The sequence below is a fragment of the Citrobacter sp. CRE-46 genome, assembly GCF_059615875.1.
In genome coordinates this window covers 4,018,222-4,248,907 of sequence record NZ_CM184341.1, presented here as the reverse complement: position 1 = coordinate 4,248,907, position 230,686 = coordinate 4,018,222, and the positions used below count along the sequence as shown (strand labels likewise).

The window sequence follows — 230,686 nt, the reverse complement described above, 5'->3', positions numbered from 1 at the left end:
CACCGATGACCTCTCTCCGGCCCCGGATGCGTGGTCACGCCCGGATATCCCTCTGCACGCCCTGGCGATGCTGAAAAACGCCCGTGAAGGCATTGACCCGGATCAGCCGGGCGTCGTTGGCCCGATCAAACAAATCGAAGCATTACAGAAAAAAGGCTACCCGCTGGCCTACGTCGGTGATGTTGTCGGCACCGGTTCCTCCCGTAAATCGGCGACCAACTCCGTACTGTGGTTCATGGGCGATGATATCCCGCATGTGCCGAACAAGCGCGGCGGCGGTCTGTGCCTCGGCGGCAAAATTGCGCCTATCTTCTTCAACACGATGGAAGATGCGGGCGCGCTGCCGATTGAAGTCGACGTGTCGAACATGAACATGGGCGACGTGATTGATGTTTACCCTTACAGCGGTGAAGTGCGCAACCACGAAACCGGTGAGCTGCTGGCGACATTTGAACTGAAAACCGACGTGCTGATCGACGAAGTCCGCGCCGGCGGCCGTATCCCGCTGATTATCGGTCGTGGCCTGACCACCAAAGCGCGTGAAGCGCTGGGTCTGCCGCACTCAGACGTTTTCCGTCAGGCGAAAGACGTGGCGGAAAGCAGCCGCGGCTTCTCTCTGGCGCAGAAAATGGTTGGCCGCGCCTGCGGTGTGAAAGGCATCCGTCCGGGCGCGTACTGCGAACCGAAGATGACTTCCGTGGGTTCCCAGGATACCACTGGCCCGATGACCCGTGACGAACTAAAAGACCTGGCGTGTCTGGGCTTCTCTTCTGACCTGGTGATGCAGTCCTTCTGTCACACTGCGGCGTATCCGAAGCCGGTAGACGTGAACACGCACCACACGCTCCCAGACTTCATCATGAACCGCGGCGGTGTGTCGCTGCGTCCGGGCGACGGCGTTATCCACTCCTGGCTGAACCGCATGCTGCTGCCGGATACCGTCGGTACTGGCGGTGACTCCCATACCCGTTTCCCGATTGGTATTTCCTTCCCGGCGGGCTCTGGTCTGGTGGCGTTTGCTGCCGCGACCGGCGTGATGCCGCTGGATATGCCGGAATCCGTTCTGGTGCGCTTCAAAGGCAAAATGCAGCCGGGCATCACTTTGCGCGATCTGGTACACGCCATCCCGCTGTATGCAATTAAACAGGGCCTGCTGACCGTGGAGAAGAAAGGGAAGAAAAACATCTTCTCTGGCCGCATCCTGGAAATTGAAGGTCTGCCGGATCTGAAAGTCGAGCAGGCGTTTGAACTGACCGATGCTTCCGCCGAGCGTTCCGCTGCCGGTTGTACCATCAAGCTGAACAAAGAACCGATTATCGAGTACCTGACCTCCAACATCGTGCTGCTGAAGTGGATGATTGCAGAAGGCTACGGCGATCGTCGTACGCTGGAACGTCGCGTGCAGGGCATGGAAAAATGGCTGGCGGATCCGCAGCTGCTGGAAGCCGATGCTGACGCGGAATACGCGGCGGTGATCGACATCGATCTGGCGGATATCAAAGAGCCGATCCTGTGTGCGCCGAACGATCCGGACGACGCGCGTTTGCTGTCCGATGTGCAGGGCGAGAAGATCGACGAAGTGTTCATCGGTTCCTGCATGACCAACATCGGCCACTTCCGCGCCGCTGGTAAGCTGCTGGATGCGCACAAAGGCCAACTGCCGACGCGCCTGTGGGTGGCTCCGCCGACCCGTATGGACGCGGCGCAACTGACCGAAGAAGGCTACTACAGCGTGTTTGGTAAGAGCGGCGCGCGTATTGAGATCCCTGGCTGTTCCCTGTGTATGGGTAACCAGGCGCGTGTGGCTGACGGCGCAACGGTGGTATCGACCTCTACCCGTAACTTCCCGAACCGTTTAGGTACCGGGGCAAACGTCTATCTGGCTTCTGCTGAGCTGGCGGCGGTTGCGGCGCTGATTGGCAAACTGCCTACAGCGGAAGAGTATCAGACCTATGTGGCGCAGGTGGATAAGACGGCGGTGGATACCTACCGTTATCTGAACTTCGACCAGCTTTCTCAGTACACCGAGAAAGCGGACGGCGTGATTTTCCAGACCGCAGTCTAATGCGCTAACGCGTTTTGTGTAAAAACGCATCAATGCCCGGAGGCGTCTGCTTCTCCGGGCATTTTTATTTCTATTCCTTATACCCGCTACGCTTTTTTTCTGCCGCGCTGCTGCGATAATTACAGCAAGGCGCAATGCGGTATTGGCGCATTGCCGGGAGCAGAGGAAGACATTATGGATTACGAATTTCTGCGCGATATTACCGGAGTGGTAAAAGTGCGTATGTCCATGGGCCACGAGGTGGTGGGGCACTGGTTTAATGAAGAAGTGAAAGAGAACCTGGCCTTACTTGATGAAGTGGAACAGGCGGCGCGTGCGGTTAAGGGCAGTGAGCGCTCCTGGCAGCGAGCAGGGCATGAATACACGCTCTGGCTGGATGGCGAAGAGGTGATGATTCGCGCCAATCAGCTTGAGTTCTCAGGCGATGAAATGGAAGAGGGGATGAGCTACTACGACGAAGAGAGCTTTTCGCTCTGCGGCGTAGAGGATTTTCTGCAAGTGGTCGCGGCGTACCGTGAATTTGTCCATCAATCCTGAGAAATTTCAGATATCAATCAAGCCGGGTGAGACGAACCCGGCTTTTTTTTCACAAAAATGATTATTTGATTTTTATTGATCATTATTAAACTGTGATCTGCCGCGTTTGCGCTTTTATTTTGATTGAATATAATCGTTATGATTTTATTTAATCACAACATAACAACAGGCGGGAAGACCATGAACATCAAGAAGGCAATAGAACGTGTACCCGGCGGCATGATGGTTGTGCCGTTGGTTATCGGTGCCATTATCAACACTTTTGCCCCGCAGGCGTTGCAGATTGGTGGATTCACCACTGCTTTATTTAAAAATGGCGCAGCTCCCCTAATCGGCGCGTTCCTGCTCTGCATGGGCGCAGGGATTAGCGTAAAGGCGGCGCCACAAGCTTTGTTACAAGGCGGTACGATTACGCTGACAAAATTACTTGTCGCCATCGCGATTGGTCTCGGGGTTGAACATCTGTTTGGCGCGGAAGGTATCTTTGGCTTAAGCGGTGTCGCCATTATTGCGGCAATGAGTAACTCCAATGGCGGGCTTTATGCGGCGCTGGTGGGGGAGTTTGGCAACGAACGTGATGTCGGTGCGATCTCTATCTTGTCGCTGAATGATGGGCCTTTCTTTACCATGATCGCATTGGGCGCGGCGGGTATGGCAAATATTCCTGTCATGGCGCTGGTGGCGGTTTTGGTACCGCTGGTGGTAGGTATGATCCTCGGTAACCTCGATGCCAATATGCGTGACTTCCTGACCAAAGGCGGTCCGTTGCTCATTCCTTTCTTTGCCTTTGCGCTTGGGGCCGGTATTAACCTGGAAATGCTACTGCAGGGCGGTCTGGCGGGCATTCTGTTGGGGGCGCTGACCACCTTTGTTGGCGGCTTCTTTAACATTCGCGCCGACCGTCTCGTCGGAGGGAGTGGTATTGCTGGCGCTGCTGCATCCAGTACTGCAGGGAACGCGGTAGCGACGCCGTTGGCGATAGCACAAGCCGATCCATCGCTGGCAGAGGTTGCTGCTGCGGCTGCGCCGTTGATCGCAGCGTCAGTCATCACGACCGCTATTCTGACGCCAATTCTGACCTCGTGGGTGGCGAAAAAGCAGGCGCGCCAGGCAGTTCAGGAGAACAAAGCATGAAAATGATCGTTATCGCCGATGATTTTACGGGGTCTAACGATACCGGCGTACAGTTGGCGAAAAAAGGCGCACGTACGGAGGTCATGCTCACACCTGCGCAGAAACCCTCTCGTCGCGCCGATGTTCTGGTCATCAACACCGAAAGTCGGGCGATGCCTGCAATGCAGGCCGCTGCAGCTGTACAACAGGCGTTAGCGCCATGGTGTGACGAAGCGGTAACACCGCTGGTATACAAAAAAATCGACTCTACTTTCCGGGGCAATGTCGGGGCCGAAGTCACCTCAGCGATGCGTGCTGCTGGTCGGACGCTGGCCGTGATTGCGGCAGCGATCCCTGCAGCCGGGCGTACCACGCAGGATGGATTATGTCTGGTACATGGCGTGCCGCTGTTGGAGACGGAATTTGCCAGCGATCCAAAAACGCCCATTCACTCTTCTCGTATTGCTGAGCTGATCGCGTTGCAAAGCGATATCCCGGTACATGAGGTGTCGCTATCGGATGTGCGTCGGGGAAGCTTAAGTGCGCTGCTTCGCGCTTTTGCGACAGAAGGCGAATGCATGGTGGTTGTGGATGCAGTGGAAGAGCGAGATCTGGCGCTAATCGCACACGCTGTTTGCGAACAAAAACAGATGCCGTTATTGGTCGGGGCGGCAGGGCTTGCCAATGCCTTACCTGCCGGAACGTTTATGCAAGAAAAGCAGGCATTACCGGTGCTGGTCGTGGCGGGCTCAATGAGCGAAGCAACGCGACGTCAGGTGGAAAAAGCGTTGTGCCAGGGCCGGGCAACGGTGGTTGAAATCGATGCCGCGCGATTGTCTGCATCGTCATTTGAGCAGGAAATGGCCTCTGTTGTTGAACAGGCTTGCGCGCAGTTGAGCCAGCAACAGCACACGATCTTGCGTACCAGTCGGCGTGCAGAAGACCGGAATATGATCGACTCGTTGTGCGCCAACCTGGGAATGAGCCGGCAACAGTTGGGAGAGCTGCTGAGTCGGCGTCTTGGAGAGATAACATTGCGGATTATTGAACGGGCGCGTATCGGCGGTTTGTTCCTGACCGGAGGCGATATTGCTACGGCGGTCGCCAGTGCGCTGGGGGCAGAAGGGTATCGCATTCAAAGTGAGGTTGCCCCCTGTATTCCGTGTGGAACATTTGTGAACAGCGAGATTGATGACTTGCCAGTGATCACCAAAGCGGGTGGATTCGGTTCCGACACGACCCTTTGTGATGCGCTTTATTTTATTGAGGAGATGTACCGTGGTAACTAAAACTATTGCGATTACGATGGGAGATCCGGCGGGAATTGGTCCGGAAATTATTGTTAAAGCACTGCGTGAAGATGACCTTAATGGCGCCCCGCTGGTGGTGGTTGGGTGCCTGCAAACTCTGCAGCGATTACAGGCCCAGGGGCTGGCTGAAGGGGTGACATTCCGTGCAATCGAAAAGGTTGCTGATGCCCGATTCGAACCGGGTACGATTCATGTGATTGATGAACCGTTGGCGCAACCCGACGAACTGGTCCCGGGAACAGTGCAGGCGCAGGCAGGCGATCTGGCCTATCGCTGTGTAAAACGGGCGACGGAACTGGCGATGAAGGGCGATGTGCACGCCATTGCGACCGCGCCGTTGAATAAAGAAGCATTACATCTTGGCGGACACAATTATCCCGGACATACGGAACTACTGGCAACGTTGACGGAAAGTCGTGATTACGCCATGGTGCTCTACACCGACAAGCTGAAAGTCATCCATGTTTCCACGCATATTGCTTTGCGCAAATTTCTCGATACGCTCAATGGGCAACGTGTTGAAACGGTGATTGGCATTGCCGATACCTTCCTGAAGCGCGTCGGTTTTGCGCATCCGCGTATTGCCGTGGCGGGGGTGAATCCACATGCCGGTGAAAATGGCCTGTTTGGTGATGAGGAAATCCGCATTGTCGGGCCTGCGATTGAGAATATGAAAGCGAAGGGGATGAATGTATACGGACCGTGCCCGCCGGATACTGTGTTTTTGCAGGCTTATGAAGGCCAGTACGACATGGTGGTGGCGATGTATCACGATCAGGGTCATATCCCGCTTAAGTTGCTTGGTTTTTATGATGGGGTAAATATCACAGCAGGTTTGCCGTTTATTCGTACCTCAGCCGATCACGGTACGGCATTTGATATCGCCTGGACGGGAAAAGCAAAATCTGAGAGCATGGCCGTATCGATCAAACTGGCAATGCAACTGGCGTAATTTACTGTTATGAAAGGCCAACACCGTCTGGATAAGATTGTGGCGTATTTGAAAAATCATACGCTGGTTACCGTGGAGCAACTGGTTGAGGCGGTTGACGCCTCTCCAGCAACAATCAGACGCGACCTCATCAAGCTGGATGAACAGGGCGTGATCAGCCGTAGCCACGGCGGTGTTGCCCTGCGACGTTTTGAAGCGGCGCAGCCGACTACCAATGAAAAGCAGCTGCGATCGCCCGCTGAGAAACGGGCGATTGCGCGTTTTGCCGCCTCAATGGTGCATGCTGGCGATGCCGTGGTGCTTGATGCCGGTACCACAATGCTGGAGCTGGCAAAATGTCTGACCCATTTGCCGCTGCGCGTCATTACTGTTGATCTGCATATTGCCCTGTTTTTGTCAGAATTCCGCCAGATAGAAGTGACGATTGTTGGTGGGCGCATTGATGACAGCAGTCAGTCCTGCATTGGTGAGTTTGGACGGAAAATGTTGCGTAGCGTCTATCCCGATATCGCCTTTATGAGCTGTAACACCTGGAGCATGGACAAGGGTGTGACCACGCCAACGGAAGACAAAGCGGGACTGAAGCAAGAAATTATCGCCAATGCGCAACGGAAGGTATTACTGGCGGATAGCAGTAAGTATGGCGCGCATTCGTTATTTAACGTCGCGCCGCTTAGCCGCTTTACTGATATTGTTACCGATGTGAATTTACCGCAAGGCGCAAAGGCTGAATTAAAAGCGCAATCCGTGGCCCTGACGCTGGTACAGCCAGAGTAACGGCGGTGGATTATTTAACGTAAGCCAACAGGCTCAGGGAATCACGCGCCAGCGCTTTGCATTTTTTTGCCGTTGGGATGCCGATACCGCTGAGATCGCGATAGCTGTCCTCACCCAGCGCCTTCATGTTGAAGGTGTCGTAATTACTCAGGTCCCACTGGTTTTGCTGGGCAAAAAAGACCAGTGCGCGACGGATCTGCCCATTTGGCAAATTCTGGTATCCACAGTCATTTTTCAGAAAAACAAAAACTGCCGTTAAATCGGCCATATCTTCGGCTTCGGACTCGCTCAGCGCGTAGCTATTTGCGCATACGGCCATCAGGCTGCCGAACAAAACTGTTCTGAAAAACGTCTTCATTGCTTCTACCACTGCATCACGGAATTTAAACGTTAGCACACTGCGAGCGAAGCGACGACCTTTATTATTAGCCGTTTACTTGACCTTCCCGTAAGGGGAAGGCTTATGCTTAAAAGATAGCCTGCTTAAGCTGCTGAATATAAGGAAGTGATTATGCAACGTCGTGACTTTTTAAAGTACTCCGTGGCGCTGGGCGTCGCGTCAGCATTACCTCTGTGGAGCCGTAGCGTATTTGCCGCCGACCGTCCGGCATTGCCCATTCCAGACCTGTTAACCGCCGATGCTTCTAATCGCATTCAGTTGATTGCACAAGTCGGGCAGTCGAGCTTTGCAGGTAAAACCGCCACGACGTGGGGATATAACGGCAATTTGCTCGGACCGGCGCTAAAGCTGAATAAAGGGCAATCGGTGACGGTGGATATCCACAACCAGCTTGCCGAAGAGACGACGTTACACTGGCACGGACTGGAAATTCCTGGTGAAGTTGACGGTGGGCCGCAAGGTATTATCCCGGCAGGCGGGAAACGCTCTGTCACTTTCACCCCGGATCAACGGGCAGCAACCTGTTGGTTCCACCCGCATCAGCATGGCAAAACCGGTCGTCAGGTGGCGATGGGGCTGGCCGGACTGGTGCTGATTGAAGATGAAGAGATTCACAAACTACTACTGCCGAAGCAGTGGGGCATAGATGATGTGCCGGTGATTATTCAGGATAAGCAGTTTTCCGCCGATGGACAGATCAACTATCAACTGGACATGATGACCGCTGCCGTCGGCTGGTTTGGCGATACGCTGCTGACCAACGGCGCGATTTATCCTCAGCATGCCGCGCCGCGCGGTTGGCTGCGTTTGCGCCTGCTGAACGGGTGTAACGCTCGCTCGCTGAATATTGCCGCCAGCGACAATCGTCCTCTGTACGTTATTGCCAGCGATGGTGGACTGTTGGCTGAACCGGTCAAAGTCACTGAACTTCCCATGCTGATGGGCGAGCGCTTTGAAGTGCTGGTGGATGTGAGCGACGGTAAGGCGTTTGATCTGGTCACTCTTCCTGTCAGCCAGATGGGGATGGCGGTTGCGCCATTTGATAAGCCGCACCCGGTGATGCGCATTCAGCCGCTGTTGATTACCGCTTCCGCAACGCTGCCTGATTCGCTGACATCCATGCCGTCATTGCCGTCACTGGATGGCCTGACGGTGCGCAAACTACAGCTATCTATGGATCCGATGCTCGACATGATGGGCATGCAAATGCTGATGAAGAAATACGGCGGTCAGGCGATGGCGGGTATGGATCATGGGAAGATGATGGACCATATGAATAATGACAATATGGGCCACGGGAAGATGAATCATGGCAATATGAACCATGGCAACATGGGGAATATGCAGCATGGCAACATGAAGCAGGCGGGATCATTTGATTTCCATAATGCCAACCGGATTAACGGTCTGGCGTTTGATATGAATAAACCCATGTTCGCCGCGGCGAAAGGTCAGCATGAGCGCTGGGTGATTTCTGGTCAGGGCGACATGATGCTGCATCCGTTCCATATTCACGGCACCCAGTTCCGCATTTTGTCTGAGAATGGCAAAGCGCCTGCCGCGCACCGCGCGGGATGGAAGGACACGGTACGGGTAGAAGGCGGCGTCAGCGAGGTGCTGGTGAAGTTTGACCACAATGCGCCGAAAGAGCATGCCTATATGGCGCATTGCCATCTGTTAGAGCATGAAGATACCGGCATGATGCTCGGATTCACGGTATAAAAAAAGCCGGGTGGCGGCTTCGCCTTACCCGGCCTGTATGTCGTATCCGTAGGCCCGGTAAGCTTAGCGCCACCGGGCTTTTCAGTTATTTAGCGTCGTCCGGCAAGGCGTACGCCACGATATAATCGCCCATCTTCGTGCCAAACGACCCGTGACCTCCGGCGGAGATCACCACATACTGTTTGCCATTCACTTCATAGGTCATCGGTGTCGCCTGTCCACCTGCCGGTAGACGACCTTGCCACAATTTCTCACCGTTACTCATGTTGTAGGCGCGCAGATAGTTGTCGGCGGTCGCGGCAATGAACAGCACGTTACCGGCGGTGGAAATAGGCCCCCCCAGCATTGGCATTCCCATATTGAACGGCACCTGAACCGGCATTGGGAACGGCATGCTGTCCTGCGGTGTGCCAATACGTTTTTTCCACACCACTTCATTGGTCTTCAGATCCACGGCGGAGATGTAGCCCCAGGCTGGCTGCTTACACGGCAGGCCAAATGGCGACAGGAACGGATTCAGCGTGACGCCGAACGGCACGCCGTACTGTGGCTGAATCCCTGATTCTGTGCCGGTGCCTTTGGCATCTTTCGGCGGCTCCATCGGATTGCCTGGGCCGCGTGGGATCAGCTTCGATACAAACGGCAAGGCCATCGGGTTGGCAATCGCCACCTGACGGTTAGGATCAACGGAGATGCCGCCCCATTCAAACATCCCCAGGTTGCCGGGGAACACCAGCGTGCCCTGCTCCGAAGGCGGGGTGAAGATGCCCTCATAACGCAGTTGGTGGAACATCACGCGACACACCAACTGATCGAACATGGTGGCGCCCCACATATCCGCGCCGCTCAAATCTTTCTGCGGACGGAAGGTGAGATCGGAGAACGGCTGGGTTTTGCTGACGTAATCACCTTTGGCTGCGCCCTGCGGCACCGGTTTTTCCGGGGCTGGTACCACCAGTTCACCATTACGGCGGTCGAGCACGAAGATGTTACCGGTTTTCGCCGGGGCGTAAATGACCGGGACTTTCTGCCCTTTAACGGTGATATCCGCCAGCGTCGGCTGCGCCGGTAAGTCCATATCCCATAGATCGTGATGAACGGTTTGATAGCTCCAGGCCAATTTCCCGGTAGTGGCATTTAACGCCAGGATGGCGCTGGCATAACGTTCCTGTTCCGGCGTGCGGTTACCGCCCCAGATGTCCGGAGTGGTGACGCCCATGGGCAGATACACCAGATCCAGCTTCGCGTCATAGGCCGCAGGGGCCCAGGAGTTTGGTGAGTTAAAGGTGAACGTATGTTCATCTGACGGGATGAAATTGGGATCTTTGGCGCCTGGGTCGAACGCCCACAGCAGCTTACCGGTATTCACATCGAAACCACGGATAACGCCGGAGGTTTCGCGGGTGGAGAAGTTATCGGTCACCGACCCGGCAATCACGATGGTTTTATCAGTAATGATGGGCGGCGACGTCGGCTCATACAGACCCGGCGTGGTATCCGGCATGTTGGTCTGTAAGTTAAGGATGCCTTTATTGGCGAAGGTTGCGCACAGCTTGCCGGTTTCCGCGTTCAGGGCAAACAGACGGCCATCGTTCACCGGCAGGATGATGCGGCGCGGACAGTCAGCAACCACTTCCGGGCTGGCGTTATCGGCCCGTGCTTCATGATAAGAAACGCCGCGACAGGTCACGTGCTGGAAAGAGGTGTTGGTATTGAGTTGCGGATCGAAATGCCACTTCTCTTTACCACTCGCCGCATCAAGTGCAAACAGACGCTGGTGGGCGGTACACAGATAGAGCGTATCACCAACTTTGATCGGCGTGACTTCATTGGTGATTTCACCCGGATCGTTCGGCTGTTTTAAATCACCGGTACGAAATACCCAGGCTTCTTTCAATTGATGTACGTTGTCGGCGTTAATTTGTTTTAACGGTGAGTAGCGTTGACCTTCCTGATTGCGTCCGTAAGCGGGCCAGTCCTCGTCGGCCACGGGTGAAATTGCTTCGGCCGGGGTGGTATCCGCGCTCAGCGTGCCGTGTATTTCCTGCGGATCGTTGAAACCCGCCCAGGTCAGGATCCCGCCGCTAATCAGTAGTGCGACGACGAGCGCTGTTACCGCACCGCTGGAAGGTACGATCAGATGGCGCCAGACGAACGGCAGAATCAGCCAGATACCGAAGAAGACCAGGATATCGCTACGCGGTGTTAATGCCCAGAAATCAAACCCAACTTCCCATACGCCCCAAATCATAGTGGCGAGAAGCAGGACGGCATACAGCCAAAGCGCGGAGCGTTGACTACGCCATAGCAGGAAGGCCACGCCGAGCATGGCCAGACCCGCAATAGGGTAATACCAGGAGCCACCGATGGCGACCAGCCAGCCTCCGCCAATCAGGAGATAGAGTCCACAAAGTGCGGCGAACAGAGCACTCAGTGTCACGATAAGTCGTTGGGATCGTACGTTGTTATTTGCCATAAAAAATACCATCACAGGTGTTATTTCTTTAATAGCAGTTAATTATAGGAGTTAAAACGCGTGATGATTGTCACACAATGAACTTTATCAACAGATGCCGCGGATGAATGCTTTTGCTGGTATACTGCGTGCCTTGCGCTTAGATGCTCGCTTATTAAAAGTAAGCATTGAGTGATTTGTTTTAAATCATATGGTTAGAGATATGAAACATACTGTTGAAGTCATGATCCCGGAAGCGGAGATCAAAGCGCGTATTGCTGAACTGGGACGTCAGATTAACGAACGTTATAAGGACAGCGGCAGCGATATGGTGCTGGTTGGTCTGTTACGCGGCTCATTTATGTTTATGGCGGACCTGTGCCGTGAAGTGCATGTCTCCCACGAAGTCGATTTCATGACTGCATCCAGTTATGGCAGCGGAATGTCTACCACGCGTGATGTTAAAATCCTGAAAGACCTGGATGAAGACATTCGTGGCAAAGACGTGCTGATTGTTGAAGACATCATCGACTCTGGCAACACGCTGTCTAAAGTGCGTGAGATTTTGAGCCTGCGCGAGCCGAAATCCCTGGCTATCTGTACGCTGCTGGATAAACCTTCCCGTCGTGAAGTGGATGTGCCGGTTGAGTTTATCGGATTCTCTATTCCAGATGAGTTTGTGGTCGGCTACGGCATTGACTATGCCCAGCGTTATCGCCATCTGCCGTACGTTGGCAAAGTAGTGCTGCTGGACGAGTAATTGGCTGGAGTGCCTGATGGCGCTTCGCTTATCAGGCCTACGGCGCAGGTTTGTAGGCCGGGTAAGGCATAGCCGCCTCCCGGCAATGTCACATTATTTATGGTTGCAGTGTTTCTGGCTGAGGTTAGATAACCCCTGGCGATAGCGCTGCTCCAGCGTTTCGCGGCTGGTGGCGGTGACGTCGAGATCGCGCAGCAGGCCATCATGAATACCGTAGGCCCAGCCGTGAATCGTGACTTTCTGACCGCGCTTCCAGGCGGATCGCATAATCGTTGAATGACCCAGGTTATAGACCTGCTCCATGACATTCAGTTCGCACAGAGTGTCCATGCGGCGTTCCTGCGGCATTTCGCCCAGCAGTGAGCTGTGTTTAAACCAGATATCGCGAATATGCAGTAACCAGTTATCAATCAGCCCCTGTTCTTTATTTTCAATAGCCGCCTGGACGCCGCCGCATCCGTAGTGGCCGCAAATAATAATATGTTCCACTTCCAGCACATCCACCGCATACTGAACCACTGAGAGGCAGTTCAGGTCGGTGTGAATAACCAGATTGGCAACATTACGGTGGACGAATAATTCGCCCGGTTCCAGACCGGTCAATCGTTCAGCGGGAACGCGGCTATCGGAACATCCAATCCATAGAAAACGTGGATTCTGCGCATGTGTCAGCGTTTCAAAAAATCCGGGATCCTCTTCTACCAGCATCTTTGACCATAGTGCATTGTTGCTGATGAGTGTATCTATGTCTTTCATGGAGTTGTACGACCCGAAACCAGATAAATTCGATGGGCTAATATAGGGTAACTCCAGCATTAATTAAACTATATATGAAATGTCAGAACGTAAGGTAAGTAAAAAACCATGACCATTGCTCTGGAACTTCAAGAACTTAAGAAAACCTATCCCGGTGGCGTGCAGGCGCTACGCGGCATAGATTTGCAAGTCGAAGCGGGTGATTTTTATGCGCTTTTGGGACCGAATGGCGCAGGTAAATCCACCACCATCGGCATTATCAGTTCGCTGGTGAATAAAACTTCCGGACGGGTAAGCGTCTTCGGATACGATCTCGATAAAGATACGGTTAACGCTAAACGTCAGCTTGGTCTGGTGCCGCAGGAGTTTAACTTTAACCCGTTTGAAACCGTGCAGCAGATCGTGGTCAACCAGGCAGGTTACTACGGCGTTGAGCATAAAGAAGCCGTTAAGCGTAGCGAAATATATCTAAAACAGCTCGACTTGTGGGAAAAGCGTAACGAACGTGCGCGTATGCTTTCCGGCGGGATGAAACGTCGTCTGATGATCGCTCGTGCGCTGATGCATGAGCCAAAGCTGTTGATTCTCGACGAACCGACGGCGGGCGTCGACATTGAGCTACGTCGTTCAATGTGGGGCTTTTTAAAAGATTTAAACGACAAAGGCACCACGATTATTCTGACCACCCACTATCTCGAAGAAGCGGAAATGCTGTGTCGCAATATCGGTATTATTCAGAACGGCGAGCTGGTGGAAAATACCTCCATGAAGAGCCTGCTCTCTAAACTGAAATCCGAAACCTTTATTCTCGATCTGGCGCCGAAAAGTCCGCTGCCAAAACTGGAAGGGTATCAGTATCGTCTGGTTGATACCTCGACGCTGGAAGTGGAAGTTCTGCGTGAGCAAGGGGTTAACAGCGTGTTCTCACAACTGAGCGCCCAGGGTATTCAGGTATTAAGTATGCGTAACAAAGCGAACCGACTGGAAGAACTGTTTGTTTCTCTGGTGCATGAAAAACAAGGAGATCGCGCATGATGCAGCTGTATTGGGTTGCGCTGAAAAGCATCTGGGCGAAAGAGATCCACCGCTTTATGCGTATCTGGGTCCAGACTCTGGTTCCTCCCGTCATCACCATGACGCTCTATTTTATTATTTTTGGTAATTTGATTGGCTCGCGTATCGGCGAAATGCATGGTTTTAGCTACATGCAGTTTATTGTGCCGGGGCTGATTATGATGGCTGTAATCACCAACTCGTACGCTAACGTGGCATCGTCATTCTTTAGCGCCAAGTTTCAACGCAATATTGAAGAACTGCTGGTCGCTCCGGTACCGACGCACGTCATTATCGCTGGTTTTGTCGGCGGCGGCGTGGCGCGCGGGCTGTGCGTGGGCATTCTGGTTACCGCGGTGTCGCTGTTCTTTGTGCCGTTCCAGGTACATTCGTGGGTGTTTGTGGCGCTCACATTGGTGCTGACCGCGATTCTGTTCTCGCTGGCGGGCTTACTGAATGCAGTCTTCGCCAAAACCTTTGACGATATCAGCCTGATCCCAACCTTCGTACTAACACCGCTGACCTATCTGGGGGGCGTATTCTATTCGTTAACGCTGCTGCCGCCGTTCTGGCAGGGGCTGTCGCACCTGAACCCAATTGTCTACATGATCAGTGGATTCCGCTACGGCTTCCTGGGTATCCATGATGTTCCGCTGGTCACCACGTTTGGCGTGCTGGTGGTGTTCATCGCGGTGTTTTATTTGCTGTGCTGGTACCTGATCCAGCGTGGACGCGGTTTGCGCAGTTAATTCTTTCTTCCTCTCTCTGCTCGGGAGAGGAAGACTTTTGACGCTTATCACCATTATGGATTTATCACATTGATAAACTACTTGCCTGCTAAGGAGGAAGGCAATGTTAGGTTGGGTAATTACCTGTCATGACGATAAGGCACAGGATATGCTGCATCGTCTGGAGCAGAAGCACGGCCCGTTGGCCCAATGCCAGGCGGTAAGTTTTTGGCGTGGGCTCAGCTCAAATATGCTGAGCCGCATGATGTGCCACGCTCTGCATGCTACTGACTCAGGCGAGGGCGTGATCTTCCTGACGGATACCGCGGGGGCCGCACCGTACCGCGTGGCCTCGTTAATGAGCCACAAACACCCCCAGTGTGAAGTGATTTCAGGTATCAGCTATTCATTGCTTGAGCGAATGCTTTCGTCGCGGGAATCAATGAGCAGCTCTGCCTTTCGCGATTGCATTGTTGCGCTTGGCGGGCCGGAGGTCTCAAGCCTTTGGCATCAACAACAAAAAAATCCCCCCTTCGTGTTGAAGCATGATTTGTACGAGTATTAATCGTTGGTATTGATGGCGCTTTTGCTACAATAGCCGAGGTTTCTCGCCTCGGTTCGGTTATCTCATATGGTTATGCGCGTTGTGCTTATTTTGTTGCTCCTGTCTTCTGGCAGCGTAGCTGCGGCTTTGCCTGCTCGCTACATGCAAACTACCGAAGCGGCTGCCGTGTGGGCGCAGATAGGTGACAAAATGGTGACGGTGGGGAATGTTCGCGCCGGGCAGATCCTTGCCGTAGAGCCGATAGCGGCTGACTATTACGAATTCACCTTTGGCTTGGGTACCGGGTTTATTGATAAGGGGCATCTGGAGCCTGTTCAGGGGCGGCAGAAAGTTGACGATGGTTTGGGCGATCTCAATAAACCCCTCAGCAATCAAAGCCTGATTACCTGGAAAGATACACCGGTTTATAATGCCCCGGATGTCGGTAGCGCCCCGTTTGGCGTGCTGGCGGATAATCTGCGCTATCCCATAATCAGTAAGCTTAAAGACCGACTCAACCAGACGTGGTACCAGATCCGCATTGGCGGCAGACTGGCCTATATCAGTGCTCTGGATGCGCAGGAAGACAACGGCATCCCGGTGTTAACCTATCATCATATTCTGCGTGATGAAGAGAATACCCGCTTTCGCCACACCTCCACCACAACCTCCGTACGCGCTTTTAGCAACCAAATGGCCTGGCTACACGACCGCGGCTACACGACGCTGACGATGTATCAACTGGAAGGCTATGTACGCAACAATATGAACCTCCCGGCGCGGGCGGTGGTGCTGACTTTCGACGATGGTCTGAAGTCGGTGAGTCGTTATGCTTATCCAGTGTTGAAACAGAACGGCATGAAGGCGACGGCGTTTATCATCTCGTCACGCATTAAGCGCCATCCGCAGAAGTGGGATCCGAAATCGCTACAGTTTATGAGCGTCTCTGAACTGAATGGGATCAGGGATGTGTTTGACTTCCAGTCGCATACCCATTTTTTACATCGAGTGGACGCTCATCATCGGCCGATCCTGCTGAGCCGCAACTATCACAACATTCTGTTCGATTTTGCCCGTTCGCGGCGGGCGTTGTCCCAGTTCAATCCTCACGTCCTGTATCTTTCATATCCGTTTGGCGGTTATAACGCCACGGCGGTAAAAGCGGCGGGCGATGCGGGATTTCACATGGCGGTAACCACGGTGAGAGGGAAGGTGAAGCCGGGCGATAATCCGATGCTGCTCAAAAGGCTGTATATTTTACGCACGGATTCGCTGGAAACGATGTCGCGGCTGATCGTCAATCAGCCGCAGGGGTAAGGACTATCAGGCAACCTGGACCGGAATAGCTTTCGCGGTGCGCTTCATTTCGTTGTCGCCTTCAAAGTAGGCCACTTTCGGCCGCCATGTCCGGGCTTCTTCATCAGACATGGTGACGAAGCTGGCGATAATCACAATGTCGCCAACCTCAGCGCAATGCGCCGCCGCACCGTTCACCGAGATGATTTTGGAGCCGCGTTCAGCCGCAATCGCATAGGTTGAGAAACGTTTCCCATTGGTCACGTTCCAGATATCAATCGCTTCGTTTTCCAGAATACCGGAGGCATCGAGGAAATCCTGGTCAATGGCACAGGAACCTTCGTAGTGCAGGTCCGCCTGCGTGACTTTTACGCGGTGGAGCTTGCCTTGCAGCATGGTGCGAATCATAACTTCTATACCCTGTCGTTTATCTTGGCTAAGCAGGCGCTTGTAGCCTGCTTTGGAAATTCTCAGGCAGTATTGCCCGATTTTTAACCCCTGTCTACTGGGCTAATGTAACGCTTTGATTATCGATCAAACGCGCCTGTCCCAGCCATGCGGCGACCAGAATGACCGCACGTTTGCTGTTTTCGGTGAGTTCAAGCAGCGTGTCGGCATCGCGGATCTGAATGTCGTCGGCGCGGAAGCCTTTTTCATTTAGTTCTTGCGCTGCAATGGCAATCATCTCGTCCAGGTCACGCTCACCGGCCTGTAACTTTTCGCCGATGCCGCTCATCACTTTGTATAATCCTGGGGCGATTTTACGCTGCTCTGCCGTCAGATATCCGTTACGCGAGCTGAGCGCCAGACCATCTTTGGCGCGGATAATCGGCACGCCGACTATCTCAATGTCGTAGCCCAGATCGGCGACCATTTTGCGAATCAGCGCCAGTTGCTGGAAATCCTTCTCGCCAAAGCAGGCGATATCCGGCTGGATCAGGTTGAACAGCTTGCTGACGATGGTCGAGACGCCGCGGAAGTGGCCCGGACGGCTGGCGCCTTCCAGCATGGTAGAGAGGCCGGGAACATCAACGTACGTCTGGCCTTCCAGCCCCTGCGGGTAGATTTCCTCAACGGCTGGAGCAAAGACATAATCGACTTTGCGCTTGTTCAGTTTTTCGCAGTCTTCCTGCAGCGTGCGCGGATAGCGCACCAAATCTTCCGGTCTGTCGAATTGCATCGGATTGACGAAAATGCTGACGATGACCACATCAGCCCGAGCTTTTGCCTCATCAACCAGTTTCATATGGCCGTCGTGCAGATTGCCCATAGAGGGAACCAATGCGACGCGTTTGCCTTCCTGGCGCAGACGACGGATATGCTGACGCAGCAGCGGCAGGGTTTCGATAATTAACACACCTGGACTCCTTAATGGAAACTGTGTTCTTCGCCCGGATAAACGCCGGACTCCACTTCTGCCATATACTGCCGTACGGCGGCGCGCATGTCGCCCGCTTCGGCAAGGAAATTTTTCGCGAATTTTGGAATATGACCGCCGGTGATGCCAAACGCATCGTGCATTACCAGGATCTGACCATCGGTGACGTTGCCCGCGCCGATGCCGATCACCGGAATCGACAGCGCTTCAGTAACGCGCTTCGCCAGTTCAACCGGCACGCATTCCAGCACCAACAGTTGAGCGCCTGCCGCTTCTAAGGCCAGCGCGTCATCCAGCAGTACCTGCCCGGCGTCGCCGCGGCCCTGAATTTTATAGCCGCCGAAGATATTCACCGATTGCGGCGTCAGCCCCAGATGACCACAAACCGGGACGGCGCGTTCGGTGAGCATTTTCACCGTATCAACCAACCATGCGCCGCCTTCAATCTTGACCATATTTGCCCCCGCACGCATCACGATGGCCGCGTTTTCAAACGTCTGTTCCGGCGTGGAATAAGCCATAAACGGCAGGTCGGAGAGCAGCAGGCAGTTCGGCGCGCCACGGCGAACGGCGCGGGTGTGGTAGGCGATATCTTCCACGGTGACCGGCAGGGTGGAGTCGTGCCCCTGAATTGTCATGCCCAGTGAGTCGCCCACCAGCATCACGTTGATGCCTTCATCGGCGAATAATTTGGCGAAGCTGTAATCGTACGCGGTAATGGTGGCGAAGCGTTTCTTTTCCTGTTTGCATTTCTGTAACAGCGAAATGGTGGTCGGTTTCATAACATTTCCTGATGATGAAGGTCATATTTACCGGCATTCTAACAGTCACATTCAGGGGGGCAATTGATTTAAGCAACCGTTTGGCACTAAAGCAGTAAACGCTAAAGGGGAGGCTATGTTTTACCAGTGGGCGGGTTTTGCCGCACCAAGATGGGTGAGATGCTGATGCAGGCTGATACCATCCGGAAAGATCAGATCAGGGGCGATCTCAAACAGCGGCCACAGCATAAAGCCCCGGTTTTTCATGTCGTAGTGCGGCACGGTCAGACGGTCGGTGTTAATCACTTCATCGCCAAACAGCATAATGTCGAGATCCAGCGTACGCGGACCCCAGCGTTCGGCCTTGCGCACACGCCCCTGTTGCAGCTCAATGCGCTGGGTATGGTTAAGCAATTCTTCTGGGGCGAGAGCGGTATCCAGCGCCACGGCGGCGTTCAGGTAATCGGGCTGATCCTGTGGGCCTAATGGCGGTGTGCGGTAAAATGAAGAGACGGCCACAATGCGGCTGTCGGGAATTTCACCGATCGCCTGTACGGCAGCATTCACCTGTTCCAGCGGGGAGGCGAGGTTGCTGCCAATAGCGATATATACCCGTCGTCTTTCAAGCTGCATCTGTGTTGGCTTTCCTCGCTCATCCCAGTCACGTACTGATGTACGCTCCCGGGAGTTCGCTGTGTCGCCGCATTGATGCAACCCGAAATCCATTGGGTATTCGCGATTGGTCACGCGGAGCCCTCGCGGCGTGGCGCGCGTTTACGTGGGCGACGATGACGACGACGTTCAGGCTCTTCATCCAGCTCGTTCAGCATGCCTTTTTGCTCCGGCGGCGCTGAAACCTGGAATTCACCCCACCATTGAGCCAGACGCTGCAGCTCGGCGTTGTTTTCCACTTCTGCACGCAGGGCCAGCAGGTCGTAGGCGGCGCGGAACTTCGGATGTTCCATCAGCTTCCAGGCGCGTTTGCCCTGACGACGGGACATGCGTAACTGCAACTGCCAGATATCACGGGTCAGCGAGGTTAATCGTTTCGGGATTGCCAGCGAGCGACAGGCTTCGTCGAGTACGTCATTCATTGCCAGTGCGAAAGCGTCGTAATAGGCCAGACCGCTTTCTTGCGCGATTTTCTGCGCGGCTTCCAGTAACGGATACCAGAACATGGCGGCGAACAAGAACGCCGGGTTAACGCGCATATCATTGTTAATGCGGTTATCGGTATTCTTCAGCACCTGGGCGATAATGCGTTCCATCGGGCTGTCACCGTCTTCGGTGAAGTAGCGCGTAATGGTTGGAAACAGCGGCTGGAACAGGCTGTACTCACGCAGTTTTTTATAGGTTTCATACCCATAGCCCGCCTGTAACAGCTTAAGCGCTTCTTCAAACAGGCGTGCGGGAGGAATGTCGTTCAACAGCGTTGCCAGACGCGGGATCGGCTCTGCGGTTTCCGGGCTGATACGCATGTCGAGCTTGGCGGCAAAGCGCACGGCGCGCAGCATACGTACGGGATCTTCGCGATAGCGCGTTTCCGGATTACCGATCAGGCGAATGATGCCTTCTTCGAGATCCTGCATGCCACCGACGTAATCACGCACGGTGAAATCGGCCACGCTGTAATACAGGCTGTTGATCGTGAAATCGCGACGCTGGGCATCTTCTTCAATGGAGCCAAAGATGTTATCGCGCAGCAGCATACCGTTTTGCCCGCGTTGCGACGTGGTGCGATCGGCGTCGCTGCCTTCATGATGGCCGCGAAAGGTCGCCACTTCGATAATTTCCGGGCCAAACATCACATGCGCAAGGCGGAAACGGCGACCGACCAGACGACAGTTGCGAAACAGTTTTCGCACCTGATCCGGCGTTGCGTTAGTGGTGACATCAAAATCTTTTGGCTTTTTGCCCAGCAAAAGATCGCGCACGCCCCCGCCAACCAGCCATGCCTCGTATCCGGCCTTATTGAGCCTGTACATTACCTTCAGGGCATTTTCACTGATATCTTTGCGGGAGATTGAGTGCTGCTCACGCGGGATTACCGTCATATGTGGACGGGCGACGGCAAGCTCGGCCTCGCGCTCCTCGCGGCTTAGCACCTTGCGGCAAAAATTAGCGACTCGGGTAAAAATAGTGCACCTCGGTAGTGTCAAACTTCAATCAGAACAAGTGTTGCTGTGTAAAAATAGCGGCTAATCATAGCTCAGCGTGGCGCATTTGAGAATGGCGTATTTACGATCGCTGATTCTGGCACCGTTGTCAGACTCCAGTTTTTGACGGCAAACTGAAGGATCTGATCGACCTGCATTTCCTGCCACGCGATATCCGCACGCTGGCCGAGAAAGCGCAGCGCGGCAATAATCACCGGACGTGGATCGCCTTGCGGCAGGGCAGGTGCATGATTTTGTTTGGAAAGTTTAGCGCCTTGTTCGTTAAGCGCCAGCGGCAGATGAATATAGTCTGGCGCCTGCCAGCCAAACTGCTGATACAACGAAATTTGCCGCACCGTCGGTTCTATGAGATCGGCGCCGCGCACAATTTCCGTCACACCCTGGAAGTGGTCATCTACCACTACCGCGAGGTTATAGGCAAACAGCCCGTCGCGGCGGTGAATAATAAAATCTTCGCCAGCAAGTTGCGGGTCAGCCTGAATTACACCGCGTAGCCGGTCAGTAAACTGCAGCACGGGGCGGCGTTGCTTGATGCGGACAGCCGCCTGCTCTGGCCCGAGGCGTAACTCACGGCAGTGGCCGTCGTAAATACCGCCGACGCTTTGAATACGCGCCCGCGTACAGGTGCAGTAATAGCTCAGATCCTGCTGATGCAGCCAGCTAAGCGCCTCTCGGTAGGCTTCATGACGCTGGGATTGCCATAAAATTTCGCCATCCCAATGCAGGCCGTAATGTTCCAGCTGACGCAGAATCGTCTCTGCAGCACCGGGAACTTCACGAGGGGGGTCAATATCTTCAATACGTACTCGCCAGGTGCCGCGCCGGGCACGGGCCTGCAGGTAACTCCCGAGGGCGGCAATCAGTGAACCGAAGTGCAGTTCGCCGGAAGGGGAGGGGGCGAAGCGGCCAATATAGTGTGAATCGCTCATTTTGCGGACTAACAAATAATAAGGCGGGAGAAACTCCCGCCTGTAGTAAACGTGGTAAAAATGACCGGAATTAACCTGCCATTTGTTTTTCGCGGATTTCTGCCAGCGTTTTGCAGTCGATACACAGATCGGCTGTCGGACGCGCTTCCAGACGGCGAATACCAATTTCTACGCCGCATGATTCGCAGTAGCCGAAATCTTCGTCTTCTACCTTCTTCAGCGTCTTCTCGATCTTTTTGATCAGTTTGCGCTCACGGTCACGGTTACGCAGCTCAAGGCTGAATTCTTCTTCCTGCGCGGCGCGGTCCACCGGATCAGGGAAGTTAGCCGCTTCGTCTTGCATATGAGATACGGTGCGATCGACTTCATCCCTAAGTTGATTACGCCATGCCTCAAGAATACGCCTGAAGTGCGACAGCTGGGCTTCGTTCATATACTCTTCGCCCGGTTTCTCCTGGTACGGCTCCACCCCAGCGATGGCGAGAATACTCAGGGACGATGTTTTACGGTTTTGCCCTTCTTGCATGTTGCTTCTCCTTAACACGCACTATCGATCCCCATGTTCGGGGGAAAAATCAGGTCGCTATAAATAGCAGATGCTTTTCCGGATAGCAATTATCTAAACGTAACACTTGACAACCCTGTGAGGAAAAGCGTATTTGCACACGCGCCCAGAATATTAATTAACCAGATGTTTACACCATTACAAGGTAATGGGCAACGGCTCTTTAAGAGTCATACCATGGGCAGAAAGTTCCGCTTTATAAACCAGAATTTCGACCCCCTTTTGCCGAGCTTCGACCAATAATTGCGCATATTTCGTATCAATATGGCGCGCGGGTGAAAACCGTGTAATGGCTGAATGTAGCACTGCGAAAAATATCACCGCCCGCTTACCTTCAGCCGCTACGCTCATCAATTCCCGAAGATGTTTCTGACCTCGTTCAGTGATGGCATCGGGAAAATAACCCTGATCTTTTTCCGCCAACGTGACTGATTTCACTTCAATATAGCAGTCAGGTCGGGAATCCGCCTGTAACAAAAAGTCTATACGACTCCCTTCAGCGCCGTATTTTACTTCACTTTTCAATATGCTATAGCCTGAAACTTCTGAAATTAGCGACTGCTGAATCGCCTCTTTCGCTAATCTGTTCGCCCACAGCGTATTAACACAAATAAATGCCCCGGATTGCGTTTGCGTTAATTCCCAGGTATGCGGATATTTTCGTTTGGTATTTTCTGATGTCGAATACCAGACGGTATCACCAGGCGTTGCGCATCCGGTCATCGCGCCGGTATTTGGGCAGTGTAACGTTAACGTTGTGCCATCCGGTGTGATCACATCCGCTAAAAAGCGCTTGTAGCGCTGGATGAGCGTAGCGGGTTGTAAAGGTGGAGAAAATTGCATGAACAGTCCCTTTGATTATTCAGTCAGCATCCAGCGTTGCAACTGCGTGTAACGCGTACGCCCCCGCGTGAATGTGGAGGAATAGAGCGCAAACCCGGTGACCGGGAACGACCAGCCAAAGCCGGGGGGCGGAATGGGAACCGCGTGTCCGGCATCGCGCAGCAGCGTGATATGCGGGTGAAACGGCTGCGGGCTTTGATAGCACCCGCTGCGTGAGGCCTGCGCCCGCAGCATATTCGCCAGTTGTAACAGTCCGCGCGGCGGCTGACGCATCCCCAGCCACACTACTCGCGAACACAGCCATTGCCCGGCATCATCCAGTTTGAGCGTAAAACCGGGCTGGCGAATGCGTCCGGCTAGCTGCGACAACGCCTGTTGCTTCTCTGCGCTGACATCGCCTAAAAAGGCCAATGTCAGATGCAGATTCTCAGCGGCGACGGGACGGCCTGCTTCAGGAGGGAACTGCGCGGCTCGCCAGTGGATTAACTGCTCCCGAACCTCGGCAGGCAATTCAATCGCAAAGAACAGCCTTTTTGGCTCAGACATGATGGATACTCGGTTATGAATTAACGCGATGCTACAATGCAGCGCGAAGAATGTTAACCCTCTGGAGCCATTTGTGACGTCGTTGCCCGTTGCCGCCGTAGTGCCTGCACTGCTTACCGCCCTTGATGCCTCGCCGCAGGTGCTGCTGACCGCGCCGACCGGTGCCGGGAAATCGACCTGGCTGCCGTTGCGACTGCTTGAGCATGGTGGCATCAAGGGGCGGATTATTTTGCTGGAGCCGCGCCGTCTGGCGGCACGCAATGTGGCGCAGCGGTTGGCGGAGTTGCTGAACGAAAAGCCCGGCGAGACCGTGGGGTATCGCATGCGCGCGCAAAGCTGCGTGGGGCCGCAGACCCGGCTGGAAGTGGTGACGGAAGGCGTCCTGACGCGCATGATCCAACGCGATCCCGAACTCACGGACGTCGGATTAGTGATCCTCGATGAATTTCACGAACGGAGCTTGCAGGCCGACCTGGCGCTGGCGCTGTTGCTGGATGTACAGCAGGGTCTGCGTGACGATCTGAAACTGTTGATCATGTCCGCAACGCTCGATAACGGGCGCTTGCAGCAGTTATTGCCCGATGCGCCCATGATTATCTCTGAAGGCCGCACATTTCCGGTTGAGCGACGGTATCAACCGCTGGCGGCACATCTGCGTTTTGACGAAGCGGTGGCGATAGCCACGGCGGAGCTACTGCGCCATGAAAGCGGCTCGCTGCTGCTGTTTTTACCGGGCGTTGGGGAAATCCAGCGCGTGCAGGAGCAACTGGCAACGCGTGTGGGCAGCGATGTTGTGCTGTGCCCACTGTATGGCGCGCTGACGCTTGCCGAGCAGCGTCAGGCGATTTTGCCCGCGCCGCAAGGCCAGCGCAAAGTGGTGCTGGCCACCAACATTGCTGAAACCAGCTTAACGATTGAAGATATTCGGCTGGTGGTAGACTGCGCTCAGGAGCGCGTGGCGCGCTATGACGCGCGCACTGGACTGACGCGACTGATTACCCAGCGCATCAGTCAGGCCTCGATGACGCAGCGAGCGGGACGCGCAGGGCGTCTGGAACCCGGAATTTGTCTGCATCTGCTGGCCAAAGAGCAGGCGGAAAGAGCGGCTTCGCAAGGGGAGCCGGAGATATTACAGAGCGATCTGTCCGGGCTGCTAATGGAGTTGCTGCAATGGGGATGCACCGATCCCGCGCAATTAAACTGGCTGGATACGCCGCCCGCTATCAACCTGCAGGCGGCAAAACAACTGTTGCAGATGCTGGGTGCGCTTGCGGGTGACAGGCTCAGCGCTCGCGGGCAGAAAATGGCGATGTTGGGGAACGATCCTCGCCTGGCGGCGATGCTGGTCAGCGCCAGCAATGATACCGAAGCGGCAACGGCGGCAAAACTGACAGCGATTCTGGAGGAGCCGCCGCGTGGTGGCTGTACCGATCTGGCTGTGGCGTTTTCACGCAATCACCCCGCCTGGCAGCAGCGCAGCCAACAATTGCTGAAACGGCTCAATGTTCGCAGCGGACAGCCCGACAGTACGCTGCTTTCCCCGTTGCTGGCGCAGGCGTTTGCCGACCGGATCGCGCGTCGACGCGGGCAGGAAGGGCGTTATCAACTGGCTAATGGTATGGGCGCAATGCTGGATGCTGATGACGCTTCCGGACGCCATGAATGGCTGATAGCGCCGCTGTTGCTACAGGGCAGCGCTTCGCCGGATGCGCGTATTCTGCTGGCCCTGCCGCTGGAGATTGACGTGCTGATGCAGACGTGTCCTGAACTGCTCCAGCAGTCCGACACTATCGAGTGGGATGAAACCCAGGGCACATTAAAAGCCTTACGCCGCTCGCGCATTGGTCAGCTCACGGTAAAAGTCCAGCCGCTGGCTAAACCCTCGGAAGAGGAGTTGCACCAGGCGATGTTGAATGGCATTCGCGATAAAGGGCTAAGTATGCTCAACTGGACGCCGGAGGCCGAGCAGTTTCGGCTGCGTTTGCACTGTGCGGCGAATTGGTTGCCAGAATATGACTGGCCCGCGGTAGATGAAGATTCTCTGCTGGCGACGCTGGAGACCTGGCTGTTGCCACACATGAGCGGTGTGCACTCTTTACGCGCGTTAAAAGCATTAAATGTGGGTCAGGCATTGCGCGGTTTGCTGGACTGGTCAATGCTGCAACGTCTGGATAGTGAACTGCCGGCGCATTACACTGTGCCGACGGGGAGTCGGATTGCCATTCGCTATCATGAAGATAATCCTCCTGCGCTGGCGGTGCGGATGCAGGAAATGTTTGGCGAAGCGAGGACTCCAACCATCGCTCAAGGCCGCGTTCCGCTGGTGCTGGAGCTGCTGTCTCCGGCCCAACGACCGCTCCAGGTGACCAGCGATCTGAGCGCGTTCTGGCAGGGATCGTACCGCGAGGTGCAAAAAGAGATGAAAGGGCGTTATCCGAAACACGTCTGGCCGGACGATCCGGCGAATACCGCGCCAACGCGGCGCACCAAAAAGTATTCGTAATGTAACGGTAGGCCGGATAAGGCGTCATGCCGTATCCGGCGAAAGAGCGGTAATAATTGAGAGATTTCTTCTTCTGTCGCAGGACGGAAGAACAGAGAATCGGGCCCTTGCGCCTGAATGTTGCGGAGAAAAAGCATGGCGGGGAATGACCGCGAGCCAATTGGACGTAAAGGGAAACCATCGCGTCCGGTAAAACAAAAGGTGAGCCGTCGTCAACTCAGAGATGAAGAGTATGACGACGATTATGATGATGATGACTATGAGGATGAAGAACCGATGCCGCGTAAGGGTAAGGGCAAAGGGCGTAAGCCTCGTGGTAAGCGCGGCTGGTTCTGGCTGCTGGTAAAACTGTCGATTGTCTTTTTGGTGCTGATCGCCATTTACGGCGTGTATCTGGACCAAAAAATTCGTAGCCGTATTGATGGCAAAGTCTGGCAACTTCCGGCGGCGGTATATGGCCGCATGGTTAACCTTGAGCCAGAAATGCCCATCGGCAAGAACGAGATGGTGAAGCTGCTGGAGGCCACGCAGTATCGTCAGGTGACGAAGATGACGCGTCCGGGCGAATTCACCGTACAGGCGAAGAGCATTGAGATGATTCGTCGCCCGTTTGACTTCCCGGACAGCAAAGAAGGGCAGGTGCGCGCGCGTCTGACCTTTGACGGCGATCATCTGGACACCATCGAGAATATGGATAACAACCGCCAGTTCGGTTTCTTCCGTCTCGATCCGCGTCTGATCACCATGCTCTCTTCACCAAACGGCGAGCAGCGTCTGTTTGTCCCGCGTAGCGGCTTCCCGGATCTGCTGGTGGACACGCTGTTAGCGACAGAAGACCGTCACTTCTATGAGCACGACGGGATCAGTCTCTATTCCATTGGCCGTGCAGTGCTGGCGAACCTGACGGCAGGTCGTACGGTACAGGGGGCCAGTACGCTGACCCAGCAGTTGGTGAAGAACCTGTTCCTCTCCAGCGAGCGCTCCTACTGGCGTAAAGCCAACGAAGCCTATATGGCACTGATCATGGATGCGCGTTACAGCAAAGACCGCATTCTTGAGCTGTACATGAACGAAGTCTATCTCGGCCAGAGCGGCGACAACGAGATCCGTGGCTTCCCGCTGGCGAGCTTGTATTACTTCGGTCGTCCGGTGGAAGAGTTAAGCCTCGACCAACAAGCACTGCTGGTTGGGATGGTGAAAGGGGCGTCGATTTATAACCCGTGGCGTAACCCGAAGCTGGCGCTGGAGCGTCGTAACCTGGTGCTGCGTCTGCTGCAACAGCAGCAGATTATCGACCAGGATCTATATGACATGCTGAGCGCGCGTCCGTTAGGCGTGCAACCGCGCGGCGGGGTCATCTCCCCACAGCCAGCGTTTATGCAGATGGTGCGTCAGGAGCTACAGGCGAAGCTCGGCGATAAAGTTAAAGATCTCTCCGGCGTGAAAATTTTCACCACCTTTGATTCCGTGGCGCAGGACGCTGCAGAAAAAGCGGCGGTGGAAGGCATTCCGGTGCTGAAGAAACAACGTAAGCTGAGCGATCTGGAAACGGCGATTGTGGTGGTTGATCGCTTTAGCGGCGAAGTTCGCGCCATGGTCGGTGGGGCAGAGCCGCAGTTTGCGGGCTATAACCGTGCGATGCAGGCGCGTCGTTCGATTGGTTCTCTGGCGAAACCGGCGACCTATCTGACGGCGCTCAGCCAGCCGAAGCTGTACCGCCTGAATACCTGGATTGCCGATGCGCCAATTGCGCTGCGTCAGCCGAACGGCCAGGTGTGGTCGCCGCAGAACGATGACCGTCGCTATAGCGAAAGCGGTAAAGTGATGCTGGTGGACGCGTTAACGCGCTCAATGAACGTACCCACGGTGAATCTGGGGATGGCGCTGGGCTTGCCTGCCGTGACCGATACCTGGCTGAAGTTGGGCGCGCCGAAAGATCAGCTTAACCCGGTTCCGGCTATGCTGCTGGGGGCGCTGAACCTGACGCCAATCGAAGTGGCGCAGGCGTTCCAGACTATTGCCAGCGGAGGGAACCGCGCGCCGCTGTCGGCGCTGCGTTCGGTGATTGCCGAAGATGGCACGGTGTTGTACCAGAGCTTCCCGCAGGCTGAGCGTGCCGTTCCGGCGCAGGCGGCGTATATGACGCTGTGGACCATGCAGCAGGTGGTTCAGCGTGGTACAGGCCGCCAGCTTGGCGCGAAGTATCCTGGGCTGCATCTGGCGGGTAAAACCGGGACCACCAACAACAACGTCGATACCTGGTTCGCCGGGATTGACGGCAGCCAGGTGACCATCACCTGGGTGGGCCGTGATAACAACCAGCCAACCAAGCTGTACGGTGCCAGCGGCGCGATGTCGATTTATCAGCGTTATCTGGCTAACCAGACTCCAACCCCGCTGGTGCTGACGCCACCGGAGGATGTGGTGGATATGGGCGTGGACTATGACGGCAACTTCGTGTGTAGTGGTGGGATGCGCACGCTGCCAGTATGGACCACCGATCCAGACTCACTGTGTCAGCAGGGGGAAATGCTGCAGCAGTCGGGTAATCCGTTCGATCAATCTTCTCAACAGCCGCAGCAACAGCAGCCTCAACAGCAGCAACCGGCGCAGCAAGAGAAGAAAGACAGCGACGGTGTAGCGGGTTGGATTAAGGATATGTTCGGCGGAAACTAATCCCTCAACAAAACCCGCTTCGGCGGGTTTTTCTCTATTCGCGCAGGATAATCACGCTGCTATTCGACCATTCGCTATTGTTTTGCCTGATGGCGCTACGCTTATCAGGCCTACTGGGCAAGAGCGTAACGCCACCTTCCAGACTAATTTATTAACCCTTTCTTTTCATCTGGTTATTTCTTAACCCCTTAGTTTTAGTAGGGACGCGTATTGCTTGCGCTCGCAACAGCGTTTCGAATATCATACTCTCGTTATAAGAATAATTCTCGTTTACGTTATCATTCACTTTCATCAGAGAAATACCAATGGCGCGTCTTAAAACTGCTCAGCCAAATTCCTCGCTGCGTAAAATCGCAGTAGTGGTAGCCACAGCGGTTAGCGGCATGTCTGTCTATGCACAGGCGGCGGTTCAACCGAAAGAAGAAACCATCACCGTAACCGCAGCGCCTGCTCCGCAGGAAAGTGCATGGGGACCTGCGGCAACCATCGCCGCGAAACGCTCTGCCACTGCCACCAAGACTGATACGCCTATCGAAAAGACCCCGCAGTCTGTTTCGGTTGTGACGCGTGAAGAGATGGATATGCATCAGCCAGGGTCGGTAAAAGAGGCTTTAGCCTATACCCCTGGTGCTGCCGTTTCTACGCGTGGCGCTTCCAGCACTTATGATTTCGTTATTATTCGTGGCTTCTATACGCCTGGCCCAACACCAAACAATTACCTTGATGGCGTCAAGCTACAGGGGGATTACTACAGTTCTGCCGTTGTTGATCCTTACATGCTTGAACGCGTCGAGCTTATGCGCGGGCCAACGTCTGTGCTTTACGGGAAAAGTAATCCGGGTGGCTTGATCTCCATGGTTAGCAAAAGCCCGACATCAGAGCCGTTAAAAGAAATTCAATTCAAAATGGGTTCGGATAATCTGTTCCAAACCGGTTTTGATTTCAGCGATTCCCTGGATGACGACGGCGTGTACTCATACCGCCTGACAGGGTTGGCTCGTTCTAATGACGAACAACAGGATTTCGCGAAGCAGAAGCGTTATGCCATTGCTCCGGTGTTTAGCTGGAAGCCTGATGACCGAACCAACCTGACTCTGCGAGCAAACATTCAGAATGAACCGTCAACGGGCTATTACGGTTGGTTGCCAAAACAAGGTACGGTCGATACGTTACCTGATGGTTCCCGTTTGCCAGTTAGCTTTACGGATTATGCGCCGAACAATACCTATTCGCGTTATGAGCGAATGGTTGGCTACAGCTTTGAACACAGTTTTGATGACACTTTCACTGTGCGCCAAAATTTACGTTATAGCCAAATCAAAACCTCTCAACAGAGTGTGTATGGCTTCGGCGCAGTGGGTAATCAATTGACTCGTCAGATTATCGTCGCCGATGAACGCTATAATGATTTTGGCGTAGATACTCAATTGGAAAGCAAGTTCGCGACGGGAGATGTTGGACACACTCTGCTTACCGGCGTCGACTATTCGCGTCTGCGAAACGATATTGATAACGCCTACGGAAGTGCACCGCCTTTAGATATGAATAATCCGGTGTATGAAGATGTTGATTTCCCTGACGCGAAACCGTTCCAGCTTAACACGCAGCACCAAACTGGCGTGTATGTACAGGACCAACTGGAATGGAATAAATGGGTTGCAACACTGGGAGGCCGCTATGACTGGTCTCAGCAGGCAACCACTATTCGTTCCAGTAATCAGAAAGTTGAGCGTAACGATGAGCAGTTCACCTGGCGCGGCGGGATTAACTATCTCTTCGACAATGGTATTACGCCATACTTTAGCTACAGCGAATCATTCGAGCCGAACCCTTCAAAAGCATGGGCGGCAACACCTGCTGATAACGTTGCGTATGCGCCGTCAAAAGGTAAGCAATATGAAGCTGGCGTGAAATATGTTCCAAAAGATCTGCCCGTTGTTGTTACTGCCGCGGTATATGAGCTAACGAAAACGAATAACCTGACCACCGACCCGCTTAATCCGTTTGCGCAGGTTCCGGCGGGTGAAATACGTTCTCGTGGCGTTGAATTAGAAGCAAAAGCCGCAGTGAATGCGAACATTAACCTGACTGCGTCTTATACATATACCGATGCGGAATATACAGAAGACACGACGCTTAAAGGTAAAACACCTGTTCAGGTACCAAAAAACATGGCCTCTCTGTGGGGGGATTACACCTTCTACGAAGGCCCGTTATCTGGGTTAACGCTGGGAACCGGTGGCCGTTATGTCGGTTCTAGCTATGGCGATCCGAAGAATACCTTCAAAGTGGGTAGCTCAACCGTGATGGATGCCGTCGTTAAATACGATCTCGCGCGCCTGGGTATGGCAGGATCTAGTGTTGCCGTTAACGTTACAAACCTGTTTGACCGTGAATATGTTGCCAGCTGCTTTGATACCTATGGCTGCTTCTGGGGCGCAGAACGTCAGGTCGTTGCAACCGCAACCTTCCGTTTCTAATTTCTCTTTGGGCACGCTTTGCGTGCCCGTTTTACAAGTTGGCTGCTATGCAGGAAAACAGATCCCATCCCGATACCACTTTTGCGTTGCGTAATGTCTCCTTTCGTGTGCCTGGGCGCACGCTTTTGCATCCTCTCTCGTTAACGTTTCCCGTAGGAAAAGTGACTGGTCTTATCGGCCACAACGGTTCCGGAAAATCGACGTTATTGAAAATGCTGGGACGTCATCAGCCGCCGTCAGAAGGCGAGATCCTGCTCGACGACCAGCCACTGGAGAGCTGGAGCAGTAAAGCGTTTGCCCGCAAGGTCGCCTATTTGCCGCAGCAGTTGCCGCAGGCAGAAGGGATGACCGTTCGCGAACTGGTAGCGATTGGCCGCTATCCGTGGCACGGCGCGCTGGGACGTTTTGGCGTGGCCGACAGAGAGAAAGTAGAAGAAGCCATTTCGTTGGTGGGCTTAAAACCCCTGGCGCATCGTCTGGTCGATAGCCTGTCCGGCGGCGAGCGTCAGCGTGCGTGGATCGCCATGCTTGTGGCGCAGGACAGCCGCTGCCTGCTGCTTGACGAACCGACCTCTGCGCTGGATATCGCTCATCAGGTCGACGTACTGGCGCTGGTGCATCGCTTAAGTCAGGAGCGCGGCTTGACGGTGGTTGCCGTACTGCACGATATCAATATGGCGGCCCGCTACTGCGATTATTTAGTTGCGCTGCGCGGCGGCGAAATGATTGCTCAGGGAACGCCTGCGGAACTGATGCGCAGCGAAACGCTGGAACAGATTTACGGTATCCCGATGGGCATTTTGCCGCATCCGGCCGGTGCCGCACCCGTGAGTTTTGTCTATTAATGATCGGATTACCTCATATTACCCGTCGGCGGCTGCTGACGGCGATGGCGCTGTCGCCGCTGCTGTGGCGGATGAATACGGCTAACGCGGCGGCGATTGAGCCGCGGCGTATTGTGGCGCTGGAATGGCTGCCGGTAGAGCTATTGCTGGCGTTGGGTATTACGCCGTACGGCATTGCCGATATCCCTAACTACAAGCTGTGGGTTAATGAGCCTCCGCTGCCGGAGTCGGTGATTGACGTCGGTCTACGTACGGAACCCAATCTCGAACTACTGACCGAAATGAAACCCTCGTTTTTGGTATGGTCGGCTGGTTATGGCCCCGCCCCGGAAAAACTGGCGCGGATTGCGCCTGGTCGGGGATTTAACTTCAGTGATGGCAAAAAGCCGCTGGCGGTTGCGCGTCAGTCGCTGCAGGAAATGGCGCAGTTGCTGAATCTGCCAGCTTCTGCTGAACGCCATCTGACTGAATACGATCGTTTTATCGCCAGCCTGAAACCGCGATTTATCCAACGAGGCGCGCGCCCCGTGCTCCTGACGTCCCTGCTTGATTCGCGGCATATGCTGGTGTTTGGCCCGAACAGCCTGTTCCAGGAGGTGCTGGATGAATATGGGATCCCCAACGCCTGGCAGGGAGAAACCAACTTCTGGGGCAGCACTGCCGTGAGTATTGACCGGCTTGCAGCCTATAAGGATGTTGATGTGCTGTGCTTTGATCACGGCAACAACAGAGAAATGGATGCGCTGATGTCTACGCCGTTATGGCAGGCGATGCCGTTTGTCCGTGACGGACGTTTTAAGCGCGTGCCCGCCGTCTGGTTTTATGGTGCAACGCTGTCCGCGATGCATTTTGCCCGCATCCTGGATAATGCACTGGGAGGCAAAGTGTGAGTAAACGAATTGCGCTGTTCCCAACGCTTCTTCTGGCGGTTCTGTTTGTCGCTGCCTGCTGGCTCACCTGGGTTAACTTCTCTGTGGCGCTACCGCGCAGCCAGTGGCAACAGGCCATCTGGTCACCGGATATCGATGCCATTGAGCAGATGGTTTTCCACTACAGCCTGCTGCCGAGGCTAGCGATTTCGCTATTAGTTGGCGCCGGGCTGGGGTTGGTCGGCGTGTTGTTCCAGCAGGTGCTGCGTAACCCACTGGCGGAGCCAACCACGTTAGGTGTCGCAACCGGGGCGCAGTTAGGTATTACGGTCACGACGCTGTGGGCGATTCCGGGGGCGCTGACCGCGCAATTTGCGGCGCTGGCAGGGGCCTGTATCGTTGGCGCGCTGGTGTTTGGCGTTGCCTGGGGCAAACGTCTTTCCCCCGTGACGCTAATCCTTGCCGGTCTGGTGGTCAGCCTGTACTGCGGGGCGATTAACCAGTTACTGGTACTTTTCCATCACGATCAGCTGCAAAGCATGTTTTTGTGGAGCAGTGGCTCGCTGACGCAAACCGACTGGAGCGGCGTTCAGCGTTTGTGGCCGCAACTGCTGGGCGGCGTGATGTTGACGCTGCTGTTATTACGCCCAATGACGCTGATGGGGCTGGATGACGGCGTGGCGCGCAACCTTGGGCTGGCGCTATCGCTGGCGCGTCTGGCGGCACTGACCCTGGCGATTGTCATCAGCGCCTTGCTGGTTAACGCTGTCGGAATTATCGGTTTTATTGGCCTGTTTGCCCCGCTGCTGGCAAAAATGCTCGGTGCCCGGCGCTTACTGGCGCGTCTGATGTTGGCCCCGCTGATCGGCGCGCTGATCCTCTGGCTCTCCGATCAAATCATTCTGTGGCTAACCCGCGTCTGGATGGAAGTCTCCACCGGTTCGGTGACGGCGCTGGTTGGCGCGCCGCTGCTGCTGTGGCTGCTGCCGCGTCTTAAGAGCATGAGCGCACCGGATATGAATGCCAGCAACCGCATCGCCGCTGAGCGTCAAAATGTCCTGATGTTTGCGCTGGCGGGCGGCGCAATTTTACTGCTGACGGTCGTGGTGGCACTGTCGTTCGGACGTGATGCGCACGGCTGGACATGGGCCAGCGGATCGATGCTGGATGGACTGATGCCCTGGCGCTGGCCGCGTATTCTGGCGGCGCTGATTGCCGGGGTGATGCTGGCGGTGGCGGGTTGCATTATTCAGCGTCTGACTGGAAATCCAATGGCCAGCCCGGAAGTCCTCGGTATTAGTTCCGGCGCGGCATTTGGCGTGGTGTTAATGCTGTTTCTGGTGCCCGGCAATGCCTTTGGCTGGCTGCTCCCCGCCGGGAGCCTCGGAGCGGCGGTCACTCTGCTTATCATCATGGTTGCCGCCGGGCGCGGCGGTTTTTCGCCGCACCGCATGCTGCTGGCAGGGATGGCGCTCAGTACGGCATTTACAATGCTACTAATGATGCTGCAGGCCAGCGGCGATCCGCGCATGGCGGGCGTGTTGACCTGGATCTCCGGTTCAACCTATAACGCGACTGGCGAGCAGGTATTGCATACCGGGATAGTGATGGTTTTCTTGCTGGCGTTGACGCCGCTGTGTCGCCGTTGGTTGACGATTTTACCTCTTGGCGGCGATACGGCGCGGGCGGTCGGTCTGGCGTTGACGCCGTCACGCGTGGGGTTACTGCTGTTGGCGGCGGGATTAACGGCGACAGCAACCATGACGATTGGGCCGCTGAGCTTTGTCGGGCTGATGGCGCCGCATATTGCTCGCATGATGGGTTTTCGCCGGGCTATGCCCCATATGCTGATTTCGGCGCTGGCGGGAGGCGTGCTGTTGGTCTTTGCCGACTGGTGCGGCAGAATGGTGCTGTTTCCGTATCAGATCCCGGCGGGATTACTGTCGACGTTTATCGGCGCGCCGTACTTTATCTATCTGCTGAGAAAGCAGAGCCGCTGAGGCTGATTCTTTTCATGTAGGCCGGATAAGACGCTTTGCGTCGCCATCCGGCAATAAAAAAGCCGGGTGGCGGCTTCGCCTTACCCGGCCTACTTTGTTTCTTTACGTTCTCTTTTACAGTTTCGCAAACACCCGACGCGCGGCGTCGATGGTGTTATTGATATCTTCTTCGCTGTGCGCCACAGACATAAAGCCCGCTTCGAAGGCAGACGGCGCCAGGTAAATCCCTTCATCCAGCATCATGTGGAAGAACCGCTTAAAGCGTTCAACGTCGCATGCCATCACATCCTGATAGCAGGTCACGGTTTCTGCATCGGTGAAGAAAATCCCGAACATCCCGCCCACATGGTTAACCACCAGAGGAATGTTCGCTTCTTCGGCGGCTTCCAGCAAACCTTCCGCCAGACGCGTTGTCAGTTCATTCAGCGTTTCATGAATACCCGGTTGGGCCACTTCGTTCAGACAAGCAAAACCCGCCGCCATTGCAATCGGGTTACCGGACAGCGTACCCGCCTGGTAAACCGGACCGGTCGGCGCCAGCGCGTCCATCACATCACGACGGCCACCGAATGCGCCAACGGGCATCCCGCCGCCGATGATTTTACCCAGGCAGGTCAGGTCCGGAACGACGCCGTAATAATCCTGCGCACCGGCCAGCGCCACGCGGAAACCGGTCATCACTTCATCGATGATCAACAGCGCGCCAAACTCATCGCACAGCGCACGCAGGCCTGGCAGGAATTCCGGCAGTGGCGGAATGCAGTTCATGTTGCCGGCGACCGGCTCAACGATGATACAGGCGATCTCCTGCGGGTACTGTTCAAACGCTGCACGTACTGAAGCGAGATCGTTGTAGGTGCAGGTCAGGGTGTGTTTCGCGAAATCAGCGGGTACGCCAGGGGAGTTCGGCTGGCCCAGCGTTAACGCGCCGGAACCGGCTTTGACCAGCAGGCAGTCAGCATGGCCGTGGTAGCAGCCTTCAAATTTGATGATCTTATCGCGACCGGTGAAACCGCGCGCCAGACGGATGGCGCTCATCGTCGCTTCCGTACCGGAGTTCACCATGCGCACCATGTCCATGGTCGGTACGAGTTCAGTGACCAGCTCCGCCATTTTCACTTCCATCTCGGTTGGCGCGCCGAAGCTTAAACCGCGCTCTGCCGCTTCAATCACCGCGTTACGGATTGCCGGATGGTTATGGCCCAGCACCATCGGTCCCCAGGAACCGACGTAGTCGACATAGGCTTTACCATCGACATCATACAGATACGCGCCGTCCGCTTTTTCGATAAACAGCGGAGTACCACCCACGCCAGTAAAGGCGCGAACGGGGGAGTTAACGCCGCCAGGGATAAGTTCGCGTGCTGCGCTGTAGAGATTTTCAGACTTACTCATGGATGGGGTCCTGGTTCGTAGAAAAAGTAAATGCCCGCTATTCTAGTTATTCAGAGAAGGTTATGAAAGTTTTACGCAATTGAAACAATGCGATTTGCAGGGGATTTTCGTGAAATGTGCGAGTAGAATGCCGATTCCGTATTTGTATTACCAATTAATGATCATCTGATGAAGACTGACACTCCCTCTTTTGAAGCACAACAAATTGTGCGTTTACGCCGCAGGGATCAAATCCGTCGACTCCTGGAACGAGACAAAACGCCGTTGGCGATCCTCTTGATGGCCGCGGTAGTGGGGACCGTGACGGGACTTGTGGGCGTGGCGTTTGAGAAAGCGGTGACCTGGGTGCAGAATCAGCGCATCGGCGCGCTGGCTCAGGTTGCGGACCATGCCATTTTGCTGTGGCCGCTGGCGTTTATCCTCTCCGCATTGCTGGCGATGGTCGGCTATTTTCTGGTGCGTAAATTTGCGCCGGAAGCGGGCGGTTCGGGGATCCCAGAGATTGAAGGCGCTTTGGAGGAATTGCGACCTGTGCGCTGGTGGCGCGTTCTGCCGGTGAAATTTATCGGCGGTATGGGTACGCTGGGCGCTGGGATGGTGCTCGGGCGAGAAGGGCCGACCGTGCAGATTGGCGGCAACATTGGGCGTATGGTGCTGGATATTTTTCGTATGCGCAGCGCCGAAGCGCGGCATACTCTGCTGGCTACCGGTGCCGCTGCGGGCCTGTCGGCGGCGTTCAATGCCCCTCTGGCGGGGATCCTGTTCATTATTGAAGAGATGCGTCCGCAGTTTCGCTATAACCTCGTGTCGATCAAAGCCGTGTTTACCGGCGTCATCATGTCGAGCATTGTGTTTCGCGTTTTCAATGGTGAAGCTCCGATTATTGAAGTTGGCAAGCTCTCCAATGCGCCAGTGAATACGCTGTGGCTGTATCTGGTGCTGGGGATTGTTTTTGGCTGCGTCGGACCGTTGTTTAATACCATGGTGTTGCGTACCCAGGATATGTTCCAGCGTTTCCACGGTGGCGAGATTAAAAAATGGGTGCTCATGGGCGGCGCGATTGGCGGCTTGTGCGGGATCCTCGGATTAATTAAACCTGAAGCAGCGGGTGGTGGGTTTAACCTGATCCCGATTGCTGCGGCGGGCAATTTTAGCGTCGGTCTGCTGCTGTTTATCTTTATTGCCCGGGTGATTACCACGCTGCTGTGCTTCTCGTCCGGCGCGCCTGGCGGGATTTTTGCCCCGATGCTGGCGTTGGGTACGCTGCTTGGTACCGCGTTCGGTATGGCCGCAGCGGCCTCTTTTCCGCAGTATCATCTGGAGGCCGGAACTTTTGCCATTGCCGGAATGGGGGCTTTGTTGGCGGCTTCGGTAAGGGCGCCGCTCACCGGTATTGTGCTGGTGCTGGAGATGACCGATAACTATCAGCTCATTTTGCCAATGATTATTACCTGTCTTGGCGCAACACTATTAGCCCAATTTATGGGCGGAAAGCCGCTATACTCGACTATCCTTGCCCGCACGCTGGCAAAACAGGAAGCGGAGCAGGCGGCAAAAAGTCAGGGGACTACCGCTGGCGAGAATACTTGAACGAAATACCAGGGTATTAGATAATGGCTTTAACCATTGGGTTATAATTTGCCCAATTGCCAATGTCGTTTGGAGCAAAATATGAGTGATGACGTAGCGCTGCCACTGCAATTTACTGAAGCAGCAGCCAAGAAAGTAAAAAGCCTGATCGCTGATGAAGATAACCCGAATCTGAAATTACGCGTGTATATCACCGGCGGTGGTTGCAGCGGTTTCCAGTATGGTTTCACCTTTGATGATCAGGTGAACGATGGTGATATGACCATTGAGAAACAAGGTGTTGGTCTGGTGGTTGATCCGATGAGCCTGCAATATCTGGTGGGTGGTTCGGTTGACTATACCGAAGGTCTGGAAGGTTCCCGCTTCGTTGTGACTAACCCGAATGCAAAAAGCACCTGCGGGTGTGGTTCTTCTTTCAGCATCTGATTGCTGTCTGTAATACTGATGGTCTGATGTTGTAGGCCCGGTAAGCGCAGCGCCACCGGGCAATGTGCCGGATGGCGGCGTAAACGCCTTATCCGGCCTACATGTTCTGTATCGTCATATCAACGCCCGTTATCATCCAGCGCAAACGTCGGCAATTTCAAATGCCAGCGAATGGCGGCCAGCCGAATCAGCAGGGTGACAATCATCCCCATCATACTGGCGTTTTCCAGTGAAACATCAAAGGTATAAAACGCGGTCGCATGTACGATCCCGCCGATAATACAGGCTGTAGCGTAGATTTCGGTGCGCAAAATCATCGGCACTTCACGGGCTAATACGTCACGAATGATCCCACCGCCAACGCCGGTAATCACGCCCATACAAATCGCCACCAGAGGCCCTGTTCCGGCAATAAAAGCTTTGTTGACGCCAATGCCCACGAATACCGCCAGGCCAACGGCATCCAGCACCGGCAGGATCCACTTCGGCAACCGTCGGGGCTGACGCACCAGCAGGATCGTCAGCATGCTGGTGATCATCGCCACCACCAGATCGGTAGGATCCTTAACCCAAAAAACCGGTCCGTTATCCAGCGCCATATCGCGGATCGTCCCGCCACCGACGGCTGTTACCACGCCTAAGACCAGAACGCCGAAGGGATCCATACGCAGTTTTCCGGCAAGCAATACGCCAGAGATAGCAAATACCGCGGTACCGACAATATCCAGCCAATAGACGAGCATGTTTAAATCCTCACAACAAACCTGGTGGGGGCAGGCGCTAATTTACCTGTGAAAGCGCATTACAGAGTTGTTTTGCGGCGAGGATAATACGCGGGCTCGCACGTTCGAACCAATCACTATTAAGGGTAATAACCGGGATTTTAAGCTGATTTCCCCAATATTGCTCAATTTTCAGCGTTTCGCCGGAACCACCGGTGGCAACGATAGCCTGCGGCGCTCTTGCCAGGACCTGTTCACGGCTAACCTGCGGCCATGGAACCCGACTGCCGGCAAAAATGTTTTCTCCGCCGCATACCTCAAGAACCTCATGCTGAATGGAGCCTTTTCCACTGGTAAACAGAGGATTCGCCCCAAACTGCAGAAACACGCGTTTTTTCGGTTTGTTGGCATACTGAGATTTTAGTAAAGCGTATTCATCAAGCAATGTTTTTGCCGCCTGTTTGGCCTGCTCTGGCCTGGGGCTCCATGGCGCCAATTGGCGTAGCGCATCGGCGACCTGCTCAATGGTAACGGCATCCACCCAAATGACTTTAATGCCCAGCGCGGTTAGCTGATTAACCTGCCGCTCAGCATTTCCTCCGCGCCAGGCGACGACCAAATCCGGTTTCAGCGCCACAATGCGTTCCAGATTCATGCCTTGCCAGGTTGAGACCTCTTCAATTTTTTGGGCCTCGGGCGGGTAATTGGAGTAGCTGCTGACGCCAACGGGCGTAATGCCTGCGGCAAAGGCGAGTTCAGTATTGGCAGGAGAAAGCGTAACAACACGCGGTGCGGCGTAAAGGAACGCCGGAAGAGTGAAAAGCAGGGCGACCAGCGCCCTGGAGAGTAATTTAGCCATGCGCCAGTTTCTGTACCAGCGTTTCAACCATCAGGCTTGACTGCTTCGCGGCGACCACCAGGAACTCGTCAAAGCTGAGATGGGACTGCTGATCGGCGACGTCGGAGATGGCGCGAACCACGACGAACGGCACGTTAAAATTGTGGCAAACATGCGCAATCGCGGTTGCTTCCATCTCAACGGCAATCGCCTGCGGGAAGTTATGCTTAATTTTAGCCAGGCCGACAGAGCCATTAATGAAGGCATCTCCGCTGACGATAAGCCCACGGACGGCATTCAGATTCAGTTCAGCAATGCAGGCTTCTGCTGCAGCAATCAGCGCAGGATCGGCTTTGAAACCCGCCGGGCAACCCGGTAGCTGACCAAATTCATAGCCAAATGCCGTGACGTCGGCATCGTGATAGCGCGCTTCATCAGAAACCACGATATCGCCGACTTTCAGCGTAGAGGCCAGGCCGCCCGCTGAACCGGTATTAATGATGGCGTCCGGCTTGCAGCGTTCAAGCAGCAACGTAGCGCCCAGTGCCGCAGCGACTTTACCGATGCCTGATTTCAGTAGCGCAACCTCAGTACCATTCAGTTGGCCGGTGTAAATTTCACAACCGCCGAGAGCGATGGTCTGACGGTTTTCGATTTTGTCACGCAGTAGCGTAACTTCTTCTTCCATTGCACCAATGATGCCGATTTTCATAGATTTACTCGCGATAAGCCAGATTTGAGGGCATAGTCTATCATGCGCTTACGGGGTAGCGCATTTCTCAGGCGGGAGAGGACATGGCACAGATCGATTTCCGAAAAAAAATAAACTGGCATCGTCGTTACCGTTCGCCGCAGGGCGTGAAGACTGAGCACGAGATCCTGCGTATTTTCGAAAGCGATCGTGGACGCATTATCAATTCTCCGGCAATTCGCCGACTGCAACAAAAGACCCAGGTCTTTCCGTTGGAACGTAATGCGGCGGTACGCACGCGTTTGACGCACTCAATGGAAGTTCAGCAGGTTGGTCGCTATATCGCGAAAGAGATCCTCAGCCGACTCAAAGAGCAAAAGTTGCTGGAGCAGTATGGTCTGGATGAACTGACGGGACCGTTTGAGAGTATTGTTGAAATGTCCTGCCTGATGCATGACATTGGCAATCCGCCGTTTGGTCACTTTGGTGAAGCGGCGATTAATGACTGGTTCCGCCAGCGACTGTACCCCGCAGATGCGGAAAGTCAGCCACTCAGCGATGACCGTTGCCTGGTGGCGGCATTACGTTTGCGCGAGGGCGAAGAGTCGCTGAATGATATTCGCCGTAAAGTGCGACAGGACCTGTGCCATTTTGAGGGTAATGCGCAAGGGATTCGTCTGGTACATACCCTGATGCGTATGAATCTTACCTGGGCGCAGGTTGGCGGTATTTTGAAATATACCCGCCCGGCGTGGTGGCGCGGCAATGCGCCCGCAACACACAACTATTTAATGAAGAAACCGGGCTATTATCTTTCCGAAGAATCGTATATTGAGAGATTACGTAAAGAATTATCATTAGCGCCTTACAGTCGCTTTCCATTAACCTGGATTATGGAAGCTGCTGATGATATCTCTTATTGCGTGGCCGATCTGGAAGATGCCGTTGAGAAAAGAATCTTTAGCGTCGAACAACTTTATCAGCATCTGTATGCGGCGTGGGGACACCACGAAAAAGGTTCCCTGTTCAGTCTGGTGGTAGAGAACGCCTGGGAGAAATCACGTTCAAATACATTAAGCCGGAGTACCGAAGATCAGTTCTTTATGTATTTACGCGTTAATACATTGAATAAACTGGTGCCGTACGCTGCCCAGCGATTTATCGATAACTTGCCGCAGATTTTCGAGGGATGTTTTAATCACGCGCTGTTAGAAGATGCCAGTAGCTTCAGCCAGTTGCTGGGCGTCTATAAAAATGTGGCGATAAAACATGTCTTTAGCCACCCAGACGTAGAGCAACTGGAGTTACAGGGCTATCGAGTGATAAGCGGGCTGCTGGAAATCTATCAACCGTTATTAAAAATGACTCAGTCAGATTTTACGGAACTGGTCGAAAATGAAAGAGTAAAACGTTTTCCTATCGAGTCCCGGTTATTTCAGAAGTTGTCTACTCGCCATCGCCTTGCTTATGTTGAGGCGGTCAGTAAAATATCGGCTAGTTGCGCTGAGTTTCCTGTTCTGGAATATTATTATCGCTGCCGTTTGATTCAGGATTATATCAGCGGGATGACAGATTTATATGCTTGGGATGAATATCGTCGGTTGATGGCAGTAGAACAATAAATAATCATTTGTAAAGATCGACAATAAAATTTTACTTTTTCCTTAAACTTAAATCTGGAACTTAGCGCTATAAAACGACTCTGACGTATACAGCAATTTTGCGTTACCTGTTAATCGAGAACGAAACACATGAAAAAAACCACATTAGCAATGAGTGCACTGGCTCTGAGTTTAGGTTTGGCGTTGTCCCCCTTGTCTGCAACAGCGGCTGAAACGGCGTCTTCAGCAACGACCGCCCAACAGATGCCAAGCCTGGCCCCGATGCTTGAAAAAGTGATGCCATCGGTGGTGAGTATTAACGTCGAGGGGAGCACGACGGTGAATACGCCGCGCATGCCGCGTAATTTCCAGCAGTTCTTCGGTGATAATTCCCCGTTCTGCCAGGACGGTTCTCCGTTCCAGAGTTCACCGTTCTGCCAGGGCGGCGCACCGGGCGCTGACAACGGCGGCGGCCAGCAGCAAAAATTTATGGCGCTGGGCTCCGGCGTAATTATTGATGCTGCGAAAGGGTATGTTGTGACCAACAACCACGTGGTGGATAACGCCACGGTAATTAAGGTTCAACTGAGCGATGGTCGTAAGTTTGACGCGAAGATCGTGGGTAAAGATCCGCGCTCCGATATCGCGTTGATCCAGATCCAGGATCCGAAAAACCTGACGGCAATTAAGCTGGCGGATTCCGACGCGCTGCGCGTGGGTGATTACACCGTGGCAATTGGCAACCCGTTTGGCCTCGGTGAGACCGTGACCTCCGGTATCGTTTCTGCGCTGGGTCGTAGCGGCCTGAATGCGGAAAACTACGAGAACTTTATCCAGACGGATGCTGCGATCAACCGGGGCAACTCCGGTGGCGCACTGGTCAACCTGAACGGTGAGCTGATCGGGATTAACACCGCGATCCTCGCGCCGGACGGCGGTAATATCGGGATCGGTTTTGCAATCCCAAGCAACATGGTGAAAAACCTGACCTCGCAGATGGTTGAGTTCGGCCAGGTTAAACGTGGCGAGCTGGGCATCATGGGTACCGAGCTGAGCTCTGAGCTGGCGAAAGCGATGAAAGTTGACGCCCAGCGTGGCGCATTCGTCAGCCAGGTCATGCCGAACTCTTCCGCAGCGAAAGCGGGTATTAAAGCCGGGGATGTGATTACCTCCCTGAACGGTAAACCTATCAGCAGCTTTGCCGCACTGCGTGCGCAGGTGGGAACTATGCCGGTAGGCAGCAAAATTAACCTTGGCCTGCTGCGCGACGGTAAGCCTGTTACTGTGAATCTGGAACTGCAGCAGAGCAGCCAGACCCAGGTTGATTCCAGCTCTATCTTCAAAGGCATTGAAGGTGCCGATATGAGCAACAAAGGCCAGGACAAAGGGGTCGTGGTAAGCGACGTGAAACCGAATTCTCCGGCTGCACAGATTGGCCTGAAGAAAGGGGATGTGATTATCGGTGCTAACCAGCAACCAGTGAAAAATATCGCCGAACTGCGCAAAATTCTCGACAGCAAACCCGCTGTACTGGCGCTGAACATTCAGCGTGGCGACAGCTCCATCTATCTGTTGATGCAGTAATCTCCCTCAACCCCTTCCTGCACAGGAAGGGGTTTCTTTTTGTGATACCTCCCACAACTCCATACTTCTCTCTTCCGCTTTGTGCATTTGCACAATGTCGTCGCTTGTTATCTTCCTTATGCTTGAGCTCTGCTCACAGGAGGGGTTTATGGCTGGCTGGCATCTCGATACCAAAATGGCGCAGGATATCGTGGCGCGTACCATGCGCATCATTGATACCAATATCAACGTAATGGATGCCCGTGGGCGGATAATCGGCAGCGGCGATCGCGAACGAATTGGTGAATTGCACGAAGGCGCGCTGCTGGTGCTTTCTCAGGGGCGGGTGGTCGATATTGACGATGCGGTTGCACGGCATTTACACGGCGTGCGACAGGGGATCAATCTGCCGCTGCGTCTTGACGGCGAAATCGTTGGCGTTATCGGTCTTACCGGCGAACCGGAACATCTGCGCAAATACGGCGAATTGGTATGTATGACCGCCGAAATGATGCTGGAACAGTCGCGTCTGATGCATCTTTTAGCCCAGGACAGCCGTCTGCGCGAAGAATTGGTGATGAACCTGATTCAGGCGGAAGAAAATACCCCAGCGCTAATGGAATGGGCGCAGCGTTTAGGCATCGATTTGAACCAGCCGCGCGTGGTAGCGGTAGTTGAAGTCGACAGCGGTCAGCTTGGCGTTGACAGCGCGATGGCTGAACTACAGCAATTACAGAATGCGTTGACCACGCCAGAGCGTAATAATCTGATTGCGATTGTTTCCCTGACTGAGATGGTGGTGCTGAAACCCGCACTCAATCAGTTTGGCCGCTGGGATGCAGAAGATCATCGCAAGCGCGTTGAACAGCTCATTGCCCGGATGAAAGAGAACGGACAGCTGCGTTTTCGCGTCTCGCTCGGCAACTATTTTACCGGACCTGGCAGCATTGCCCGTTCGTATCGTACGGCGCGTACCACCATGATGGTCGGTAAGCAGCGGATGCCGGAAAGCCGAAGCTATTTCTATCAGGATCTGATGCTGCCGGTACTGCTGGACAGCCTGCGCGGCGGCTGGCAGGCCAATGAGCTGGCGCGTCCGTTGGTACGTTTAAAAGCAATGGATAACAACGGCTTGCTGCGTCGGACATTAGCAGCATGGTTTCGGCATAACGTTCAGCCGCTGGCGACCTCAAAAGCCTTGTTTATTCATCGCAATACGCTGGAGTATCGCCTGAATCGTATTTCAGAACTGACCGGGCTGGATTTGGGGAATTTTGACGACAGGCTGCTGCTGTATGTGGCGTTGCAGTTAGATGAGCAGCATTGATTGCCTGATGGCGCTACGCTTATCAGGCAAAATGCCGGGTGGCGGCTTCGCCTTACCCGGCCTACGAATACATCCACTCGCGGTTATTTACGCGTGAGTTTTTCCAGATCGGCTTCAATTTCGCTGATCTTGTTGGTCACGACGCTTTCCAGATGACGTAAATCATCGAGGATCTTACGTTTAAGATCGACTTCGCTGCGATCGCGCTGGCAGATCTGATCCAGTTCATCGATCACATAGCGCAGGTTGGGGCTGATCTCCTGCACTTCTTTATAACCCTGGCCGACGCCATCGGCGACAACCGTTTTACGCTGACGGGGATATTTGAACTTCACGCTCTTGGCAAAAAACTCGCCTTTATCCTTCTGGAAATAGATTTTCAGGATATCGTTATTGGCTTCTTGCCGCAGGCTGTAACGATCGATCTCTTCAGGATTAGTAATGCCCAGACTTTTTAGATTGTCATACATAGCGGTACCCTTAAGCTCACTATAACCATTGAATAATTAACGAAAAGCCTTGTTTACGCCACTCGCAGATGTAAAAAAAGCGGGCTAAGCCCGCTTTTTCAAATTGCTGTTAGTCGATGGTGCGTAACAGTTCGTTGATTCCCACTTTGCCACGCGTTTTGGCATCAACCTTTTTCACTATCACCGCGCAGTACAGGCTGTATTTGCCATCTTTCGACGGCAGGTTGCCGGAGACGACAACGGAGCCCGCCGGAACGCGGCCATAATGTACTTCGCCCGTTTCGCGATCGTAAATACGGGTGCTCTGGCCGATGTACACGCCCATGGAGATAACGGATCCTTCTTCGACGATCACGCCTTCTACGACTTCAGAACGCGCGCCGATGAAGCAGTTGTCTTCAATGATGGTCGGGTTAGCCTGTAACGGCTCCAGTACGCCGCCAATGCCAACGCCGCCGGACAAGTGTACGTTTTTACCGATTTGCGCACAGGACCCGACTGTCGCCCAGGTATCAACCATCGTACCTTCATCAACATAAGCGCCGATGTTCACGTAAGACGGCATCAGCACGGTGTTACGGGCGATAAACGCGCCCTGACGTACTGCCGCAGGCGGCACCACGCGGAAACCTTCTTTCTGAAAACGCGCTTCGTCATAGTCGGCGAATTTCATCGGCACTTTATCGAAGTAACGGCTTTCCGCACCATCGATAACCTGATTATCGTTAATACGAAAAGAGAGCAGGACCGCTTTTTTCAGCCACTGATGCGTGACCCACTGACCCTCAATCTTTTCTGCGACGCGCAGAGCACCGGAATCCAGTAAAGAAATAACCTGATTCACCGCTTCGCGGGTTACGGTATCCACATTTGCCGGAGTAATGTCGGCACGGCGCTCGAAAGCGGATTCAATAACGTTCTGTAACTGCTGCATTGTTAAACTCTTTCCATAATAAATAAAAACATCACCCTTTATCGTTTGGATTGAGGGCCTCTGTCAACCGTTGATGCACTTCCTGCTGCAGCTCATTATTAAGGGCGCGCCGGTCGGCGGTGGCGATTATGAATAAATCTTCTACTCGCTCGCCAATTGTTGTAATTCGGGCGCCATGCAGCGAAATTCCCAGATCGGCAAAAATCTGCCCGACCCGCGCCAGCAGTCCTGGCTGGTCGAGAGCGATAAGCTCGAGGAATGATTTTCGATCGGTATGGGTCGGCAGAAAAGTCACTTCGGTATCGACGGTAAAATGGCGTAATTTTGCCGGCTGGCGACGCGGTTGCGGCGGTTGCCAGCTACGCTGAGTGATCGCCTGTTCCAGCCCGAAGCGGATCGCTTCGTGTCGGTCTGACGACAGCGGGCTACCGTCCGGCTCCAGCACAATGAACGTATCCATCGCCATTCCATCGCGGGTGGTGAAAATCTGCGCATCGTGGACGCTCAGATTACGCCGGTCCAGCTCGGCGCAAACGGCGGCAAACAGATACGGGCGATCCGGACTCCAGATAAAGATTTCCGTTCCCCCACGCGTTGCCTGCGGGCTAAGCAGAATGAGCGGCTCTTTGAGGTCATGTTGTAAGAGATGACGCGCATGCCAGGCCAGTTGATTTGGACTGTGGCGCACGAAATAGTTTGCCCGACAGCGTGACCAGATATGGTGCAGCGCTTCTTCATCAATGTTATCCATCCGCAATAACGCCAGCGCCTGAAGCTGATGGTGACGCACGCGCTCGCGCATATCCGGCGTGTTTTGCATCCCACGACGTAGCTGTTTTTCCGTGGCAAAGTACAGCTCGCGCAGCAGGCTTTGCTTCCAGCTATTCCACAACGTTTCGTTGGTGGCGCAAATATCCGCGACGGTCAGGCACACCAAAAAGCGCAGGCGGTGTTCCGTTTGCACTTCTTCGGCGAATTGCTTAATCACTTCGGGATCCTGAATATCGCGACGTTGAGCGGTTACTGACATCAGTAAATGCTGGCGCACCAGCCACACGATCAGCTGTGTTTCGCGGGAGTTCAGGCCGTGTAGCTCGGCGAATTTGAGTACGTCCTGAGCACCGAGAACTGAATGATCGCCACCGCGGCCTTTGGCGATATCATGGAACAAAGCGGCAATCAGAATCAGCTCCGGCTGCCGCAGGCGCGGCCACAGATCCACACACAGCGGATGGCGCTGGCGGGTCTCTTCGTTGGCAAAACTTTCCAGCTTGAGCATCACGCGGATGGTGTGTTCATCTACCGTATAGGCATGAAACAGGTCAAACTGCATTTGGCCGACGATATGCGACCATTGCGGCATATAGGCCCACAATACGCTGTGGCGATGCATCGGCAGCAGGCCGCGGCTCACCGCGCCCGGATGGCGTAACATGCTGAGAAACAGCGAGCGCGCTTCCGGGATGTAGCATAACGGCTGCGTTAAATGACGGCGGGCATGGCGCAGATGGCGCAGCGTGGTGGAGTAAATCCCGCTGATTGCGCTGTTACGCACCATGATGTAAAACATCCGCAATATCGCTTCGGGTTTACGGATAAACAGGTCATCGCTGCGCAGATCAATCAAGGAGCCACGCAGTTGAAAGTCGTCATCAATCGGACGCGGCTTTTCGTCGGCGGGCATAGCGAGGATCGCCTCGTCGAACAGCTGCAACAGCATGTGGTTCAGTTCGCTGACCCGTCGCGTAACGCGGAAATAGTCTTTCATCATCCGCTCGATTGGCTCGTTGCCCTCACCGCCGTAGTTTAGCCGTTGGGCTACGCTGAGCTGACGATCAAACAGCAGGCGGTTATCGTAACGACTCACGATCAGGTGCAGAGCAAAGCGTATGCGCCACAGGATATGCAAGCATTCATTCAGCTCGGCACGCTCCGCCAGCGTCAAAAAACCAAAACCAACCATTTCATCCAGCGACGTGGCGCCAAAATGGCGGCGGGCGACCCATTGTAGAGTGTGGATGTCGCGCAGGCCGCCGGGGCTGCTTTTGATATCGGGTTCCAGATTGTAGCTGGTGCCGTGATAACGCTGGTGGCGTTGATTTTGCTCTTCCACTTTGGCGGCGTAAAACTTATCGGACGGCCAGAAACCTTCGCTAAAAATATGCTTTTGTAGCTCAAGAAACAGCGCCACGTCGCCAATCAGCAGGCGTGTTTCTATCAGATTGGTGGCGACGGTTAAATCTGATAAACCTTCCAGCAGACACTCTTCCAGCGTGCGCACGCTGTGGCCCACTTCCAGCCTCACGTCCCACAACAGCGTTAACAGCTCACCGACTTTTTCGGCCTGCGCGTCAGGGAGCTTTTTACGGCTGAGGATCAACAGGTCGATATCGGAAAGCGGGTGCAGTTCGCCGCGCCCGTAACCCCCAACGGCAACCAGCGCCAGGTCGGCAATTTGGCCAAAACCGGCTTCAATCCACAGGCGCTGTAGCAACTGGTCAATAAATTCGGTACGGGCCTCAATGAGCTGTTCAGCGGAAATTCCGCTGTCAAACGCTTCGCCTAACCAGCGCTGGAACGTGTCGATATGCGCTTTAATGCCGGCGCAGTTGAGATCGTGCTGTGGCCAGGTTCCGGGGTTTTGCGGTTGGCCAGGCAGGGTGGGGAGGGCTGTATTTGCGTGCTGTTCAGGAAGAGTATTCATTATGCGCCACCCATTAAAAAGCCGGATGATGGCGTGAACGCCTTATCCGGCCTACGAAGTAGTACAATTTGTAGGCCTGATAAGATGCGAATGCATCGCCATCAGGCAAAACATTATTCGTCGTGAGTGATGATCGCCGGGATGGTGTCATCCTTGCGTAACGTCAGGATCTCACAGCCGTTTTCCGTCACCACAATAGTATGCTCGTACTGAGCAGACAAGCTGCGGTCTTTGGTTTTCACCGTCCAGCCGTCTTTCATGGTGCGGATGCGGTAATCACCGGCATTCAGCATCGGTTCTACGGTGAAAGTCATGCCAGGCTGCAGTACCACGCCGCCGTCGTCCGCATCGTAGTGCAGAACCTGAGGCTCCTCGTGGAAGCCGCGACCGATACCGTGACCGCAGTATTCACGTACTACAGAGAAGCCTTCGCCTTCCGCGTATTTCTGAATCGCAGCGCCCAACGTGCGCAGGCGAATGCCCGGTTTAACCATCCGCAGCGCCAGATACAAGCTTTCCTGCGTTACACGGCACAGACGTTCGCCCAGAATGGTGGGTTTGCCGACGATAAACATTTTGGAGGTATCGCCGTGGAATTCGTCTTTAATCACGGTCACGTCGATGTTAACGATATCACCATCTTTCAGGTGCTTCGCGTCGTCCGGGATCCCGTGGCACACCACTTCGTTAATCGAGATACACACGGATTTAGGGTAACCGTGGTAGCCCAGGCACGCGGAAATGGCCTGCTGCTCATTAACGATATAGTCGTTACAGATGCGATCCAGTTCGCCGGTGCTGACGCCCGGTTTGATAAACGGTTCGATCATCTCCAGTACTTCCGCCGCCAGACGGCCAGCGACGCGCATTTTTTCGATTTCTTCAGGGGTCTTGATTGAGATAGCCATGAATTCTGTCCATCAGTGCCGATTATTTTCGGCAATAATTGTGTAAGTGCTGACAATGGTATCAGTCAGGGGTGTACCCTGCCAAATTGAGAATCATTCTGAACTTCGCCTTTCGTGCCACAGGTGCGTTGGCTACATTTTTTCACCCCAGTCACTTACTGGCCGTAAGCTCCCGGGGATTCAAAAATTTGCCGCCTGCCTGTAACACGAAATTCATCGTTCAATTCAGCACTGAGTGCCAACAATTATTGGTGTCGGTGGCGTATTTGTGGTATAAAGCGCGCCGGACTTCCGATCCATTCGAAGACTACACACGATGGACGGGAGCGACAAATCTCACTTTGTGTAACAACACACACGTATCGGCACATATTCCGGGGTGCCCTTTGGGGTCGGTAATATGGGATGCGTGGAGGCTTAACCCCAACTTTTATATATAGAGGTTTTTATCATGGCAACTGTTTCCATGCGCGACATGCTCAAGGCTGGTGTTCACTTTGGTCACCAGACCCGTTACTGGAACCCGAAAATGAAGCCGTTCATCTTCGGTGCGCGTAACAAAGTTCACATCATCAACCTTGAGAAAACTGTACCGATGTTCAACGAAGCTCTGGCTGAACTGAACAAGATCTCTGCTCGTAAAGGTAAAATCCTTTTCGTTGGTACTAAACGCGCTGCAAGCGAAGCGGTGAAAGAAGCTGCTAACAGCTGCGACCAGTTCTTCGTGAACCATCGCTGGCTGGGCGGTATGCTGACTAACTGGAAAACCGTTCGTCAGTCCATCAAACGTCTGAAAGATCTGGAAACTCAGTCTCAGGACGGTACTTTCGAAAAGCTGACCAAGAAAGAAGCGCTGATGCGTACTCGTGAGCTTGAGAAACTGGAAAACAGCCTGGGCGGTATCAAAGACATGGGCGGTCTGCCGGACGCTCTGTTCGTAATCGATGCTGACCACGAGCACATTGCTATCAAAGAAGCAAACAACCTGGGTATCCCGGTATTTGCTATCGTTGATACCAACTCTGATCCGGACGGTGTTGACTTCGTTATCCCGGGTAACGACGACGCAATCCGTGCTGTGACCCTGTACCTGGGCGCTGTAGCTACTACCGTTCGTGAAGGCCGTTCTCAGGATCTGGCTTCCCAGGCGGAAGAAAGCTTCGTAGAAGCTGAATAATAAGGCACGCTCGTTCGAGCCCCCTTATAAACCAGGTAGTATCACGTTTGGTTAGGGGCCCTTTAGGCCCCTTTTTCACTTTTAAATCTGTGCGGTTTCATGCCGGGCAGATCAAATCTTCCGAGGATTTTAGAATGGCTGAAATTACCGCATCCCTGGTAAAAGAGCTGCGTGAGCGTACTGGCGCAGGCATGATGGATTGCAAAAAAGCACTGACTGAAGCTAATGGCGACATCGAGCTGGCAATCGAAAACATGCGTAAGTCCGGCGCAATCAAAGCGGCGAAAAAAGCAGGCAACGTTGCTGCTGACGGCGTAATCAAAACCAAAATCGACGGCAACATCGCTTTCATTCTGGAAGTTAACTGCCAGACTGACTTCGTTGCTAAAGATGCTGGTTTCCAGGCATTTGCTGACAAAGTACTGGACGCTGCCGTTGCTGGCAAAATCACTGACGTTGAAGTTCTGAAAGCACAGTTCGAAGAAGAACGTGTTGCGCTGGTTGCTAAAATCGGTGAGAACATCAACATTCGTCGCGTGGCTTCCCTGGAAGGCGAAGTTCTGGGTAACTACCAGCACGGTGCGCGTATCGGTGTTCTGGTTGCTGCTACTGGCGCTGACGAAGAACTGGTTAAACAGCTGGCAATGCACGTTGCTGCAAGCAAACCAGAATTCGTTAAGCCGGAAGACGTTTCTGCTGAAGTGGTAGAGAAAGAATACCAGGTTCAGCTGGACATCGCCATGCAGTCTGGCAAGCCGAAAGAAATCGCAGAGAAAATGGTTGAAGGCCGTATGAAGAAATTCACCGGCGAAGTTTCTCTGACTGGTCAGCCTTTCGTTATGGAACCGAGCAAATCTGTTGGTCAGCTGCTGAAAGAGCACAACGCTGACGTAACTGGTTTCATCCGCTTCGAAGTGGGTGAAGGCATCGAGAAAGTTGAGACTGACTTTGCAGCAGAAGTTGCTGCGATGTCCAAGCAGTCTTAATTTTTAAAGGAGCCGCCTGAGGGCGGCTTCTTTTTGTGTCTGGCTTGTAAATTCAGCGAACCGCTATAGTGGTCATGCTGAAAAGCGACATACAATGTCGCCGGAATTAACTCATCTCATTCGTTGACAGTCTCAGGAAAGAAACATGGCTACCAATGCAAAACCCGTCTACAAACGTATTCTGCTTAAGTTAAGTGGCGAAGCTCTGCAAGGTTCAGAAGGCTTCGGTATTGATGCAAGCATACTTGACCGTATGGCTCAGGAAATCAAAGAGCTGGTTGAGCTGGGTATTCAGGTTGGCGTAGTGATTGGTGGCGGTAACCTGTTCCGTGGTGCTGGTCTGGCGAAAGCAGGGATGAACCGCGTTGTGGGCGACCACATGGGCATGTTAGCCACCGTAATGAACGGTCTGGCGATGCGCGATGCGCTTCACCGCGCCTATGTGAACGCTCGCTTGATGTCCGCCATTCCTCTGAACGGCGTGTGTGATAACTACAGCTGGGCGGAAGCTATCAGCCTGCTGCGTAACAACCGCGTTGTTATTTTGTCTGCAGGTACCGGCAATCCGTTCTTCACTACTGATTCAGCAGCCTGTCTGCGCGGTATTGAAATTGAAGCGGATGTGGTACTGAAAGCTACCAAAGTGGACGGCGTATTTACTGCCGACCCGGCTAAAGATCCTACGGCGACCATGTACGAACAGTTGACCTACACTGAAGTACTGGATAAAGAGCTGAAAGTGATGGATCTGGCGGCGTTCACGCTGGCTCGTGACCACAAATTACCGATTCGTGTCTTTAACATGAACAAACCGGGTGCGCTGCGCCGTGTTGTTATGGGTGAAAAAGAAGGCACGTTAATCACGGAATAATTCCCGTTGCGGCTAAATGCAGGTAATATTCCGCTTTAATGTCGCGGGATACGTCCCTCAAAATTAATCAAGACTATACTTGTCACAGCTTGCGTGGTGGGTATGGTCTGACTGAAACGAGCTTTCAAGGATTCGTAACGTGATCAACGATATCAGAAAAGATGCTGAAGTACGCATGGACAAATGCGTCGAAGCGTTCAAAAATCAAATCAGCAAAATTCGTACGGGCCGTGCTTCTCCTAGCCTGCTGGATGGTATTGTCGTGGAATATTACGGCACGCCGACTCCGCTGCGCCAGCTGGCAAGCGTAACGGTTGAAGATTCCCGTACCCTGAAAATCAACGTGTTTGACCGTTCCATGGGACCAGCCGTTGAAAAAGCAATTATGGCTTCCGACCTTGGTCTGAATCCAAGTTCAGCGGGTTCCGACATCCGCGTTCCGCTGCCGCCGCTGACCGAAGAGCGTCGTAAAGATCTGACCAAGATCGTGCGTGGCGAAGCTGAAGGCGCGCGTGTTGCCGTACGTAACGTACGCCGCGATGCAAACGACAAAGTGAAAGCGCTGTTGAAAGATAAAGAGATCAGCGAAGACGACGATCGCCGTTCTCAGGACGAAGTACAGAAACTGACTGACGCAGCGATCAAGAAAGTTGATGCGGCGCTGGCAGAGAAAGAAACGGAACTGATGCAGTTCTGATTCATCTGTACGCTAAAAACGCCGCTTAGAAGGCCTGCAAAGGCTGGATGGCGGCGTTTTGCTTTTTTCTGTCTATACCCTATTTTTCTGGATGTCTCATGAAGCAATTAACCATCCTGGGATCAACCGGTTCCATTGGTTGCAGTACGCTGGATGTAGTACGCCATAACCCGGAAAAATTTCGTGTTGCTGCGTTGGTTGCGGGAAAGAATGTTGCCCGTATGGTGGAGCAATGCCTGGAATTTTCTCCTCGCTATGCGGTAATGGACGATGAAAAAAGCGCGGCATTGCTAAAATCGGCTCTGCTGGAGCAGGGTAGCCGCACTGAAGTTATGAGCGGACAGCAGGCCGCCTGTGATATGGCCGCGCTGGATGATGTTGATCAGGTCATGGCGGCGATTGTCGGCGCAGCGGGCCTGCTGCCGACGCTTTCGGCAATCCGCGCGGGCAAAAGCATTTTGCTGGCGAACAAAGAGTCTCTGGTCACCTGCGGACGTCTGTTTATGGACGACGTGAAACGCCACAAAGCGCAGCTTTTGCCGGTAGATAGCGAGCATAACGCGATTTTTCAGAGTTTACCGCAACCGATCCAACTCAATCTGGGATACGCTGACCTTGAGCAAAACGGCGTCGTGTCCGTACTGCTTACCGGGTCTGGTGGCCCTTTCCGTGAAACGCCATTGCGCGATCTGGTTGCTATGACCCCCGATCAGGCATGTCGTCATCCGAATTGGTCGATGGGACGAAAAATCTCTGTCGATTCAGCCACCATGATGAATAAAGGTCTGGAATACATTGAAGCGCGTTGGTTATTCAATGCCAGCGCAAGCCAGATGGAAGTGCTGATTCATCCGCAGTCGGTTATTCATTCGATGGTACGTTATCAGGATGGCAGTGTTCTGGCGCAGTTGGGGGAACCTGACATGCGTACACCTATTGCCCATACGATGGCATGGCCGGAACGTGTGAAGTCTGGCGTTAAGCCTGTCGACTTTTGCCAACTCAGTGTGTTGACGTTTTCCGCACCTGATTATCAGCGCTATCCGTGCCTGAAACTGGCGATGGACGCGTTTGAGCAAGGGCAGGCGGCAACGACCGCACTGAACGCCGCGAATGAAATTACCGTTGCCGCATTTCTGGCGCAGCAGATTCGATTTACCGATATTGCCGATCTTAATTTATCCGTACTGGATAAGATGGATTTGCAGGAGCCGCAGAGCGTTGATGACGTGCTGAAGGTTGATACCATCGCGCGGGAAGTCGCCAGAAAAGAAGTGATGCGACTCTCAAGCTGATGATAATCCCTCTACGGAAGATCGTGCTATTTGTTAGCGTTGGGCTTCAGTGATATAGTCTGCGCCACTCGATCGCGGGTAGTTGCTTTTTTTCGGTCGGGTAAGCCGTGGTTTGACACGGCTTTTTTGTGGATGGGCTTCAGTATTCCTGAGTACCGTAAATCCTTTCAGGGACTAAAAACGCGTTATGTTGTCTGCAACTAAACCATTAAGCGAAAATTTGCCAGCACATGGTTGCCGCCATGTTGCAATCATCATGGATGGCAATGGCCGCTGGGCGAAAAAGCAAGGGAAGATTCGCGCCTTTGGGCATAAGGCCGGAGCAAAATCCGTCCGCCGGGCTGTCTCTTTTGCTGCCAATAACGGTATTGATGCGTTAACGCTGTATGCCTTTAGCAGTGAGAACTGGAACCGACCTGCGCAGGAAGTGAGCGCGTTAATGGAACTGTTTGTGTGGGCGCTTGATAGCGAAGTGAAAAACCTGCACCGCCATAACGTACGTCTGCGTATTATCGGGGATATCAGTCGATTTAACTCACGTTTGCAAGAACGGATTCGCAAATCAGAAGCGCTTACCGCCCAGAATACCGGGTTGACGCTGAATATTGCAGCGAATTACGGTGGACGGTGGGATATTGTCCAGGGAGTCAGGCAACTGGCACAACAGGTGCAGGAAGGTCTGCTGCGCCCAGAGCAAATCGATGAAGAGATGCTTGGGCAGCAAATTTGTATGCATGAACTGGCCCCTGTGGATTTAGTGATAAGGACTGGGGGAGAACATCGAATTAGTAATTTTTTGTTGTGGCAAATTGCCTATGCCGAACTTTACTTTACGGATGTTCTCTGGCCCGATTTCGATGAACAAGACTTTGAAGGTGCGCTGCATGCCTTTGCTAATCGTGAGCGTCGTTTCGGCGGCACCGAGCCCGGTGATGAAAAAGCCTGATGGGGGTCGCTTTTGCTGAAGTATCGCCTGATTTCTGCTTTTGTTTTAATACCCGTTGTCATCGCGGCGTTGTTTTTGCTGCCGCCGGTGGGGTTCGCCATTGTTACGCTGGTTGTCTGTATGTTGGCCGCCTGGGAATGGGGACAGTTAAGCGGTTTTACCACGCGTACACAGCGAGTCTGGCTGGCGGTTTTGTGCGGGCTATTGCTGGCGCTAATGCTATTTTTACTGCCAGAATACCATCGCAATATTCATCAGCCGCTGGTTGAAGTATCGCTATGGGCGTCGCTGGGTTGGTGGATCGTCGCGCTGTTACTGGTACTGTTTTACCCAGGTTCTGCGTCGGTCTGGCGTAATTCCAAAACATTACGCATAATTTTCGGCGTGCTAACCATTGTTCCTTTCTTTTGGGGAATGCTGGCGCTACGGGCATGGCACTATGATGAAAATCATTATAGTGGCGCGTTATGGCTGCTGTATGTCATGATCCTCGTCTGGGGAGCGGACTCTGGCGCGTATATGTTTGGTAAGCTGTTTGGCAAACACAAACTGGCACCGAAGGTTTCTCCTGGTAAAACCTGGCAGGGTTTTATTGGCGGACTCGCCACTGCGGCCGTAATCTCATGGGGTTATGGCATGTGGGCGAATCTTGAAGTTGCGCCTGTCACCTTGCTCATTTGCTCCATCGTTGCAGCCCTGGCCTCCGTGCTGGGTGACCTGACTGAGAGTATGTTTAAGCGTGAAGCAGGTATTAAGGACAGTGGTCACTTAATTCCAGGACACGGCGGTATTCTGGATCGTATTGATAGCCTGACGGCTGCGGTACCGGTCTTTGCCTGCCTGTTGTTACTGGTATTCAGGACGCTCTAACGGATGGTCTTATGCTGAGTATTCTCTGGAATCTGGCTGCATTCATCGTCGCACTCGGTGTGCTTATCACCGTGCATGAATTTGGTCATTTCTGGGTTGCACGGCGCTGCGGAGTCCGCGTTGAGCGCTTTTCCATTGGCTTTGGAAAAGCGCTTTGGCGTCGTACCGATAAACTGGGTACAGAATACGTCATCGCTCTAATCCCCCTCGGCGGTTACGTCAAAATGCTGGATGAGCGCGCTGAACCGGTGGTACCGGAGCTGCGCCATTACGCTTTCAACAATAAAACGGTTGGGCAGCGCGCGGCTATTATCGCCGCAGGTCCGATCGCAAACTTCCTTTTTGCTATTTTCGCTTATTGGCTGGTGTTTATCATTGGCGTTCCTGGCGTTCGTCCGGTTGTTGGTGAAATAACACCCAACTCGATTGCTGCGCAGGCGCAAATTCAGCCTGGTACGGAACTAAAAGCGGTTGATGGTATCGAAACCCCTGATTGGGATGCCGTGAGACTGCAGTTGGTTTCCAAAATTGGCGATGAGCATACAACGCTCAGCGTGGCGCAGTTTGGCAGTAACCAGCGGCAGGACAAAACGCTGGATTTGCGCCATTGGGCATTTGAGCCAGACAAACAGGATCCCGTCGCCAGTTTAGGGATTCGCCCACGCGGTCCGCAGATTGAATCGGTGCTGTCAGAAGTGCAGGCTAACTCGGCTGCAAGTAAGGCGGGTTTGCAAGCTGGCGACAGGATCGTTAAAGTCAATGGTCAGCCGCTGACGCAATGGATGATGTTCGTGACGCTGGTGCGCGATAATCCGGATAAGCCGTTAGCGCTAGATATTGAAAGACAAGGCAGTTCCTTGTCTTTAACGTTAACCCCGGATTCAAAACAGGTTAACGGGAAGGCAGAAGGTTTTGCGGGCGTGGTGCCTAAAATTATTCCTCTGCCTGATGAGTATAAGACTGTACGCCAGTATGGACCCTTCAGCGCCATCGTCGAAGCCTCGGATAAAACGTGGCAGTTGATGAAGCTGACGGTCAGTATGCTGGGAAAATTGATTACCGGTGATGTAAAACTGAACAACCTCAGTGGGCCGATTTCTATCGCCCAGGGGGCTGGGATGTCAGCGGAGTTCGGGGTGATTTATTACCTGATGTTCCTTGCGCTTATCAGCGTGAACTTAGGGATAATTAACCTGTTTCCGTTGCCCGTTCTTGACGGGGGGCATCTGCTGTTCCTGGCGATTGAAAAGCTGAAGGGCGGTCCGGTATCCGAGCGGGTTCAAGACTTTAGTTATCGCATTGGCTCTATCTTGCTGGTGTTGTTAATGGGGCTTGCACTTTTCAATGATTTCTCTCGGTTGTAAGAGAGTGTTAGGAAGAACGCATAATAACGATGGCGATGAAAAAGTTGCTCATAGCGTCGCTGCTGTTTAGCAGCGCCACCGTATACGGTGCTGAAGGGTTCGTAGTGAAGGACATTCATTTCGAAGGCCTACAGCGAGTCGCCGTTGGTGCGGCTCTCCTCAGTATGCCGGTGCGCACAGGCGACACGGTTAATGATGAAGACATCAGTAATACCATTCGTGCTCTGTTCGCCACCGGTAACTTTGAGGATGTCCGCGTCCTGCGCGATGGTGATACCCTTCTGGTTCAGGTAAAAGAACGTCCGACGATTGCCAGCATTACTTTCTCCGGTAACAAATCGGTGAAAGACGACATGCTGAAGCAAAACCTCGAGGCGTCTGGCGTACGTGTTGGCGAGTCTCTGGATCGCACCACGCTTGCCGATATCGAAAAAGGCCTGGAAGATTTCTACTATAGCGTCGGTAAGTACAGCGCCAGTGTGAAAGCGGTGGTAACGCCGTTGCCGCGTAACCGCGTTGACCTCAAACTGGTCTTCCAGGAAGGTGTTTCGGCGAAGATCCAACAGATCAATATCGTCGGCAACCATGCCTTCTCGACTGACGAACTTATCTCTCACTTCCAACTGCGTGATGAAGTGCCGTGGTGGAACGTAGTGGGCGATCGTAAATACCAGAAACAGAAACTCGCGGGCGATCTCGAAACCCTGCGCAGCTACTATCTGGATCGCGGTTATGCTCGCTTTAATATCGATTCTACCCAGGTGAGCCTGACGCCGGATAAAAAAGGTATCTACATCACCGTTAACATCACTGAAGGCGATCAGTACAAGCTTTCTGGGGTAGAGGTGAGCGGTAACCTGGCCGGACACTCCGCCGAAATTGAGAGCCTGACCAAAATCGAGCCAGGCGAACTCTATAACGGCACCAAAGTGACCAAAATGGAAGATGATATCAAGAAGCTTCTGGGGCGCTATGGCTATGCCTATCCGCGCGTACAGTCGCAGCCTGAAATCAACGATGCCGACAAAACCGTTAAATTACGCGTAAATGTGGATGCGGGTAACCGTTTCTATGTGCGTAAGATTCGCTTTGAAGGTAACGACACGTCTAAAGACTCCGTTCTGCGTCGCGAAATGCGTCAGATGGAAGGCGCATGGTTGGGCAGCGATCTGGTCGACCAGGGTAAAGAACGTCTGAACCGTCTGGGTTACTTTGAAACCGTCGATACCGATACTCAGCGTGTTCCGGGCCGTCCGGATCAGGTTGATGTGGTCTATAAGGTGAAAGAGCGTAACACTGGTAGCTTTAACTTCGGCGTCGGTTACGGTACCGAGAGCGGCGTGAGCTTCCAGGCGGGCGTTCAGCAGGATAACTGGTTAGGTACCGGTTATTCCGTCGGGATTAACGGCACCAAAAACGACTACCAGACCTATACTGAGCTATCTGTCACCAACCCGTACTTCACCGTTGACGGTGTGAGCCTTGGCGGTCGCGTCTTCTATAACGACTTTGAAGCGGATGATGCAGACCTGTCCGACTATACCAACAAAAGTTATGGTACTGACGTAACGCTCGGCTTCCCGGTTAACGAATACAATACGCTGCGTGCTGGCCTGGGTTATGTACATAACAAACTGTCCAACATGCAGCCGCAGATCGCGATGGATCGTTATCTTGAGTCGATGGGACAACCCGCTGATACCAGCAGTTTTGCCGCTGATGACTTCACCTTCAACTACGGTTGGACGTACAACAAGTTAGACCGTGGTTATTTCCCGACAGACGGTTCGCGTGTCAACCTGAATGGTAAAGTGACCATTCCGGGTTCTGATAACGAATACTACAAATTGTCGATGGATACCGCGACCTACGTGCCGATTGATGACGATCACAAATGGGTTGTCCTGGGCCGTACCAAGTGGGGTTATGGTGATGGTATCGGTAGCAAAGAGATGCCGTTCTACGAGAACTTCTATGCTGGTGGTTCCAGTACCGTGCGTGGTTTCCAGTCGAATACTATCGGCCCGAAAGCTGTTTATAAAAATGGCGCCCACACGAGCTGGGACGATAATAATGATTACGAAGACTGTACTCAGGAAGCTGGCTGTAAATCTGATGATGCGGTAGGTGGTAACGCCATGGCTGTCGCCAGCCTGGAGTTTATTACCCCGACGCCGTTCATCAGCGACAAGTATGCCAACTCGGTCCGTACCTCGTTCTTCTGGGATATGGGTACCGTTTGGGATACGAACTGGGATCCGTCATCTGCGCCGTCGGATGTACCGGACTATAGCGATCCGAGCAATATCCGTATGTCAGCAGGTATCGCTTTACAATGGATGTCCCCATTGGGGCCGTTGGTTTTCTCCTACGCCCAACCGTTCAAGAAGTACGATGGAGACAAAGCGGAACAGTTCCAGTTTAACATTGGTAAAACCTGGTAATTGTTCTTCGCAAAGGAATGTAGTGGTAGTGTAGCGCTGACTTTAGGCGATCTTGCATGGGATCGCCTGGCCACGCAAAGAACTGTACCTTCGGGTGCAAATGGGATGGTAAGGAGTTAATTGTGAAAAAGTGGTTATTAGCTGCAGGTCTCGGTTTAGCGATGGCAACGTCCGCACAGGCCGCTGACAAAATTGCAATCGTCAACATGGGTAGCCTGTTCCAACAGGTTGCACAGAAGACAGGTGTTTCCGCTACGCTGGAAAACGAGTTCAAAGGCCGTGCCAGCGAACTGCAGCGTATGGAATCCGATCTGCAATCTAAAATGCAGCGTCTGCAATCAATGAAAGCGGGTAGCGATCGTACCAAGCTGGAAAAAGACGTTATGGCTCAGCGTCAGACTTTCTCACAGAAAGCTCAGGCTTTTGAGCAGGATCGTGCGCGTCGTTCCAACGAAGAACGTGGCAAACTGGTTACTCGTATCCAGACAGCTGTGAAATCTGTTGCTAACAGCCAGAGCATCGATCTGGTCGTTGACGCAAACACCGTTGCATACAATAGCAGCGATGTAAAAGACATCACCGCTGACGTACTGAAACAGGTTAAATAAGTAATGCCTTCAATTCGACTGGCTGATTTAGCAGAGCAGTTGGATGCAGAATTACACGGTGATGGCGATATCGTCATCACCGGCGTAGCGTCCATGCAATCTGCGCAAACTGGCAATATCACGTTTATGGTGAATCCTAAGTACCGTGAACACTTAGGCGTATGCCAGGCTTCTGCCGTTGTCATGACGCAGGACGATCTTCCTTTTGCTAAGAGTGCAGCGCTGGTAGTGAAGAATCCCTACCTGACCTATGCTCGTATGGCGCAAATTTTAGATACCACGCCGCAGCCCGCACAAAACGTTGCACCGAGTGCAGCGATCGATGCGACGGCGAAGCTGGGTAAAAATGTCTCGGTGGGCGCAAATGCGGTCATTGAGTCTGGCGTAGAACTGGGCGATAACGTGGTTATTGGCGCAGGCTGCTTCGTCGGAAAAAATACAAAAATCGGCGCAGGTTCTCGCTTGTGGGCGAATGTGACGATTTACCACGACATTCAGATCGGTGAGAATTGCCTGATCCAATCCAGCACTGTCGTCGGTTCGGATGGATTTGGTTACGCGAACGATCGCGGTAACTGGGTGAAGATCCCGCAGCTTGGTCGCGTGATTATCGGCGATCGCGTCGAGATCGGCGCTTGTACTACCATTGACCGTGGTGCCCTGGACGATACTGTGATCGGTAATGGTGTTATCATTGATAATCAGTGCCAGATTGCACATAACGTTGTGATTGGCGACAATACGGCGGTAGCCGGTGGCGTCATTATGGCGGGTAGCCTGAAGATTGGCCGTTACTGCATGATTGGCGGCGCCAGCGTGATCAATGGGCATATGGAAATATGCGACAAAGTCACGGTAACTGGCATGGGTATGGTGATGCGTCCTATCACGGAACCTGGCGTCTACTCCTCAGGCATTCCGCTACAACCCAATAAGGTATGGCGTAAAACAGCTGCACTGGTGATGAATATTGATGATATGAGCAAGCGCCTCAAAGCGATTGAGCGCAAGGTTAATCAACAAGACTAAAGCACCTTTTTTGCATGTCTGACTTTTCGGCCTGTCCCATTCATACGATTGCGACAGGCCGTGTTATTATTGCCTTTTAGTATATTTTGACAGGAAGAGTATTTTGACTACTAACACTCATACTCTGCATATTGAAGAGATTTTAGAACTTCTGCCGCACCGTTTTCCGTTTCTGCTGGTTGACCGCGTGCTGGATTTTGAAGAAGGTCGTTTTCTGCGCGCAGTGAAAAATGTATCCGTTAATGAGCCTTTCTTCCAGGGCCACTTCCCAGGCAAACCTATTTTCCCTGGCGTACTGATTCTGGAAGCGATGGCGCAGGCCACCGGTATCCTCGCATTTAAAAGCGTAGGAAAACTGGAACCAGGCGAACTGTACTATTTCGCGGGTATTGACGAAGCGCGCTTTAAGCGTCCTGTCGTGCCGGGCGATCAGATGATCATGGAAGTGACTTTCGAGAAAACGCGCCGTGGCCTGACCCGTTTTAAAGGGGTTGCGCTGGTCGACGGTAAAGTTGTGTGCGAAGCAACGATGATGTGTGCCCGTAGCCGGGAGGCCTGATACGTGATTGATAAATCCGCCTTTATTCACCCTACCGCCATTGTGGAAGAGGGCGCCAGTATTGGCGCTAACGCTCACATTGGCCCATTTTGTATTGTTGGACCCCATGTTGAAATTGGTGAGGGTACCGTACTGAAGTCTCACGTTGTCGTGAATGGCCATACAAAAATTGGTCGCGATAACGAGATCTATCAGTTTGCCTCCATCGGCGAAGTTAACCAGGATCTTAAATATGCTGGCGAACCGACCCGCGTGGAAATTGGCGATCGCAACCGCATCCGCGAAAGCGTCACCATTCATCGTGGCACAGTGCAGGGCGGTGGAGTGACGAAGGTGGGCAGCGATAACTTACTGATGATTAATGCGCACGTCGCGCATGATTGTACGGTAGGCAACCGCTGTATTCTGGCGAATAACGCCACGCTTGCCGGACATGTTTCGCTGGATGATTTTGTTATCATCGGCGGCATGACTGCGGTGCATCAATTCTGCATCATCGGCGCGCATGTGATGGTTGGCGGCTGTTCTGGCGTTGCTCAGGACGTGCCACCGTACGTTATCGCCCAGGGCAACCACGCGACGCCGTTTGGCGTAAATATCGAAGGTCTGAAGCGTCGTGGGTTCACCCGCGAAGCGATTACCGCGATTCGTAATGCCTACAAAGCGTTGTACCGTAGCGGTAAAACGTTGGAAGAAGCGAAACCGGGAATCGCCGAACTGGCGAAACAGCACCCTGAAGTCCAGGCTTTCAGCGACTTCTTTGAGCGCTCAACGCGTGGTCTGATTCGTTAATGACTGAGCAGCGTCCTTTAACGATTGCCCTCGTCGCCGGAGAAACCTCCGGCGATATTCTTGGTGCAGGGCTAATCCGCGCACTCAAAGCTCGTGTTCCTAATGCGCGTTTTGTTGGCGTGGCGGGGCCGCTAATGCAGGCCGAAGGCTGTGAAGCCTGGTACGAAATGGAAGAACTGGCGGTGATGGGCATTGTTGAAGTGCTCGGACGTCTGCGCCGTTTACTGCATATTCGTGCCGATCTCACTCGTCGATTCACCGAGCTCAAGCCGGATGTTTTCGTTGGCATTGATGCGCCTGATTTCAATATTACCCTTGAAGGGAACTTGAAAAAGCAGGGCATAAAAACCATTCATTATGTCAGTCCGTCCGTCTGGGCGTGGCGACAGAAACGCGTTTTCAAAATAGGCAGATCCACTAATATGGTGCTGGCTTTTCTGCCTTTCGAAAAAGCGTTTTATGACAAATTTAACGTCCCGTGCCGCTTTATCGGCCACACCATGGCGGATGCCATGCCGTTGGATCCGGATAAACACGCGGCCCGTGATATTTTGGGTATTCCCCACGACGCGCATTGCCTGGCGCTGCTGCCAGGAAGCCGTGGCGCAGAAGTGGAGATGCTCAGCGCCGATTTTCTGAAAACGGCGCAACTGTTACGTCAGCATTATCCGGATCTCGAAGTTGTGGTGCCGTTGGTGAATGCCAAACGCCGGGAACAGTTTGAGCGTATCAAGGCAGAGGTTGCGCCGGAGCTTTCCGTGCATCTGCTTAATGGCATGGGACGTGAAGCGATGGTGGCCAGCGACGCGGCGCTGTTGGCTTCAGGCACCGCCGCGCTGGAATGTATGCTGGCAAAGTGTCCGATGGTGGTCGGCTACCGCATGAAACCCTTTACCTTCTGGCTGGCGAAGCGTCTGGTGAAAACGGATTACGTTTCGCTTCCTAACCTGTTAGCGGGAAGAGAACTGGTTAAAGAGCTGTTGCAGGAAGAGTGTGAGCCGCATGCGCTGGCGCAAGCGCTGTTGCCGTTACTGGCGAATGGCAAAACCAGCCATGCGATGCATGACACTTTCCGTGAACTGCATCAGCAGATCCGTTGCAATGCTGATGAGCAGGCAGCGGATGCAGTCCTGGAGTTAGCGCAATGATTGAATTTGTTTATCCGCATACGCATTTAGTGGCGGGTGTGGATGAAGTCGGGCGCGGTCCTTTGGTCGGCGCGGTTGTTACTGCTGCCGTTATTCTGGATCCGGCTCGCCCGATTATCGGTCTTAACGACTCAAAAAAATTGTCGGAAAAACGTCGCCTGGCGCTGTTTGATGAAATAAAAGAAAAAGCGTTAAGCTGGAGCGTGGGCCGTGCGGAACCGCATGAAATCGACGATCTGAATATTTTGCATGCCACCATGCTGGCGATGCAGCGTGCGGTCGCGGGGCTGCATATTGCGCCGGAATACGTACTGATTGACGGCAATCGTTGTCCGGCATTACCGGTACCGTCGATGGCGGTAGTCAAAGGTGATAGCCGCGTAGCGGAGATTAGCGCAGCGTCAATACTGGCAAAAGTGACCCGCGATGCTGAAATGGCAGCGCTGGATACGGTTTTTCCGCAGTATGGCTTTGCGCAGCACAAAGGCTATCCAACCGCTTTTCATCTGGAAAAATTGGCACTGTATGGCGCGACAGAGCACCATCGCCGCAGTTTTGGCCCCGTCAAACGCGCACTGGGACTCACGTCCTGATTCTTGTGTCGAAGGAATCTGAAGATGTCTGAACCACGTTTCGTCCACCTCCGGGTGCACAGCGACTACTCCATGATCGATGGGCTGGCGAAAACCGGGCCGCTGGTGAAGAAGGCGGCCGCGTTAGGCATGCCTGCGCTGGCGATCACCGATTTTACCAACCTGTGTGGTCTGGTGAAGTTTTACGGAGCGGGTCACGGCGCCGGTATTAAGCCTATTGTAGGCGCAGATTTTCATGTCCGCAGTGAACTATTGGCTGATGAACTCACGCAACTCACCGTACTGGCCGCTAACAATACCGGCTATCAGAACCTGACGTTATTGATATCAAAAGCCTATCAGCGCGGTTATGGCGCAGAAGGGCCGGTTATCGACCGCGACTGGCTGGTCGAGCTAAAAGAAGGTTTGATTTTGCTCTCCGGCGGCCGCATGGGCGACGTCGGACGTAGCTTGTTGCGCGGTAATAGCGCCCTGGTTGACGAATGCGTGGCGTTTTACGAAGCGCATTTTCCCAATAGCTACTTCCTTGAGCTGATCCGTACCGGCAGACAAGATGAAGAAAACTATCTGCATGCCGCGGTAGAACTGGCTGAAAGGCGTGGTTTGCCGGTGGTGGCGACCAACGATGTTCGCTTCCTGGAAACCGGCGATTTCGACGCGCATGAAATCCGTGTGGCGATCCACGACGGGTTCACCCTTGACGACCCTAAACGCCCGCGTAACTACTCCGCGCAGCAGTATATGCGTAGCGAAGACGAGATGTGCGAGCTGTTCTCCGATATCCCGGAGGCGCTGCAAAACACCGTCGAAATTGCCAAACGCTGTAACGTCACGGTGCGTTTGGGTGAGTATTTCTTGCCACAGTTCCCGACCGGCGATATGACCACCGAGGATTTCCTCGTGGCGAAGTCGAAAGAGGGGCTGGAACAGCGACTGGCGTTCCTGTTCCCGGATCCGGAAGAGCGCGCCAGGCGCCGTCCGGAATATGATGAACGTCTGGATGTTGAGCTACAGGTTATCAACCAGATGGGGTTCCCGGGCTACTTCCTGATCGTTATGGAATTTATCCAGTGGTCGAAGGATAACGGCGTACCAGTAGGTCCGGGACGTGGTTCCGGCGCAGGCTCGCTGGTGGCCTATGCGCTAAAAATTACCGACCTGGATCCGCTGGAATTTGACCTGCTGTTCGAACGTTTCCTGAACCCGGAACGTGTCTCAATGCCCGACTTCGACGTTGACTTCTGTATGGAGAAACGCGACCAGGTTATTGAACACGTGGCGGATATGTACGGTCGTGATGCGGTTTCGCAGATTATTACTTTCGGTACGATGGCGGCAAAAGCGGTTATCCGAGACGTGGGTCGCGTGCTGGGGCACCCGTACGGCTTCGTGGATCGTATTTCGAAACTGGTGCCGCCCGATCCGGGCATGACGCTGGCGAAAGCCTTCGAAGCTGAACCGCAACTGCCGGAAATCTATGAGGCAGATGAAGAGGTTAAAGCGCTGATCGATATGGCGCGTAAGCTGGAAGGCGTCACGCGTAACGCCGGTAAGCACGCCGGTGGCGTGGTTATCGCTCCGACCAAAATTACCGATTTTGCGCCGCTATACTGCGATGAACAGGGGCTGCACCCGGTTACTCAGTTTGATAAGAACGACGTGGAATACGCCGGCCTGGTGAAGTTCGACTTCCTGGGGCTGCGTACGCTGACCATCATCAACTGGGCGCTGGAGATGATCAACGCCCGCCGTGAAAAGAACGGCGAGCCGCCGCTGGATATCGCGGCCATTCCGCTTGACGATAAGAAAAGCTTCGACATGCTGCAACGTTCGGAAACCACCGCGGTATTCCAGCTTGAATCCCGCGGCATGAAGGATCTGATCAAACGTCTGCAGCCTGACTGCTTCGAAGATATGATCGCACTGGTGGCCCTGTTCCGCCCGGGCCCGCTACAGTCGGGGATGGTAGATAACTTTATCGACCGTAAGCATGGTCGCGAAGAGATTTCCTATCCGGACGTACAATGGCAGCATGAGTGTCTGAAGCCGGTACTGGAGCCAACCTACGGCATTATCCTGTATCAGGAACAGGTTATGCAGATTGCCCAGGAGCTGTCTGGTTACACGCTTGGCGGCGCGGATATGCTGCGTCGTGCGATGGGTAAGAAAAAGCCGGAAGAAATGGCCAAGCAGCGCGGCACCTTTGAAGAAGGAGCGAAAAAGCGCGGCGTCGACGGCGAACTGGCGATGAAAATCTTTGACCTGGTGGAGAAATTCGCCGGTTACGGATTTAACAAATCACACTCCGCCGCCTATGCGCTGGTCTCTTACCAGACGCTATGGTTGAAGGCGCATTACCCAGCCGAGTTTATGGCGGCGGTAATGACGGCCGATATGGATAACACCGAGAAAGTGGTCGGGCTGGTGGATGAATGCTGGCGCATGGGGTTAAAAATCCTGCCGCCAGACATTAACTCCGGGCTTTACCATTTCCACGTTAACGATGATGGCGAGATTGTTTATGGCATCGGCGCGATAAAAGGCGTGGGTGAAGGGCCAATTGAAGCTATTATTGAGGCGCGCAACGAAGGCGGTTACTTCCGCGAGCTGTTTGATCTCTGTGCGCGTACGGATATCAAAAAACTCAATCGCCGGGTGCTGGAAAAACTGATTATGTCCGGGGCGTTTGACCGCCTTGGCCCACACCGCGCGGCGTTGATGAATTCGTTGAATGATGCGCTAAAAGCCGCTGATCAGCATGCGAAAGCCGAGGCTATTGGCCAGGCTGATATGTTTGGCGTGCTGGCGGAAGAACCCGAACAAATTGAACAGTCTTATGCCAACTGTACACCGTGGCCTGAGCAGGTAGTATTAGACGGTGAGCGTGAAACGTTAGGGCTTTACCTGACGGGGCACCCTATCAACCAGTATTTAAAAGAAATTGAGCGCTATGTTGGAGGCCACAGGCTGAAAGACATGCATCCGACAGAACGTGGTAAAGTCACCACGGCTGCGGGGCTCGTCATTGCCGCGCGGGTAATGGTCACCAAGCGCGGCAATCGTATCGGCATCTGTACCCTGGATGACCGTTCCGGGCGTCTGGAAGTTATGTTGTTTACCGATGCCCTGGATAAATACCAGCAATTGCTGGAAAAAGACCGCATACTTATCGTCAGCGGACAGGTCAGCTTTGATGACTTCAGCGGCGGGCTTAAAATGATGGCCCGTGAAGTCATGGATATTGACGAAGCCCGGGAAAAATATGCTCGCGGGCTTGCTATCTCGCTGACGGACAGGCAAATTGATGACCAGCTTTTAAACCGACTCCGTCAGTCTCTGGAACCCCACCGCTCGGGGACAATTCCAGTACATCTCTACTATCAGAGGGCGGATGCACGTGCGCGGTTGCGTTTTGGCGCGACGTGGCGTGTCTCTCCGAGCGATCGTTTGCTAAACGATCTCCGCGGCCTTATTGGTTCGGAGCAGGTGGAACTGGAGTTTGACTAATACAGGAATACTATGAGTCTGAATTTCCTTGATTTTGAACAGCCGATTGCAGAGCTGGAAGCAAAAATCGATTCTCTGACTGCGGTTAGCCGTCAGGATGAGAAACTGGATATTAACATCGATGAAGAAGTGCATCGCCTGCGTGAAAAAAGCGTAGAACTGACGCGTAAAATCTTCGCCGATCTTGGCGCATGGCAGGTAGCCCAACTGGCGCGCCATCCACAGCGTCCGTACACCCTGGATTATGTCCGCCTGGCGTTTGATGAATTTGATGAGCTGGCGGGCGATCGTGCCTATGCGGATGACAAAGCTATCGTCGGCGGTATCGCGCGTCTGGATGGCCGTCCGGTGATGATCATTGGTCATCAGAAAGGCCGTGAGACCAAAGAAAAAATTCGTCGTAATTTCGGCATGCCAGCGCCGGAAGGCTATCGCAAAGCGCTGCGTCTGATGGAAATGGCAGAACGTTTCAACATGCCGATCATTACCTTCATCGACACCCCAGGGGCTTACCCGGGCGTGGGCGCGGAAGAACGTGGTCAGTCTGAAGCGATCGCGCGCAACCTGCGTGAAATGTCGCGTCTGAGCGTACCAGTCATCTGCACCGTTATCGGTGAAGGTGGTTCCGGCGGCGCGCTGGCGATCGGCGTAGGCGATAAAGTGAATATGCTGCAATACAGCACCTATTCCGTTATCTCCCCGGAAGGTTGTGCCTCCATTCTGTGGAAAAGCGCTGATAAAGCGCCGCTGGCCGCTGAAGCGATGGGCATTATCGCGCCGCGTCTGAAAGAGCTGAAGCTTATCGACTCTATCATTCCTGAACCGCTGGGTGGCGCGCACCGTAACCCGGAAGCCATGGCGGCGTCACTGAAAGCGCAACTGCTGGCCGATCTCGCCGATCTTGATGTGTTAGGTAAAGAAGATCTGAAAAACCGTCGCTACCAGCGTCTGATGAGCTACGGCTACGCATAAGCTACATTAATTCTGAAAAGGGCCACAATGCTGTGGCCCTTTTTTTTACCTGCAGTTTGACCAGGCTATGCTTAACTAAGGTTTTTCCAGGAGGAACGCATGAATATCATTGCCATCATGGGACCGCATGGCGTCTTTTATAAAGATGAGCCCATCAAGGAACTTGAGCGTGCGCTACAACAGCAGGGGTTTCAGATTATCTGGCCGCAGAATAGCGTTGACCTGCTGAAGTTTATCGAACATAACCCGCGAATTTGCGGCGTCATTTTTGACTGGGATGAATACAGTCTGGATCTGTGCAGTGACATCAACCAGCTCAACGAATATCTTCCGCTTTACGCCTTTATTAATACCCATTCGACGATGGATGTCAGCGCCCATGACCTGCGCATGGCGCTGTGGTTTTTTGAGTATGCGCTGGGCCAGTCTGAAGACATTGCCACCCGCATCCGCCAGTACACCAGCGAATATCTGGATAACATTACGCCCCCTTTCACCAAAGCGCTGTTTACCTATGTGAAGGAAGGAAAGTATACCTTTTGCACGCCCGGTCATATGGCGGGAACGGCGTACCAGAAAAGCCCGGTCGGCTGCCTGTTCTATGATTTCTTTGGCGGTAATACGCTGAAAGCCGATGTCTCCATTTCAGTGACCGAGCTGGGCTCGCTGCTGGATCATACCGGCCCGCACCTGGAAGCGGAGGAGTATATCGCGCGCACTTTTGGCGCCGAGCAGAGCTATATGGTGACCAACGGCACGTCCACCTCCAATAAAATTGTTGGTATGTACGCCGCACCCACGGGCAGTACGCTGTTGATTGACCGCAACTGTCATAAGTCGTTGGCGCATTTGCTGATGATGAGCGATGTGGTGCCAATCTGGTTGAAGCCGACGCGTAATGCGTTGGGTATTCTGGGCGGTATCCCCCGTCGGGAATTTAGCCGGGCAAGCATCGAAAGCAAGGTAGAGGAGACCCCTCAGGCGCAATGGCCGGTGCATGCGGTGATCACCAACTCCACCTATGACGGCCTGCTGTATAACACCAACTGGATCAAACAAACGCTGGATGTGCCCTCTATCCATTTTGATTCAGCCTGGGTGCCATATACCCATTTTCATCCGATCTATCAGGGGAAAAGCGGGATGAGCGGTGAGCGCGTGCCGGGGAAGGTGATTTTTGAAACCCAGTCCACCCACAAGATGCTGGCGGCGTTGTCACAGGCTTCTTTGATCCACATTAAGGGCGATTACGACGAAGACACCTTTAACGAAGCCTTTATGATGCACACATCCACTTCGCCGAGTTACCCGATTGTTGCCTCGATAGAAACCGCAGCGGCCATGCTGCGTGGCAATTCCGGTAAGCGGTTAATCAATCGTTCGGTGGAGCGGGCGCTGCATTTTCGTAAAGAAGTGCAGCGGTTGCGTGAAGAGTCGGATGGCTGGTTTTTTGATATCTGGCAACCAGAAAGGGTGGATGAAGCAGAATGCTGGCCGGTAGCGCCCGGTGAAGACTGGCACGGATTTATCGATGCTGACGCCGACCACATGTTTCTTGACCCGGTGAAAGTCACTATTCTGACGCCGGGGATGGATGAACAGGGAAATATGAGTGAAGAGGGGATTCCTGCCGCGCTGGTGGCGAAATTCCTTGATGAACGCGGCGTGGTTGTCGAGAAAACGGGACCGTATAATCTGTTGTTCCTGTTCAGCATCGGCATTGATAAAACCCGGGCGATGGGCCTGCTGCGCGGACTGACGGAATTTAAGCGTTCGTACGATCTGAATTTACGCGTGAAAAACATGCTTCCGGATCTGTATGCTGAAGATCCTGATTTTTATCGTAATATGCGCATTCAGGATCTGGCGCAGGGGATCCATAGGCTTATTCGCCAGCACGATCTTTCCGGGCTGATGCTGCGGGCATTTGATACCTTACCGGAAATGAAAATGACGCCGCATCAGGCCTGGCAGCGGCAGATCAAAGGTGAGGTTGAAACGGTGGCGCTCGATCAACTGGTGGGGCGCGTTTCCGCCAATATGATCCTGCCTTACCCTCCCGGCGTACCGCTCTTGATGCCTGGTGAAATGATCACGGAAAAAAGCCGGGCTGTACTCGATTTCCTGCTGATGCTGTGCTCCGTGGGCCATCATTATCCTGGATTTGAAACCGATATCCATGGCGCTAAACTGGGTGAGGATGGCGTGTATCGTGTGAGAGTCTTAAAAATGGCATAACGACTTGCCTGAACCCATTACGCACGAGTAACGTGCTGAAGAACAAACGAAAGAGGCAAAACGCTATGCTGGGATTAAAACAGGTTCACCATATTGCCATTATTGCGACGGACTACGCGGCGAGTAAGGCATTTTACTGCGATGTGTTGGGCTTCACCCTGATGAGCGAAGCCTACCGGGAAGAGCGAGACTCCTGGAAAGGCGATCTGGCATTGAACGGTCAGTATGTGATTGAGCTATTTTCTTTCCCATTTCCACCTTGCCGCCCCAGCCGACCGGAAGCCTGTGGTTTACGTCATCTGGCGTTCAGTGTGGATGACGTAGAGAAAGCGATCGCGCATCTGGAAGCGCGCGATGTGAAGTGCGAGCCGATACGCATTGATCCGTTCACCGGCAAACGCTTCACGTTTTTTAACGATCCCGACGGATTACCGCTCGAACTGTATGAGCTGTAAGGCTTGTCATTATGGCGTTAGCCCGGTAACGTGCCGGGCAATACCATTGTAAGTAACCATCATGACAACACTCACGCTGAATACTTCACTGCTGAATTCTCAATCGATTCTGGTCGCCTTTAGCGGCGGGCTGGACTCCACCGTGCTGCTGCATCAGTTAGTGCTGTGGCGAGCACAGCACCCTGAGGTTACGTTGCGCGCAATCCATATTCATCATGGATTAAGTCCCCACGCGGACAACTGGGTGCAGCACTGTGAATCGATATGCGCGCAGTGGCAGGTGCCGCTGGTGGTTGAACGGGTCCGTCTGGAGGATGATGGTCTGGGGATAGAAGCTCAGGCGCGGCGGGCGCGCTATCACGCATTTGCACAGACGTTACTGCCGGGCGAGGTACTGATGACCGCCCAGCATCTGGACGACCAGTGCGAAACTTTTCTGCTGGCCCTTAAGCGTGGCAGTGGTCCTGCCGGGCTTTCCGCCATGGGAGAAAGCTCGCCGTTCGCCGGGACCCGGCTGATCCGACCGCTGCTGGCGCAAACGCGAGAGGCGCTGGAAGGGTGGGCGCGACAGCACCAATTATGTTGGATTGAGGATGAAAGTAATCAGGATGATACCTACGATCGCAATTTCCTCAGATTGCGCGTTACTCCCTTGCTGCAACAGCGTTGGCCGCACTTCGCGCAATCCACGGCCCGCAGCGCCGCGCTGTGCGCCGAGCAGGAGAGCTTACTGGATGAACTGCTTGCCAGCGATTTAGCCGACTGCGTCACGGCCCAGGGCACACTGTTGCTGGCACCGCTAATGACGATGAGCGGTGTACGGCGTGCCGCCCTGCTTCGCCGCTGGCTGGCAGGATTAACTGCGCCAATGCCTTCCCGTGACGCGCTGGAACGTATCTGGCAGGAAGTCGCGCTGGCGCGGGAAGATGCTTCCCCCTGTTTTCGCCTTGGAGGGTTCGACATTCGTCGTTATCAGTCACAGCTGTGGTGGGTGAAATCGGTCGATGGGCAAAGCGAAACCGTCATCCCGTGGACATGCCGGGAAACGCCGTTGACGTTGCCTGCCGGGTTAGGCTCGGTGCAGCTCATCCCTGCTGGCGAATTGCGTATGCCGCAGGCAGATGAAGCCGTCAGCATTCGGTTTAAAGCGCCAGGCGTATTACATATTGTCGGGCGTAACGGTGGACGTAAATTAAAGAAAATCTGGCAGGAGCAGGGGATCCCGCCCTGGCGACGAGATACCACGCCGCTGTTGTTTTACGGCGAAACGCTGATTGCGGCTGCGGGTGTTTTTGTGACGCGTGAGGGGGCAGCAGAAGATAAAGAAGGGGTGAGTCTGGTTTGGCATGCCTGATGGCGGTGCGCTTATCCGACCTACATATCGCATGGAAAGTAGGCCGGATAAGGTGCTTGCACCGCCATCCGGCAACAAAAGAATCAGGATTCGCTGACGACCACGGTACCGATTTGCGGGTGGCTGAAGCTGGCAATTTTATCGAGGCGAAGCTCCCGGGTTTCACCTGCGACATCTGCGACCAGATATTCCACGTTTTTGCGTGAAACCAGATCGTTTGCTTTCGCTTGTAAAACTTCGCCATCTTTTAACGCCAACGTCAGTAACAAATGGTGCTGGCAGGCGAGTTCAAGATTGTCGTAATCATCACAGTTGATGGGTTGATACGTTTCATTCATTGACATAATCGCTCACCAGTAAGTTCGCGGCAGCATAGGCCGCTTTTTCCCTGACCGACTCTGAAAGGGCGCTGTCTGCCGCCATTTCATTAAGCACCTTCAATACGCAACCCAGCGCATCCGGGACATACCCTAAGTCTCCGCTGGCGATTTCCGCGTACCGCTTGCGTATTAACTCACAATATTTTTCCACATGCCCTCCTGTCAGCACTCTGACTTAACCGTGGATGCAAGTCTAAGCCTACGAAGATAAACTCTGTTTAGCAAGGTGACTATACCATACTCATTCAGGCAATATCAGCGGCCTTGATAGAGGCGCTGTTAGCAGCCTTTTGCCGCAGTTTTCGCTACAATGAGCGCCTGATTCGAAAGGAGTTCTCAAATGGCGCTTAAAGCGACAATCTATAAAGCTGTAGTCAATGTGGCGGATCTCGACCGCAACCAGTTCCTTGACGCAGCCTTGACGCTGGCGCGTCACCCTTCAGAAACCCAGGAGCGCATGATGCTGCGACTGCTGGCGTGGATTAAATATGCCGATGAACGCCTGCAGTTCACGCGTGGCCTGAGCGCGGAAGATGAACCGGAAGCCTGGCTGCGAAACGACCATCTGGGCATTGATTTATGGATTGAACTCGGCCTGCCGGATGAGCGTCGTATTAAGAAAGCCTGCACTCAGTCTGCTGAGGTGGCCCTGTTTACCTACAACAGCCGTGCGGCCCAGATCTGGTGGCAACAAAACCAGAGTAAGTGCGCGCAGTTTAAAAATCTTACCGTGTGGTATCTGGATGACGAACAGCTGGCGCAACTGAGTGAATTTGCTGGTCGCACCATGGCGCTGCAGGCGACGATCCAGGATGGCGCTATCTGGTTGTCCGATTCTCAGAACAATCTGGAAATTCATCTGACCGCGTGGCAGCAGGGTTCATGATAGTTATCTCCCGAAACGTCTCTATCCCTGAAAATGAGCTGGAAATCACGGCGATTCGGGCGCAGGGCGCGGGTGGTCAGCACGTTAACAAGACCTCGACGGCCATCCATTTGCGCTTTGACATTCGGGCCTCTGGCCTGCCAGAGTATTATAAGGAACGCCTGCTGGCCGCCAGCCATCATCTGATTAGCGGCGATGGCGTTATTATCATTAAGGCGCAGGAATACCGTAGCCAGGAGCTAAACCGGGAAGCGGCAATCTCCCGGCTGGTGGCGGTGATCAAAGAATTAACCGCAGTGCAAAAAAGCCGACAGGCAACGCGTCCTACGCGCGCTTCGAAAGAGCGTAGGTTGTCATCGAAGGCGCAAAAATCCACAGTGAAGTCACTGCGCGGGAGAGTTCGTCGAACGCAAGACTGACGAGCAGGAATAAAAATTTATAAGGAATTGATAGTGAAAACAGCAATATTGTCCGTCGTCGCTGCATGCACGCTTTTTTCCTTGATCGGCTGTAACAACCGTACTGAAGTCGAAGTACTACAGCCGACACGGGCGGCAGAATTAAAACCGATGCAGCAAAGCTGGCGAGGCATCCTGCCTTGCGCGGACTGCGAAGGGATTGAAACTTCTCTGTTCCTCGAAAAAGACGGAACATGGGTGATGAACGAACGTTATCAGGGGGTGAGGGATGAACCGTCGTCCTTTGCCTCTTACGGAACATGGGCGCGCACTGCGGATAAGCTGGTGCTGACCGACAGTAAAGGTGAAAAGTCGTACTATCGTGCTAAAGGCGAAGCGCTGGAAATGCTCGATCGTGAAGGTAATCCGATTGAGTCGCAGTTCAACTACACCCTTCAGCCCGTTTCCGCCAGCTTACCGGTGACGCCAATGCCGATGCGGGGCATGTACTTCTATATGGCTGACGCAGCTATCTTTACCGACTGCGCAACGGGTAAACGGATGCCGGTGGCGAATAACGCCCAGCTTGAGCGTGACTATTTAGCCGCGCGCGCGGAAAACGGGCAATCCGTATTGCTGACGCTGGAAGCGCATTTTACACTGGAGGCGAACCCGGACACTGGCGAGAAAGTGAAAACGCTGATGGCGGATAAAGATGCGAAATTTACCCCCGGCAAAGGGTGTAATTAATTGATGAAAAAAAGGCCCTGATTATCAGGGCCTTTTGCTGATATTAGCCTTTAATGGCTTTTACCAGGTAGTCGACGATGTCGCCCGTTTTAATCAACTGCTTCTCGCCGTTACGACGGTATTTGTATTCGATATCGTCGTTGTCGAGGTTACGGTCGCCCAGCACGATAGTGTGCGGAATACCGATCAGTTCCATATCGGCAAACATCACGCCCGGACGCTCTTTACGGTCGTCCATCAGCACTTCAATGCCCTGCGCGCGCAGCTCTGCGTACAGCTTTTCAGCCAGTTCCTGCACGCGGTAGGACTTATGCATGTTCATCGGCAGAATCGCGACCTGGAACGGGGCAATGGCGTCTGGCCATACGATACCGCGATCGTCATAGTTCTGTTCGATAGCAGCAGCAACCACGCGAGTGACCCCGATACCGTAGCAACCCATGGTCAGGATCTGGTTACGGCCATCTTCGCCCTGAACGGCGGCTTTCATCGCTTCAGAGTACTTGGTGCCCAACTGGAAGATGTGACCCACTTCGATGCCGCGTTTAATCAGCAGCGTACCCTGGCCATCCGGACTCGGGTCGCCAGCGACTACGTTACGGATATCCGCAACTTCCGGGGTGGCAACATCACGATCCCAGTTGATACCGAAATAGTGCTTACCGTCGATGTTCGCGCCCGCGGCGAAGTCGCTCATGACCGCAACGGTACGGTCGATAACGACCGGAATTGGCATGTTCACCGGACCCAGAGAACCCGGACCCGCTTTCACCAGTGCGCGAATCTCTTCTTCGGTGGCGAAGGTCAGCGGGCTGGCAACCTGCGGCAGTTTTTCCGCTTTGACTTCGTTCAGCTCGTGATCGCCGCGAACCAGCAGTGCAATCAGCGGAGACTTGCTGCCTTCAACCGCTTTCACCAGCAGGGTTTTTACGGTTTTCTCGATCGGCAGGTTGAACTGCTCAACCAGCTCGGCGATGGTTTTGGCGTTTGGCGTATCGACCAGCGTCATCTCCTGCGTTGCTGCCGCACGCGGCTCTTTTGGCGCAACGGCTTCGGCAAACTCGATATTCGCTGCATAATCGGAGGTGTCGGAGAAGATCACATCGTCTTCGCCGCTCTGCGCCAGCACCTGGAATTCGTGAGAGGCGCTACCGCCGATAGAACCGGTATCCGCTTGTACCGCACGGAAATCGAGACCCATACGGCTGAAGATCTTGCTGTACGCCGCGTACATCGCGTCGTAGGTCTCCTGCAGGGATTCCTGAGAGGTATGGAAAGAGTAGGCATCTTTCATCAGGAATTCGCGGGAACGCATCACGCCGAAGCGCGGACGAACTTCGTCACGGAATTTAGTCTGGATCTGGTAGAAGTTCAGCGGCAGCTGTTTGTAAGAGCTCAGCTCGTTACGAATCAGGTCGGTGATGACTTCTTCATGCGTTGGGCCAAGGACGAACGGGCGATCGCCACGGTCAGCAATACGCAGCAGTTCCGGGCCGTATTGTTCCCAACGGCCACTCTCTTGCCACAGCTCAGAGGGCTGAACGACCGGCATCAACACCTCGATCGCACCGGCGTTGTTCATCTCTTCACGCACGATGTTTTCGACTTTTTTCAGGACGCGCACGCCGGTCGGCAGCCAGGTGTATAACCCGGAGGCCAGCTTGCGGATCATCCCGGCGCGCAGCATCAGCTGATGGCTGATGACTTCGGCGTCGGCAGGTGTCTCCTTCAGAGTGGAGAGCAGATATTGGCTAGTACGCATGTTGTTACGGTTCCAGTTGAACGATCGAACAGGCTCAAGACGAGCCTGGCACAAAACAAAAGTGGTTTAGTTTACCAGCGAGAAAGGGATGTCAAAAGAGTACGCGACGCAAATTAGCGGGCTTCCAGAGCAAAGACCTCAAATCCTGACGGCGTAACGCGCCAGCGGACGTTAAAGTCCAGCAGCCAAACGGCATAGGTTTTGCCTTCTTCCTCGTTTTTACGGTAGGCAGGACGGGGATCCTGCGCCAGCACTTCGGCAATAAACTGGCGAAGATGCGGATAACGTTTTTCCAGCCCAGCCAGTTGCCCGGCGATCTCTTCACTGAACGACACATCTACGCTGGCCTGCGGTGCATCCTGAGCATAGCTGGCGCGAGCATCGGGCAGCGATTCGGCAAAGGGCAGATACGGTTTAATATCTACAACCGGCGTACCATCGACAAGATCCAGCCCGCCGAGCTCAAGGATGACGTGCTCTTTGTGGCAGCGGATACCTCGAAGCTCAACCAAAGACATGCCAACAGGGTTAGGACGAAACGTTGAACGCGTGGCGAAGACACCCATTCTGGCGTTGCCGCCAAGACGGGGAGGGCGCACGGTTGGACGCCATCCTCCTTCCATTGTCTGATGAAAAACAAAAATCACCCACAAATGGCTGAAGGCTTCCAGGCCGCGAACAGCTTCGGCCTGGTTATAGGGAGCGAGCAAATGCAGTTCGCCGCTGGCGCTTTTCACCAGACCTGGCTGGCGTGGAACGGCGAACTTTTCTTTATAAGGTGAGCGGATAACGCCTATTTGCTCGAACTGAAAATGACTCATTTCGCCGAAATGTTCAGTGCAGAACCAATGCAAACTGCCTGACGATAGCAACCTGGCGTCCCGCTGGTGACTTCGCAACTGTGCAGCAATACCGCATTCGCTTTCATTTTAGAGGCGTTAATTTGCATGCGTTTACGTGCGGTTGGGATGCTAGGAGGGGAATCCTGGTTTGATGCCTGGCAGGATTCGCCGCTGACTTCGCCGAGATCGCGGAACGGTTTACCCACTAAATCTTCGGCGTTAGTAATGATTCTTACCGGCGCCGCGCGCGGTGCTTTTGGTTTTTCCGGCTCCGCTTTTGGCGGGGTAGCGGTGCTTTGAACGGGTTCAACAGGGGATCTGCTTAACATAGAACAGCCGCTCAGCATGAGTGCTACTAAACAGATCGGTAAAGCACGCATAATATTTCCTCAATGAATGATCTAAACGTCAGATATTGAATCAGGTGCTTGCATAAATGACAAGACGGGCAAGCGCCCGTCCTGATGATATTACAGATTCTGGAAACAGCCTAAAATTACCAGCCCTTAACAGCACCGCCGTTGAAGACTTTGTTCGCTGCTTCGTACACTTCGTCAGACTGGTAGGCCTGCACGAATTTCTTCACGTTCTCAGCATCTTTGTTGTCTTCACGGGTCACGATCAGGTTTACGTACGGAGAATCTTTATCTTCAACAAAGATACCGTCTTTTGCCGGGGTCAGGCCAATCTGGCTGGCGTAGGTGGTGTTGATGACCGCCAGGGCGATTTGCGCATCGTCCAATGAACGCGGCAGCTGCGGCGCTTCCAGTTCAACCAGCTTCAGGTTTTTCGGGTTTTCAATCACGTCCAGCGCGGTCGGCAGCAGGCCAACACCGTCTTTCAGTTTGATTAAGCCCACTTTTTGCAGCAGCAGCAGCGAGCGGCCGAGGTTAGTCGGGTCGTTTGGAATCGCGACCTGAGAACCTTCCTGCAGCTCATCCAGTGATTTGATTTTTTTGGAATAGCCCGCAATCGGGTAAACAAAAGTATTGCCCGCGGCAACCAGCTTGTAACCACGATCTTTAATCTGCTGATCCAGGTACGGTTTGTGCTGGAAGGCGTTAGCATCAATGTCGCCTTTGCTCAGCGCTTCGTTAGGCAGGACGTAATCGTTAAACGTGACCAGCTCAACGTCCAGACCGTATTTTTCTTTTGCCACTTTCTGCGCGACTTCTGCAACCTGTTGCTCTGCGCCAACAATAACGCCCACTTTGATGTGGTTAGGATCTTTTTCATCCTGACCGCAACCCACAAGTGCCAGAGAACCGATCAGGGCTCCAACTGCCGCAAAGGTTTTGAATTTGAACGCCATGCTTATTTCCTTTTCTTAATGAGTTTTTAGTGTTGTGTGCAACGTTATTTGTGCGTGACAACCCGGACGATGCGATCGCCGGATAACTGAATTAAATAAACCAGAACGACGAGCAATACCAGTACTGTATTCATCACGGTAGCGTTGTAGCCGATATAACCGTACTGGTAGCCAATCTGTCCCAGACCACCTGCGCCGACGGCACCGCCCATCGCGGAATAGCCAACCAACGTGATGAGCGTGATGGTGGCGGCATTGACCAGACCCGGCAGCGCTTCTGGCAGTAATACCTTACGTACAATCTGCAACGGCGTGGCACCCATCGCACGGGAGGCTTCAATCAGCCCGGTCGGGATTTCCAGCAGCGCGTTTTCCACCATACGGGCGATAAACGGCGCGGCGCCGACGGTCAGCGGGACGATAGCGGCCTGCAGCCCAATAGAGGTACCCACAATCATGCGGGTGAATGGAATCATCCACACCAGCAAAATAATGAATGGGATGGAACGGAAAATATTTACCAGCGCAGAGAGCGTACGGTAAAGCTTAGCGTTCTCAATAATTTGCCCAGGACGCGTAACGTACAGCAATACGCCAACCGGCAGGCCAATGACAAAACCAAAAAAACCGGACACAAAGGTCATTGCCAGCGTTTCCCATACGCCGCGAACCAGTAGCCACATCATCGGCTCAGACATAACCCAGTACCTCTACTTTTACATGGTGTTCCTGCAACCAGTTAATGGCTGCTTGTGTATCTTCCTGTGTGCCGTGCATTTCCGTCAGCATAATGCCGAACTTCACGCCGCCGGCATAATCCATCTGCGCGCTAATAATGTTGTTATTCACATTAAAGCGACGGGCCGTCTCAGAGAGTAATGGCGCATCGACCGAATGACCGGTGAACTCCATGCGCAGCATTGGCACGCTGTCGGCTTGCGGCTCTGCTTTTAAACGTTCCAGATAATCTTCCGGGATATCCAGATGTAGAGTGGACTGGATAAACTTCTGTGCCAGCGGCGTTTTCGGGTGAGAGAAGACTTCGCTGACGGTGTCCTGTTCAATCAGTTCACCATTGCTGATGACCGCCACACAGTCACAAATGCGTTTTACAACGTCCATCTCATGGGTAATCAGCAGAATGGTGAGACCCAGACGACGGTTAATGTCTTTCAGCAGTTCCAGAATCGAACGCGTGGTTGCCGGGTCGAGTGCACTGGTGGCTTCATCGCAGAGCAACACTTTGGGATTACTTGCCAGCGCACGGGCGATCGCCACTCGCTGTTTTTGTCCACCGGAAAGGTTGGCTGGATAGCTATCGTGTTTGTCGCCAAGGCCAACTAAATCCAGCAGTTCTGTTACACGGCGTTTGATCTCTTCCTTTGGCGTGTTATCCAGTTCCAGCGGCAGCGCGACGTTACCAAACACGGTACGGGAAGAGAGCAGGTTAAAGTGTTGGAAAATCATGCCGATTTGACGGCGAGCTTTGGTCAACTCGGACTCTGAAAGCGTTGTCAGCTCCTGACCACCGACCTGAACGCTGCCTTCGGTTGGGCGTTCAAGTAAGTTAACGCAGCGGATAAGCGTACTTTTACCGGCACCGGAGGCGCCAATGACGCCATAAATCTGCCCCGCGGGAACATGCAGGCTGACATTATTTAGCGCCTGAATGGTACGAGTCCCCTGCTGGAACACTTTGGTGATATTCGAAAGTTTAATCATTGGTTATTTATTATCGTAATTAAGTTAGCCGTGGCATTTTCGTCTGTCTGGGACGGTCGAAGCCGTCAACAAGATGGATGTTAAGGCATCCAGACGTCTAAATCAATCTAGCTTTGCACGATGAGCACTTTCTTGCCCGCCGAAACATGCGATACTAGAGCCACATGCCTTATTCAGGAGCTATAAAAGGTGGCAAAGTCTGTACCCGCAATTTTTCTCGACCGTGACGGCACCATTAATGTGGACCACGGTTACGTACATGAGATTGATGAGTTCGAGTTTATCGACGGCGTTATTGATGCCATGCGTGAACTTAAAAATATGGGTTACGCGCTAATTGTGGTGACGAACCAGTCTGGTATCGCGCGCGGTAAATTTACCGAGGCACAGTTTGAAACGTTGACCGAATGGATGGACTGGTCGCTGGCCGATCGCGACGTTGATCTGGATGGTATCTACTATTGCCCGCACCATCCGCAGGGTACCGTAGAAGAGTATCGTCAGGTCTGCGATTGCCGTAAGCCGCATCCCGGGATGTTGATCTCCGCTCGCGACTTCCTGCACATCGATATGGCTGCTTCTTATATGGTAGGCGACAAAATAGAAGATATGCAGGCGGCAGCAGCGGCGAATGTTGGCACCAAGGTACTGGTGCGCACGGGCAAACCCGTCACGCCGGAAGCAGAAAATGCGGCAGATTTGGTTATAAATAGTCTGGCAGACCTGCCAAAGGCGATAAAAAAGCAGCAAAAGTAAGCGTTGTGGATAAAAGGTGAGCGGTTGGAACGAAAATGCATTTTTCCGCTTGTCTTCCTGAGTCGACTCCCTATAATGCGCCTCCATCGACACGGCGGATGTGAATCACTTCACACAAACAGCCCGGTCGGTTGAAGAGAAAAACCTGAAAATGAGGGTTGACTCTGAAAGAGGAAAGCGTAATATACGCCACCTCGCGACAGAGCGCTAAAGCGCGTCGCAACTGCTCTTTAACAATTTATCAGACAATCTGTGTGGGCACTCGAGGATACGGATTCTTAACGTCGCAAGACGAAAAATGAATACCAAGTCTCTGAGTGAACACGTAATTCATTACGAAGTTTAATTCACGAGCATCAAACTTAAATTGAAGAGTTTGATCATGGCTCAGATTGAACGCTGGCGGCAGGCCTAACACATGCAAGTCGAACGGTAGCACAGAGAGCTTGCTCTCGGGTGACGAGTGGCGGACGGGTGAGTAATGTCTGGGAAACTGCCCGATGGAGGGGGATAACTACTGGAAACGGTAGCTAATACCGCATAATGTCGCAAGACCAAAGAGGGGGACCTTCGGGCCTCTTGCCATCGGATGTGCCCAGATGGGATTAGCTTGTAGGTGGGGTAACGGCTCACCTAGGCGACGATCCCTAGCTGGTCTGAGAGGATGACCAGCCACACTGGAACTGAGACACGGTCCAGACTCCTACGGGAGGCAGCAGTGGGGAATATTGCACAATGGGCGCAAGCCTGATGCAGCCATGCCGCGTGTATGAAGAAGGCCTTCGGGTTGTAAAGTACTTTCAGCGAGGAGGAAGGCGTTGTGGTTAATAACCACAGCGATTGACGTTACTCGCAGAAGAAGCACCGGCTAACTCCGTGCCAGCAGCCGCGGTAATACGGAGGGTGCAAGCGTTAATCGGAATTACTGGGCGTAAAGCGCACGCAGGCGGTCTGTCAAGTCGGATGTGAAATCCCCGGGCTCAACCTGGGAACTGCATCCGAAACTGGCAGGCTAGAGTCTTGTAGAGGGGGGTAGAATTCCAGGTGTAGCGGTGAAATGCGTAGAGATCTGGAGGAATACCGGTGGCGAAGGCGGCCCCCTGGACAAAGACTGACGCTCAGGTGCGAAAGCGTGGGGAGCAAACAGGATTAGATACCCTGGTAGTCCACGCCGTAAACGATGTCGACTTGGAGGTTGTGCCCTTGAGGCGTGGCTTCCGGAGCTAACGCGTTAAGTCGACCGCCTGGGGAGTACGGCCGCAAGGTTAAAACTCAAATGAATTGACGGGGGCCCGCACAAGCGGTGGAGCATGTGGTTTAATTCGATGCAACGCGAAGAACCTTACCTACTCTTGACATCCAGAGAACTTAGCAGAGATGCTTTGGTGCCTTCGGGAACTCTGAGACAGGTGCTGCATGGCTGTCGTCAGCTCGTGTTGTGAAATGTTGGGTTAAGTCCCGCAACGAGCGCAACCCTTATCCTTTGTTGCCAGCGATTCGGTCGGGAACTCAAAGGAGACTGCCAGTGATAAACTGGAGGAAGGTGGGGATGACGTCAAGTCATCATGGCCCTTACGAGTAGGGCTACACACGTGCTACAATGGCATATACAAAGAGAAGCGACCTCGCGAGAGCAAGCGGACCTCATAAAGTATGTCGTAGTCCGGATTGGAGTCTGCAACTCGACTCCATGAAGTCGGAATCGCTAGTAATCGTGGATCAGAATGCCACGGTGAATACGTTCCCGGGCCTTGTACACACCGCCCGTCACACCATGGGAGTGGGTTGCAAAAGAAGTAGGTAGCTTAACCTTCGGGAGGGCGCTTACCACTTTGTGATTCATGACTGGGGTGAAGTCGTAACAAGGTAACCGTAGGGGAACCTGCGGTTGGATCACCTCCTTACCTTAAAGAAACGTTCTTTGCAGTGCTCACACAGATTGTCTGATGAAAAGTGAATAGCAAGGCGTCTTGCGATTGAGACTTCAGTGTCCCCTTCGTCTAGAGGCCCAGGACACCGCCCTTTCACGGCGGTAACAGGGGTTCGAATCCCCTAGGGGACGCCACTTGCTGGTTCGTGAGTGAAAGACGCGCACCCTGATATCTCAAAACTCATCTTCGGGTGATGTTTGAGATATTTGCTCTTTAAAAATCTGGATCAAGCTGAAAATTGAAACGACACACTGTGTCTGTTCTCCGTAATAAGAACAGATAAAAGGTGTGTTCGAGTCTCTCAAATTTTCGCAATCAGAAGTGAAACATCTTCGGGTTGTGAGGTTAAGCGACTAAGCGTACACGGTGGATGCCCTGGCAGTCAGAGGCGATGAAGGACGTGCTAATCTGCGATAAGCGCCGGTAAGGTGATATGAACCGTTATAACCGGCGATTTCCGAATGGGGAAACCCAGTGTGATTCGTCACACTATCGTTAACTGAATACATAGGTTAACGAAGCGAACCGGGGGAACTGAAACATCTAAGTACCCCGAGGAAAAGAAATCAACCGAGATTCCCCCAGTAGCGGCGAGCGAACGGGGAGCAGCCCAGAGTCTGAATCAGCATGTGTGTTAGTGGAACGGTCTGGAAAGTCCGACGGTACAGGGTGATAGTCCCGTACACAAAAACGCATGTGCTGTGAACTCGAAGAGTAGGGCGGGACACGTGGTATCCTGTCTGAATATGGGGGGACCATCCTCCAAGGCTAAATACTCCTGACTGACCGATAGTGAACCAGTACCGTGAGGGAAAGGCGAAAAGAACCCCGGCGAGGGGAGTGAAAAAGAACCTGAAACCGTGTACGTACAAGCAGTGGGAGCACCTTCGGGTGTGACTGCGTACCTTTTGTATAATGGGTCAGCGACTTATATTCTGTAGCAAGGTTAACCGTATAGGGGAGCCGAAGGGAAACCGAGTCTTAACTGGGCGTTAAGTTGCAGGGTATAGACCCGAAACCCGGTGATCTAGCCATGGGCAGGTTGAAGGTTGGGTAACACTAACTGGAGGACCGAACCGACTAATGTTGAAAAATTAGCGGATGACTTGTGGCTGGGGGTGAAAGGCCAATCAAACCGGGAGATAGCTGGTTCTCCCCGAAAGCTATTTAGGTAGCGCCTCGTGAACTCATCTTCGGGGGTAGAGCACTGTTTCGGCTAGGGGGTCATCCCGACTTACCAACCCGATGCAAACTGCGAATACCGAAGAATGTTATCACGGGAGACACACGGCGGGTGCTAACGTCCGTCGTGAAGAGGGAAACAACCCAGACCGCCAGCTAAGGTCCCAAAGTCATGGTTAAGTGGGAAACGATGTGGGAAGGCACAGACAGCCAGGATGTTGGCTTAGAAGCAGCCATCATTTAAAGAAAGCGTAATAGCTCACTGGTCGAGTCGGCCTGCGCGGAAGATGTAACGGGGCTAAACCATGCACCGAAGCTGCGGCAGCGACACTATGTGTTGTTGGGTAGGGGAGCGTTCTGTAAGCCGTTGAAGGTGGCCTGTGAGGGCTGCTGGAGGTATCAGAAGTGCGAATGCTGACATAAGTAACGATAATGCGGGTGAAAAACCCGCACGCCGGAAGACCAAGGGTTCCTGTCCAACGTTAATCGGGGCAGGGTGAGTCGACCCCTAAGGCGAGGCCGAAAGGCGTAGTCGATGGGAAACAGGTTAATATTCCTGTACTTGGTGTTACTGCGAAGGGGGGACGGAGAAGGCTATGTTGGCCGGGCGACGGTTGTCCCGGTTTAAGCATGTAGGCGGAGGTTCCAGGTAAATCCGGTACCTTTTAACGCTGAGGTGTGATGACGAGGCACTACGGTGCTGAAGTGACAAATGCCCTGCTTCCAGGAAAAGCCTCTAAGCATCAGGTAACACGAAATCGTACCCCAAACCGACACAGGTGGTCAGGTAGAGAATACCAAGGCGCTTGAGAGAACTCGGGTGAAGGAACTAGGCAAAATGGTGCCGTAACTTCGGGAGAAGGCACGCTGATAGGTAGGTGAAGTGATTTACTCATGGAGCTGAAATCAGTCGAAGATACCAGCTGGCTGCAACTGTTTATTAAAAACACAGCACTGTGCAAACACGAAAGTGGACGTATACGGTGTGACGCCTGCCCGGTGCCGGAAGGTTAATTGATGGGGTTATCCGTAAGGAGAAGCTCTTGATCGAAGCCCCGGTAAACGGCGGCCGTAACTATAACGGTCCTAAGGTAGCGAAATTCCTTGTCGGGTAAGTTCCGACCTGCACGAATGGCGTAATGATGGCCAGGCTGTCTCCACCCGAGACTCAGTGAAATTGAACTCGCTGTGAAGATGCAGTGTACCCGCGGCAAGACGGAAAGACCCCGTGAACCTTTACTATAGCTTGACACTGAACACTGGTCCTTGATGTGTAGGATAGGTGGGAGGCTTTGAAGTGTGGACGCCAGTCTGCATGGAGCCGTCCTTGAAATACCACCCTTTAATGGCTGGTGTTCTAACGTGGGCCCGTAATCCGGGTTGCGGACAGTGTCTGGTGGGTAGTTTGACTGGGGCGGTCTCCTCCCAAAGAGTAACGGAGGAGCACGAAGGTTAGCTAATCCTGGTCGGACATCAGGAGGTTAGTGCAAAGGCATAAGCTAGCTTGACTGCGAGAGTGACGGCTCGAGCAGGTGCGAAAGCAGGTCTTAGTGATCCGGTGGTTCTGAATGGAAGGGCCATCGCTCAACGGATAAAAGGTACTCCGGGGATAACAGGCTGATACCGCCCAAGAGTTCATATCGACGGCGGTGTTTGGCACCTCGATGTCGGCTCATCACATCCTGGGGCTGAAGTAGGTCCCAAGGGTATGGCTGTTCGCCATTTAAAGTGGTACGCGAGCTGGGTTTAGAACGTCGTGAGACAGTTCGGTCCCTATCTGCCGTGGGCGCTGGAGAATTGAGGGGGGCTGCTCCTAGTACGAGAGGACCGGAGTGGACGCATCACTGGTGTTCGGGTTGTCATGCCAATGGCACTGCCCGGTAGCTAAATGCGGAAGAGATAAGTGCTGAAAGCATCTAAGCACGAAACTTGCCCCGAGATGAGTTCTCCCTGAGACCTAGAGTCTCCTGAAGGAACGTTGAAGACGACGACGTTGATAGGTCGGGTGTGTAAGTGTAGCGATACATTGAGCTAACCGATACTAATGAACCGTGAGGCTTAACCTTACAACGCCGAAGCTGTTTTGGCGGATTTGAGAAGATTTTCAGCCTGATACAGATAAGATTAACCGGCGAAAAGCGGGTTAATAAACAGAATTTGCCTGGCGGCTGTAGCGCGGTGGTCCCACCTGACCCCATGCCGAACTCAGAAGTGAAACGCCGTAGCGCCGATGGTAGTGTGGGGTCTCCCCATGCGAGAGTAGGGAACTGCCAGGCATCAAATTGCAGTAAACCGGGATGAAAATCCGGGTGGTGACAAAGAAATTCGGTGGAGCGGTAGTTCAGTTGGTTAGAATACCTGCCTGTCACGCAGGGGGTCGCGGGTTCGAGTCCCGTCCGTTCCGCCACTTATTAAGAGCCCTGAGCGTTAGCTCAGGGCTTTTTCTTTGCCTGCGATTTAATTATTGCTAAATTCGCAAAAATCCTCTGCATTTTTCATTCTTTTTCTATAAAGCGCTGAAGTTCATAATCCTCTCCGTAAACGAACATTGTGATTAAAAAGAGGAATTTCATGACTATCCCTGCATTCGGTTTAGGTACTTTTCGCCTGAAAGACGACGTGGTTATCGCTTCTGTTAAAACGGCGCTAGAGCTGGGCTACCGTGCTGTCGACACTGCGCAAATCTATGATAATGAAGCGGCTGTTGGCCAGGCGATTGCTGAGAGCGGCGTACCACGTAGCGAGCTGTACATCACCACCAAGATCTGGATTGAAAACCTTAGCAAAGACAAGCTGATCCCAAGCCTGAAAGAGAGCCTGAAAAAACTTCGTACGGATTATGTCGATCTGACGCTAATCCACTGGCCCTCTCCGGGTGACGCCGTATCTGTCGAAGAATTTATGCAGGCATTGCTTGAAGCTAAAGAACAAGGGCTGACTCGCGAAATTGGCATTTCAAACTTCACCATTCCGCTGATGGAAAAAGCCATTGCTACAGTGGGCGTGGAGAACATCGCCACTAACCAGATTGAACTGTCTCCGTATCTGCAGAGCCGTCGGGTGGTTGACTGGGCGAAAGCGCACGGTATCCACATCACCTCTTACATGACGCTGGCTTATGGTAAAGCGCTGAAAGATGAGGTGATTGCACGCATCGCCGCAAAACACAATGCCACTCCGGCACAGGTTATCCTGGCATGGGCAATGGGAGAAGGTTACTCAGTAATACCTTCTTCCACCAAGCGTGAAAACCTGGCAAGTAACCTACTGGCACTGGAATTGCGTCTGGATGCCGAAGATAGAGCAGCGATCGCGGCACTGGATTGCAACGACCGCCTGGTTAGCCCGGAAGGTCTGGCCCCTGAGTGGGATTAATTGCCTGACCCTTTGTACCCTTTAACCCTCTTTCACAGCTCCTTCAGGAGCTGTTTTTATATGTTCACTTAAGAAGTCGATAAATGCCCGGATACGTGTACTGACGGCACGATCGCTGTAGTAAACGGCACTGAAAGGCATTTCTACCGGCAGACGCTTATCGGCCAGCAGTTCCACCAGTTCTCCCTGCTCGATCTCTTTGTCAATCATATAATCTGAAAGACATGCAATGCCGTTACCGCTCAGGCAAAGCTGTTTTAACGTTTCCCCGCTGTTGGAAGAAATCCCACATTCGACCTCATGGAGCTGCCCATCGCTACAGGCTATTGGCCAGGTATTGAGCGAGATGGGTTCAGAAAACCCCAGACACAGGTGCCGTTTTAACTCTTCAACACTCTCTGGCTTGCCAAAACGGGCAATATAGTCAGGTGAAGCGATAATCTTGCGGTAGCTGGTAAATAACGGACGTGCGCGCAGACTTGAATCCGTCAACGTGCCTGCGCGTATCGCAACATCCACTTTTCGTTCAATAAGATTGATGAACGTTTCTGAGGAGACAAGAGACAACGTCATCTCGGGATACCGCTCACGGAACGGTTTAATCAGCGGCATCAGGAAATGCAGCATTACCGGCGTTGCCGCATCGATACGCAGTAAGCCGCGTGGGGTATTACGTGATTCCATGATTTCCGTTTCTGCTGCAGCCATTTCTTGCAGTATCTGCTGCACGCGCCTGAAGTATCGCTCACCTTCTTCAGTCAGGCTCAGCTGTCGGGTCGTACGATTAAGCAGACTGACGCCGAGCTTCATCTCCAGCTTTTTAACTGCCCGGCTGACAGCGGAATTGGCCTGTCCAAGCTGCTCTGCCGCCCGGCTGAAGCTGCCGCTTTCCACGACAGCGACAAAAATTGCAAGTTCTTCGGAGGTTGCTTTCATTTTTGCACCTGAAGCAAAATTAAATTGATATTTTGAATATTTTTGTCATTAAAACATCCAGGCATACTGCGTGTCATCTGATTACTGATGTTATGGAGTTATTTATGCCTATCGCTTTATTTGCACTGACGATAAGTGCCTTCGCTATTGGCACGACTGAGTTTGTGATTGTCGGCCTGGTGCCGACCATTGCTCAACAACTGGCGATCTCGTTACCTTCCGCCGGAATGTTGGTTTCAATCTATGCGCTGGGCGTAGCTATTGGCGCGCCGGTGCTGACTGCTCTGACCGGACGCTTACCGCGTAAACAGTTACTGGTCGCGCTGATGGTCTTGTTTACGGCCGGGAATTTGCTGGCATGGCAGGCACCGGGCTATATGACATTAATCGTCGCCCGTCTGCTGACGGGGCTGGCGCATGGTGTGTTCTTCTCAATTGGCTCTACCATCGCGACAAGTCTGGTGCCGAAAGAGAAAGCGGCTTCCGCGATCGCCATTATGTTTGGCGGCTTAACGGTGGCGCTGGTTACGGGCGTGCCGCTGGGGACATTCATCGGTCAGCATTTTGGCTGGCGCGAGACTTTTCTTGCGGTATCAATGTTAGGCGTGATCGCGCTGATTAGTAGCCAACTGCTGATCCCGGCCAACATTCCCGGTCGGGCGGCCGCCAGCATTCGTGACCAGGTGAAAGTGCTGACCCATCCTCGTCTGTTGCTGATTTACGCTGTTACGGCGCTGGGCTATGGCGGTGTATTCACGGCATTCACCTTCCTGGCGCCGATGATGCAGGATCTGGCAGGATTCTCCCCGGCAGCAGTAAGCTGGATCTTGCTGGGCTATGGCGTATCTGTGGCTATCGGCAATATCTGGGGCGGCAAACTGGCAGATAAGCATGGTGCCGTTCCTGCGCTGAAATTTATTTTCGCCGCACTGTTTGTTCTGCTGATGGTCTTCCAGGTGACCGCATCCACTCAGTACGCCGCACTGGCCACTATTCTGGTGATGGGGATCTTTGCCTTTGGCAACGTACCGGGTTTGCAGGTCTACGTTGTTCAGAAAGCCGAACAATTCACGCCTAATGCGGTAGATGTGGCATCAGGACTCAACATTGCAGCGTTTAACATTGGTATTGCATTGGGTTCAGTGATTGGCGGGCAAACGGTGGAGCATTACGGTTTGGCGCAGACGCCGTGGATTGGTGCCCTCATTGTTCTGGTGGCTTTCTTACTGATGGGCGTCAGCGGTCGCCTTGATAAACCTGTACGCATTGCTCTGGGGTAAATCATTGATGTAAGCGCCCACTTACAAAACAAACTGCAATTGTTCGTTGAAAGTGAGTGCTAAAATCCCTATAACAGAAGAACCAGTCCGGCTGCGGACTGGTTGACGTTACAGAGGTTTGAAAGTCTAAAGTGCGAAAAAACACCTATGCCATGCGTTATGTTGCCGGACAGCCCGTTGAGCGGATTTTACCGCCAGGGTCGTTTGCGCATATTGGCCAGGCATTACCCGCAGGCGCTCCGTTAAGCAGTGAAGATCGCATTCGCGTGCTGGTATGGAATATTTTTAAGCAGCAGCGTGCAGAATGGCAGTCGGTGCTGAAAAATTTTGGCAAAGATGCGCATCTGGTGTTATTGCAGGAAGCGCAAACCACGCCTGAACTGGTGCAGTTTGCGACCGCTAACTATCTCGCTGCCGACCAGGTACCCGCCTTTGTGCTGCCTCAGCACCCCTCTGGCGTCATGACGCTCTCTGCCGCCCATCCTGTTTACTGCTGTCCATTGCGCGAGCGTGAGCCTATTTTACGGCTGGCGAAATCGGCATTGGTGACGGTTTACCCATTGCCTGATACGCGTTTATTGATGGTGGTAAATATCCACGCGGTAAATTTCAGCCTCGGCGTTGATGTTTATAGTAAGCAGTTACTTCCTATTGGCGATCAGATTGCCCATCACAGCGGTCCGGTGATCATGGCGGGTGATTTTAATGCCTGGAGCCGTCGACGGATGAATGCGCTGTACCGCTTTGCGCGCGAAATGTCGCTGCGCCAGGTGCGCTTTACCGACGATCAACGCCGACGCGCGTTTGGTCGCCCTCTCGATTTTGTGTTCTATCGTGGTTTGAACGTGAGTGAAGCCTCTGTGCTGGTCACCCGCGCATCTGATCACAATCCGCTACTCGTTGAATTCAGTCCCGGCAAACCTGAACAATAACGGTGTGTCAGGTCTGCCGTAGGGCAGACCTGTAGTGGTGCTGCCCTTCCTATTAAACAACAACCGAAGGACAACACAATGACAACACGCTCCCATCATGACAACGTCGAAAAACAGTTTGGCTCTCAGGCTAATGCCTATTTGACCAGTGCGGTACATGCCTCTGGCCGCGATTTGCAACGCCTGTCCGCAAGATTGTCAGCATTTCCGCAAGCCCGGTTACTGGATATGGGATGCGGAGCAGGGCATGCCAGTTTTGTGGCTGCGCAACACGTCAGGCAGGTCGTAGCTTATGATTTATCTTCACAAATGCTTGAAGTGGTGGCGGAGGCGGCAAAAGACAGGGGGCTGGAAAACCTCTCCACGCGCCAGGGTTATGCCGAAAGCCTGCCATTTGAAGATAACGCGTTTGATGTGGTGATTAGCCGCTATTCCGCGCATCACTGGCATGATGTCGGGCGCGCGCTGCGGGAGGTGAACCGCGTCCTGAAGCCCGGCGGCGTACTGATCGTGATGGATGTGATGTCGCCGGGTCACCCTGTACGTGATATCTGGTTACAAACCGTGGAAGCGTTGCGTGATACCTCGCACGTACGCAATTATTCCAGCGGGGAGTGGCTGTCTTTAATCAATGACGCGAATCTCATTGCTGACACCTTGTTAACTGACCGCTTGCCGCTGGAGTTCAGTTCGTGGGTTGCGCGGATGCGTACGCCTGCGGCGTTGACCGAAGCGATTCGTTTATACCAGGAGAGTGCATCTGCTGACGTGAAGGCCTACTTTGCATTACAGGAAGAGGGGTCGTTTACCAGCGACACGATAATGGTAGAGGCGCATAAAGCAGGATAAATAAAAAAGGCACTGGGGGGAAACCAGTGCCTTCATTTCTACAATGTTATCAGGAGTCCGGCATACCGTTGTTTTTCACAAACAACGTTAGCTGATCGCCAGGCTGCAGGTTATCCGTGTCGCTATTCCAGCGCATCACATCTTTGATGTTAACCCCGTGACGTTTGGCAATGCTCGACAGCGAGTCGCCCTTACGCACACGATAGGTGATGCTATCGCTGTTATTAGCCAGGCGCTGCGCGCTGGTTCCAGCGCCTACCGTCAGGCTTTGGCCTACTTTCAGGGAAGAACCACGCAGATTGTTCCACTGTTTCAGGTCTTTTGTGCTCACGCCAAGACGTGAAGCAACGCCAGAAAGCGTATCGCCAGAGCGAACTTTGTAGCTACGGCTGTTCAGCGGCGTGTTATCCGCGAGCAGCGTTGACTGCACGGCTGCAATTTCGCCTGAAGCCAGAGACTCACGCAGCTTTTCTGCATGCTTCTTTGGCACCATCACATATTGCGGACCGCTGGCACCCAACGTGGAGCCTTTCACGCCTGCATTGAAGGTCTTCAGCTTGCTGACGGATATACCCGCCATATCGGCAACCTGAGCCATCTCAACCGGGCTATTCAAGCGAACACGTGCCAATGCGCGGCTTTCGTCTGTTGTAGGCAGACGCACGCCATAGCGCTTGCTGTTTTTGAGAATATCGCTCAAAGCCAGCATTTTGGGCACATACAGCTTCGTTTCCTGAGGCAACGGTAACGACCAGAAGTCGGTGGATTTACCACGCGCTTTGTTCGTTTTGATCGCCTTCATCACGCGACCTTCACCGCTATTATAAGCAGCAATGGTCAGCAGCCAGTCGCCATCAAACATCTTGTTCAGACGCTGCATCATGTCGAGCGCGGCAGTCGTGGAAGCCACAATGTCGCGACGTGCATCATAATTGCGGGTCTGCTTTAAACCATAATTGCGCCCCGTGCTCGGAATGATCTGCCAAATACCTGCGGCATTGGCGCCAGACGTTGCGTGAGGATCAAAAGCGCTCTCCACTATGGGTAGTAATACCAGTTCCATTGGCATGTTACGTTTCTTAACCTGCCCGGCTATCCAGTACATATACGGCTCTGCCCGTAAAGTTACATCGTGGAGATAGCTCTTATTGCGTAAATACTTCTGTTTCTGTTCGCGAATCCGGCTGTTTTCCGGAATTCCCATCTTTAGCTCGTCACCAATGAAAGCCCACAAATCTTGATCAGCAGCGATAGATGTTCCATCGTCCATCCATCGCGCCTGACTTGTAAACTTTCCTGCTTCCCCTTGACCAGCTGCAGAAAGGCTCTGTGCGTGCTGTTGGACGTTACCAGTATTCTGGCACCCAACAAGCAGGACAGAGGCGAGTAATATCGCTTTTGCCTTCATGTGTGTGTCAATAGTTGCTTAAAAGACGACCGATCATAACGGCGAAGTTTTCAAAAGGCAACCCGGAATTGTCAGAACGTATCTTTCTTTGACCTTAACCAGGCAAAACGCTCTTCAGGTTGTTGCAATATTGTTTCTTTGTTTATTTCATTAATTAAATCAATATCTTCAGTTCGCAAAAAAATATTATTTCGCCGCTCATTTTTCAGAATTACGGGTAGTGTCATTTGTTTTTTTACGCGTAACTCATTAACTTTACGATAATATTCATTTATGAACGAATCGTGCGGGAGGATGCTTAAAGCAAACTTCATATTTGCTAATGTGTACTCATGCGCGCAACAAATCAAAGTATCATCGGGAAGTGCGCTGATCTTTTTAAGTGATTGATACATCTGTGTTGCAGTACCTTCGAAAAGCCGACCGCAGCCACCAGAAAAGAGCGTGTCGCCACAAAACAGGTAAGGGTGACTAAAGTAACAGATATGTCCTAAAGTGTGACCCGGCGTAGCAATTACCTTAAATTCATGCCCCAATACGAGAGCAATATCGCCATCTTCGACTATGTGCGTCGTTCCCTTATCTTGCGTTTCAGCCGGTCCGTATACCACTATTTGTGGGAAGTGTTGCAGGAGTTCTTTCACGCCGCCAACGTGATCCTGATGATGGTGGGTCAGCAGAATGGCCTCTGGCACCCAGTTATGTTCTGCAATGGCTTGCAGAACTGGGGCGGCTTCTCCCGGGTCAACAATCAGACAATGTTGGTCATTATTTGACAGGACCCAGATGTAATTGTCCTGAAATGCAGGAATACTGTTAAGATTCATATCTTACCTCTCAATGCGAAACGGAAGGTTATGATGAAACCGGCAAGGATCCCTCAAACTGTCGTAGCGCCCGTGAGCTGGGATGATTTACCCTGGGGCGAATACTATCGTGAGGCGCTGGAGCATCAGCTTAACCCGTGGTTCGCAAAAATGTACGGTTTTCATCTGCTTAAAATTGGTAATTTAAGCGCAGAAATCGATTCTGAAGCGTGCGCGGTTTCTCATCAGGTTAATGTTTCTTTGCTGGGTTCTCCCATGCAGGTAACGGCCGATCCTTTACATCTGCCCTTTGCCGACAAGTCGGTGGATGTCTGTTTGTTGGCCCATACGTTACCGTGGTGTGACGATCCGCATCGGTTACTGCGCGAAGCCGATCGTGTGCTGATTGATGACGGCTGGTTGATTCTGAGCGGGTTTAATCCGGTAAGCCTGATGGGACTGCGTAAACTGGTGCCGGTATTGCGCAAGACCCCGCCTTACAACAGCCGGATGTTTACCCTCATGCGTCAACTGGACTGGCTCTCTTTGCTAAATTTTGAAGTGCTGCACTACAGCCGCTTTCATGTTCTGCCCTGGAACAAGAAAGGCGGGAAAATGTTAAGCGCCCATATTCCTGCCCTGGGATGTTTGCAACTGGTGGTCGCACGTAAGCGAACCATCCCACTTACGCTCAACCCAATGAAACAAAATAAAAGCAAAACGCCTATCCGCCAGGCCGTTGGCGCTACCCGGCAATACCGCAAGCCGGACGCTTAAGACTCGGCCTGATACCCGATATCATCCTGAGTGGGACTCATTGCCGCGGCGCGCGCAAGCTCATCACAGCGTTCGTTTTCCGGATGGCCCGCATGGCCTTTAACCCATTCCCATTTGATTTGATGCGGACCCAGCGCGGCATCCAGACGTTTCCACAGATCGACGTTCTTTACCGGTTTTTTATCTGCCGTTTTCCAGCCGCGCTTCTTCCAGTTGTGGATCCATTGTGTAATGCCCTGGCGCACATACTGGCTGTCGGTGCTGAGTATCACTTCACACTGTTCTTTCAGGGCTTCCAGCGCAACGATTGCCGCCATCAACTCCATGCGATTATTGGTTGTGAGGTTGTACCCTTCACTAAAGGTTTTTTCGCGCCCGCGATAGCGTAAAATTGCCCCGTAACCACCTGGCCCTGGATTTCCCAGGCAAGAACCATCGGTGAAAATTTCTACCTGTTTAAGCATCTCTGGTAGACTTCCTGTTTTAGCAAATCGAAATCAAACGATAAGTCTGACATAAATGACCGTTATGAGCACTGGAATTACACGACAGGTAGTCCTTGATACCGAAACCACCGGTATGAACCAGATTGGCGCCCACTACGAAGGCCACAAGATCATTGAGATCGGTGCGGTCGAAGTGGTGAACCGCCGCCTGACCGGTAATAACTTCCACGTTTACCTGAAGCCGGATCGGCTGGTGGATCCGGAAGCGTTTGGCGTACACGGAATCGCAGACGAATTCCTGCTCGATAAGCCTACGTTTGCCGAGGTGGCCGACGAGTTTCTCGACTACATTCGCGGCGCGGAGCTGGTCATCCATAACGCATCGTTTGATATCGGCTTTATGGATTACGAGTTTGCTAAGCTCAATCGTGATATTCCGAAAACCAACGAATTTTGCAAAATAACCGATAGCCTGGCGCTGGCAAGGAAAATGTTTCCTGGCAAGCGAAACAGCCTTGATGCGTTATGCTCGCGCTATGAAATAGACAACAGTAAACGAACCCTGCACGGCGCATTGCTCGATGCCCAGATTCTGGCCGACGTTTATCTGATGATGACCGGTGGGCAGACCACGATGGCGTTCTCGATGGAAGGTGACAGCCAGCAGCAAAATGACACGGGGATCCAGCGCATTGTTCGGCAGTCCAGTAAACTACGCGTTGTTTTCGCCACTGATGAGGAGTTAGCGGCCCATGAATCGCGCCTTGACCTGGTGCAGAAGAAGGGGGGAAGTTGTCTCTGGCGGGCGTAAATGACCCAATTACAGTGCAGAAATGACCATTCGGGTGATTTTTGCAGCAAACGATTAAAAACGTGAGAAAAAGCGTTGACGAGGCGCGAGGCAATCCGTAATATTCGCTTCGTTCCCGAGCGGAACACAACGCGGAGTGGTAGTTCAGTTGGTTAGAATACCTGCCTGTCACGCAGGGGGTCGCGGGTTCGAGTCCCGTCCATTCCGCCACTATTCAGATAGCCTGAATCAGAAATGATTCAGGCTTTCGTCGTTTTAGCCCACCCCAAATAACAATCCCATCATTACACTGCATTGCAACCTCCGCGCTGCCGGGCGGGAAACACATCAGGTCATCCTTAACCCGACGCATATCGTAGAGGCGATTAACCCGCGAAGTGATTCATCACGCAGGCGAAGCGGGGTGAAAAGTTATCGCCAATAAGAACCGTTTCCTCATTCAGGCGCTTCAGCATATACAGCTTGTCGGCACGTTCGTAAGCGTCGAAGAAGAGGTAATCGACAGCATCCGTTGCGTCATCATCGGGGGATTTTTCACGTCCATCGGGAGTGAGCATGAAAACGCCTGCGGTATGGCCGAGCGGACGGGCGTAGCGAAAGAACAGTTTTCGGCTAACAGTGAACTCACCATCATCACTTTTGAATTTCCCCTGTACTGACAATGAAAGGTGTCCGGAATTGTAGCTAGTGATCAGCATAATTCCGTTGAGTTCCTTTTTGCTATTTTGGATGTCGAGTATCGACGTAAATTCCGATGAGCATGAAAAGCTGATTTCTTGTTTCTTCGCATTCCCGACGATAATGAAAAAAGCAATGGCCGCCAGCCCAAAAATGGCAATTACCACTGACCACAGTAAAGGAGAGTGATCGCTTTCCTGCTTCATATCATTCCTCATAATGACGATACTGGCTGACGCAATGGTAATAGCCGAGGTTTAGTCCGCATTCAGCGGCAAACGACCACTCAACCAGGTTATGGTTGCTCGCCCACGTATTAAGATAGAGATCTTTTGGATGCGAACAGTTTGGGTTAATCCCTACTGACTTGAATATATCCAGCGCTTTCTTTTCAGTTATGGTATCGGTAAGAGCATTCCCTAATATATGTACCCGGCATTGCTCGTAGTCGATTGTCCGCAGAATAGCTGCGTCCGTCATGGCGATTTCATTGGGTATCCATGTTAACCACGCTGTCGCCAGCACTGCGATACCGGTGATTAACGTTGTTATCGCGACTGGCCATCGGTTTCGGTTCTTTTTGTTGAGCTTCTTTGCAACATGGGCAATTCGCGCTGGAGTTTGCGCCTCTTCCAGTTGCTGAATATTGATATTGACGTCGCCCATCCGAAATCCCATTCGCGGAATGGTGACGATGAGCTCGGCAGGGTGACCCGTTGACGTTATTGCTTTGCGCAGAAATGAAATGTGCTGGTTGAGATTGGCATCCGTCGCCCGGGCGCCATTATGCTGGAAAACATTCAGCAGAATTTCATCGCGCGAGGAAATCTCTTTACCATTTTGCAACAAATAGAGCAGTAATTGCGTTGCCACATTATTCAATGTCGCCATTTCACCCGATGTCAGGTCTTTTAGGGTATTTTTATTTGGTCTGAAAACTAAGCCATCACCAATAATTACGGATTTAATTTTGTTTATTGGTATATGAGAAATCACTGATGTCTCCTTTAAAGCAGGATATCTCGCATTCGAGTGGGGGAAGCAATAGCATAACATAATTTATTTATAAAAAATGGTTGCGCCATAGATCGCTTCATTAATATTTATATAACAATATTTTAATATTTCTTATAAGTTGTCTCATTCTCCTTTCTCTCTGTCACTATCTTATTGTCATTACTCGCTTTTGATATCCACTTTCATTTTTACAAAACTTTCATAAATACATTTTGCCTGGTATCCGGACTAAATAAAAAAATAGTTGATAGATAAAAACTCTATAAAAATGCAAAATAATAGATATTAACACTGGTATGCGCCTGGATTCTGGTGGTTTTTTAGGTAAACGATCGTTATGCAGGCGGTGATACAACACGATTCCCTGAGTTTGATTAATACCGTATTTTTGCATTGTGTCATTTTTCTGCCGACTTAATATAAGCCCCGAAACAGCCTGAATAGCTGTGGACGGTATTTCGTATGGAATGCCAATGATGTTCAAAATAAGGGGCGGGTTGAGATGGATTGTTTGCAGGGATATGCGCTACCGCCACCTGCAGATCAGCATTTCCCTGACGTTAAGTGTCTGCGGAAATAGATCGTCGGAATAACTAAAAACGGATATAAGGTTAAGTAGTAATATGAAAATGAAAAACGTGGCTGTGGCCTGCGCGCTGATGGCGGGAATGACTTTGACTGCCTCTTCTGCTTTCGCTGCAAAAAATGTCGAGCCGACTAACGGTAAAATTCAATTCACCGGTTCTCTGGTTAATTCCGCATGCGGTCTGGCACCTGAATCCAGCCCGGTGCAGGTTAATTTTGGTGAGATCCCAACCTCTCAGTTAAAAGACAACCAACGCGCTGGCGTTAAGCATGCCAAAATCGTTCTTCAGGGCTGCGACACCACCGTTGCGAAAACGGCCACTGTGACCTATACCCCGGCAACAATTGATACCGACAACAACGCCCTGGCCGCATTCACCTCTGGTACTGCAAAGGGCGCGGGTATTGGTATGGTTGACAGCGGCAACCAGGACGTGGAATGGGGTAAAGCTGCCTCTCAGGTCAACATCACTGACGGCGAAACCGACATTGATTTCGTTGCTTATCTGCAGGCAAACAACGCTTCTGCAGCGGTAACGCCGGGTGATTTCGAATCTACCGTTAATTTCCAGATCGACTATCAGTAATTACCCGCAGCGGGCGCATTAATGCGCCTGCTTAACCCTTCCTGCGAATAACTGAAAGGAAATACGGTTATGCCTGGATGGCGAATTTTACTGCTTTTTGTCTTTATCTCGCCTGCATGGGTTATGGCTGGCGCCAATCGTCTAAACAGTACGCCCGGCAAAATGCGCATGCGAGGAAATATTATTGAGGCAGCCTGTTATGTTGATCCGCGCGACCGGTCGCTACTGGTTGAATTCGATGATCTCTCTGCCAGAGATATTTCCGGAAGACCAGAAAAAGTGTCCGCGCATGATTTCAGTATTCATTTGCTGGGATGTTCATTAGGGGATTCTCAACATTCCGGGAATGTGTTTCAACGCGCCAATATTACCTTTTCTGGTGCGCCCGACAGGGACAATCCTGATTATCTGAGCGTGCAGTCGGAAACTGAAAATTTAGCAATAGAAATATACGACAGCAAAGGACAGCAAATTCGTCTGGGCGAACCATCACCAGATTATGTGCTTAACCCAGGGAAGAACACACTCAACTTTACGGCTTATTTGATCTCCCGTGACGGAAGAATGACATCCGGCGAATTTACTGCGGTCACGCATTTTGTTGTGAATTATCTCTGAGCTGCACTGCAATTCGGGTATCTGAAGGTTTGCGAACGAAAATGATCACGCTGAAAACAGATAAAAAACGCCTGGCGCTATTTATTACTCTGGTTTGTGCCTCTGCATGGGCTGAAGCGGATGAGGCCATTGAATTTAATACTGACGTACTGGACGCCAGTGACCGGCAGAATGTCGATTTACAGCGTTTTTCCGAAGGCAACTTTGTGACTCCCGGAGAATATCTGCTGGATGTTCGAATTAACAGCCAGGAAATTCCTCAGCAGTCGATCCGCTATATTGTCGATCCTGCCAACCCGCATAAATCCATGGCGTGTCTGACGCAGCAACAACTCGAATTACTGGCGCTCAAAGAAGAGGCGCTGACCTATATTCATCCGATTAGCGCGACCTGCTATGACATTTCCCGTCTGCCGGGCGTAGCGTTGAATAATAGCGCAGGCGTACTGGACATTACCGTGCCGCAGGCATGGATGAAATATACCGATCCCGACTGGACGCCGCCGGAGCGCTGGGATAATGGCGTCGCAGGGCTGATTTTTGACTACAGCATCTCGGGTCAGGCCACACATTACGAGCAGGGGGGCGATCATTACCGCTCTCTTTCTGGCTACGGGCAAACAGGCTTTAACCTCGGCGCGTGGCGCTTTCGCGGGCAGTATCAGGCCAATTACGCTTCCGATGATAATCGTGGGCGTATCGACTGGGATCAGATCTATGCTTATCGCCCATTACCGATGCAGGCGGCAAAACTGACGCTTGGCGAAATCTATCTGAATTCGCAGGTTTTTGATTCGGTACGTTTCACCGGGGTTAACCTCGCCAGCGATGAGCGTATGTTGCCACCGAATTTGCAGGGTTACGCGCCTGAAGTCCATGGCATCGCGCGGAGTAACGCGAAGGTCACCGTCAGTCAGCAGGGACGTGTTATCTATCAAACCACCGTTCCTGCGGGGCCGTTTAATATTCAGGATCTGCACGGCTCGGTACGCGGCACATTGGATGTACGCGTTGAGGAGCAGGATGGCAGCGTACAAACCTTTCAGGTTAATACCGCCGATATTCCCTACCTGACGCGCCCAGGCTACGTTCGCTACAACGCCGCGGTCGGTAAGCCATCGCTTTACAACCATGACATTCAGGGCCCTGCGTTTTATACCGGCGATTTCTCATGGGGGGTCAGCAATGCGTGGTCGCTGTACGGCGGCGCGCTGCTCACTGGCGATCGTTATAACGCCTGGTCGATGGGGATCGGCCGGGATTTGAGCTGGTTGGGAGCGTTATCGGCAGATGCGACGCAATCCGTGAGTCGGGTGAAGCATCAGGCTGAACAAAAAGGCATGTCCTTTAAGCTCAGCTATGCCAAAACCTTCGATGAATACAACAGCGCTATCACCTTTGCCGGGTACCGCTTTTCACAGCGTAACTTCCGCACTTTTTCGCAGTTCCTCGACGAACAGTATGCCAATAACAACAGCGCCGGCAACGAAAAAGAGATGTACACCATCACCGGTAACAAAACCTTTTTTGCCGACGATCCGCAGTTAGCCACCACGCTGTATCTGACCTACACCCACCAGAACTACTGGGATCGTCGTTCGCAGGATCGTTACGGCTTGTCGATGGGACACAGCTTTTCGTTGGCGGGCATCCAGGGGATTAGCGCCAACCTTGCGGCTTACCGCTCTGAGTATCAGGGCAAACGGGACGACAGTCTTTCGCTTTCAATTTCGATTCCCTGGAGCGATGGCCGATCCATGGATTATGAATTGCAGAACAGCGGCAACCAGACCAGCCAGATGGTTTCGTATTCCGATAACCGCGACCGTAACAATCCATGGCGTTTGCGCGCAGGGGTTTCCGGTGAAGGGCACACGGCATTTGATGGCTATTACAAGCACCGCAGCATGATGGCGGAGCTGGAATCTAACGTCAGCTGGCAGCAATCACGTTATTTCTCCGTAGGCGGCACGATGCGCGGCGGTTTTACCGCGACGCGTCACGGTGCGGCGTTGCACAACAGCCAGGCGTCAATGAATACCGCCAGAGTGATGGTCGATACCGACGGTGTGGCGAATGTACCGCTGAACGGCGAACAGGCGCACTCAAACCGCTTCGGTATTGCCGTGGTACCGGACGTCGTCAGCTATCACAGCTTTGATACCCGTATCGATGTGGACGCAATGGACGAGGATATTTCCGCGACCAAAGCCATTGTCACCAACACCCTGACGGAAGGAGCGATTGGCTACCAGCGCTTTGCCGTGGCGCAGGGGCAAAAAATGATGGCGCTGCTGCGCCTGAAGGAGGGTTCGGTCCCGCCGTTTGGCGCCGAAGTGTTTAACGCCAACGGCGTCAGCGTCGCCATGGTGATGGAAAACGGCATGGCCTGGATTGCCGGTGTGAATCCAGCCGAGCGTCTTTCCGTGGCCTGGGGCGGTCGAGCGCAGTGTCACTTACAGGTGCCACAACAACTCAACCCGGAAGGTAACGTGCTGTTGCCTTGTGAATAATTTCAATAACCAGAATGAATTTTGTCATGAAAAATCAAGCTTTTTACTCCGTGCAGCGTTGGCTCAAACCCGTGGCTTGTGGCCTGCTTTTTATTGCAGAGATCAACGCTTCCTGGGCGGGCATTGCGCTCGACCGTACCCGGATGATCATCACCGGCGATGCGCGCTCTGTCAGTGCGAACTTAACCAATACCAGCCCGAGCATTCCGTTTTTGGCCCAGTCGTGGGTGGAAGATGCCAACGGAACAAAAGTTACCTCGCCGCTGATGGTCTTACCGCCGCTGCAGCGAATTAACGGTGGGCAAAAAGGCATTGCCCGCGTGACGAAAACCAGCGGGATTAATGCGCTGCCTCAGGATCGTGAAAGCCTGTTCTACCTGAATGTGCGTGAGATTCCACCTAAGCCTGATAAGCCTAACGTGCTGCAACTGGCGATGCAGTCGCGCATCAAATTGTTCTACCGGCCGACCGCCATCGTGCCGGAAACGCCGGGCGCGGTATGGCAAAACCAACTGGTCTTTCACAAGCAGGGTCTACGCTGGACCGTGGATAACCCAACGCCATACTTCGTCACCTTGATCGGTTTAAGCCGTAAGCCGGAAGCGCAGGGCGGCGGCAGGCTGACTGACTTCCCCGGGGTTATGATTTCACCAAAATCCTCGCTTGATTTCAGCGTCACCGACGGCAGCGTCAGCCAGTTCAGCATGATGTATGTGAACGATTTTGGCGGTCACCCTGAATTGAAATTCAGCTGCACAGGCAATGTGTGTAAAGCATTGCCGATGGAGCAACAGCCCCGGTAAAGGACTCGTAAATGAAAAAGATGCTTTGCGCTCTGCTGATGGCTGGTATGGCCTGCCCGGTTCAGGCCACTAGCGGCCGCCAGGATATGAGCAACGTTTCCGGCGAGTATGGCAACGTCCGCTTTCACGGTCGGGTATTCGTTTCGCCGTGCGTGCTGGATATGGCTTCACGCGATCAGACCATCGATCTGGGTGATATTTCCGCCAGCCGCTTTCGCCAGAGCGGCGATCGCAGCGATCCGGTATTAGTGACGCTGAACCTGAATGGCTGCTTAAAAGGCTCTGGCCATACCTTAAGGGATTTTCCCGGACAGACCAGCGAAATGCCGGAGCTGGCGCATAGCACGGTGGAACGTGGCGTGTCGATGACGCTGATGGCCGAGGATGCGCCGGAAAACAGCGATCTGGGGCGTATTCGCGGCGATGTGCGTGGTGCGGGCATTCGGCTACTGACCGAACGCAACCAGTTGATTCACCTGAATCAACCGCAACGCATGTGGATCCTCAAACCGGGCGATAACGCGATTCACTTTCTTGCCGCGCTGGAATCTTTTGGCCCGGAGGTGACCGCTGGCGAATTTAACGGTCTGGTCAGACTTAAGCTGGAGTATCTATGAGCGTATTGCACAAAGCGCTGCTGTGGGTCGCCCTGGCTGGCTGTCCGCTGGCCGGGCAGGCATTTACTCAGGGTGAAGGTGAACCGCAGGGCGGGTCGCCGCATCAGTACGATATTGAACTGAGCTCGCTGGACGTCAGCAAAAACCATGTTGGCGGCAGAACGGATCCGTTCACCTGGAATTTAGGCAGTTGGTATGTCGTGGATTTTCATTGTGAGCAGGCCGACATCTCGCGACAGCCGATTTATTACACCACCACGACCACCATGCCGCCTTCTAATCAGGGAGCGAACCGTTTTCGTCTGAATGAGTACTTGGATGTGGAAGTGAAGGTATGGGTCGCCGGGCGGTATAACAACTACGTTCAGGCACCGTTTACCAACTTTTCGAATCGCTACAACGACCATAATTGCAAAAAGCGCAAAGGCTACGAGCGAGCCACTAACATTGAAAGTGGGTCTAAAGGAAAAGTGACGTTTATTGTCACTAAACCCATTATTAACGGCATCAATATCACTTCTCAGTCACTGGTGGAAGTTGCTGGACGTCTGGGCAATGCAGGCCCTACGCCGACAACGCCAATTTCCCGTGTGGTCATTAAATCCGGGCTCATTACCGTGCCGGATAAATGCACCTTCAATCGGGGAGACAAAATCAGCATTGAGTTTGGCGATCTGTCCGGATCCGCTGCAAAGCTTAACGGCACCAATTACAGCAAGTCGATCCCGATACACGTGGTCTGTGAAGGTGGCAGCTTCGATCAGGGCGCGCTGAACATCAATTTAGGTGTACAAACCACCACGGCGTCAGGTACGGCTGGGTTTAACGATCATCTTCTCGGCACGTTGAGTGGCGGACAGAAACGCGACGATCTCGGCATTCTGATTAAAGACGAGAGCGGCGGCACCGTCGTGCCCAATCAATTCTACAACGTGAAGGGTTTTTACCAGAATCAGGGCGACTGGAATCTCACTGCCGCACCGGTGGCAAAGCCGGGCGTGGGGAGCGTTCAGGAAGGTGAGTTTGAAGCCTCTGCCACCGTTGTCGCGCAGTTTCAGTAGGGTAATACCATGACTTTCAGAACGTTAATCGCGGTGAGTACGCTGCTGTTTGGCGCAACGGTTCAGGCTGACACCAAACTGGTCGGCGGCGATATGTATTTTCACGGCACCATCAGAGCGCTGGCCTGCAGCCTGGCGCCCGGCGGCGACAAAATCGAGGTCGATTTCGGACAAATCGCGACGCAGGATCTCTATCTCTCGGGGCGCAGTAAACCGGAAAAATTCAGCATCCAGCTACGCGACTGCAACCCGGAGGTCTTCCGTGGGATCTCGGTCACCTTCAGCGGCAAGGAAGATGCGGAGCTTACTGATCATCTGGCGCTGGATAGCAGCGAGCAGGGCGGGGCGTCGGGGATCGGGATTGGGATGAGCGAAGACGATGGCACGGCAATCCGGCTTGATGAAAGTACATCAGTTACAGAGATTACTGAAGGAGCGATGACGCTGAATTTTTTGGCGTGGGTCGCGGCAGAGCCGTCGGCGATAAAAAACCAGTCCCTTGAATACGGTCCGTTCAGCGCCAGCGGGACCTGGACGTTGAATTACCAGTAGCATGATGAACGCACTGAATCGTATTGCGCCGCTGCCTGGCCAGAAATTATTGCTGATTGTCAGCCTGTTTTTCTGGTGCGGGATCATGCACTTCTACTGGCTGAATAACGGCGGCAGCGGTCTGTCGTTGCCGCTTAATATTACCAGTTGGATCTACGCTGCGGTATTGGCTGCAAGCGTAACGATGCTACTGCCTCGCCGACGCTGGCGCATCACTGTACCTGCCATGGGATTTACGTTGGGTGCGCTCATCCTGACGCTGCTTTGTCTGCTGACGCCGGGCGTCTGGCGGTCCGAGGCGTTGCTGGTGATGGGGGCGCTATTGGGTGGGGTGCTTGTCTATCTGGTGACATTGCAAATTCCACTTACGGTAAACGTTCGCACGGCATTGCTGGCCCTGTTATGGGGGGCATGCGTCATCGAATGCGTGGCGTTTGTCTATCAGTACTGGCATTGGCCGGGCGTTGATTACTGGGAGTTTGCCTGGCGGCGTGGCACGCGGCCCTACGGTATTTTTCAGCAGGTTAATCTGCTGGCCAGTTTCACGGCGTGCGGCGTGTTGCTGTCAGCGCTGCTCTTTTTACGCCTGGGCGGCAGATACCGAATTGTTATCGGGATTGCTCTGGTGATGATGGGATTTGTGCTGCATGAATCCCAGTCGCAAACCGGCTTTTTGTCTCTGGCGGTCGGCGAAGTGTTGCTGCTGGCGGTGTTCCCTGCACAACGCCGCACATTGTTGCTACTTCTGTTGCCACTGGCGTTAGGTATGGCGGCAGGCGCGGCCGCTCGCCATTTTTTGTCCGTTGCCACGGTAGATCATTTAACGACTTCTCATGTGCGCTGGACGGTGCTGAAAACATCACTGGCATTATTTGCTGAACGTCCGTGGATGGGATGGGGCGTGGGCAGTTTCGCTGCTGTTTTTCTCGAACGAGCGGGGCCATTGGGGCTGAGCAGCATCTCGCATCCACATAATGAACTGGTGCTGTGGCTGGTGGAGGGCGGTCTGGTTGGGCTGGTGGGCTCGCTGTGTTTTATTGCGGGTGGGTTATGGCTCTGGCTGCACGGAAATCGCTGGCGTCGTGCCTGCCTGGTGGCGGCGTTGCCGGTGGTTATCCATATGTTGACGGAATACCCGGTCAGGCAGTCAACGCCACACTGGTTATTGCTGATCCTGCTGCTTCGTTGCGCGGATGGCGCGCTAAAAGGGACAAGTCTGACGCGCCCGGCGACGTCGTTGATTCGTGGGCTGGCATTTATCTCGTTTCTGATAGCCACTCCCTTGTTGCTTCTCACGCTACAGACGCAACAGCAACTGACGCTGGCGGAACGGCAGTCAACACAGTGGCAACTTGCCGAATCGCTCCCGGTAGGCGGCTGGTTGCTTGCCACACGCTACCGGTTTGATCTCCAGATGGGATACCTGCAACGGTATCAACGTACCCGGGATGCTCGCTGGCTGGAGTTGGTTCGCCGCTGGGCGCCTGACTATGTGCGTGTTCACCCGGACCCGAATATCTCCTTCACGCAAATCTTGCTGGCGTTACAGCAGCGCGACGTGACCCAGGCGCACCGTCTGGCGACGCGCTTTTACCTGATCTACCCGAACGATCGCCGTATCTCCTGGTTACAGGATGCACGACGTCCTTTTAATCAAAAAATGGAATGATATGAACAGACTCAGCGAACAGGCTCAATATGTACCAGAGCTTCCCCGTAATGCCGAACTGCTGCGGATCTCCGGGATCCGTTTGCAGCGCATTCATTTTTTTGATGATGCATCACTGGATGTCCGTGAGGTGTTAAGCCAGGTACGCACGCCGCTCCCGCTGGATCTTTTTTTCAAGCATCTTTCTGTCAGCGCGAAACAGCAGCTGTTTATGTGGCAAATGCAGCGGGTGCTCGTACTTCCAGGAAGCTATTCGCTGAATTTATCCGTCAGGATGCTGACCTGTCTGTCGTGGATCTCGCGACTCACCAGGCAGGCGCATCAGGGGCGGATTGTTATTGAAATTCAGGATCCCGCGACCATGATGCGTCTGGAAAAGGCAGAGCAGCAGGCGGTATGCATCGCCATAAAAACCCTGGTGCGTCATGGGTTTCGCGTGTGGCTGGATGACGTTTCGCCTGAGCTGTTTTTTGTCTGGCGACTGTCTGGCATCCGTTTTGATGCCATTAAAATTGAAAGCGGGATGTTTCATCAGTTCAGATCATCGGAGTGGCAGTTGCGGGTACTGGTCAATCAATTTCGCGGGCTGGGAGAGCGGGTGGTGATCGAGGGAGTAGAAAGCGCGCAGGATTACGCCATCTGCCGTATGAGCGGCGCAGATGCTGTACAGGGCTTCTTTTTTGAGCAGGAGATTGTGCCGAAAAGCCTGAATCATTGCTGATTCAGGCCCTGGGGATTACTCGCTCAGCGTCTGCGCGATATCTTTCTGTACCTGCTGGCGCTGTTCCGGAGTCAGCACTTTGTTCAGGTCGAAGTAGTATTTCACGCGATAATAACGCGCTTGTTGTTCGATATTGCTGAACGCGGAAAGCTGCTTCTTGACGGCGATTTCATCCCATTTCCCGGACTTGATAACGTCAATCAATGCGCCGTCTTTAACATCTTTCACTGAAATCTGGCTGACGTTGGTTTCAAGCTGCTGGTGCAGTTTTTTGATCTGCGCAACCTGGTCGGTGGTCAGCTTAAGGTGCTGGACTACCGGGTCCTGAGCTGGGGCGGGAACGTTGGATACATTTGCTGCAAACGTGCTAAAAGAAGCGCCAGCTACGGTTGCAGCCAGCAAAGTCATGCGAACGAAGTTCTTCATTATTGAAATCCTGATAAAGGAATTATTAACATTGTCAGACACTCGCCGGTTACGAGTGATTATCCCTTGCAGAATACGTTGCCTGAAGCATGTCGCCACGCGAATTTGTTTTGCGGTTGGTTACGGAGTGCAACAATCCCGCTATGCAAAAATGTTGCGCAGCGGGAGGAGAGGCGATATCTACAGCGCAAACGGGTCGGCGTCCTGCCAGGCGGGAAACTTTTCGCGATACTCACGCAGCGCCGAGAGCGACAGGTCAGCGTCAATGCGCGTGGCCTGATGCGGCTCGGCGGTGGCAATAATCTCACCCTGTGGATTTATCACCCGGCTGTCACCGCGATAATGATGACCGTTACCGTCAGTTCCTACACGGTTACATCCTGCTACATACGCCTGATTCTCAATCGCCCGTGCAGTGAGCAGAACCTGCCAGTGCAGCGAACGCGGCGCGGGCCAGTTAGCCACATACAAAGCGAGGTCGTAATCGTTACGGTTGCGCGACCACACCGGAAAACGCAGGTCATAACAGATTAACGGCAGAATGCGCCAGCCGCGCCATGCAAAAATAACGCGCGCGTCTCCCGCCTGGTAATGCTGATGTTCATCCGCCATGCGGAACAGATGACGTTTGTCATAGAAATGCACATTACCTTCAGGCTCGACCAGAAAAAAGCGGTTAACCGCACCGCGTTCGGAGTGAATCGCGGCACTGCCTGCGATCAGGGCGTTCGTCTGTTGCGCTTTGGCGCGCATCCAGCTTACGACCTCTTCCTGCGGCAGCGATTTGTTTGCTGCTTCCATCGCAAATCCGCTGGTAAACATCTCGGGCAACACAATCACATCACGTCCGGTGACGCTTTCCAGTTGGCGGTCGAAATGGCGCAGGTTGGCCGGGCCATCCATCCAAATCAACGGTTGTTGCAGCAGAGTAATTTTCAAACCAGGCACGATCGAGGCTCCTCGTTGAACAACATTTTGACACTGTAGCATGAGCTTTAACGAAAATGTGGCAATAAGAAATCTCCCCGCATATAGCGTAATGCTGTTCAGTTAACGCCTCTGTTTCAGAAAGCATCATCAGTATTGGTAGAAGTTATGAATATGCTGTCTCAGAGAAAGGGTTCCGTTCACCTCATGTTCATTGTTTCTCTGAAACATCGATTCCTGTGAACGTGTAAAGGGCGTTCTCCGCCACGCCCTTTACCATCCCGGCTCCCGGCGGGAAAATTGTTGCTGCGCAATACCCTCCGCTTATTCCTTCAGGCTACCGGGCCGGGCGCGATGAAGCGTCCCTGCAAAGCGCGCCCTGAGCCAGCATCCATGCTGGCTCTCCCGGCCTTACGGAAACACGTCGGCAATTTTCAGCCGGACCAGCCCACACCTCACCATCTGCGTTTTTGGTCTGAACAGCAAAACAGATTTAACTGGAAGTCAGAGCATTGAAGCGATGACTCCGGTCCGGCTGAAAATCGATGAGGCGTTGACGGCTGACCGGGGTTGCCCGCAGGGATGCGGGCAGAGGGGACGGCCTGCATGGAGGCAGGCTCGGCCCCGACCCGACAGGCAGACGGCATAAGACGAATGAATCGCGAAGCGACGATTTTCCCGCCGGGAGCCTGGGATGCAAGGGAGGCGGCGGGAGCCTCCCTTGCACGTTCATGTGTAATGCGGTTTCAGAGAAGTTATGAGCATAAGGTGAACGTAATCCTGTTCATAGGTGGAATGTTCACCCTATATGCTTAACTGACTGGCATTACCCATTTAGCGGTGCTTAATGCCGTGCGGAAGGTTATGCCGCTTCGACTTTACGCACTTTCTCTGGCAGCTTTACCGGCTGCGTCGCCAGCTCCTCGGGTTCGAAGTCATCCACGTTAATGCTGCGCAGACGGCTCGCTTCGGCTTTCACCAGAATCGCGGCTTCATCTTTATCAATCAACCCTTTGGCCAGCGCGTTATGCGCCAGTTCGTCCAGGCGGGTAAACGGCAGATTTTTACCCAACTCTTTGCAGATCCGCTGGTGGATAGGGTCGGCTGCAATCACGTCCAGCAGAGCCTCTTCCAGCAAACCGACCGGGTTATGCTCGCTTGGCGTCAGGTATTGACCGCGACCAAGGCGAGAACGGGTGGCGCTCGGAACCTGCAAAATCTTCGCGACCTTATGATCCAGCTTGTCGGACGGTGCATGATAGTGGCGACCGGTCGGGAAGATAACCACACTCAGCAACCCGGCAACCAAACGGTTCGGGAAGTTTTTCAGCAGATCGTCCATCGCCTGTTCGGCTTTGTACAACGCATCCTGGACGCCCCAGTGAACCAACGGCAGGTCGGCTTCATTACGGCCTTCATCGTCATAACGCTTCAGTACCGCGGAGGCCAGGTACAGCTGACTTAACACATCCCCCAGTCGCGCCGAGATACGCTCACGACGCTTCAGGCTACCGCCCAGAACGGCCATAGACACATCCGAAAGCAGTGCCAGGTTGGCGCTCAGACGGTTCAGGTGCTGATAGTAACGTTTGGTCGCATCGGCGGTTGGCGTGCTGCTGGTTAAGCCACGCGTCAGGCCCAGCCAGAAACTGCGTACTTTATTGCTGCCAACGTGACCGATATGTTTGAACAGCAACTTATCGAACGCATTCACATCGTTATTCTGCGCTGCAGCCATCTCTTCCAGCACATACGGATGGCAGCGAATCGCACCCTGACCGAAGATCATCATGCTACGGGTCAGAATGTTAGCGCCTTCAACGGTAATGGCGATAGGCGCCCCCTGATAAGCACGGGCGAGGAAGTTGCTTTCGCCAAGCATGATGCCTTTACCGCCAGTAATATCCATGGCATCGATGATTGATTGCTGTCCACGGTGAGTACAGTGATACTTCACGATAGCCGACAGTACCGCCGGTTTTTCACCCAGCATAATGCCGTAGGTAATCAGCGACGCCGCAGCATCCATTACGTAGGCGTTACCGGCAATACGCGCCAACGGCTCTTCAATACCTTCCATCTTGCCGATAGAGATTTTGAACTGGCGACGAATATGCGCATACGCGCCGGTTGCCATTGCGACCGACTTCACGCCGCCCGTGGAGTTAGACGGCAGGGTAATACCGCGCCCCACAGACAAACATTCCACCAGCATACGCCAGCCCTGACCGGCCATTTTTGGGCCACCGATAATGTAATCAATCGGCACGAAGACATCTTTGCCCAGCGTCGGACCGTTCTGGAATGGCACGTTAAGCGGGAAGTGGCGGCGACCAATCTGTACGCCCGGCGTTGAGGTTGGGATCAGCGCACAGGTAATGCCGAGATCTTCTTCCCCACCCAGCAGTTTTTCCGGGTCGGAGAGTTTAAATGCCAGACCCAGTACGGTAGCGATAGGCGCCAGCGTGATATAACGTTTGTTCCAGGTCAGGCGCATCCCCAGCACCTGCTGGCCCTGCCAGTCGCCCATACAAACCACGCCGGTATCAGGGATCGCGCCTGCGTCGGAGCCTGCTTCCGGGCTGGTCAGAGCGAAACATGGGATTTCCTGACCGCGTGCCAGACGCGGCAGGTAATGATTCTTTTGCTCTTCGGTGCCGTAATGCTGCAGCAGTTCGCCTGGGCCTAATGAGTTAGGTACGCCGACGGTGATCGCGAGGATCCCGGAGACGCCGGAGAGTTTCTGCAATACGCGAGCCTGAGCATACGCGGAGAATTCCAGCCCGCCGTACTCTTTCTTAATGATCATCGCAAAGAAGCGGTGTTCTTTCAGATACGCCCACAGTTCCGGCGGCAGGTCCGCGAGTTCGTGGGTGATCTGGAAGTCATTCGCCATGCGGCATGCTTCTTCCACCGGACCATCAATAAACGCCTGTTCTTCAGCTGTCAGATGCGGCTGAGGATAGTTATGCAGTTTTTTCCAGTCTGGTTTCCCCTGGAACAGGTCGCCTTCCCACCAGGTTGTACCGGCATCAATCGCCTCTTTCTCTGTACGCGACATGGGCGGCATGACTTTACGGAAACCGCGGAACACCGGCGCAGAGATCATGGATTTGCGCATCGGCGTCAAGTTAAACGGTACGAGAATAATGGCCAGAGGAACCAGCAGCCAGACTGACCACAGACCAGCCACGCCAAGCGCAGCCGTCCAGGCGAGCAAAATTAAGCTGCTGAGGAATAAGCTCACGCGGTGATAGAACAATACGCCGAGCAGAACAACCGTAGCGATAATACTCAAAATCATCATAACGAAAAGCTCCCTTGCTTGTAGGAGGTCTGACCACTTGTGATGATATGGTTGTAGTGGATGTAAATTCTTTTAGCAATGTGTTTACAAAATAATTACAACAAAGCTCACATTGTTGGTGTTTTAACCGGCACAAAAAATCAAAAGCCGCGGCCATTCCTGTGGCTTGTACTTCTCGCTGGTAGCGCTATCCGGTACACTGCATCCTGTCATTTACATTCATGCTGAAGGATATCCTCATGTACCAGGATCTTATTCGTAACGAACTGAGCGAAGCGGCGGAAACGCTGGCTAATTTTCTTAAAGATGACGCCAATATTCACGCCATTCAGCGCGCGGCGGTCCTGTTGGCAGACAGCTTTAAAGCCGGTGGTAAGGTACTTTCTTGCGGTAACGGCGGTTCCCATTGCGATGCGATGCACTTCGCCGAAGAGCTGACCGGGCGCTATCGTGAAAACCGCCCAGGTTATCCGGCTATCGCTATCTCTGACGTTAGCCATATCTCCTGCGTCAGCAACGATTTCGGTTACGATTATGTGTTCTCCCGTTACGTTGAAGCCGTGGGACGCGAGGGCGATGTCCTGTTAGGCATCTCTACTTCGGGTAACTCTGGTAACGTGATTAAAGCGATTGCCGCAGCGCGTGAGAAGGGGATGAAAGTCATCACCCTGACCGGTAAAGATGGCGGCAAGATGGCGGGCAGCGCGGATATCGAAATTCGTGTGCCGCACTTTGGCTACGCTGATCGTATTCAGGAAATTCATATCAAAGTGATCCATATCCTGATTCAACTGATCGAAAAAGAGATGGTTAAATCATAAGAAGGCGATTGCCGGATGGCGGCTGAAGCCTTATCCGGCCTACATGAGCTCCACGTAGGCCTGATAAGCGCAGCGCCATCAGGCAGTTCACGGTTTTAAGGTAGGTGATGTATGTGCGAACTGCTCGGGATGAGCGCCAATGTGCCAACCGATATCTGCTTTAGCTTCACTGGGCTGGTTCAGCGCGGCGGAGGGACCGGGCCGCACAAAGACGGCTGGGGTATTACGTTTTATGAGGGTAAGGGTTGCCGTACGTTTAAAGATCCGCAACCCAGCTTTAATTCGCCTATCGCCAAACTGGTACAAGACTATCCCATTAAATCCTGTTCCGTGATTGCCCACATTCGTCAGGCGAATCGTGGGGAAGTGGCGCTGGAAAATACCCATCCATTTACCCGTGAACTATGGGGACGTAACTGGACGTATGCCCATAATGGGCAGCTCAGCGGTTATAAATCGCTGGAGACTGGTAATTTCCGCCCGGTCGGTGAAACTGACAGCGAAAAAGCCTTCTGCTGGCTGCTGCACAAGCTGACAGAGCGTTATCCGCGCACGCCAGGTAATATGACAGCGGTGTTTAAATATATCGCGTTGCTGGCAGGAGAACTGCGGGAGAAGGGCGTCTTCAACATGCTGTTGTCTGACGGTCGTTATGTGATGGCTTTCTGCTCGACCAACCTGTTTTGGATCACCCGTCGAGCGCCATTTGGCGTAGCGACGCTGCTGGATCAGGATGTGGAAATTGATTTTAGCTCAGAGACCACACCCAATGATGTGGTCACCGTGATTGCCACTCAGCCGTTAACCGGCAATGAAACCTGGCAAAAGATTATGCCAGGCGAATGGGCATTATTTTGTCTCGGGGAGCGAGTAGTTTGATGCCAGCTGCGGCTGAACGACTTCGTGACTCAACGGCTTGCTGATAACGTAACGGCCATCGACGACGGAAACGGTCGGTGGCTTACGCGTTTGTTCAAAGTAATCGTATCCTGGCTTTAACTGGGCCCAGAAATCTTTGTAATACGAAAACTTATGGCGCTGCATGTTGGCATCGGTCATGCGGAACGGGTAAATGCTAACCTGTACGCTGGATTGCCCGAACACCAGAGCGCCGGTGACAAACTGGAAAATCTCATCAATACCGTTGTCGGTCATCGCATAGCAGCCGACGGAAACGCAGGCGCCGTGGATCATCAGGTATTTACCTTCATAACCGTGTGCACGGTCGTAGGCGTTAGGGAAACCGATGTTAATCGCTTTATAGAAGCGGCTATCCGGTTTGAGCTGTCCGCGTTGTACGCTGTAAAAACCTTCCGGGCTTTTGAAATCACCCTGACGCTGTTTCGGCCCTAAGCCGCCGGAATAATTGCAGATCTTATAACTGTCGAGCAATTGATACTGTTCGCCCATCTTGACGTACAGATCGAGCGTTCGCTCTTCTTTGAAGATCTGGATATAGACAGGGGAGCCCATTAACTGCTGCTTATATTCTTTGCTGACAGGCGTGGTCGGGCTGCTGCTGCTCAGCAAACCAGCAAATGAAACGCACGGCAATAAAAGCATCGCAAGAAAAAATGCGATTTTACGCATACTGCTTATTCCTTGATAAAACGATTACACACGCCAGGACGGCAAAAAGAGTCCCCAAATCGGATAAATCTGGATCTGGAGCGCTCACATTAGCACCAAGAGAGTTTTTCGCAAGTCTCTCGTGCGGCGTTTACACTTTAGTTTTTCTTTATACGAAAAATTGCGCTTAAAGGCTGTCAGACACGGGCCTATTTTGCTGACTATCCCTCTGCATTTCGTCTTATTAATAAAGAATGCCTAATGTGTTGAATTTAAAAAATTAATTATTTAATAATCGAATATTAAACAGGAATGACGGGCAATAGCGCTAGACTGCGGCGAACGTGTTTGACCAGGTATTCTTCTTTTCATGCTTTTTGTCTCTGCACCCCGTTGCTTCTTGCCGGGCCTGTTGTCTTTGTGTGTTGTGCTGTCATTACCGTCTGTCGCCAAAGTTCAGCCCCACTTATCTGACGCCCAGTTAAGCTATGCGGCGCAACTGCGTATGCGTAACCGCGCCCGGCTACTGAAACTGTATCACGCACAGGTAAAAAAACAGGCAAGCTACGTCGTGGAAGGCAACGCAGAAAGTAAACGCGCGCTGCGCCAGCAGAACCGGGCGCTGATTAAACAGCACCCTGAGTGGTTCCCGGGCCCACTAAAAGCCAGCGATCATCGCTGGCAGGAACTGGCTGAGAATGACCATTTTCTCAGTAGCGATCATCTGCACAATATCACCGAAGTGGCTATCCACCGACTTGAGCAACAGCTAGGTAAACCCTATTTGTGGGGAGGCACCGATCCGGATGAAGGGTTTGACTGTAGCGGGCTGATTTTTTATGCCTACAACAAAATCCTGGCGGCAAAATTGCCCCGTACGGCGAATGAAATGTATCACTACCGACGGGCAACGATTGTCTCTAACCGCGATCTTCGCCGTGGTGATTTAGTGTTCTTTCATATTCACCGCCGGGATATAGCCGATCATATGGGCGTCTATTTGGGGCAGGGGCAATTTATTGAATCACCGCGGACGGGAGAAACCATTCGGGTAAGCAATTTATCCGATGACTTCTGGCAGGATCATTATCTTGGCGCCCGTCGTATTCTTACGGAAAATACGATTCTGTAATCAAAAGGCGGTGCAATCACACCGCCGCGCCAGGCGTTAACTCAACGCCCCCATGATCTTTAATTCCAGCTCATCCGGAACTTCGTTATAAGACAACACCTGTAGGCCCGGGGCAAACAGGCGCGCATAGCGCGCGAGCAGAGGACGTAACTGCGGCGCGACCAACAGCACTGGCTCTTTCCCCGCCGCTTTCATCTGCTCTTTTATCTGCGGCATATTGGTCTGAAACTGATTCAGCATATTGGGATCGACCGGCACGCTATCCAGCACCACTTTTCCACTTTGCTGAGCCTGATTCACCACATTCGCCAGCAGATTCTCCAGGTCACTATTCAGCGTATATACCGCCAGCTCATCTTTACGCACAAACGGATGGGTAATGCTGCGACGTAGCGCCAGACGCACATCCGCCGTTAACAGAATATGATCTTTGGTCACAGCGCTACTGGCGACCAGTACGGTGGCTATGGTGACGATATCGCGCAATGACACGCCTTCGATAAGCAGCGCCCGGTACACTTTCAACAGTTGGCTGTAATTCAGCGCTGCGCTTAAATCTTCCGCCAGACGCGGCGCCATAGAAGAGAGACGGTTATGCAACTGCGTAATGTCATCGTAATTAAACAGCTCTGGAATATAGTTACGAATGATCTTATTCACATGCGTCGCAATAACGCTGGCGCTATCGATAACCTGATACCCCATATTTAACGCTTTAGCTTTTTGCGCCGGAACAATCCAGGTGACCGGCATACCGTAGGCCGGATCGTGGCCTAAAACACCGTCGATCTCGCCATAGGTTTCACTGGAGGGCAGCGCCATCAGCTTATCTGCGGGAATGTCGGCCTCATCGGCCTTGATCCCATTGATAAAAATCGCGTACTGGGTCGGTTTGAGGCGGAAGTTTTCGCGAATGCGAATTTCCGGTAACAACACGCCGTTGCTGTCTGAGATCACCTGCCGCACACCGCGAATACGCTGAGTGAGCGGATTCCCTTTGGATTTATCGACCAACGACACCAGCTTGTATCCCAGACTCAGGCTGATAGGTTCAATTAAAGGGATGGTTTCCCAACTGACCTGCTGCTCGGTGGTTTCTGCGATGGTTTTGGTCAGCGTTTCGAGATTTTTCTCTTCGGTCTCTGCAACCTTGGGGCGCTTGCTCATGCGCCAGGCGGTGAATCCCAGCAGGGCGCTGAAAATCAGGAAGGGGAAATGCGGCATCCCCGGCACCACTGCCAGCACAAACATAATGCTGGTGGCGGTATACAGCACCGAGGGGCTGGCCAGTAGTTGGCTACGCACGTCTGTGGCAATATCGCCGCTGTCGCTTACGCGGGTGACGATGATCGCTGCCGCTGTCGACAACAGCAGAGAAGGGATCTGGGCGACCAGACCGTCACCGATGGTCATCAGTACGTATTGCTGGAATGCGGCTTCGGCGCTTAAATCGTATTTAAAGATCCCGATACAGACGCCGCCGATCAGGTTGATAGCCAGGATCATCATCCCGGCGATGGCATCGCCGCGCACAAACTTTGACGCACCATCCATCGCGCCATAGAAATCCGCTTCGCCCGCTACGTCTTTACGTCGCGCTTGCGCCTGCGCCTGATTAATCAGTCCTGCATTCAGATCGGCGTCGATCGCCATCTGCTTACCGGGCATGGCGTCAAGCGTAAAACGAGCAGAAACTTCGGAGATACGCTCCGCGCCTTTGGTCACCACGATAAAGTTAATGATCATCAGAATGATGAACACCACGAAACCAACGACAAAGTTACCGCCGATCACCACCTGACCGAAGGACTCAATCACCTTACCGGCAGCGCCTGCGCCCATATGACCGTGCAGTAATACCACGCGTGTTGACGCCACGTTCAGCGTCAATCGCATCAGGGTGGTGATCAGCAGAATGGTCGGGAACAAGCTGAATTCGAGCGGGCGTTTTGCAGAAACGGCCACTAACAGCACCATCACCGCCAGCACGATGTTAAAGGTGAACAGAATATCCAGCAGGGCCGGTGGTAACGGTAGGATCACCATGGCCAGGATACACAGTATAACCAGCGGAATGCCGATGTTACCGTTACGCAGCAGGGCCAGGAATTGTTTAGTTGTTTTCGGCATCCAGTTTAAGAACCTCTTTTGGAATGGAAATATGTCTGTTCAGCGAAGGACGTGCTTGTGAACCGTCACGCCAGTGCTTCATTTGCAGTACATAGGTCAGGACGTGTGCAATCGCCCGATACAGTTGAAATGGGATCTGTTGATTCACCTGGGTGGTGTAATAAACGGAGCGTGCCAGCTTAGGAAACTCAACGACTTCAATATTGCTTTCTGCCGCTACCTGCCGGATATACAGCGCGATTTCATCGGTGCCTTTGGCAACCACGAAAGGCGCGGCGGCGCGTGACTGGTCGTATTGTAGCGCCACGGCATAGTGGGTTGGGTTGGTGATTACCACATCGGCTTTTGGCACAACTTTACGAATTTGCCCCATCGCCATTTGCCGTTGCAAGCGACGTATTCTGGCCTTAACCTCGGGTTTACCTTCCTGATTTTTATACTCTTCCTTCACTTCCTGTTTCGTCATTTTCAGCCCTTTGGTGAACATTTTTTTCGCCAGAGGGACATCGATCAACGCAAAGAAAACAAACAGGATGACAAAGTTGCGCATGATGCTGCTGTACAGCGCCAGACCATCGCTGACGGCCTGTTTGAAATGAAGCTCTTGTAAGCCGAGAAATGCGGCAACGTTATTGGGTACGCTGATCCATAGCATCACCAGCAGCACTATCGCTTTGAGCGTCATCTTGCCGGTATCCACCAGATGGTCGGTGGAAAACAGGCGACCAATCCCTTTGATCGGGCTTAATTTGCTAAAGTCCGGCAATATTTTTTTCGGCAGGAATAGCCAGCCTCCCGGAACCAGTGAGGCAAACAGCGCGGCAACCGGCATGGGTAACAGCGTCAGGATGAATTTCCCCAGAATCAGCAGATGGTGTTCAAGGAACTGACCGATGATGTCCGGGTCATTAATGTTCTGCGCGTACTGATGCACGCTGGTAAAGCTTTCGCGCACGAAATCTTCGTACCAGGGAAAGCTGCTGGAGATCACCATAAATGCGGCAAACAGACTGGCGGCAAGCCCCATATCTTTTGAACGCGGTATTTGTCCCTCTTGTCTGGCCTTGCGAAGTTTTTGCGTCGAGGGTTTTTCTGTTTTTTCTTCGCTACTGCTATCCGCCATAGTGTCCCTTCAACGCGTCAAGCTGCTGTAAGACGAAATTCGCCAGGTGCAAATAGTGGTCGGGCAGGTTGTAAAGCAGGGTTGCAAAGCAGAACAGACCCGCCAGCATGTTGATGGGAAAACCTAATGAGTACAGGTTGAGCGGTGGTGCAATACGGTTTAGCAGACCAAAGCAGCCCTGAACAATCAGCATGATAAAGGTCGTCGGCAGCGCCAGCAGCGTGGCGGCGGCGAATACCCAGCCCAGCGCCAGAGAAATCGTGCGCAGAGATTGCGGATGCAACGCATTGCCAATCGGCCAGTAAGTAAAGCCTTTAAATAAAATACTCACCAGCAGCAGATGCCCGTCCATGGCAAAAAACAGTATCACCGCGTAGATGTTGATCATTTCCGCCAGCACCGTCGTTGACGCGCCGCTGCTGGGGTCGTTCATCACCGCCATGCTCATCCCCATATTAAAAGAGAGGATTTGGCCCGCCAGTTGTAGCGCTAAAAATAAAAACTGCAGCATCAGGCCGAAAAGCATTCCCCACAGAAACTGCTCTGCGGTCAAAATAATGCTGTTGATCGACAGCAGGCTGGTGGGTACCGGGTGGGGGATAAGCGGCGTAATGATAAAGGCCAACGCCAGGGACAAAATAATGCGTATACGTATGGTCAGCGCGGCATTATCCAGTACCGGCGCGTAGTGAATAAACGCCATAATGCGCACGAAGGGAAACCACATGCCCAGTATCAGATTACTTAACTGTGTAATATCTGTTTCGCGCATGTCAGTGCACCAGAATGGCGGCCTGAGAGAACAGATGCACGCAGAGATCGCTCAACTGGACGATCATCCATTTTCCGCAAATACCTAATACCGCGAGGGTGACGATCAGCCTGGGTAAAAAACTAAGCGTTTGTTCGTTAATCTGCGTCACAGCCTGAAAAATGCTGACCAACATACCGACCAGCAGGCTGGGAACGACTAACACGCAGACTAAAATGATCACGACTTTTATACCGCTGGCGACGATGTCTGCGGCTACATCAATGGTTAGCATGTCAGCTCTCCGTTAGCCCAGTCCCAGACCGCGAATGCTGGAGGTCAGCGTACCAACGGTCAGCGCCCAGCCATCAATAAGCACAAACAGCATCAGCTTAAAGGGCAGCGAAACGATCAGCGGTGACAGCATCATCATCCCCATCGCCATCAGTACGCTGGCGACGATCAGATCGATCACGAGGAACGGAATGTAAATCATAAAACCTATCTGGAAGGCGGTTTTGAGTTCGCTTAGCACATAGGCGGGAACGATAATAGAAAGATCCTGATCGACTGCATTCCCTTTCGCGTTGGCGATCGTCATTATCTGCGCAATCGCTTTTTTATTGGTTTGCGCCAACATAAAACGTTTCAATGGCGAAGCGGCTGTACTCAGGGCGTCGGGGAGCGTGATTTGATCGTTTTCAAAAGGGACTACGGCATGATCGTAAATGTTGATCCAGATTGGGCGCATCACCAGCATGGTTAACGACAGGGCAATGCCAATCAGTATGCGGTTCGGCGGCGTTTGCTGCAGCCCTAATGCCTGACGCAGCAGGGAAAGAACAATAATAAAACGGGTAAAACAGGTCATCATCAGCACCAGGGTAGGCAGAATGCCCACCAGGGTCATCAGGATCAGGACCTGGATTTTTACGCTGTATTCCTGGCTATTTCCGTGTGAAACCACATTCAGCAACGGGATATCTCCCCCTTGCGCGCAGGCAAAGGGAGAAAGGATGAGTAACGAGATACCCAGTAAGAGCGTGAGTGTTGGCGCGCGTTTCATGGTGCCAGGTCGTTAATTTCATGCGTGTTGAATTCAAGGACGCGCAGGCCATATTTTTCGTTGACCACCACCACTTCAGCCTTACCTAGCAGGATATTATTGACCTTAATATCCAGCGGTTCGCCGGCGAGTTTATCCATCTCGATGACGGTGTCGTCATCAATGTTTAGCAGATCGGCCAGCATCACCTCCACGGAGGAGACTTCCAGCGTTAGCGTGACTGGAATACGTTTGAGTAATGACATCGACTCGGAAAAACGGTCTTCTAAACGCGCTACCAGCTTTTCAGTGACAGACGGCGCGGGTGGCGTAGTTGCTTCGGGGGCTAACTCGAAGCCTTGCTCTAAAATATCTTCTGGCTTACTCATAGGATTTCTCCGTCTTGCTCGTTAATTCGGACAAAAACAGTTTGTCTTTATCCTCTACGATCAGGGCATTAAATAATTCGGATTTCCCGATATAAACAGGGAAAGTATCAGGCATCGCAATCGGTAAAATATCGCCGGGTTTAATCGTCGTCAGGTCGGCAACATTCAGAGGAATTTCTGCAATCTTCACGTTCATGGTTAGCGGCAGCGTATGAATGATTTCTTTGATCAGCGTTTTTTTACGCGTTTCAGCGCTGGCTTTATCAATCTGCTTTTTTTTCTCTCCATGCTCGCTACGGCGAATCAAATTCAGAATATAATCGGTATGCGAATCGTCCAGTAAGATGCGGAAACTGCAATTCTCATCATCACCTAATACAAATGTAAGCTGATAAGCCCAGTGGGTTTGTATGGTGCTGCTGTCGGGTTTGAGCGTCAGTGGAATACCAGATATATTTTTATTAAAAATGATATTGCAAATATCCAGCGCCAGTCTGCTTCGCAAGCGGATTTCCGTTTTGGTTGGTAAATCATCCTGCGACTTCTCGTCGGCGAGAGATGATGCCAGACCATAAAAGTTACCTAATAACATTAACAATAATGCGCGGTCGATATCAAAGGCCAGATGCCCAACCTGAGAAACTAATAACTCCGCACTTTTATTGATAACATCCATCTCACACTGTATTTTTTTTAGTGTTATATTTGTGCGGTGTTTTTTCAGGAAATAGTTTCCAAGATGTGATTCAATTGTATCAAAACTTCCCGTAAACATAGTCGGCAGACGATGATATGGACGTCCAAGCCGGTTTCCTTCAAGTTTAAAGATTCCGGGCGTTTGACTATATTTCAGCATGGTGCGCTTTCTCAGCTGTAATTTCTGGGGCGGATGAGTTGATATCAAATCCCGCGGTTATCAAAGAAAATACAAATCCATTTAATTTATTACTCATCCTTGACGCTATTCTCATAGTGTTGAAGTCCATTAGATATGAAATGCAGTACCTGGGCTCTTCACTGATCCAGGGCTGGATATTAGATATTTTACCCCTCCCTTCTGCAAGTTATTAATGGTGATGAACTATAATTAAAAAATAATTAATTACACATCCGTGATGTTGCCCGCCTACAGTCTGTCGCTGCGTAGGGTTATCTTGCTGTCTATTTTTCATGCGGATTTTCTTGTAGTTGTTTGTTTTTTAAGGAATAATATTTTTATTATCTTTTAATTTAAGATTGTTAATGATACCGGTGATAGTATTTTTTTAGGAAAAACCCTATTTGAAAATAGTCTCCGATAGGGCTGCCCTGTGAAAGGGCGGTAAAACATGAGCAAGGATGGGATTAAGACATGGCACGGGTGATATCTATTATTCGATGATTGTGCTTTGGAATGATTTGTATATTTCTCGTAACGGATGTTAACTTTACTTCTAAGTGTAAATAATCATGTTTGAACTTATTGCCGAAGCAGCCTCCAGCATTAACGTTTTTTCAATGGCAAGACGTATTGCTGCTTTTAATGTTCCAGTACTTATCCATGGCGAAACCGGTACGGGTAAAGAATGTATCGCCAAATTTATCCACTCGATTGCATTTGCGCAGGAGTCGTCGGCGCCTTATATCGGTGTGAATTGCGCTGCTATTCCTGAAAATATGCTGGAAGCCACGCTCTTTGGTTATGATAAAGGGGCGTTTACCGGGGCAGTGGCCACCGTACCGGGAAAGATGGAATTAGCTAATAACGGTACATTATTACTGGATGAAATCGGTGATATGCCGTTGGCGCTACAGGCCAAGATACTGCGCGTATTACAGGAACAACAGGTTGAGCGTTTAGGCAGTAACCGTCTCATCAAATTAAATTTTCGTTTAATTGCCTGCACCAATAAAAACCTTGAAGAAGAGGTTGCGGCAGGACGCTTCAGAGAAGATCTCTATTATCGCATGTCAGTGATTCCGTTGACAATGCCGCCCTTGCGCGAGCGTATGGAAGATATTATCCCATTGGCGGAATCCTTTATTAAAAAATACTCCACGGTGCTGGTAAAAAATATCAAGCTTTCTGAATCGTCACGCCGGGCATTACTCAGCTATGCGTGGCCGGGTAACGTACGCCAACTGGAGAACGCGATTCAACGAGGAATGATCCTTAATCGTGATGGCGTTATTTATCCAGATACGTTAGGTCTGCCATCTATTGAGTCCGATTCCTGGAGCGAGCCGCAATGGCAACCTAAACCCAGCGCGCAAATCACCACCAGCGCCAATCTGGGCCAGCATGGTCGTAGCGCGCAGTATCAATATATCGCTGACCTGATGCGCAAATATCAGGGTAATAAAACCAAAATCGCTGATTTATTAGGAATCACCCCACGTGCGCTTCGTTATCGTCTGGCATCAATGCGAAAACAGGGAATAGAGATCTTTTCCTGAATCAGTCTGTGGTACCGAGAACGCTTTTCTAATTTTAAGAGTAGGTCATGAGCATAAATACGATAGCCCCAGCCAGTACGATGCAGACGCAAATGATGCAGGACATGCAGCAGATGAAAGCGGTCGTGCAAGCGCCCGTCCTTTCGCCGATGCAGGTTAACGCCCAGCAGGCATCATCTCCGGTTTCGTTCGACCGCGTTATGCAAGGGGCGCTGAATCATGTTGATCGGTTCCAGCAGGTTGCGGAACAAAAACAAACGGCCATTGAGATGGGGAAAAGCGACGACCTGGCGGGGGCGATGATCGCCAGCCAGCAGGCATCGTTATCGTTTTCCGCGCTGGTGCAGGTACGTAATAAAGTCGCTTCCGGATTCAATGACCTGATGAGCATGTCAGTCTAACGCTATGAATGAACTAATAAAAAAAGTTACTCAGTTTTTACCATCGTTCTCTTTCAGGCTGGATGGTAATAAACGTCTGGCGTTACTGGCGGCAGCGGCTGTTGCGGCTACCGCCATTATTGTCAGCGTGCTATGGAATGGCAACCACGGCTATGTTTCGCTGTACGGTAGCCAGGAAAATATCCCGGTTTCGCAGATAGTCACCGTGCTGGATGGTGAAAAGCTGGAATACCGCATCGATCCGCAAAGCGGACAAATTCTGGTTCCGGAAGAGGCCTTGTCCAAAACGCGAATGACGCTGGCGGCGAAAGGCGTTCAGGCCATGCTGCCCAGCGGCTATGAACTGATGGATAAAGATGAAGTGCTGGGCGCCAGTCAGTTTGTGCAAAACGTTCGCTACAAGCGGAGTCTGGAAGGCGAACTGGCGCAGAGCATCATGACGCTGGACGCCGTCGAGAGCGCCCGAGTGCATCTGGCGCTGAATGAAGAGAGTTCCTTTGTCGTCAGCGACGAACCGCAAAACAGCGCCTCGGTGGTGGTGCGTCTGCATTATGGCAGCAAGCTGGATTTGGACCAGGTGAATGCTATCGTGCACCTGGTGTCCGGCAGCGTGCCTGATTTGAAAGCTTCGCAGGTCAGCGTTGTCGACCAGGCGGGGAATTTATTGTCCGACGGTATTGGCGCGGGTGAAGCGGTTTCTGCGGCGACGCGTAAGCGCGACCAGATCCTCAAAGATATTCAGGATAAGACCCGCGCCAGCCTCGCAAACGTTCTCGACTCGCTGGTCGGCACTGGCAACTACCGGGTGAGCGTGATGCCGGATCTCGATCTGAGCAATATCGACGAAACCCAGGAGCATTACGGCGACACGCCAAAAGTTAACCGTGAAGAGACGGTACTCGATAGCGATACCAGCCAAATCGCCATGGGGATCCCCGGCTCGCTGAGTAATCGTCCTCCAGTGGCGGCAAATCAAGTGACGAATGGCGCCAATGGAAGCGCGCCAGAGGAATCTAACCAGCCCGCTGCGTTGTCAAAGCATAGCGAGAACAAACGCGACTACTCCTGGGACCGTAGCGTTGAACATATCCAGCATCCCGGTTTCGACATTAAACGTTTAAATGTGGCTGTGGTACTTAACCAGAGCGCGCCTGCGTTGAAGAACTGGAAACCGGAGCAAACCACGCAATTGACGGCGCTGTTGAATAACGCCGCCGGGATTGATGCCAGGCGTGGCGACAATCTGTCTTTATCGCTGCTTAATTTTGTGCCGCAGTCGATCCCCGTCGAGCCGGTGGTCCCCTTTTGGAAGGATGACGACATTCTGGCCTGGGTGCGTCTGATTGGCTGCGGTCTGTTGGCTCTGCTGTTGCTGCTGTTTGTTGTTCGCCCGGTCATGAAACGGTTGACCGCCGAACGTCGCCGGACGTCGGCGCCAGAGCTGGCGCTGGACGCTGCACCGATCGCGATTCCTGCGGACAAACCCCATTTTGCGGCCGCTGAAGATGAACGTAAAAATATCGAACTGCCTTCTTTCCCTGGTGACGATAGCCTGCCTTCGCAGAGCTCCGGTCTGGAAGTGAAGCTGGAGTTCCTGCAAAAACTGGCGATGAGCGACACCGATCGCGTAGCTGAAGTTCTCAGACAATGGATTACCAGCAATGAGCGAATTGACAATAAATAACGGCAGCAACAATAGCTATCTGGAACAGGCCGCAATTTTATTGCTGTGTCTGGGCGAGGAGGCGGCAGCCACGGTGATGCAAAAACTCAGCCGCGAAGAGGTGGTTCGCCTGAGTGAAAACATGGCGCGTCTGTCTGGGGTAAAAACCAGCATAGCTAAAAAAGTGATCAATAACTTTTTTGATGAATTCCGCGAACAAAGCGGTATCAACGGCGCATCGCGTTCCATGCTGCAAGGGATCCTCAATAAAGCGCTGGGCACAGAAATCGCCAGTAGCGTGATCAACGGTATTTATGGCGATGAGATCCGTTCGCGGATGGCGCGTTTACAGTGGGTGGAGCCGCGCCAGTTGGCGATACTGATCTCAGAAGAGCATTTGCAGCTACAGGCCGTATTTCTTGCCTTCCTGACGCCAGAAATCTCGGCCACGGTACTGTCTTACATGAATGAGTCAGTGCAAAACGAGATCCTCTATCGCGTAGCTAAACTGAACGATGTGAACAGGGACGTGGTGGATGAGCTGGATCGTTTGATCGAGCGTGGGCTGTCGGTGCTTTCTGAACATGGCTCGAAAGTGAAAGGGATCAAGCAGGCTGCGGATATCGTGAACCGCTTCCAGGGAAATCAACAGGTGATTCTCGATCAGCTGCGCGAACGCGATGAAAATGTGCTCGAACAGTTGCAGGATGAAATGTACGACTTCTTTATTCTGAGCCGCCAAACTGACGAAGTGCGTCGTCGTCTGCTGGACGAAGTACCGATGGAAGATTGGGCGGTGGCGCTGAAAGGTACTGAAGCGCTGTTACGCCGTTCGATTTATGCTGTGATGCCTAAGCGTCAGGTACAACAACTGGAGGCGATAACCTCACGTCTTGGTCCGGTTCCGGTGAGCCGTATTGAGCAGATACGCCGTGAAATCATGGGAATTGCCCGCGAACTTGAGGAAGCGGGTGAAATACAGCTACAGCTGTTTGCTGAACAGACGGCGGAGTAACCTATGGCGATTGAAACCATTCGTGGTCGTTACCGGCTGCATCGTTTTCCTCCTCGCCAGCGCCATCTACAGGCTGAACAGCTCACGCCGGGGATTACTCCGGCGGATTATCAGCGCCAACTGATGGACGGCTTCCAGGAAGGGCTGCAAAAAGGTTTTGAGCAGGGGATGACCGAAGGCCAGGAGCAGGGTTTTCAGGAAGGTCATCAGAAGGGGCACGATGAAGGTCGTCGTCAGGGATACACTGAAGGCAGCCTGGCCGGACAGCAGGAAGGGCGCAAGCAGTTTGAACGCGCCGCCCAGCCGCTGGAGGCTATCTCCGGCAAAGTGAATGACTATCTGGCGCACGTCCAGCGTAAACAGCGGGAAGACCTGTTGCAGCTGGTTGAAAAGGTGACCCGCCAGGTGATTCGCTGTGAGCTGGCGCTGCAACCGACGCAGCTATTATCGTTGGTCGAAGAGGCAATTTCGGCCTTTCCGGCGATGCCTGAGTCGCTACAGGTGCTGCTGAGTAACGAAGAATTTAACCGCATCAAAGATGTCGCGCCTGAGAAGGTCACAGCCTGGGGACTGACTCCCTCTCCCGATCTGCAGGCGGGCGAGTGTCGGGTGATTACCGATAAATCCGAGCTGGATATTGGCTGCGAGCATCGCCTCGAGCAATGTATGTCGGCACTTAAAGAGTCGCTGCTGCCGGAGCCGACGGGTGAGTGATCTTTCCAGCTTCGACAACGCGCTGCGTTCTATTGAGTCGATTCCTTTAGCCCGGGTTGCCGGGCGACTGGTTCGCGTGAACGGTATTTTGCTGGAGAGCGTGGGCTGCCCGTTGGTAACCGGCCAGTTGTGCCGTGTTGAAAGCGCAAACCATACGCTGATCGACGCGCAGGCGGTGGGATTTAATCGTGATATCACCTACCTGATGCCCTTCAAACACCCTGTCGGACTGATGGCGGGGGCGCGCGTATTCCCCGAAGAAAAAGCCCAGGAGATCCTGATCAGCGAAAGCTGGCTGGGGCGGGTGGTCAATGGCCTGGGCGAACCGCTGGATGCCAAAGGCCGTCTGACCGGCAATGACGTGCTGCCACCTCAGGCGCCGTCTATCAACCCCCTTACGCGTCGGTCGGTGAACCAACCGCTGGATGTTGGTGTAAAAGCAATCAACGGGTTATTAACTATCGGCAAAGGCCAGCGCGTGGGGTTGATGGCTGGCAGCGGCGTGGGAAAAAGTGTGCTGCTGGGGATGATCACCCGCCAGACCAAGGCCGACATCGTGGTGGTGGGGTTAATTGGCGAGCGTGGCCGCGAGGTGAAAGAGTTTATCGATCACTCCCTGGGCGCGGAAGGGTTGGCAAAATCCATTATCGTGGCGGCTCCGGCGGATGAGTCGCCGTTGATGCGTTTGAAAGCCACCGAGCTGTGCCACTCTATCGCCGCCTGGTTTCGCGATCGTGGGCATCACGTTTTATTGCTGGTGGATTCGTTAACCCGTTATGCCATGGCGCAGCGTGAGATCGCGTTGTCATTGGGAGAACCTCCGGCGACGAAAGGCTATCCGCCCTCGGCGTTCGGTATGATCCCTAAGCTTGTGGAAAGCGCCGGCAACAGTGAAAGTGAAGGGTCAATGACCGCCATTTACACGGTGCTGGCGGAAGGGGACGACCAACAGGATCCAATCGTTGACTGCGCGCGCGCGGTGTTGGATGGGCATATCGTACTGACCCGTAAGCTGGCGGAAGCCGGGCATTATCCAGCCATTGATATTGGGCAGTCGATCAGTCGATGCATGACCCAGGTTACGCCCTACGAGCATCAGCAATCGGCCCGTCTGCTGAAACAAAACTATGCCGCCTATATGGAAATTAAGCCGCTGATCCCGTTGGGAGGCTATGTTGCCGGAGCCGATCCCAGCGTTGATAAAGCCGTCAAAGTGTTCCCCGCCATCGAGCGTTTCCTGCGTCAGGAGGTAAGTGAACCCGCGTCACTTGAACTGGTGCAAAGTCGTTTACAGGCCCTTTTCCCCCAGGCAAAGAAAACGGAAGGTAAATAATCATGCGGCAAATTATTGATACCCTGGCGCAGTTGCAGCGTCTGCGGGATAAATCAGTCAAAGACATGACGGTCCAGTTGGCTAAACAGCAGCAGGTCTGTACCGGCTTTGACAATAACATCAAAGCGCTGGGTTACCTTATTCAAAAAACCAGCACCGGCGTTGAGGCGCCTTCGGTTGAATCACTCAAAAACGTGACCGGATACAAAGGCACGCTACGCACGGTGATTGCCTGGCAGGAACAGGAAAAAACGCTGGCTAAAATCAAAGAGCAGCGTATTCAAAAAAATCTGGTCGCCGCGGCTTGTGAAGAGAAAATTGTCGCCATGACGTTGGCAGATAAGCGTTACGCGCTGAGCAATGAGGCGCAGGTAAAAGAGCAAAAAGCCGTAGATGAAATCGCCGCGCAATGTTGGCTAAGACAGAAGACGCTGGGACTGGTATGAAAACGATCATTACTTTCGGCACATTTGATGTTTTTCATATTGGGCATCTGCGTATTCTTGAACGCGCCGGGCAGTTGGGTGAGCGGCTGATTGTCGGCGTCTCCTCAGATGCGCTAAATATGCATAAAAAAGGCCGGATGCCGGTTTATAGCCAAAGCGATCGCATGGGGATTGTTGCCGGGTTGAAATGCGTGGACAGCGTGTTTCTCGAAGAGTCGCTGGAGAAAAAAGCAGATTATATTCGCCAGTTTAACGCTGATACGCTGGTGATGGGCGATGACTGGGCCGGACGCTTTGATAGTTTGTCGTACCTGTGCGAAGTGGTCTATTTTCCCAGAACACCATCGATATCCACCACCTCGATTATTGAGGTGGTGAAGGGATACAAATAAAAAATTCGTGGACTGGTTTATTCTTCCGGTTTCATCTTGTTTTTATTTTTTATCCACACATCCAGCTGTAATTTCATATCATCAATATGTTGCACAATCAACGGTACCATGTCGGCTGAGAAAAAATGCTGCATATGCGGATGAATGCCGCCAGTACGTTGCCGATGTGCTTTATCAAGATCAAGGTAAGCTTCTCCTGATTTCTTATATTTAATTAAGGGTAATATATCAAAATGATTTGCCGGGTCAGCCTTCCATAAAAACATCTTTAGCTGATTATCGACCTTCATTAAGTGAAAGTGTTCGGAAGTGATGGCATACCCTTTCTTGAGTGGACTTCCGCCATGCTGACTTTTCTGTTGTGCAAATAGATTACGACTGTAACAAAAACGGCGTTGTGGCGTTAATGCGAAAGCTTGTTTTTCAATACCTTCAGCAGGTGTAATATCAAGTAAGGTCAGTACTGTATTATAGATATCGACCATACTGACCATATGGTTTAAATCAACGGCTTTCATGCCTGGACAGAAAATAAATGCTGGGGTATGAACTAATGGCGTGTAGGGTTCAATACCATGCGTATAACCGCCATTAAATCCGTGTCCCCAAAAGTCATCGCCATGATCGCCAAAGGCGATAATCATTGTATTATCAAGCTTTTTGTTTTCCATCAACATCTTAATGGTCTGACCGACCATTAAATCCATACTTTGGTAGCCACGCTGCCAGCGTTCGAGGCTGTTACTGCCCCCTTTTTTGATATCATCGTAATAACACAGATGACTACTGAGGTTCCACAGATAGAGCGCGAAGGGCTCCGGGCGGGAAATGACCTGCTGCATTTCAGCCTGCATTATTTTCGCGCTGTCATACCAATTAAAAGTATCCGTTTCACTCCAGATGGTATCCACATTTGCCCAGTTTTTGGGATACCCCATACCAGCAGCGGTGTATCCGTGCTGCTTTAAAACGTCGAAAAGCGCGGGGCCGTGACGATGGATGGAGATGTTTTCTTCGAGATGGGTGTTATGTTCTAACGTATTGTCATCACCATGCAAGAGATCGCTAAATGCCATCAGTGAGGAGGTGGCAGTAGAAATGAAATTATTGAGTCGTAGCGACTGGTTATAAATTTTATTCGTAAAAGGAAACCACTGGCGATTGTTAAAGATCGTGTGATTGAGACTTTCGAGATGCAAAAATATAATATTTTTCTTCATGTTATTCACATATTAATAGTTCGAGCATGCTGATGTCGAAGACAGGGAGGTCGGTGACCGAATTAACTTCCTGTCGTTCAGAGAAACTGTCGTCGATAAATATGGCGTCGGCCTCGTCAATATAATCACTTTTCTTATCGTTTTTACCCAAGTGGGTAATGGTGTCAAAGAAATTGTTAATCCGCCGTTTCGCCAGTTCAGCATAAATGTCACCGGCATGACGCGTAATGAGATGAATTTTTATCCCGCGATTCAGACATTGGCAGAGAAAAGTGAAGACAGGCACGCAGAGTTTATCTTTGATGACGACGGTATCATCGTAGTCGATGTAGACATGTCGAAACGTGAAATTATGCGTATAGTGATTCGTTAAGCTACGTGTAATTTGCAGGTTTTTACTGAGCGGGTGCAATTTAACGTTTACACGCATACTTTCGTACAACGTCAGCATGGCGAAATTAACGCCATTGGCACGATTAAGCGCCATTGTGCCTGCAATACGCGGCGCGACTTCCAGTAATGTCAAAGTACCTGAGGCAGAACGCTTCAACTGAAAAAACCATGCGCCGTAGAGCTGCAATTGCTGCGAAATAGCGCGAGCGTAAGCGTCCACTTCCGGCAGACTCACTAAGGTTGAGGTCATTGCAATACCGGCACGTATACGTGAGCGTATGCGAGGTTGGCAAAACAGTAATCCCTGAGCGCGATCGGAAAAACAATCAACCGTAAACTCTTCCCCACTTAAATATTCACAAACAATCAGATCATCTCTTTCTGCCTGTAATGATGCCAGCATGGCTGGGGTATCAACACGCGCTGCTCCCTGCGCGCCCTGACCGCGATCTGGTTTAACAAAAACGGGCCATTGCTCTATCTCAGTAACGTCGTTAAAGATCTGCGGGGTGGGAATTGACTGTGTGAGAGCCTGATATGTTTTACTTTTAAAACGCGTAATCTGGCAGGTTTCTTGCGATGGGCAGAGTACCGTGGCGGAAAGCGCACCCCGGTTTTCAGATAAGGCAAGAAGGGCTTCATCATGTGCCGGGAAAATGTAATCAATTTTTTCTTGCAGCACTAATGCCTGCAATGTGGGTAACCAATTGCAATGCGTAACGTCAGGTACGATATGGTACTCGCTGGTGTAATGACGGGCATGGCTATCGTAATCCGCCCCGGCTAAAACCAGATTTACGTTTTTTTCGTATCGAAGAGACAGGTAAATTTCTCTGCCAATTTCGGTCCCTGCAGGGAAGATAAGTACATTGATCATGCTGTTATGAGCTCAATAATAGTGCTGAGTTCTTCGGGGGTCATATCAGGATAAATCGGCAGACACAGCACCTGTTCGGCGATTTGGTTCGCCACGGGCAGCGTCTCTTTATTGGCGCCAGACATGTTTTTGTACATGTTAAGATTCGACAGCAGCGGGTAGAAATAACGCCGTGTTAAAATGTTATGTTTTTTGAGATGATCGTATAACGCGTCTCGCGACATTTTATAGTCGGGGCGCACCAGGATTGGGAAATAACTGTAGTTACTCTTAAGATTGGCATTGCTGTCAGGAATAACGATCCCTTGCGTGTTGGCGAGTTGCTCTCGATAACAGCGATCGATTTTTTGGCGCCTGGCTATCGCCTCATCAATATAATTTAATTGTAAGAGACCAAAAGCCGACTGGATTTCATTCATTTTGCCATTGATGCCTGGCGCGACAACGGTTAACTCGTCAGCAATACCAAAGTTTTTCAGGTAATCGATCCGTTGTTTTGTTTTTTTATCGTAACTGACGATGGCGCCACCCTCAAAAGTATTGAACACTTTTGTTGCATGGAAGCTGAGGACCGAAAGATCGCCATGACGTAGAATGCTTCCGCCGCAATCTTCTACAGCAAAAGCATGTGCCGCATCATAAATGACGGGAATACCATAATTATTGGAAATTTTTTCTATTTCAGTGGTGTTACAGCTTTGGCCGTAGACATGCACCGGCATAATTAACCCTGTTTTCGGGGTAATGGCCGACTCAATCAGGTGCGGGTTGATATTAAAGCTGTGTGGTTCAATATCAACAAATACTGGCGTTAATTGGTTCCAGAGAATGCTATGAGTCGTGGCAACAAAAGAATAAGGGGTGGTAATGACCTCGCCTTTAATTCTCAGCGTTTGCATTGCAGCAATTAACGCGATAGTCGCATTACAAAACAGAGAGATATAAGGGACGTTCAAGTAAGACGCTAACCTTTCCTCTAACAGTTGATGCATGACGCCATTATTGGTTAACTGCTTACTTGACCAAATCTCTTGCAGATACGGCATAAACTCCTCGAGTGGAGGCAAGAAAGGTTTGGTAACCGTAATAAGGTTATGATCTGCTTGTTTCATTGCTGAGGGTCCTGAGGGAATTTTTCACTAATCTGTTGATAGTGTTCTGGCAGTCTGGTTTTCAGACTGGTAAGGAGCGTGCTTCTAATCTTCTTATCAGTAATACTTTTTAACGCGGCAAAATATAATTGAGGTAATATTTCCAGGCGACTATCACAATAGATGATGGCCTGAACAATATGATATTGTGCTTTGCTGACGTCTTTATGGTGAATGGCCACGATAAAACCCTGGAAATGTAGCAAGGGGTCGGTTGGCTGTTTAAGCAACAGTTCGTCAATATCTTCTTTGATCAGCGTATGGTCGGGATGAGCATACTGCTTCCAGCGGCTGTTCATCGCGTCTACCCAGGCTTCTTCATGTTTCCACTGATTAAGGATCATCATCCGGTTTTGGTACATTAATTTGCTGTTATCTTTTCTGTACCAGGTGTTGTTGTCATGGCGACGGTAGTAAGCCACTAAACGTCGGGATGAAATAAAATGCCCCTGGCGGGAAAGTTTCAGAAACATATCCCAGTCTTCCTGTACCAGTTCAGGATCGGAGCGTTCTAACTTCAGATACGCCTCGCGGCGGATTAACGATCCGATATAAAGACTGAGATTGCCAGATACCAGAAGATGATGAAAAACATCGCCATCAAGGAATATGTCGCTGTAGGGAAAACGCGAGCCATCAGGCATGATGACCTCAATGGCGCTATAGCACATGACGCAATGTGGATTTTTCTCGAGAAGATTAACCTGATGGGAGATTTTGGTGCGGACGATAAGATCATCAGAGTCGACGACAGCAATATATTTACCCGAGGCCATATTCATTGCCTCGATGATCGGTTTATCACCAATTTTATTTTTCTGCGAATAATAGTTAGTTTCGCGTAGGATCGTTTTGCAATTATATTTCCGTTGATATTTTTTAATGATATCAACAGACCGATCGGTAGACGCATCATCGACGATGATCACTTCGATATTTTTCCACGTCTGGTTAAAGACGCTATCCAGCGCCTCTTCAAGGAAAGCATCGTGGTTATAACTGGTGACGATAATACTCACTAAAGGCGTTGGCATAGATTCATCTCTGGCGACAATTACTGTGTTATCAACTAAATAACTTCTGTTGCAGGCTTATCAGCAACGTATTGCTGTGTTGTTGGGGCGACGCCTCGATGAGGCTTACGATTTCCTGAGCTGCCCGTTTCCCCGCCTGTCCATCCATAAATGCATCACAATAGTGGCGGCGAATCTCAGCTAACGGCGTTTCCAACGCAGCCCAATCAAACGCGTCGGAGAGCGCGTTGCGTAACGCCTGTATATCCTGAGCCACCGGGAGAATGTCACGGATACGTTGATCGGCACTGTCAGGGGTAGAGAAACTTTGTTGTCCATCCAATAGCGAAGCCATACCTGGCCAGCTCAGTAAAATGACGCGTTTATTCATATGAATAGCGTCAAAAATAAAGCCGCTGCTGTCGGTCAGGATGTAATCTGCTTGTGCAATAAGCGCCAGCAGATGGTGTGGGTCGTCGAGTCTGTTCTTTAAATAGCGCTGCGCCAGCGCCAGAGAGGCGGTTTCCTCCGGTCTGTGAAGGGTGCCATGATGCAATTTTGTGACGATATTATATTCATGGCTTAAGCGACCGAGCTGTTCCGCCCAATGGGGCAGCGAGCTTAGCGCGCCATAGGTAGGGGCATACAGAATGGTCTGTTTTTTCGCATTGAGCTTCAGACTGTTTGGCAACGTGTTATCAAAAGTGTGGTTGTGCCACTCATCGAAGCGGGGATTACCGACCACTTTTGCACTACCGCCAATATCAAGCGCGTGCTGGCTATAGTGGCTGTAGCACAGGATGCGATGATAAAAAGCGTTCCACCAGGCATGGTTCCACTCTTCTTTCGCCAGGCCATACATGGCACGCACATGGGTATCCGCCAGCCCGTTTAGCAACGGCGTGTAGTAGGGGCTTACCAGGCATTTGAAACGCTGGCGTTGCTCAATGACCGTAGAAAGGCGTGTTCCGCCCAGCGCAGAGTCGTTAATGGTTTTAATCGTCGCTGTCATTTCATCCAGAAACGACTTGTGTATTTTGTCACTCACCAACAACGAGCAAGAATGGCCCATCGCCTGAAGCGCGCTAATAATGGGGCGGTACACCGTGTAATGCAGCGATGTTTCCATATAGAAGCCAATGGCATCGATATGAGTGGAAGTCGACGGTTGCGAGTTGCTTACCAGCGCGTTGACGGTCTCGGGTTTTTTATTAATTTTATTGAAGTAGTAGCCGATGTTATCGGTTTCTTTCTTTTCGATATCGCTATATCCCGCACGCTGATAACAAATGCTCGGATAACACGAGAGCCATTTTCCTTCACGTAGCAGCGGTTGCCATTGCCCTTCGAGGGTGTCGGAGAGGTCATGCTCCATTTGCTGAGCCAGCGTCGGGTAATAACGGCTGTTTACCAGATAGGCGCAAACTTTATTGCAGTCGCGGGCATGGATCATGCCCTGCAGGCTTTTCAGTTCGCTGCCTTGCTTAATTTCTCCGCCGAGGATGACCACTTCCCACGGAAAATTAGGTAACGCGCTCAGGAGCGAATTGAGTACCCGAATATGCTTTTCCTGCTTGAGGATCACGCTGTCATCTTCAAGTAACAGGTAGTTTTTCCAGCCCTGACGATGCGCCAGTTGCAGCGCCTGCATATGGGACTGACGGCGACCAATCTGGCCATTGGTTGCTACTGATGCGGCCAGTCGGGTAACTTTTTCCGCGGGAAAATTAAGAAACGACAGCTCTTGCTGGATGTGCGCTAAACGATCCGGGCGCGAATCCAGATTCACGATCACCACCTGATCAATGTAATCCCAGCGGATCGGTTGATGATGCGTGGCGTTATGCAGGCTTTGATACCAGTTTTTTAGCATTGGGTCGGTAACCGCCTGTGCCAGCGTGGTTTCCTGCGGCTCGCTGCTTCCCAATACAAAGTCTTTATCGAACGTATTTTGGCTATGCGAGATACAAATGATGGTGCGCTCGCCCGGCAATTGCAGTGGATTCACGGTGAATTGATTGGTGAATCCTTCTTCTTCGCCTAAGTTACATTCATCATCGTAACGGTGCTTTTTCAAATAATTGCGATGGTAGCAAAAGGTGCCGTTGAGAATGTTTTGCGGGCCAAAGCTGCGGCTTTTAAACAAGCGGTTGATATGGCTATACCAGATGGGGATTTGATCGGAACCCGAAATCAACGCCCGATGACGTTGCATCATGTCGATGGTGTAAGAGATCTTATCCGTCGGATAATAGTCATCGTCATCCATACACAGAATATATTCACCTAACGCCAGCGCATTGAGCATATTCCGCTTTCTGCCCAGCGTCAGTTTTTCCGGATGATAGATATAACGAATATTAAATTTCTCCGGGTGATTCTGCGTCAGCCTGTCAATGACCGACTGATGGCTTTGCGGGGAATCATCGAGGATCACCAGCTCCCGGCGGTCGGCAGGGTAATCCTGGTAGCGGAACATATACAGTAAATAGGGTAAGAAAGCTGCGCGGTTCCACGTTGGGGTAATGACGCTGACAAACGGTTTTTCACGGCCAGTTTCCAGCGTTTTGACAATGCCGGTCAGGGCGGAACGAGCTTTAGAGGTCTCAGGCATGGTGATGTGTATTCGCGGTTCGAAAAAGGACCGGGCATTCACCCGGTCAACAGGTGCTAACGTGTAATCAGGGAAAACGCCGAGAGCAGAGGGTCTCCCGGCAATATGTTCACAATATGCTGGCGCAGCGAGATGGCATGCTCGCTATTGCGCCACGCTTCAAACAGCGCGAAAAGGGCATAAATTTCGTCGTGGCTTAATGCGGAACCGTCCAGTGTCCACAGGCAAAACAGTGTACGAATCATAAAGACGTCAGCGACCAGCCAGAAGAAACGCTGGAGCGCGCTTTCATCGTCATGTTGCGGGAAGGTATCGTGATAAAGGCGATAAATCAGATAGTTACTGAAAATCCAGGCATCCTGCGCGAAATAGCGCTCCCAGGTCATTAACCACTGATCATGCAATTGCTGTTGGAGCAAGGCTTCACTGTTAGCATCTTGCAGCATCAGCAGGCTTACCTGCAGGGGCAAGGTCAGCTTACGCGCGCTTTCCGGCAACAGTTCCCAATTGAAATCGCAGTTGCCCATTTGGGTGATCATTTCCCGCTGCAACTGGGGCAGACTGGGCAGTTGTGCGAATTGCTCCTGCAGTTTTCCACTTTGCGCATGGTCAGCCAGCACCTGCGGTAGCGAAGCCAGCTTTTCCAGCGTCTCGTCGCTACTGTCTGGGCATTTCTCACAAAAAGAGAGCATGATGCCCAGCGCATAGAGGCGCAGCTCCGGTGACAAGCCTGGCAGGGTAATAGTATTCAGAGCAGATTGATTCAATACCTGATCGCGTAGGGATAACGTCGGGCTGTCAGGGGCGGCCGCACATTTTGAATGATGCAAGACAAAGGCATTGGGATCGCCTAATGCAGCCTGGCAGCTGGCCGGATCGGTTAAGACCAGACTCTGACGAACTTCCGTTTTCCAGCGCACATTGACCAGTAAAGCGGAATCCGGATGGTGGGATAAAAACAACCGGACAAAGTCAGGCTCGTAACAATCAATCATACTCATAATGTGTTCTCAGTAATCCCAATATTCAAAATCTGGCTATGACAGTGCAATATCCATGCCTGAATTTTAATTATATTTATATCAATTGGTTAGATGAGGCGCGGAAAGCCGGTTTCCGCGTCAGGGAAGGAAGTTTTAGCGCTGGTAAATAAAATCGGGCTCAGTACCTAAAAAAGCCTGAATAAATTCATACTGGCGGATCAGCAGATCGCCGTTTTTTTCGTTGTACATCTTGCAGCGTTTCGCTTTTTGCTCAAGGCTTTGCCACCAGCCCTCTGCGGCAGTTTTCTGCACGCCCGGCAACCAGCTAAAGACCTGTTCTATCCCTGCACGATTGACGCTTACGCCCAGCAGTTGCAGGAGCGACCGGCGCTGTTGGCTGCTGTTTTGCAACTGCTCATAATGCTGTTGAATAAGTTCATTGACGGCCAGTAGTTCGTCGCTGTCGCGACGGATCATACACAGACGTTGTTGTTCCAACTGGTGTCTGAGCGCGTCATACCGCGTCCCGTCCTCGCGGATGCCCTGAAGCAGAGTTTTCACCTGCTGTAGCCTGGTACTCACTGTTGTAGCCTCTTATTTCTGGAAAAAGCTGAGCATGTCCCCAGCCAGTTGATCGGTATCAACCTGCAAATCGCCTGAGGCCAGCATGGCCTGCATTTGCGTCACTTTGTCGTAATCAACGTCACTTTGCGTATCACTGTTCAGCGTTTGCTGCGCCGTTTGTAATCCCGCCTGAGTAATATCGTCGGCGGAAAGCGATGCGGAACTGGACGCGCTCGTCTGCACGCTGCTCTTGTCTGCACGCGCCTGTTCGGTTGTCGATGCAGGGCGATTTCCTGGCAGAGTTGGGGTAATTTTCATAGCAACCTCGTACATATTCCGTTGGGTTGGTTATCTGTTATTGGCTAAAAGCGACGGTAATAGAGGAAAACTTTAATCCCATCACAAAAAATCCCCGCACTATTCCGCCGTCAGCGTGGTGACCACGCCGGTATCGTCCACCATCCCGCTAATGATCCGCTGGCTGCTGCTGTTGCGAATTTTTATCACATCCCCTTTACGACCATTCTTCAACGCCACGCCCGGCATTGAGGCGGTGATCCCGGCCATGTGGGAGACGATCATCACCGGCTGGTCGCGTTTGACCAGTACGGGCAGTACCAGCTCGCTACGGGTAATCGGTTTGCCCGGTTGCAGGGCGCGCTTGCTGGTGAGACCAATCGCCTCATCGATATTCGTCATCAACCCTTCGCGCTGGTTGCTGATATTGAATTTTTTAAGCTGCAGGTCGTCGGCGGTGATTACCGTATCTCGCGCAATCAACGACTTTGGCATGACCACCGGAATCGACACATCGGGGCGTACCGCCACGTTAAATTGCCAGCCATTGCTGCCCGGACAACTGACCACAAAGTTCATTCGTGACAGGACCATCTCCGGTGATGTGCTTGAGGTAACCTGCGGCGCCGACGCGCATAGCGCGCTGGTGCTGACGGCGGAGGGAATATAAATATTGAACGTGTAGCGATAGTCCCGCCACTGCTGTTTGCGCGCCAGCGCGTCAATTTCATGACTGGCGGCATTGAGAATCTGCGCGTTGATCTGTTCCCGGGCGCTGTGCTGAATGGGATGGACGGCGGCATATATGGGTAAGCCACAGCATATAGCCAGCATCATTTCCACGGCAAAGAGGAAAGAGGGCTTCCTTCTGTGAGGGTGTCTTTTCATAAAGTCATTTCTCATCAATCACTTAAAAGTTGGCATACATATTGCTAATAACAGCGATATCTACGCAGGAGTGATGCAAGAAATGGGAATCAGTTTTCAGCAGGCATTGGGTGTACATCCGCTGGCAGTGAAGTTACGTCTTGAGAGGACCGAGCTACTGACTGCGAATCTGGCAAACGTCGATACACCAAATTTCAAAGCCAAAGATATTGATTTTGCCGCTGAGATGCAACGGGCAAGTCGTACAAATGTTCCGCCCGAGGTTGACGTGAAATACCGCGTGCCGATGCAGCCTTCAGAGGATGGCAATACCGTAGAGCTGAATACCGAGCAGGCCCGGTTTTCACAAAATAGTATGGATTATCAAAGCAGTCTGACTTTTTTGAATCTGCAACTTAGCGGCATCAAAGAGGCCATTGAAGGGAAATAACCATGTCGTTTACTGATATTTACCAGATTTCCGGTTCGGCGATGACGGCGCAAACCATCCGTCTGAATACCGTCGCCAGCAACATGGCGAATGCGGAATCTCCTGCCAGCAGCGAGGCGCAGGCCTATAAGGCGCGCAGCCCGGTTTTTGCCGCGGTTTACAACAATAGCCTGATAGGGGGACATAACCGTCACGCCATTGATGGCGCCAGCGTACAAGTGCAGGACGTCATGCAAAGCGGCGGAGCGGTAAAGCGTTATGAGCCGCATCACCCAATGGCGGATCAGAACGGTTTTGTCTGGTATCCGGACGTCAACGTGGTCGAGCAAATGGCTGACATGATGTCCGCATCACGTGATTTTGAAACCGACGTTGATGTGCTGAATAACGTCAAAAGTATGCAACAAAGCTTACTCAAACTGGGAGAAGTGTAATGAATACCCTGGCTCTGTATGCCCAATCTCAGGCGCTGGCTTCTTCTCAGGAGAAGACGACGGCGGTTGCTGAAAATAACGTCGGCGCCACGGCGCAAAGCACTAATGTGGGAGACAGCAGTTCTTCGACAACGTCGTCAACGACGGATACCAGCGACACCAGCAGCACCACAACAACCACCACGTCCACCGAAACCTCGGCGGTCGACACGTTTCTGACGCTGTTTGTGGCTGAAATTGAAAACCAGGACCCGACCGATCCCACCGATCCTACGGCCTATATCGATCAGCTCTCCTCAATGGCGCAGGTGGCGATGATGGAAGAGATGAGCGTCCAGGCCAACACTAATGCCGTGCTGATGAGCAACATCCAGGTGATGGCGCTGGGAAATATGGTCGGCGACGACATCATGGTGCAAACCACCTCGCTGGATATCGAAGACAACAGCAAGGCGATCCAGGGGCGCGTCACGTTGGATGACAGTTGTACCGATGTGGATCTGCACTTTACCGATGAAGCGGGTGATGACTACACCGTGTCGCTGATTCCGGAAGGTGAAACCTCCGTCGGACCAGGCCAGGTGGACTTCGACATCAATCCTGCGGATTACGGCATCCCGCCGGGCGATTACAGCGTTTCCGTGGTGACCAATACCGGGGAAGAGGAAGTGCCGATCGAGGTGACGGGCCAGGTGGAAGATGTGCGTATTCCGCTTGATGGCAGCACGCCGGTGCTCAACGTTGACGGCGTTGGCGAAGTGCCATTCACCATGATCACCCAGTTTGGCGTACCGGACAGCACCGACGGAACCAGCGGTTCCGATGACACCACGCCGCCAGATACTGACGACGGAAGCGATAACGCCAACAGCAATATGGTGCTCTGATTTAGTTAATCTTACAGGAAGAAACAATGAGTTATGAAATTGCAGCGACGGGGCTAAACGCCGTCAACGAACAACTGGACGGCATCAGTAACAACATCGCTAACTCCGGTACGGTGGGTTATAAATCAATGACCACCCAGTTCTCCGCCATGTACGCCGGGACGCAGGCGATGGGCGTGAGCGTGGCCGGTTCCGCACAAAGTATCTCCACCGGTGGCTCGATGGTTTCAACCGGCAATGCGCTGGATTTAGCCATTAACGATGATGGTTTTTTCGTCATGTGCGATAGCGCAGGGAATATTTCCTATACGCGTGCCGGCTCTTTTGTGACCGATAAAAACGGCTATATCGTCAATGCGTCCGGTGATTACCTGCAAGGTTATCCGGTTGATGACAGCGGCACGCTGCAAACCGGTACCGTCACTGACATCCAGATTAAAACCGGCAACATCCCGGCGCAGGCCACCGATAGCATGACCTTCACGGCAAACTTTGACGCCAGTGATGAAACGATCGATCGCACCAGCGTACCGTTTGACGCGAACAACAGCGATACCTATACCGACAGCTACACCACCACTGTGTATGACTCGCTGGGTAACGAACACTCGGTTAGCCAGTATTTTACCAAAACCGCCGATAACACCTGGGAAGTACAGTACACCTTTGATGGTGAGGCGCAGAGCGGCGTCCCACCGACCACGCTGACCTTCGACTCAAATACCGGCAAGCTGACATCGCCAACAACACCGCAAACCATCACGTTCACTACTGATGACGCTGCGCCGATTTCGATGACCATTGATTACTCAGACTGTACTCAGTACGGCTCTGATTTCTCGGTGACAACCAACTCCGCAACCGGTTATGCCTCGGCAACGCAGAACGGCGTGCAGGTGGATGATGACGGTAAAGTTTACGCCACCTACAGCAACGGCGAACGCATGCTGCAGGGGCAGGTCGTGCTCGCTACCTTCCCGAATGAGAACGGACTGGAAGCGGTAAGCGGCACCGCCTGGGTACAGACGGGCGAATCCGGCACGCCGTTAATAGGTACGCCTGGCTCCGGCTCTTGCGGCACGCTCTCCTCCGGCATGCTCGAAAGCTCCAATGTGGATATTACCAACGAACTGGTCAATCTCATGACCGCCCAGCGTAATTACCAGGCGAACACCAAGGTGATTTCGACCAGTACGCAGTTGGATCAGGCTCTCTTCCAGGCGATGTAAGGCTAAGAAATGGATCGGTTGATTTATACCGCACTCAGCGGAGCCACCCAGACGCTGCTCGAGCAGCAAATTAGCGCCAATAACCTCGCCAACGTTAACACCAATGGTTTTCGCGCGGATATGGCGATGGCGAGCAACGACAAAGTAAAAGGCGGTGGTTTTGATACGCGTTTTATGGCGAAGGAGAGTCCCAGCGGCGTCAATGACAGCACTGGCGTGGCGGAAAAAACCGAACGTCCGCTTGATGTTGCTATTCAGGGACCCGGCTATATCGCCGTGCAGGATAAAGCGGGAAACGAGGTGTACACCCGTAACGGCAATATTCAGCAGGACGATCAGGGGCAACTGACCATCGACGGTAACGTGGTGCTCGGGGATAACGGCCCGATTATTTTACCGCCAAACGCGATTGCCTCTTTCGGCAGCGACGGCACGCTCTCCGTCACGCCTGACGATGGCGATGTTACTGCAACGATGGATATCGATCGCCTGAAGCTGGTGGATATTCCGGTCGCCAATCTGGCGAAAAATAGCGAGGGGATGCTGGTGACGGCGGACGGCGTACCGGCGCAGCGCGATGAGAACATCAAAGTGAGCGGCGGCTTTCTGGAAGGCAGTAACGTGTCTGCGGTGAGCGAAATGATGTCATCTATCGCGATGAACCGTCAGTTTGAAGCGCAAATCAAGATGATGAAAACGGCTGAAGATCTCAGCGACTCAGGCAACAGGCTGCTACGCGGCTCCTGAGTCGTAGCCTTTAATCAGGGATAAAGTTTTATGAATGCAGCGTTATGGATCAGTAAAACCGGCCTGTCGGCGCAGGATGCTGAGATGAGTGCGATTGCCAACAACATCGCCAACGTCAATACCACGGGCTTTAAGCGCGACCGCGTGATGTTCCAGGATCTGTTTTATCAGACTCAGGAAGCGCCGGGCGCCATGCTCGATCAAAACAACATCATGCCGACCGGAATGCAGTTCGGTAGCGGTGTTCGTATTGTGGGAACGCAAAAAACCTTCACCGAAGGGAATGTAGAAACCACCGACAATACGATGAACGTGGCCATCATGGGGCAGGGGTTCTGGCAGGTGCAAAAAGCCAATGGGGATATCGCTTATACCCGTGACGGCAATATGCAGGTTAACGCTGATGGCGTGCTGACCAACTCCCAGGGTTTGCCGTTACAGCCGGAAATTGATGTGCCAGCGGGTTCAACCAGCGTGTCATTTGCTTCCGATGGCACGGTGAGCGCGATTTTACCCGGCGACAGCGATCCCACTGAGCTGGGACAGCTAACGCTGGTGAATTTCGCCAACCCGGCCGGGCTTTCAGCCGAAGGCGACAACCTGTATCTGGAAACGGCGGCCAGCGGTCAACCGACGGAAGGTATTCCGGGGGAAGATGGTCTGGGAACGTTACAGGATAAAGCACTGGAAGGCTCGAACGTGGACATCGTCAACGAAATGGTGGCGATGATCACCGTACAGCGCGCCTATGAGATGAACGCCAAAATGGTCTCTGCGGCAGACGATATGCTGCAGTTTATTAGTCAGACACTGTAACTCAAGAATGTGAAATGCCGGATGGTACAGCGCCATCCGGCAGAAATAGGCAGAACGTGAAAAATTATCTCTGGCTGATGGTACTGCTTCCCCTGTTAAGCGGGTGCGAATCGCAGGCCCTCCTGGTCAAAAAAAATGACGAATTCTTTGCTCCTCCCAAAACGGAAGCGCCGCCAACGGCGGATGGTCGCGCGGGGGGCGTGTTTGAAACGGGGTATAACTGGTCGCTGACGGCGGACCGCCGCGCCTATCGCGTGGGCGATATCCTGACCGTGATGCTGGAAGAATCCACCCAGTCGAGCAAACAGGCGAAAACCAATTTCGGTAAGAACAATACCGTCGACATCGGCGCGCCGACGCTGTTCGGACATACCAAAGATAACCTTTCCGCTTCCGTGGACGCCAATCGTGACTTCAACGGGACGGCGACCTCGCAGCAGCAAAACAGTTTGCGCGGTGAAATTACGGTATCGGTACACTCGGTACAGTCGAACGGTATCCTGGAAATTCGCGGTGAAAAATGGCTCACCCTTAACCAGGGCGATGAGTACATTCGCCTGAGTGGCCTGGTGCGCGCCGATGACATTCAGAACGACAACTCCGTCTCATCGCAGCGTATTGCGGATGCACGCATCTCCTACGCGGGCCGTGGCGCATTGAGCGATGCCAATGCGGCGGGCTGGCTGACGCGTCTGTTTAACCATCCTCTCTTCCCGATCTAAGTAGGATTTTGATATGCAACACTTAAGCGGGCGCTGGATGAACGCGTTAAACGGCATCGTTATCGCCCTTAGCCTGGCGCTGCCAGGTACCACGCAGGCGCAATCTCTGGAATCGCTGGTTAACGTCCAGGGGGTCAGGGAAAACCAACTCGTCGGCTACAGTCTGGTGGTCGGTCTGGACGGAACCGGGGATAAAAACCAGGTCAAATTCACCAACCAGACAATTACCAACATGCTGCGCCAGTTTGGCGTACAACTGCCGAGCAAAATCGATCCGAAGGTGAAGAACGTTGCGGCGGTGGCGGTCAGCGCGACGCTACCGCCCATGTACTCGCGTGGGCAGACCATTGACGTCACGGTCTCGTCGATCGGCGATGCCAAAAGCCTGCGCGGCGGCACACTATTGCTCACCCAATTACACGGCGCGGATGGCGAGGTTTATGCCCTTGCGCAAGGGAGCGTGGTGGTCGGCGGGATGAACGCGACCGGAGCCAGCGGCTCCAGCGTCACCGTGAATACCCCCACCGCCGGGCTGATACCGAACGGCGCGTCGGTAGAACGGGAAATTCCCAGCGACTTCCAGATGGGGGACACCATTACGCTCAATCTGAAACGCCCCTCCTTTAAAGATGCCAATAACATTGCCGCGGCGATCAACGCGTCGTTTGGCGGCATTGCGACGGCGCAAAGCTCGACCAACGTTATCGTCCGCGCGCCAACCAGCCCCGGCGCGCGCGTGGCCTTCATGTCTCAGTTAGATGACGTCCAGGTGCAGGCGGAAAAAGTCCGCGCCCGCGTGGTGTTTAACTCGCGTACCGGTACGGTCGTTATGGGCGATGGTATCGCCCTGCATGCGGCGGCGGTATCGCATGGCAGTCTGACGGTTTCCATCAATGAAAGCAGCAACGTCAGCCAGCCGAACGCTTTTGCCGGTGGCCGTACGGCGGTGACGCCGCAAAGCAATATTTCGGTGAATCATGCCCGTCCGGGGATGATCAGTCTGCCAGAGTCCAGCAGTCTGAAAACGTTGGTCAACGCGCTCAATAGCCTGGGGGCAACGCCGGACGACATTATGTCTATTTTGCAGGCCCTGCATGAAGCCGGCGCGCTGGATGCCGATCTGGAGGTGATTTAATGGCCGACATCAAGGTGAATCATAGCGGGGGCATTGACGGTAGCGATGCGTTAATGGGCCCCAAAATCAAAGATAACGATTTGCAGAAAGCTGCCCAGCAATTCGAAGCCATCTTCTTACGCAACATGCTGAAAGAGATGCGTAAAACCAATGAGATCTTCGACTCAAAAGATAACCCGTTTAACAGCGACTCGGTACGCATGATGCAGGGATTTTATGACGATCAGCTGTGCAACAGTCTTGCCCAACAGCACGGCATTGGCATTGCGGAGATGATCGTCAAACAGCTCTCCCCTCATCACCAAGGATAAAGGTTGCGCGGCGGCTTAAGAACTGCGGTTTTTTCGCCGCTCTTAATCGGCAAGGTTGTTAATGACAGACCGGGTAACTGACCGGCGAGGACGCTTTGATGGATATGATTAACATTGGCTACAGCGGCGCATCGACTGCGCAGGTGGAGCTTAACGTAACGGCGCAGAACACCGCCAACGCGATGACTGACGGTTATACCCGGCAGGTTGCCATCACCAGTACCATTGGTGCGAGTTCCGGTTCAGCGAACAGTGCGGGTAACGGTGTGCAGGTTGACAGTATTCGCCGGGTCTCAAACCAGTATCAGGTTAACCAGGTCTGGTATGCCGCCAGCGATTATGGCTATTACAACACCCAGCAAGAGTATTTAACGCAGTTGGAAACCGTCCTCAGCGATGATAACAGCAGCCTGAGCGGGGGATTTGATAACTTTTTTGCCGCGCTAAACGAAGCCACCACCAGCCCGGATGATTCCGCCCTGCGTGAGCAGGTGATTAGCGAGTCCGGCGCGCTGGCGCTGCGCGTGGATAACACCCTCGATTACATCGACTCGCAAAGCAGTGAGATCGTTAGCCAGGAGCAGGCAATGGTGGCGCAGGTGAACACCCTGACTACCGGTATTGCCAGTTATAACCAGCAAATTGCTGAAGCTGAAGCTAACGGTGATAACGCCTCGGCGCTGTATGACGCCCGCGATCAGATGGTGGAAGAGCTGAGCGGCATTATGGACGTTCAGGTCAATATCGATGATGAAGGCAACTATAACGTCACGCTGCAAAACGGTCAGCCATTGGTTAGCGGGCAGGAGAGTTCCACCATCGAACTGGATACCAACGCCGATGGCACGCAGAGTATGTCGTTAACGTTTGCCGGAACCACCTCATCCATGAACACCGATACCGGCGGCTCGCTGGGCGCGCTGTTTGATTATCAGAATGAGGTGCTGACGCCGCTGACGGGAACGATTAACAGCATGGCGGAGCAATTTGCCGATGCGGTTAACACCCAACTGGCGCAGGGCTACGATTTGAACGGAAATCCCGGTGAACCGCTGTTTATTTATGATGAAAACTCATCGGATGGCCCGCTGGAGGTAAACCCTGATATCACCGCCGATGAACTGGCGTTTTCCAGCTCGCCGGACGAAAGCGGCAATAGCGATAACCTGCAGGCGCTGATCAGCATCTCAACCGAACCGCTGGAAATTGAAGGATTCGGTAGCGTAACCGTGGGCGAAGCCTGTTCATCGATCATCAGCAATATTGGTATCTACAGCCAGCAAAACCAGACGGAAGCCGAAGCCGCAGCGAACGTGTACTCCGAGGCACAGAACCAGCAGAGCAGCGTGAGCGGCGTCAGCATGGATGAAGAAGCGGTCAACCTCATTACCTATCAGCAGATTTATGAGGCTAACCTGAAAGTCATCTCAACGGGTGCTGATATTTTCGATTCTGTGCTGGAAATGTGTAGCTAACCGGAAGGGGAATGAAAAATGCGAGTCACTGCCCAGCAGTCTTATGTGTCTATGACGCAGAGTTTTAACGACCTTTCCAGCGATCTTTCTCATGTCGTCACGCAGATGGCGACGGGGAAAAGCATTCTGTTGCCGTCTGACGATCCGATTGCGGCGACCCGTATCACCCAGCTTAACCGCCAGCAATCGGCCCTCGACCAATATCAAACGAATATTAATTCCGCGTCGGCGGGGATGAGCCAGCAGGAATCTATTCTCGACGGCGTCAATAACGATCTGTTGGCGATTCGCGACGATCTGTTGGAAGCCGCGAACGGCACCAATACCGCTGAGTCATTATCCAGTCTGGGGCAGGATATCCAGTCGATGACTGAAGCGATGGTGTCGGCGTTAAATTACCAGGATGAAGACGGTCACTATGTGTTTGGCGGGACGGTGAACGATCGGCCGCCGATTGTCGCGATGGATGAGGACGGCGACGGCGTGACCGACAGCTATACCTACCAGGGGAATGGCGATCATCGCCAAACTACTGTCTCCAATGGCGTAGAGGTTGACACCAATGTGGCCGTCAGCGACTTCTTCGGCGATAGCCTGGATGTGCTGAACACCTTAACGTCATTATCGAAAGAGCTGCAGGACCCATCGGTTGATCCTGCCGATCCGCAGGTACAAAGCGACATTCAGAATGCCATCGATACGGTAGACGTGGCCTCTGATGAGCTCAACGCCTCCATCGCCACCATTGGTGAAACGCAGAATACAATGACCATGCTCAGCGATGCTCAGACGGATATCTCAACGTCCAACGATCAGCTGATCAGTCAGTTGAGCGATCTGGATTACGGCCCAGCTTCCATTACCTTTACCGGACTGGAAATGGCGATGGAAGCCACCTTAAAAACCTACTCTAAAGTGAGTGAGTTGAACCTTTTCAGTGTGATTTAACAGCGAGCAGTAGCTCAGGAATAGTATGCAGGTCGGTTTAAATACAACGTCACTCTCCGGTAGCGGAGCGCTTAATCCTTCTGTGCAGCAGCACACCGTTGCGCAGAATGCCCCTGTCCGTCAAAAGTTACCCGCAACGGCGAGTGATTACCCGGCCTCACCGCTTATTACCACCCGGCCTCAGCGTTATAGCGTGCAGCTTAACGATCAGCTCACCACGCTACAGCAGGCCGATCACTATCTGGGACAACTGGAACAGCATTTGCTGGATTATCGCCATGCCTCGCGCCGTGGCGGGCAGACGCAGCAGCAAAAGGGTGCTGAACTTACCCAGTGGCTGGATAAAAGAACGGCGTTATCCGGCGGTGCGGTGGACAGGCAACTGCGTCCGGTTTTGCAGGGCGAGGCGCGAGTGACTTTTCACGCGCCTGAACTGGCGCAGATGCTGCAAAAAGATGCCATAAGCTCGCGCATGTTTAGTGTTTCCGATGGGCGGCAAACGCAGCACTCGGCGGTGGTGGTGGGTGAGGATATGGATCCAGGCCAGTACAAGATAATGATGAGCAACGCGCTGCGTCGCGTCGGCGTACAGGTGCACGATCGGCAGGGCACGTTAACGTTCTCCACCACGGAAAAGCAGTGGTCGCAGATCCAGCAAACCCTGAGCGTACGCGATGTCGGTGCGAAGTCATCAGCGTTTACCCCGCTGAAAACATTTGCCGATCCCTCACGTTCAGAGGAGCTTCAACAGTATGTAGCACAGGGCGGAGCCCGAACTCAGGACGGATTACAGCAGGCGTTGGATATTATTGGCGATCAACGTGCGCAAATGGCTGCCCAGCAGGAGAAGGCCCGGCAGCTCATTGACGGTATGGCGCGTTTTCCACAGGCAGAAAGTGCGGTGCAAGCCTCTGAATCATTGGGTGGGGTATTGGATCATGCTAATCACAATTATCAGGTATTAGCGCAGGCGGTGAATGGACAAGCCCGACTTTCCAGCCAGACTGTCCGTAGTTTATTAAGTTAATTCTGCTGGCATGCTTTTGTTGAAAAGTTAAATACAGAGGGGTCTGTGATTAACAGACCTCCGACATCCCGAGTAAAAATCAAATTTTGCTGCGGAGTTATATGGAGCCACCATGTATGCAGGTTGTGCTCAGTGACAAATGCCCCGAAATTAGCCATACGAGAATCGTTTTGATCGGTTTTGGTGGTACTAAAGTGAAACTCACCCTGTTTATATGAGCCGGTATAATGATTAATACACGATGCTACTTTAAACGTAGAGGGCATTTTATTATTTTGCTCCAAAGGGACGAGAGTGATTGTGGTGCTTTTATCCAGAGAATTTGCGATAAGTTCATAATGTACGTTTTTGCCAGTAGTAAGGTCGTAATTGGCAATGACCGTATTTTCAATGCGGGCATGAGCCGTCAATGTGAAAAATAGTGTGAAAGCAGACAGGGCAGGGAAAAAGAAATTATTTGCATTTTGGCATTTCATTTAACATTTTCTCCACTTCTTTAATTAAAATACCATTCATTTCATTATCTTTATTTAGCCAGTTGTCAAAGCTTAGCGCTAACTGCCACTTATCATTGCATTGATTGCTAAGCACAATATCAAGGGCGAGTTTGTTCAGTGAGACCCGATAATACAAGGTCATCGAGGCGTTATGGCTTACCAATAGTGGGTTGAGCTGCTCGATACCGGGAAGAATATGCGTTGAAACAAGCGATGATGATTTCTTATTCTCACCTGGGTCGTAAAGTTGATATACCGTAACATGGTTGGCATTTTCAAGCGTCTCTTTAACCAATTGCGGAGCTTCTTCCATTTTAGTGACAGACGGTGCTTTAAAATAAGAGATTAAAATAAACAACGACAGCGCGATAACGATAACGGGTAAGGTAATCAGAACGGCTCGATAAGGATGCCGCCTGATAGCCGTTTTTCTCTGGTTTCTTGACGATAGTTGACTGTTAAGTAAGGGTATTTCCCCATGATTTGTTGATGAACGCATTTCATCAAGCGCAGGGGACTCAATAATCTCGGTACGTTTCTCGACCTCATCAATGGTGCTGTCATCAGCCACAGCTTCATTAAGGTCAATAGTTTCAGTGAGGTAGTTTTTATTAAATAAATACCCTTTTTTGGGTATGGTTTTTATAATTTCTTGCTGCTTACCGTCATCATCGATCGCAACACGCAGCGCATGAACGGCTGTCGGCAGGCTATTTCCACCGACGATGCGATTCTTCCATACTGCGCTCATTAAATATGACCGAGATAAAACGACATCGGCATTTTTAGCTAATGTCTCTAACAGAATAAAATGGTATTCGCCCAGGCGACGTATCTCGCCTGTTTCACAATGGATTAACGCATTAAGCGAGGAATCCATCCGCCAGTTGTTGACTACGATACTCATCGATTTGTATACCCGTGCAAGATTTTATATCCCTGGTGTCACACCGTTAAAAATCAGTGCATTAAAATTCTGGAGAAATTGAAATTTCTTTGTGCTATGAAGCTGCAGCTGAATCGCTATTGAGTGTTTTTTATGCTATCCAAAAAAGGATTTGAAATGTAGCGAAAGTGCCCGAGACTCACAATATAAAAGTACAGGGTATTTGCAACTAAATGTAAAACATGGCTATAACCAGGCTTTTTAAAGTGATTTCATCTAGGGATAATCTTATTCTTATCAAAAAGTTAACCCGTATGGCGCGTAAGCAACCAAGCCGTTATTAGATATTTCTAATAATCTTTTAATTAAATCTTGATTGAGATCTTCCTTAGAAGGTGGTTTTTTGGGGAGGTAGCACGTAAAGCTAAAATAGAGGTGGAAGCGTTTTTTCTCTCGCTAATGATGTTGTGTAACGCGTCAAAAAAATTTTCTGCAGCGCTTTAAGTTTTCCAAACGGGTGGTCGTTTTTACAGAGTATCGAAACGAAAACGATTATTCCCAAGGAGCAGTACCATGTTATCGATTAATACTAATACCGCATCAATGTCTGCTGTAAATGCTATCAACAAAAGCAGCGCATCACTGTCTACTTCTATGGAACGTCTGGCGACAGGTAACCGTATTAACTCCTCTGCAGATGACGCCGCGGGCAAACAGATTGCCAGCCGTCTGACCGCGCAGTCCAGCGGCATGGGCGTTGCATTGAGCAACATCAACGATGCCACTGCCATGCTGCAGACTGCCGACAGCATGTTTGATGAAATGACCGACGTACTGGGCCGTATGAAAGACCTGTCTACTCAGGCGGCGAACGGAACGTACAGCGATGAAGATTTGCAGGCAATGCAGGACGAATACGATGAACTGGGCCAGCAGATGTCCGATATGCTGCAGAACACCACTTACGGCGGCACTAACCTGTTCGGTGTTTCCGGTACCAGCAACACCGGTAAAGACGGTCTGTTCCAGAGCGGCGTAACCTTCCAGGTTGGCGCTGAATCTTCTGACACCATGACCGTTGATATCTCCAGCCAACTGGACGCTCTGGTTGGAGCACTGGGTCAAGTTAGCGCCTCTTTCAGAGGCGATCAGGCTGATGCTACCGGTAATGCCGGTGTTTCCGGTGGTTCTGAGCTGACCACTTCTGGCTCTGCAAACGCGATGATCACCACTATCCAGACTGCAATGGACGACGTGTCTAAGATCCAGTCCAAACTGGGTGCATCCATCAACCGCCTGAACGACACCGCGGCTAACCTGACCAGCATGCAGGACAACACTGAAGTGGCGATCGGTAACATTATGGATACCGACTACGCGACGGAAGCGTCCAACATGACCCAGCAACAGGTGCTGATGCAAACGGGTATCACCATGCTGAAGCAGTCCAACAGCATGTCCAGCATGGTTTCCAGCCTGCTGCAGTAATTCCTGACGTAATGCCATTCACAGCACCGCCACCCGGCGGTGTTGTGCTTTCCGCAACCGGGCCTTTGCCTGGAAACCTTCCTGAGGAAGGGAAAATTCATTTCCGCTACTAATTTAACTTACTGAATATCAATAATAAAAAATATTGGCATGCGTTTTGCTATTACATAACTAACGTTGCACGGAGTCACTGATTATGAGTTTTACGAGTCCGATCCAAAAATTAGCACAAGAATTTGCCTACGCAGACATCGCCACCCAGGCAGCAAATCTGCAGAACCAGCAGAACGAATTGAATGCAGAGAGCAACGGCCTGGACTCGTTAAGTTCGGCGCTCACCGACTTTCAGTCAGCAATTGATGCGCTTAACAGTGACACCGACGGCCCGCTGACGTTTTCTGCCACCTCGAGTAATGAGGCGAATACGGTGTCAGCAAACTCGCAGGCGCAGGCGGGAACCTATTCATTCTATGTCACTAAACTGGCGCAGGCGCAGCAGACAACCTTCAATATGAGCGACGACACGTTTAGCGCTTCCGGCACGTTTGAGCTAACGATGGATGACGGCACGACCATGGATATCGATCTCGCGGCGGCTGATGAGGATGGCGACAGCTTTATTGATGCCAGCGAACTGGTTGATGCAATTAATGACTCGGATGACAACCCTGGCGTGTCAGCGGCCCTGGTCAAAACCGATGGGACAACCACCATCATGCTGACTTCCGATACTACGGGAGCGCAAAGCGCATTCTCAGTAAACGTAACGGGAAACACCTCTTTCTCCGATCAGATTACAGCCAGCAAAAATAACGTCACGGATGCGCAGGACGCAGAAATTCATCTGGGAAGTCAAACCGGTCCTGCAATCACCAGCAGTAGCAACACTTTTGACGATGTGATCCCCGGCGTAACCATGACCTTCACAGAGGCCAGCGATCCTGATGATCCTAATGATGTGACTACCTTTACCGTCGCAGAAGATTCCAGCGGTTCGCAGGAAAAGGTACAGACTTTTGTTGATGCTTATAACACGCTAATCGACACCATAGATTCTCTCACCAGCTATGGCGATGACGACACGGCAGCCGGGGTTTTTGCCGGTGATGCCGGGATGAATTCGCTGGCAAATCAGATGGATGATATCGCTCACGCTTCATACGGCGGCGTATCGATTGTCGACTATGGCATCACGCTGGATTCCGACGGTCACTTACAAATCGACTCCACCCAGTTCAGCGAAGAAATGGAAGAAAATCCGGACGGTTTGACCTCTATTTTTGTTGGGGAAGACAGCATGGTCGCGCAAATGGACGACCTGATGGACAGCTATCTGGATTCCAGTAACGGCATCATTGCCATGCGCCAGGAAAACATTGACGACCAGCAGAGCAAAATCCAGGACGAAAGCGATCAACTGACCGAAACCTATAACACCAACTACGAGCGCTATGTGGAAGAGTACACCAATACGCTGGTTGAGGTGTACACCATGAAAGTGAGTATGGCCGCGTTTATGTAACCGGCCGATTTAAGAGAAGGATTAAGAACCAATATGTACGACACGCAGGATGGTTATTCGCAATACAAAGAGATGGATCTTGCTGCGCGTACGGCAGCAGCATCGCCGTTAGAGCTGGTGCTGGTGCTGTTTTCGGGACTGATGGACGAACTGGAACGCGCGAAAAGCCACATTGAGAACAAACGCTACGAGCGTAAAGCGCAAAGCATCAATAAATGCATCGATATTCTCAACGCCTTAACCAGCTCGCTGGAGTTTGAAACCGGCGGTGAGCTGGTGGTGAATCTCTCCCGGCTGTATGACCACTGCGTCTACCGCCTGTATGAAGCCAGCGGCGAATTGTCGTTAGAAAAAATTGATGAAGTGATCCTCATCCTGACGAATCTGCGCACAGGCTGGGAAGGTCTGTCGGCAAAACTTGGATAAGGCGATGGAAAGAGAACGTCAGCAACAGCAGCTTTATGCCCTGGTGGCGGCGATGAACGATGCCCTGGATCAAAAACGGTGGCGTCGATTACCAGGTCTGCATCAGCAGGTGATGCGTGACTTTCATGCCTATGCTGCCTGGGAAACTGACGCCGAGGCGCTACGGGAAGTGAAAAGCAGACTGCTGGTCGCGTTTGAGACATTAATTGCGCGGCGAACGCAGCGTGCGGAAGAACTCAAAACGCGGATGGAGAAACATCAGCAAAACCAGGAAGGAATGTTGGCGTATTCAATGGTTAATTTAATTTCGGAGAAGGCATGAATCCTGTATTACTGGCCTCGGTCAGTGCGTCGGCAGAGGCCACACCGGAAAAGGCGACGATTTCGGCGCCGTCAACCCCTGAGGGCGGCAGCGCATTTTCTTTATCCCAGTCGGGACTGAACGCCGCGGCTGAGCGGTTGATTGGCGCAAAACTGAGTCATCAGCAGACATCGGCGGCTGCACATAAACAAGACGACGCGACTCCGGCAGCCATGCAGGCATTGCTGGCTATGCTATTGGCGCAACCGACTCAGGCAGCCCCGGCCGATGTACAAAAGCAGCCTGATGGCGACATGTTGAGAATGCTGGCGCAGGTGCAAACCACCCATTCGGGGTCATCATTGCTGCGCCAACTGGCGAGCGCCATGGCCCAGCCGGAAAAAACATCCGCGCCATCGGCTGATCAGCACACAACTGACTTATCGTCACTGCCGCCTAAGCTGCAAACGTTACTGGCGTCACTCAGCGAGGATTTGCCGCCAGCAACCCCGGATCAACAGGCTAAGCTGGCGACGTTTTCCGCCCAGGATCTGCGAGCGATTGCGCCGGAGCCTGCGTCACTCTCGACCTCCCAACAAATTTCTGCTCGGGTGAAATCAACCCAGAACCCCAGTCCTCGCCCGGTGGTGGAGAGAAAAACCGCTGGCGTGACGGTCAACCCTGCGCTCTCTACGCAGAATTTGCTCAATACCGCGGCGCAGGGAAATCAGCCAGTGAATCCACTGACCGAGCATAACATCGTGTCGACGCCAGTTTCCGCACCAGTGACGATGTCAACGGAGGAACTCGGGGAGAAACTCACTGCGCTGCTTAAAGACAGAATTCAGTTCCAGATAGGTCAGCAACAGCAAATTTCGACCATTCGTCTTGATCCTCCGTCGCTGGGCAAGCTTGAAATTGCCGTGCAATTGGATGCAGGGAAGCTGATGGTACATATCGGCGCAAATCAGAGCGATGTCTGCCGCTCATTGCAGCAGTTTAGCGAAAACCTACGTCAGCACCTGACGGCGCAGAACTTCATGGAAGTCAATGTTCAGGTCTCTTCCGAGGGGCAATCGCAGCAGCAAAAACAGCAGTCAGGTCATCAACAGGATGAGGTGGCGTCAGCATTAGTGCTCAATGATGAACCTCAATTTCAACGGAATGAATCCGTTCTGATCAAAGTGTAAAAGCAAAATGAAGAAAATCGTTATCGCGTGTGTGATCAGTTCCGTCGTCGCTTTGGGTATTGCGGGGGGGGCCGGATGGGGCATTTATCATGCTATGAATAAGGGAACCACGGCTGCGGCAGCGACTCCCGCTCACGAAGCGGAAGATAGCCAGGATGAGTCCAACAATATTTTTGTCTCCCTGCCAGAAACGGTGGTTACGCTGCATGATGATGAAGGCGGCGATCGCTATATGGTCGCTGAGCTGGTGATGGTTGTTGATTCAGAGAAAGACGCTGAAAAAATTAAGCAGGACGAACCGCTTTATCAAAGTATTACCGTAGATGAGCTTTCGAATATGAAATATGAAGATATTCGGGCGCTGAAGATCTCCGAAATCAGAAAGAAAATATTTGAAAATCTGAAAGTTGAATTAGCGAAACGCAAAATGGCGACACCTTATAAGGAGATATTGGTGAAAAAAGTCGTTTTCCAATAAGCGACAAGCCAGGAAATAACATGATACAGGATGCTTACGAGTCAGAAGACTTTAATGCGACGCCCATGCTTACGCCAAAGCAAGAGAGCCATTATTTACAGGCTTATCTGCCGTTGGTGCGCAAAGTGGTGCGTCAACTTGCGCCGCAATGTACCTGCGTTATGGATAGGCAGGATATGGAACAAACGGCGTTGATGGGATTGCTGAATGCGATTCGACGCTACGGTCAACCAGACGAAGGTTTTGCCGGTTATGCCGTTCACCGCATACGCGGCGCAATTCTGGATGAGCTGCGCAGCCTCGACTGGCGGCCTCGCCAGCTACGCCAAAAATACCATCAGATTAAAGATTTGATTCGTGATGCGCGCACACAGCTTGGGCATGAACCCTCATGGGAGGAGTTGTCCCGACGGGGATTATCGTCTGAGGATTATCAGGAATACCAACAGCTGGAAGGTGCGGAAACGCTGGCCAGCCTGGATGAATTACTGAATGGCGATATGCCGATAGCACCGCTCGAAGGGCGTGGGCTGGAAGAGCAATTCGTCACGCAGGAAATGTTGAGTTACGCCCTGAGCCAACTCAGCGAAAAAGAGGGCCTCGTGCTCTCAATGTATTACCAACACGATATGAATTTAAAAGAGATCGCGCTGGTATTAGGGCTGACCGAAGCCCGAATCTGTCAAATGAATAAAAAAATCACGCACAAGATTCGTGATTGTTTATATCCAGACTAACAATTCCGAATCAACATGCGGAGGACGTAATGCAAAAGATTTTTGGCTTATTAGTGGTTTTGGGCTGCGTATTTGGCGGCTACTTTGAGGCTGGTGGGCAGTTAATTGCTATTTGGCAGCCAGCAGAAATTATTATTATCGTTGGTGCCGGCCTGGGGGCGATGATTATTGGGAACCCGGTACATGTGCTGAAAGAGATCGCCCATCAGATCAAAGGGGTGATCAGTAAAAAGAAAATGGGACCGGAATTTCAGCGTCAGCTACTGATGTGCCTGTATGAGCTGCTGGAAATGGTGCAGAACGGTGGTCTGCGTATGCTGGATCAGCATATCGAACAGCCGGAAGAAAGTACCATTTTCCAGAAATACCCGCTGGTGCTGACTCAGAAGCGACTGGTGACATTTATCGCCGATAACTTCCGTCTGATGGCGATGGGTAAAATCGATGCCCATGAACTGGAAGGGATCCTCGATCAGGAACTGGATACCGCTGAAGAGTCTTTGTTAACCCCTTCGCGCTCCTTGCAGCGTACCGCCGAGGCGATGCCTGGATTCGGTATTTGTGCTGCGGTACTGGGCATTATCATCACCATGCAGTCTATCGATGGCTCCATTGCGCTTATCGGTCTGAAAGTGGCGGCGGCGTTGGTGGGGACATTCTTAGGGGTATTCATCTGTTATTGCCTGATGGACCCGCTGGCAAACGCCATGGAACAGCAGGCGCGGGCAGAGCATTCGCTGCTCGAATGCGTTCGTACCGTTCTGGTGGCGCAAGCGGGCGGTAAACCGACGCTACTGGCGGTCGATGCTGGCCGTAAACTTCTCCATCTGGCCTCTAAACCCACTTTCGCCAATCTGGATGCGTGGGTTAATGCGATGCTGGAGCAGGAATAAGCATGAGGAAGGGGCCAAATCGTCGCGATCGCGGCGCGAAAACCACCATTATCCGCCGACAAATTAAAAAGAACCATGCAGGCCATCATGGCGGGGCGTGGAAGGTCGCCTTTGCTGACTTTACGCTGGCGATGATGGCGCTGTTTATGACGCTGTGGATTGTGAACAGCGTCAGCAAGGCTGACCGCGAAAATATCGTGGCGGCGCTGCATGGCCAGTCAATCTTTAACGGTGGCGGTATGGCGCCGTTAAACAAGCTGGGCAAACTGCCGATAACGCCAGGCGCGCAGAAGAAAAACGTCACGCGCAACAAGCTTGATAAAACCGTGAATCCACAGGAGACGGCCAGGATCACGGAAGAGAACGCTAAAAAGGCGCTGGATGTGAATGAGAAAACGGCGTTACTGAAACAAAAATCAGCCCAGGAGTTAGGCGAGCTGGCGACCGACATTAACGTCATTGCCCGCAAGGCGCATATGGAGACCAACCTTGAGATGGAGATTGTTCCTCAGGGGTTGCGCGTACTGATTAAAGATGATCAGAACCGTAATATGTTCGAACGCGGTAGCGCCAAAATTATGCCGTTCTTTAAATCGCTGCTGGTTGAGCTGGCCCCCGTGTTTGACTCGCTGGACAATAAGATCATCATCACCGGGCATACGGACGCGATGAGCTATAAGAGTAACATTTACAACAACTGGAATCTGTCAGGCGACCGCGCATTGTCTGCTCGACGCGTACTGGAAGATGCCGGAATGCCGCAGAATAAAGTTATGCAGGTCAGCGCAATGGCCGACCAAATGCTGCTGGATGCGAAAAATCCGGAAAGCGCCGGCAACCGTCGCATTGAGATCATGGTATTAACGCAAAGCGCTTCTGATACGCTGTATCAATATTTTGGCCAACACGGCGAGAAGGTCGTACAACCGCTGATTGATAAGCTGGACAAACAAAAGCAGGTGACTTCTTTACGTCAACATTCTGCTCCCGTCACGCATTAATTTGATTCCCGGTCCTCCACGCAACGTGGGGGGCAAATTATCCCGCAGGAAGGCAATGTGATAGATGTAACCCATATTATTCCATTGGATATTCATACTGATAACGTCACGGATGTGACCTGTCAGGGCGCGCATTTCGACCAGATTTCAGGGATCTGGTACACCGAACCTCATGAGCTAAACGGGGGGCTTCGTGACTATGTCTATAACACCGACAGTTTTAACATCGTCGCGCCGTACTATCTGGTAATTACCTCGAAGATGCACTGCTGGAACTGCCACCAGCTCACTCATATTCACGGAGTGATGTTTACCCGGTTTATTAGAAAGGAGCATGATGGCCAAGGCTGGCAATCTATTCGACGGAATACCTTTCTGTTTCATATTAATTCTCTGCCTGAAGAGATAAAAAAGAACATTAAGGCCAGCAATTACTATCTGGATAAAAGTAAAACCACCGGGCTACGTTACTGGATGAATCATTGTGAAATTTGTGGAGAGCGTCTGGGTGACTATGAGCTTTTCTGCGTGGAAAATGATGCATTTCGCCTGATGACGATCGAAAAATTGCTGCGGGCAAAGATTCGCAAAGTGAATAAACTATTTGTCAGTACGGCGGGTAATCCCGCAGAACATAAGACCACGGACATCGTACGTTACCTGTGCGATGCGCGCTTTGTCATGAATGGTCCAGCGTAAGGCATAATCAGACTTCTCACACCATAAAAATACTGTATACTTAAACAGTGTTGTGGGAGGCGAGTCATGCGCAAAATCATACATGTTGATATGGACTGTTTTTTCGCGGCGGTGGAAATGCGTGATAATCCAGCCCTGCGCGACATTCCCATTGCTATCGGCGGCAGTCGTGAACGCCGGGGCGTTATCAGCACGGCCAATTACCCGGCGCGTAAATTTGGCGTACGTAGCGCAATGCCGACCGGAATGGCGTTAAAACTGTGCCCGCATCTCACGTTATTGCCTGGTCGATACGAGGCTTACAAAGAAGCCTCCCGCCAGATTCAGGCGATCTTCTCCCGTTATACCTCGCTCATCGAACCTCTTTCGCTGGACGAAGCCTATCTGGATGTGACCGACAGTGCTCACTGTCACGGTTCCGCCACGCTGATAGCGCAGGAGATCCGCCAGACGATTTTCAACGAGCTACAGTTAACCGCCTCCGCCGGGATTGCGCCGGTTAAGTTTCTGGCAAAAATAGCCTCCGATCTCAATAAGCCCAACGGGCAATATGTCATTACCCCCGCTGATGTTCCCGAATTTCTCAGAACGTTGCCGCTAGGGAAAATACCCGGCGTAGGCAAAGTTTCTGCCGCTAAGCTGGAAGCGATGGGATTGCGTACCTGCGAGGATGTTCAAAAATACGACCTGGCCATGTTGCTCAAACGTTTTGGTAAGTTTGGTCGCGTGTTGTGGGAACGCAGCCAGGGCATTGATGAGCGGGATGTCAACAACGACAGACTGCGCAAATCTGTCGGCGTTGAGCGTACGCTGGCAGAAGATATTCATGAATGGGCTGAATGTGAGGAGATTATTGAGCGGCTATATCCCGAACTGGAACGACGTCTGGCAAAGGTAAAACCGGATCTGTTGATCGCCCGGCAGGGAATTAAACTCAAGTTTAATGATTTTCAGCAGACCACGCAGGAGCACGTCTGGCCGCGCTTAAGCAAAGATGACTTAATTGCGACAGCGCGCAAAACCTGGGATGAACGTCGGGGCGGGCGGGGCGTAAGGCTGGTGGGATTACACGTCACGCTGCTTGATCCACAGCTGGAAAGGCAACTGCTGCTGGGAATTTGACTCTGATGTATTGCCGGATGGCGGCGTAACCGCCTTATCCGGCCTACAAATCAGCGCGTAGGCCGGATAAGCGCAGCGCTATCCGGCTTTATTACAGAGACTTATTTCGCTGGAATCGACTTCAGCAGCTCGGTTAGCAGCGTCCAGTAGTGGCCGACGCTTTCAATATGAACCTGCTCATCCGGGGAGTGCGGACCGGTGATAGTTGGCCCGATGGAAACCATGTCCATATCCGGATACGGTTTCTTGAACAGTCCACATTCCAGACCGGCGTGGATAATCTGGATGTTCGGCGTTTTGTTGAACAGACGCTGATAGGTTTCGCGAACCAGGTGCATAACCGGAGAGTTAGCATCCGGCTGCCAGCCAGGATACGCACCTTTGGCTTCGGTTTTGGCACCGGCGAGCTTGCCCAGTGAATCCAGCATGCTTACCACGTAGTCTTTACCGCTGTCGATCAGCGAGCGAACCAGGCAGTGGATCTGTACATTATCGTCAGTCATGGTCACGACACCGACGTTCAGGGAGGTTTCCACCACGCCTTTCGCCACGTCGGAATTGCGGATCACGCCGTTAGGGGTGGCGTTCAGCAGACGAACAAAGCTATCGCGAGACGGCGTGGTCAGGGCGGCTTTATCGTTGGCGACAGCATCCAGAAGCAGAGCCAGATTCTTCTCTTTGGCTTCCAGTTCGTTTTTCAGGATGTCCTGGTAAGTGTTAACCAGTGCTTTTAACGCATCAACTTTATCTGCGGCCACGGCGAGGGTCGCAAAGGCTTCACGCGGAATCGCGTTACGCAGCGTGCCGCCGTTGAAATCGACCAGACGCAGATCCAGCTCTTCAGCGTGACCCGCCAGGAAGCGTACCAGCAGCTTGTTAGCGTTACCGAGACCAACGTGGATTTCACCGCCGGAGTGACCGCCTTTCAGACCTTTTAAGGTCAGCTTAAAGCTCTGGAAACCAGCCGGAACCGCCTCACGGGACAGCGGCAGGTTTGAGGTAAAGTCGATACCCCCTGCGCAACCCATGTAGATCTCACCTTCTTCTTCAGAGTCGGTGTTGATCAGGATATCTGCCTGCAGCCAGTTTGCCTGCAAACCGAACGCGCCATCCATACCCGCTTCTTCGGTCATGGTCAGCAACACTTCCAGCGGACCGTGTACCACATTGTCATCCGCCAGTACGGCCAGCGCGGACGCCATACCGATGCCGTTATCCGCACCCAGCGTGGTGCCACGGGCTTTCACCCATTCGCCATCAATATAAGGCTGGATAGGATCTTTGGTGAAGTCGTGCACGGTGTCGTTGTTTTTCTGCGGAACCATATCCAGGTGCGCCTGCAGAACGACCGGTTTGCGGTTTTCCATGCCTGCAGTGGCAGGTTTGCGAATCAGGATATTACCGACCTGGTCGCGCTCGACGTGAAAACCTTTCTCCTTGGCCCAGCTCAGAATGTGTTCAGCGAGCTGCTCTTCATGGTAGGACGGGTGAGGAATAGAACAGATTTTGGCAAAAATATCCCACAGCGGTTGCGGGGATAACTGAGACAGTTCAGACACGTTGAGTCTCCTTGGCGGTGTCCTACAAAACTTGCTTGCAGTCCACGGGGTTAGCTGAATTAAAAACACCACAAGTCAGGCTTGCGCGATGCGATTGAGAATACCACTTTCTCCGCCGACGGCTAGCATAAAGCATGCAAAAAGAGGCGCGGATTCCGCGAAACACTGGTTTTTAGTGCGTCAGATCTCTATAATCTCGCGCAACCTGATTCACCCTCAATTATTAATTAGCCGTAGATACACAGGCTGGGACACTTCACATGAGCGAAAAATACGTCGTCACCTGGGACATGTTGCAGATCCATGCACGTAAACTGGCAAGCCGCTTGATGCCTTCTGAACAATGGAAAGGCATTATTGCCGTTAGCCGTGGTGGTCTGGTGCCTGGCGCATTGCTGGCGCGTGAATTGGGTATTCGTCATGTCGATACCGTATGCATCTCCAGCTACGATCACGACAACCAGCGCGAGCTGAAAGTGCTTAAGCGTGCTGAAGGCGACGGTGAAGGTTTTATCGTCATCGACGACCTGGTTGACACCGGCGGCACCGCGGTTGCGATCCGCGAAATGTATCCTAAAGCGCATTTCGTCACTATTTTCGCTAAGCCGGCAGGTCGTCCGCTGGTAAATGATTATATTGTTGATATCCCTCAGGATACCTGGATTGAGCAGCCTTGGGATATGGGCGTAGTGTTTGTCCCGCCGATCTCTGGTCGCTAATCAACAGCGCTTTCAACGCCTGGCTATGCCGGGCGTTGTTCTTTATTAATCCCCATCAGGTTACACTATGCCTTAATGAGTATTCATGGAGGCTGCAAGAATGTCACAAGCTAACCTCAGCGAAGTCCTGTTCAAACCCCGCTTCAAACACCCTGAAACGTCTACGCTGGTTCGTCGTTTTAATCACGGCGCGCAGCCGTCCGTACAATCTGCCCTGGATGGCAAAACAATCCCGCACTGGTATCGCATGGTGAATCGTCTGATGTGGATCTGGCGCGGCATCGATCCGCGTGAAATCCTCGAAGTACAGGCGCGTATCGTGATGAGCGAAGCCGAACGTACGGATAAAGAGCTCTACGATACGGTCATTGGCTATCGTGGCGGGAACTGGATCTATGAGTGGGCAAAGCAGGCGATGGAATGGCAACAGAAAGCGTCTATGGAGGAGGATCCGCAGTTAAGCGGACGCCACTGGCTGCATGCCTCTACGCTGTACAACATTGCCGCTTATCCGCATCTGAAAGGCGATGAGCTGGCAGAGCAGGCGCAGGCTCTGGCTAATCGCGCCTATGAAGAAGCCGCTCAACGGCTGCCGGGCACGCTGCGTGAGATGGAATTTGCGGTCGCTGGCGGCGCGCCGATAACCGGCTTCCTGCATATGCCAAAAGGCGATGGTCCGTTCCCGACGGTACTGATGTGCGGCGGTCTCGATTCCATGCAAACGGACTACTACACGCTGTATGAGCGCTACTTTGCTCCGCGCGGTATTGCCATGTTGACGCTGGATATGCCGTCGGTCGGATTCTCATCAAAATGGAAACTGACTCAGGATTCCAGCCTGCTGCATCAGCATGTATTAAAGGCGCTGCCTAATGTCCCGTGGGTGGATCACACCCGCGTGGCGGCCTTCGGTTTCCGTTTTGGCGCTAACGTAGCGGTACGCCTGGCGTATCTGGAGTCGTCACGGCTGAAGGCGGTGGCCTGCCTGGGACCGGTTGTGCATGCGCTGCTGAGTGACCCGCAGCGTCAGGCAAGCGTCCCGGAAATGTATCTTGACGTTCTGGCCAGCCGCCTGGGGATGCACGACGCTTCCGATGAAGCGCTGCGCGTAGAGCTTAATCGCTATTCATTAAAAGTGCAGGGACTGCTCGGTCGACGCTGCCCGACGCCAATGCTGTCGGGCTTCTGGAAAAACGACCCATTTAGCCCCGAAGAGGAGTCGCGTTTAATCACCTCGTCATCTTCTGACGGTAAGCTGCTGGAGATTCCATTCAACCCGGTGTATCGCAATTTTGACAAAGGACTGCAAGAAATAACTAAGTGGATCAATCAGAGATTGTGTTAAAAGTTTGCTAAATTTTATCGATTTGGTAAAACAGGGGCTTCACCTAAGGAGATCGTAATGACGTTACCGAGTGGGCATCCGAAAAGTAGATTGATCAAGAAATTCACCGCGCTTGGCCCGTACATCCGGGAAGGGCAGTGCGAAGATAATCGCTTTTTTTTCGATTGTTTGGCTGTTTGCGTCAACGTGAACCCCGCCCCTGAGAAACGCGAGTTCTGGGGCTGGTGGATGGAGCTTGAGGCGCAGGAAAAACGCTTTACCTACAGCTATCAGTTTGGTTTGTTTGATAAAGATGGCAACTGGACGGCGGTGCCGGTGAAAGAGACTGAAGTGGTAGAGCGACTGGAATACACCTTACGTGAGTTTCATGAAAAATTACGTGGGTTGTTAACGTCGCTGGATTTGGCGCTGGAGCCTGCTGACGATTTTAAAGATGAGCCGGTTAAATTAACCGCATAATGAACAGTAAAATGCCGGATGGCGGCGCAACCCCATCCGGCATTTTTTATCCTAAATCAGAACTGATAAACCATACCGACAGCAACGATATCATCGTCGTTGATGCCCAGTTTATTGTCGCTATCCAGCTGGTTGATTTTATAATCGACAAACGCGGACATATTTTTGTTGAAATAATACGTGGCGCCAACGTCGATATAATTCACCAGATCCTCATTGCCGACGCCTTCAATATCTTTACCTTTTGACAGCACATAACCCAGTGACGGACGCAGACCAAAGTCAAATTGGTATTGAACAACCGCTTCGAAGTTCTGCGTTTTATTGGCGAAGCCACCGGAAATCGGCGTCATATTGCGCGTTTCAGAATAGAACGTCGCAATATAGATATCGTTAGCATCATATTTTAAACCCGTTGCCCAGGCTTCTGCTTTATCGCCCGTACCGCGAGTTTGCAGATTCTGCTGATTGGTACGATCGGAGTTGGTATAAGCGCCGCTTACGGCGAAATCGCTACCGCCAAAGTCATAGGTAACGGATGTACCAAAACCATCGCCGTTCTGTTTTTTCACATCGCGGTCCTGGTTTTTACCCTGATATTGCAGGGTGAGATCCAGGCCATCCACGACGCCGAAGAAGTCGGTGTTACGGTAAGTCGCCAGGCCGCTGGCGCGTTTGGTCATAAAGTTATCGGTCTGTGCAGAAGAATCGCCGCCGAACTCCGGGAACATATCAGTCCACGCTTCTACATCGTACAGCGCGCCCAGGTTACGACCATAATCAAACGAGCCAAGATTTTTTAATTTCAGACCGGCAAAGGCCAGACGTGTTTTTTGCTGGTTGGAATCACTTTCAGCTTTATTGCCTGCGAACTCTGCTTCCCAGCGACCATAACCCGTCAGTTCATCATTAATTTGCGTTTCGCCCTTAAAGCCTAAACGGATATAGCTTTGGTCGCCGTCCTTGCTGTCATAATCCGTCATGTAATGCATGGCTTTAACTTTGCCATACAGATCCAGTTTATTACCGTTCTTGTTATACACTTCAGCTGCCTGTACGGATGCCGACGCCACAATCCCCATCACCACTAATGCCAGAGTGCTCTTTTTCATTTTCATTCCTGATTAAAAGTACGCGCTAATATTCACTGGGTGTGATCCCCGTTAAAAGACAGGAAGGTTTTTAACGTCTGGCAATGAACGTTTTATGACAAAGTAAGAATATTTTTAAAAAAGCGTGTTTTTATGTTTCTGTAATAAATGCGTCAAAATCTGCCGCTACGCTTGCTGATCCTGCGCAATAAAATTTCATGCTTTGTGCGCTGGCTGTTGGCAACCGGGGCCAGTCCTGCTAAAACGTTCGTTTGATATCATTTTCCCCAATTTTGAATGGCAGAGAATCATGAGTGACAGCCAGACGCTGGTGGTAAAACTTGGCACCAGTGTGTTAACGGGCGGATCGCGCCGCCTGAACCGCGCCCATATCGTAGAACTGGTTCGCCAGTGCGCGCAGCTTCATGCCGCAGGGCATCGTATTGTTATCGTTACCTCAGGCGCGATCGCCGCCGGGCGTGAGCATCTTGGTTACCCTGAGCTTCCGGCGACGATAGCCTCGAAACAGCTGTTGGCAGCGGTAGGGCAGAGCCGATTGATTCAACTGTGGGAACAGCTGTTCTCTATTTACGGTATCCATATCGGGCAGATGCTGCTGACGCGTGCGGATATGGAAGACCGTGAGCGCTTCCTCAATGCCCGCGATACGTTACGCGCGCTGCTGGACAACAACATCGTTCCTGTCATCAATGAGAATGACGCGGTGGCGACCGCCGAAATTAAAGTCGGCGATAATGACAATCTCTCGGCGCTGGCGGCAATTCTGGCCGGAGCCGATAAGCTACTGTTGCTGACCGATCAGCAAGGACTTTTCACCGCCGATCCGCGCACCAATCCGCAGGCGGAGCTGATCAAAGACGTTCACGGTATTGACGATGCGTTGCGCGCCATTGCCGGCGACAGCGTTTCTGGCCTGGGAACAGGCGGTATGGGCACAAAATTGCAGGCCGCTGATGTCGCGTGCCGCGCTGGGATCGACACCATTATTGCCGCAGGCAGCAAACCGGGCGTGATTGGCGATGTGATGGAAGGCGTTTCCGTTGGAACGCGTTTTCATGCTCAGGCCTCTCCACTGGAAAACCGTAAACGCTGGATTTTCGGCGCGCCGCCTGCCGGGGAAATTACCGTCGATGAGGGCGCGACCGCAGCGATTCTGGAACGTGGCAGTTCATTACTGCCAAAAGGCATTAAAAGCGTGACAGGCAACTTTTCTCGTGGTGAAGTGATTCGTATCTGCAATCTCGAAGGGCGCGATATCGCCCACGGCGTGACCCGCTATAACAGCGACGCGCTCCGCCGTATTGCCGGACACCACTCACAGCAGATTGACACCATCCTCGGCTATGAATACGGCCCGGTTGCTGTCCATCGCGACGACATGATTACCCGTTAAGGAACAGGCATATGCTGGAACAAATGGGCATTGCTGCCAAAGCTGCGTCATACAAGCTGGCGCTGCTCTCCAGCCGCGAAAAAAATCGCGTGCTGGAAAAAATAGCCGATGAGCTGGAAGCGCAAAGGGAAAGTATCCTTAGCGCTAACAAGCAGGATGTAGAACAGGCGCGTGAAAATGGTCTGAGCGAAGCAATGCTCGACCGCCTGGCATTGACCCCTGCGCGCCTGAAAGCGATTGCTGACGACGTGCGTCAGGTGTGTAATCTTGCTGACCCTGTCGGGCAGGTGATTGACGGGGGCCTGCTGGATAGCGGACTGCGTCTTGAGCGTCGTCGCGTCCCGTTGGGCGTGATTGGCGTGATTTATGAAGCGCGTCCTAACGTTACCGTTGATGTTGCCTCCCTGTGCCTGAAAACCGGTAATGCGGCGATCCTGCGCGGCGGGAAAGAGACTTACCGGACTAACGCTGCGACCGTGGCGGTGATCCAAAAGGCGCTGGAAGCCTGCGGTTTACCCGCAGCAGCGGTGCAGTCAATCGACAATCCGGATCGCGCGCTGGTCGCTGAAATGCTGCGTATGGATAAGTACATCGATATGCTGATCCCGCGCGGTGGCGCGGGCCTGCACAAGCTGTGTCGTGAGCAGTCGACTATCCCGGTCATCACCGGCGGCATTGGCGTGTGTCATATTTATGTGGATGATTCTGCTGAAATCGCGCCAGCGCTGAAGATTATCGTCAATGCCAAAACCCAGCGTCCGAGCACCTGCAATACCGTGGAGACCTTGCTGGTGCATCAGGATATCGCTGAGCGTTTCCTGCCTGCGTTAAGCGACAAGATGGCGAAAAGCGGTGTTACGCTGCACGGCGACGAAATCGTGATGCAGGTACTGCATGGCCCGGCCAAACTGGTGCCGCTGAAACCGGAAGAGCTCGATAACGAGTTTCTGTCTTTGGATCTGAATGTTGTGGTGGTCGAAAATATGGATGGCGCTATCGCGCACATTCGCGAACATGGCACCCAGCACTCCGACGCTATCCTGACGCGCACGCTCAGCAACGCCAACCGTTTCGTGAATGAAGTTGATTCTTCTGCCGTATACGTGAATGCTTCCACCCGTTTTACCGATGGCGCCCAGTTTGGACTGGGGGCTGAAGTGGCGGTGAGTACGCAAAAACTGCACGCGCGTGGCCCAATGGGACTGGAAGCACTGACCACATATAAGTGGATTGGCTTCGGAGATGATACCATTCGCGCGTAATTGAAACCGGGTGATGCAAAACAGGCGTTTGATTCGCAAGGCCAGTAATGCATCGCCCGGTTTGTTTTAACCTTCTTCGCCATACCCGCGTTCGTTTCAGCTCTGCGTTTTTAATCATCCGCAGCAGACTATATTTATTCATATTCTCGTTTGTGCCAGAAAAGTAAGCCAGCACAGAATTTTCCCTGTCTGGAATGAATTTTCCTGGTCTGCGGTTCACGTATTGTTCCCAACGCTTGTTCTATTAGAATCAGTTTCATTTTTATGAGGAGTTGTTGCGTGAAATCGGATATTCACAAACTTAGTATTCCTGTTGTGCCGCTCGGCAATCCGTTCCCACCCCGCCATTGTTCGCTGTGTCCAAAGGGAACGGCTATTGATCGTGATAATGAGTACAAGTTAATAGACAAAAGAAGGAAGTTTAAAGCAGGTGAGATTCTCGCTCGGCAGGATGAAGCCGCAGAGATGCTTTTTGTGATTCATGAGGGGTATTGCAAGTCCAGCGTGGAATGTGGCGATAACGTTTTTATCAGCCGCTTTTATGTTCCAGGGGATATCATGGCGCTGGATGCTGTCGAAGGGAGAACGTATCTGACCACCATCAGGGCTGCAACGACTGCGGAAGTTTGCCATATCGACATCGCGCGGTTGTTCAAGGTCGCAGAGAAGGATCCTTCAGTTGCCGCAGCAGTCATCAAGTTTCTGTGCAGAGATAATGGGTTCATTGTTGAGAAATTGCGGCGTTATGCGAATAAACACGCGGAGGCCAGAATCGCCGCTTTCCTGGTGGAGTTTTACGAGATGCATTTGCGTATTGGCAGACCGGAAACGACGCTTCGATTGCCTTTTTCCCGGGAAGAAATTGCCAATTATCTCGATCTTAAAATTGAAACCGTCAGCCGTTCATTAAAATCACTCGAACAACAAGATTTGATTACCTTACATCGTGTACGTACGGTAACACTTAATAGTTATCTCGGTTTGAAAAGCTTCATCTAATTCTCGCTTTTATGAATATGATTTTTTTCTTGCAATACCAGGAATATTCTTTTTATATGGAAAATTCCTGGTTTTATTTGTGTGAAATAATTATCAATTCGAGTATTAATCCTCCAGATTTTTGCTTTGTTTATAAGAATATTCCCCTTCAAACGAAAGTTTCATGAGAATTTTCTTGTGAAGATGAAAATTTATCAAAGTTGTAACAAATAGTCAGCATTTTAGAAAAGATATAAATATTTTAATTATCTTTATGTTTTGTAAGGATTTTATTAGGGTTTTATTTGTATGACCTTTTTGATATTTATCAAAAACATAAAAAAGATGAATTGTTTGGTTCGACTTATTTGTGTGGTTAATAATTCTGTAATGCGGCTTATTTTGAGTAAATATATCTTGGGAAAGTTCCTGGAAGACTATTTGTGTAAGAAAATTCTTAGTCTTTTGTAATTTCTGCGTTTCAGGGTTTGTTGAGATGTTACTTAATTCAAATGATAATTTTTTTGCGCGGCAATTCTGGCTCGCAATTAATGGAACCGCTGGAGTGACTTAATAATAAGACTCGGTGGTGAGTTTGTTCTTAGGAGAAGATAAAAATGAAAAAACTATTATTAGTAACCTCTCTGGCTTCTGTATTTGTTGCGGCAAATGCAATGGCAGATGTTACTGCTTCTGCAACTGCCTCGTGGGATGCGACGGCAACAAAAGATACCACCAGCATGTTGGTTGTCACCCCGCTAAACTCTTTGACTTTCCAGTATGCTGAAGGACTGAATGCCTTCAACTCTCAGGACGGTGCTTTTGATGTGACTATTCAGGGCCAGGAGACGGCAACTGATTTTGAGCTGACTGCGCAGATCATTAGCAACACTCTGACCAACGCCAGTGGTGATGCATCTACCCTGAACGTAGGAGTGGCATGGAATGGCACCGCGCTGACTAATTCTTCAGATACTGTCCTGGTCAACTCCAGCTCAACTTCTGGTCTTGAAAGCCTGATGGCTGATGGCGCTTATAACGGTGCTGCTCGTGTCAGCGATCAATCCAACTTCAAATTCACCATCGCGTCAGCGACTTCTGATGGTACCCAGGCAGTAACGGATTACTCTGCCCTGCCAGACGGCTATTGGACTGGTGATGTAAAAGTACAGTTCAATGCAACCTGGACGACTACCTAAGTAATAAAAAATTCGGGAGAATTTTATCTCCCGAATTTATCAGGAATGGTGTCATGAAAAAATATTTACCGACAGCGATGTTGGTAGGGTTAGTAGTATCTTTTCCCGGATGGGCAATTAATGTTGGTGAAATTACATCGATAATGACTTCTGCTGAGAGTTCATTATCGAAAGAAATTACCAATACGACTGATGCGGCGCGTTATGTCAGTGTTTCGGTAAAACAATTGTCATCACCTTTAGCTGGCGGAGTCGAAATAAAGCCTGTTAATTCCGGAGAGTTACTTTCTACACCTGCCAACCTTATTCTTCCTGGTCAGGCGAAGGATGTATTTCGCTTTTTCTATAAAGGACCTGCAGATGATGTTGAGCGTTATTATCGTCTGCAATGGATTGATGAACCGGTTACCGAGAGCGCGGAAACCCGGGCCAATAAAATGGCGGTTGCAACAGCGTCGGCTGAAATTGGAACTATTTTGGTGGTTGCGCCGAGAAAGGAGCGTTTTGAATATAGCCGGAATGGCGATGTTATTACCAATACTGGCAATGTTTCGTTTCGAGTGATCGCCTATGGCACGTGTAAAGAGAAGGCCCACGATCGAGGACGAGGCTGTCGCGAACGTTATTACATTATGCCAGGTACGAAAATAAAATTACAGTTTACCGATATTAATAATAGCCGTTCACGGATCGGTATCTGGCACGGTAAGCAGTTTATTACAGTGAAGTGATGGTCGATTGCAGCCATCTGTACGGGATAAATAAAATACCGGAATGTAAGGATGCATATGACAACAAAAAACATTGTCGGCGGTAGCTTTTGCCTTTTTCTTGCGCTGACACCAGGATTTTCACATGCAGCCCCAGTAAAAGTGGGTAATTACGTTATTCCCAGCGCTTTCGCCCGTTCACTGGAGCAGGGAATGACGGTACCGGTATATATTCGCTACAACGAGACTGACGAGAAAAGTCAGCAAAAAATTGCCGATGCGGTAATTTCGCTTGTTGATGGCAATATTACCGTTAAATCCCTGACGCTTACTGAATTGCCTAATAATGCCGTGTTATCTGGAAAAACCCGCGCATTGGTGGAAAAAATTCGTGATGTGAAGTTTCACGATAATACCAATATCGAGCTATCGGCTAATGCACGCCTGCAGCTTAACGTCTCTTCATTTCATCTGGAGATGATTGTTAGTAAAGATGCGCTAACTGAAGCGATTGTCGCACGCAGCAGTCTGCTTGGGCCTTCCAGTGTTGAGACGCTCTCCAATGTCCTGAATTATAACTTTGGTACCTACTACAACGATTATCACAACGGCAGCAGTACTCGCAGCTATCTGACGGTAGACAATACAACATCGCTGCGTGAGCACCATATCAACATTAACGGTTCGTTTTACGGTATAGGCGACAGCAATGGCACCAGCAAACTCTATCGGGCGATGTATGAACGCGATTATAACGGGTATCGACTGGCGCTCGGGATGCTTGATACCTGGAATGTCCAGTCTATTGCCAGTCTGAATGCGCTGAACGGCGGTAAAATTTACGGTGTGAGCTATGGAAATAAAGGAAGTACGGTTGTTGAAAACACCGCGCTTTCGCTCACGCCGATTACCGTATTTTTGCCAGCCGCTGGCGAGGTTCATGTCTTTCGTGACGGGCGATTGCTCAGCGTACAGAACTTTAATATGGGCAGCTATGAAATTGATACCAGTCGTTTCCCGTATGGAGTTTATGACGTCACGGTAGATATCGTGGTCAATGGCCGGACAATTAATAGTCGTATCAGCAGGGTAAATAAAATCTTTGCCCGCCAACAAGGAGCCGGAATTGATCAGCTCTCGTGGCAGTTTTTTGGCGGCTCACTGGATTATGATCGTGTGAGCTATAAGCGAAACCATTATCAGGATTTGGGCAGCGAGCAGACATGGATTGCTGGCGGGGCCGCATCGGTAACGCTGGCGGTATTGTCGGGACTGGGCCTGAAATCCACGCTCTACGGTTTTGACAACAATGCGGTTAATGAAACGGATGTCACGCTCAATGTGAATGAATACGTAAGCATTGGCACTCAGACGCTGGTGGCGAACGATTCGTCATGGCGAAACATCAGTAACATTAATCTCAATGTGCCTGAGGGGTATGGCTCTCTCTGGGCATCGCGTGAAGACAGTAAAATTGGCGATCGTTTGCCCGTGCAGGAACGTGACAATTATTCCATTGGCGGCACGCTGAATATCGGAAAGTTTATTCCTCATGGCGGTTCGCTCACCGTTAGCCAGACGGAGAATCGCTATTCAGGCAATAAATACCGTAACCTGGACTACAGCACGACCCTTTATTCAGGCAGATATGCCTCGGTTGGACTGCGTGCCGGGATCCAGCGTTATTACTACAACAACCGAAATGACGATGGGCGACAGGAACGTTATGTCAGCCTGGATTTATCATTGCCGTTGGCTTCCTGGTTGAGCATGGGGGTCTCCCGGGATCGCTATGGCAGCACCCAAGGGAATCTCAGCGCGCGTAAGCAGTATACTGAAGGCCCCATTAAATCAGTCGGCCTGGCGGCGTCAACCCGTCTGAGTGGTGAACAATATTATGACAACAACTATTCGATAAACGGCAATTTGAGTTATGACACGAAATATAACGCCGGTACCGTATCGGTCACGCGTTCCGCGGATAACTCCACCAATATGAACTTCTCTTCTCAAGGCTCTCTGGCGTGGGCTGGGAAAGACTTCGGTCTGAGTAAAGAGAGGCAACGGTCAGGTGTCATCGTGAAAACAGATTTGACCGGTGAGGGGAAACTGGCGGCGAAGATTAACAATCGTAATTATCTTCTCAGCGGTAAATCAAATTTCATTGCACTGCCGCCCTATGCCCAGTACAAGCTGGAAATCCTCAATGATAAAAACTCTGAGGACAGCTTCGATATTGTTTCAGGACGCAAGCAGGAACTGACGCTATATCCGGGTAACGTTGGTGTTATTAACCCTGAAGTGAAAAGCATGGTCACCGTGTTTGGGCGTATTCGTTACCCTGATGGGCAGTTAGCTGCAAATACCGATATTCATAACCACATCGGGAAAACACGTACCGATGAAAAGGGTGAGTTTGCTATCGATATTGATAAAAAATATCCGGTCATCACGCTAATTTCAGCCAATGGCAGCGTTTGTGAAGCCGATCTCGATCTGGAAAAAGCACGCGGCGCGGCGTGGGTGGGTGAGGTGAAATGCGCAACGCAAACCACTATGGCACAGAGGTAATAAAATGAAAGTATTAAATAAGTTGGCTATTTTAATCTGTGCTGTCGGAAGCTTTACGCCTTTGCCTGTTTTAGCTTTGAAGGCCTCCTCGTCCGGCTCAGTCAGCAATAATTATTTGTTTATTGAAAATGCTATCGATGGTGAATATTTTATTACCCCATCGGCACTTGATCCGCGCTTCAGCGGGTCAAATACGTGGATAAAATACGGTACCTCGCAGGTCAGTCTCGGATATTTAGGTTTTGTGGGCTGGACTGCACCCGGAAATTATTATCAGGATATGTGGATTGATAATTCCCCGATTAATGGGCCTTTCCGGGGAATACGTTGTTATAGTGGAACCCAGTGTCCATCGACCGGGTTTATTGCCGGGCAAGGAACTGACAATAACGGGTTTTATCATGCACAGGTGGGATCTGTCGCAGGCGTTGTTGGCGGAGCCTACGGATTCGCCTCTCTGACGGATACTGCCTATGAGTATTTTCGCAATGTGTCTACCGGTAGCAGCGAAACCTACGTATTCAACCGCTGTTATACGTCTGTAAATTATGATTATTCTTCCGGACAGCGTTGCAAAGACCAGTCGACCGGATCATGGAATTACGTTAATTATACGTTGACCAAACGCGGGCATCTGTCGCTTGAATCGACTAATGCGTTTCAGGAACTTTGGGTTGCCAGCGACGGAACGCCGAGCATCACCAAAGACTCTGGTTATTGTGAGCTTGGCGTGGTGGGCGGCACAGACGGTGTGATTTGCAAGATGGTGAGTTATAACCTGCAACAAACGGCTAATCTGACCGCCTCTCTGACGTTTCGCGCTTATGTTGACACAGCGATGCTTGGTTTTACGCCCGGAGCGGCCACCGTGAGATACTCCGGAAATGGCTCAAACTGGTATAACTATGGTTCTTCAACAGCGTATTACAACGTTTTCACCACGTCCGGGGAGTATATTTATATTTTTCTGTCGAAAGTATTTCTGAAAAATCTCGTCGATTCAGGGATCAGTATTACTAACAGTCAGCCGTTTACTTTCGGTTTTTATAATGGCTTAACACCAGAGTCAGGGCACTACCAGTTTACCCCTTCGTTACAGCTCAATATTGTGCCGAAGGAGTATGGAATCAGTATTGTCTCTTCGGACAACACAGCTTCTGCGAGCGGCAGTGGCACGATTGGCGATGCCGCTCCTATAGAAATGGATTACACCGTAACCGTCTCAGGCCCTCGTCAGGCCGATAGCATTACCGCCCAGGTTATCGGGGATAGTACAACGATCAATAGTGTGCCTTATTGCCTGTTTACCTCTACGCAAGGCGGGCTATCCGTCCCAATCCCCGCCTTTCTGCAGTACAACAGCCAGTCGGGGGGCGTAATGCAGAAACGAAATAGCTGCAGTGAAGCACCAATCAGCATGAGCGATGCGCAGTGGCAACAGACGCCCTGGGATGCAAATAACAATGACGATGGAAGCTATTATACGACTGATTTGAAGTTGCTTTTCCCCATGAATGATTCACGTTCGCTGTTAACCGTTTCCGGAGCAGACTGGGAAGGTGTCGTCAGCGCCAGCGGAGAGATAAAAGTGACGGCGAATTGGGTGGGCGTCACGCCATGAATCGCTACCATTTCGCACTTAGATGGGCATTTGTCTTTTTTTGTGGGCTGACTGCATGCTCTGCACAGGCTGTCTACCTGGAGTCGACCATCTATGAGATGCCATCGGATAAATCATTTATCAGTAAGCGAATCTATAACGATAGCCACAAACAGAATTTGTACAGTATTAGCGCCGTAAAAATTGATAAGCCGGGGCCGGGAGGTGAAAACAGAAGCGCCATTGCTGAAGGCGAACTTCTGTTTACACCGCTGAATTTCTCACTGGCACCGCAGGCGAGTGAGTTTTTTAAGATTTTCTACCGTGGACCGCAGGATGATAAGGAACGTTATTATAGAATTCTGTTTCGTGAAATGCCGATCACGCTGTTTACCGAGCGTAATCAAGGAAAAGGCGGACAGGCTCTCCCGGTGATCGCTATGGACACTATACTGGTTGTTCGCCCGAGAAAAATAAATCTGACCTACACCATTGATGAGGCTAACGGAACGCTGAAAAACACCGGGAATACTTTTTTTAAAATCATCGTACACCAGGGGTGCAACTCAACCGATGATGAAGCCACCATGCGTTATGTGTTGCCGGGGGAAACCTGGCGTAGTAGCCAACTAAAAACACAAAACAGAAAATTTATAGTTGCCTTGCAGAAATACCTACCCGTGGGGCAGGGGTGCTTCAAACTCAATCGTGAGTAAGTATTGAATCTGATCGGATATGTCATGATGAGATATTGAATCTATACTGTATGTATCTTTATAAAATACAGTCATAAGCTCAGAGTAGATGAAATTTTGGCCATCCGAACTCAATATTACGGTATTTAAGAGTCAGGTTGTATGAAAAGTATAATTAATGATCAGGTTGAGTACGATTCCACCAGGAAAAGCCTGAAACAGCGTGATATCAAAGATTCGTCGTGCGGCTATCGTCAAAAAAAGAAATGATAATGTTCCTGATGATATTACTGAGTAGCTCATGTTAGGCCAGTTTTTTTTCTAATGAAATGTGATCCATATCGCTGGAAATGGTTATGGGATAAGAAAATTATAACATGTGCTCATGGTTTTTCTGGCAGAATGTTTTTTTTAGTTACATATGTTGTCGTTTTTAGATTTTATGCTTTTATATTTTAACTCGCTGCGACGGTGAGTGGGTTTGTTTGTACTGCTTAGGAATTTGGAATATTCCTTTTTTAATATTTAAAATGACCTTGCTATTTGACGGGGATACTCATATGGACAGTTATGATTATAAATTCCTAACCTGCATGAGATGACTTATGGAAAAAGTTAACTCACGCGCTGCCTTATAATTATTGGAGGTTGAAGGTGTTGTACATGCTCTCGTGTATAAAACGAGGGACCTGCTATGCCATAAATTAAAGTTGGTGATAACTATGAATGTGAAAAAAGCTTTTCTTCTCAGTTATGATATTTTCCTTTTCTCAGGGTTAAAAGCGTCTTTGCCAAATTTAGTACTGGTTGATGCGCGCACATATATTTCTGGAGCGCAACCCGTCATACCACAATATCCATCCTGTGTGTTGGTTATTGATAATCGACTGCCATTATTCCTGGTCAGGAAGTGGCTCCAGAGAAATAGTGCACAGTTCATTAATATGAGCTGTATTGTTCTTCGGATGAGTGAAAACCAGGCTGTTAATCGAGGGTATGAAGAGTTTGTTTTTATTAATGGATGGGAATTATCAGAGAAGGTGATCTCTCAGTTAAAAGATTATTTATTGGCACCTGGTGAGATAGCCGAAATTAACAGAGGTTCACCACTATTTACTTTTTATTTAACCGAGTTTGAGGAAGAAATGTTGTATGCTTCTTTCACTAAAGAAAGATTGCACGATTTTTGTATTGCCAACTCGCTGACAATTAAGTCAGTATATCGATATCGGGAAAAAATTACCACTCGGCTCGGATTTTCTCATTTCAATGAAACAATCATTTTTTTAACCAGGAATAATTTCTTGCGTGAAGACAGTTCACCGCTAAGAAATACAGCGGAGAATATGATTTATGATGAGGTGTATGATGTTTCAGATACTAGCCGACTGAGCATGGCAATAAGGAATGAAGAAATCATTCCTTATTTTCAACCCATAGTAAATACCAGTGGTGATGTTTGCGGCGTTGAGGTTTTGGCTCGTTGGCCACAGGGGCATAACTACGCTATTTCTCAGCGTGAGTTTATTCCATTGGCAGAAAAAAGTGGGTTGATTAATGAGTTGACCAGCTATTTAATGACCATCGTTGCGCGTGATTTCGTCGGCGGAGGTTTAGGGATCAACAACACTTTATTTGTCTCATTTAATGTCAGCCCATCAGGTTTAAGTAACCCTGTCTTTTATTGGGAATGCCTTAACTTTATGGAAATGACGCAAAAATTACCCATAAAACTGATGATAGAAATAACTGAAAATCAGACGCTTACAATCACTCCAGCAATCAAAGAGCTTATTCGTTCATTACGAAACAGAGGCGTTCTGTTTGCTTTAGATGATTTTGGGACCGGTTACGCTAACCTCTGTTATCTCAATGAGTTAGACCTGGATGTAATCAAGATTGATAAAACATTCATTAAGGCTATTAAAGAGGTTGAGCAACATATTCCTATGCTTGAGTCAATTATTCATCTTTCCGGGCTTTTAGGGCTACGCGTAGTGGCGGAGGGCGTTGAACATGATTTTCAACAGCAATGGCTGGGAAAACAGAGAGTTGATTACCTGCAAGGCTATCAATTTCTACCGCCAGTGACATTTAGTGATTTTATCCGGTATTACAAGCACTCTGTTAGTTTGTATGAACCTGTATCTGGTTCAACTTTCTCAACCTAGATCTCAAGAAGGTTTGCTGTTCTGAGCGATGCATCGTTTGTTTGTTTGTTTATCCTAAAAGGGTTATTCATAACTATATTAATGTTCAATACAAAAGTTTTGAGGTTAGCCCTTCGCCATGCGTACATTTCTGACAAAAGTAAGAGTATGGTTTCCGCCACCGCTCATCTTAGTATTATGTCTTGTCATGGATGCGTTGACGGCGACCCCGCGTTTTACGTTCGGCGCTGTGAATATCGTCGTAAGCCTATTGTTGGCCTGTGTTAGTCTGGCGGTTGCACTGCATACTGTGTGGCAGATGAGGATGAAACGCACGACGCTGAACCCGCTTCATACGGAAAGAACGACCACGCTTGTTACCGAAGGTTGTTACGCCTGGAGCCGCAACCCTATTTACCTTGGAATGAGCGGAATCCAGTTGGCCTTCGCTTTCTACGTCGGCAGCCTCGCCGGGATACTGGCTGTACCATTATTTATGCTGGTGATAGCGAGATTGCATATCGATTTTGAAGAAGAACAGCTGCGAAAACATTTCGGGCAGGAATGGGAACGCTATGAGCAACGGGTTCGTCGTTGGTTATAGAAATGTCTGATGCAATAACGCGCTATCGCGAACACGGAAAGCGCTGAGCGCGTTCCGCCGTAGCTGGTGATGACACGATTCGTGCGTAATTGAATCCGGGTGATGCAAAAATAGGCGTTTGATTCACAAGGCCATTGACGCATCGCCCGGTTAGTTTTAACCTTCTACCCCGTGTTCACATTCGTGGACATGTCCTTTTCAGGGCCGATATAGCTCAGTTGGTAGAGCAGCGCATTCGTAATGCGAAGGTCGGAGGTTCGACTCCTCTTATCGGCACCATTTCAAGCCAGGACGTCCTCCGGCCTTTAAGAAAACCACGTTTCTCCTCTCGCGCCGCACGCATACTTTTCGACTCGGGGTAAAGATTTGAACTGCTTTTGGGTTCTATGACTGTCGAGTTCACACCGATAACAGAATTGCCGGATAAAAAGTCTTTCAGGCTACGTTCGCGTAATAGATAAACGCGAGCTTGTTGCCGTCCGGATCGCGTACGTAGGCGCTGTAAAATCCCTGACCATACTGCGGCCTGTGACCCGGCGCGCCTTCATCTGTACCGCCCAGACTGAGTGCGAGGGTGTGTAACTGCTCAATATGCTCGACGGAACGTGCATTCAGCGCCACCATCGTGCCATTACCAACGCTGGCAGGTTGTCGATCGAAGGGGCTGCCGATGCACAGCCCAACGGTGTGGTTGCCGTTGAATGTTCCCCACGACGCACCTTCTTCATTACGCCCGGCCTGCGGTTGCCCAAGCAGTTCCATTAGCGGATCGTAAAACTGAATGGCGCGCGGGAGATTGTTGGTACCTAACATAATGTAAGAAAACATACTGTCCCTCATATTCATGATGCCAGGAGGCTCAGTGGTTATCCCGTCTTGGTAACATAGATGGGATAACCTGTTGGCATGTTCAGAATGATTCGCGTAACAGCCAGGGACTGTCGACCAAAACTTTCTCCCGGTGGCTGTCGCCGTTGATAATGTGCAACGTACTTAAACGCCCAATCTCATAATGCGGTAACTGGACTGTGGAAAGCGGGGGTAAGAACAAATTTCCGATCCCAACGAGATTATCATACCCAAGAACAGCAATGTCCTGTGGGATGCGAATCCCCTGTGTTAACAGCGTTTGATATACCATAAATGCGATACGGTCATTGCCACAAATTACCGAATCAAATTGCGGTATCCCCCGATCAATATATCTCAGCAAAATGTCCGGAATATCACGATAGTGTTCATCGCCATATTGCATATAACAGTGTTCGAGCGCGTCAGGATTAATATTGGCTTCACGGCAGGCGCGATCGAGCCCCTGACGGCGGCGTCGCGTCGCCAGATGGTTGACAGGTAAATGCAGGCAAAGAGGGCGACGGTATCCCGCTGCTAATAGCGCCTGCACTGCCGTATATTGCCCTTGTTCATCATTGGGAATATAGCTGGCAACTGCTTCTCCCTTGTTCTCGCAGTTGGCCAGAACGCAAGGGTGCTTCAGTAGCCTGGAAGGGACGTTCACCTCACGCAATCCCATCGTGGTGAAAATGATCCCTCCGGGTCGGTGTGCGAGCAGCAGATCGACAATATCGTCAGGATTATCATCGGCAAACATGTTAACCACGAAGCTATTCCAGCCGTACGCGCGCGCGGTTTCCTCGATAGACAACGTAATGTCGACTGAAAAAGGGGTTGTGACGGTATCCAACGCGAGCACGCCAATCGTTTTATTTCTGGAACCGACACGACGAACCTGCCGGGCAGAGAGGTCCGGTACATAATTGAGCTGTAAAATAGCCTCCTGTACCCGGGACAGGGTTTCAGGCTTCACACGTTTCGGATCGTTCAGCACCCGAGACACGGTCATTAGCGATACATTGGCCAGTCTGGCCACATCTTTTAAAGATGCCATAGTCTTCCATTAAAGAAACTAACTACCCAATCCAGATATTGTACGCAATCCATCTATTAACGGGTTGTGAACAAAGACAAATATTTATTCCAGACATCGAACCCCGATGAATGGCAAGCGACGATAAAAAATGTGATCTTGATCCGAGCACAAAAATGTTAACGTTAACTTTTGTGATTAACATCGATTATCGCGTCAAAATCAAGTGTACCGGCAAAATGTTAACGTTACCATCTCAGTATGTCATTTCCCTGAGATTACGTAGATGAATAAAAGATCTTCTCGCAGCTATCTGCTGCTCAGCGCGCTGCTGTTCTTTTTCTTTGTGACCTGGTCCTCATCAAGTTCACTTCTCTCTATTTGGCTTCATCAGGAAGTGGGACTAAAAGCGTCGGAAACCGGAATTATCTTTTCCGTGCTATCCGTCTCGGCACTCTTCGCTCAGGTTTGTTATGGCTTTGTTCAGGACCGACTTGGCTTGCGTAAACATCTGTTGTGGTGCATCACCGCGCTTTTGATCCTTTCCGGACCCGCTTATTTGTTATTTAGCTATTTGCTGAGTATTAATATCTTGCTGGGAAGTGTTTTCGGTGGTTTGTTTATCGGTCTGACATTTAACGGCGGTATCGGCGTTTTGGAGTCCTACACCGAGCGCGTTGCGCGTCAGAGTACCTTTGAGTTTGGTCGGGCACGTATGTGGGGGTCTCTGGGCTGGGCTGTGGCTACCTTTTTTGCCGGGCTACTGTTTAACATTAACCCTGACCTTAATTTCCTGGTGGCTTCTTGCTCCGGGATTATCTTCTTCTGTCTGTTGGCCCGTTTAAAAGTTGCGGCTCCGGCAAGCATGGAAAAACTCGAAATCGGCGCTAAAAAAGTCTCTCTGGAAGATGCGCTGAATTTGCTTACTCTGCCACGTTTTTGGGCGTTGATATTCTTCGTGGTCGGCACCTGTATATACGGCGTTTACGATCAGCAATTTCCGGTCTATTTCTCTTCACAGTTCCCGTCATTAAGAGAAGGGAATGAGATGTTTGGCTATTTAAACTCTTTCCAGGTTTTTCTGGAGGCGGCAGGCATGTTTTGTGCGCCCTGGTTGGTTAATCGCATTGGCGCTAAAAATGGTCTGATATTCGCCGGAATGGTGATGGCGATGCGTATGATCGCTTCCGGGCTGGTGGAAGGGCCGCTGCTTATTTCCATTACTAAATTACTTCACGCTGTTGAACTACCGATATTGTTAGTCGCTATTTTTAAATACAACAGTCTGAATTTCGACAAACGTCTGTCCTCCACGATTTATCTGGTGGGATTCGCCTGCACCAGTTCCATTATTGGCACCGTTTTATCCCCGCTGGCAGGCTTTAGCTATGAGAAATTTGGCTTCGCCCAGTCCTATCTAATCATGGGCATTATGGTGTTCTGCACCACGTTCATTTCAATTTTCCTTTTGCGCTCAAATAAGTCTTCATCTGAGCCATCCTTTCTGCAGCAAAACGCTGTGTAATGTACTGAGAGTAAAGACGATGACATCCTTATTAGAACAAGCCGAACAGACGCTTGAAAAAGCACAATCCAGTATTAATCCGCGATGGTATCCACGGTATCACCTCGCTGCTCGCGCAGGCTGGATGAACGACCCTAACGGCCTGGTTTGGTTTGACGGTTGGTACCACGCGTTTTATCAACATCACCCTTATTCTCCTGAATGGGGGCCAATGCACTGGGGACATGCCCGCAGCAAAGATTTGGTGCACTGGGAGCATCTGCCAGTCGCGCTGGCGCCAGAAGGTCCGGCTGATGTGGATGGTTGTTTCTCCGGCTCCGCCGTGGTGGATGGCGATATGCTGGCGCTGATTTATACCGGACATAAATTTCACGGTTCGCCAGACACAGACGACAATCTCTACCAGGTGCAGTGTCTGGCCACCAGCCGTGACGGTATCCATTTTGAGCGACATGGGATGGTGATTGATACGCCCCCTGGACTGCATCATTTTCGTGACCCGAAGGTCTGGCGTGAAGGGAATTGCTGGTACATGGTGGTCGGTTCCCGAGTGGAGAATACGGGACAGGTGCGTCTGTATAGTTCATCCGATCTCCGCAAATGGCAAGACGAAGGGATATTCGCTGAGGCTGATGAGGGGAAGGGCTATATGTGGGAATGTCCTGATTTCTTTACTCTGGGAGGGAAGCGGATTCTGATGTTTTCTCCGCAAGGGATCGCGGCGAAAGGTTATCAGCATCGCAACCTTTTTCAGAGTGGCTATTTACTCGGGGAATGGCAGCCCGGTCAACAATTCACCCATGACGGACAATTCATTGAACTGGACCATGGTCACGACTTTTATGCTCCGCAAAGTTTTCTGACCCCGGATAATCGCCGCATTGTTATCGGTTGGTTGGATATGTGGGAATCACCGATGCCCGAACAGCAGGACGGCTGGGCAGGCATGCTGTCTCTCCCGCGCGAACTGAGCCTTGGTGATGATCATCGGGTGAGAATGAAACCCGCTGACGAAGTCTCTGAACTGCGTGGCAGCTATTATCCAACGCCTGCTTGTTGCCTGCGTAATCAGAAAGTCCTTATGACGGCTGATGCCGAAGCGGTCGAGGTGCAACTGCTATGGGATCTAAACGCCTCTACAGCGGAACAGTTTGGTATGGCATTAGGGGATGGGCTGAGAATTTACGTCGATAATCAGGCCCAACGTCTGATAGTGGAGCGTCGCTATCCAGAATATTCGCTGGAAGGAACTCGCAGTATTTCGTTGCCAGCAGACGGGGTACTGTCATTACGCATTTTTATCGACCGCTCATCAGTAGAGGTTTTTGTGAATGAGGGTGAGGCATGCTTAAGTAGCCGAATTTATCCTCACCCGGCGCAGCGCGATCTTTCGCTGTTTGCGAATCATGGTGTTGCCTCATTACAGGAAGCCGGATATTGGTCGTTAGAGTAATAATTTAGTCCTGATTCGCCTTACCTGTTACCTTGTGAGCTTTTATTTCTGCCAGTCTTAGGCTGGCATGTTATTGCCTGGAATAATGAGATAATGAAATGGATGAAATATTAATGCCTCACTATCGCGTTACCGCGATAAATATCAAAAGGTTCGTGTTAAAACAAAAAATACTGGCCTGTGTGATATCCTCAGTTACGGCATTCCCCGCTATCGCAGAGGATAATACCGAACAACCAGCTACCTATATCGGTAGTTATCAAAGCTATTTTTCTGATGAATATGATACGCCACAAGAGAATATTGGCCAGCTAACAAAAGGAGGTGAACAATCGACCAATAGCGTCACTGCTCCTCCTGTTACTACAGGGGCAGAAAATAAACTGGCAACTTCGTCGATGCCGACAGCCTCGCATCGAGAAAATGAAAATAAAACAACTGAGGTGAAAAAGAGTAATAATTTAGATAAGTCTGATGATGTCAGCGTGTTGCGTTTAAGACAGGAAGATCCTCCTGTTCACTGGGACAGTATTGGTCGTAATATGGAGGCTGGTGGCCTGCATGGAAACATCAGCACTCAGATAGAAATTGATGATGTTCGTTGGAGTGATAATAAGAAAAATAGCGGAAAATTTAAACTCGCCACCATTCAGGCTTTTTTAAGACATGATGAGTTACCAAACTGGTACTTTGGCTTCTGGAATGCCCGCGAGGATAGCTATAAAGGACAATTTAGTAATCAGGATTACAAAGGCACAAATACGATCAATGAGTTTTTTGTCGGCCATATTTTTGAAACCTGGCGCGGTAATATCGGTACGGAGGTCATGGTTGGTTCGGAAACAGCAACTAAACGTTGGAAAAACAGGTACAAAATCTGGCAAGACCTGCGACTAACCAACAAATGGAGCCTGGCCGGTTACGCCTATGGCGAATATCAGCCGCAGGGTAATGAACCGGGAAATGGCGATCTTGAACAGTACATTTTTGAAATTGAACCCGCCATTCAATACCGTGTGAATCCCGATCTCGGCCTGTATTTGCGGCCTTATTATTACTATAACCGTCAGGAACGTGAGAGCTGGGGCGACATTGTTGAAGAAGAATGGAAGATGACGGCTGGACTCTGGCGAAACTGGTATCCTTTGTTAACCTCCCTGTATTTAGGTTTCGGCCAGGACAAAATAGATAATGCCAGCAATGCCAAAGAAGTTTTCTATGATGGTCGTTATAAATTCATTGGTGGCACAATTAGTTATCCAGTTTTTGGTGAAGTTAGATTATATGGTGAGTTCAAAGCACAATTCACGAAAGAAACCGGGCTCTGGACTTCTAGCGGCCATTCGTGGAATCCCTTTACCGTGGTTGGCGTGAATTATAACTTCTGATATTCAGGTGTAACATGAAAAAAATAATATTAGTGGTATCTGCCGCTCTGTTGGCATTTTCGTTTATCAATATGCCAGCCTGGTCGCAGCCTTCTAAAGAAACATTACACAATAAAAGTATTCGCTATATTAATGATTTTTTCCCCCGGGTGGAGGGATCATTTATTGGTGACCCAATGCCTGTCTATAACGATGGTGAATTTGATATTTTTTATCTCAATGATGTGCGCGGCGGTAGCGATTTAGGCGTACATGCTATTCACTTATTATCGAGCACCAATTTATATAACTACCAGAACCATTCTGAAGTGATTCCCTACGTTAACGACGTTGACGATCCTGAACTGCTATTGGGAACCGGCTCGATTATTAAAGTCGGCAATACCTGGCATGCCTGGTATACCGCGCACAATGAAAATGTGTTCCCGGTTGAGTCCATTATGCACGCGACCAGTAAAGATCGCCTTCACTGGGTAAAACACCCGCAGGATACGATTCTGCCAGGTGATAATTATCGCGGTAATGACTTCCGGGATCCTCATGTTGTTTGGGTTGCAGAAAAGAAAGAGTACTGGATGTTAATTACCACGCGTAGCGAGGGGCGCGGTGTCATAGCCCGGTACAGTTCAACCGATTTAAAGAACTGGGAAGACCGTGGTGTATTTTTTGATAATGACACGATTACCAGTAACTCTAACCTGGAATGCCCAACGCTGGTTTTCTTTAACGGACGTTGGTATCTCAGCTTTAGCGACCAATGGCCACTACGCCTGACCCAGTACCGGGTTGCGGATAATCCGGATGGACCATGGCGAAAGATGGACAATTATGTGGTTGATGGCTCGGGGTTTTACGCAGGAAAACTTGTACTTAAAAACGATCGCCTGTTTGTTTTTGGTTGGATCCCAACCAAAGCAGGAAGCAGTGACAATGGCAATATTGACTGGGCAGGAAATCTGGTTGCTCATGAGCTCATCGCAGATAAGCAGGGGCAGCTTAGCAGCATCCTTTCACAGGAACTTCAGAGGGTCATTAATGATAACCCCGGTCCGGTGACCAGCTTAACAAGCAGTAAAATGATAAAAACAGCCACACAGTTTGGTCCATTACAATCTGTTGTGTATCCACCTCTGCCCAAACGAGGTGAGTTAAGTGCAACTGTAGATATCCCTTCTGCCGGAATGGTGATGAGTTTTGGTCTGACTGACGACAGAGTAAGCGATGCAAAGCTTAACGTTGTGTTCAATAAGAGCAAAGGCAAGGTCTACTTTTTCAATGCGCCACTCGCATCTATTCACCATGCGAATGCGGAATCATGGGTAAATGTTCCTCTGGATGAAAAAGTTGAGTTACGTGTGCTGATTCAAAACTCAATTGCTGTTTTTTATATAAATAATAAAGCCGCATTCAGTACCCGAATGTATTCCATGCCGGAGAAACCATGGAGTATCAGTTTGCCACAAAATGATAATTTTCACGCCACATTGAAAATAAAAGAAATAATATAACGAGATATCACTATGAAAAACTATCATGCCCTGTCTGTTATTTTTGTTCTTCTTTTTCCGGCGCTGGCGAATGCGAGCATGAGCATCATGAAGGATGTATCGGGAAAGGTGATTGCTGTGGATCCGTGGTCATATCTGGATGAAGACGTAATGTGGACCTCAACCCGTTCCTCAAATCCTGCTGGCGGTCGTGTTCATGGTCAACTGAAAATGAAATATGCTATCGAGGATAATAACTGGCGTAACAGCCATTTCCATAACGGAAATGATTCACTGACATTTGTACAAGGGGTGATGCGTCATGATGCGTTACCCGGTTGGTATTTGGCATTTTCTGAGGGCCGAACCACCAACTATAACGGGACCTGGGAGAATCAAACATATCTCAGCCAAAATCAGTGGACTCAGTTGATTGTTGGCCATGAATATTTCTACAAGCGTCTACGTTATGGTTGGGATGTGCTGGGCGGAAGTTCATCACTTGATGACCGTTGGCAGGGGCGCGTCAAGTTCTTTACCGATTTGCGTGTTACGGACAACTTCTCGTTCTTTAACTATCTGTATCAGCAGATTGATCATCGCCGTGATGGCGGTTCACAAAATGATCGGGATCGACGTTCATTTCAGATTGAACCTGGCGTTCAATACATTATGAACAATACCACTGGAGTCTGGTTCCGTCAGCAATTCGCTTCTGCAATTTTAGACCGTGCGCAATGGGGGGATATTGATGAAAAAAGTTGGGCAACATCACTTGGCGTCTGGCACAACTGGGGGAAATTATCCACGACATTCAGCGGTGGATATGGACATTACAAAAAAAATAATGCGCGAGTTGAAGATGGCGAGGTATTCCAGAATACCCGTAACCGCTTTCTTAAATTATCAGCGAATTATCCATTAACCTCTCGTTTTACGGTGTCTGGGGAAATAACCGGCTCGTTAATAAACCAGAGTGGCAGTTGGGTCACTAATGGTGATGCCATAACCACCGACTATAAGCTGATGCTGGATTATAACTTTTAACCGTCACGTTTAAATAAATGCGTTAATTACCATTGAGGAAATGTCATGAATATCTGGACGCTTGGCGATGCGGTGGTTGATCTTTTGCCGCTTTCAGACATGCAATATCAAGCTTGTGCAGGAGGAGCGCCATTCAATGTGGCAATTGGTACTGCGCGTTTACACAAGCAAAGTGGTTTTATTGGTCGGGTTGGTGATGACGATTTTGGTCACTTTCTAAAAAAGACGCTGTCTGATGCAGGCGTCTCAACTGCAAGCCTTCAGATGGATAATCAGCACAGAACCAGTACGGTGCTGGTCTCGCTGGGTAACGGTGGCGAACGTGGATTTACATTTTTAACCAATCCCTCCGCGGATCAATTTTTAACATCTGCCGCGCTACCAGATTTTAGCGACGATATTCTGCACTTCTGTTCTCTGGCTCTGGTGGCTGAAGGTTGCCGTGATACATTGGCTTCTGCCATCGCTCAGGTTAAACAACGGGGCGGATTGCTGAGTTTCGATGTGAATTTACGCGAACAAATGTGGCCCGATAAGCATGAAATGCTCAAAGTGGTACGCCACTATTCCTCACAGGCTGACATTCTTAAGCTTTCGGAAGAAGAGTGGTACTGGATGACCGGTACACACGATTTTGCCCATGCGCTTGACGGCCTTAAAGCGCTCCCTGCACAACTGAAAGTTGTGACCTACGGAGCGCAGGGCGCGATGGTACTTTGGCAGGATAATGTGATCCATTTCAACGGCTATACCGTCGACAGTATTGATACTACCGGGGCAGGGGATGCTTTTGTCGCCGGTTTGCTGGCCTGGCTGGCAGACAACCGGATGCCGGAGAGCGTTGAACAGCTTCGCCAGGCTATTGCCTGGGCCAGTGGCTGCGGAGCGCTCGCGACAACCCGCAAGGGGGCGCTGACCGCACTGCCGGATATCGAAACGCTGAATGCTTTGATTACGCAATGTCATCTACCGGACTACGAAATAAAAGACCTTTAAGCATGATAACGGCGAGCTAAATAATTTTAGCTCTCTATGATTTTTGTGAATGTCCCCGCATCCTCATCGGATGGCGGGGATTTTTACTTTATTTTTGCAGGAAGATTAAACTGTAATACGCTTCAACCCCACTATCGCTTTTTCGAGGTAGGCGCGTGGACATCCCATGTTCAGGCGAATAAAACCTTTGCCAGCCGAACCAAAGCTATTTCCCATTGAAGGCGCAATACCGGCAACATCAAGCATAACCCCTTTGAGTTGCTCATCATCCAGTCCAAGCGCTTTGCAATCGATCCACAGCAGATACGTACCCTGGGAAGGAACAACCCGGGCCCACGGGAGATATTCATTAATCTGCTGAATAAACCAGCGTCGATTTTCAGCCAGATAACCAAGTAACTCGTCTAACCAGGGCGCGCCATGCTGCCATGCTGCCGTACTTGCCTCGACGGATAGCGCATTGAACACATCCAGCCCATGGGCATCCAGACGGCGTAAAAAGTGTTCACGCAATGCCGGTGCCGGTATCAGAAAATTAGCAATGCGTAGTGTCGACAAACCAAATGTTTTACTGGCGGAGGTGGCAGAGATAACGCGCGAATGCCAGCGCGCTCCCAGATGCAGAACTGAAGTAAATTTTTCACCTGGCAGTAATAAATCAGCCCATATTTCATCAGACAGCAACGTAACATTATAGGTCTCACATAAGGTGAGTAGCTGTTCCAGCTCCTGCGCAGACCAACAACGGCCGGTTGGGTTATGCGGATTACATAAAATCATCAACGGTGGGCGTTCAGTCCGGAATAACATTTCCAGGTGCACAAAATCCATTTGATAACCCGTACCCGGATCCTCAGATAATGGGTTTTCCAGGAGCTGCCTGCCGTTCAGAGAGATAATTTTGGCGAATGAGCCGTAGTACGGCCCCTGAACGACCACGCCTTCACCGGGTTGACTCAGCATTTGCACCAGTAGAGATAACCCCGGAACGACACCTTCAATGCTGCAGACCCATTCCTGCTTTATTTCCAGTTGATGGCGGGTGGAGAACCATGAGTTTAATGAATCAAAGTAACTTTGTGGGCGTTCGCTGTAACCAAAAATGCCGTGCCCGACGCGGAATGTTAAAGCCTCCTGAACGGCAGGGGGGCAAGCAAAGTCAAAGTCAGAAACCCACATTGGCAACAGTTCATGTGTATCTTCGCCGAAATATCGCGTCATAAAGTCCCATTTCAGCGAACCGGTATTGTGGCGATCGATAACCTTATTAAAATCCATTACATGCTCTCCCTATTCTGTTGCCGTAATTTTTTTAGCTGTACCTGCCGCTGATGGCGCTTTTGCGATACCGATTCCTGTAAAACCATAAATCAAGGCGAAGAAGATTGCGGCATAGCACTGAATCGCCCATGGCAGTAAATCCAGCGTACTCACGCCTAATGTCGTTGCCATATAGACTCCGGCAGAGGTCCACGGTAGCAGCGGTTCAATGACGGTGCCTGCGTCTTCAATGGTGCGGGACAGATTTTTGGTATCCAGTCCCATACGACGGTATGCGTCTTTAAATAATTCAGCTGGAACCAGAAGCGCGAGTTTGCCGTCGCTTGTCGCACCTGTCACCAGAATGGTGGTCCCAATGGTCGCCGCAATTAGCTGACCGACACTGTGAATGACGGTCAACAGGCGGTTAATAAGAATGTTGAGCGCCCCCGTTAACGTTAAAGCCCCGGCAAAAGAGAATGCGCAAAATACCAGAAGGATAGTGCTCATCATTGAGAACATTCCTCCACGGTTAAGCAGGCGTGGTACATCCCCAATAATGCCCTCGCTCCCTTGCGGGAACATCGTAATATTAAAGCCATCGATAAAGGCATCCAGTCCTTGCTTGATGCTAAGTCCCTGCATCACAACGCCCAGAATCAGGGCTAATACGCACGCGCTCAGCATTAAAGGAATGACCGGTTTTTTACGAATCGCCCCCCATAAAACGATTACTGGCGGCAAAATCAGAATGATATTGAAGTGGTACAGCGACTCCAGGGCGTTGACAATATCGGTCACCCGTTGTGGCGTGGCGACCTCGCCCAGCATATTGCTGTGGCCCGCAATTAAATAAACCACGGCTGCAAGCAGAAAGCTGGGAATTGTGGTCCACAATAAGTGCTGAATATGCTCGAAAAGGGTAGTATCTGCGACAATGGCCGCAAAGTTAGTTGAGTCTGACAGCGGCGATATCTTGTCGCCGAAGTAAGCACCTGAAACAACGGCTCCCGCAGCCGCTGCCATCGAGACATCCAGTCCGGCGGCAACCCCCATCAATGCTACGCCCACCGTTCCGGCTGAACCCCAGGAGGTTCCGGTACATACGGATACGACGCTGGTCAAAAAGAAGGCGGCGATGAGAATGTATTCGGGGCTGATGAGTTTAAGTCCCCAGTACACCATATAAGGGATGGTGCCGCTAAACATCCATGTTCCAATCAGGCCGCCAACGCAGATAAGAATCATAATAACCGGCATTGCTTTGGCAAGTTTATCAACCACCGAATTAATGATGTCTTCCCAGCAATACCCTTGCCACCACGCCATCCCTGCGGCGACAGCGGCAGAGCACAGTAACAAAGGTTCAATGCGTAACCCCATAATGCCGTAGCCAATAATTAATAGCAGGAGCATGGCTAAAATAGGGATCGCTGCCAGTCCAAATGAGAGCGTTTTTTTCTGATTTTGAGAGGCATTCATTCATGAATCTCCAGTCTGTAAGGTCGTTCAAGAGTAGAGAACACCCTTAGGCCTGACTGTGATCGTTCATTGGCCCTCATGTAAGCGATTACATGAGAACGTTAAACTTGAAGTCGATCACAATTCAGGGGCTTGACGATTTACGCATTGATGACGGGGGGAAGAACAGAATCGCGGATCACCAGATCCGCAGTGAAGCTATTCACACTGGGACGCTGGGTTGCGCCCTTAAAAAGCTGTATCGCCAGGTGCGAAGCACAGCGCGCCATCCGTTCAACGGGGTAATGCATTGTTGTCAGCGCGGGATAGAGATAGCGCGCCATCACCACATCATCGAACCCAACGATTGAAAGCTGCTGTGGCAGTGTAATTCCTTGTTGATGAAGGATGCGCATAATCCCGGCGGCCATCACATCATTAAATGTCACCGCTGCGGTGAAAGGGATGCCGCAATTTAGCAACTGATGCGCAGCGCGTTCGCCCCCCTCTTCATTGAAGGGGACGCTAATAACCCAGTTTTTATCAGGCGTAATGCCATATTCGGCCAGCGCCAGCTGATAGCCTTCCAGCCGCTCACGACGATCGATAATCGGTAAATCACTTGTCACGCAAGCAATACAACGGTGTCCTTGTTCCAGTAGATGTAGCGTGGCTGTTTTGGCTGCTTGACTATTTTCCAGCCATACGCAGCGATTGGCCATCCCGGCAATATAGCGATTCACGACGACCATGGCCGGGAAATGCGCGGCATATCGCAACAGTTCTTTTTCGGAGAGCCTACTGGCATGGACCACAATAGCTTCACAGCCCTGGTTGATCAGGAAATCGAGCCCGGATTTTTCCATTCCTTCATCGTGGCCACCGCTGCATACCATCAGCCGAAATTGCTGCTGGCGTGATACTTCTTCCACGCCTCGGGCAAGTCTGGCAAAAAAAGGATCGGCAAGATTGCCGGTCAATAACCCGAGCATGTCCCCGCTGCGTTTCGCTAATGCAATTGCGGCGGCATTGCGATGATAATTCAGCTCGCGCATAGCTTTTTCAACACGCTCACGCGTCACCGGTTCAACCCATGCAGTTTGATTAATAACGCGTGAAACGGTTGCGGTGGATACTCTTGCTAACTCTGCAACATCCTTTATCGTTGCCATACCGGCTCTTTACCTTATTGATGCTTGAGAATTTGCTTATCACTGGTTTTTATTTGGAAAATTAACTATTGGCTTTTATTTATCATGAGTTCATCTGACGTCTAGATTTGCATCAATGCCAGTTTAACGGCAAGCCCGGCAAACGCAACAGCAAAGAAACGCAATACCCAACGTTGCACAGCAGCATTAGCAACCACATGCTGGCGTATGCTGGCTGCACTAATTCCATATACGGTAAATACAAAGAAAGTCATAACCATAAAAATCAGGCACATCTCCAGCATCTGAGAAACAGGTGAGATCTCACCTTTAATAACGAACTGCGGTAAGAATGCCAGGAAAAACATGGAGAGTTTAGGGTTGAGTAGATTGATAAGTATCGCCGAGGTTATAACTTGCCTTAAACTCTGTTTTTTAGTTTTACTAGCCATATTCAGATTTTTATTTTCATTAAGCGTTTTCCATGCCATATAAAGCAGATATGCTACGCCCAAATATTTAATTATCTGAAGGGCCATTTCACTGGTATGCAGTATTGCAGCCAGTCCTGTAATAACTGTTAATATGTGCGGAACAATACCCAGCGTGCAACCCAATGCAGCAATTATACTTACGCGAGCACCATCTGAAATGCCCGTGGCGACAGTATAGAGTACGCCAGTCCCTGGAGATGCCACGATAATGAGAGTGGTAAGGAGAAACTCAAGCGTCATAATGAATTTCCCCCGCAGACTTTTACTTCGGACTCGATGTAACGGGGCAACTGAGTCTGCGCAGTGAGGTTGGTACGGGGAATAATGCCATCAGCATGAATTATTCCAGTGTAGAGTCGTTCAACATGATTACGAATGAGGGGAGGGTAGAATAGTGACATTGGCAAATCTCTCTTCCGGAATGTTTCCAGCAGCATGCCGAGTGTCACGATTGGTGTATTGAATAAAATTGCAGCTTACTTTATCGCAGCAGCATAGGCGCCGGGCGTTATGCCATAAGTACGAACAAAAAGTCGCGTCATATGACTTTGATCTGCAAAACCGGCGGTATAGGAGGCATCAGTAAGAGGCATTCCTCCAGCGATAAGCTGCCTCGCCTTTTGCAGTCTCCGCTGGATAAGATAAGCATGTGGAGTAAGCCCTGTGACTGTAGAAAAAGCGCGTAGTAGCTGAAACTGACTCACGCCTCCCAGAGCTGAAAGCTCATGGAGTGATAACGGTAATGAGGGGTCATCATCAATACGCTCCTTTGCCAGGATAATTGATTTTGGTACGCCTTTTTTCTCAATACGCGGGCTTGCGAGTAAGCCTGCCAGTAAAAAGAGCAGGGTTTCTTCCTGTTCAATTTCGCTGTGCCCGCCGCGGGAATCCGTCAGAATTCGAAAGAGTGTCGAGAAATGGGCCGCAGGCTCACGATTACGAAATACTGGGCTGGATAGCTCAACGCAGCCAGAGCGACTTTCCGTCAGAACTTGCATGGCGCCGGACAAAACGGTGGGGTCGAAATAGAGCATGCGCCACGACCTGCTTTCTGTTCCCAAAGGTGAGCCATCATGGACTTCACCAGGATTAACGGTGATCACATTCCCCACTACAGCTTCTACCCTACCGCGCCCGCTCATCGAAACCTGAGCTCCACGAACGATTAAGCCAATGCCGAACTGATCATGAGTATGACGCCCAAACCGGAAGGACGTATCGGCAGATACCGCATGGACACCTGCCATCCCACATCGAAGGGTTGTGAAACGTTCTTTCTTCATCGAATTAAGACCGGGGTGATGAGTTATCAGTACATCCTCTGAGTATATCTACTCAGAGGCTAATCTTTGATTTTTTTAAACTGAATGATTAACGTCTGTGAAAAGTATTATTTCTCTCACATACGATATTCAATCATCCCACTCTTTTTGGCCACCCAGTCATACAGTCTTTGTCCACGCAGGTTGGTTTCATGCGTGTGCCAGTATAATCTTGACGCATGGTTTTTTTGGGCTTGCTTTTGAACATACTCGATCAGCTGTTTACCGATATGTTGACCGCGCACTTCTTCGCTAACAAATAGATCTTCGAGATAGCAATAATTTGATTCTGCCCAGGTTGAACGGTGAAAAACATAATGCACCAGGCCCACAATTTTACCATCATATTTGGCAACTGCACAAAAAACTGGTTCGTCTGGCGTCAGAAAACGCTCCCATGTTAATTTTGTTACTTCATCTGAAATTTTAGTACGATAAAATGTTTGGTAGTTTATCCATAAAGGAAGCCAGCTGGAGTAATCTTCTTGTTCTGCAGCTGCAATAGTAATAGTATTTTTGCTATTCATATATTTCTCCTGATATTGTATAAGAATAATGTCTCAGGAGTATGATCCTAGGGGCTTTATAAATTCTGGTAAAGAGACACTTTTTACCTATTGATAGGATCCACTTTTAGCATAAAGGTTAATACAATGAAGAAAAATAATGCACCTTTATTTCAAGGATTTGTTTTAGGAAAAGGTGTCGTGAAGGAACAGGTTTATCATGCTCTTCGTGAACACATTCTTGCAGGCCGATTACCAACAGAAACAAAGATGCCTTCAACCCGGGCGTTGTCCGAGATGATGGCAATTTCACGAAATTCAGTGATTGCCGGTTATGACAGGCTATTAGATGAAGGGTATATTTTGACCCGGAAAGGGTCTGGAACCTACGTTGCGCACAATATTCCGGATCGGAGTATCAGCAATAGCTATCCAATGATAGCGCCGGGGGAAATCGTCGCGCCTGATGAACAGGTAAATGGCCAAAATAATCCTGTGCGCGATTTATGGTCAAATGAGTATGAAGGGCGCGGCATGAACCGTCTATTTGCGGTTGGTGTTGGCTGTACGGATCTCTTCCCGCACGCCCTATGGGGCAAATTACTGCAACGGGTCTGGAGACAATCCCGGCACCAATTGGGGGCCCACACTCACCCTTGCGGATACTTTCCTTTGAGAAAAGCGGTTTGTCGTTACATCAAAACAACGCGTGGAGTGAACTGTAACGAAGATCAGATAATCATCGTAAATGGTATCCAACAAGCATTGAATATTACCGCACGAGCGCTGCTGTCGACAGGCCATGAAGTTTGGCTGGATGAACCGGGTTACAAAGGCGCACGAGGGGCTTTTATGTCTGTTGGCGCAATTGTGAGGCCGGTACCGGTAGACAGCGAAGGAATGAACGTCCGCTATGGTATTGATCATTTCCCTGACGCTAAGCTGGCCTATGTTGTCCCGTCGGATCAATATCCATTAAGTGGAACATTGAGTTTATCCCGGCGTTTTGAGCTGTTGGAATGGGCGAAGTCAAACCAGGCATGGATATTTGAAGATGATTATAATAGCGAGTTCCGCTATGCCGATCGCTCTTTACAGGCATTGCAGGGATTAGATGATAATCAACGGGTTATTTATGCCGGTACATTTTCGAAAATGATGTATCCAGAGTTCCGTTTAGGCTTTTTAGTTGTTCCGCCAGGTTTACAAGAACAGTTTATGGTGACGAAATATTTTACAGATCTCGGCACCAGCTATCTTGAGCAGGCAATGATGGCGAGTTTTATTGAGGATGGGCATTATGCCAGTCATGTGCGTCGAATTCGCAAGGCGTGTTATGAAAGAAGAACTGCGCTGGTCAATGCTATTCAAGAATACCTTGCTGATAAAATGATTGTTCAGCCTTCTGACTCTGGCGTTCATATTGTGTGCTGGCTACAAAACGGATTGACCGGAAATGATGTCGAGGAAAAAGCCAGAACACTGGGGATGGGAATACTATCACTGAGCCGTTATTACCAGCGAGATATCACCCGACAGGGGATTTTGATTGGTTTTGCAAATCATCCGGCAGAAGCACTTGTTGATGGGATACGTCGTCTGGCTCAGGTTATTTAAATAATAATTTGTTCAGAACGTCTTAATGTTGTTTGCCATGCAAAGTATGGTTATGAAGCGTACTGCAAAGCGAGCGATTTTCGTGACTGGACATATCTGGCGGCATGGCCTTTTGAAACTTTTGACGCCTTCCTGGATTATGTAAAAAACATGCAAGAACAGACAGATACGAGGCATTGATGGTGAGTACCTGACACCGCGACTGGCATACGATATGTGGCTCAATGAGCGTAATTTCGATAACCAGGGACGGTAGATTAAACATCCTGGTGAGCTGATGGAAAGGGTATAAAAGGCTCCCCCGAATAAACCGGGGAGCCAGAAAGCTAAACGTACTCGCAGAACTACTTCTGCCGCGACTCAAGCCAGACCAGCGCCAGCGTGGAGAACGCGCACATCAGCAGAATGCCGACCAGCCAAAACAGATACCACATCTTATAGTCCTCCCTAGTAAAGTTCGTGGTTGTGGCGGCGGATCGTTTCTACCTTGATTCGCCCCAGCATCTTGTAATAACTCCAGGCGGTATAAAGCAGCACTATCGGTAGAAAAATCAGCACAATAACCAACATGATACTGAGCGTCATCTGGCTGGAGGTACTGTCCCACACCGTCAGGCTGGACAGGGGTTGCACGCTTGAAGGCATCACAAACGGAAACAGGGTGATTCCGGCGGTGAAGATCACGCAGGCCTGGGTCAGGGAAGCGCACAAAAATCCCCACACGGCCCGACGTTGCCCGCAGGCATAGATCGTGAGCATTGGGAAAATCATGCCAGCTAGCGGAATAATCAACAACAGTGGTGACTGATAAAAATGCGCCATCCACGCGCCCGGCGAGGTTGTTACCGTTTTTAATAGCGGGTTGGAAGGACCATTAGGATCCTGGCTAAGCAGCACAAAGCCATCAATTCCTGTCCACAGCCAGTAACCGGCTAACAGAAAGCAGAGTACCACCAGCATTGCGCTGCGGCGGGTGGCGGACAGCGCGCGTTGGCGAACGATGCCATCGGTTTTTAACTGGAGCCACACGCCCCCTTGCAGAATAACCAGCATCAGGCTTAACGCGCCGCACAACAGGGCAAAGGGAGAGAGTAACTGCCAGAAGGTGCCCAGGTATTGCACATGCAGTTGCGGCGTGTGGATAAAAGGCACGCCCAAAAACAGGTTGCCGAACGCAATGCCGAAAATAACAGGCGGAACCAGACTGCCGATAACCAACCCGGTGTCCCATATTCTGCGCCAGCGCGCGTTGGCTATTTTACCGCGATAGTCAAAAGCTAACGGGCGAAAGAAAAGGGCGCATAGCACCAGAATCATCGCCACATAAAATCCCGAAAAAGCGGCGGCATAGACGCGTGGCCAGGCGGCGAATAATGCGCCGCCCGCCAGAATGAGCCACACCTGATTACCTTCCCAGTGCGCCCCGACGCTATTGATTAATACCCGGCGTTCGTCATCGTTACGCGCGATCAGCGGCAACAGGCAGCCGACCCCCATATCAAATCCGTCAGTGACCATAAAGGCCACCAGAATGATGCCAATTAGCAGCCACCAAATGAGCCGCAGCGTTGCATAATCCAACATGATTATCTCCTTTATCCCTGTTGTTGCGCCGGTTGTTGGTCCCGCATCGTATCTGGACCCAGACGCGCGTATTTTTGCATCAGGTAGACCTCTGCAATTAAAAACAGGGTGTAAAGCGTAAGGATAAGCCCCATGGAGAAGGCCAACTGGCTCGCGCTCAGCGCGGAGTGGGCGTACCAGGTGGGTAAAATATCCTGAATCGCCCACGGCTGACGGCCAAACTCCGTCATAAACCAGCCTGCTTCAATGGCAATCCACGGTAGCGGCAGACTCCACAGCGTCATGCGCAGTACCCAGCGATGCTGGTCGATACGCCAGCGTAAGGTTTGTATCAGCGCAATCGCCATCACCAGCAGCAGCAGAGAACCGCATCCAATCATGATGCGAAAGCTCCAGAACACAGGGGCCACCTGCGGAATGGCGCCGCGTTGCGCGGCCTGATATTGCGCGGGCGTAACGTGGTTCATATCAGGCGCGTAGTTCGCCAACAGGATGCCGTAACCCAGATCATTTTCTACGGCGTGGAAAGCCTTCAGTACCTGAGGCGTGCGTTTGCCGTTGGCGATTTCCTGCAACAATAACCACGCTTCCCGGCCCCGCTGCAGGCGGGGGAGCGCGTCCGCCATCAGATTTTTGAGTCCCGGAACCGGGGTATCTAACGAGTGGGTCGCCAGGATACCCAGCAGGGCCGGTATCTTCATGGAAAAGGCGTTACGCTCTTGTTCCTGCTGCGGCCAGGCGATGACATGAAAAGGAGCGGGGGCGGGCTCGGTTTGCCATTCTCCTTCCATTGCCGCCAGTTTTACCGGCTGGAGCCGGGCGACCTCATAGGCTGAACTGTCACCCAGTTGCAGGGTGCCGAGGATAGCCAGCGTGCCAAAAACGGAACCCACCGCGAAGGAGCGCAGGGCAAACTCGCGATTGCGACCACGCAGCAGATACCAGGCGCTGATGGACATCACAAACATGGCACCCGTGACATAACCGGACATCACGGTATGGACAAATTTCACCTGACTGACAGGGTTAAAGACCAGTTCGCTAAAACTGCTCATCTCCATGCGCAGGGTATCGATATTAAAGTGAGCACCGGTCGGATATTGCATCCAGCCGTTAGCGTTGAGGATCCACAGCGCCGAGATATTGGATCCAAACGCGACCAGCCAGGTCACCAGTAAGTGCTGGTACTTGTTTAAACGCTGCCAGCCGAAGAAGAACAGCCCGACGAAGGTGGATTCAAGAAAGAAAGCCATCAGGGCTTCCATCGCCAACGGGGCACCGAAAATATCGCCCACATAGTTGGAATAGAGCGACCAGTTAGTGCCGAACTGAAACTCCATGGTCAGGCCGGTAGCCACGCCGAGCGCAAAGTTAATACCGAATAATTTTCCCCAGAAACGGGTCATGTCGCGGTAGATGGTTTTGCCGGTCACCACGAACAGGGTTTCCATGATGGCCAGCAAAAATATCAGCCCCAGCGTCAGGGGAACAAACAGAAAATGGTACAGCGCGGTCAGCGCAAACTGCCAGCGCGATAAGTCAATGACGTCCCACATGCGAACTCCATCAGGCATTAGAGAGTGAATAGATAAAGAAGAAAACGTCAGACCCGCAGCAGAAAAGTGCGCGGGTCTTAAAGAGGGGAGTCAGGCAGGCGGGCCGGATGCCAGCCAGGCGCAGACTTCATCCAGGCGCTCGAGCGAGTCGAGCAGATCTTCCGGCGCAGCCAGTACCAGTTCCGGTAATGGACAGATCTCATAACTCTCGAGCAAAAGCCCTTTCAGGCTATCCAGACAGCGAACATGCCAGACATGGCGCAGCGCCGTGGCGTCGATTTGGCTCTCGCCGTAGCCGATGGTGCGGATCTGAATGTGCCCTTCGCCGCACAGATTGGCGAGGAATCGGCGATCCGCGTCGCTAACAGGCAGTTGGGTGAGGTTAATGCTATGAGGACGCGTGGCCGGATCGCGCAGGTGCGCCAGCAGTTCCTGGGCCAGCGTCAGGCCATTCATTAATCCGTCGATGGGCGGAGGCAGCAGGCTATCGTTCGGCAGCGTATTGAGTGTTGCCGCCTGCCACAGCGCCTGCGGCGCGCTACCGGCTTCCAGATGTTCCTCCCATTGGCCCTTGTCATTCTGACAACGCACTCGCCAGATGCCGCAGAAAATCGACTCCTGAATTTCGCTTTCCCGGCCGTCAGCATGCTGGATGCGCGCTGAAACTTCGCCTTCACCGAGCAGCGTATTCAAAAACGTGAGATCGTCGGCGTTGAGCGTGGATAGATCCCATCTCAACACCTCCTGCCTGATGGGAATTCTCCGGGCGAGCTGGTGGCGTACATCGGCTAACAATGCCATCACCGCTGGGCTGTGCGGGCAGTTTTCCAGTATCGCCATGCTGGGGTCGCAGTTGACAAGGCAGGTGAGGGGCAAGGGATTCATGCTGAAGCTATCATCGCCCGGCTGCGTACCCGGACCCAGCAGATGAAAAAAGGAATCGCTCATCATGCAGACTCCGGCGGTATCTGTTCTTCAACTAAGGGCCGCATCAGGTTAAGCAGGTCAGCCCAGGGGTGGATGCCGCTGAGAATGCCGCGCAGCTCGCCGTGGATAAACACCAGTGTGGCCGGGAAGCGGAACACGCTAAAACGATCGCCGATCGCCTCGCTGTGTTCGAGGTCGGCCATGGCTATTTGCCAGGCAAACTGGGGAAACTCGCGCAGTAACTCGGCAATCATGACCGGGTTGTCGCTGACTTCCGGCGTGCGGCGGGGATCGCTGCTGAGCAGGACCACGCCATTGCCCACGCGGGTTACCCAGCCATCCAGTTCAGACGCGCTCAGTGGTTGCCAGCCACGCGCCAGCATACGTTGCCATAACGCAGAAAATGGGGTGTCATTTAACATATTGTTTATTCCTCCAGCGTCACGCGATACTGGCGAATACGCACGCCTTCATAGTTTTCCATCGACAGGCATTCATAGTTCAGGCAACGCGTTTCCTCGTTTCTCTGTGGCGCGATACCCCACGCGGCCAACTGCGTAAGCGCGGCTTGTTCCGCCGCCGGGAGCTGAGCGCGTGCGATGTCGGTCAGGCTGCCGCCATAGTCGTCCAGTTGTACCGGCTGCAGTCCCACGAGAGCGATGTGCGCGGGGAGATGGCCGCGAATATCTGCCAGCGCCAGCACCTCGGAGAAGCTGTTCTGGTGCAGACTCATTTTTTTGGCGCTGAGGTAACTGGGGACTTTGTCACCGGCGTAGGTTTGCAGAGTGCCCGGCGCGAGTCCGTAGTCGATGGCGTCCAGCAGCAGCAAATGGCTGGCCTGTTCAACATAGCCCAGCAGATTCAGCCCCTGGGTGCCGCCATCGACAATCTCTACCCATTCTGGCCAGTGATAGTGGGCGTACAGGCGCTCCGCGAGGCGAATGCCAAACCCTTCGTCTGCCCACAGCAGGTTGCCCAAGCCCATCACGATGACGTTCGGTTCGCTCATGACGCCTCCTTGTCGCGCTGACGTTTGGCAAATTTGTGACTACGATAGCCGTTGACCATGGTCGAGATGACGGTATCGTCGGACATGATGTCCTCGCGGATAGCCATGTACACATGACCTATGATGAAGGCGGCGATGAACCACATTCCTAGCCGGTGCCAGCTGTGAATATCGAGAGAGTTGCCGCCGGTCCAGTAGAAAAACTCCGTCACATAGCGGAAGGGAGTGAAGATGGCGTACTGGCTATGCTCGCTGTATAAGGCAAAACCGGTCAGGATCATAAAAACGGAGAGCAGGAAATAGCCAAACATCGCTGCCTGCGCAACGGGGTTATGTCCGATATCCTCCCCTGGTTTCTTTTCCAGAAACAGATACCAGCGCACTACCGAAAACGCCCCCTGCCACCAACTGCGACGCCAGACCGGCACAATAAACAACTCGCGTGAATAACGGTTACCGACAAAGGCCCAGTAAATGCGCATCAGCAGTATCGCCGTGAACACCATGGCGGCGGCGAAATGCGCCAGCCGGATGTCGCCCATATAGAACAGATAGGTGGCCTCGCCGCTGACCGATGGCAGCGGTCGGCCAATAAAGTATCCGGTCACCATCAAAACCAACATGCAGCCTACCGTCAGCCAGTGCCACAAGCGAACAGGCGCTTCAAACACATAGTGGCTGACGGCGGTATCACGCGCCTCACCGAAGCGTGGGGATATCTTTCCAGTCATCGTTCCTTTTCCTCAACGCTTAGCGAACCTGGACTGCGATCAGTTCGCTGCCGTCGTCGCCAAGCACGTGGGTTGAACATGCCAGGCAGGGGTCGAAGCTGTGCAAGGTGCGCAGGATCTCCAGGGGTTGATCCGGTATCGCCATTTGGGTACCCATCAGCGCCGCCTCGTAAGCGCCAATTTGCCCCTTTGGATCGCGCGGGCTGGCATTCCAGGTGGTTGGCACCACGCACTGATACAGATCGATTTTCTGGTCGCGAATCGATGCCCAGTGGCCTAATGCCCCGCGCGGCGCCTCGGTAAAACCTATCCCGCGGCACTGCTGCGGCCAGCTTTCTGGCTCCCATTTTTCGGTATTCGCCGTCGCCAGGTTGCCGTTTTTCAGGTTGGTCATCAGCTTGTCGAAGAAATATTGCAACTTGCTCACGGCCCACTGCGCTTCGTGCGCCCGGCACAGAATTCGGCCCAGCGTTGACTGCATGCCCGACAGCGGCAGTTTGAGGGCGGACATCATGCGATCCACGGATTCAATCGTCGCGGCATCGCCTTTGTGATAGGCAATCAGCGTACGCGCTAACGGTCCAACTTCCATGGCGTGTCCCCGCCAGCGCGGGGCTTTAATCCACGAGTAGCGTTCCTGCTCGTTGAGCTGCTGAATATTAATATCGCTGCCTTTCACATCGCCGGGGTTATACCAGGGTTCTGTAATCCCTGCGAACGGGTGACGGCCCAGTTGATCGTCCGGATAACGATACCAGGCATGATCGACAAACTCCTGAATTTGCTGCTGATCGGCGAGGTCCACAGGCAATACGTTGTTAAAATCACCATTAATCACCGCGCCGCCAGGCATCAACAGGCTTTTGTCGCTAAAGTCGTTGGCGATATCCGGGAACGCGCCGTAGCTCAAAACGCATTTATCAGAAAGCCCGGTGCCAATCTGGCTCCAGGATTTATTGAACTGACCGATAGCCAGCGCGTCAGGCACCATCACGTTGTTGATAAAGTCAGCGGTGCGGGTGATGATCGACTGCACCAGGTTCAGGCGTTCCATATCGACCGCGCCTACTGCGCCACTCTGATCGATATTGATAGCGCACGGCATACCCCCGACAATCCAGTTAGGATGGGGGTTTTTACCGCCAAACACCGTATGGATTTTGATAATCTCGCGCTGAAAATCGAGCGCTTCCAGATAGTGGGCAAAGCCCATCAGGTTAGCCTCTGGCGATAGCTTGTACTGCGGATGGCCCCAATAACCGTTGCGGAAAATCCCCAACTGACCGCCTTCGACAAATTTCTTCAGCCGATTTTGGACGTCAAAGAAGTAGCCCGGTGAGGACATCGGCCAGGCAGAAAGACTCTGCGCCAGTTGCGATGTGGCGCGAGGATCTGCTTTCAGAGCATTTAGCACGTCAATCCAGTCCATTCCGGCTAACTGGTAAAAGTGCACCAGATGGTCGTGGCACCACAGCGTGGCCAGCATAATATTGCGAATGATGTTGGCATTGTCGGGCACCTTAATACCAATGGCATCTTCAATGGCGTAGACAGAGGCAAGGGCATGTACGCCGGTGCACACCCCGCAAATTCGTTCGACAAATGCCCATGCGTCGCGCGGGTCGCGACCCTGAAGAATGATCTCCAGTCCGCGGAACATGGTGCCGCAAGAAACCGCGTTGGTGATGATGTTCTGCTCATCAATGTTCACTTCACAACGCATATGACCTTCAATGCGCGTAATGGGATCCACAACCAGACGGCGACCGGCATTGTTTAAGGTATATCCCTGGGTTTGATATGAATGGCTCATGCCTGTTTATCCTCATTATCTGACGACTGCTGTCTGGCGTCGGCTAATTGCTGTTTGTGGCGGTTGTGTTGGTTGACGGCGCTGGCGACGGCGTGGACGCCGACGCCGGCAGCCACGACGCCAAGCGCGGTGAGGCCCACGGTATCGGCGGTGGAATGCGTTCCCATCTGTGGAATATCAACCACGCGGCTGTAGAACGAGCCGCGATCCCAGAAGCCGTTCTCTGAACATCCCAGACAACCGTGACCGGACTGGATGGGGAAGGAAACGCCGCCATTCCAGCGAGTGGTGGAGCAGGCGTTATAGGTGGTTGGCCCTTTACAGCCCATTTTGTACAGGCAATAGCCTTTGCGGGCGGCGTCATCATCCCAGCTTTCGACGAACTCCCCGGCGTCAAAGTGGGCGCGGCGATAGCATTTGTCGTGAATACGCTGTCCGTAGAACATCAGCGGACGCCCCAGACGGTCGAGTTCAGGCAGCCTGTCAAACGTCACCATGTAGGTGATGATGGCGCTCATGACGTCCGGGATCGGCGGGCAGCCGGGCACTTTTATGATCGGCTTATCGGTGATCACTTTATCGATCGGGGTTGCCTGGGTGGGGTTAGGCCGGGCAGCCTGCACGCAGCCCCAGGAGGCACAGGTGCCCCAGGCGATGATCGCGCTGGCTCCGGCGGCGGCGCGTTTGAGTTTTTCCACAAAGGGTTTTCCGCCGCTAATACAGAACATCCCTTGTTCACCCAGCGGAGGATTACCTTCGACGGCCAGAATGTAGCGGCCGTGGTACTGGCGCAGAATGTCTTCAAATACCTCTTCGGCCTGCGTTCCGGCGGCGGCCATCAGCGTGTCGTCGTAATCGAGGGAAATCAGAGAGAGGATGACGTCTTTGGCGAGTGGGTGCGAGGAGCGAATAAACGATTCGGTACAGCAGGTACATTCCAGCCCGTGGATCCAGACGACCGGGATCCGGGGTTTGTTCTCCAACGCCCAGGCTATTCGGGGCGTCATTCCAGCCCCTAATCCCAGCGATGTTGCGGCGAGGCTACAATATTTAAGAAAACTGCGTCGGCTCACTCCCTTCCGGCGCATCGCCTGATAAAAGGTCTCCTCATTATTCGTATTCATAACACGCGTTTCTTCCCCCGTTGAGTTCTGGCGCACGCCGCCAGCGATATCTAAAAAAGCGTATCCGATTAGAGGAGAGAAACAATGCGAAGAGTGTGGTTATGTCCTATAGCGATATATTCGTGACTGTTATCTGTTTTTCACCGACCGGGAATAAAAAAACGCACAGGGGAGACCGCCCTGTGCGTCGGGTTTATCGCGGAAGAACTTAAACCCCAAGGCGATCGCGTAAGCTGTAATAGGCCGCCCCCATGGCGGTAAAGGGAATGCGCAGGCTGCGGCCTCCCGGGAACGGGTAGTGTGGCAGGTTGGCGAATGCGTCAAAGCGCTCGGCATCCCCGCGCAGCAGTTCGGAAATCAGGCGTCCAGCCAGATGGGTACAGGTCACACCGTGACCGCTGTAGCCCTGCATATAGTAAATATTGGTATCAAGACGGCCGAACTGCGGCATACGTGATAACGTCAACAGGAAATTACCGGTCCAGCGGTAATCAATTTTTACCCCCCGCAATTGCGGGAAGGTCTTCAGCAGATTCGGCATCACCAGGCGTTCAATATCGTTCGGATCGCGTGCGCCGTAGACCACGCCGCCGCCGTACAGCAGGCGGTTATCGCCGGTCAGACGGTAGTAATCCAGCAGGTAGTTGCAATCTTCCACACAGTAGTTTTTTGGGATCAGCGAACGTGCCATTTCAGCGGACAGCGGTTCGGTGGTTAACACCTGGGTGCCGCACGGCATGCTGCTTTTGGCCAGCGCAGGTTCCAGTTTATCGCCGAGGTAGGCGTTGCCCGCGACGATCACAAAGCGGGCTGTCACCTGGCCTTTTTCCGTGCTGACCACCGCCGGGCTGGTGTGTTGAATACGGGTGACCGGCGACTGTTCGAAGATGCGTCCGCCGTTCAGACGAATGGCGTTAGCTTCGCCAATCGCCAGATTGAGCGGATGAATATGGCCACCGCTGTGGTCGAGCAGCGCGCCGACATAGCGATCGCTACTGACTTCGCGGCGAATTTCGCTGCTGTCTAACAGTTCAAGCTGTGTGTTGCCGTAGCGTTCCCAGTTCGACTTCTGCTCTTCCAGCGTTTCCATCTGCTTATGGTTTAGCGCCACAAACAGCCCGCCAGGACGATAATCGCAGTCAATCTGATAACGTTTAATGCGTTCGCGAATGATATCGCCGCCTTCAAACATCATGCTGCCGAGCATTTTGGCGGCGTCCGGGCCGTAGCTGCGTTCGATAACATCAATATCGCGACTGTAAGAGTTAACCAACTGGCCGCCGTTGCGTCCGCTGGCGCCAAAACCAATTCGTGCGGATTCCAGTAGCACCACGTCGTAACCCATTTCCGCTAAATGCAGGGCGGAGGAGAGTCCGGTATAGCCGCCGCCCACGACACAGACATCACAGCTAACTGATTCGCTAAGGGTGGGAAACGGTTCGTACTGATTGGCGCTTGCGGCGTAATAACTGCTGGTATGTTCAGTCATGATTAAGGCTCCAGGGAGATCCAAATGGTTTTCAGTTCGCTAAATTTTTCCAGGGCATGCAGGGACTTATCGCGCCCGTTTCCGCTTTGCTTATAACCGCCGAACGGTACGGTCATATCACCGTCGTTGTAGTTATTCACGAAGACTGAACCGGCCTTCAGGCGACGACTCATGCGATGGGCGCGCGACAAATCGCGGGTCCAGACCGCGGCGCCCAGGCCGTAGTCGCTGTCGTTGGCCAGCGCCAGGGCTTCGGCTTCGCTGCTAAAACGGGTGATGACCAGTACCGGGCCGAAGATCTCATCGCGGCTGACGTGGGCTTGCGGCGCGGTATTGACAAAAATCGTCGGGCCGATAGCCGCCGGATGAACATGGCTGCGGCCATCCAGCGCCAGCGTGCCTTGCGTTTCACCGTCGCGAATAAAGGTGTCCACGGTGTCGGCATGCGCATTGTCGATAAGCGTGCCCATCGTGGTTTCAGGATCGAGCGGGTTGCCCGGCTGCCAGTTTTTCGCCTGCTCTTTCAACAGCGCGATAAATTCGTCGGCAATACTCTCTTCCAGCAGCAGACGCGTACCGGCGATACAGACCTGACCCTGGTTGTAGAAAATGCCTGCCGCGGCAGTGGCGGCGGCTTTCGCTAGATCCGGGCAGTCGGCAAACACGATGTTGGCGCTTTTACCGCCAGCTTCCAGCCACACGCGTTTCATGTTGCTGTCGCCAGCATCTTTTAGCAGTTGCTTGCCGGTGCGGGTTGAGCCAGTAAAAGTGATCACATCGACATCCGGATGTTGTGACAACGCCTGGCCCGCTTCATGACCATACCCGCTAACCACGCTGAGAACGCCATCGGGCAAACCCGCTTTTTTAGCCAGTGCCGCAAGACGTATGGCGGTCAGCGGGGACTTCTCCGAGGGTTTGAGGATCACGCTGTTACCGGCGGCCAGCGCGGGGCCAAGTTTCCAACAGGCCAGTAGCAGGGGAAAGTTCCACGGAACGATAGCCGCGATTACGCCCACCGGTTCGCGCACAATCAGCGCCAGATCGTTTACCGAGGTGGTGGCAACTTCGCCATAGACTTTATCAATAGCTTCGGCGTACCAACGAATGGCGCGCGCCGCGCCTGGAATATCATCACGCAGGCTATGGCGAATCGGTTTACCGGTGTCGAGCGTTTCCAGTAGCGCCAGCTCCTCGTGATGCTGCTCCATTAAATCTGCAAGCTTGTGGAGAACCGCCTTGCGCTCTGCGGGTGTTGCCTGCGACCAGTCACCGCGTTCAAAGACGGCGCGGGCTGCGGTGACCGCACGATCCACATCCGCTTTTTTGCCGCGGGCGACTTTGGCGAGTGGGCGCTGGCCGGCCGGATCCTGAGTAATAAAGGTTTCGTTATCGGCGGCGGCGCAATATTCGCCGTTAATAAATAAACGGGTTTCCGGCGAATAATGACTGGCTTTCTCACGCCAATATTTAAGGTTCTGAAAGTTCATAGCTACTCCTTTTATATCAATAAGATAAAGTTCGTTGCTGATCTTTTTCAGGCAAAATCAGGCTGCACGATGCCCCAGGGATTTACCCTGTTAATGCGCGTTATTTAAGAAGGCCTGAGAAACTCAGGCCGCTACTTATTAGAATGTGGTGGGAGTGTGGGCACTGATAATGCGGCAGATCCCTGCCGAGGTGTTGCTGAAGCTGTGTGGAATGCCGGTGTTAATGGCATAACTTTGCCCTGCAACAAGATGATACGTTTGACCGTTGATGGTCAAAACGACTTCACCTTCCAGTATTGTCCCAATCTCTTCACCCTGGTGTTTAATTCTCTCCCCGGTTGTCGTGCCTGGCTGATAGGTTTCAAACATCATTGCCAGCGTACGATTCGGATTTCCGTTGTGAACTAACTTCATGGATACTCCCTGACTCCCGATCTCAATCAAATCATCCTGATTGATAACCACCTGCGGTTCGTCAGGCTTTTCCGGTTCCGCGAAGAACTCGGAGAGCGACAGCCCATATACTTTCAATAGCTTTTGCAGCGTACTGATGGCAGGACTGACTTTGTCCTGCTCTATGGTACTGATGGCACTATGCGTCAACCCAGACAGTTCGGCGGCACGACGTTGCGAAAGACCCAATTGCTGGCGGATCTCTGACAAACGTTTACCCGGCGCCAGGCCGTCATCGCTCATAATTGCATTTCCTTAACAGTAGTGGTCAGAGTCGCTGTTTTTCAGCGAGGTGGTTCTGACAAGCGGTGATAAAACCTTCAAGTAACAAACGCGACAGGGCGTATTCGCTACTGTTCCATTCCGGGTGCCACTGCACGCCGAGCGCGAAAGGATGGTCGTGAACGCTGGCCGCTTCCACTAATCCATCCTGCGATCGTGCTTCCACACGCAGCTGCGGGCCAAGCGTTTTTGCGCCCTGACCATGTAAGGAGTTAACCCAAAACGTGCTGCAACCTGGTATTAATTGCGACAGCAATCCTCCCTGTTGAACCTGGACTTCATGAGATGGGGCGTATTGCTGCTCCACCGGGAGTTCCGCATCTTCACGATGTTCCAGGAACTGTGAGTGATCGCACAGGCGACGATACAGAGTCCCGCCAGTGGCGACAACTAATTCCTGTAAGCCCCGGCAGATGGCGAAAATGGGAATGCGCCTTTCGAGCCCGGCGGTAATTAGCGCCATGCTCAGAAGATCACGCCCCGGATCGGCGTCAGACTCATCGCCATTTTCACCATAGAGGTGCGGTTGCACATTGCTTGGGCTTCCAGGCAGGAAGATACCATCCAGTTTTGGTAACAGCGCGTTCAGTAATTCTGGCTCCGCGAGCGCATGAGGTAACGCTATCGGTAATCCACCGGCATTCAAAACCGCATTCAGGTACTTTTCTTGCAGAGTCTGGGTCTCGTGACCCTTAAGCCTGTTCCTACACATCACTACACCAATAACTGGCTTGTCAAATATATTGCCCATGATCGACCTCACGTTTTGGAATAAATTATTGCCAAACGGTTCCTTGTTGTGCAATTCCGTTCATTATTTTCTCAATCTAGCAGCGCAATAACCTTCTAGCAAACTTAATTTAACATTTGACAAACAAATTGTTTGCATCCAGAGTCGAAGGGTGGACATTATATTTAACAGTCAAATCACAGAAAGCTTACCAGGCCAACGGCGGTGAATCATGGAAACCAATATCGTAGAAGTTGAGAATTTTGTTCAGCATTCTGAAGAGAGGCGAAGTAGCGCGTTTGCGCGCGAAGTGAAGCAATATCTGGAACGTTATCCCAACACGCAGTTTGTCGATGTGCTGTTAACCGACCTTAACGGTTGTTTTCGCGGTAAACGCATTCCCGTGTCGGGATTGTCTAAGTTAGAGAAGGGCTGTTATTTTCCCGCATCGGTGTTCGCGATGGACATTCTGGGCAATGTGGTGGAAGAGGCGGGATTAGGACAAGAACTTGGCGAACCGGACAGGACCTGTGTGCCGGTACTCGGAACGTTAACCCCTTCGGCCGCCGATCCGGAATTTATTGGCCAGATGATGCTGACAATGCTGGATGAAGATGGCGCTCCCTTTGACGTTGAGCCGCGGAACGTTCTCAACCGACTCTGGCAGAAAATGCGCCAGCGCGGTTTGTTCCCCGTCGTAGCGGTAGAGCTGGAGTTCTATTTACTCGATCGCAAGCGCGATCCCGAAGGTTATCTGCAGCCGCCATGCGCGCCGGGAACGGACGATCGTAATACCCAAAGTCAGGTTTACTCCGTTGATAACCTGAACCACTTTGCTGATGTGCTGAACGATATCGACGAACTGGCCCGTCTGCAGTTGATCCCGGCCGACGGTGCGGTGGCCGAAGCATCTCCTGGTCAGTTTGAAATCAATCTCATCCATACCGATAACGTACTCGACGCCTGTGACGATGCGCTGGCGCTGAAGCGCCTGGTGCGGCTGGTGGCGGAGAAACATAAGATGCATGCCACCTTTATGGCAAAGCCCTATGAGGAGCATGCCGGTAGCGGGATGCATATCCACATCAGCATTATGAATAACAAAGGCGAGAACGTGCTGGCCGATGCGAATGGCGATGATTCCGCGTTACTTAAGCGTGCGCTTGCCGGGATGATTGATCTGATGCCCGCGTCGATGGCGCTGCTGGCGCCAAATGTGAACTCTTATCGTCGCTTCCAGCCGGGGATGTACGTCCCTACCCAGGCTTCCTGGGGGCATAACAACCGTACTGTGGCGCTGCGCATTCCCTGCGGCGATCGTGATAATCATCGGGTTGAATACCGTGTGGCGGGGGCTGATGCCAACCCTTATCTGGTGATGTCGACCATTCTGGCCGGGATCCTCCATGGTCTGGATAACGAGCTGCCGTTACAGGAAGAGGTGGAAGGCAACGGACTGGAGCAGGAAGGTTTGCCGTTCCCGATCCGTCAGAGCGATGCGCTGTGGGAGTTTATGCAAAACGACAGTCTGCGTGAATTATTGGGGGAGCGTTTTAGCCACGTGTATCACGCCTGTAAAAACGATGAATTAATCCAGTTTGAACGTCTTATCACCGACACTGAAATTGAGTGGATGTTGAAAAACGCCTGACCGTCGAACAGGTCATTTAAAAAGAAGTCGCATCATGCGGGCTGAGCGGAGCCAGCCCGTAAAAATTGCAGGAATACCTGCCATTTCCCGGATGTCGCGTAATGGAGCGCGGGCGACAACGGGTCTTCAGATAACCGACAGAGTTTGTGACGAGGAAATGTGATGATGCCAGTGTTTAAAAACCAGCCCCGCGTGAGCATCCATGGCTCCCGCAGTAAGTACGGACCACACCTTTGCCGTACGACATTGACGCCTTACTTTTGGAGATCCGCCCCGACACGACTCAGGTTTGCGTTACCAACGTTTCGAACGCAGACCTGGACTCGTTGCGGGGAGGATCGCTATGTCGACTAATTCTCCTGTGGACGTTGCAGCCCAGCCGGGCAAAACACAACTGCGAAAATCCCTGAAACTGTGGCAGGTGGTGGTGATGGGGTTGGCCTATCTCACGCCGATGACGGTGTTTGACACCTTTGGGATTGTTTCGGGCGTCAGCAATGGCCATGTTCCGGCCTCCTATCTGCTGGCCCTGGCGGGGGTGCTGTTCACCGCCATCAGTTACGGTAAGCTGGTACGCCAGTTTCCGCAGGCCGGTTCGGCCTACACCTATGCGCAAAAAGCCATCAATCCGCACGTGGGGTTTATGGTTGGCTGGTCGTCGCTGCTTGACTACCTTTTCCTGCCGATGATTAACGTCCTGCTGGCGAAAATTTACCTCTCCGCGCTGTTCCCGGAGGTTGCGCCATGGATTTGGGTGGTGATGTTCGTGGCGATCCTCACCGCGGCCAATTTGAAAAGCGTTAATCTGGTGGCGAACTTCAATGCGCTGTTTGTGCTGGTGCAGGTGGCGATAATCGCCGTGTTTATCTTCCTCGTGGTACAGGGACTGCATAAAGGCGAGGGGGTCGGCACCGTCTGGTCGCTGCAACCATTTATTAGCCAGAATGCACATTTGATCCCAATAATCACCGGGGCGACCATCGTCTGCTTCTCGTTCCTCGGCTTTGATGCGGTGACGACGCTTTCTGAAGAGACGCCGGATGCGGCGCGTACCATCCCGAAAGCTATTTTCCTCACCGCCCTGTACGGTGGGTTGATCTTCATTGCCGCTTCGTTCTTTATGCAGCTGTTTTTCCCGGATATTAGCCGCTTTAAAGACCCGGATGCGGCGCTGCCGGAGATTGCGCTGTATGTCGGCGGCAAACTGTTCCAGTCCATTTTCCTGTGTACGACTTTTGTGAATACGCTGGCGTCAGGCCTGGCGTCACATGCCAGTGTATCTCGTTTGCTGTACGTGATGGGCCGGGATAACGTCTTCCCGGAGAAGTACTTCGGTTATGTTCATCCGAAATGGCGCACCCCTGCGCTAAACGTCATTATGGTCGGCATTGTGGCGCTGTCGGCGCTGTTTTTTGACCTGGTGACCGCCACTGCGTTGATTAACTTTGGCGCGCTGGTGGCCTTTACGTTCGTCAATTTGTCGGTGTTTAACCACTTCTGGCGGCGTGAAGGACGTAAACATACCTGGCAGGAGAAATTGCACTATCTGGTATTGCCAATGGTTGGCGCCGCCACGGTTGCCGTACTGTGGGTCAATCTGGAGGTGACATCGCTGACGCTGGGACTGGTATGGGCCGGGTTAGGGTTGGTGTATCTCGCCTGGCTGACCGGACGTTTTCGTAAGCCGCCGCCGCAGTTTGACGCGGCGAAAACTGAGCGGGCCTGGGAGTAATGGAAGCGGAATCAACAATAGCTTTCGGCTGAATTGGGCTAAAAATAAAATACGCTATGCCGCGGCAGACAGTTGCGGCATAGCTGCTTTAATTAATGTACAGCTTGCATTAGGCAATAAAAAAACCGGCACGGGAGCCGGTAAGTGAATCAATGTTGTAAGATAATTATTATTATAATAACTGAATTACAATTGAGCTAACTCTATAGGAACGGGTTTTCCTATATGGTATCCCTGTAACCAACCAATACCCATCGTGATTAGCATCTTTTCAATTTCCTCATTTTCAACAAACTCCGCGACGACTTCCATTTTTTTCAGTTTCGCCACTTCGCAGAATGATCTGACCGCGCATCGACTAAACTCATCGGTCAGAATATTACGGATGAATGAGCCATCAATCTTCAGAATGTCAGCGTCTAACGTTCGTAAACGAGAATAACTGGATGCTCCGGTTCCAAAATCATCAATAGCAATTTTCGAACCGGCTTTACGTAATGCTCTCAGAACATCAGTGACATTGGCGTTATCAATGATATCTGATTCAATGACTTCAAAAATGATACGTTCCGGTGCGATGGCGTATTTTCTAAACAAGGTGAAAACATTATCAAGAAAATCAATTTTATTAAGCGAATCTGGGGTCAGGTTAATAGAAAAATGGCTGTTGGGTTCAGATTTCTGTCGTGACTGTATAAAACGAAATGTCTGTTCAATCACGGTGATATCCAGCGCAGGGAGTAGTCCTGCCTCGCGTGCAACCGGTAGGATGGTATCTGGAAAGATTAATTTACCATCAACCATTTTTATCCGAATAAGTATCTCGTGATAACGTGTCAGTCCAGTGGTTGACACGATCGGTTGAACAACCAACATTGTTGATACGATAGGTTGGGCCATAAGTTCAAACGATTGTCTGTCGATAGCTTTTTGCAACATATGACGAATCACAGCCTGACTGACAATTCTATCACCCGGCATTTGTGGGTTGAGTAATAACGGTTGCCCCTGCATCAACGAGATGTAACTTTGGGTATTAAGCTGCTTAATAGCTAGCGATAAATTTTTAATCAGGTTTTTCTCGGTGGTATACGCCATACCGCAAGATAACCCCAATTGGTAGTCTTTCCAGATAAAACGGAAAGAGTTTAGTTTTTTATACAGTTCAGAAATGTCAGGTATGGCATTAAGGCGAAGAATTATCCCGTGACCTGGGGCATAATAGATATTATCGTCACCGCTTATTAATTTACGCACATAGGTGCTTAACCCTTTTACAAACTCAAAACGGAACTCGATACCATGCGTTTGCTCTAGCGTGTTCAGTTCAGTACAACGGATGTAACACAGACACTCAGTTGAGTATTTACGAATATCCATTTGCAGGGCCTGAAAGTTAGGCAGTCCAGTATTAGGCTCTGATCTAAAAAGTTGTTTGAGGCGTCGGAGGTATTTTCGGTTACGAATGGCAAGTACACCGGCAACGACAATCGTCAGCGAAAAGACAAACACGACCGTAGAAGAAATCACCAGACTATGTAAATAGTTTTTATCGTCAGCGGGTGGGATATAACTATTTATGTTATATCCTAGCAAGATGAGCATCGCTACCCAAACAGGGGATATGAAAGCATGACCAATACAGATCACTCCCCATAGCATGAGCGGAAGAAGCCACAGTAATGAGTAGTCAGTAAATATGAGTATATCCTGTCTGCTGACAATCAAAGCAGACATAATGCAGACTAACAGGACCAGCCATAATACTTGACATAAAATAGGTGGGCCGGATTTTATCAATGTCTTCACATGCCTGATGTGTAAAATACACCACACTGGATTTTGAACGCTTCTGAGCAACAGGTAACAAAAAGGGATCCCTGTCAGGCAAGAGTTCATCAACCACTGCAAGTTAATTAATGTTTGCAGTGTAAAAAGATGAGTCATTGGTTCAGAAATAACTCGCGACTGGAACCAGTGCTCAATCGAGATAAAGAGTAATGAATTGCAGCACACCAGCCAAACAATACGTAGGGTTGTAAGCTGGCTGCGGCCAAAGCTTACGGCACTTCGTTTACCTGTCGAGAACACATAGAATGTCTGGCTAATGAGTGCGGCCAGTACCTGAGCTGATAACGTTAGCAGCGAATCTAATGAGTAAGAGTAGAGCGCATACAAGAAAAAGGCACCTAAAATGGGGAATGCCTTTTGCCTGTATAAAACCAGTAATGCGGAAATGAGAGGTAAAGTGAGATCGTAAAAATGCAGGGTTGCACCCGCAATATCTTCCTGCTTACTGAGATGACCAGCGACAAACTGTAAAGTAAAAAATGCGATGCCTACACAAAAATAGTCTTTAAATGTATTAACGAAATTTATATTTTCCGTTTTTTTTAACGATATCATCATGCGCAATTCTCAGTAAGTTATCACCGCTCTCAATGTAAGCTATCTACTTAAAACCTGTTAGCCCGGGTGCTGAAAGTGTGTATTTTTGGATGTTCTTGCTAATCGAAATCTATTTGAATAGATGTTATGTAAATTTTTAAGCGTAATCCTTGATAATTTTCTGGTGCGACACAACGCAAGAGAGAAGAATTTTTCTGACTGCGCTGGTAATAAAAATGCCGTCAATAGCATTTATTTCATACAGAATATACGATCGATAAAAACGATCAATATAAATATTTTGATAGATTTAAACGATAGGTTTGGCAGATCGTAAATACGATGAAAGATCGATGAAAGCTATTGAAATGTTATTAATTAATGTTATTTATTTCATTATTGTTAATTTTGTTGCTTTGTTTTTTAAGTTACTCTGTGGTCATACCTTTCTAAGGAAATCTTTTTTTTGTAGCCAGGAACGCGAGTCTCCCCACTCTCCTGCAAAACATGCCATCGCGAATGATTAACAGGGCTGCTGCTGCGTCGCGCAGTGAATTCCAACGCCGCCAGCCGATTGACCGAAGGCCCGCACAGGCACGTGGCGAGTAGCATACCCAATCCTTGCCTGACGAACGAACATCTTGTCATCATGGGAATAATCTTTGCGTATTTTCACCTGACTGCAGGCGAATAAAATAATAATAGATAATAACGCGAGTGCGCATAATTTTATTAAATAATTAAGTTATGGATGGTGCTGGCTGATATTAAAACTTCTCAGCTATATATAATTTATATTTATTAACTCTATTTTACCATGCAGGTTTACGTTGAGGCCGCCATCTGGCGGGCCTTGGCGCAGATTGTGATCAGACCGAATGTTCTGCTGTATTTATCAATGTCGCCTATCGCGTGGACTATAGTAAAGATGGCCGCTATTTCTCATCATTAATCACCGTGAGTGGGGGACGTGAATGAAGAAAATACTGATGTTAGTTGGCGATTATGTCGAAGATTATGAAACGATGGTTCCTTTCCAGGCGTTGCAAATGCTGGGCCATCGTGTTGATGCAGTCTGTCCGGATAAGCGTCAGGGGGATTACGTTCAAACGGCGATTCATGATTTTGATGGGGCGCAAACCTACAGCGAAAAACCGGGACACCGTTTTACGTTGAATGCGAATTTTGCCGAAGCACGGGCCGTTGATTACGACGCGTTGGTGATCCCCGGCGGGCGCGCTCCGGAATATCTCCGTCTGAACCCGGAGGTCATTCAACTGGTGCAGGATTTCAATTCAGCGGGTAAACCTATCGCCGCCGTCTGCCATGGCCCTCAGCTATTGGCGGCAGCAGGGATATTAGAAAACCGTACCTGTAGCGCCTATCCGGCCTGCGCGCCTGAAGTGCGTTTGAGCGGCGGACATTATGCGGATATCGGCATTGATCAAGCCTACGTCGACGGTAATCTGGTGACTGCGCCAGCCTGGCCCGCGCATCCGCAGTGGCTGGCTAAATTTGTTGAAGTATTAATGCAGCCAGCGGCAAAGTGATGAGCAAGTCGGTATAACCTCCCGGCTATACCGACCACACATCTTACCTCTTCATGAGTGCGAACACGCCCCAGCCGATGTATTCCCGGGTGAAGGTGACGTGGCGTCCCGGTGAACTTCTCAGTTGCTCCCTGACTTCAGTTGCAAACTCATCGTCCTGATTAGCTTCCAGCCAGCGGCGCATCGTCAACCATTTTGCCGCCTCGTACCTGTCCCAACCTTCCTGGTCAGCCAGAACCATTTCAATCACGTCATAGCCGAGCAGATCAAAAGAAGCAATGAGTTCCGCCAGGGAAAGAAAATCGGCGACAGCGGTCGCGCCGCAGGACTGGGCGATTTCCTCTGTTGCGGGTATCTGGCGCCAGTACGGTTCACCGATGAGTATGATTCCGCCAGGCTTAAGACTCTGCTCCAGTTGTCTGACCGTTCCGGCGACGCCGCCTGCAATCCAGGTTGCGCCCACGCAGGCGGCAATATCGCATTTTTCTTCAGCGATATAGCCCGTTGCATCGGCGTGGACAAAACTCACCTGCTGACTGAGGCCCAGTTCTGCTGCGCGCAGCGTTGCCTGCTTGCTAAACAGCTGGCTCATATCGATACCGATGCCGAAAATGCCATGATCGCGCGCCCAGGTGCACAACATCTCGCCCGAGCCGCTGCCGAGATCCAGAATGCGGGTTCCCGGTTCCATGCGCAGCACCTGGCCTAACGTGGCGTATTTCTGCGCGGTGAACGGATTATGGATGCGATGAGCGCTTTCGCTGATAGTAAAAATTTTTGGGATATCCATCTCTCTCTCCTTAGCGATTATCCAGTTGGGCGCGAACGTTGTTCAGCCCGGTAGTATTGATGCGATAGGGCTGACCATTGACAGATTTGATCAGCTTTTTGGTTCTGAGTTTTTTGAACACGGCGAGGGTGCAGTCGCAGAGCAGTAGTCCTTCGCGGCTGTAGCATTCGACGGAGGTGACGCGGCCTGAGGCGTCGCGGACGTGAACGATACGACCACCTTTGGCGAGAACGTGTAAGGTACGTTGTTCCTGACGGGATAAATTCATACTGGAAAACCTGTTTAATCATCATGTGCAAAACGTGCAAACACACTGCGGTGTCCGCATTCGATTTCGGCGCATTGATAACCAGTCCGTCCTGAAAAGGTCGGCAAGCTGATTATCTGATAATTACATTCTCCAGCATCAAAGCCTCGGGTTGAGTTGAAAGGTATTTACCTGATGAATCATACCAGCCAGAATCTCCAGAGAAAACTCCTTGTACATAAAATGTGATCTATAGCGAGTTATAGCGTTTAGTGACTTTATTAACTGCAAATTTTTGTTATGTCAGGTGTCTATTAAAATATTAAATTAATTTGATATTCTGTCTGCGCATAAGGTGTTATCTGTGGTAACGCGGCACTGTGAGCGCATTTGGGGCCACGCAATTGATTAGGATGGATTAATCTTTTTGTCACTTTATTTGCTGTTTTGATAAGGCGTTTTTTATTATTTTAATGTTTTTCGACCGAATTTGTGATTAAGTGATTTTAAGAATTTTCTTAATGCGATGAATTGTGTATACTCGGTTCCGCAAGAAGCTCTTCCGTTATCACTAAAACTATAAATCTGTCCTTAACACCCGTATTACCTCTGCCCTGAATCTCTTCTCAGGGCAGAGGTTTTTTTTGCCGGTGCAGGATTTTATTAATCACCAATATATACCAATATTATGGTGGGTAATGTTTAAAATTAATGGTTAGGGAAGTATTATCCATCGATAATAAGGTAATGTCGAATAGTATCATAATGAATCTATTTACCAGGGGACTATATAGCGTTTCTTATAATTCACGGTTTTTCAGTATGATAGAAATTTTTGCTATTGATATAATTGTGAGTTTGCTCACGGATTTTAGCGCGCTAAGTGGCTATTTCTAGAGAAGTGCAAACGGTTGCATGTTGCTGACACCGTATTCGTTCATTAAAAAAATATAGCAATGCTATCTCTTGGGCCGGTATAGAGAAGTGGAGTCTAAATGATTTCTATTATCTCTTAGGCTTACGAGTGCCGTTTATGATTTCTGTTAGCTAAACACCATGGGAAATAGCAGTGAACATGGACAGGGAGTATGGTTTTACCCATCAGTAAGGCGTTTTTGTCACCGACGTAATGACTCATCTCATTATATTCATATATATACCCGTCATACTTCGAGCTGCATGTGCGTTGACTTTCCTCGCTCGCCCAGTCACGTACTTATGTACGCTCCTGGGAATTCGCTGCGTCGCCGCCTTCCTGCAACTCGAATTATTTAGGGTATAAATCAACGTCGTAATGCTCATAAAATCAGCGTTCCGGGATGAACGCTGATTTTATCTGGTTCCCTGTTTAATATCACTCGCGCTGTACGCGAGCCCCTCTCACAGTATTTCGTCAATAAAATATTAAAGGACCTCCTGGAATGGATATTGTTGAACGTTTTATCAACTACACCAAAATTAATACCACGACTTCAAGAGAAAATGGCGCAAATGGGATAATGCCTTCTTCTGCTGGTCAAATGGTACTGGCAAAACTGCTTGCAGCAGAACTTGAAGCATTAGGAATGGAAAACATTGAGGTCAGGGATACCGCCATCGTAACGGCGACACTGCCCGGGAACACCGATGACACGGTTCCTGTCGTTTCATTCTTTGGACATCTGGATACCAGCGCGGAACAGACTGCGGACACAAATGCGCAACGTCTTCACTATAGCGGTGGGGATTTGTGCCTGAACAAAGAACTGAATATTTTTCTGCGCGAAAGCGAGTTCCCGGAACTGAAAAATTATATCGGTGATGATCTATTGGTCACTGACGGCACCAGCCTGTTAGGGGCTGATGATAAAGCAGCCATCGCCGCAATTATGAACGCATTACAGTATCTGGTGGCACATCCGGAAATCAAACATGGGCCGGTGAAGGTGGGTTTTGTGCCTGATGAAGAGCAAGGATTGCGTGGCGCAAAAGCTTTTGATGTTGCCAGCTTCGGCGCTGATTTTGGTTACACCCTGGATTGTTGCGGTATCGGCGAGTTTGTTTATGAGAACTGGAATGCGGGCGATGCGGAAATCATCTTTACCGGCCAGTCTGCGCACCCCATGTCAGCCAAAGGTAAGCTGAAGAACTCGCTGCTGATGGCGCATAAGTTTATTGCGATGCTGCCTGGCGGAGAAGCGCCTGAATATACGGAAGGGCGCGAAGGTTATTACTGGGTTAAGCAGTTGCAGGGTAACAGCGCCCGCACGGTGCTTAAGCTGGATATCCGCGACTTCACTGAAGAAGGCTATAAGGCGCGTATGGCATTTATCCGTCAGCTTGCCGTCAGTACCTGCGCACTATGGGGCGAAAATAGCGTGGTCTGTCATTTAGCCGATCGCTATGCGAACGTGTTCAATAGTTTGCAGGGTGATGCTCACTACCCGATTGATATTGCATTACGCGCCTATCAGAAATGTGGGATTACCCCGGCACCTGTCGCCATGCGCGGCGGATATGATGGTGCGGTTTTATCGCAGAAAGGATTGCCTTGCCCGAATATTTTTACCGGCGCCCATAATTTTCACTCTATTTATGAATATCTGCCGGTGCGTTCACTGCGGGCCGCCAGCGATGTCGTGGTTGCGGTCATTGAGGAAACCTTTGCTGAGTTCACGCAGCGGAGAGCTCAGTCATGATTCAGGTGTTAATTGCCCTGCTGGTTATCGTGGTGGTCGCTCGTCTGATTCTGAAAGGTTATCGTGCGGAACCCGTGCTATTTATTGCGGGCTTGGTGCTGATGATTTGCACCGCTCTCACCGGGTGGGGTTCCGTACTACCGAAAGGCGTTGCTGGCACAGGGATTTCCTTTCTCGATCCGTTCGAGGTTATGCGCGATCTCTTCAGCACGCGAGCCGCCGATCTTGGCCTGATGATCATGGCGCTGATGGGATTTGCGCACTACATGGATCATATCGGCGCCAATGAGGCGGTGGTGCGTGTCGTCACAAAACCCCTGCGTGCGCTGCGTTCGCCCTATATTCTGCTTTTTTTCTCGTACCTGCTCGCCAGTCTCCTGCAGTTAGCTATTCCTTCAGCCACTGGACTAGCCGTACTGCTGATGGGAACAATGTTCCCCATTATGCTGGGATTAGGGCTTTCCGCTGCCTCTGCTGCCGGGGTAATTGCCACCTCGCTGGGCGTGGCGTATACCCCAACGGCAATCGATGCTATCAGGGGATCGAAAGCGGTCAATATGGATGTGGTGGAATACGTGGTCTACCACCAGGGACCGGCTGCTCTGGCTACCGTTTTGGTCGTTGGAGTCTGCCATTTTTTCTGGCAGCGCTATTGCGACCGTAAAGCGGGGACCTTACCACGGGAAATCGGTAGCGCTGAAGTGACTGACTCAGGAACTGCGCCCGCATTTTATGCGCTGCTTCCCATGCTTCCAATACTGATGGCAGTGGGATCCTCTGAAATGTTCGTCAGTGGTATTAACCTGAATATCATTACCATTGTGCTTATTTCAATGGCTATTTGTATGTTGATTGAATGGCTGCGGGTGCGAGATTTAAAGGCGGTGTGCGAAGGATTTAGCCATTTTCTGAAAGGAATGGGGACTGCCTTTACCGGTGTGGTAGGCCTGCTGGTTGCGGCGGGGGTTTTTGCTCATGGTATTAAAGTCATTGGTGCGATTGATCAATTAATCCTGATGGCCGAACATGTGGGTTTACCGCCATTTGCCATGGCGGTGGTGTTTGCGCTGGTGACGCTTGCGGCGGCTATCATTATGGGATCGGGTAATGCGCCATTTCTTGCGTTCGTTGAGCTTATCCCGCAAATCGCTGCCAGTATGGGGGCGAACGCCGTGGCCATGATTCTGCCGATGCAGCAGGCATCGCATATGGGACGGGCCATTTCACCGGTATCTGGCGTCGTGATCGCCGTTTCCAGCGGGGCAAAAATAACTCCATTCGATGTGGTTAAACGCACCGCCGTACCGTTGATTGTCGGCTTTGTTACGCATACGCTAATCATCGGTATTTTCTACTAACAATTGCAGGCCCAGACAAACCTCCGGTTTATTGAATCTGGAGGTTTTCTGGTTTGATACATTGTTGTATTGATTACGCGGGATAATTATTAGTTTTCATCTTTATCGAGCTATTCTTATTATTTGTGGCCAATCTTGTTAACTATAAATGATTAATAAAAATAATGTGTTTCATGGCTCTTTTTTTACATTGAGATAAATTAATCTGGATCATATTATGCTGGTTTTAGTTGTAGTAGGTTTTTAAATTGAGTAGTAACAAATTAAATACAATAATGATTTTTCTGGGTAGGTTTTAAGTGGTAAAAAATTTAGGAAAAGTGAGTAAATCGAGGCATCATTATCAGGATGAGCTGGAAGCGTTCACCTGGAGCGCGTTAGTGGCAATTGGTATCGCATTACAGGATCACAAGATCCACTCTAAAATGTCAGAGCATATTTTTATTATGCATTGGTTGGCCATCGCAAAAAAAAGAAAACTCTTTTCACGAAGTGTGGCCAATGAGCTTCAATGGTTAATTGATGAAGGTAAGAAAAAAAGCATCAATGCACAACTAAAATTTAAAATAGAATACTTGTACGCCACCTCAAGTGGTGATGTGACAATGCAAAATGATTATTTTAAATTCACCCACACGATTGAAATGTTGAGAAATAATGGATGGCAGAACTTTCTACTCACACCAGAGAAGTGGCGTGACCTGCATGATAAGATTAAAGTGAGAAAGGGTAACTTTATTTTTATGGATGATACCAGACTCCAGGAGTGCTTTGGTGCTCAGGGCGAGATAGTCAAACCTTTCTGTATCCGGGTGTATGGCGATGTTGAGTTCGCAAAATTAACCTTCATCAAACACCACCTGCCGGTAGAGTTTGTGAAAGATATTTCAAATGAATTTCATCACTTCCAGTTTCTTACTGATAAGTAATGATTAGAACAAGTTATGAACAGAGAATTGTTAAAGCAAAAGTTAGAGATCGAGACCGAATGGATTAGGCTGTCTGATACCGCTGACAATTTATCTATATCTTTTCGGGGCATTCTCGAGATTGGCGAAAGTTCTTCTGCGCCAGATAACAGCACGCCGCTACTCCGGTTAGAAAATGAAATGGCGACAATTGCAGTTGATTCAATGTCATGGGTAAGGGTGCCGGCAGATCGTCAGGAAAAAGTGACCGTCTATATTCTCTGACGTTTGGCTGGTGCTTTGTTCGCTTGATGTCGGTCAGATACGGCTATCTGGCCCATACTCAGTGGCGCATTGTATTTAATATAACTATTTTCTCATCCATAAATAATATTAATGTTGGTTTTTTATAGTGTAATTGTTCCCGGTAATAAAACGGCGATTTGCCGCCATGTGCACCACGGTGTACGTAATTTATTATGCTAAGTTGAGCGGGGATACTTTCTCATAATTAACCATTTTATAGGTTAAGATATTACGTGGCGTGTCGATAACAATTTAGTCATAGATGATTGGCTAATTGTTATGGAGATGTTCAAATGTTAAAGAATATGAGGATTAAAACCAGTCTGTTATTATTGCTTTTGGTATTTACCTTTATGCAGTTCCTTTCTAATGGGTTTGAGTTGGTCGATCTCAAAGGAAATCAAAAAAGTACCCTTCTACTGCATAATATAGTAAAGGAACAGGATTCACTGCATAACGTCGTTGGGGCTGTTTATAAAGTAAGAAGCGTTCTTGATAATATCCAACTGCAAGATATGGCTGCTACCCAACAGACATTGCGACAGGTGCAGGATGAGATAGCTTATGCCAGAAAGCAGTTCGCTATTTTTTGGGATATACCAGGACTGACGGCGGATGATCCCCAGATTGGTAAAATCGTCAGAACTGCTTTTGAGCAACAAATGAATGCTGAGCAAAAGTATGTTGATAAATTAAATGAGGCTATTTCTGACGGTAGTATTGTTGGTACACAAACAAATGCCAACACAGAGGTGCTGGCTTTGCGAAAAAATTTTGATAAGGAGATTGAGAGCTACTACAAATCAACCATGTTGGTCGGTAAAAATATCGTTGAGCAGACACACGTTCAGTTTAATGCCTCAATACTTAAAATATCCTTGCTGCTGGCCGTTACGGTTCTTATCTTTATTCTCTGCAATATCTGGATAAACCGAACAATCATTCGGCCATTAAATATCGTGTCTGAGCATTTTTCACGGATTGGTAAAGGCGATCTGAGTCATCCCGTTATGGTGCCGGGTAACAATGAAATTGGCTTACTGTGTTTAAATTTACAACATATGCAAAACGGTCTGCGGGAGACCGTCAGTACGATTCGCGATGGCGTTGAGTCTATTAATATCGGCATGCAGGAAATTGCTTCGGGTAATTCAGACTTATCAACCCGAACGGAGCAACAGGCTGCGGCCGTGGTTGAAACGGCGGCCAGTATGGAACAGATTTCCGTAACAACCAAAAATAACACCGATAAATCACATCAGGCGTCTGCCATGACGAGTGAAAGCACGGAAATGGCATTGCGTGGCGAGCGCTTAATGAGCGACATGGTTGAGAAAATTCACCTGATCAGCCGCAACGCGCAAAGCGTGAATGAAATATCTCATGTCATTGATAGTATTGCTTTCCAGACCAATATTCTCGCCTTAAACGCCGCGGTAGAAGCGGCGCGCGCTGGCGAATCCGGGCGTGGATTTGCCGTTGTGGCGAGTGAAGTCAGAACCCTTGCCCAACGTAGCGCTTCCTCAGCGAAAGAAATCAGCGAACTGGTGGCCAAGGCGGCAATCAGCGTCAAGGAAGGGGTGGAGATAGCTGAAAGCAGTGGGGCCATGATGGCGGACATTGCTAAGGCAATACGAAATATCAATATACTCATGGAAGATATATCCGGCGCATCGGGGGAACAGAGTAGCGGCATCGAGCAGATCCGCGTTGCTGTCACGCAAATGGAGCAAGTCACTCAGCAAAATGCGTCTCTGGTTGAGGAAATCGCCGCCACGACAGGCAGTGTGGAAGAGCAGTCGGCAATGCTCTCCCAGGCAGTGGCTGTGTTTCAGGTTGATGAAAAGCCGCAGCAGGGTACGCAGGACAAGCAGTAGAACATGCGCATCTCATCAGCTGTAAATTCAGTCTGATGAGATGGCTGGTTGTCGGGAGACAGTGCTTTAACCATATTGATAATAATTCTCATTATTATTGTTGTGTCGCGCAGGGAATGGTAATGTTGCTCCTGACCAAAAACTGTTAATCCCATTTTCTGTGCAGAAGACAGCATGAACAACACCACCACTCTGAATGCCTCCAGACGCGTAGCGCGTACTTTTTCCGTCAGCGAGTTTATGGATTTTGGTGAGCGTTATGGGATCGACTATTGCTTTCCCCTGCTGGCGCACAAGCCGGATTTGCCGTCCGCTAGCCCTGTGCTGCAAGGTGAAATTGAGGAGATGACGCTCCCCTGCGGGATGTGCGTGACGCACTCTGATGTACAGGTGTTGCAACCCTATGAAACCACCTCCCGCCACAGCAGTCCCTTGTATATGCTGGTGGTACTGGAAGGCTGCGTGATCCTCTCGTTTAACGGCCAGGAACACGTGGTGCGTTCCGGCATGGCGTTTAGCTCACGCCTGAGCGAGCACCAGACGATGCGCGCCCGCCATCATGCCGACTGCAAACTGCGAACCTTATCGCTCGGTCTGTATCCCGACGGCGCGTGGCGCACGGGGCTACTCGAATCGTTGATGCGTGAGTGGGAAAGATGCCAGACGCCGACGCTTATCTGGCAGGTGCCGGGATTTTTACTCAGCGGCCTGGAGTATGCGCAGCAGAGCGCGCTGAGCAATGTTTCTCGCCAGTTGATGCTGGAAGGGCTGATATTGCAACTGTTCGGCCATGGCCTCAGCGTATGCCAGGTCGAGAGCGGCAAACGCCTCGCCGCCAGCGGGGAACAGCAGCGGCTGGAAGTCGTTCGTCGCCTGTTGGAACAGAATCCCGAGAATGATCACACGCTCAATGAACTGGCGCAACGCGCGGCAATGAGCCCCAGTAGTCTGCGTAGCAAGTTTCGCGCAGCCTATGGCTGTTCGGTCTTTGATTACCTGCGCGATTGCCGCCTGGAACGCGCGCGCGGTTATTTACTGGAAGGATACAGCGTACAGCAGGCAGCCTGGATGTCGGGATATCAGCACGCCACCAACTTCTCTACTGCCTTTCGTCGTCGTTACGGTTTTTCGCCAGGTGATATGCTCAAGCTTTGCTAATCCATTTTTGCGTTTTGCGCACGTTGCTGGCAGACAATTTGGCACTGCGCATAGGTAATCTGGCATCCGGCATAGCTATCTCCGTCAGCAAAAAGGTAATAATTCTCACTTACAATTAGAAATGCCTTTGGAGATACTCATGTTCGCGAAGACTCGGTTGGCGCTGTTGGTAGGATGGGTGACCGGCAGCGTGGCTTTTCCTCTGCTGGCGCAGGAAACAACAAAAAACGATACGGTCGTTGTCACCTCGCAAATGCAGAGCGGGGCCACGAAGCTTGCCACGCCGGATATTGAAACCCCGCAATCGGTATCCATCATTACCCGCGAACAGTTTGAAGAGCAGGGCGCAACCAGCGTGCGTCAGGCCGTTAGCTATACGCCGGGGGTATACAGCAATCAGATTGGCGCCTCCAACCGCTTTGACTACATTGTGCTGCGCGGCTTCTCCGATGGCAGCCTGGACAACGTCTATCTCGATGGTCTAAAGATGATGGGCGACACCAACTCACACAGCTCGTTGGTGGTCGATCCGTGGTTCCTTGAAGATATCGAAGTGGTGCGCGGCCCGGCTTCCGTGCTGTATGGCCGTTCCTCTCCGGGCGGTATTGTGGCGCTGACGTCGCGTAAACCGTCGTTTGACGCGGGTGGGGAAGTTAAGCTGTTTGCCGGCAACAATAACCAGCGCGGCGCGGCGTTTGACGTCACCGGAGCGCTGGATGATAACGATCGTGTGGCGGCGCGCCTGAGCGGAATGACGCGTTACGCGGACTCGCAGTTTGGCCCATTAAAAGAAGAGCGTTACGCGCTGATGCCCAGCCTGACCTGGCGCATCACCGACCAGACGCGTCTGGATCTGATGGCCTATCTGCATCGCGACCCGGAAGGCGGTAGCCACTCCGGTCTGCCTTATGACGGCACCGTGGTTCCGCATTACGGGCAAAAGATCTCTAACACCTTTTACGAAGGTGAGGATGATTACGACAAATACGATCGCCGTGAAAACATGGTGGGCTACAATATTGAGCACATGTTTGATAGCGGCTGGTCGGTGCGGCAAAAGCTGCGCTATCTGCATACCGACGTTGAACTGAACCAAGTGTATGCGGCGGGCTGGTTGAACGAAACCGAGCTTAATCGCGGCTATTCCGGCTCTGATGAAAAAATGTCGGCGATTACGCTGGATAACCAGCTCGACGGCAGCTTTGATACCTGGCAGGTCAACCATCGTCTGCTGGTGGGCATTGATTATCAGGATCGCAGCAACAATACCACCGGCTACTACGGCGCATTCCCGCCGATCGACGCTTTTAACCCGGTGTATGGCGCGAAGCCGGATTATATCGACATGTATGCGCGTGAGAAGCACAAGCTGCGCCAGACGGGCTACTATTTGCAGGATCAGATGTCATGGGATCGCTGGCGTATTACGCTCGGTGGTCGCTACGATCAGGTCAGCGTTTCTAACATTGATAAGATCAACGATACCCGCAGCGATCTGGATAAAAACAACTTTAGTACCCGCGCCGCGTTGCTCTATTTGTTCGATAACGGCTTTGCGCCGTACGTGAGTTATTCCACCGCCTTTACGCCAACCAGCTTTGCCGATGAGAATGGCAATCTGCTGGAGCCGATGAAAGGCAAGCAGTGGGAAGCGGGGCTGAAATATGAGCCGGAAGGGCTTAACAGTCAGTTCAGCGCGTCGGTGTTCCGCATTAATCAAACCAATATCGCCACCAAAGAAGAGCCGACCGATCCGTACCGCTCGATTGGGGAAATTGAATCTGAAGGGGTGGAGCTGGAGGCGATTAGTCAACTGACGGACAGCTTCCGTCTGCAGGCGGCATATACCTACACCGACATCCGCTACAAGAAAAGCAGTCCGGAGGAGCAGGGCAAGCGTGCCGTATATGCACCACGGAATCAGGCCAGCACCTGGCTGAGCTACGATGTGAAAAGCGGCCCGCTGGATGGTCTGACGCTCGGCTCGGGCGTGCGTTATGTCAACGGAATCACCAGCGATCGTCTGAATACGCACACCCTGCCATCTTATACGTTGGTGGATATGGCGATTGGCTACGATTTAACGAATATCGGAATTAAAGGACTGAGCGCCCAGTTGAACGTCAACAACCTGACCGATAAACGCTACGTTGCGGCCTGTAACTCGCTCTCATACTGCTACTTCGGCGCTGAGCGCAGCATTGTCGGCAGCGTATCCTGGAAATTCTGATGCTTTAGCCGGATGGCGGCGCTGGCACCTTATCCGGCCTACTGTAGTGTGTAAATTGTAGGCCTGATAAGCGCAGCGCATCAGGCCTAGTGGATTGCGGCTATTGCGTAAAACCGTTTTGCATACAAATCTGCGCGCTGGTTCTCAGAGTGAAGGCGATTTTGTCTGGGTACTGGCTGT

At 51.6% G+C, this 230,686-nt stretch carries 208 protein-coding genes, 4 tRNA genes, 3 rRNA genes and 3 pseudogenes (2 of these 218 running past the window's edge); 135 read left to right on the top strand and 83 right to left on the bottom strand.

The genetic code is table 11. The features are described from left to right. The 6 genes from acnB to AC534G_RS20725 all read left to right on the top strand — a co-directional run. A protein-coding gene (gene acnB / locus AC534G_RS20750; protein WP_110498736.1) for a bifunctional aconitate hydratase 2/2-methylisocitrate dehydratase crosses the window boundary here: on the top strand, positions 1–2,065 show its 3' portion. Its footprint begins 533 nt before the window's first position; only the last 2,065 of its 2,598 coding nucleotides appear in the window; its start codon lies off the left edge, out of view; the stop codon is at positions 2,063–2,065. Positions 2,066–2,239: 174 nt separating this feature from the next. After that, complete coding sequence (gene yacL, locus AC534G_RS20745; RefSeq protein ID WP_038637284.1) at positions 2,240–2,602, top strand: protein YacL; 363 nt, start codon at positions 2,240–2,242, stop codon at positions 2,600–2,602. Positions 2,603–2,782: 180 nt separating this feature from the next. Continuing rightward, positions 2,783–3,736, top strand: coding sequence for a 2-keto-3-deoxygluconate permease 1 (locus AC534G_RS20740; RefSeq protein ID WP_110498735.1), 954 nt, complete (start codon positions 2,783–2,785; stop codon positions 3,734–3,736). Further along, a complete protein-coding gene (gene dtnK / locus AC534G_RS20735) occupies positions 3,733–5,004 on the top strand; it encodes a D-threonate kinase (RefSeq protein WP_110498734.1) in 1,272 nt (423 codons plus the stop codon). The genes AC534G_RS20740 and dtnK overlap by 4 nt, the downstream gene beginning before the upstream one ends. Further along, positions 4,994–5,977, top strand: a complete 984-nt coding sequence (locus AC534G_RS20730; RefSeq protein WP_085048296.1) for a D-threonate 4-phosphate dehydrogenase — start codon at positions 4,994–4,996, stop codon at positions 5,975–5,977. The genes dtnK and AC534G_RS20730 overlap by 11 nt, the downstream gene beginning before the upstream one ends. A 9-nt stretch (positions 5,978–5,986) precedes the next feature. Further along, positions 5,987–6,754, top strand: a complete 768-nt coding sequence (locus AC534G_RS20725) for a DeoR/GlpR family DNA-binding transcription regulator (RefSeq protein ID WP_038637298.1) — start codon at positions 5,987–5,989, stop codon at positions 6,752–6,754. 10 nt (positions 6,755–6,764) lie between these two features. Here the strand turns inward: AC534G_RS20725 and AC534G_RS20720 are convergent, their stop codons facing one another. Continuing rightward, positions 6,765–7,112 carry a YacC family pilotin-like protein gene (locus AC534G_RS20720; RefSeq protein ID WP_003018667.1) on the bottom strand — a complete coding sequence of 116 codons (348 nt, stop codon included), beginning with the start codon at positions 7,110–7,112 and terminating at the stop codon, positions 6,765–6,767. A gap of 153 nt (positions 7,113–7,265) precedes the next feature. Here AC534G_RS20720 and cueO point away from each other — a divergent pair, with 153 nt between their 5' ends. Next, on the top strand, positions 7,266–8,876 hold the full coding sequence (gene cueO, locus AC534G_RS20715; protein ID WP_110498733.1) for a multicopper oxidase CueO: 1,611 nt from the start codon (positions 7,266–7,268) through the stop codon (positions 8,874–8,876). A gap of 85 nt (positions 8,877–8,961) precedes the next feature. Here the strand turns inward: cueO and AC534G_RS20710 are convergent, their stop codons facing one another. Continuing rightward, on the bottom strand, positions 8,962–11,352 hold the full coding sequence (locus tag AC534G_RS20710) for a glucose/quinate/shikimate family membrane-bound PQQ-dependent dehydrogenase (RefSeq protein ID WP_110498854.1): 2,391 nt from the start codon (positions 11,350–11,352) through the stop codon (positions 8,962–8,964). Positions 11,353–11,554: 202 nt separating this feature from the next. Here AC534G_RS20710 and hpt point away from each other — a divergent pair, with 202 nt between their 5' ends. After that, complete coding sequence (gene hpt, locus AC534G_RS20705) at positions 11,555–12,091, top strand: hypoxanthine phosphoribosyltransferase (protein WP_042312274.1); 537 nt, start codon at positions 11,555–11,557, stop codon at positions 12,089–12,091. A 93-nt stretch (positions 12,092–12,184) separates the two neighbouring features. On the opposite strand, the gene can is transcribed toward hpt, so the two are convergent. Beyond that, a complete protein-coding gene (gene can / locus AC534G_RS20700; RefSeq protein ID WP_038637306.1) occupies positions 12,185–12,847 on the bottom strand; it encodes a carbonate dehydratase in 663 nt (220 codons plus the stop codon). Between the two features lie 108 nt (positions 12,848–12,955). Here can and AC534G_RS20695 point away from each other — a divergent pair, with 108 nt between their 5' ends. The 4 genes from AC534G_RS20695 to AC534G_RS20680 all read left to right on the top strand — a co-directional run bounded on the left by AC534G_RS20695 (position 12,956) and on the right by AC534G_RS20680 (position 16,489). Beyond that, on the top strand, positions 12,956–13,882 hold the full coding sequence (locus AC534G_RS20695) for an ABC transporter ATP-binding protein (RefSeq protein WP_110498732.1): 927 nt from the start codon (positions 12,956–12,958) through the stop codon (positions 13,880–13,882). Beyond that, complete coding sequence (locus AC534G_RS20690) at positions 13,879–14,649, top strand: ABC transporter permease (RefSeq protein WP_038637314.1); 771 nt, start codon at positions 13,879–13,881, stop codon at positions 14,647–14,649. The genes AC534G_RS20695 and AC534G_RS20690 overlap by 4 nt, the downstream gene beginning before the upstream one ends. 103 nt (positions 14,650–14,752) lie before the next feature. Then, positions 14,753–15,193: a PTS sugar transporter subunit IIA gene (locus AC534G_RS20685; RefSeq protein ID WP_069324038.1), complete on the top strand. Its 441-nt coding sequence runs from the start codon at positions 14,753–14,755 to the stop codon at positions 15,191–15,193. Positions 15,194–15,259: 66 nt separating this feature from the next. Then, a complete protein-coding gene (locus AC534G_RS20680) occupies positions 15,260–16,489 on the top strand; it encodes a polysaccharide deacetylase family protein (protein WP_038637320.1) in 1,230 nt (409 codons plus the stop codon). Between the two features lie 6 nt (positions 16,490–16,495). Here AC534G_RS20680 and panD read toward each other — a convergent pair whose 3' ends face one another. The 9 genes from panD to thpR all read right to left on the bottom strand — a co-directional run bounded on the left by panD (position 16,496) and on the right by thpR (position 23,667). Then, entirely contained in the window at positions 16,496–16,876 is a 381-nt protein-coding gene (gene panD, locus AC534G_RS20675) for an aspartate 1-decarboxylase (protein WP_023178331.1), read from the bottom strand. 94 nt (positions 16,877–16,970) lie between these two features. Beyond that, complete coding sequence (panC, locus tag AC534G_RS20670; RefSeq protein ID WP_085048292.1) at positions 16,971–17,825, bottom strand: pantoate--beta-alanine ligase; 855 nt, start codon at positions 17,823–17,825, stop codon at positions 16,971–16,973. Between the two features lie 11 nt (positions 17,826–17,836). Then, on the bottom strand, positions 17,837–18,628 hold the full coding sequence (panB, locus tag AC534G_RS20665) for a 3-methyl-2-oxobutanoate hydroxymethyltransferase (RefSeq protein WP_110498731.1): 792 nt from the start codon (positions 18,626–18,628) through the stop codon (positions 17,837–17,839). A 120-nt stretch (positions 18,629–18,748) separates the two neighbouring features. Continuing rightward, positions 18,749–19,240, bottom strand: a complete 492-nt coding sequence (gene folK / locus AC534G_RS20660) for a 2-amino-4-hydroxy-6-hydroxymethyldihydropteridine diphosphokinase (protein WP_038637333.1) — start codon at positions 19,238–19,240, stop codon at positions 18,749–18,751. Positions 19,241–19,350: 110 nt separating this feature from the next. Then, entirely contained in the window at positions 19,351–20,745 is a 1,395-nt protein-coding gene (pcnB, locus tag AC534G_RS20655; RefSeq protein WP_204354934.1) for a polynucleotide adenylyltransferase PcnB, read from the bottom strand. Between the two features lie 71 nt (positions 20,746–20,816). After that, positions 20,817–21,713, bottom strand: a complete 897-nt coding sequence (gene gluQRS, locus AC534G_RS20650) for a tRNA glutamyl-Q(34) synthetase GluQRS (protein ID WP_110498730.1) — start codon at positions 21,711–21,713, stop codon at positions 20,817–20,819. Between the two features lie 70 nt (positions 21,714–21,783). Beyond that, on the bottom strand, positions 21,784–22,239 hold the full coding sequence (dksA, locus tag AC534G_RS20645) for an RNA polymerase-binding protein DksA (protein WP_003018625.1): 456 nt from the start codon (positions 22,237–22,239) through the stop codon (positions 21,784–21,786). A 177-nt stretch (positions 22,240–22,416) separates the two neighbouring features. Continuing rightward, positions 22,417–23,121, bottom strand: coding sequence for a DNA/RNA nuclease SfsA (sfsA, locus tag AC534G_RS20640; protein WP_038637342.1), 705 nt, complete (start codon positions 23,119–23,121; stop codon positions 22,417–22,419). Positions 23,122–23,136: 15 nt separating this feature from the next. Then, positions 23,137–23,667, bottom strand: coding sequence for an RNA 2',3'-cyclic phosphodiesterase (thpR, locus tag AC534G_RS20635; protein ID WP_110498729.1), 531 nt, complete (start codon positions 23,665–23,667; stop codon positions 23,137–23,139). 73 nt (positions 23,668–23,740) lie between these two features. On the opposite strand from thpR, the gene hrpB reads away from it, so the two are divergent. From hrpB to fhuB, 6 genes are all read left to right on the top strand, one after another. Further along, on the top strand, positions 23,741–26,170 hold the full coding sequence (gene hrpB / locus AC534G_RS20630) for an ATP-dependent helicase HrpB (protein ID WP_110498728.1): 2,430 nt from the start codon (positions 23,741–23,743) through the stop codon (positions 26,168–26,170). Positions 26,171–26,305: 135 nt separating this feature from the next. Next, on the top strand, positions 26,306–28,846 hold the full coding sequence (gene mrcB, locus AC534G_RS20625; RefSeq protein ID WP_085048287.1) for a bifunctional glycosyl transferase/transpeptidase: 2,541 nt from the start codon (positions 26,306–26,308) through the stop codon (positions 28,844–28,846). A gap of 305 nt (positions 28,847–29,151) precedes the next feature. Continuing rightward, the gene (gene fhuA, locus AC534G_RS20620) at positions 29,152–31,326 is read left to right on the top strand and encodes a ferrichrome porin FhuA (RefSeq protein WP_110498727.1); all 2,175 of its coding nucleotides are present in this window, start codon (positions 29,152–29,154) and stop codon (positions 31,324–31,326) included. A gap of 47 nt (positions 31,327–31,373) precedes the next feature. Beyond that, positions 31,374–32,171, top strand: a complete 798-nt coding sequence (gene fhuC / locus AC534G_RS20615; protein ID WP_110498726.1) for a Fe3+-hydroxamate ABC transporter ATP-binding protein FhuC — start codon at positions 31,374–31,376, stop codon at positions 32,169–32,171. Continuing rightward, positions 32,171–33,061, top strand: coding sequence for a Fe(3+)-hydroxamate ABC transporter substrate-binding protein FhuD (fhuD, locus tag AC534G_RS20610; protein WP_496594461.1), 891 nt, complete (start codon positions 32,171–32,173; stop codon positions 33,059–33,061). Before fhuC ends, fhuD begins: the two co-directional genes overlap by 1 nt. Then, entirely contained in the window at positions 33,058–35,040 is a 1,983-nt protein-coding gene (fhuB, locus tag AC534G_RS20605) for a Fe(3+)-hydroxamate ABC transporter permease FhuB (RefSeq protein ID WP_110498724.1), read from the top strand. The genes fhuD and fhuB overlap by 4 nt, the downstream gene beginning before the upstream one ends. 114 nt (positions 35,041–35,154) lie before the next feature. Here the strand turns inward: fhuB and hemL are convergent, their stop codons facing one another. Next, positions 35,155–36,435 (bottom strand): glutamate-1-semialdehyde 2,1-aminomutase, encoded by a 1,281-nt coding sequence (hemL, locus tag AC534G_RS20600; RefSeq protein WP_110498723.1) that lies wholly within the window; start codon positions 36,433–36,435, stop codon positions 35,155–35,157. Between the two features lie 168 nt (positions 36,436–36,603). Between hemL and clcA the strand changes: the two genes are divergently transcribed. From clcA to erpA, 3 genes and pseudogenes are all read left to right on the top strand, one after another. Continuing rightward, entirely contained in the window at positions 36,604–38,025 is a 1,422-nt protein-coding gene (gene clcA / locus AC534G_RS20595; RefSeq protein ID WP_038637374.1) for a H(+)/Cl(-) exchange transporter ClcA, read from the top strand. A 23-nt stretch (positions 38,026–38,048) separates the two neighbouring features. Then, positions 38,049–38,114 (top strand): annotated as a pseudogene (gene yadW, locus AC534G_RS20590) (small protein YadW). Beyond that, the gene (erpA, locus tag AC534G_RS20585) at positions 38,107–38,451 is read left to right on the top strand and encodes an iron-sulfur cluster insertion protein ErpA (protein WP_069324026.1); all 345 of its coding nucleotides are present in this window, start codon (positions 38,107–38,109) and stop codon (positions 38,449–38,451) included. The pseudogene yadW and the gene erpA overlap by 8 nt, the downstream one beginning before the upstream one ends. A 119-nt stretch (positions 38,452–38,570) precedes the next feature. On the opposite strand, the gene AC534G_RS20580 is transcribed toward erpA, so the two are convergent. From AC534G_RS20580 to mtnN, 3 genes are read right to left on the bottom strand one after another with little or no spacing between them, the layout of a single operon-like run. Then, complete coding sequence (locus tag AC534G_RS20580) at positions 38,571–39,194, bottom strand: TRIC cation channel family protein (RefSeq protein WP_038637378.1); 624 nt, start codon at positions 39,192–39,194, stop codon at positions 38,571–38,573. 37 nt (positions 39,195–39,231) lie between these two features. Further along, positions 39,232–40,032 carry a vitamin B12 ABC transporter substrate-binding protein BtuF gene (btuF, locus tag AC534G_RS20575; RefSeq protein WP_087857686.1) on the bottom strand — a complete coding sequence of 267 codons (801 nt, stop codon included), beginning with the start codon at positions 40,030–40,032 and terminating at the stop codon, positions 39,232–39,234. Continuing rightward, positions 40,025–40,723: a 5'-methylthioadenosine/S-adenosylhomocysteine nucleosidase gene (gene mtnN, locus AC534G_RS20570; RefSeq protein ID WP_038637386.1), complete on the bottom strand. Its 699-nt coding sequence runs from the start codon at positions 40,721–40,723 to the stop codon at positions 40,025–40,027. The genes btuF and mtnN overlap by 8 nt, the downstream gene beginning before the upstream one ends. 83 nt (positions 40,724–40,806) lie before the next feature. On the opposite strand from mtnN, the gene dgt reads away from it, so the two are divergent. From dgt to cdaR, 3 genes are all read left to right on the top strand, one after another. After that, positions 40,807–42,324, top strand: coding sequence for a dGTPase (gene dgt, locus AC534G_RS20565; protein ID WP_069324023.1), 1,518 nt, complete (start codon positions 40,807–40,809; stop codon positions 42,322–42,324). Between the two features lie 129 nt (positions 42,325–42,453). After that, positions 42,454–43,887: a serine endoprotease DegP gene (gene degP / locus AC534G_RS20560; RefSeq protein WP_005132129.1), complete on the top strand. Its 1,434-nt coding sequence runs from the start codon at positions 42,454–42,456 to the stop codon at positions 43,885–43,887. Between the two features lie 148 nt (positions 43,888–44,035). Beyond that, entirely contained in the window at positions 44,036–45,193 is a 1,158-nt protein-coding gene (cdaR, locus tag AC534G_RS20555; RefSeq protein WP_038637395.1) for a DNA-binding transcriptional regulator CdaR, read from the top strand. 83 nt (positions 45,194–45,276) lie between these two features. On the opposite strand, the gene AC534G_RS20550 is transcribed toward cdaR, so the two are convergent. The 4 genes from AC534G_RS20550 to map form a co-directional block, all read right to left on the bottom strand. Then, positions 45,277–45,663: a DUF3461 family protein gene (locus tag AC534G_RS20550; RefSeq protein WP_003018562.1), complete on the bottom strand. Its 387-nt coding sequence runs from the start codon at positions 45,661–45,663 to the stop codon at positions 45,277–45,279. A gap of 109 nt (positions 45,664–45,772) precedes the next feature. Continuing rightward, positions 45,773–46,597, bottom strand: a complete 825-nt coding sequence (gene dapD, locus AC534G_RS20545; RefSeq protein ID WP_006686779.1) for a 2,3,4,5-tetrahydropyridine-2,6-dicarboxylate N-succinyltransferase — start codon at positions 46,595–46,597, stop codon at positions 45,773–45,775. 31 nt (positions 46,598–46,628) lie between these two features. Beyond that, positions 46,629–49,301, bottom strand: coding sequence for a bifunctional uridylyltransferase/uridylyl-removing protein GlnD (gene glnD, locus AC534G_RS20540; protein WP_085048277.1), 2,673 nt, complete (start codon positions 49,299–49,301; stop codon positions 46,629–46,631). Positions 49,302–49,414: 113 nt separating this feature from the next. Next, positions 49,415–50,209: a type I methionyl aminopeptidase gene (gene map, locus AC534G_RS20535; RefSeq protein WP_038637400.1), complete on the bottom strand. Its 795-nt coding sequence runs from the start codon at positions 50,207–50,209 to the stop codon at positions 49,415–49,417. A 451-nt stretch (positions 50,210–50,660) separates the two neighbouring features. Between map and rpsB the strand changes: the two genes are divergently transcribed. The 20 genes from rpsB (at position 50,661) to tilS (ending at position 74,114) form a co-directional block, all read left to right on the top strand. Continuing rightward, the gene (rpsB, locus tag AC534G_RS20530; protein WP_003018553.1) at positions 50,661–51,386 is read left to right on the top strand and encodes a 30S ribosomal protein S2; all 726 of its coding nucleotides are present in this window, start codon (positions 50,661–50,663) and stop codon (positions 51,384–51,386) included. 134 nt (positions 51,387–51,520) lie between these two features. Then, positions 51,521–52,372: a translation elongation factor Ts gene (gene tsf / locus AC534G_RS20525; protein WP_003018551.1), complete on the top strand. Its 852-nt coding sequence runs from the start codon at positions 51,521–51,523 to the stop codon at positions 52,370–52,372. A gap of 145 nt (positions 52,373–52,517) precedes the next feature. Next, positions 52,518–53,243 carry a UMP kinase gene (pyrH, locus tag AC534G_RS20520; RefSeq protein ID WP_003018549.1) on the top strand — a complete coding sequence of 242 codons (726 nt, stop codon included), beginning with the start codon at positions 52,518–52,520 and terminating at the stop codon, positions 53,241–53,243. Positions 53,244–53,382: 139 nt separating this feature from the next. Then, positions 53,383–53,940, top strand: coding sequence for a ribosome recycling factor (gene frr, locus AC534G_RS20515; RefSeq protein ID WP_006686783.1), 558 nt, complete (start codon positions 53,383–53,385; stop codon positions 53,938–53,940). A 98-nt stretch (positions 53,941–54,038) separates the two neighbouring features. Next, the gene (gene ispC, locus AC534G_RS20510; protein ID WP_496594460.1) at positions 54,039–55,235 is read left to right on the top strand and encodes a 1-deoxy-D-xylulose-5-phosphate reductoisomerase; all 1,197 of its coding nucleotides are present in this window, start codon (positions 54,039–54,041) and stop codon (positions 55,233–55,235) included. 187 nt (positions 55,236–55,422) lie between these two features. Continuing rightward, positions 55,423–56,181 carry a (2E,6E)-farnesyl-diphosphate-specific ditrans,polycis-undecaprenyl-diphosphate synthase gene (gene ispU, locus AC534G_RS20505; protein ID WP_032940405.1) on the top strand — a complete coding sequence of 253 codons (759 nt, stop codon included), beginning with the start codon at positions 55,423–55,425 and terminating at the stop codon, positions 56,179–56,181. Positions 56,182–56,193: 12 nt separating this feature from the next. Continuing rightward, entirely contained in the window at positions 56,194–57,051 is an 858-nt protein-coding gene (gene cdsA / locus AC534G_RS20500) for a phosphatidate cytidylyltransferase (RefSeq protein WP_038637406.1), read from the top strand. A gap of 11 nt (positions 57,052–57,062) precedes the next feature. Then, positions 57,063–58,415 (top strand): sigma E protease regulator RseP, encoded by a 1,353-nt coding sequence (gene rseP, locus AC534G_RS20495; protein ID WP_038637407.1) that lies wholly within the window; start codon positions 57,063–57,065, stop codon positions 58,413–58,415. A gap of 29 nt (positions 58,416–58,444) precedes the next feature. Beyond that, a complete protein-coding gene (gene bamA / locus AC534G_RS20490; protein WP_038637411.1) occupies positions 58,445–60,859 on the top strand; it encodes an outer membrane protein assembly factor BamA in 2,415 nt (804 codons plus the stop codon). Positions 60,860–60,981: 122 nt separating this feature from the next. Next, the gene (gene skp / locus AC534G_RS20485) at positions 60,982–61,467 is read left to right on the top strand and encodes a molecular chaperone Skp (protein ID WP_016151765.1); all 486 of its coding nucleotides are present in this window, start codon (positions 60,982–60,984) and stop codon (positions 61,465–61,467) included. Positions 61,468–61,470: 3 nt separating this feature from the next. Then, complete coding sequence (lpxD, locus tag AC534G_RS20480) at positions 61,471–62,496, top strand: UDP-3-O-(3-hydroxymyristoyl)glucosamine N-acyltransferase (protein WP_038637414.1); 1,026 nt, start codon at positions 61,471–61,473, stop codon at positions 62,494–62,496. Positions 62,497–62,599: 103 nt separating this feature from the next. Then, complete coding sequence (gene fabZ, locus AC534G_RS20475) at positions 62,600–63,055, top strand: 3-hydroxyacyl-ACP dehydratase FabZ (protein WP_003018528.1); 456 nt, start codon at positions 62,600–62,602, stop codon at positions 63,053–63,055. 3 nt (positions 63,056–63,058) lie between these two features. Then, complete coding sequence (gene lpxA, locus AC534G_RS20470) at positions 63,059–63,847, top strand: acyl-ACP--UDP-N-acetylglucosamine O-acyltransferase (protein ID WP_110498722.1); 789 nt, start codon at positions 63,059–63,061, stop codon at positions 63,845–63,847. Further along, a complete protein-coding gene (lpxB, locus tag AC534G_RS20465) occupies positions 63,847–64,995 on the top strand; it encodes a lipid-A-disaccharide synthase (protein ID WP_038637418.1) in 1,149 nt (382 codons plus the stop codon). The genes lpxA and lpxB overlap by 1 nt, the downstream gene beginning before the upstream one ends. Then, positions 64,992–65,588: a ribonuclease HII gene (gene rnhB, locus AC534G_RS20460; RefSeq protein WP_038637421.1), complete on the top strand. Its 597-nt coding sequence runs from the start codon at positions 64,992–64,994 to the stop codon at positions 65,586–65,588. The genes lpxB and rnhB overlap by 4 nt, the downstream gene beginning before the upstream one ends. 24 nt (positions 65,589–65,612) lie before the next feature. After that, positions 65,613–69,095, top strand: coding sequence for a DNA polymerase III subunit alpha (dnaE, locus tag AC534G_RS20455; protein WP_038637424.1), 3,483 nt, complete (start codon positions 65,613–65,615; stop codon positions 69,093–69,095). 12 nt (positions 69,096–69,107) lie between these two features. Beyond that, positions 69,108–70,067: an acetyl-CoA carboxylase carboxyl transferase subunit alpha gene (gene accA, locus AC534G_RS20450; RefSeq protein ID WP_038637427.1), complete on the top strand. Its 960-nt coding sequence runs from the start codon at positions 69,108–69,110 to the stop codon at positions 70,065–70,067. 99 nt (positions 70,068–70,166) lie between these two features. Then, positions 70,167–72,305 carry a lysine decarboxylase LdcC gene (ldcC, locus tag AC534G_RS20445; protein WP_038637430.1) on the top strand — a complete coding sequence of 713 codons (2,139 nt, stop codon included), beginning with the start codon at positions 70,167–70,169 and terminating at the stop codon, positions 72,303–72,305. Positions 72,306–72,370: 65 nt separating this feature from the next. Further along, positions 72,371–72,760: a VOC family protein gene (locus AC534G_RS20440; RefSeq protein ID WP_069324020.1), complete on the top strand. Its 390-nt coding sequence runs from the start codon at positions 72,371–72,373 to the stop codon at positions 72,758–72,760. 61 nt (positions 72,761–72,821) lie between these two features. Then, the gene (gene tilS / locus AC534G_RS20435; RefSeq protein ID WP_110498721.1) at positions 72,822–74,114 is read left to right on the top strand and encodes a tRNA lysidine(34) synthetase TilS; all 1,293 of its coding nucleotides are present in this window, start codon (positions 72,822–72,824) and stop codon (positions 74,112–74,114) included. A gap of 83 nt (positions 74,115–74,197) precedes the next feature. Here tilS and rof read toward each other — a convergent pair whose 3' ends face one another. Both rof and AC534G_RS20425 read right to left on the bottom strand, forming a co-directional pair. Further along, on the bottom strand, positions 74,198–74,458 hold the full coding sequence (gene rof / locus AC534G_RS20430) for a Rho-binding antiterminator (RefSeq protein ID WP_003018503.1): 261 nt from the start codon (positions 74,456–74,458) through the stop codon (positions 74,198–74,200). After that, on the bottom strand, positions 74,445–74,645 hold the full coding sequence (locus AC534G_RS20425; protein ID WP_024132476.1) for a YaeP family protein: 201 nt from the start codon (positions 74,643–74,645) through the stop codon (positions 74,445–74,447). Before AC534G_RS20425 ends, rof begins: the two co-directional genes overlap by 14 nt. A 189-nt stretch (positions 74,646–74,834) precedes the next feature. On the opposite strand from AC534G_RS20425, the gene AC534G_RS20420 reads away from it, so the two are divergent. Genes AC534G_RS20420 through nlpE form a run of 3 tightly spaced genes read left to right on the top strand, consistent with a single transcriptional unit; the run spans position 74,835 to position 76,528 of the window. Next, positions 74,835–75,380 carry a YaeQ family protein gene (locus AC534G_RS20420; protein WP_038637444.1) on the top strand — a complete coding sequence of 182 codons (546 nt, stop codon included), beginning with the start codon at positions 74,835–74,837 and terminating at the stop codon, positions 75,378–75,380. Continuing rightward, on the top strand, positions 75,377–75,799 hold the full coding sequence (gene arfB / locus AC534G_RS20415; protein WP_110498720.1) for an alternative ribosome rescue aminoacyl-tRNA hydrolase ArfB: 423 nt from the start codon (positions 75,377–75,379) through the stop codon (positions 75,797–75,799). Before AC534G_RS20420 ends, arfB begins: the two co-directional genes overlap by 4 nt. A gap of 30 nt (positions 75,800–75,829) precedes the next feature. Beyond that, positions 75,830–76,528, top strand: coding sequence for an envelope stress response activation lipoprotein NlpE (gene nlpE / locus AC534G_RS20410; protein WP_110498853.1), 699 nt, complete (start codon positions 75,830–75,832; stop codon positions 76,526–76,528). 43 nt (positions 76,529–76,571) lie between these two features. Here the strand turns inward: nlpE and proS are convergent, their stop codons facing one another. The 6 genes from proS to metN all read right to left on the bottom strand — a co-directional run bounded on the left by proS (position 76,572) and on the right by metN (position 82,166). Further along, the gene (gene proS / locus AC534G_RS20405) at positions 76,572–78,290 is read right to left on the bottom strand and encodes a proline--tRNA ligase (protein ID WP_038637453.1); all 1,719 of its coding nucleotides are present in this window, start codon (positions 78,288–78,290) and stop codon (positions 76,572–76,574) included. 113 nt (positions 78,291–78,403) lie between these two features. After that, positions 78,404–79,111 (bottom strand): tRNA (N6-threonylcarbamoyladenosine(37)-N6)-methyltransferase TrmO, encoded by a 708-nt coding sequence (tsaA, locus tag AC534G_RS20400; protein ID WP_110498719.1) that lies wholly within the window; start codon positions 79,109–79,111, stop codon positions 78,404–78,406. Beyond that, positions 79,108–79,512, bottom strand: coding sequence for an envelope stress sensor lipoprotein RcsF (gene rcsF, locus AC534G_RS20395; RefSeq protein WP_016151780.1), 405 nt, complete (start codon positions 79,510–79,512; stop codon positions 79,108–79,110). Before rcsF ends, tsaA begins: the two co-directional genes overlap by 4 nt. A gap of 116 nt (positions 79,513–79,628) precedes the next feature. Next, positions 79,629–80,444, bottom strand: a complete 816-nt coding sequence (metQ, locus tag AC534G_RS20390) for a methionine ABC transporter substrate-binding lipoprotein MetQ (RefSeq protein WP_006686809.1) — start codon at positions 80,442–80,444, stop codon at positions 79,629–79,631. A gap of 44 nt (positions 80,445–80,488) precedes the next feature. Next, positions 80,489–81,142, bottom strand: coding sequence for a methionine ABC transporter permease MetI (locus tag AC534G_RS20385; RefSeq protein ID WP_006686810.1), 654 nt, complete (start codon positions 81,140–81,142; stop codon positions 80,489–80,491). After that, entirely contained in the window at positions 81,135–82,166 is a 1,032-nt protein-coding gene (metN, locus tag AC534G_RS20380) for a methionine ABC transporter ATP-binding protein MetN (RefSeq protein ID WP_038637459.1), read from the bottom strand. Before metN ends, AC534G_RS20385 begins: the two co-directional genes overlap by 8 nt. Positions 82,167–82,355: 189 nt before the next feature. Here metN and gmhB point away from each other — a divergent pair, with 189 nt between their 5' ends. From gmhB to dkgB, 7 genes are all read left to right on the top strand, one after another. Next, positions 82,356–82,922, top strand: a complete 567-nt coding sequence (gene gmhB, locus AC534G_RS20375; RefSeq protein WP_038637462.1) for a D-glycero-beta-D-manno-heptose 1,7-bisphosphate 7-phosphatase — start codon at positions 82,356–82,358, stop codon at positions 82,920–82,922. Positions 82,923–83,286: 364 nt separating this feature from the next. Then, positions 83,287–84,826: ribosomal RNA gene (locus AC534G_RS20370) — 16S ribosomal RNA — on the top strand. Between the two features lie 85 nt (positions 84,827–84,911). Next, positions 84,912–84,987, top strand: a tRNA-Glu gene (locus AC534G_RS20365). Positions 84,988–85,196: 209 nt separating this feature from the next. Next, a 23S ribosomal RNA gene (locus AC534G_RS20360) occupies positions 85,197–88,101 on the top strand. 94 nt (positions 88,102–88,195) lie between these two features. Continuing rightward, a 5S ribosomal RNA gene (gene rrf, locus AC534G_RS20355) occupies positions 88,196–88,311 on the top strand. The 16S, 23S and 5S rRNA genes sit together here with 2 tRNA genes alongside, the layout of an rRNA operon. 54 nt (positions 88,312–88,365) lie before the next feature. Further along, positions 88,366–88,442 (top strand) — tRNA-Asp (locus AC534G_RS20350). Positions 88,443–88,606: 164 nt separating this feature from the next. Further along, entirely contained in the window at positions 88,607–89,410 is an 804-nt protein-coding gene (gene dkgB / locus AC534G_RS20345) for a 2,5-didehydrogluconate reductase DkgB (protein ID WP_110498718.1), read from the top strand. A 21-nt stretch (positions 89,411–89,431) separates the two neighbouring features. On the opposite strand, the gene yafC is transcribed toward dkgB, so the two are convergent. Further along, positions 89,432–90,346 carry a DNA-binding transcriptional regulator YafC gene (yafC, locus tag AC534G_RS20340; protein WP_069323835.1) on the bottom strand — a complete coding sequence of 305 codons (915 nt, stop codon included), beginning with the start codon at positions 90,344–90,346 and terminating at the stop codon, positions 89,432–89,434. Positions 90,347–90,450: 104 nt separating this feature from the next. Here yafC and AC534G_RS20335 point away from each other — a divergent pair, with 104 nt between their 5' ends. From AC534G_RS20335 to AC534G_RS20325, 3 genes are all read left to right on the top strand, one after another. Next, positions 90,451–91,626: an MFS transporter gene (locus AC534G_RS20335; protein ID WP_110498717.1), complete on the top strand. Its 1,176-nt coding sequence runs from the start codon at positions 90,451–90,453 to the stop codon at positions 91,624–91,626. Positions 91,627–91,757: 131 nt separating this feature from the next. Continuing rightward, the gene (locus AC534G_RS20330; protein WP_038637479.1) at positions 91,758–92,558 is read left to right on the top strand and encodes an endonuclease/exonuclease/phosphatase family protein; all 801 of its coding nucleotides are present in this window, start codon (positions 91,758–91,760) and stop codon (positions 92,556–92,558) included. 78 nt (positions 92,559–92,636) lie between these two features. Continuing rightward, positions 92,637–93,407, top strand: coding sequence for a class I SAM-dependent methyltransferase (locus AC534G_RS20325; protein ID WP_110498716.1), 771 nt, complete (start codon positions 92,637–92,639; stop codon positions 93,405–93,407). Between the two features lie 49 nt (positions 93,408–93,456). Here AC534G_RS20325 and mltD read toward each other — a convergent pair whose 3' ends face one another. Both mltD and gloB read right to left on the bottom strand, forming a co-directional pair. Continuing rightward, positions 93,457–94,815, bottom strand: coding sequence for a murein transglycosylase D (gene mltD / locus AC534G_RS20320; protein WP_042310500.1), 1,359 nt, complete (start codon positions 94,813–94,815; stop codon positions 93,457–93,459). 71 nt (positions 94,816–94,886) lie between these two features. Next, positions 94,887–95,642: a hydroxyacylglutathione hydrolase gene (gene gloB / locus AC534G_RS20315; protein WP_069323837.1), complete on the bottom strand. Its 756-nt coding sequence runs from the start codon at positions 95,640–95,642 to the stop codon at positions 94,887–94,889. Between the two features lie 33 nt (positions 95,643–95,675). Here gloB and AC534G_RS20310 point away from each other — a divergent pair, with 33 nt between their 5' ends. Next, the gene (locus AC534G_RS20310) at positions 95,676–96,398 is read left to right on the top strand and encodes a class I SAM-dependent methyltransferase (protein ID WP_038637488.1); all 723 of its coding nucleotides are present in this window, start codon (positions 95,676–95,678) and stop codon (positions 96,396–96,398) included. Here the strand turns inward: AC534G_RS20310 and rnhA are convergent. Then, positions 96,395–96,973: pseudogene (rnhA, locus tag AC534G_RS20305) on the bottom strand (ribonuclease HI). The gene AC534G_RS20310 and the pseudogene rnhA overlap by 4 nt on opposite strands. Between rnhA and dnaQ the strand changes: the two are divergent. Continuing rightward, positions 96,927–97,655 (top strand): DNA polymerase III subunit epsilon, encoded by a 729-nt coding sequence (gene dnaQ / locus AC534G_RS20300; protein ID WP_069324010.1) that lies wholly within the window; start codon positions 96,927–96,929, stop codon positions 97,653–97,655. The pseudogene rnhA and the gene dnaQ overlap by 47 nt on opposite strands. Before the next feature lie 133 nt (positions 97,656–97,788). Continuing rightward, positions 97,789–97,865: transfer RNA gene (locus tag AC534G_RS20295), tRNA-Asp, on the top strand. Positions 97,866–98,020: 155 nt separating this feature from the next. Here AC534G_RS20295 and AC534G_RS20290 read toward each other — a convergent pair. Both AC534G_RS20290 and AC534G_RS20285 read right to left on the bottom strand, forming a co-directional pair. Continuing rightward, positions 98,021–98,539 carry a FidL-like protein gene (locus AC534G_RS20290; protein WP_038637494.1) on the bottom strand — a complete coding sequence of 173 codons (519 nt, stop codon included), beginning with the start codon at positions 98,537–98,539 and terminating at the stop codon, positions 98,021–98,023. A gap of 1 nt (position 98,540) precedes the next feature. Further along, positions 98,541–99,224 (bottom strand): winged helix-turn-helix domain-containing protein, encoded by a 684-nt coding sequence (locus tag AC534G_RS20285; protein WP_226809209.1) that lies wholly within the window; start codon positions 99,222–99,224, stop codon positions 98,541–98,543. Positions 99,225–99,973: 749 nt separating this feature from the next. Here AC534G_RS20285 and AC534G_RS20280 point away from each other — a divergent pair. The 9 genes from AC534G_RS20280 (at position 99,974) to AC534G_RS20240 (ending at position 109,076) form a co-directional block, all read left to right on the top strand. After that, positions 99,974–100,522, top strand: coding sequence for a fimbrial protein (locus AC534G_RS20280; protein ID WP_038637500.1), 549 nt, complete (start codon positions 99,974–99,976; stop codon positions 100,520–100,522). A gap of 69 nt (positions 100,523–100,591) precedes the next feature. Continuing rightward, positions 100,592–101,140: a fimbrial protein gene (locus AC534G_RS20275; RefSeq protein ID WP_038637503.1), complete on the top strand. Its 549-nt coding sequence runs from the start codon at positions 100,592–100,594 to the stop codon at positions 101,138–101,140. A gap of 41 nt (positions 101,141–101,181) precedes the next feature. Then, positions 101,182–103,653: a fimbria/pilus outer membrane usher protein gene (locus AC534G_RS20270; protein WP_038637505.1), complete on the top strand. Its 2,472-nt coding sequence runs from the start codon at positions 101,182–101,184 to the stop codon at positions 103,651–103,653. A gap of 26 nt (positions 103,654–103,679) precedes the next feature. Continuing rightward, positions 103,680–104,456, top strand: a complete 777-nt coding sequence (locus AC534G_RS20265) for a fimbrial biogenesis chaperone (RefSeq protein WP_110498715.1) — start codon at positions 103,680–103,682, stop codon at positions 104,454–104,456. Positions 104,457–104,467: 11 nt separating this feature from the next. Next, positions 104,468–105,073, top strand: a complete 606-nt coding sequence (locus tag AC534G_RS20260; RefSeq protein ID WP_038637513.1) for a fimbrial protein — start codon at positions 104,468–104,470, stop codon at positions 105,071–105,073. After that, positions 105,070–106,134: a fimbrial protein gene (locus AC534G_RS20255; RefSeq protein ID WP_496594459.1), complete on the top strand. Its 1,065-nt coding sequence runs from the start codon at positions 105,070–105,072 to the stop codon at positions 106,132–106,134. The genes AC534G_RS20260 and AC534G_RS20255 overlap by 4 nt, the downstream gene beginning before the upstream one ends. Positions 106,135–106,143: 9 nt before the next feature. Next, positions 106,144–106,686: a fimbrial protein gene (locus AC534G_RS20250; protein WP_110498714.1), complete on the top strand. Its 543-nt coding sequence runs from the start codon at positions 106,144–106,146 to the stop codon at positions 106,684–106,686. A gap of 1 nt (position 106,687) precedes the next feature. After that, complete coding sequence (locus AC534G_RS20245; protein ID WP_199981037.1) at positions 106,688–108,355, top strand: O-antigen ligase family protein; 1,668 nt, start codon at positions 106,688–106,690, stop codon at positions 108,353–108,355. A 1-nt stretch (position 108,356) separates the two neighbouring features. Continuing rightward, a complete protein-coding gene (locus AC534G_RS20240; protein ID WP_038637529.1) occupies positions 108,357–109,076 on the top strand; it encodes an EAL domain-containing protein in 720 nt (239 codons plus the stop codon). 15 nt (positions 109,077–109,091) lie between these two features. Here AC534G_RS20240 and AC534G_RS20235 read toward each other — a convergent pair whose 3' ends face one another. From AC534G_RS20235 to fadE, 3 genes are all read right to left on the bottom strand, one after another. Continuing rightward, on the bottom strand, positions 109,092–109,502 hold the full coding sequence (locus AC534G_RS20235; protein ID WP_110498713.1) for a Spy/CpxP family protein refolding chaperone: 411 nt from the start codon (positions 109,500–109,502) through the stop codon (positions 109,092–109,094). A 180-nt stretch (positions 109,503–109,682) separates the two neighbouring features. Then, the gene (locus AC534G_RS20230; protein WP_038637535.1) at positions 109,683–110,450 is read right to left on the bottom strand and encodes an amidohydrolase; all 768 of its coding nucleotides are present in this window, start codon (positions 110,448–110,450) and stop codon (positions 109,683–109,685) included. A gap of 841 nt (positions 110,451–111,291) precedes the next feature. After that, a complete protein-coding gene (gene fadE, locus AC534G_RS20225) occupies positions 111,292–113,736 on the bottom strand; it encodes an acyl-CoA dehydrogenase FadE (protein ID WP_038637538.1) in 2,445 nt (814 codons plus the stop codon). Between the two features lie 239 nt (positions 113,737–113,975). Between fadE and lpcA the strand changes: the two genes are divergently transcribed. Further along, complete coding sequence (gene lpcA, locus AC534G_RS20220; protein WP_016149592.1) at positions 113,976–114,557, top strand: D-sedoheptulose 7-phosphate isomerase; 582 nt, start codon at positions 113,976–113,978, stop codon at positions 114,555–114,557. Positions 114,558–114,668: 111 nt separating this feature from the next. Further along, entirely contained in the window at positions 114,669–115,436 is a 768-nt protein-coding gene (locus tag AC534G_RS20215; protein ID WP_110498710.1) for a class II glutamine amidotransferase, read from the top strand. Here AC534G_RS20215 and dpaA read toward each other — a convergent pair. Next, positions 115,407–116,147, bottom strand: a complete 741-nt coding sequence (gene dpaA, locus AC534G_RS20210) for a peptidoglycan meso-diaminopimelic acid protein amidase (protein WP_038637546.1) — start codon at positions 116,145–116,147, stop codon at positions 115,407–115,409. The two genes, AC534G_RS20215 and dpaA, sit on opposite strands and share 30 nt — an antisense overlap. Positions 116,148–116,496: 349 nt before the next feature. Here dpaA and AC534G_RS20205 point away from each other — a divergent pair, with 349 nt between their 5' ends. Then, entirely contained in the window at positions 116,497–117,258 is a 762-nt protein-coding gene (locus AC534G_RS20205; protein ID WP_496594458.1) for a C40 family peptidase, read from the top strand. A gap of 36 nt (positions 117,259–117,294) precedes the next feature. Here AC534G_RS20205 and flhA read toward each other — a convergent pair whose 3' ends face one another. The 7 genes from flhA to AC534G_RS20170 are packed head-to-tail and all read right to left on the bottom strand — an operon-like array spanning position 117,295 to position 123,552. Further along, positions 117,295–119,388 carry a flagellar biosynthesis protein FlhA gene (gene flhA, locus AC534G_RS20200; RefSeq protein WP_038637552.1) on the bottom strand — a complete coding sequence of 698 codons (2,094 nt, stop codon included), beginning with the start codon at positions 119,386–119,388 and terminating at the stop codon, positions 117,295–117,297. Next, entirely contained in the window at positions 119,372–120,511 is a 1,140-nt protein-coding gene (gene flhB, locus AC534G_RS20195) for a flagellar biosynthesis protein FlhB (protein WP_199983198.1), read from the bottom strand. Before flhB ends, flhA begins: the two co-directional genes overlap by 17 nt. Next, on the bottom strand, positions 120,501–121,283 hold the full coding sequence (locus AC534G_RS20190) for a flagellar biosynthetic protein FliR (RefSeq protein WP_038637559.1): 783 nt from the start codon (positions 121,281–121,283) through the stop codon (positions 120,501–120,503). Before AC534G_RS20190 ends, flhB begins: the two co-directional genes overlap by 11 nt. Position 121,284: 1 nt before the next feature. Continuing rightward, entirely contained in the window at positions 121,285–121,557 is a 273-nt protein-coding gene (locus AC534G_RS20185) for a flagellar biosynthetic protein FliQ (RefSeq protein ID WP_038637561.1), read from the bottom strand. A 12-nt stretch (positions 121,558–121,569) separates the two neighbouring features. After that, positions 121,570–122,328 (bottom strand): flagellar type III secretion system pore protein FliP, encoded by a 759-nt coding sequence (gene fliP, locus AC534G_RS20180; RefSeq protein WP_038637565.1) that lies wholly within the window; start codon positions 122,326–122,328, stop codon positions 121,570–121,572. Beyond that, positions 122,325–122,696 (bottom strand): FliM/FliN family flagellar motor switch protein, encoded by a 372-nt coding sequence (locus tag AC534G_RS20175; RefSeq protein ID WP_003838856.1) that lies wholly within the window; start codon positions 122,694–122,696, stop codon positions 122,325–122,327. Before AC534G_RS20175 ends, fliP begins: the two co-directional genes overlap by 4 nt. After that, positions 122,689–123,552, bottom strand: a complete 864-nt coding sequence (locus tag AC534G_RS20170) for a FliM/FliN family flagellar motor switch protein (RefSeq protein WP_038637570.1) — start codon at positions 123,550–123,552, stop codon at positions 122,689–122,691. The genes AC534G_RS20175 and AC534G_RS20170 overlap by 8 nt, the downstream gene beginning before the upstream one ends. Positions 123,553–124,145: 593 nt before the next feature. Between AC534G_RS20170 and AC534G_RS20165 the strand changes: the two genes are divergently transcribed. Genes AC534G_RS20165 through AC534G_RS20130 form a run of 8 tightly spaced genes read left to right on the top strand, consistent with a single transcriptional unit; the run spans position 124,146 to position 131,096 of the window. Then, positions 124,146–125,132: a sigma-54 interaction domain-containing protein gene (locus tag AC534G_RS20165; protein WP_110498708.1), complete on the top strand. Its 987-nt coding sequence runs from the start codon at positions 124,146–124,148 to the stop codon at positions 125,130–125,132. A gap of 47 nt (positions 125,133–125,179) precedes the next feature. Then, entirely contained in the window at positions 125,180–125,533 is a 354-nt protein-coding gene (gene fliE / locus AC534G_RS20160; RefSeq protein ID WP_110498707.1) for a flagellar hook-basal body complex protein FliE, read from the top strand. Between the two features lie 4 nt (positions 125,534–125,537). After that, complete coding sequence (gene fliF / locus AC534G_RS20155; protein ID WP_038637580.1) at positions 125,538–127,217, top strand: flagellar basal-body MS-ring/collar protein FliF; 1,680 nt, start codon at positions 125,538–125,540, stop codon at positions 127,215–127,217. Beyond that, a complete protein-coding gene (locus tag AC534G_RS20150; protein ID WP_038637583.1) occupies positions 127,195–128,211 on the top strand; it encodes a flagellar motor switch protein FliG in 1,017 nt (338 codons plus the stop codon). Before fliF ends, AC534G_RS20150 begins: the two co-directional genes overlap by 23 nt. Before the next feature lie 3 nt (positions 128,212–128,214). Then, positions 128,215–128,925 carry a flagellar assembly protein FliH gene (gene fliH, locus AC534G_RS20145; protein WP_038637585.1) on the top strand — a complete coding sequence of 237 codons (711 nt, stop codon included), beginning with the start codon at positions 128,215–128,217 and terminating at the stop codon, positions 128,923–128,925. Next, positions 128,918–130,258, top strand: a complete 1,341-nt coding sequence (gene fliI / locus AC534G_RS20140) for a flagellar protein export ATPase FliI (protein ID WP_038637588.1) — start codon at positions 128,918–128,920, stop codon at positions 130,256–130,258. The genes fliH and fliI overlap by 8 nt, the downstream gene beginning before the upstream one ends. A 2-nt stretch (positions 130,259–130,260) precedes the next feature. Then, complete coding sequence (gene fliJ / locus AC534G_RS20135) at positions 130,261–130,704, top strand: flagellar export protein FliJ (RefSeq protein WP_087856494.1); 444 nt, start codon at positions 130,261–130,263, stop codon at positions 130,702–130,704. After that, positions 130,701–131,096, top strand: coding sequence for an FAD synthase family protein (locus AC534G_RS20130; protein WP_038637597.1), 396 nt, complete (start codon positions 130,701–130,703; stop codon positions 131,094–131,096). The genes fliJ and AC534G_RS20130 overlap by 4 nt, the downstream gene beginning before the upstream one ends. Before the next feature lie 17 nt (positions 131,097–131,113). Here AC534G_RS20130 and AC534G_RS20125 read toward each other — a convergent pair whose 3' ends face one another. The 9 genes from AC534G_RS20125 to flgA form a co-directional block, all read right to left on the bottom strand. Next, positions 131,114–132,316, bottom strand: coding sequence for a sulfatase-like hydrolase/transferase (locus AC534G_RS20125; protein ID WP_110498706.1), 1,203 nt, complete (start codon positions 132,314–132,316; stop codon positions 131,114–131,116). Position 132,317: 1 nt separating this feature from the next. Continuing rightward, complete coding sequence (locus AC534G_RS20120; protein WP_110498705.1) at positions 132,318–133,586, bottom strand: ATP-grasp domain-containing protein; 1,269 nt, start codon at positions 133,584–133,586, stop codon at positions 132,318–132,320. Then, entirely contained in the window at positions 133,583–134,698 is a 1,116-nt protein-coding gene (locus AC534G_RS20115; protein ID WP_038637606.1) for a DegT/DnrJ/EryC1/StrS family aminotransferase, read from the bottom strand. The genes AC534G_RS20120 and AC534G_RS20115 overlap by 4 nt, the downstream gene beginning before the upstream one ends. Further along, a complete protein-coding gene (locus AC534G_RS20110; protein ID WP_110498704.1) occupies positions 134,695–135,771 on the bottom strand; it encodes a glycosyltransferase family 2 protein in 1,077 nt (358 codons plus the stop codon). Before AC534G_RS20110 ends, AC534G_RS20115 begins: the two co-directional genes overlap by 4 nt. Positions 135,772–135,802: 31 nt before the next feature. After that, on the bottom strand, positions 135,803–138,364 hold the full coding sequence (locus AC534G_RS20105) for a glycosyltransferase (RefSeq protein ID WP_110498703.1): 2,562 nt from the start codon (positions 138,362–138,364) through the stop codon (positions 135,803–135,805). Between the two features lie 56 nt (positions 138,365–138,420). Further along, the gene (locus tag AC534G_RS20100; protein WP_110498702.1) at positions 138,421–139,365 is read right to left on the bottom strand and encodes a lysine-N-methylase; all 945 of its coding nucleotides are present in this window, start codon (positions 139,363–139,365) and stop codon (positions 138,421–138,423) included. 135 nt (positions 139,366–139,500) lie between these two features. After that, on the bottom strand, positions 139,501–139,929 hold the full coding sequence (gene flgN / locus AC534G_RS20095) for a flagellar protein FlgN (protein WP_038637617.1): 429 nt from the start codon (positions 139,927–139,929) through the stop codon (positions 139,501–139,503). A gap of 12 nt (positions 139,930–139,941) precedes the next feature. Then, positions 139,942–140,229 carry a flagellar biosynthesis anti-sigma factor FlgM gene (gene flgM / locus AC534G_RS20090; RefSeq protein ID WP_496594457.1) on the bottom strand — a complete coding sequence of 96 codons (288 nt, stop codon included), beginning with the start codon at positions 140,227–140,229 and terminating at the stop codon, positions 139,942–139,944. A 99-nt stretch (positions 140,230–140,328) separates the two neighbouring features. After that, complete coding sequence (flgA, locus tag AC534G_RS20085) at positions 140,329–141,096, bottom strand: flagellar basal body P-ring formation chaperone FlgA (protein ID WP_199981040.1); 768 nt, start codon at positions 141,094–141,096, stop codon at positions 140,329–140,331. 82 nt (positions 141,097–141,178) lie between these two features. Here flgA and flgB point away from each other — a divergent pair, with 82 nt between their 5' ends. The 12 genes from flgB to AC534G_RS20025 all read left to right on the top strand — a co-directional run bounded on the left by flgB (position 141,179) and on the right by AC534G_RS20025 (position 151,257). Continuing rightward, positions 141,179–141,526 (top strand): flagellar biosynthesis protein FlgB, encoded by a 348-nt coding sequence (gene flgB, locus AC534G_RS20080; RefSeq protein WP_042310529.1) that lies wholly within the window; start codon positions 141,179–141,181, stop codon positions 141,524–141,526. Positions 141,527–141,528: 2 nt separating this feature from the next. Next, on the top strand, positions 141,529–141,960 hold the full coding sequence (gene flgC / locus AC534G_RS20075; RefSeq protein WP_006685942.1) for a flagellar basal body rod protein FlgC: 432 nt from the start codon (positions 141,529–141,531) through the stop codon (positions 141,958–141,960). Beyond that, positions 141,960–142,847, top strand: a complete 888-nt coding sequence (locus tag AC534G_RS20070; protein WP_085047734.1) for a flagellar hook capping FlgD N-terminal domain-containing protein — start codon at positions 141,960–141,962, stop codon at positions 142,845–142,847. Before flgC ends, AC534G_RS20070 begins: the two co-directional genes overlap by 1 nt. Positions 142,848–142,873: 26 nt before the next feature. Continuing rightward, entirely contained in the window at positions 142,874–144,076 is a 1,203-nt protein-coding gene (gene flgE, locus AC534G_RS20065) for a flagellar hook protein FlgE (protein WP_085047733.1), read from the top strand. Positions 144,077–144,085: 9 nt separating this feature from the next. Next, positions 144,086–144,823: a flagellar basal body rod protein FlgF gene (locus AC534G_RS20060; protein ID WP_038637629.1), complete on the top strand. Its 738-nt coding sequence runs from the start codon at positions 144,086–144,088 to the stop codon at positions 144,821–144,823. A gap of 30 nt (positions 144,824–144,853) precedes the next feature. Further along, entirely contained in the window at positions 144,854–145,639 is a 786-nt protein-coding gene (flgG, locus tag AC534G_RS20055; protein ID WP_038637632.1) for a flagellar basal-body rod protein FlgG, read from the top strand. 56 nt (positions 145,640–145,695) lie between these two features. Beyond that, positions 145,696–146,361, top strand: a complete 666-nt coding sequence (gene flgH / locus AC534G_RS20050) for a flagellar basal body L-ring protein FlgH (protein ID WP_038643004.1) — start codon at positions 145,696–145,698, stop codon at positions 146,359–146,361. A gap of 13 nt (positions 146,362–146,374) precedes the next feature. Further along, positions 146,375–147,496, top strand: coding sequence for a flagellar basal body P-ring protein FlgI (locus tag AC534G_RS20045; RefSeq protein ID WP_038637635.1), 1,122 nt, complete (start codon positions 146,375–146,377; stop codon positions 147,494–147,496). Positions 147,497–147,504: 8 nt separating this feature from the next. Beyond that, positions 147,505–147,807: a rod-binding protein gene (locus AC534G_RS20040; RefSeq protein WP_110498852.1), complete on the top strand. Its 303-nt coding sequence runs from the start codon at positions 147,505–147,507 to the stop codon at positions 147,805–147,807. Positions 147,808–147,905: 98 nt separating this feature from the next. Beyond that, positions 147,906–149,282, top strand: coding sequence for a flagellar hook-associated protein FlgK (gene flgK, locus AC534G_RS20035; protein WP_110498700.1), 1,377 nt, complete (start codon positions 147,906–147,908; stop codon positions 149,280–149,282). Between the two features lie 18 nt (positions 149,283–149,300). Further along, positions 149,301–150,230 (top strand): flagellar hook-associated protein FlgL, encoded by a 930-nt coding sequence (gene flgL, locus AC534G_RS20030; RefSeq protein ID WP_038637642.1) that lies wholly within the window; start codon positions 149,301–149,303, stop codon positions 150,228–150,230. Positions 150,231–150,255: 25 nt separating this feature from the next. Then, entirely contained in the window at positions 150,256–151,257 is a 1,002-nt protein-coding gene (locus AC534G_RS20025) for a hypothetical protein (protein WP_038637645.1), read from the top strand. On the opposite strand, the gene AC534G_RS20020 is transcribed toward AC534G_RS20025, so the two are convergent. Together AC534G_RS20020 and AC534G_RS20015 are read right to left on the bottom strand one after the other, a co-directional pair. Continuing rightward, positions 151,254–151,733, bottom strand: a complete 480-nt coding sequence (locus tag AC534G_RS20020; protein ID WP_038637648.1) for a hypothetical protein — start codon at positions 151,731–151,733, stop codon at positions 151,254–151,256. The two genes, AC534G_RS20025 and AC534G_RS20020, sit on opposite strands and share 4 nt — an antisense overlap. Then, positions 151,711–152,661 carry a transcriptional regulator gene (locus AC534G_RS20015; RefSeq protein WP_038637651.1) on the bottom strand — a complete coding sequence of 317 codons (951 nt, stop codon included), beginning with the start codon at positions 152,659–152,661 and terminating at the stop codon, positions 151,711–151,713. The genes AC534G_RS20020 and AC534G_RS20015 overlap by 23 nt, the downstream gene beginning before the upstream one ends. Positions 152,662–153,213: 552 nt before the next feature. Between AC534G_RS20015 and lafA the strand changes: the two genes are divergently transcribed. The 11 genes from lafA (at position 153,214) to dinB (ending at position 162,497) form a co-directional block, all read left to right on the top strand. Continuing rightward, a complete protein-coding gene (lafA, locus tag AC534G_RS20010; protein ID WP_069323864.1) occupies positions 153,214–154,128 on the top strand; it encodes a lateral flagellin LafA in 915 nt (304 codons plus the stop codon). Positions 154,129–154,324: 196 nt separating this feature from the next. Then, a complete protein-coding gene (gene fliD / locus AC534G_RS20005; RefSeq protein ID WP_038637655.1) occupies positions 154,325–155,650 on the top strand; it encodes a flagellar filament capping protein FliD in 1,326 nt (441 codons plus the stop codon). Positions 155,651–155,683: 33 nt separating this feature from the next. Further along, positions 155,684–156,076: a flagellar export chaperone FliS gene (fliS, locus tag AC534G_RS20000; protein WP_003843794.1), complete on the top strand. Its 393-nt coding sequence runs from the start codon at positions 155,684–155,686 to the stop codon at positions 156,074–156,076. Positions 156,077–156,080: 4 nt separating this feature from the next. After that, positions 156,081–156,398, top strand: a complete 318-nt coding sequence (locus AC534G_RS19995) for a flagellar protein FliT (protein ID WP_087856476.1) — start codon at positions 156,081–156,083, stop codon at positions 156,396–156,398. After that, the gene (locus AC534G_RS19990; RefSeq protein WP_110498699.1) at positions 156,395–157,567 is read left to right on the top strand and encodes a flagellar hook-length control protein FliK; all 1,173 of its coding nucleotides are present in this window, start codon (positions 156,395–156,397) and stop codon (positions 157,565–157,567) included. The genes AC534G_RS19995 and AC534G_RS19990 overlap by 4 nt, the downstream gene beginning before the upstream one ends. A gap of 7 nt (positions 157,568–157,574) precedes the next feature. Beyond that, positions 157,575–158,045, top strand: coding sequence for a flagellar basal body-associated FliL family protein (locus AC534G_RS19985; protein ID WP_038637667.1), 471 nt, complete (start codon positions 157,575–157,577; stop codon positions 158,043–158,045). A 20-nt stretch (positions 158,046–158,065) separates the two neighbouring features. Next, positions 158,066–158,782, top strand: a complete 717-nt coding sequence (locus AC534G_RS19980) for a FliA/WhiG family RNA polymerase sigma factor (protein ID WP_038637670.1) — start codon at positions 158,066–158,068, stop codon at positions 158,780–158,782. Positions 158,783–158,811: 29 nt separating this feature from the next. After that, the gene (motA, locus tag AC534G_RS19975) at positions 158,812–159,675 is read left to right on the top strand and encodes a flagellar motor stator protein MotA (protein ID WP_006685923.1); all 864 of its coding nucleotides are present in this window, start codon (positions 158,812–158,814) and stop codon (positions 159,673–159,675) included. Positions 159,676–159,677: 2 nt separating this feature from the next. After that, positions 159,678–160,676 carry a putative lateral flagellar export/assembly protein LafU gene (gene lafU, locus AC534G_RS19970; RefSeq protein WP_110498698.1) on the top strand — a complete coding sequence of 333 codons (999 nt, stop codon included), beginning with the start codon at positions 159,678–159,680 and terminating at the stop codon, positions 160,674–160,676. A 57-nt stretch (positions 160,677–160,733) separates the two neighbouring features. Continuing rightward, positions 160,734–161,375 carry a DNA primase gene (locus tag AC534G_RS19965; RefSeq protein ID WP_199981041.1) on the top strand — a complete coding sequence of 214 codons (642 nt, stop codon included), beginning with the start codon at positions 160,734–160,736 and terminating at the stop codon, positions 161,373–161,375. Positions 161,376–161,441: 66 nt separating this feature from the next. Then, positions 161,442–162,497, top strand: coding sequence for a DNA polymerase IV (gene dinB / locus AC534G_RS19960; RefSeq protein ID WP_038637679.1), 1,056 nt, complete (start codon positions 161,442–161,444; stop codon positions 162,495–162,497). A 101-nt stretch (positions 162,498–162,598) separates the two neighbouring features. Here the strand turns inward: dinB and pepD are convergent, their stop codons facing one another. Then, positions 162,599–164,056 carry a cytosol nonspecific dipeptidase gene (gene pepD, locus AC534G_RS19955; RefSeq protein ID WP_110498697.1) on the bottom strand — a complete coding sequence of 486 codons (1,458 nt, stop codon included), beginning with the start codon at positions 164,054–164,056 and terminating at the stop codon, positions 162,599–162,601. A gap of 260 nt (positions 164,057–164,316) precedes the next feature. Here pepD and gpt point away from each other — a divergent pair, with 260 nt between their 5' ends. The 3 genes from gpt (at position 164,317) to crl (ending at position 166,579) form a co-directional block, all read left to right on the top strand. Continuing rightward, positions 164,317–164,775: a xanthine phosphoribosyltransferase gene (gpt, locus tag AC534G_RS19950; RefSeq protein ID WP_038637683.1), complete on the top strand. Its 459-nt coding sequence runs from the start codon at positions 164,317–164,319 to the stop codon at positions 164,773–164,775. A gap of 100 nt (positions 164,776–164,875) precedes the next feature. Beyond that, the gene (gene frsA, locus AC534G_RS19945; RefSeq protein ID WP_038637686.1) at positions 164,876–166,120 is read left to right on the top strand and encodes an esterase FrsA; all 1,245 of its coding nucleotides are present in this window, start codon (positions 164,876–164,878) and stop codon (positions 166,118–166,120) included. 57 nt (positions 166,121–166,177) lie between these two features. Then, positions 166,178–166,579, top strand: a complete 402-nt coding sequence (gene crl / locus AC534G_RS19940) for a sigma factor-binding protein Crl (RefSeq protein ID WP_110498696.1) — start codon at positions 166,178–166,180, stop codon at positions 166,577–166,579. Positions 166,580–166,635: 56 nt separating this feature from the next. On the opposite strand, the gene phoE is transcribed toward crl, so the two are convergent. Further along, positions 166,636–167,691: a phosphoporin PhoE gene (phoE, locus tag AC534G_RS19935; RefSeq protein ID WP_042310379.1), complete on the bottom strand. Its 1,056-nt coding sequence runs from the start codon at positions 167,689–167,691 to the stop codon at positions 166,636–166,638. 289 nt (positions 167,692–167,980) lie between these two features. On the opposite strand from phoE, the gene proB reads away from it, so the two are divergent. The 11 genes from proB (at position 167,981) to AC534G_RS19880 (ending at position 181,132) form a co-directional block, all read left to right on the top strand. Next, positions 167,981–169,084 (top strand): glutamate 5-kinase, encoded by a 1,104-nt coding sequence (proB, locus tag AC534G_RS19930; protein ID WP_003031373.1) that lies wholly within the window; start codon positions 167,981–167,983, stop codon positions 169,082–169,084. An 11-nt stretch (positions 169,085–169,095) separates the two neighbouring features. Then, positions 169,096–170,346, top strand: coding sequence for a glutamate-5-semialdehyde dehydrogenase (gene proA / locus AC534G_RS19925; RefSeq protein ID WP_110498694.1), 1,251 nt, complete (start codon positions 169,096–169,098; stop codon positions 170,344–170,346). A gap of 279 nt (positions 170,347–170,625) precedes the next feature. Beyond that, entirely contained in the window at positions 170,626–171,345 is a 720-nt protein-coding gene (locus AC534G_RS19920; protein ID WP_038637701.1) for a Crp/Fnr family transcriptional regulator, read from the top strand. A gap of 596 nt (positions 171,346–171,941) precedes the next feature. Beyond that, positions 171,942–172,523, top strand: a complete 582-nt coding sequence (gene ecpA, locus AC534G_RS19915; RefSeq protein WP_110498693.1) for a common pilus major fimbrillin subunit EcpA — start codon at positions 171,942–171,944, stop codon at positions 172,521–172,523. A gap of 53 nt (positions 172,524–172,576) precedes the next feature. Further along, entirely contained in the window at positions 172,577–173,254 is a 678-nt protein-coding gene (locus AC534G_RS19910; protein WP_110498692.1) for an EcpB family pilus assembly chaperone, read from the top strand. A gap of 57 nt (positions 173,255–173,311) precedes the next feature. After that, entirely contained in the window at positions 173,312–175,804 is a 2,493-nt protein-coding gene (locus AC534G_RS19905) for a CS1-pili formation C-terminal domain-containing protein (RefSeq protein ID WP_110498851.1), read from the top strand. Positions 175,805–175,808: 4 nt separating this feature from the next. Beyond that, positions 175,809–177,425 carry a fimbrial adhesin EcpD family protein gene (locus AC534G_RS19900; RefSeq protein ID WP_069323875.1) on the top strand — a complete coding sequence of 539 codons (1,617 nt, stop codon included), beginning with the start codon at positions 175,809–175,811 and terminating at the stop codon, positions 177,423–177,425. Further along, positions 177,422–178,120, top strand: a complete 699-nt coding sequence (locus tag AC534G_RS19895; protein ID WP_038637713.1) for an EcpB family pilus assembly chaperone — start codon at positions 177,422–177,424, stop codon at positions 178,118–178,120. The genes AC534G_RS19900 and AC534G_RS19895 overlap by 4 nt, the downstream gene beginning before the upstream one ends. A 701-nt stretch (positions 178,121–178,821) precedes the next feature. After that, complete coding sequence (locus tag AC534G_RS19890; protein WP_110498691.1) at positions 178,822–180,270, top strand: EAL domain-containing protein; 1,449 nt, start codon at positions 178,822–178,824, stop codon at positions 180,268–180,270. 118 nt (positions 180,271–180,388) lie between these two features. Then, positions 180,389–180,853, top strand: a complete 465-nt coding sequence (locus tag AC534G_RS19885) for a methyltransferase family protein (protein ID WP_110498690.1) — start codon at positions 180,389–180,391, stop codon at positions 180,851–180,853. Between the two features lie 203 nt (positions 180,854–181,056). Further along, a tRNA-Thr gene (locus AC534G_RS19880) sits at positions 181,057–181,132 on the top strand. Between the two features lie 156 nt (positions 181,133–181,288). Here the strand turns inward: AC534G_RS19880 and AC534G_RS19875 are convergent. Both AC534G_RS19875 and AC534G_RS19870 read right to left on the bottom strand, forming a co-directional pair. Next, positions 181,289–181,681 carry a VOC family protein gene (locus AC534G_RS19875; RefSeq protein WP_110498689.1) on the bottom strand — a complete coding sequence of 131 codons (393 nt, stop codon included), beginning with the start codon at positions 181,679–181,681 and terminating at the stop codon, positions 181,289–181,291. Positions 181,682–181,763: 82 nt separating this feature from the next. Then, on the bottom strand, positions 181,764–182,759 hold the full coding sequence (locus AC534G_RS19870; protein WP_110498688.1) for a LacI family DNA-binding transcriptional regulator: 996 nt from the start codon (positions 182,757–182,759) through the stop codon (positions 181,764–181,766). Between the two features lie 265 nt (positions 182,760–183,024). Here AC534G_RS19870 and AC534G_RS19865 point away from each other — a divergent pair, with 265 nt between their 5' ends. The 6 genes from AC534G_RS19865 (at position 183,025) to AC534G_RS19840 (ending at position 190,634) form a co-directional block, all read left to right on the top strand. Next, complete coding sequence (locus AC534G_RS19865) at positions 183,025–184,263, top strand: MFS transporter (RefSeq protein ID WP_110498687.1); 1,239 nt, start codon at positions 183,025–183,027, stop codon at positions 184,261–184,263. 19 nt (positions 184,264–184,282) lie between these two features. Beyond that, positions 184,283–185,716 (top strand): glycoside hydrolase family 32 protein, encoded by a 1,434-nt coding sequence (locus tag AC534G_RS19860; RefSeq protein WP_110498686.1) that lies wholly within the window; start codon positions 184,283–184,285, stop codon positions 185,714–185,716. A 98-nt stretch (positions 185,717–185,814) separates the two neighbouring features. Continuing rightward, complete coding sequence (locus AC534G_RS19855) at positions 185,815–187,104, top strand: OmpG porin family protein (RefSeq protein WP_110498685.1); 1,290 nt, start codon at positions 185,815–185,817, stop codon at positions 187,102–187,104. A gap of 14 nt (positions 187,105–187,118) precedes the next feature. Next, on the top strand, positions 187,119–188,612 hold the full coding sequence (locus tag AC534G_RS19850) for a glycoside hydrolase family 32 protein (RefSeq protein WP_110498684.1): 1,494 nt from the start codon (positions 187,119–187,121) through the stop codon (positions 188,610–188,612). Between the two features lie 12 nt (positions 188,613–188,624). After that, on the top strand, positions 188,625–189,638 hold the full coding sequence (locus tag AC534G_RS19845; RefSeq protein ID WP_110498683.1) for an OmpG porin family protein: 1,014 nt from the start codon (positions 188,625–188,627) through the stop codon (positions 189,636–189,638). Positions 189,639–189,683: 45 nt separating this feature from the next. Next, positions 189,684–190,634, top strand: coding sequence for a PfkB family carbohydrate kinase (locus tag AC534G_RS19840; RefSeq protein WP_110498682.1), 951 nt, complete (start codon positions 189,684–189,686; stop codon positions 190,632–190,634). Positions 190,635–190,739: 105 nt separating this feature from the next. Here AC534G_RS19840 and AC534G_RS19835 read toward each other — a convergent pair whose 3' ends face one another. The 6 genes from AC534G_RS19835 to AC534G_RS19810 form a co-directional block, all read right to left on the bottom strand. Continuing rightward, on the bottom strand, positions 190,740–191,912 hold the full coding sequence (locus AC534G_RS19835; RefSeq protein WP_110498681.1) for a MalY/PatB family protein: 1,173 nt from the start codon (positions 191,910–191,912) through the stop codon (positions 190,740–190,742). Positions 191,913–191,924: 12 nt separating this feature from the next. Next, the gene (gene nhaC, locus AC534G_RS19830; protein ID WP_110498680.1) at positions 191,925–193,376 is read right to left on the bottom strand and encodes a Na+/H+ antiporter NhaC; all 1,452 of its coding nucleotides are present in this window, start codon (positions 193,374–193,376) and stop codon (positions 191,925–191,927) included. A 140-nt stretch (positions 193,377–193,516) separates the two neighbouring features. Then, positions 193,517–194,527: a LacI family DNA-binding transcriptional regulator gene (locus AC534G_RS19825; protein ID WP_038637887.1), complete on the bottom strand. Its 1,011-nt coding sequence runs from the start codon at positions 194,525–194,527 to the stop codon at positions 193,517–193,519. 101 nt (positions 194,528–194,628) lie between these two features. After that, the gene (locus AC534G_RS19820) at positions 194,629–195,240 is read right to left on the bottom strand and encodes a LysE family translocator (RefSeq protein WP_110498679.1); all 612 of its coding nucleotides are present in this window, start codon (positions 195,238–195,240) and stop codon (positions 194,629–194,631) included. A 236-nt stretch (positions 195,241–195,476) separates the two neighbouring features. Then, on the bottom strand, positions 195,477–196,283 hold the full coding sequence (locus AC534G_RS19815) for an AraC family transcriptional regulator (protein WP_085047700.1): 807 nt from the start codon (positions 196,281–196,283) through the stop codon (positions 195,477–195,479). A gap of 116 nt (positions 196,284–196,399) precedes the next feature. Then, complete coding sequence (locus AC534G_RS19810; RefSeq protein ID WP_110498678.1) at positions 196,400–196,849, bottom strand: GNAT family N-acetyltransferase; 450 nt, start codon at positions 196,847–196,849, stop codon at positions 196,400–196,402. 126 nt (positions 196,850–196,975) lie between these two features. On the opposite strand from AC534G_RS19810, the gene pdxR reads away from it, so the two are divergent. Further along, positions 196,976–198,445 carry a MocR-like pyridoxine biosynthesis transcription factor PdxR gene (gene pdxR / locus AC534G_RS19805; RefSeq protein WP_110498677.1) on the top strand — a complete coding sequence of 490 codons (1,470 nt, stop codon included), beginning with the start codon at positions 196,976–196,978 and terminating at the stop codon, positions 198,443–198,445. 344 nt (positions 198,446–198,789) lie between these two features. Here the strand turns inward: pdxR and cbdX are convergent, their stop codons facing one another. From cbdX to puuD, 13 genes are all read right to left on the bottom strand, one after another. Further along, a complete protein-coding gene (cbdX, locus tag AC534G_RS19800; RefSeq protein WP_069323885.1) occupies positions 198,790–198,879 on the bottom strand; it encodes a cytochrome bd-II oxidase subunit CbdX in 90 nt (29 codons plus the stop codon). Positions 198,880–198,892: 13 nt separating this feature from the next. Further along, on the bottom strand, positions 198,893–200,029 hold the full coding sequence (appB, locus tag AC534G_RS19795) for a cytochrome d ubiquinol oxidase subunit II (protein ID WP_110498676.1): 1,137 nt from the start codon (positions 200,027–200,029) through the stop codon (positions 198,893–198,895). A gap of 11 nt (positions 200,030–200,040) precedes the next feature. Next, a complete protein-coding gene (gene appC / locus AC534G_RS19790) occupies positions 200,041–201,585 on the bottom strand; it encodes a cytochrome bd-II oxidase subunit 1 (protein WP_199981045.1) in 1,545 nt (514 codons plus the stop codon). A gap of 90 nt (positions 201,586–201,675) precedes the next feature. Continuing rightward, complete coding sequence (locus tag AC534G_RS19785; protein WP_110498850.1) at positions 201,676–202,533, bottom strand: hydrogenase expression/formation protein; 858 nt, start codon at positions 202,531–202,533, stop codon at positions 201,676–201,678. Further along, positions 202,533–202,934, bottom strand: coding sequence for a hydrogenase-1 operon protein HyaE (hyaE, locus tag AC534G_RS19780; protein WP_085047690.1), 402 nt, complete (start codon positions 202,932–202,934; stop codon positions 202,533–202,535). Before hyaE ends, AC534G_RS19785 begins: the two co-directional genes overlap by 1 nt. Before the next feature lie 5 nt (positions 202,935–202,939). After that, positions 202,940–203,521 (bottom strand): hydrogenase 1 maturation protease, encoded by a 582-nt coding sequence (gene hyaD / locus AC534G_RS19775; RefSeq protein ID WP_085047689.1) that lies wholly within the window; start codon positions 203,519–203,521, stop codon positions 202,940–202,942. Then, complete coding sequence (gene hyaC / locus AC534G_RS19770; protein WP_110498674.1) at positions 203,518–204,252, bottom strand: Ni/Fe-hydrogenase b-type cytochrome subunit; 735 nt, start codon at positions 204,250–204,252, stop codon at positions 203,518–203,520. The genes hyaD and hyaC overlap by 4 nt, the downstream gene beginning before the upstream one ends. Before the next feature lie 19 nt (positions 204,253–204,271). Continuing rightward, a complete protein-coding gene (hyaB, locus tag AC534G_RS19765; protein ID WP_110498673.1) occupies positions 204,272–206,065 on the bottom strand; it encodes a Ni/Fe-hydrogenase large subunit in 1,794 nt (597 codons plus the stop codon). Continuing rightward, on the bottom strand, positions 206,062–207,189 hold the full coding sequence (hyaA, locus tag AC534G_RS19760) for a hydrogenase 1 small subunit (protein ID WP_110498672.1): 1,128 nt from the start codon (positions 207,187–207,189) through the stop codon (positions 206,062–206,064). Before hyaA ends, hyaB begins: the two co-directional genes overlap by 4 nt. 208 nt (positions 207,190–207,397) lie before the next feature. Continuing rightward, positions 207,398–208,678: an NAD(P)/FAD-dependent oxidoreductase gene (locus tag AC534G_RS19755; RefSeq protein ID WP_038637921.1), complete on the bottom strand. Its 1,281-nt coding sequence runs from the start codon at positions 208,676–208,678 to the stop codon at positions 207,398–207,400. Positions 208,679–208,680: 2 nt separating this feature from the next. After that, positions 208,681–210,168, bottom strand: coding sequence for an aldehyde dehydrogenase PuuC (gene puuC / locus AC534G_RS19750; RefSeq protein WP_110498671.1), 1,488 nt, complete (start codon positions 210,166–210,168; stop codon positions 208,681–208,683). Positions 210,169–210,306: 138 nt separating this feature from the next. After that, positions 210,307–210,864: an HTH-type transcriptional regulator PuuR gene (gene puuR / locus AC534G_RS19745; RefSeq protein ID WP_038637926.1), complete on the bottom strand. Its 558-nt coding sequence runs from the start codon at positions 210,862–210,864 to the stop codon at positions 210,307–210,309. Positions 210,865–210,889: 25 nt separating this feature from the next. Next, the gene (gene puuD / locus AC534G_RS19740; RefSeq protein ID WP_003838709.1) at positions 210,890–211,654 is read right to left on the bottom strand and encodes a gamma-glutamyl-gamma-aminobutyrate hydrolase; all 765 of its coding nucleotides are present in this window, start codon (positions 211,652–211,654) and stop codon (positions 210,890–210,892) included. A 211-nt stretch (positions 211,655–211,865) separates the two neighbouring features. On the opposite strand from puuD, the gene AC534G_RS19735 reads away from it, so the two are divergent. Next, entirely contained in the window at positions 211,866–213,284 is a 1,419-nt protein-coding gene (locus tag AC534G_RS19735) for a glutamine synthetase family protein (protein ID WP_085047687.1), read from the top strand. Positions 213,285–213,627: 343 nt separating this feature from the next. Further along, the gene (locus AC534G_RS19730; protein WP_038637934.1) at positions 213,628–215,016 is read left to right on the top strand and encodes an APC family permease; all 1,389 of its coding nucleotides are present in this window, start codon (positions 213,628–213,630) and stop codon (positions 215,014–215,016) included. Between the two features lie 186 nt (positions 215,017–215,202). On the opposite strand, the gene AC534G_RS19725 is transcribed toward AC534G_RS19730, so the two are convergent. Next, a complete protein-coding gene (locus tag AC534G_RS19725; RefSeq protein ID WP_110498669.1) occupies positions 215,203–217,425 on the bottom strand; it encodes an EAL domain-containing protein in 2,223 nt (740 codons plus the stop codon). A gap of 953 nt (positions 217,426–218,378) precedes the next feature. Here AC534G_RS19725 and AC534G_RS19720 point away from each other — a divergent pair. Beyond that, positions 218,379–218,954 carry a DJ-1/PfpI family protein gene (locus AC534G_RS19720; protein WP_087857002.1) on the top strand — a complete coding sequence of 192 codons (576 nt, stop codon included), beginning with the start codon at positions 218,379–218,381 and terminating at the stop codon, positions 218,952–218,954. Between the two features lie 43 nt (positions 218,955–218,997). On the opposite strand, the gene AC534G_RS19715 is transcribed toward AC534G_RS19720, so the two are convergent. Together AC534G_RS19715 and AC534G_RS19710 are read right to left on the bottom strand one after the other, a co-directional pair. Continuing rightward, positions 218,998–219,744, bottom strand: coding sequence for an SAM-dependent methyltransferase (locus AC534G_RS19715; protein WP_110498668.1), 747 nt, complete (start codon positions 219,742–219,744; stop codon positions 218,998–219,000). Between the two features lie 10 nt (positions 219,745–219,754). Next, positions 219,755–220,012 (bottom strand): YjhX family toxin, encoded by a 258-nt coding sequence (locus AC534G_RS19710; RefSeq protein ID WP_042310296.1) that lies wholly within the window; start codon positions 220,010–220,012, stop codon positions 219,755–219,757. Between the two features lie 1,400 nt (positions 220,013–221,412). Between AC534G_RS19710 and pepT the strand changes: the two genes are divergently transcribed. The 8 genes and pseudogenes from pepT (at position 221,413) to foxA (ending at position 230,506) form a co-directional block, all read left to right on the top strand. Beyond that, complete coding sequence (gene pepT, locus AC534G_RS19705; RefSeq protein ID WP_038637948.1) at positions 221,413–222,669, top strand: peptidase T; 1,257 nt, start codon at positions 221,413–221,415, stop codon at positions 222,667–222,669. Next, entirely contained in the window at positions 222,666–224,027 is a 1,362-nt protein-coding gene (dcuC, locus tag AC534G_RS19700) for a C4-dicarboxylate transporter DcuC (RefSeq protein ID WP_038637951.1), read from the top strand. Before pepT ends, dcuC begins: the two co-directional genes overlap by 4 nt. 299 nt (positions 224,028–224,326) lie before the next feature. Beyond that, complete coding sequence (locus tag AC534G_RS19695; protein ID WP_069323895.1) at positions 224,327–224,956, top strand: DUF2913 family protein; 630 nt, start codon at positions 224,327–224,329, stop codon at positions 224,954–224,956. A 15-nt stretch (positions 224,957–224,971) separates the two neighbouring features. Further along, the gene (locus tag AC534G_RS19690) at positions 224,972–225,220 is read left to right on the top strand and encodes a hypothetical protein (RefSeq protein WP_233593148.1); all 249 of its coding nucleotides are present in this window, start codon (positions 224,972–224,974) and stop codon (positions 225,218–225,220) included. Positions 225,221–225,534: 314 nt separating this feature from the next. Next, positions 225,535–226,263, top strand: a pseudogene (locus AC534G_RS19685) (Tar ligand binding domain-containing protein); the annotation flags it as partial. Next, positions 226,252–227,118, top strand: coding sequence for a methyl-accepting chemotaxis protein (locus tag AC534G_RS19680; RefSeq protein ID WP_496594610.1), 867 nt, complete (start codon positions 226,252–226,254; stop codon positions 227,116–227,118). The pseudogene AC534G_RS19685 and the gene AC534G_RS19680, both read left to right, overlap by 12 nt. 174 nt (positions 227,119–227,292) lie before the next feature. Then, positions 227,293–228,276, top strand: a complete 984-nt coding sequence (locus tag AC534G_RS19675) for a helix-turn-helix transcriptional regulator (RefSeq protein ID WP_038637962.1) — start codon at positions 227,293–227,295, stop codon at positions 228,274–228,276. Positions 228,277–228,397: 121 nt separating this feature from the next. Beyond that, positions 228,398–230,506, top strand: a complete 2,109-nt coding sequence (gene foxA, locus AC534G_RS19670; protein ID WP_110498666.1) for a ferrioxamine B receptor FoxA — start codon at positions 228,398–228,400, stop codon at positions 230,504–230,506. A gap of 100 nt (positions 230,507–230,606) precedes the next feature. On the opposite strand, the gene AC534G_RS19665 is transcribed toward foxA, so the two are convergent. Next, positions 230,607–230,686 carry the 3' end of a hypothetical protein gene (locus AC534G_RS19665; RefSeq protein ID WP_038637968.1) on the bottom strand. The gene runs 430 nt beyond the window's last position, so 80 of the gene's 510 nt are visible here — the last part of the coding sequence; the start codon falls outside the window, past its right edge — the gene reads right to left on this strand; it ends in the stop codon at positions 230,607–230,609.

Coding starts and splice junctions, on each gene's coding strand:
- yacL (WP_038637284.1), top strand. CDS start 2,240: ATGGATTACGAATTTCTGCGCGATATTACCGGAGTGGTAAAAGTGCGT.
- AC534G_RS20740 (WP_110498735.1), top strand. CDS start 2,783: ATGAACATCAAGAAGGCAATAGAACGTGTACCCGGCGGCATGATGGTT.
- dtnK (WP_110498734.1), top strand. CDS start 3,733: ATGAAAATGATCGTTATCGCCGATGATTTTACGGGGTCTAACGATACC.
- AC534G_RS20725 (WP_038637298.1), top strand. CDS start 5,987: ATGAAAGGCCAACACCGTCTGGATAAGATTGTGGCGTATTTGAAAAAT.
- AC534G_RS20720 (WP_003018667.1), bottom strand. CDS start 7,112: ATGAAGACGTTTTTCAGAACAGTTTTGTTCGGCAGCCTGATGGCCGTA.
- cueO (WP_110498733.1), top strand. CDS start 7,266: ATGCAACGTCGTGACTTTTTAAAGTACTCCGTGGCGCTGGGCGTCGCG.
- AC534G_RS20710 (WP_110498854.1), bottom strand. CDS start 11,352: ATGGCAAATAACAACGTACGATCCCAACGACTTATCGTGACACTGAGT.
- hpt (WP_042312274.1), top strand. CDS start 11,555: ATGAAACATACTGTTGAAGTCATGATCCCGGAAGCGGAGATCAAAGCG.
- can (WP_038637306.1), bottom strand. CDS start 12,847: ATGAAAGACATAGATACACTCATCAGCAACAATGCACTATGGTCAAAG.
- AC534G_RS20695 (WP_110498732.1), top strand. CDS start 12,956: ATGACCATTGCTCTGGAACTTCAAGAACTTAAGAAAACCTATCCCGGT.
- AC534G_RS20690 (WP_038637314.1), top strand. CDS start 13,879: ATGATGCAGCTGTATTGGGTTGCGCTGAAAAGCATCTGGGCGAAAGAG.
- AC534G_RS20685 (WP_069324038.1), top strand. CDS start 14,753: ATGTTAGGTTGGGTAATTACCTGTCATGACGATAAGGCACAGGATATG.
- AC534G_RS20680 (WP_038637320.1), top strand. CDS start 15,260: ATGGTTATGCGCGTTGTGCTTATTTTGTTGCTCCTGTCTTCTGGCAGC.
- panD (WP_023178331.1), bottom strand. CDS start 16,876: ATGATTCGCACCATGCTGCAAGGCAAGCTCCACCGCGTAAAAGTCACG.
- panB (WP_110498731.1), bottom strand. CDS start 18,628: ATGAAACCGACCACCATTTCGCTGTTACAGAAATGCAAACAGGAAAAG.
- folK (WP_038637333.1), bottom strand. CDS start 19,240: ATGCAGCTTGAAAGACGACGGGTATATATCGCTATTGGCAGCAACCTC.
- gluQRS (WP_110498730.1), bottom strand. CDS start 21,713: ATGAGCGATTCACACTATATTGGCCGCTTCGCCCCCTCCCCTTCCGGC.
- dksA (WP_003018625.1), bottom strand. CDS start 22,239: ATGCAAGAAGGGCAAAACCGTAAAACATCGTCCCTGAGTATTCTCGCC.
- sfsA (WP_038637342.1), bottom strand. CDS start 23,121: ATGCAATTTTCTCCACCTTTACAACCCGCTACGCTCATCCAGCGCTAC.
- thpR (WP_110498729.1), bottom strand. CDS start 23,667: ATGTCTGAGCCAAAAAGGCTGTTCTTTGCGATTGAATTGCCTGCCGAG.
- mrcB (WP_085048287.1), top strand. CDS start 26,306: ATGGCGGGGAATGACCGCGAGCCAATTGGACGTAAAGGGAAACCATCG.
- fhuA (WP_110498727.1), top strand. CDS start 29,152: ATGGCGCGTCTTAAAACTGCTCAGCCAAATTCCTCGCTGCGTAAAATC.
- fhuC (WP_110498726.1), top strand. CDS start 31,374: ATGCAGGAAAACAGATCCCATCCCGATACCACTTTTGCGTTGCGTAAT.
- fhuD (WP_496594461.1), top strand. CDS start 32,171: ATGATCGGATTACCTCATATTACCCGTCGGCGGCTGCTGACGGCGATG.
- hemL (WP_110498723.1), bottom strand. CDS start 36,435: ATGAGTAAGTCTGAAAATCTCTACAGCGCAGCACGCGAACTTATCCCT.
- clcA (WP_038637374.1), top strand. CDS start 36,604: ATGAAGACTGACACTCCCTCTTTTGAAGCACAACAAATTGTGCGTTTA.
- erpA (WP_069324026.1), top strand. CDS start 38,107: ATGAGTGATGACGTAGCGCTGCCACTGCAATTTACTGAAGCAGCAGCC.
- AC534G_RS20580 (WP_038637378.1), bottom strand. CDS start 39,194: ATGCTCGTCTATTGGCTGGATATTGTCGGTACCGCGGTATTTGCTATC.
- btuF (WP_087857686.1), bottom strand. CDS start 40,032: ATGGCTAAATTACTCTCCAGGGCGCTGGTCGCCCTGCTTTTCACTCTT.
- mtnN (WP_038637386.1), bottom strand. CDS start 40,723: ATGAAAATCGGCATCATTGGTGCAATGGAAGAAGAAGTTACGCTACTG.
- dgt (WP_069324023.1), top strand. CDS start 40,807: ATGGCACAGATCGATTTCCGAAAAAAAATAAACTGGCATCGTCGTTAC.
- degP (WP_005132129.1), top strand. CDS start 42,454: ATGAAAAAAACCACATTAGCAATGAGTGCACTGGCTCTGAGTTTAGGT.
- cdaR (WP_038637395.1), top strand. CDS start 44,036: ATGGCTGGCTGGCATCTCGATACCAAAATGGCGCAGGATATCGTGGCG.
- AC534G_RS20550 (WP_003018562.1), bottom strand. CDS start 45,663: ATGTATGACAATCTAAAAAGTCTGGGCATTACTAATCCTGAAGAGATC.
- dapD (WP_006686779.1), bottom strand. CDS start 46,597: ATGCAGCAGTTACAGAACGTTATTGAATCCGCTTTCGAGCGCCGTGCC.
- glnD (WP_085048277.1), bottom strand. CDS start 49,301: ATGAATACTCTTCCTGAACAGCACGCAAATACAGCCCTCCCCACCCTG.
- map (WP_038637400.1), bottom strand. CDS start 50,209: ATGGCTATCTCAATCAAGACCCCTGAAGAAATCGAAAAAATGCGCGTC.
- rpsB (WP_003018553.1), top strand. CDS start 50,661: ATGGCAACTGTTTCCATGCGCGACATGCTCAAGGCTGGTGTTCACTTT.
- tsf (WP_003018551.1), top strand. CDS start 51,521: ATGGCTGAAATTACCGCATCCCTGGTAAAAGAGCTGCGTGAGCGTACT.
- pyrH (WP_003018549.1), top strand. CDS start 52,518: ATGGCTACCAATGCAAAACCCGTCTACAAACGTATTCTGCTTAAGTTA.
- ispC (WP_496594460.1), top strand. CDS start 54,039: ATGAAGCAATTAACCATCCTGGGATCAACCGGTTCCATTGGTTGCAGT.
- ispU (WP_032940405.1), top strand. CDS start 55,423: ATGTTGTCTGCAACTAAACCATTAAGCGAAAATTTGCCAGCACATGGT.
- rseP (WP_038637407.1), top strand. CDS start 57,063: ATGCTGAGTATTCTCTGGAATCTGGCTGCATTCATCGTCGCACTCGGT.
- bamA (WP_038637411.1), top strand. CDS start 58,445: ATGGCGATGAAAAAGTTGCTCATAGCGTCGCTGCTGTTTAGCAGCGCC.
- lpxD (WP_038637414.1), top strand. CDS start 61,471: ATGCCTTCAATTCGACTGGCTGATTTAGCAGAGCAGTTGGATGCAGAA.
- lpxB (WP_038637418.1), top strand. CDS start 63,847: ATGACTGAGCAGCGTCCTTTAACGATTGCCCTCGTCGCCGGAGAAACC.
- rnhB (WP_038637421.1), top strand. CDS start 64,992: ATGATTGAATTTGTTTATCCGCATACGCATTTAGTGGCGGGTGTGGAT.
- dnaE (WP_038637424.1), top strand. CDS start 65,613: ATGTCTGAACCACGTTTCGTCCACCTCCGGGTGCACAGCGACTACTCC.
- accA (WP_038637427.1), top strand. CDS start 69,108: ATGAGTCTGAATTTCCTTGATTTTGAACAGCCGATTGCAGAGCTGGAA.
- ldcC (WP_038637430.1), top strand. CDS start 70,167: ATGAATATCATTGCCATCATGGGACCGCATGGCGTCTTTTATAAAGAT.
- AC534G_RS20440 (WP_069324020.1), top strand. CDS start 72,371: ATGCTGGGATTAAAACAGGTTCACCATATTGCCATTATTGCGACGGAC.
- tilS (WP_110498721.1), top strand. CDS start 72,822: ATGACAACACTCACGCTGAATACTTCACTGCTGAATTCTCAATCGATT.
- rof (WP_003018503.1), bottom strand. CDS start 74,458: ATGTCAATGAATGAAACGTATCAACCCATCAACTGTGATGATTACGAC.
- AC534G_RS20420 (WP_038637444.1), top strand. CDS start 74,835: ATGGCGCTTAAAGCGACAATCTATAAAGCTGTAGTCAATGTGGCGGAT.
- arfB (WP_110498720.1), top strand. CDS start 75,377: ATGATAGTTATCTCCCGAAACGTCTCTATCCCTGAAAATGAGCTGGAA.
- proS (WP_038637453.1), bottom strand. CDS start 78,290: ATGCGTACTAGCCAATATCTGCTCTCCACTCTGAAGGAGACACCTGCC.
- tsaA (WP_110498719.1), bottom strand. CDS start 79,111: ATGAGTCATTTTCAGTTCGAGCAAATAGGCGTTATCCGCTCACCTTAT.
- rcsF (WP_016151780.1), bottom strand. CDS start 79,512: ATGCGTGCTTTACCGATCTGTTTAGTAGCACTCATGCTGAGCGGCTGT.
- metQ (WP_006686809.1), bottom strand. CDS start 80,444: ATGGCGTTCAAATTCAAAACCTTTGCGGCAGTTGGAGCCCTGATCGGT.
- AC534G_RS20385 (WP_006686810.1), bottom strand. CDS start 81,142: ATGTCTGAGCCGATGATGTGGCTACTGGTTCGCGGCGTATGGGAAACG.
- metN (WP_038637459.1), bottom strand. CDS start 82,166: ATGATTAAACTTTCGAATATCACCAAAGTGTTCCAGCAGGGGACTCGT.
- dkgB (WP_110498718.1), top strand. CDS start 88,607: ATGACTATCCCTGCATTCGGTTTAGGTACTTTTCGCCTGAAAGACGAC.
- yafC (WP_069323835.1), bottom strand. CDS start 90,346: ATGAAAGCAACCTCCGAAGAACTTGCAATTTTTGTCGCTGTCGTGGAA.
- AC534G_RS20335 (WP_110498717.1), top strand. CDS start 90,451: ATGCCTATCGCTTTATTTGCACTGACGATAAGTGCCTTCGCTATTGGC.
- AC534G_RS20325 (WP_110498716.1), top strand. CDS start 92,637: ATGACAACACGCTCCCATCATGACAACGTCGAAAAACAGTTTGGCTCT.
- mltD (WP_042310500.1), bottom strand. CDS start 94,815: ATGAAGGCAAAAGCGATATTACTCGCCTCTGTCCTGCTTGTTGGGTGC.
- gloB (WP_069323837.1), bottom strand. CDS start 95,642: ATGAATCTTAACAGTATTCCTGCATTTCAGGACAATTACATCTGGGTC.
- AC534G_RS20310 (WP_038637488.1), top strand. CDS start 95,676: ATGAAACCGGCAAGGATCCCTCAAACTGTCGTAGCGCCCGTGAGCTGG.
- dnaQ (WP_069324010.1), top strand. CDS start 96,927: ATGAGCACTGGAATTACACGACAGGTAGTCCTTGATACCGAAACCACC.
- AC534G_RS20290 (WP_038637494.1), bottom strand. CDS start 98,539: ATGAAGCAGGAAAGCGATCACTCTCCTTTACTGTGGTCAGTGGTAATT.
- AC534G_RS20285 (WP_226809209.1), bottom strand. CDS start 99,224: ATGGCGACATTGAATAATGTGGCAACGCAATTACTGCTCTATTTGTTG.
- AC534G_RS20280 (WP_038637500.1), top strand. CDS start 99,974: ATGAAAATGAAAAACGTGGCTGTGGCCTGCGCGCTGATGGCGGGAATG.
- AC534G_RS20275 (WP_038637503.1), top strand. CDS start 100,592: ATGCCTGGATGGCGAATTTTACTGCTTTTTGTCTTTATCTCGCCTGCA.
- AC534G_RS20270 (WP_038637505.1), top strand. CDS start 101,182: ATGATCACGCTGAAAACAGATAAAAAACGCCTGGCGCTATTTATTACT.
- AC534G_RS20265 (WP_110498715.1), top strand. CDS start 103,680: ATGAAAAATCAAGCTTTTTACTCCGTGCAGCGTTGGCTCAAACCCGTG.
- AC534G_RS20260 (WP_038637513.1), top strand. CDS start 104,468: ATGAAAAAGATGCTTTGCGCTCTGCTGATGGCTGGTATGGCCTGCCCG.
- AC534G_RS20255 (WP_496594459.1), top strand. CDS start 105,070: ATGAGCGTATTGCACAAAGCGCTGCTGTGGGTCGCCCTGGCTGGCTGT.
- AC534G_RS20250 (WP_110498714.1), top strand. CDS start 106,144: ATGACTTTCAGAACGTTAATCGCGGTGAGTACGCTGCTGTTTGGCGCA.
- AC534G_RS20245 (WP_199981037.1), top strand. CDS start 106,688: ATGATGAACGCACTGAATCGTATTGCGCCGCTGCCTGGCCAGAAATTA.
- AC534G_RS20240 (WP_038637529.1), top strand. CDS start 108,357: ATGAACAGACTCAGCGAACAGGCTCAATATGTACCAGAGCTTCCCCGT.
- AC534G_RS20235 (WP_110498713.1), bottom strand. CDS start 109,502: ATGAAGAACTTCGTTCGCATGACTTTGCTGGCTGCAACCGTAGCTGGC.
- fadE (WP_038637538.1), bottom strand. CDS start 113,736: ATGATGATTTTGAGTATTATCGCTACGGTTGTTCTGCTCGGCGTATTG.
- lpcA (WP_016149592.1), top strand. CDS start 113,976: ATGTACCAGGATCTTATTCGTAACGAACTGAGCGAAGCGGCGGAAACG.
- AC534G_RS20215 (WP_110498710.1), top strand. CDS start 114,669: ATGTGCGAACTGCTCGGGATGAGCGCCAATGTGCCAACCGATATCTGC.
- dpaA (WP_038637546.1), bottom strand. CDS start 116,147: ATGCGTAAAATCGCATTTTTTCTTGCGATGCTTTTATTGCCGTGCGTT.
- AC534G_RS20205 (WP_496594458.1), top strand. CDS start 116,497: ATGCTTTTTGTCTCTGCACCCCGTTGCTTCTTGCCGGGCCTGTTGTCT.
- flhA (WP_038637552.1), bottom strand. CDS start 119,388: ATGCCGAAAACAACTAAACAATTCCTGGCCCTGCTGCGTAACGGTAAC.
- flhB (WP_199983198.1), bottom strand. CDS start 120,511: ATGGCGGATAGCAGTAGCGAAGAAAAAACAGAAAAACCCTCGACGCAA.
- AC534G_RS20190 (WP_038637559.1), bottom strand. CDS start 121,283: ATGCGCGAAACAGATATTACACAGTTAAGTAATCTGATACTGGGCATG.
- AC534G_RS20185 (WP_038637561.1), bottom strand. CDS start 121,557: ATGCTAACCATTGATGTAGCCGCAGACATCGTCGCCAGCGGTATAAAA.
- fliP (WP_038637565.1), bottom strand. CDS start 122,328: ATGAAACGCGCGCCAACACTCACGCTCTTACTGGGTATCTCGTTACTC.
- AC534G_RS20175 (WP_003838856.1), bottom strand. CDS start 122,696: ATGAGTAAGCCAGAAGATATTTTAGAGCAAGGCTTCGAGTTAGCCCCC.
- AC534G_RS20170 (WP_038637570.1), bottom strand. CDS start 123,552: ATGCTGAAATATAGTCAAACGCCCGGAATCTTTAAACTTGAAGGAAAC.
- AC534G_RS20165 (WP_110498708.1), top strand. CDS start 124,146: ATGTTTGAACTTATTGCCGAAGCAGCCTCCAGCATTAACGTTTTTTCA.
- fliE (WP_110498707.1), top strand. CDS start 125,180: ATGAGCATAAATACGATAGCCCCAGCCAGTACGATGCAGACGCAAATG.
- fliF (WP_038637580.1), top strand. CDS start 125,538: ATGAATGAACTAATAAAAAAAGTTACTCAGTTTTTACCATCGTTCTCT.
- AC534G_RS20150 (WP_038637583.1), top strand. CDS start 127,195: ATGAGCGAATTGACAATAAATAACGGCAGCAACAATAGCTATCTGGAA.
- fliH (WP_038637585.1), top strand. CDS start 128,215: ATGGCGATTGAAACCATTCGTGGTCGTTACCGGCTGCATCGTTTTCCT.
- fliJ (WP_087856494.1), top strand. CDS start 130,261: ATGCGGCAAATTATTGATACCCTGGCGCAGTTGCAGCGTCTGCGGGAT.
- AC534G_RS20130 (WP_038637597.1), top strand. CDS start 130,701: ATGAAAACGATCATTACTTTCGGCACATTTGATGTTTTTCATATTGGG.
- AC534G_RS20125 (WP_110498706.1), bottom strand. CDS start 132,316: ATGAAGAAAAATATTATATTTTTGCATCTCGAAAGTCTCAATCACACG.
- AC534G_RS20120 (WP_110498705.1), bottom strand. CDS start 133,586: ATGATCAATGTACTTATCTTCCCTGCAGGGACCGAAATTGGCAGAGAA.
- AC534G_RS20115 (WP_038637606.1), bottom strand. CDS start 134,698: ATGAAACAAGCAGATCATAACCTTATTACGGTTACCAAACCTTTCTTG.
- AC534G_RS20110 (WP_110498704.1), bottom strand. CDS start 135,771: ATGCCAACGCCTTTAGTGAGTATTATCGTCACCAGTTATAACCACGAT.
- AC534G_RS20105 (WP_110498703.1), bottom strand. CDS start 138,364: ATGCCTGAGACCTCTAAAGCTCGTTCCGCCCTGACCGGCATTGTCAAA.
- AC534G_RS20100 (WP_110498702.1), bottom strand. CDS start 139,365: ATGAGTATGATTGATTGTTACGAGCCTGACTTTGTCCGGTTGTTTTTA.
- flgM (WP_496594457.1), bottom strand. CDS start 140,229: ATGAAAATTACCCCAACTCTGCCAGGAAATCGCCCTGCATCGACAACC.
- flgA (WP_199981040.1), bottom strand. CDS start 141,096: ATGAAAAGACACCCTCACAGAAGGAAGCCCTCTTTCCTCTTTGCCGTG.
- flgB (WP_042310529.1), top strand. CDS start 141,179: ATGGGAATCAGTTTTCAGCAGGCATTGGGTGTACATCCGCTGGCAGTG.
- flgC (WP_006685942.1), top strand. CDS start 141,529: ATGTCGTTTACTGATATTTACCAGATTTCCGGTTCGGCGATGACGGCG.
- AC534G_RS20070 (WP_085047734.1), top strand. CDS start 141,960: ATGAATACCCTGGCTCTGTATGCCCAATCTCAGGCGCTGGCTTCTTCT.
- flgE (WP_085047733.1), top strand. CDS start 142,874: ATGAGTTATGAAATTGCAGCGACGGGGCTAAACGCCGTCAACGAACAA.
- AC534G_RS20060 (WP_038637629.1), top strand. CDS start 144,086: ATGGATCGGTTGATTTATACCGCACTCAGCGGAGCCACCCAGACGCTG.
- flgG (WP_038637632.1), top strand. CDS start 144,854: ATGAATGCAGCGTTATGGATCAGTAAAACCGGCCTGTCGGCGCAGGAT.
- AC534G_RS20045 (WP_038637635.1), top strand. CDS start 146,375: ATGCAACACTTAAGCGGGCGCTGGATGAACGCGTTAAACGGCATCGTT.
- flgK (WP_110498700.1), top strand. CDS start 147,906: ATGGATATGATTAACATTGGCTACAGCGGCGCATCGACTGCGCAGGTG.
- flgL (WP_038637642.1), top strand. CDS start 149,301: ATGCGAGTCACTGCCCAGCAGTCTTATGTGTCTATGACGCAGAGTTTT.
- AC534G_RS20025 (WP_038637645.1), top strand. CDS start 150,256: ATGCAGGTCGGTTTAAATACAACGTCACTCTCCGGTAGCGGAGCGCTT.
- AC534G_RS20020 (WP_038637648.1), bottom strand. CDS start 151,733: ATGAAATGCCAAAATGCAAATAATTTCTTTTTCCCTGCCCTGTCTGCT.
- AC534G_RS20015 (WP_038637651.1), bottom strand. CDS start 152,661: ATGAGTATCGTAGTCAACAACTGGCGGATGGATTCCTCGCTTAATGCG.
- lafA (WP_069323864.1), top strand. CDS start 153,214: ATGTTATCGATTAATACTAATACCGCATCAATGTCTGCTGTAAATGCT.
- fliD (WP_038637655.1), top strand. CDS start 154,325: ATGAGTTTTACGAGTCCGATCCAAAAATTAGCACAAGAATTTGCCTAC.
- fliS (WP_003843794.1), top strand. CDS start 155,684: ATGTACGACACGCAGGATGGTTATTCGCAATACAAAGAGATGGATCTT.
- AC534G_RS19995 (WP_087856476.1), top strand. CDS start 156,081: ATGGAAAGAGAACGTCAGCAACAGCAGCTTTATGCCCTGGTGGCGGCG.
- AC534G_RS19990 (WP_110498699.1), top strand. CDS start 156,395: ATGAATCCTGTATTACTGGCCTCGGTCAGTGCGTCGGCAGAGGCCACA.
- AC534G_RS19985 (WP_038637667.1), top strand. CDS start 157,575: ATGAAGAAAATCGTTATCGCGTGTGTGATCAGTTCCGTCGTCGCTTTG.
- AC534G_RS19980 (WP_038637670.1), top strand. CDS start 158,066: ATGATACAGGATGCTTACGAGTCAGAAGACTTTAATGCGACGCCCATG.
- motA (WP_006685923.1), top strand. CDS start 158,812: ATGCAAAAGATTTTTGGCTTATTAGTGGTTTTGGGCTGCGTATTTGGC.
- lafU (WP_110498698.1), top strand. CDS start 159,678: ATGAGGAAGGGGCCAAATCGTCGCGATCGCGGCGCGAAAACCACCATT.
- dinB (WP_038637679.1), top strand. CDS start 161,442: ATGCGCAAAATCATACATGTTGATATGGACTGTTTTTTCGCGGCGGTG.
- gpt (WP_038637683.1), top strand. CDS start 164,317: ATGAGCGAAAAATACGTCGTCACCTGGGACATGTTGCAGATCCATGCA.
- frsA (WP_038637686.1), top strand. CDS start 164,876: ATGTCACAAGCTAACCTCAGCGAAGTCCTGTTCAAACCCCGCTTCAAA.
- crl (WP_110498696.1), top strand. CDS start 166,178: ATGACGTTACCGAGTGGGCATCCGAAAAGTAGATTGATCAAGAAATTC.
- phoE (WP_042310379.1), bottom strand. CDS start 167,691: ATGAAAAAGAGCACTCTGGCATTAGTGGTGATGGGGATTGTGGCGTCG.
- proB (WP_003031373.1), top strand. CDS start 167,981: ATGAGTGACAGCCAGACGCTGGTGGTAAAACTTGGCACCAGTGTGTTA.
- proA (WP_110498694.1), top strand. CDS start 169,096: ATGCTGGAACAAATGGGCATTGCTGCCAAAGCTGCGTCATACAAGCTG.
- ecpA (WP_110498693.1), top strand. CDS start 171,942: ATGAAAAAACTATTATTAGTAACCTCTCTGGCTTCTGTATTTGTTGCG.
- AC534G_RS19910 (WP_110498692.1), top strand. CDS start 172,577: ATGAAAAAATATTTACCGACAGCGATGTTGGTAGGGTTAGTAGTATCT.
- AC534G_RS19905 (WP_110498851.1), top strand. CDS start 173,312: ATGACAACAAAAAACATTGTCGGCGGTAGCTTTTGCCTTTTTCTTGCG.
- AC534G_RS19900 (WP_069323875.1), top strand. CDS start 175,809: ATGAAAGTATTAAATAAGTTGGCTATTTTAATCTGTGCTGTCGGAAGC.
- AC534G_RS19895 (WP_038637713.1), top strand. CDS start 177,422: ATGAATCGCTACCATTTCGCACTTAGATGGGCATTTGTCTTTTTTTGT.
- AC534G_RS19890 (WP_110498691.1), top strand. CDS start 178,822: ATGAATGTGAAAAAAGCTTTTCTTCTCAGTTATGATATTTTCCTTTTC.
- AC534G_RS19885 (WP_110498690.1), top strand. CDS start 180,389: ATGCGTACATTTCTGACAAAAGTAAGAGTATGGTTTCCGCCACCGCTC.
- AC534G_RS19875 (WP_110498689.1), bottom strand. CDS start 181,681: ATGTTTTCTTACATTATGTTAGGTACCAACAATCTCCCGCGCGCCATT.
- AC534G_RS19870 (WP_110498688.1), bottom strand. CDS start 182,759: ATGGCATCTTTAAAAGATGTGGCCAGACTGGCCAATGTATCGCTAATG.
- AC534G_RS19865 (WP_110498687.1), top strand. CDS start 183,025: ATGAATAAAAGATCTTCTCGCAGCTATCTGCTGCTCAGCGCGCTGCTG.
- AC534G_RS19860 (WP_110498686.1), top strand. CDS start 184,283: ATGACATCCTTATTAGAACAAGCCGAACAGACGCTTGAAAAAGCACAA.
- AC534G_RS19855 (WP_110498685.1), top strand. CDS start 185,815: ATGGATGAAATATTAATGCCTCACTATCGCGTTACCGCGATAAATATC.
- AC534G_RS19850 (WP_110498684.1), top strand. CDS start 187,119: ATGAAAAAAATAATATTAGTGGTATCTGCCGCTCTGTTGGCATTTTCG.
- AC534G_RS19845 (WP_110498683.1), top strand. CDS start 188,625: ATGAAAAACTATCATGCCCTGTCTGTTATTTTTGTTCTTCTTTTTCCG.
- AC534G_RS19840 (WP_110498682.1), top strand. CDS start 189,684: ATGAATATCTGGACGCTTGGCGATGCGGTGGTTGATCTTTTGCCGCTT.
- AC534G_RS19835 (WP_110498681.1), bottom strand. CDS start 191,912: ATGGATTTTAATAAGGTTATCGATCGCCACAATACCGGTTCGCTGAAA.
- nhaC (WP_110498680.1), bottom strand. CDS start 193,376: ATGAATGCCTCTCAAAATCAGAAAAAAACGCTCTCATTTGGACTGGCA.
- AC534G_RS19825 (WP_038637887.1), bottom strand. CDS start 194,527: ATGGCAACGATAAAGGATGTTGCAGAGTTAGCAAGAGTATCCACCGCA.
- AC534G_RS19820 (WP_110498679.1), bottom strand. CDS start 195,240: ATGACGCTTGAGTTTCTCCTTACCACTCTCATTATCGTGGCATCTCCA.
- AC534G_RS19815 (WP_085047700.1), bottom strand. CDS start 196,283: ATGAAGAAAGAACGTTTCACAACCCTTCGATGTGGGATGGCAGGTGTC.
- AC534G_RS19810 (WP_110498678.1), bottom strand. CDS start 196,849: ATGAATAGCAAAAATACTATTACTATTGCAGCTGCAGAACAAGAAGAT.
- pdxR (WP_110498677.1), top strand. CDS start 196,976: ATGAAGAAAAATAATGCACCTTTATTTCAAGGATTTGTTTTAGGAAAA.
- cbdX (WP_069323885.1), bottom strand. CDS start 198,879: ATGTGGTATCTGTTTTGGCTGGTCGGCATTCTGCTGATGTGCGCGTTC.
- appB (WP_110498676.1), bottom strand. CDS start 200,029: ATGTTGGATTATGCAACGCTGCGGCTCATTTGGTGGCTGCTAATTGGC.
- appC (WP_199981045.1), bottom strand. CDS start 201,585: ATGTGGGACGTCATTGACTTATCGCGCTGGCAGTTTGCGCTGACCGCG.
- AC534G_RS19785 (WP_110498850.1), bottom strand. CDS start 202,533: ATGAGCGATTCCTTTTTTCATCTGCTGGGTCCGGGTACGCAGCCGGGC.
- hyaE (WP_085047690.1), bottom strand. CDS start 202,934: ATGTTAAATGACACCCCATTTTCTGCGTTATGGCAACGTATGCTGGCG.
- hyaD (WP_085047689.1), bottom strand. CDS start 203,521: ATGAGCGAACCGAACGTCATCGTGATGGGCTTGGGCAACCTGCTGTGG.
- hyaC (WP_110498674.1), bottom strand. CDS start 204,252: ATGACTGGAAAGATATCCCCACGCTTCGGTGAGGCGCGTGATACCGCC.
- hyaB (WP_110498673.1), bottom strand. CDS start 206,065: ATGAGCCATTCATATCAAACCCAGGGATATACCTTAAACAATGCCGGT.
- hyaA (WP_110498672.1), bottom strand. CDS start 207,189: ATGAATACGAATAATGAGGAGACCTTTTATCAGGCGATGCGCCGGAAG.
- AC534G_RS19755 (WP_038637921.1), bottom strand. CDS start 208,678: ATGACTGAACATACCAGCAGTTATTACGCCGCAAGCGCCAATCAGTAC.
- puuC (WP_110498671.1), bottom strand. CDS start 210,168: ATGAACTTTCAGAACCTTAAATATTGGCGTGAGAAAGCCAGTCATTAT.
- puuR (WP_038637926.1), bottom strand. CDS start 210,864: ATGAGCGATGACGGCCTGGCGCCGGGTAAACGTTTGTCAGAGATCCGC.
- puuD (WP_003838709.1), bottom strand. CDS start 211,654: ATGGGCAATATATTTGACAAGCCAGTTATTGGTGTAGTGATGTGTAGG.
- AC534G_RS19735 (WP_085047687.1), top strand. CDS start 211,866: ATGGAAACCAATATCGTAGAAGTTGAGAATTTTGTTCAGCATTCTGAA.
- AC534G_RS19730 (WP_038637934.1), top strand. CDS start 213,628: ATGTCGACTAATTCTCCTGTGGACGTTGCAGCCCAGCCGGGCAAAACA.
- AC534G_RS19725 (WP_110498669.1), bottom strand. CDS start 217,425: ATGATGATATCGTTAAAAAAAACGGAAAATATAAATTTCGTTAATACA.
- AC534G_RS19720 (WP_087857002.1), top strand. CDS start 218,379: ATGAAGAAAATACTGATGTTAGTTGGCGATTATGTCGAAGATTATGAA.
- AC534G_RS19715 (WP_110498668.1), bottom strand. CDS start 219,744: ATGGATATCCCAAAAATTTTTACTATCAGCGAAAGCGCTCATCGCATC.
- AC534G_RS19710 (WP_042310296.1), bottom strand. CDS start 220,012: ATGAATTTATCCCGTCAGGAACAACGTACCTTACACGTTCTCGCCAAA.
- pepT (WP_038637948.1), top strand. CDS start 221,413: ATGGATATTGTTGAACGTTTTATCAACTACACCAAAATTAATACCACG.
- dcuC (WP_038637951.1), top strand. CDS start 222,666: ATGATTCAGGTGTTAATTGCCCTGCTGGTTATCGTGGTGGTCGCTCGT.
- AC534G_RS19690 (WP_233593148.1), top strand. CDS start 224,972: ATGAACAGAGAATTGTTAAAGCAAAAGTTAGAGATCGAGACCGAATGG.
- AC534G_RS19680 (WP_496594610.1), top strand. CDS start 226,252: ATGGTGCCGGGTAACAATGAAATTGGCTTACTGTGTTTAAATTTACAA.
- AC534G_RS19675 (WP_038637962.1), top strand. CDS start 227,293: ATGAACAACACCACCACTCTGAATGCCTCCAGACGCGTAGCGCGTACT.
- foxA (WP_110498666.1), top strand. CDS start 228,398: ATGCCTTTGGAGATACTCATGTTCGCGAAGACTCGGTTGGCGCTGTTG.